164 protein-coding genes, 4 pseudogenes and 1 riboswitch (1 of these 169 cut by a window edge) are annotated in these 230,686 nt (G+C 72.1%); of the genes and pseudogenes, 93 read left to right on the top strand and 75 right to left on the bottom strand.

Annotated elements, in window-relative coordinates; translation table 11 throughout:
* Together ACIQNG_RS11295 and ACIQNG_RS11290 are read left to right on the top strand one after the other, a co-directional pair.
* On the top strand, positions 1-173 hold the 3' portion of the coding sequence (locus ACIQNG_RS11295; protein ID WP_401484117.1) for a thiolase family protein. It extends 1,045 nt beyond the left edge of the window; 173 of the gene's 1,218 nt are visible here — the last part of the coding sequence; the start codon falls outside the window, past its left edge; the stop codon is at positions 171-173.
* Positions 170-2,299: a 3-hydroxyacyl-CoA dehydrogenase NAD-binding domain-containing protein gene (locus ACIQNG_RS11290; protein ID WP_401484115.1), complete on the top strand. Its 2,130-nt coding sequence runs from the start codon at positions 170-172 to the stop codon at positions 2,297-2,299. Before ACIQNG_RS11295 ends, ACIQNG_RS11290 begins: the two co-directional genes overlap by 4 nt.
* A 73-nt stretch (positions 2,300-2,372) precedes the next feature.
* On the opposite strand, the gene ACIQNG_RS11285 is transcribed toward ACIQNG_RS11290, so the two are convergent.
* The gene (locus tag ACIQNG_RS11285) at positions 2,373-3,401 is read right to left on the bottom strand and encodes a hypothetical protein (RefSeq protein ID WP_401425867.1); all 1,029 of its coding nucleotides are present in this window, start codon (positions 3,399-3,401) and stop codon (positions 2,373-2,375) included.
* A 66-nt stretch (positions 3,402-3,467) separates the two neighbouring features.
* Here ACIQNG_RS11285 and ACIQNG_RS11280 point away from each other — a divergent pair, with 66 nt between their 5' ends.
* Entirely contained in the window at positions 3,468-3,836 is a 369-nt protein-coding gene (locus tag ACIQNG_RS11280; RefSeq protein ID WP_401425865.1) for an NTP pyrophosphohydrolase, read from the top strand.
* 25 nt (positions 3,837-3,861) lie between these two features.
* Here the strand turns inward: ACIQNG_RS11280 and ACIQNG_RS11275 are convergent, their stop codons facing one another.
* The 12 genes from ACIQNG_RS11275 to ACIQNG_RS11220 all read right to left on the bottom strand — a co-directional run bounded on the left by ACIQNG_RS11275 (position 3,862) and on the right by ACIQNG_RS11220 (position 19,587).
* Entirely contained in the window at positions 3,862-5,337 is a 1,476-nt protein-coding gene (locus tag ACIQNG_RS11275; RefSeq protein ID WP_401425862.1) for an ArnT family glycosyltransferase, read from the bottom strand.
* A 94-nt stretch (positions 5,338-5,431) separates the two neighbouring features.
* On the bottom strand, positions 5,432-6,949 hold the full coding sequence (locus tag ACIQNG_RS11270; RefSeq protein WP_401484112.1) for an amino acid permease: 1,518 nt from the start codon (positions 6,947-6,949) through the stop codon (positions 5,432-5,434).
* A 137-nt stretch (positions 6,950-7,086) separates the two neighbouring features.
* Complete coding sequence (dxs, locus tag ACIQNG_RS11265; protein WP_401425857.1) at positions 7,087-9,006, bottom strand: 1-deoxy-D-xylulose-5-phosphate synthase; 1,920 nt, start codon at positions 9,004-9,006, stop codon at positions 7,087-7,089.
* 286 nt (positions 9,007-9,292) lie between these two features.
* Complete coding sequence (locus ACIQNG_RS11260) at positions 9,293-10,591, bottom strand: sugar ABC transporter permease (protein WP_401425855.1); 1,299 nt, start codon at positions 10,589-10,591, stop codon at positions 9,293-9,295.
* The gene (locus ACIQNG_RS11255) at positions 10,588-11,379 is read right to left on the bottom strand and encodes an ATP-binding cassette domain-containing protein (RefSeq protein WP_401484110.1); all 792 of its coding nucleotides are present in this window, start codon (positions 11,377-11,379) and stop codon (positions 10,588-10,590) included. Before ACIQNG_RS11255 ends, ACIQNG_RS11260 begins: the two co-directional genes overlap by 4 nt.
* Positions 11,380-11,608: 229 nt before the next feature.
* Positions 11,609-12,715 carry a substrate-binding domain-containing protein gene (locus ACIQNG_RS11250; RefSeq protein WP_401484454.1) on the bottom strand — a complete coding sequence of 369 codons (1,107 nt, stop codon included), beginning with the start codon at positions 12,713-12,715 and terminating at the stop codon, positions 11,609-11,611.
* Positions 12,716-12,848: 133 nt separating this feature from the next.
* On the bottom strand, positions 12,849-14,048 hold the full coding sequence (locus ACIQNG_RS11245; protein WP_401425850.1) for an ROK family protein: 1,200 nt from the start codon (positions 14,046-14,048) through the stop codon (positions 12,849-12,851).
* 727 nt (positions 14,049-14,775) lie between these two features.
* Positions 14,776-15,117, bottom strand: a complete 342-nt coding sequence (locus tag ACIQNG_RS11240) for a hypothetical protein (protein ID WP_401484107.1) — start codon at positions 15,115-15,117, stop codon at positions 14,776-14,778.
* A 614-nt stretch (positions 15,118-15,731) separates the two neighbouring features.
* The gene (locus ACIQNG_RS11235; protein WP_401426409.1) at positions 15,732-16,685 is read right to left on the bottom strand and encodes a carbohydrate ABC transporter permease; all 954 of its coding nucleotides are present in this window, start codon (positions 16,683-16,685) and stop codon (positions 15,732-15,734) included.
* 8 nt (positions 16,686-16,693) lie between these two features.
* Complete coding sequence (locus ACIQNG_RS11230) at positions 16,694-17,617, bottom strand: carbohydrate ABC transporter permease (RefSeq protein ID WP_401425847.1); 924 nt, start codon at positions 17,615-17,617, stop codon at positions 16,694-16,696.
* Between the two features lie 111 nt (positions 17,618-17,728).
* Complete coding sequence (gene ngcE / locus ACIQNG_RS11225; protein WP_401484105.1) at positions 17,729-19,183, bottom strand: N-acetylglucosamine/diacetylchitobiose ABC transporter substrate-binding protein; 1,455 nt, start codon at positions 19,181-19,183, stop codon at positions 17,729-17,731.
* A 26-nt stretch (positions 19,184-19,209) separates the two neighbouring features.
* Positions 19,210-19,587 carry a hypothetical protein gene (locus ACIQNG_RS11220; protein ID WP_401484103.1) on the bottom strand — a complete coding sequence of 126 codons (378 nt, stop codon included), beginning with the start codon at positions 19,585-19,587 and terminating at the stop codon, positions 19,210-19,212.
* A 323-nt stretch (positions 19,588-19,910) separates the two neighbouring features.
* Here ACIQNG_RS11220 and ACIQNG_RS11215 point away from each other — a divergent pair, with 323 nt between their 5' ends.
* On the top strand, positions 19,911-23,756 hold the full coding sequence (locus ACIQNG_RS11215; protein ID WP_401484102.1) for a GH92 family glycosyl hydrolase: 3,846 nt from the start codon (positions 19,911-19,913) through the stop codon (positions 23,754-23,756).
* A 477-nt stretch (positions 23,757-24,233) separates the two neighbouring features.
* On the opposite strand, the gene ACIQNG_RS11210 is transcribed toward ACIQNG_RS11215, so the two are convergent.
* Both ACIQNG_RS11210 and ACIQNG_RS11205 read right to left on the bottom strand, forming a co-directional pair.
* On the bottom strand, positions 24,234-25,382 hold the full coding sequence (locus tag ACIQNG_RS11210) for a helix-turn-helix transcriptional regulator (RefSeq protein ID WP_401484100.1): 1,149 nt from the start codon (positions 25,380-25,382) through the stop codon (positions 24,234-24,236).
* Positions 25,383-26,626: 1,244 nt separating this feature from the next.
* Positions 26,627-27,109, bottom strand: a complete 483-nt coding sequence (locus ACIQNG_RS11205; RefSeq protein ID WP_401484098.1) for an ATP-binding protein — start codon at positions 27,107-27,109, stop codon at positions 26,627-26,629.
* 85 nt (positions 27,110-27,194) lie between these two features.
* Between ACIQNG_RS11205 and ACIQNG_RS11200 the strand changes: the two genes are divergently transcribed.
* Together ACIQNG_RS11200 and ACIQNG_RS11195 are read left to right on the top strand one after the other, a co-directional pair.
* The gene (locus ACIQNG_RS11200) at positions 27,195-28,019 is read left to right on the top strand and encodes a Scr1 family TA system antitoxin-like transcriptional regulator (protein ID WP_401425831.1); all 825 of its coding nucleotides are present in this window, start codon (positions 27,195-27,197) and stop codon (positions 28,017-28,019) included.
* Positions 28,019-28,315, top strand: coding sequence for a DUF397 domain-containing protein (locus ACIQNG_RS11195; RefSeq protein ID WP_401484096.1), 297 nt, complete (start codon positions 28,019-28,021; stop codon positions 28,313-28,315). Before ACIQNG_RS11200 ends, ACIQNG_RS11195 begins: the two co-directional genes overlap by 1 nt.
* Here the strand turns inward: ACIQNG_RS11195 and ACIQNG_RS11190 are convergent.
* Together ACIQNG_RS11190 and ACIQNG_RS11185 are read right to left on the bottom strand one after the other, a co-directional pair.
* Positions 28,304-31,252, bottom strand: coding sequence for an FAD-binding and (Fe-S)-binding domain-containing protein (locus ACIQNG_RS11190; protein ID WP_401484095.1), 2,949 nt, complete (start codon positions 31,250-31,252; stop codon positions 28,304-28,306). The two genes, ACIQNG_RS11195 and ACIQNG_RS11190, sit on opposite strands and share 12 nt — an antisense overlap.
* 294 nt (positions 31,253-31,546) lie before the next feature.
* Positions 31,547-32,713, bottom strand: a complete 1,167-nt coding sequence (locus ACIQNG_RS11185; RefSeq protein ID WP_401484093.1) for a pyridoxal-phosphate-dependent aminotransferase family protein — start codon at positions 32,711-32,713, stop codon at positions 31,547-31,549.
* Between the two features lie 99 nt (positions 32,714-32,812).
* Here ACIQNG_RS11185 and ACIQNG_RS11180 point away from each other — a divergent pair, with 99 nt between their 5' ends.
* The 7 genes from ACIQNG_RS11180 to ACIQNG_RS11150 all read left to right on the top strand — a co-directional run bounded on the left by ACIQNG_RS11180 (position 32,813) and on the right by ACIQNG_RS11150 (position 48,085).
* The gene (locus ACIQNG_RS11180) at positions 32,813-33,568 is read left to right on the top strand and encodes an IclR family transcriptional regulator (RefSeq protein ID WP_401484091.1); all 756 of its coding nucleotides are present in this window, start codon (positions 32,813-32,815) and stop codon (positions 33,566-33,568) included.
* 274 nt (positions 33,569-33,842) lie between these two features.
* Complete coding sequence (locus tag ACIQNG_RS11175) at positions 33,843-35,345, top strand: SLC13 family permease (protein ID WP_401484090.1); 1,503 nt, start codon at positions 33,843-33,845, stop codon at positions 35,343-35,345.
* Positions 35,346-35,520: 175 nt separating this feature from the next.
* The gene (locus ACIQNG_RS11170) at positions 35,521-36,255 is read left to right on the top strand and encodes a ribosome-inactivating family protein (protein ID WP_401484088.1); all 735 of its coding nucleotides are present in this window, start codon (positions 35,521-35,523) and stop codon (positions 36,253-36,255) included.
* Positions 36,256-36,272: 17 nt separating this feature from the next.
* Positions 36,273-40,331 (top strand): DUF6603 domain-containing protein, encoded by a 4,059-nt coding sequence (locus ACIQNG_RS11165; protein ID WP_401484087.1) that lies wholly within the window; start codon positions 36,273-36,275, stop codon positions 40,329-40,331.
* On the top strand, positions 40,328-42,778 hold the full coding sequence (locus ACIQNG_RS11160) for a hypothetical protein (protein ID WP_401484085.1): 2,451 nt from the start codon (positions 40,328-40,330) through the stop codon (positions 42,776-42,778). Before ACIQNG_RS11165 ends, ACIQNG_RS11160 begins: the two co-directional genes overlap by 4 nt.
* Entirely contained in the window at positions 42,775-46,641 is a 3,867-nt protein-coding gene (locus ACIQNG_RS11155) for a hypothetical protein (protein WP_401484083.1), read from the top strand. The genes ACIQNG_RS11160 and ACIQNG_RS11155 overlap by 4 nt, the downstream gene beginning before the upstream one ends.
* Before the next feature lie 46 nt (positions 46,642-46,687).
* The gene (locus ACIQNG_RS11150) at positions 46,688-48,085 is read left to right on the top strand and encodes a hypothetical protein (RefSeq protein WP_401484081.1); all 1,398 of its coding nucleotides are present in this window, start codon (positions 46,688-46,690) and stop codon (positions 48,083-48,085) included.
* Between the two features lie 68 nt (positions 48,086-48,153).
* On the opposite strand, the gene acnA is transcribed toward ACIQNG_RS11150, so the two are convergent.
* A complete protein-coding gene (gene acnA, locus ACIQNG_RS11145; protein ID WP_401425804.1) occupies positions 48,154-50,868 on the bottom strand; it encodes an aconitate hydratase AcnA in 2,715 nt (904 codons plus the stop codon).
* Positions 50,869-51,344: 476 nt separating this feature from the next.
* Between acnA and ACIQNG_RS11140 the strand changes: the two genes are divergently transcribed.
* Both ACIQNG_RS11140 and ACIQNG_RS11135 read left to right on the top strand, forming a co-directional pair.
* Positions 51,345-51,809: a hotdog domain-containing protein gene (locus ACIQNG_RS11140; protein ID WP_401484079.1), complete on the top strand. Its 465-nt coding sequence runs from the start codon at positions 51,345-51,347 to the stop codon at positions 51,807-51,809.
* A 57-nt stretch (positions 51,810-51,866) separates the two neighbouring features.
* Positions 51,867-52,331 (top strand): hypothetical protein, encoded by a 465-nt coding sequence (locus ACIQNG_RS11135; RefSeq protein WP_401484077.1) that lies wholly within the window; start codon positions 51,867-51,869, stop codon positions 52,329-52,331.
* A 294-nt stretch (positions 52,332-52,625) separates the two neighbouring features.
* Here ACIQNG_RS11135 and ACIQNG_RS11130 read toward each other — a convergent pair.
* The 4 genes and pseudogenes from ACIQNG_RS11130 to ACIQNG_RS11115 form a co-directional block, all read right to left on the bottom strand.
* Positions 52,626-53,762: pseudogene (locus tag ACIQNG_RS11130) on the bottom strand (XdhC family protein); the annotation flags it as partial.
* Positions 53,763-53,825: 63 nt separating this feature from the next.
* Positions 53,826-55,979, bottom strand: a complete 2,154-nt coding sequence (locus tag ACIQNG_RS11125) for a xanthine dehydrogenase family protein molybdopterin-binding subunit (protein ID WP_401484075.1) — start codon at positions 55,977-55,979, stop codon at positions 53,826-53,828.
* Positions 55,976-56,971 carry an FAD binding domain-containing protein gene (locus ACIQNG_RS11120; protein ID WP_401484074.1) on the bottom strand — a complete coding sequence of 332 codons (996 nt, stop codon included), beginning with the start codon at positions 56,969-56,971 and terminating at the stop codon, positions 55,976-55,978. The genes ACIQNG_RS11125 and ACIQNG_RS11120 overlap by 4 nt, the downstream gene beginning before the upstream one ends.
* Positions 56,968-57,594: a 2Fe-2S iron-sulfur cluster-binding protein gene (locus ACIQNG_RS11115; protein WP_401484072.1), complete on the bottom strand. Its 627-nt coding sequence runs from the start codon at positions 57,592-57,594 to the stop codon at positions 56,968-56,970. Before ACIQNG_RS11115 ends, ACIQNG_RS11120 begins: the two co-directional genes overlap by 4 nt.
* A gap of 125 nt (positions 57,595-57,719) precedes the next feature.
* Between ACIQNG_RS11115 and ACIQNG_RS11110 the strand changes: the two genes are divergently transcribed.
* Both ACIQNG_RS11110 and ACIQNG_RS11105 read left to right on the top strand, forming a co-directional pair.
* Positions 57,720-58,403, top strand: a complete 684-nt coding sequence (locus tag ACIQNG_RS11110; RefSeq protein WP_401484070.1) for a TetR/AcrR family transcriptional regulator — start codon at positions 57,720-57,722, stop codon at positions 58,401-58,403.
* A gap of 146 nt (positions 58,404-58,549) precedes the next feature.
* The gene (locus ACIQNG_RS11105) at positions 58,550-60,079 is read left to right on the top strand and encodes a helix-turn-helix domain-containing protein (protein WP_401425785.1); all 1,530 of its coding nucleotides are present in this window, start codon (positions 58,550-58,552) and stop codon (positions 60,077-60,079) included.
* 121 nt (positions 60,080-60,200) lie between these two features.
* Here ACIQNG_RS11105 and ACIQNG_RS11100 read toward each other — a convergent pair whose 3' ends face one another.
* Positions 60,201-61,343, bottom strand: coding sequence for a tyrosine-type recombinase/integrase (locus ACIQNG_RS11100; protein ID WP_401484068.1), 1,143 nt, complete (start codon positions 61,341-61,343; stop codon positions 60,201-60,203).
* 551 nt (positions 61,344-61,894) lie between these two features.
* Here ACIQNG_RS11100 and ACIQNG_RS11095 point away from each other — a divergent pair.
* Together ACIQNG_RS11095 and ACIQNG_RS11090 are read left to right on the top strand one after the other, a co-directional pair.
* On the top strand, positions 61,895-68,041 hold the full coding sequence (locus ACIQNG_RS11095; RefSeq protein WP_401484066.1) for a DNRLRE domain-containing protein: 6,147 nt from the start codon (positions 61,895-61,897) through the stop codon (positions 68,039-68,041).
* A 98-nt stretch (positions 68,042-68,139) separates the two neighbouring features.
* On the top strand, positions 68,140-68,364 hold the full coding sequence (locus ACIQNG_RS11090; protein ID WP_401484065.1) for a hypothetical protein: 225 nt from the start codon (positions 68,140-68,142) through the stop codon (positions 68,362-68,364).
* A 739-nt stretch (positions 68,365-69,103) separates the two neighbouring features.
* Here the strand turns inward: ACIQNG_RS11090 and ACIQNG_RS11085 are convergent.
* Complete coding sequence (locus ACIQNG_RS11085; RefSeq protein ID WP_401484063.1) at positions 69,104-69,460, bottom strand: hypothetical protein; 357 nt, start codon at positions 69,458-69,460, stop codon at positions 69,104-69,106.
* Between the two features lie 354 nt (positions 69,461-69,814).
* A complete protein-coding gene (gene cdgB / locus ACIQNG_RS11080) occupies positions 69,815-71,329 on the bottom strand; it encodes a diguanylate cyclase CdgB (RefSeq protein ID WP_401484452.1) in 1,515 nt (504 codons plus the stop codon).
* Between the two features lie 1,851 nt (positions 71,330-73,180).
* On the opposite strand from cdgB, the gene ACIQNG_RS11075 reads away from it, so the two are divergent.
* From ACIQNG_RS11075 to ACIQNG_RS11065, 3 genes are all read left to right on the top strand, one after another.
* Positions 73,181-73,381, top strand: coding sequence for a hypothetical protein (locus ACIQNG_RS11075; protein WP_401484061.1), 201 nt, complete (start codon positions 73,181-73,183; stop codon positions 73,379-73,381).
* 133 nt (positions 73,382-73,514) lie between these two features.
* Positions 73,515-74,465 (top strand): MBL fold metallo-hydrolase, encoded by a 951-nt coding sequence (locus ACIQNG_RS11070; protein WP_401484059.1) that lies wholly within the window; start codon positions 73,515-73,517, stop codon positions 74,463-74,465.
* A 383-nt stretch (positions 74,466-74,848) separates the two neighbouring features.
* Positions 74,849-75,595: an aspartyl/asparaginyl beta-hydroxylase domain-containing protein gene (locus ACIQNG_RS11065; RefSeq protein WP_401425689.1), complete on the top strand. Its 747-nt coding sequence runs from the start codon at positions 74,849-74,851 to the stop codon at positions 75,593-75,595.
* Positions 75,596-75,694: 99 nt separating this feature from the next.
* Here ACIQNG_RS11065 and ACIQNG_RS11060 read toward each other — a convergent pair whose 3' ends face one another.
* Positions 75,695-76,222 (bottom strand): copper chaperone PCu(A)C, encoded by a 528-nt coding sequence (locus ACIQNG_RS11060; RefSeq protein WP_401484058.1) that lies wholly within the window; start codon positions 76,220-76,222, stop codon positions 75,695-75,697.
* Positions 76,219-78,591: a heavy metal translocating P-type ATPase gene (locus ACIQNG_RS11055; RefSeq protein WP_401484056.1), complete on the bottom strand. Its 2,373-nt coding sequence runs from the start codon at positions 78,589-78,591 to the stop codon at positions 76,219-76,221. Before ACIQNG_RS11055 ends, ACIQNG_RS11060 begins: the two co-directional genes overlap by 4 nt.
* Positions 78,592-79,370: 779 nt before the next feature.
* Here ACIQNG_RS11055 and ACIQNG_RS11050 point away from each other — a divergent pair.
* The 11 genes from ACIQNG_RS11050 (at position 79,371) to ACIQNG_RS11000 (ending at position 93,020) form a co-directional block, all read left to right on the top strand.
* Complete coding sequence (locus ACIQNG_RS11050; protein WP_401425683.1) at positions 79,371-80,774, top strand: MFS transporter; 1,404 nt, start codon at positions 79,371-79,373, stop codon at positions 80,772-80,774.
* Between the two features lie 104 nt (positions 80,775-80,878).
* Positions 80,879-81,940 carry a beta-ketoacyl-ACP synthase III gene (locus tag ACIQNG_RS11045; RefSeq protein WP_401426396.1) on the top strand — a complete coding sequence of 354 codons (1,062 nt, stop codon included), beginning with the start codon at positions 80,879-80,881 and terminating at the stop codon, positions 81,938-81,940.
* Positions 81,937-82,170 (top strand): acyl carrier protein, encoded by a 234-nt coding sequence (locus tag ACIQNG_RS11040; protein WP_401425681.1) that lies wholly within the window; start codon positions 81,937-81,939, stop codon positions 82,168-82,170. Before ACIQNG_RS11045 ends, ACIQNG_RS11040 begins: the two co-directional genes overlap by 4 nt.
* A 47-nt stretch (positions 82,171-82,217) precedes the next feature.
* The gene (locus tag ACIQNG_RS11035; protein ID WP_401484054.1) at positions 82,218-83,102 is read left to right on the top strand and encodes a TauD/TfdA dioxygenase family protein; all 885 of its coding nucleotides are present in this window, start codon (positions 82,218-82,220) and stop codon (positions 83,100-83,102) included.
* 1 nt (position 83,103) lies between these two features.
* A complete protein-coding gene (locus tag ACIQNG_RS11030) occupies positions 83,104-83,640 on the top strand; it encodes an FcoT family thioesterase (protein ID WP_401425676.1) in 537 nt (178 codons plus the stop codon).
* A 92-nt stretch (positions 83,641-83,732) separates the two neighbouring features.
* Positions 83,733-85,328 (top strand): long-chain-fatty-acid--CoA ligase, encoded by a 1,596-nt coding sequence (locus ACIQNG_RS11025; RefSeq protein WP_401484052.1) that lies wholly within the window; start codon positions 83,733-83,735, stop codon positions 85,326-85,328.
* Positions 85,329-85,370: 42 nt separating this feature from the next.
* Positions 85,371-85,628 (top strand): phosphopantetheine-binding protein, encoded by a 258-nt coding sequence (locus ACIQNG_RS11020; RefSeq protein ID WP_401484050.1) that lies wholly within the window; start codon positions 85,371-85,373, stop codon positions 85,626-85,628.
* The gene (locus ACIQNG_RS11015; protein WP_401484048.1) at positions 85,615-90,000 is read left to right on the top strand and encodes an amino acid adenylation domain-containing protein; all 4,386 of its coding nucleotides are present in this window, start codon (positions 85,615-85,617) and stop codon (positions 89,998-90,000) included. Before ACIQNG_RS11020 ends, ACIQNG_RS11015 begins: the two co-directional genes overlap by 14 nt.
* 70 nt (positions 90,001-90,070) lie before the next feature.
* Positions 90,071-91,132, top strand: coding sequence for an ABC transporter substrate-binding protein (locus ACIQNG_RS11010; protein ID WP_401484047.1), 1,062 nt, complete (start codon positions 90,071-90,073; stop codon positions 91,130-91,132).
* Positions 91,133-91,179: 47 nt separating this feature from the next.
* Positions 91,180-92,145 carry a FecCD family ABC transporter permease gene (locus ACIQNG_RS11005; RefSeq protein ID WP_401425665.1) on the top strand — a complete coding sequence of 322 codons (966 nt, stop codon included), beginning with the start codon at positions 91,180-91,182 and terminating at the stop codon, positions 92,143-92,145.
* Positions 92,142-93,020: an ABC transporter ATP-binding protein gene (locus ACIQNG_RS11000; RefSeq protein WP_401484044.1), complete on the top strand. Its 879-nt coding sequence runs from the start codon at positions 92,142-92,144 to the stop codon at positions 93,018-93,020. The genes ACIQNG_RS11005 and ACIQNG_RS11000 overlap by 4 nt, the downstream gene beginning before the upstream one ends.
* Here the strand turns inward: ACIQNG_RS11000 and ACIQNG_RS10995 are convergent.
* The 5 genes from ACIQNG_RS10995 to ACIQNG_RS10975 all read right to left on the bottom strand — a co-directional run bounded on the left by ACIQNG_RS10995 (position 93,013) and on the right by ACIQNG_RS10975 (position 97,492).
* Positions 93,013-93,606, bottom strand: coding sequence for a DJ-1/PfpI family protein (locus ACIQNG_RS10995; protein ID WP_401425659.1), 594 nt, complete (start codon positions 93,604-93,606; stop codon positions 93,013-93,015). The genes ACIQNG_RS11000 and ACIQNG_RS10995 overlap by 8 nt on opposite strands.
* A 238-nt stretch (positions 93,607-93,844) precedes the next feature.
* Positions 93,845-94,540 (bottom strand): sigma-70 family RNA polymerase sigma factor, encoded by a 696-nt coding sequence (locus ACIQNG_RS10990; RefSeq protein ID WP_401484042.1) that lies wholly within the window; start codon positions 94,538-94,540, stop codon positions 93,845-93,847.
* 156 nt (positions 94,541-94,696) lie between these two features.
* A complete protein-coding gene (locus ACIQNG_RS10985; RefSeq protein WP_401484040.1) occupies positions 94,697-95,452 on the bottom strand; it encodes a hypothetical protein in 756 nt (251 codons plus the stop codon).
* Positions 95,453-95,904: 452 nt separating this feature from the next.
* Positions 95,905-96,795 carry a lytic polysaccharide monooxygenase gene (locus ACIQNG_RS10980; RefSeq protein WP_401484039.1) on the bottom strand — a complete coding sequence of 297 codons (891 nt, stop codon included), beginning with the start codon at positions 96,793-96,795 and terminating at the stop codon, positions 95,905-95,907.
* A 178-nt stretch (positions 96,796-96,973) separates the two neighbouring features.
* Positions 96,974-97,492: an SRPBCC family protein gene (locus ACIQNG_RS10975; protein WP_401484037.1), complete on the bottom strand. Its 519-nt coding sequence runs from the start codon at positions 97,490-97,492 to the stop codon at positions 96,974-96,976.
* A gap of 64 nt (positions 97,493-97,556) precedes the next feature.
* On the opposite strand from ACIQNG_RS10975, the gene ACIQNG_RS10970 reads away from it, so the two are divergent.
* Both ACIQNG_RS10970 and ACIQNG_RS10965 read left to right on the top strand, forming a co-directional pair.
* On the top strand, positions 97,557-98,198 hold the full coding sequence (locus tag ACIQNG_RS10970) for a TetR family transcriptional regulator (protein WP_401484035.1): 642 nt from the start codon (positions 97,557-97,559) through the stop codon (positions 98,196-98,198).
* Positions 98,199-98,475: 277 nt separating this feature from the next.
* Positions 98,476-99,720 carry an N-acetylmuramoyl-L-alanine amidase gene (locus ACIQNG_RS10965; protein WP_401484033.1) on the top strand — a complete coding sequence of 415 codons (1,245 nt, stop codon included), beginning with the start codon at positions 98,476-98,478 and terminating at the stop codon, positions 99,718-99,720.
* An 87-nt stretch (positions 99,721-99,807) separates the two neighbouring features.
* Here ACIQNG_RS10965 and ACIQNG_RS10960 read toward each other — a convergent pair whose 3' ends face one another.
* A complete protein-coding gene (locus ACIQNG_RS10960) occupies positions 99,808-100,695 on the bottom strand; it encodes an alpha/beta fold hydrolase (protein ID WP_401484032.1) in 888 nt (295 codons plus the stop codon).
* Positions 100,696-100,787: 92 nt separating this feature from the next.
* On the opposite strand from ACIQNG_RS10960, the gene ACIQNG_RS10955 reads away from it, so the two are divergent.
* The 3 genes and pseudogenes from ACIQNG_RS10955 (at position 100,788) to ACIQNG_RS10945 (ending at position 101,969) form a co-directional block, all read left to right on the top strand.
* Positions 100,788-101,357, top strand: a complete 570-nt coding sequence (locus ACIQNG_RS10955) for a TetR/AcrR family transcriptional regulator (RefSeq protein WP_401484030.1) — start codon at positions 100,788-100,790, stop codon at positions 101,355-101,357.
* A pseudogene (locus ACIQNG_RS10950) lies at positions 101,353-101,454 on the top strand (GNAT family N-acetyltransferase); the annotation flags it as partial. The gene ACIQNG_RS10955 and the pseudogene ACIQNG_RS10950, both read left to right, overlap by 5 nt.
* 17 nt (positions 101,455-101,471) lie before the next feature.
* Positions 101,472-101,969 carry a hypothetical protein gene (locus ACIQNG_RS10945; RefSeq protein ID WP_401484028.1) on the top strand — a complete coding sequence of 166 codons (498 nt, stop codon included), beginning with the start codon at positions 101,472-101,474 and terminating at the stop codon, positions 101,967-101,969.
* Here the strand turns inward: ACIQNG_RS10945 and ACIQNG_RS10940 are convergent.
* From ACIQNG_RS10940 to ACIQNG_RS10930, 3 genes and pseudogenes are all read right to left on the bottom strand, one after another.
* On the bottom strand, positions 101,905-102,564 hold the full coding sequence (locus ACIQNG_RS10940; RefSeq protein ID WP_401484449.1) for a DsbA family oxidoreductase: 660 nt from the start codon (positions 102,562-102,564) through the stop codon (positions 101,905-101,907). The two genes, ACIQNG_RS10945 and ACIQNG_RS10940, sit on opposite strands and share 65 nt — an antisense overlap.
* A complete protein-coding gene (locus ACIQNG_RS10935; RefSeq protein WP_401484470.1) occupies positions 102,477-103,007 on the bottom strand; it encodes a hypothetical protein in 531 nt (176 codons plus the stop codon). The genes ACIQNG_RS10940 and ACIQNG_RS10935 overlap by 88 nt, the downstream gene beginning before the upstream one ends.
* A 457-nt stretch (positions 103,008-103,464) precedes the next feature.
* Positions 103,465-103,650: pseudogene (locus tag ACIQNG_RS10930) on the bottom strand (NADPH:quinone reductase); the annotation flags it as partial.
* A gap of 28 nt (positions 103,651-103,678) precedes the next feature.
* Here ACIQNG_RS10930 and ACIQNG_RS10925 point away from each other — a divergent pair.
* From ACIQNG_RS10925 to ACIQNG_RS10915, 3 genes are all read left to right on the top strand, one after another.
* The gene (locus tag ACIQNG_RS10925; protein ID WP_401484026.1) at positions 103,679-103,819 is read left to right on the top strand and encodes a hypothetical protein; all 141 of its coding nucleotides are present in this window, start codon (positions 103,679-103,681) and stop codon (positions 103,817-103,819) included.
* A 368-nt stretch (positions 103,820-104,187) separates the two neighbouring features.
* Complete coding sequence (locus ACIQNG_RS10920) at positions 104,188-105,462, top strand: nitrous oxide reductase family maturation protein NosD (RefSeq protein ID WP_401484025.1); 1,275 nt, start codon at positions 104,188-104,190, stop codon at positions 105,460-105,462.
* A 244-nt stretch (positions 105,463-105,706) separates the two neighbouring features.
* Positions 105,707-110,047 (top strand): discoidin domain-containing protein, encoded by a 4,341-nt coding sequence (locus ACIQNG_RS10915; RefSeq protein ID WP_401484447.1) that lies wholly within the window; start codon positions 105,707-105,709, stop codon positions 110,045-110,047.
* Between the two features lie 179 nt (positions 110,048-110,226).
* On the opposite strand, the gene ACIQNG_RS10910 is transcribed toward ACIQNG_RS10915, so the two are convergent.
* A complete protein-coding gene (locus ACIQNG_RS10910) occupies positions 110,227-110,649 on the bottom strand; it encodes a DUF6299 family protein (RefSeq protein ID WP_401425624.1) in 423 nt (140 codons plus the stop codon).
* 291 nt (positions 110,650-110,940) lie between these two features.
* Between ACIQNG_RS10910 and ACIQNG_RS10905 the strand changes: the two genes are divergently transcribed.
* Entirely contained in the window at positions 110,941-111,153 is a 213-nt protein-coding gene (locus ACIQNG_RS10905; protein ID WP_401484023.1) for a DUF5999 family protein, read from the top strand.
* A gap of 1 nt (position 111,154) precedes the next feature.
* Here the strand turns inward: ACIQNG_RS10905 and ACIQNG_RS10900 are convergent, their stop codons facing one another.
* Positions 111,155-111,553 carry a RidA family protein gene (locus ACIQNG_RS10900; RefSeq protein ID WP_401425619.1) on the bottom strand — a complete coding sequence of 133 codons (399 nt, stop codon included), beginning with the start codon at positions 111,551-111,553 and terminating at the stop codon, positions 111,155-111,157.
* Positions 111,550-112,818 carry an acyl-CoA dehydrogenase family protein gene (locus ACIQNG_RS10895; RefSeq protein ID WP_401484021.1) on the bottom strand — a complete coding sequence of 423 codons (1,269 nt, stop codon included), beginning with the start codon at positions 112,816-112,818 and terminating at the stop codon, positions 111,550-111,552. Before ACIQNG_RS10895 ends, ACIQNG_RS10900 begins: the two co-directional genes overlap by 4 nt.
* 244 nt (positions 112,819-113,062) lie before the next feature.
* Here ACIQNG_RS10895 and ACIQNG_RS10890 point away from each other — a divergent pair, with 244 nt between their 5' ends.
* Positions 113,063-114,685: an AMP-binding protein gene (locus tag ACIQNG_RS10890; protein WP_401484019.1), complete on the top strand. Its 1,623-nt coding sequence runs from the start codon at positions 113,063-113,065 to the stop codon at positions 114,683-114,685.
* A 61-nt stretch (positions 114,686-114,746) separates the two neighbouring features.
* Positions 114,747-115,559 (top strand): PaaX family transcriptional regulator C-terminal domain-containing protein, encoded by an 813-nt coding sequence (locus tag ACIQNG_RS10885; protein ID WP_401425612.1) that lies wholly within the window; start codon positions 114,747-114,749, stop codon positions 115,557-115,559.
* Between the two features lie 27 nt (positions 115,560-115,586).
* On the opposite strand, the gene ACIQNG_RS10880 is transcribed toward ACIQNG_RS10885, so the two are convergent.
* Both ACIQNG_RS10880 and ACIQNG_RS10875 read right to left on the bottom strand, forming a co-directional pair.
* Entirely contained in the window at positions 115,587-117,920 is a 2,334-nt protein-coding gene (locus ACIQNG_RS10880; protein WP_401484016.1) for a bifunctional salicylyl-CoA 5-hydroxylase/oxidoreductase, read from the bottom strand.
* Entirely contained in the window at positions 117,917-118,744 is an 828-nt protein-coding gene (locus ACIQNG_RS10875; protein ID WP_401425608.1) for an enoyl-CoA hydratase family protein, read from the bottom strand. The genes ACIQNG_RS10880 and ACIQNG_RS10875 overlap by 4 nt, the downstream gene beginning before the upstream one ends.
* Before the next feature lie 353 nt (positions 118,745-119,097).
* Between ACIQNG_RS10875 and ACIQNG_RS10870 the strand changes: the two genes are divergently transcribed.
* A complete protein-coding gene (locus ACIQNG_RS10870; RefSeq protein WP_401484014.1) occupies positions 119,098-119,577 on the top strand; it encodes an ATP-binding protein in 480 nt (159 codons plus the stop codon).
* 15 nt (positions 119,578-119,592) lie between these two features.
* Here the strand turns inward: ACIQNG_RS10870 and argF are convergent, their stop codons facing one another.
* From argF to ACIQNG_RS10840, 6 genes are all read right to left on the bottom strand, one after another.
* Positions 119,593-120,600, bottom strand: a complete 1,008-nt coding sequence (gene argF, locus ACIQNG_RS10865; RefSeq protein WP_401484012.1) for an ornithine carbamoyltransferase — start codon at positions 120,598-120,600, stop codon at positions 119,593-119,595.
* 106 nt (positions 120,601-120,706) lie between these two features.
* Positions 120,707-121,933 carry an arginine deiminase gene (locus tag ACIQNG_RS10860; protein WP_401425602.1) on the bottom strand — a complete coding sequence of 409 codons (1,227 nt, stop codon included), beginning with the start codon at positions 121,931-121,933 and terminating at the stop codon, positions 120,707-120,709.
* 70 nt (positions 121,934-122,003) lie between these two features.
* Positions 122,004-123,713, bottom strand: coding sequence for an HEXXH motif domain-containing protein (locus ACIQNG_RS10855; RefSeq protein WP_401484010.1), 1,710 nt, complete (start codon positions 123,711-123,713; stop codon positions 122,004-122,006).
* A 200-nt stretch (positions 123,714-123,913) separates the two neighbouring features.
* Positions 123,914-124,159 carry a hypothetical protein gene (locus ACIQNG_RS10850; protein ID WP_401425598.1) on the bottom strand — a complete coding sequence of 82 codons (246 nt, stop codon included), beginning with the start codon at positions 124,157-124,159 and terminating at the stop codon, positions 123,914-123,916.
* 100 nt (positions 124,160-124,259) lie between these two features.
* On the bottom strand, positions 124,260-125,366 hold the full coding sequence (locus tag ACIQNG_RS10845) for a caspase family protein (RefSeq protein WP_401484445.1): 1,107 nt from the start codon (positions 125,364-125,366) through the stop codon (positions 124,260-124,262).
* 5 nt (positions 125,367-125,371) lie between these two features.
* The gene (locus tag ACIQNG_RS10840) at positions 125,372-126,547 is read right to left on the bottom strand and encodes an alpha/beta fold hydrolase (RefSeq protein WP_401484008.1); all 1,176 of its coding nucleotides are present in this window, start codon (positions 126,545-126,547) and stop codon (positions 125,372-125,374) included.
* 203 nt (positions 126,548-126,750) lie between these two features.
* On the opposite strand from ACIQNG_RS10840, the gene ACIQNG_RS10835 reads away from it, so the two are divergent.
* Positions 126,751-128,100 carry a cation:proton antiporter gene (locus ACIQNG_RS10835; RefSeq protein WP_401484006.1) on the top strand — a complete coding sequence of 450 codons (1,350 nt, stop codon included), beginning with the start codon at positions 126,751-126,753 and terminating at the stop codon, positions 128,098-128,100.
* Positions 128,101-128,129: 29 nt separating this feature from the next.
* Here the strand turns inward: ACIQNG_RS10835 and fxsT are convergent, their stop codons facing one another.
* The 10 genes from fxsT to ACIQNG_RS10785 form a co-directional block, all read right to left on the bottom strand.
* Complete coding sequence (fxsT, locus tag ACIQNG_RS10830) at positions 128,130-132,812, bottom strand: FxSxx-COOH system tetratricopeptide repeat protein (protein ID WP_401484005.1); 4,683 nt, start codon at positions 132,810-132,812, stop codon at positions 128,130-128,132.
* 1 nt (position 132,813) lies between these two features.
* Positions 132,814-133,923 carry an AAA family ATPase gene (locus ACIQNG_RS10825; RefSeq protein WP_401484004.1) on the bottom strand — a complete coding sequence of 370 codons (1,110 nt, stop codon included), beginning with the start codon at positions 133,921-133,923 and terminating at the stop codon, positions 132,814-132,816.
* A 12-nt stretch (positions 133,924-133,935) separates the two neighbouring features.
* Entirely contained in the window at positions 133,936-135,507 is a 1,572-nt protein-coding gene (locus ACIQNG_RS10820) for a hypothetical protein (RefSeq protein WP_401425587.1), read from the bottom strand.
* A gap of 262 nt (positions 135,508-135,769) precedes the next feature.
* On the bottom strand, positions 135,770-138,331 hold the full coding sequence (locus ACIQNG_RS10815; RefSeq protein ID WP_401484002.1) for a polynucleotide kinase-phosphatase: 2,562 nt from the start codon (positions 138,329-138,331) through the stop codon (positions 135,770-135,772).
* On the bottom strand, positions 138,328-139,794 hold the full coding sequence (locus ACIQNG_RS10810; RefSeq protein ID WP_401483999.1) for a 3' terminal RNA ribose 2'-O-methyltransferase Hen1: 1,467 nt from the start codon (positions 139,792-139,794) through the stop codon (positions 138,328-138,330). Before ACIQNG_RS10810 ends, ACIQNG_RS10815 begins: the two co-directional genes overlap by 4 nt.
* Before the next feature lie 216 nt (positions 139,795-140,010).
* Positions 140,011-140,934 carry an LLM class F420-dependent oxidoreductase gene (locus tag ACIQNG_RS10805; protein WP_401484443.1) on the bottom strand — a complete coding sequence of 308 codons (924 nt, stop codon included), beginning with the start codon at positions 140,932-140,934 and terminating at the stop codon, positions 140,011-140,013.
* A gap of 266 nt (positions 140,935-141,200) precedes the next feature.
* The gene (locus ACIQNG_RS10800; protein ID WP_401425579.1) at positions 141,201-141,674 is read right to left on the bottom strand and encodes a DUF6099 family protein; all 474 of its coding nucleotides are present in this window, start codon (positions 141,672-141,674) and stop codon (positions 141,201-141,203) included.
* A 220-nt stretch (positions 141,675-141,894) separates the two neighbouring features.
* Complete coding sequence (locus tag ACIQNG_RS10795) at positions 141,895-142,239, bottom strand: nucleotide pyrophosphohydrolase (RefSeq protein ID WP_401425577.1); 345 nt, start codon at positions 142,237-142,239, stop codon at positions 141,895-141,897.
* Positions 142,236-143,372, bottom strand: a complete 1,137-nt coding sequence (locus tag ACIQNG_RS10790) for an ATP-binding protein (RefSeq protein ID WP_401483997.1) — start codon at positions 143,370-143,372, stop codon at positions 142,236-142,238. Before ACIQNG_RS10790 ends, ACIQNG_RS10795 begins: the two co-directional genes overlap by 4 nt.
* A 277-nt stretch (positions 143,373-143,649) precedes the next feature.
* Entirely contained in the window at positions 143,650-144,039 is a 390-nt protein-coding gene (locus ACIQNG_RS10785) for a cell division protein SepF (protein ID WP_401425572.1), read from the bottom strand.
* Positions 144,040-144,301: 262 nt separating this feature from the next.
* Here ACIQNG_RS10785 and ACIQNG_RS10780 point away from each other — a divergent pair, with 262 nt between their 5' ends.
* From ACIQNG_RS10780 to ACIQNG_RS10705, 16 genes are all read left to right on the top strand, one after another.
* The gene (locus ACIQNG_RS10780; RefSeq protein WP_401483995.1) at positions 144,302-145,060 is read left to right on the top strand and encodes a DUF4142 domain-containing protein; all 759 of its coding nucleotides are present in this window, start codon (positions 144,302-144,304) and stop codon (positions 145,058-145,060) included.
* Positions 145,061-145,127: 67 nt separating this feature from the next.
* Positions 145,128-145,310, top strand: a riboswitch (cobalamin riboswitch).
* A gap of 29 nt (positions 145,311-145,339) precedes the next feature.
* On the top strand, positions 145,340-146,083 hold the full coding sequence (locus ACIQNG_RS10775; RefSeq protein WP_401483993.1) for an energy-coupling factor ABC transporter permease: 744 nt from the start codon (positions 145,340-145,342) through the stop codon (positions 146,081-146,083).
* Entirely contained in the window at positions 146,080-146,544 is a 465-nt protein-coding gene (locus tag ACIQNG_RS10770) for an energy-coupling factor ABC transporter substrate-binding protein (RefSeq protein WP_401483991.1), read from the top strand. The genes ACIQNG_RS10775 and ACIQNG_RS10770 overlap by 4 nt, the downstream gene beginning before the upstream one ends.
* 6 nt (positions 146,545-146,550) lie before the next feature.
* A complete protein-coding gene (gene cbiQ, locus ACIQNG_RS10765; protein WP_401483989.1) occupies positions 146,551-147,300 on the top strand; it encodes a cobalt ECF transporter T component CbiQ in 750 nt (249 codons plus the stop codon).
* Complete coding sequence (locus ACIQNG_RS10760) at positions 147,297-148,151, top strand: energy-coupling factor ABC transporter ATP-binding protein (protein ID WP_401483987.1); 855 nt, start codon at positions 147,297-147,299, stop codon at positions 148,149-148,151. The genes cbiQ and ACIQNG_RS10760 overlap by 4 nt, the downstream gene beginning before the upstream one ends.
* A gap of 274 nt (positions 148,152-148,425) precedes the next feature.
* A complete protein-coding gene (locus ACIQNG_RS10755) occupies positions 148,426-150,228 on the top strand; it encodes a methylmalonyl-CoA mutase family protein (RefSeq protein ID WP_401483985.1) in 1,803 nt (600 codons plus the stop codon).
* Positions 150,228-152,405, top strand: coding sequence for a methylmalonyl-CoA mutase (scpA, locus tag ACIQNG_RS10750; protein ID WP_401425562.1), 2,178 nt, complete (start codon positions 150,228-150,230; stop codon positions 152,403-152,405). Before ACIQNG_RS10755 ends, scpA begins: the two co-directional genes overlap by 1 nt.
* Positions 152,406-152,420: 15 nt before the next feature.
* The gene (gene meaB / locus ACIQNG_RS10745; protein WP_401425559.1) at positions 152,421-153,404 is read left to right on the top strand and encodes a methylmalonyl Co-A mutase-associated GTPase MeaB; all 984 of its coding nucleotides are present in this window, start codon (positions 152,421-152,423) and stop codon (positions 153,402-153,404) included.
* Between the two features lie 175 nt (positions 153,405-153,579).
* On the top strand, positions 153,580-155,187 hold the full coding sequence (locus ACIQNG_RS10740; protein ID WP_401483983.1) for an ABC transporter substrate-binding protein: 1,608 nt from the start codon (positions 153,580-153,582) through the stop codon (positions 155,185-155,187).
* Positions 155,188-155,207: 20 nt separating this feature from the next.
* Complete coding sequence (locus ACIQNG_RS10735; protein WP_401425554.1) at positions 155,208-156,176, top strand: ABC transporter permease; 969 nt, start codon at positions 155,208-155,210, stop codon at positions 156,174-156,176.
* 19 nt (positions 156,177-156,195) lie between these two features.
* Positions 156,196-157,107 carry an ABC transporter permease gene (locus ACIQNG_RS10730; protein WP_401484441.1) on the top strand — a complete coding sequence of 304 codons (912 nt, stop codon included), beginning with the start codon at positions 156,196-156,198 and terminating at the stop codon, positions 157,105-157,107.
* A gap of 74 nt (positions 157,108-157,181) precedes the next feature.
* A complete protein-coding gene (locus ACIQNG_RS10725) occupies positions 157,182-158,249 on the top strand; it encodes an ABC transporter ATP-binding protein (protein WP_401484439.1) in 1,068 nt (355 codons plus the stop codon).
* The gene (locus ACIQNG_RS10720) at positions 158,242-158,898 is read left to right on the top strand and encodes an ABC transporter ATP-binding protein (RefSeq protein WP_401425552.1); all 657 of its coding nucleotides are present in this window, start codon (positions 158,242-158,244) and stop codon (positions 158,896-158,898) included. The genes ACIQNG_RS10725 and ACIQNG_RS10720 overlap by 8 nt, the downstream gene beginning before the upstream one ends.
* 186 nt (positions 158,899-159,084) lie before the next feature.
* Positions 159,085-160,359 (top strand): Clp protease N-terminal domain-containing protein, encoded by a 1,275-nt coding sequence (locus ACIQNG_RS10715; RefSeq protein WP_401483981.1) that lies wholly within the window; start codon positions 159,085-159,087, stop codon positions 160,357-160,359.
* 43 nt (positions 160,360-160,402) lie between these two features.
* Positions 160,403-161,827: a sensor histidine kinase gene (locus ACIQNG_RS10710; protein ID WP_401483980.1), complete on the top strand. Its 1,425-nt coding sequence runs from the start codon at positions 160,403-160,405 to the stop codon at positions 161,825-161,827.
* A 55-nt stretch (positions 161,828-161,882) separates the two neighbouring features.
* Positions 161,883-162,536, top strand: a complete 654-nt coding sequence (locus tag ACIQNG_RS10705) for a response regulator (RefSeq protein ID WP_401483978.1) — start codon at positions 161,883-161,885, stop codon at positions 162,534-162,536.
* A gap of 20 nt (positions 162,537-162,556) precedes the next feature.
* Here ACIQNG_RS10705 and ACIQNG_RS10700 read toward each other — a convergent pair whose 3' ends face one another.
* A complete protein-coding gene (locus tag ACIQNG_RS10700; protein ID WP_401483977.1) occupies positions 162,557-166,624 on the bottom strand; it encodes a CHAT domain-containing protein in 4,068 nt (1,355 codons plus the stop codon).
* Positions 166,625-166,763: 139 nt separating this feature from the next.
* Between ACIQNG_RS10700 and ACIQNG_RS10695 the strand changes: the two genes are divergently transcribed.
* Together ACIQNG_RS10695 and ACIQNG_RS10690 are read left to right on the top strand one after the other, a co-directional pair.
* Positions 166,764-167,159 (top strand): hypothetical protein, encoded by a 396-nt coding sequence (locus tag ACIQNG_RS10695; RefSeq protein ID WP_401483975.1) that lies wholly within the window; start codon positions 166,764-166,766, stop codon positions 167,157-167,159.
* Between the two features lie 10 nt (positions 167,160-167,169).
* Complete coding sequence (locus ACIQNG_RS10690; RefSeq protein WP_401483973.1) at positions 167,170-168,096, top strand: hypothetical protein; 927 nt, start codon at positions 167,170-167,172, stop codon at positions 168,094-168,096.
* Positions 168,097-168,325: 229 nt separating this feature from the next.
* Here ACIQNG_RS10690 and ACIQNG_RS10685 read toward each other — a convergent pair whose 3' ends face one another.
* Positions 168,326-169,093 carry a helix-turn-helix domain-containing protein gene (locus ACIQNG_RS10685; RefSeq protein WP_401425535.1) on the bottom strand — a complete coding sequence of 256 codons (768 nt, stop codon included), beginning with the start codon at positions 169,091-169,093 and terminating at the stop codon, positions 168,326-168,328.
* Positions 169,094-169,432: 339 nt separating this feature from the next.
* Here ACIQNG_RS10685 and ACIQNG_RS10680 point away from each other — a divergent pair, with 339 nt between their 5' ends.
* From ACIQNG_RS10680 to ACIQNG_RS10640, 9 genes are all read left to right on the top strand, one after another.
* Complete coding sequence (locus tag ACIQNG_RS10680; RefSeq protein WP_401425533.1) at positions 169,433-170,932, top strand: ABC transporter substrate-binding protein; 1,500 nt, start codon at positions 169,433-169,435, stop codon at positions 170,930-170,932.
* Positions 170,933-171,128: 196 nt separating this feature from the next.
* Positions 171,129-172,823 carry an amidohydrolase gene (locus ACIQNG_RS10675; RefSeq protein ID WP_401483971.1) on the top strand — a complete coding sequence of 565 codons (1,695 nt, stop codon included), beginning with the start codon at positions 171,129-171,131 and terminating at the stop codon, positions 172,821-172,823.
* The gene (locus ACIQNG_RS10670; protein ID WP_401483969.1) at positions 172,816-174,201 is read left to right on the top strand and encodes an amidohydrolase family protein; all 1,386 of its coding nucleotides are present in this window, start codon (positions 172,816-172,818) and stop codon (positions 174,199-174,201) included. The genes ACIQNG_RS10675 and ACIQNG_RS10670 overlap by 8 nt, the downstream gene beginning before the upstream one ends.
* Positions 174,198-175,142, top strand: a complete 945-nt coding sequence (locus ACIQNG_RS10665; RefSeq protein WP_401425526.1) for an ABC transporter permease — start codon at positions 174,198-174,200, stop codon at positions 175,140-175,142. Before ACIQNG_RS10670 ends, ACIQNG_RS10665 begins: the two co-directional genes overlap by 4 nt.
* Positions 175,139-177,160: a dipeptide/oligopeptide/nickel ABC transporter permease/ATP-binding protein gene (locus tag ACIQNG_RS10660; protein ID WP_401483967.1), complete on the top strand. Its 2,022-nt coding sequence runs from the start codon at positions 175,139-175,141 to the stop codon at positions 177,158-177,160. Before ACIQNG_RS10665 ends, ACIQNG_RS10660 begins: the two co-directional genes overlap by 4 nt.
* Complete coding sequence (locus ACIQNG_RS10655; protein ID WP_401425522.1) at positions 177,157-178,050, top strand: ATP-binding cassette domain-containing protein; 894 nt, start codon at positions 177,157-177,159, stop codon at positions 178,048-178,050. The genes ACIQNG_RS10660 and ACIQNG_RS10655 overlap by 4 nt, the downstream gene beginning before the upstream one ends.
* Before the next feature lie 102 nt (positions 178,051-178,152).
* On the top strand, positions 178,153-179,061 hold the full coding sequence (locus ACIQNG_RS10650) for an NAD(P)-dependent oxidoreductase (RefSeq protein ID WP_401483965.1): 909 nt from the start codon (positions 178,153-178,155) through the stop codon (positions 179,059-179,061).
* A gap of 395 nt (positions 179,062-179,456) precedes the next feature.
* Complete coding sequence (locus ACIQNG_RS10645; RefSeq protein WP_401425517.1) at positions 179,457-180,911, top strand: NAD-dependent succinate-semialdehyde dehydrogenase; 1,455 nt, start codon at positions 179,457-179,459, stop codon at positions 180,909-180,911.
* A 114-nt stretch (positions 180,912-181,025) separates the two neighbouring features.
* On the top strand, positions 181,026-181,796 hold the full coding sequence (locus tag ACIQNG_RS10640) for a FadR/GntR family transcriptional regulator (RefSeq protein ID WP_401483963.1): 771 nt from the start codon (positions 181,026-181,028) through the stop codon (positions 181,794-181,796).
* Between the two features lie 74 nt (positions 181,797-181,870).
* Here ACIQNG_RS10640 and ACIQNG_RS10635 read toward each other — a convergent pair whose 3' ends face one another.
* The gene (locus ACIQNG_RS10635) at positions 181,871-182,734 is read right to left on the bottom strand and encodes an enoyl-CoA hydratase/isomerase family protein (protein WP_401483962.1); all 864 of its coding nucleotides are present in this window, start codon (positions 182,732-182,734) and stop codon (positions 181,871-181,873) included.
* A gap of 188 nt (positions 182,735-182,922) precedes the next feature.
* Here ACIQNG_RS10635 and ACIQNG_RS10630 point away from each other — a divergent pair, with 188 nt between their 5' ends.
* Together ACIQNG_RS10630 and ACIQNG_RS10625 are read left to right on the top strand one after the other, a co-directional pair.
* On the top strand, positions 182,923-183,768 hold the full coding sequence (locus ACIQNG_RS10630; RefSeq protein WP_401483960.1) for a thiamine pyrophosphate-dependent enzyme: 846 nt from the start codon (positions 182,923-182,925) through the stop codon (positions 183,766-183,768).
* Complete coding sequence (locus ACIQNG_RS10625) at positions 183,761-184,720, top strand: transketolase family protein (protein ID WP_401483958.1); 960 nt, start codon at positions 183,761-183,763, stop codon at positions 184,718-184,720. The genes ACIQNG_RS10630 and ACIQNG_RS10625 overlap by 8 nt, the downstream gene beginning before the upstream one ends.
* Positions 184,721-184,767: 47 nt before the next feature.
* Here the strand turns inward: ACIQNG_RS10625 and ACIQNG_RS10620 are convergent, their stop codons facing one another.
* The 6 genes from ACIQNG_RS10620 to ACIQNG_RS10595 form a co-directional block, all read right to left on the bottom strand.
* Positions 184,768-185,118: a hypothetical protein gene (locus ACIQNG_RS10620; protein ID WP_401483956.1), complete on the bottom strand. Its 351-nt coding sequence runs from the start codon at positions 185,116-185,118 to the stop codon at positions 184,768-184,770.
* A gap of 14 nt (positions 185,119-185,132) precedes the next feature.
* The gene (locus ACIQNG_RS10615; RefSeq protein ID WP_401483954.1) at positions 185,133-186,323 is read right to left on the bottom strand and encodes an alpha/beta hydrolase family protein; all 1,191 of its coding nucleotides are present in this window, start codon (positions 186,321-186,323) and stop codon (positions 185,133-185,135) included.
* Between the two features lie 170 nt (positions 186,324-186,493).
* Positions 186,494-189,016: an FtsX-like permease family protein gene (locus ACIQNG_RS10610; RefSeq protein ID WP_401483952.1), complete on the bottom strand. Its 2,523-nt coding sequence runs from the start codon at positions 189,014-189,016 to the stop codon at positions 186,494-186,496.
* On the bottom strand, positions 189,013-189,831 hold the full coding sequence (locus ACIQNG_RS10605; RefSeq protein ID WP_401483950.1) for an ABC transporter ATP-binding protein: 819 nt from the start codon (positions 189,829-189,831) through the stop codon (positions 189,013-189,015). The genes ACIQNG_RS10610 and ACIQNG_RS10605 overlap by 4 nt, the downstream gene beginning before the upstream one ends.
* A 206-nt stretch (positions 189,832-190,037) precedes the next feature.
* Complete coding sequence (locus ACIQNG_RS10600; RefSeq protein ID WP_401483948.1) at positions 190,038-191,909, bottom strand: serine/threonine-protein kinase; 1,872 nt, start codon at positions 191,907-191,909, stop codon at positions 190,038-190,040.
* Between the two features lie 108 nt (positions 191,910-192,017).
* Positions 192,018-192,497: a hypothetical protein gene (locus ACIQNG_RS10595; RefSeq protein ID WP_401483945.1), complete on the bottom strand. Its 480-nt coding sequence runs from the start codon at positions 192,495-192,497 to the stop codon at positions 192,018-192,020.
* A 282-nt stretch (positions 192,498-192,779) separates the two neighbouring features.
* Here ACIQNG_RS10595 and ACIQNG_RS10590 point away from each other — a divergent pair, with 282 nt between their 5' ends.
* The gene (locus ACIQNG_RS10590; RefSeq protein WP_401483943.1) at positions 192,780-195,464 is read left to right on the top strand and encodes an AAA family ATPase; all 2,685 of its coding nucleotides are present in this window, start codon (positions 192,780-192,782) and stop codon (positions 195,462-195,464) included.
* On the opposite strand, the gene ACIQNG_RS10585 is transcribed toward ACIQNG_RS10590, so the two are convergent.
* Genes ACIQNG_RS10585 through ACIQNG_RS10570 form a run of 4 tightly spaced genes read right to left on the bottom strand, consistent with a single transcriptional unit; the run spans position 195,435 to position 197,070 of the window.
* Complete coding sequence (locus ACIQNG_RS10585) at positions 195,435-195,785, bottom strand: DUF397 domain-containing protein (protein WP_401483941.1); 351 nt, start codon at positions 195,783-195,785, stop codon at positions 195,435-195,437. The genes ACIQNG_RS10590 and ACIQNG_RS10585 overlap by 30 nt on opposite strands.
* Positions 195,786-195,804: 19 nt before the next feature.
* Positions 195,805-195,990, bottom strand: a complete 186-nt coding sequence (locus ACIQNG_RS10580; RefSeq protein WP_401483939.1) for a DUF397 domain-containing protein — start codon at positions 195,988-195,990, stop codon at positions 195,805-195,807.
* Positions 195,980-196,213, bottom strand: coding sequence for a DUF397 domain-containing protein (locus ACIQNG_RS10575; protein WP_401483937.1), 234 nt, complete (start codon positions 196,211-196,213; stop codon positions 195,980-195,982). The genes ACIQNG_RS10580 and ACIQNG_RS10575 overlap by 11 nt, the downstream gene beginning before the upstream one ends.
* Positions 196,210-197,070, bottom strand: a complete 861-nt coding sequence (locus ACIQNG_RS10570; RefSeq protein ID WP_401483936.1) for a helix-turn-helix domain-containing protein — start codon at positions 197,068-197,070, stop codon at positions 196,210-196,212. The genes ACIQNG_RS10575 and ACIQNG_RS10570 overlap by 4 nt, the downstream gene beginning before the upstream one ends.
* A 150-nt stretch (positions 197,071-197,220) precedes the next feature.
* Between ACIQNG_RS10570 and ACIQNG_RS10565 the strand changes: the two genes are divergently transcribed.
* Complete coding sequence (locus ACIQNG_RS10565; RefSeq protein ID WP_401483934.1) at positions 197,221-197,724, top strand: ATP-binding protein; 504 nt, start codon at positions 197,221-197,223, stop codon at positions 197,722-197,724.
* 39 nt (positions 197,725-197,763) lie between these two features.
* On the opposite strand, the gene ACIQNG_RS10560 is transcribed toward ACIQNG_RS10565, so the two are convergent.
* Positions 197,764-198,345 carry a TetR/AcrR family transcriptional regulator gene (locus ACIQNG_RS10560; RefSeq protein WP_401483933.1) on the bottom strand — a complete coding sequence of 194 codons (582 nt, stop codon included), beginning with the start codon at positions 198,343-198,345 and terminating at the stop codon, positions 197,764-197,766.
* Positions 198,346-198,553: 208 nt separating this feature from the next.
* Here ACIQNG_RS10560 and ACIQNG_RS10555 point away from each other — a divergent pair, with 208 nt between their 5' ends.
* From ACIQNG_RS10555 to ACIQNG_RS10500, 12 genes are all read left to right on the top strand, one after another.
* Complete coding sequence (locus ACIQNG_RS10555) at positions 198,554-199,738, top strand: agmatine/peptidylarginine deiminase (RefSeq protein ID WP_401483931.1); 1,185 nt, start codon at positions 198,554-198,556, stop codon at positions 199,736-199,738.
* 77 nt (positions 199,739-199,815) lie between these two features.
* Positions 199,816-200,649, top strand: a complete 834-nt coding sequence (locus tag ACIQNG_RS10550; protein ID WP_401484437.1) for a DMT family transporter — start codon at positions 199,816-199,818, stop codon at positions 200,647-200,649.
* A gap of 202 nt (positions 200,650-200,851) precedes the next feature.
* Positions 200,852-201,673 carry a two-component system response regulator CseB gene (gene cseB, locus ACIQNG_RS10545; protein ID WP_401483929.1) on the top strand — a complete coding sequence of 274 codons (822 nt, stop codon included), beginning with the start codon at positions 200,852-200,854 and terminating at the stop codon, positions 201,671-201,673.
* 56 nt (positions 201,674-201,729) lie between these two features.
* Positions 201,730-203,073 (top strand): ATP-binding protein, encoded by a 1,344-nt coding sequence (locus tag ACIQNG_RS10540; protein WP_401483927.1) that lies wholly within the window; start codon positions 201,730-201,732, stop codon positions 203,071-203,073.
* 493 nt (positions 203,074-203,566) lie between these two features.
* Positions 203,567-204,334, top strand: a complete 768-nt coding sequence (locus ACIQNG_RS10535; RefSeq protein WP_401483925.1) for a D-alanyl-D-alanine carboxypeptidase family protein — start codon at positions 203,567-203,569, stop codon at positions 204,332-204,334.
* Complete coding sequence (locus tag ACIQNG_RS10530) at positions 204,331-205,257, top strand: endonuclease/exonuclease/phosphatase family protein (RefSeq protein ID WP_401483923.1); 927 nt, start codon at positions 204,331-204,333, stop codon at positions 205,255-205,257. The genes ACIQNG_RS10535 and ACIQNG_RS10530 overlap by 4 nt, the downstream gene beginning before the upstream one ends.
* Positions 205,258-206,248: 991 nt before the next feature.
* Positions 206,249-207,115 (top strand): DUF4132 domain-containing protein, encoded by an 867-nt coding sequence (locus ACIQNG_RS10525; RefSeq protein WP_401483921.1) that lies wholly within the window; start codon positions 206,249-206,251, stop codon positions 207,113-207,115.
* Complete coding sequence (locus ACIQNG_RS10520; RefSeq protein ID WP_401483919.1) at positions 207,112-212,010, top strand: DNA-binding protein; 4,899 nt, start codon at positions 207,112-207,114, stop codon at positions 212,008-212,010. Before ACIQNG_RS10525 ends, ACIQNG_RS10520 begins: the two co-directional genes overlap by 4 nt.
* A gap of 176 nt (positions 212,011-212,186) precedes the next feature.
* Positions 212,187-213,347 carry an AAA family ATPase gene (locus ACIQNG_RS10515; RefSeq protein WP_401483917.1) on the top strand — a complete coding sequence of 387 codons (1,161 nt, stop codon included), beginning with the start codon at positions 212,187-212,189 and terminating at the stop codon, positions 213,345-213,347.
* A 140-nt stretch (positions 213,348-213,487) separates the two neighbouring features.
* Positions 213,488-217,222 (top strand): DUF5682 family protein, encoded by a 3,735-nt coding sequence (locus ACIQNG_RS10510; protein ID WP_401483915.1) that lies wholly within the window; start codon positions 213,488-213,490, stop codon positions 217,220-217,222.
* Positions 217,219-219,171, top strand: a complete 1,953-nt coding sequence (locus ACIQNG_RS10505) for a hypothetical protein (protein ID WP_401483914.1) — start codon at positions 217,219-217,221, stop codon at positions 219,169-219,171. Before ACIQNG_RS10510 ends, ACIQNG_RS10505 begins: the two co-directional genes overlap by 4 nt.
* A 325-nt stretch (positions 219,172-219,496) precedes the next feature.
* Complete coding sequence (locus tag ACIQNG_RS10500) at positions 219,497-221,110, top strand: trypsin-like serine protease (protein WP_401483912.1); 1,614 nt, start codon at positions 219,497-219,499, stop codon at positions 221,108-221,110.
* An 18-nt stretch (positions 221,111-221,128) separates the two neighbouring features.
* On the opposite strand, the gene ACIQNG_RS10495 is transcribed toward ACIQNG_RS10500, so the two are convergent.
* On the bottom strand, positions 221,129-222,370 hold the full coding sequence (locus tag ACIQNG_RS10495; protein ID WP_401483910.1) for a glycoside hydrolase family 27 protein: 1,242 nt from the start codon (positions 222,368-222,370) through the stop codon (positions 221,129-221,131).
* A 938-nt stretch (positions 222,371-223,308) separates the two neighbouring features.
* Between ACIQNG_RS10495 and ACIQNG_RS10490 the strand changes: the two genes are divergently transcribed.
* Together ACIQNG_RS10490 and ACIQNG_RS10485 are read left to right on the top strand one after the other, a co-directional pair.
* The gene (locus tag ACIQNG_RS10490; protein ID WP_401483908.1) at positions 223,309-224,736 is read left to right on the top strand and encodes a hypothetical protein; all 1,428 of its coding nucleotides are present in this window, start codon (positions 223,309-223,311) and stop codon (positions 224,734-224,736) included.
* A 171-nt stretch (positions 224,737-224,907) separates the two neighbouring features.
* Entirely contained in the window at positions 224,908-226,350 is a 1,443-nt protein-coding gene (locus tag ACIQNG_RS10485; RefSeq protein WP_401483906.1) for a hypothetical protein, read from the top strand.
* Positions 226,351-226,413: 63 nt separating this feature from the next.
* Here the strand turns inward: ACIQNG_RS10485 and ACIQNG_RS10480 are convergent, their stop codons facing one another.
* From ACIQNG_RS10480 to ACIQNG_RS10470, 3 genes are all read right to left on the bottom strand, one after another.
* On the bottom strand, positions 226,414-227,502 hold the full coding sequence (locus ACIQNG_RS10480) for a tyrosine-type recombinase/integrase (RefSeq protein WP_401483904.1): 1,089 nt from the start codon (positions 227,500-227,502) through the stop codon (positions 226,414-226,416).
* A gap of 60 nt (positions 227,503-227,562) precedes the next feature.
* Positions 227,563-227,769: a helix-turn-helix domain-containing protein gene (locus ACIQNG_RS10475; RefSeq protein WP_361731763.1), complete on the bottom strand. Its 207-nt coding sequence runs from the start codon at positions 227,767-227,769 to the stop codon at positions 227,563-227,565.
* A 239-nt stretch (positions 227,770-228,008) separates the two neighbouring features.
* Entirely contained in the window at positions 228,009-228,677 is a 669-nt protein-coding gene (locus tag ACIQNG_RS10470; protein ID WP_401483901.1) for a tyrosine-type recombinase/integrase, read from the bottom strand.
* A 454-nt stretch (positions 228,678-229,131) separates the two neighbouring features.
* Between ACIQNG_RS10470 and ACIQNG_RS10465 the strand changes: the two are divergent.
* Together ACIQNG_RS10465 and ACIQNG_RS10460 are read left to right on the top strand one after the other, a co-directional pair.
* Positions 229,132-230,153, top strand: a pseudogene (locus tag ACIQNG_RS10465) (IS3 family transposase).
* 301 nt (positions 230,154-230,454) lie between these two features.
* On the top strand, positions 230,455-230,686 hold a 232-nt coding region (locus ACIQNG_RS10460), incomplete at its 3' end, for a transposase (protein ID WP_401483898.1).

The following is a 230,686-nucleotide window of genomic DNA, read 5'->3' as shown; positions in this document are numbered from 1 at the left end:
CCATCGCCTACGGCCACCCGCTGGCCTCCTCCGGGGTACGGCTGATGACCCAGCTGGCCCGGCAGTTCGAGGACCGGCCCGAGGTCCGCTACGGCGTGACCACCATGTGCGTCGGCTTCGGCATGGGCGCCACCGTCGTCTGGGAGAACCCGCACTTCGAGGGGGACAAGTGAGCACCACCGCTGAGCTGTTGAAGGGCGCGGCCGAGCTGTTCCCGGACGAGGTCGTCACCCAGGCGCACGTACGCCATCTGGACCTGCCGTTCGGCGCCGGGCGGTTCGCCCTGATCACGCTGGACAACGGCTTCGACCACACCAAGCCGACCACCTTCGGCCCGGCCTCCCTGGCCCACCTGAACACGGCACTCGATCAGGTCGAGAAGGAGGCCGCCGCCGGGGAGATCGTCGGCGCGGGCGTCACGGGCAAGCCGTTCATCTTCGCGGTCGGCGCCGACCTCAAGGGCGTCGAACTGCTCAAGGAGCACGACCACGCGCTCGCCATCGGCAAGGGCGGGCACGAGGTCTTCAAGCGGCTCGCGAAGCTGGGCGTGCCGACCTTCGCGTACTACAACGGCGCCGCGATGGGCGGCGGTGTCGAGGTCGGGCTGCACTGCACCTACCGGACGGTCTCCGCGGCCGTGCCCGCCTTCTCGCTGCCCGAGGTCTTCCTCGGTCTGGTGCCCGGCTGGGGCGGCTGCACGCTGCTGCCGAACCTGATCGGCCCGGAGAAGGCCATCTCGGTGATCATCGAGAACAGCCTCAACCAGAACCGCCAGCTCAAGGGCGCCCAGGTCTACGAACTGGGCATCGCCGACGCGCTGTTCGAGGGCGCGGACTTCCTGGAGCAGTCGCTGATCTGGACGGCCCAGATCCTCCAGGGCGTCATCAAGGTCGAGCGTCCCGCCCCGGACCGCGGTGAGGCGTGGGACCAGGCCGTCGCCCAGGGCCGCTTCCTCGCGGACAGCAAGGTGCACGGCGCCGCCCCGGCCGCCTACCGCGCCCTGGACATCGTCGCCGCCGCCAAGAACGGCGACCTCCAGCAGGGCTTCGACGCCGAGGACGAGGCCCTCGCCGACCTCATCATGGGCGGTGAACTGCGCGCCGGGATCTACGCGTTCAACCTGGTGCAGAAGCGTGCCAAGCGGCCCGCGGGCGCCCCGGACAAGAACCTGGCCCGTCCGGTCACCAAGGTCGGTGTCGTCGGCGCCGGTCTGATGGCCTCCCAGCTCGCGCTGCTGTTCCTGCGCCGTCTGGAGGTGCCGGTCGTGCTGACCGACATCGACCAGGAGCGGGTGGACAAGGGCGTCGGCTACGTCCACGCCGAGATCGACAAGCTGCTCGGCAAGGGCCGGATCAACCAGGACAAGGCCAACCGTTTCAAGGCCCTGGTCACCGGTGTGCTGGACAAGGCGGAGGGCTTCTCCGACGCGGACTTCGTCATCGAGGCCGTGTTCGAGGAGATCGGCGTCAAGCAGCAGGTGTTCGCGGAGGTCGAGGCGGTCGCCCCGGCGCACGCGATCCTCGCCACCAACACCTCGTCCCTGTCGGTCTCCGAGATGGCGTCGAAGCTCAAGCACCCCGAGCGGGTCGTCGGCTTCCACTTCTTCAACCCGGTCGCCGTGCTGCCGCTGCTGGAGATCGTGCGCGGCGAGCGGACCGACGACCCGTCCCTGGCGACCGCGTTCGCCGTGGCCAGGAAGCTGAAGAAGACGGCCGTCCTGGTCAAGGACGCCCCGGCGTTCGTGGTGAACCGGATCCTGACCCGCTTCATGGGCGAGATCCAGAACGTCATCGACGAGGGCACGCCGGTCGGGACCGCGGAGAAGGCGGTCGAGCCGCTGGGGCTGCCGATGTCCCCGCTGGTGCTGCTCGAACTGGTCGGCCCGGCGATCGGCCTGCATGTCTCCGAGACCCTCCACCGGGCCTTCCCGGAGCGGTTCACGGTCTCCCCCAACCTCACGGCGGTCGTCGCGGCGGGCAAGCGCGGCTTCTACGTCTACGACAGCGGGAAGCCCGAGCTGGACCCCGAGGTCGCCGCGCTGCTGCGGCAGGGCGAGGTGTCGCTGACCGAGGAGCAGGTGCGGGCGCGGGTCCTCGACGCCGTCGCCGAGGAGATCGGGCTGATGCTCCGGGAAGGTGTCGTCGCCGAGGCGCAGGACATCGACCTCTGTCTGATCACCGGGGCCGGATGGCCGTTCCACCTGGGCGGGATCACCCCGTACCTGGACCGTGAGGGGGTCTCCGAGCGGGTGAACGGCAAGCGGTTCCTGGAGCCCGGGGTGGCGTCCGTACCCGTCTAGTTCCGACGGTCCGACACGGTCGGACCAGAGCGGTCGAACGCCGGCCCCCTGTCAGGGGGCCGGCGTTCCGTCGTCAGGGGATCTCCCGCCAGGCCGCCAGCGCGAGGCCCGGTTCGTCCTTCTGACGGGCCATCCGCAGGACCCCGTCGGGGGTCACCGTGGCGGCCACCACGCGGCCCTCCCCGTCCTCGGTGAGGGCGACCCGGCTGCCCTCCGGCAGGGCGGGGCCGGACTCGGTCCACCACAGGCCCGCGGACTCCTGTTCGGTGGGGTACGCGGCGAACGCGATCCGGCCGGAGGCCGAGCGCTGGGCGAGGACGGTGCAGTCGTGGCCCTGGAGTGCGCAGCGCAGGGTGGCGACCGGGCCGGGGCCGGCCGCGTCGAGCAGCGGGACCGGGTCGGTGCCGGGGCGCCAGGCGTGCAGGGTGCCGGTGGGGTCGGCGTAGTAGAGGGTCGTGCTCTCCTTGGAGGTGGGCAGGGCGCTCAGCGAGCCCGGTGCGACGGCCGTCCTCAGCGGCTCCGCGGCCACCGGACGGCCCCCGGACTTCTCCTGCTGCCAGTGGAGCAGTCCGTCGGCGTCGGTGGCGTACAGGTCCACGAAGCCGGACTCGCCCGCGACGGCGGCGAGTTGTTCGTGCACCCCGCTGCCGCCGAGGTCGTGCCAGGCGTTCCAGCCGCCCCGGTACTTCTGGTTGACGGTGTGCACCCCGCCGCCCCGGTTGCGGACGAAGACGTAGCCGCGGCCCGCCCCGTCCACGGCGAGGGCGGGGTGGCCGGTGCGGGCGCCGCGCCGGTCGGGGTGGCCGACGGGATGCCAGTCCAGGGGGGCGAGCAGGGGGCGGAAGTGGGTGGAGTGGACCAGGCCGGACTCGTCGCCCCGGGTGGGCCGCCAGGCCGCCAGATGGGAGTAGCCGTCGGCGCCGCGGGCGACCGCGAAGCCGCCGTGCAGCCGCTGTCCGCCACCCGCCGTGCGGGGTTCGCCCCAGGGGCCGCCCGGGACGCGTTCGGCGCGGCACAAGACGTGGTCGTCCGTCGCGAGATAGACACCTAGGCGGCCGTCGCGGCCCCGTATGAGCCAGTCGCCGTTCACTGTGCGGGCCATTGACACGGGTCCACTCTAATCGGGTGGCGGAGCTTCTCCCGCCGGGGCCCGTGCGACCCTGGCCCCATGAGTGAGGCCCTGCTGGTGATCGTGGACGCGGCGAACGTGGTCGGGTCGGTGCCCGACGGATGGTGGCGGGACCGGCGCGGGGCGGCGGAGCGGCTGCGGGACCTGCTGGCGGCCGAGGGGCTGCCGGGGCGTCCGGGGCCGGTGGAGATCGTGCTGGTGGTGGAGGGCGCGGCCCGAGGGGTGGCGTCGGTGGAGGGGGTTGACGTGGTCGACGCGCCGGGCAGCGGTGACGACCACATGGTGGCGCTGGTGGCCGCGGCGGCGGGCCGGGCGGTGCTGGTGGTGACGGCCGACCGGGAGCTGCGGCGGCGGGTGGGCGCGTTGGGCGCCGAGGTGACGGGGCCGCGGTCGGTGCGGCGGCGGTGAGCGCCCCGGGTCCGGGGCACCGGCGTCACGGGGTGCGGGAGGTGCGGGCGTACAGCACGGCCCCGTCGATCCGTCCGACCTCCCGGTAGTGGGCGGCGAGCAGCCGGCGCAGGGTGGGGACGCGGTGCGGGGCGTAGGGCTTGCCGCGGGAGTCGTCGACGATCAGGGCGGGGGCGCGGGCGGCCATCTCGGCGCGGAAGACGGCCGGGGTGCCCGGTACCGCGTACTTCTCGCCGACCTGGGGTCCGTCGCGGCCCCCGCTGTAGTTGGTGAGCAGTCCGGCGGTGAGGTATCTGCTGGCGGGCGCGCGGTCGGCCAGCCAGTACGTCTCCGGGTGCATGCCCCAGATCAGTACGGGTTCGCCGGGGCGGCTGTGCCGGGCGGTGGCGTCGGCGAGCCGCTGGGCGTGCGCCAGTTCCGGGCGCGGGGCGAGCAGGCCCCAGGTGAGGAAGAGGGCGCAGCAGCAGGCGGAGGTGAGGAGGGCGAGTTCGCGGGGGCGGGCGGGGGCGCGGGCGTGCAGGGCGGCTGTGGCGAGGAGGGCCAGTGGGGGCAGGAGTTGCAGGTAGTAGTGGCCGAAGAAGTGGAAGCCGGTGCAGACGGCGGCGGCGGAGGCGGCGAGCCACAGCCACAGGTCCGTGCCGATCCGGGTGGAGCGGGCGGCCCGCAGGAGCGGGGGGAGCAGGCCCGCGCAGGCCGCCGCGAGGATCAGCGCGTTGCCCAGTGCGCGGGCGAGCACATGGAGTTCGGAGCCGGTGAAGGAGGCGTAGGCCCCTGACCCGGTGACGGTCCAGAAGAGGAAGCCGCGCGGGTCGGTGGCCAGGGCGACGCCCAGCACGGGCAGGACGGCCCCGGCCCCGAGGGCGAGCAGTCCGCGGCGGTCGGCCGGCCGGGAGGACCGGTGCCACAGCCACAGCACCGGCAGGAGGACCGCTCCCCCGGTCTGCTTGGTGAGGAAGGCCGCCGCCACGGCGAGGCCCGCGGTGGTCCACTGGCGGCGGTCGGCGCACCGGAGGGCGGCGGCCGTGCAGGGCAGTATGAACACCTCGAACCCGGCGGCCTGGGCGTCCTCGGGGTTCACCCCGACCGACACCAGCAGATACAGCACCCCGGCGGTGGCCCCGGCCCGGTCGCCCCAGCGGCGGCGGGCGAGGGAGGCGAGCAGGACGGCGGTGAGGAGGTGGGCGAGGACCGCGAGGATCCGTACGCAGGTGAGGGAGTCGGAGCCGGTCAGGGCGAAGGCGCCTTGGTAGAGCCAGGGCACGAGCGGCGGTTTGCGGTCCACGACGGTCTCGTAGAGCGCGCCGCCGTGGGCCAGTATCCGGGCCTGTACGGCGAGATAGCCCTCGTCGGGGCTCCACAGCGGATGAAGGAAGGACGGGACGCGGGTGACGCAGGCGAGGGCGGCGAGCGGGGGCAGCAGCCGGGTCCAGTAGCCCAGCCGCCGCCGCGCGGTGGGCACGGAGGGTGACGGGGCCGGGGACGTGACGGGGACGGCACACACGCCCCGTACGCTATCCGGCCCCGCACCTCCCACCGGAGCAGGACATACGGGGCCGGGTCACCTCACCGGCCGGACGGGCGGGGGTGACGGTGCGTCACACGGCCGGGGGGCGCGGGGAGCTGTCGGCCCCGGCCTCGCTCTCGCCCCGGGCGAGCCGGCTGTGGGTGCGGCTGTACAGGAAGTAGACGACGACACCGAGGAGCATCCAGCCGCCGAACCGGATCCAGGTCTCGGCGGGCAGGTTCAGCATCAGCCACAGCGAGGCGCACACCGACACGATCGGCAGCACCGGCACCCACGGGGTGTGGAAGGCGCGCGGCAGGTCGGGGCGGGTGCGGCGCAGGATGACGACCCCGATGGCGACGACGATGAACGCGAACAGGGTGCCGATGTTGACCAGTTCGGCCAGTTCGCTGAGCGGGGTGAACCCGGCGACGATCGCGATGATCACACCGAGCAGGATGGTCGGCCGGTGCGGGGTCTTGAACCGCGGGTGGACGTGCGAGAAGAACCGGGGCAGCAGTCCGTCCCGGCTCATCGCGAAGAAGACCCGGGTCTGGCCGAGCAGCAGGATCATGCAGACGGTGGTGAGGCCGACGGCCGCGCCGAAGCTGATCAGCCCCGCGTACCAGGGGTGTCCGACGGCTTTGAAGGCTTCGGCGAGGGGGGCGGTGACGGACAGGTCCTTGTAGTTCTGCATCCCGGTGACCACGATCGACACGGCCACGTACAGGACGGTGCAGACCACCAGCGAGCCGAGGATGCCGCGCGGCATGTCGCGCTGCGGGTTGCGGGTCTCCTCGGCGGCGGTGGCGACGACGTCGAAGCCGATGAAGGCGAAGAAGACGACGGACGCGGCGGTGAAGATGCCCATCACCCCGAAGTTGGAGGGCGCCCAGCCGACCATGAGCTGGATCAGCGGGGCCCGCAGGTCGCCGCCCGCCGGCACGGGCTGGGACTCGGGGATGAACGGGTCGTAGTTGCTGCCCGTGATGAAGAAGGCGCCCGCGATGATCACGATGAGGACGACGGCCACCTTGATGGCGACGACGATCGAGGTGATGCGCGCGGAGAGCTTCATGCCGAGGACGAGGATCCCGGTGAGGACGAGGACCAGTCCGGCGGCGAGGATGTCGAAGCCGAAGCCCTGCGCCCCGTCCCGGCCGCCCAGTTCCGCGGGCAGGTGCCAGCCCGCGTCGGCCAGCAGCGAGGCGACGTACCCCGACCAGCCGACCGCCACCACCGCCGTGCCCAGCGCGAACTCCAGCACCAGGTCCCAGCCGATGATCCAGGCGGGCAGTTCCCCGAGCGAGGCGTAGGAGAAGGTGTAGGCGGACCCGGCCACCGGGACGGTGGAGGCGAACTCGGCGTAGCAGAGCGCGGCCAGCGCGCAGACCACACCAGCCACGACGAAGGCGAGGGCCACGGCGGGGCCCGCGTTGTTCTTGGCCACGGTGCCGGTGAGGACGAAGATGCCGGTGCCGATGATGACACCGACGCCGAAGACCGTCAGATCGAGCGCGGACAGGGATTTCTTGAGCGCGTGCTCGGGCTCCTCGGTGTCACGGATGGACTGCTCGACCTTCTTGGTCCTGAAGAGAGTGCTGCTCACGGGCGTACCTCCCACGCTTGTCGTCCCCGACATGATCGAGAGGGGGTGCACCTGGTGTGCCCCGGCACGAGCGGTGTCACGCGAATGGGCCGGTTCCACCACCCGTGGCGGGGGTGAAACCGGCCCATTCGGGGGGTTCAGTCGCGCGCCGCCTCGACCTCGCTCGCGGCGGCCTGTCCGTACTTGCCGTCGAGCTTGGCGACCAGCCCGGTGACCTGCCGCGCGATGTCCGGCGCGGTCAGCCCGATCTCGGCCATGACCTGGGCGCGCGAGGCGTGGTCCAGGAAGCGCGGCGGGATGCCGAAGTCCCGCAGCGGTACGTCCACCCCCGCGTCGCGCAGCGCCTGGGCGACGGCGGAGCCGACGCCGCCGACCCGGGAGTTGTCCTCGACGGTGACGACGACCCGGTGCCGCTCGGCGAGCGGGGCGAGGGCCTCGTCCACCGGCTTGACCCAGCGCGGGTCCACGACGGTGGTGGTGATGCCCTGCCGGTCGAGGAGTGTCGCGATGTCCAGGCACATGGGGGCGAGGGCGCCGACGGAGACCAGCAGCACGTCCGGGGTGTCGGTGCCGGGCTCCCGCAGGACGTCCATGCCGCCGACGCGGCCGACGGCGGGGACGGCGGGGCCGACGACGCCCTTGGAGTAGCGCAGCACGGTCGGCGCGTCCTCGACGGTCACGGCCTCCCGGAGCTGGGCGCGCAGCTGCTCGGCGTCGCGCGGGGCGGCGATCCGCAGCCCCGGCACCACCTGGAGCATGGACATGTCCCACATGCCGTTGTGCGAGGCGCCGTCGTCGCCGGTGACCCCGGCCCGGTCGAGCACGAACGTCACTCCGCACTTGTGCAGGGCGACATCCATGAGGACCTGGTCGAAGGCGCGGTTGAGGAAGGTGGCGTACACCGCGAAGACCGGGTGCACCCCGCCGGTGGCGAGGCCGGCCGCGGAGACGGCGGCGTGCTGCTCGGCGATGCCGACGTCGTAGATCCGGTCGGGGAAGGCGTCGGCGAACTTCTTCAGGCCGACCGGCTGGAGCATGGCCGCGGTGATGGCGACCAGGTCCTCGCGCTCGTGCCCGAGCTTGACCATCTCGTCGCCGAACACGGAGGTCCAGCTCGCGGCGGACGCCTTGACGGGCAGCCCGGTGTCGGGGTGGATGGGGCCGATGCCGTGGAAGCGGTCGGCCTCGTCCTGCTCGGCGGGCTCGTAGCCACGGCCCTTCTCGGTGAGGCAGTGCACGATGACGGGGCCGCCGAACCGCTTGGCGCGGGTCAGCGCGGACTCCAGCGCCTCGATGTCGTGCCCGTCGATGGGGCCGACGTACTTCAGTCCGAGGTCCTCGAACATGCCCTGCGGCGCGATGAAGTCCTTGAGGCCCTTCTTGGCGCCGTGGAGGGTGCCGTAGAGCGGGCGTCCGACGACGGGGGTGCGCTCCAGCAGGTCCTTGCCGCGGGCCAGGAAGCGTTCGTAGCCGTCGGTGGTGCGCAGGGTGGCGAGGTGGTTGGCGAGTCCGCCGATGGTGGGCGCGTAGGAGCGCTCGTTGTCGTTGACGACGATGACCAGCGGCCGGTCGCCGTCGGCGATGTTGTTGAGCGCCTCCCAGGCCATGCCGCCGGTGAGGGCGCCGTCGCCGATGACCGCGACCACCCGGTCGTCGCGCCCCCGGACCTGGTTGGCCTTGGCGAGGCCGTCGGCCCAGCCCAGCACGGTGGAGGCGTGGCTGTTCTCGATGACGTCGTGGTCGGACTCGGCGCGCGAGGGGTAGCCGGACAGGCCGCCCTTGCTGCGCAGCTTGGCGAAGTCCTGGCGCCCGGTGAGCAGCTTGTGCACGTACGCCTGGTGTCCCGTGTCCCACAGCACCCGGTCCTTGGGCGACTCGAACACCCGGTGCAGCGCGATGGTCAGTTCGACCACGCCGAGGTTGGGACCGAGGTGGCCGCCGGTCTTGGCGACGGCGTCGACCAGGAAGCTCCGGATCTCCTCGGCCAGCCGGCCCAGCTCCTCCGGGTTGAGCCGGTCCAGATCGCGCGGTCCCCTGATGCGGGTCAGCAACGGCACCCGTGCCTCCTTGCAGTAGAGCTGTTCGAGCTGTTACCGGGCGGGTCGAGTCTAATCTTCCGCCCCGGGCCCCGGCGCGCGGACAGTGCGTCGTACATCACGCGATCGGCTCTACCCATGAGCGGCCTTACGTATGACATGACAGCACCCCGACACCATGTTCGATGCCGGGGCACTGTGGACAGACCTCAAGATCAGCGCCGCCAAGGGGCGCGGGGAACTGCGCGACCAGCCACGACGGCGGGAGAGTCGGCAGAACCCCCGCACCCGCTAGGCGGCCCCCCGATCAGGCCCGACCCGCGGTCTTCTGCGTACGGCGCGTGACAGAGTCGATCACCACGGTGGTGAGCAGCACACCCGCCGTGATCATGTACTTGACAGGCTCCGCGATCGACTCCAGCTGCAACCCGTACTGGATGGAGACGATCACCAGCACACCGAGCAGCGCGTTCCACGTCCGCCCCCGCCCGCCGAACAGCGACGTCCCGCCGATCACCGCGGCGGCGATCGCGTTCATCAGCAGGTCACCGGTGCCCGCGCTCTGGTTGGCCGAGGCGATCTTCGACGCCAGGAAGAGACCGCCGATCGCCGCGAACCCACCGGAGATCGCGAAGACCGAGATCCGTACGGCGGTGACGTTGATGCCCGCGCGCCGGGACGCCTCCACGCTGCCGCCGAGCGCGAAGACCTTGCGCCCGTACGAGGTGCGCCGCAGCACGAAGTCCGTCGCGACCAGGAACACCAGGAAGACCACGGTGGCCAGCGGCAGCCCCTTGTACTGGTTGTACATGAAGGCCGCGGCGAACGAGACGACCCCCAGCGCGGCCGTCCGCAGCAGGGTGTCGCTCATCGGCCGCGAGGGCACGCCCGCCTGCTCGCGGCGCCGGTTCCCGAGGAACGATGTGACGAAGAAGACGCCGGTCACCACGGCCGCCAGGCCGTACGCGGCGGCGACGTCCGTGAAGAAGTACGTGGTGAGCTTGCCGATGAGGCCGTCGCCGTCGAGGTTGATCGTGCCGTTCTCGCCCAGTGTCTGGAGCATGAAGCCGAGCCAGAACAGCAGTCCGGCGAGGGTGACGGCGAAGGCGGGCGCGCCGAGCACCGCGAAGAAGAAGCCGTGCGCGGCGCCGATCGCGGCGCCCGCGAGGACGGCGAGGACGACGGCCGCCCACTCGGGCCAGCCCTGGTTGACGGCGAGCACGGCCGCGATGGCGCTGGAGGCGCCGCTGACCGAGCCCACGGACAGGTCGATCTCGCCGAGCAGCAGCACGAAGACGATGCCGACGGAGATCATGCCCGTGCCGACCATGGTGACGGTGATGTCACTGATGTTCTGCGCGGACAGGAACGCGGAGTTCAGGCTCTGGAAGACGACGCAGATCACGACGAGGCCGATGATCACCGGGAGGGAGCCCAGTTCACCGGCGCGCATCTTGCGCTTGAACTCGCCCAGATAGCCGGCCAGGCCCTGCTCGCGGACGAGGAGCCGGGGGTCGACGGCGGTGACCGCGGCGGCGGCGGCCTCGGGGTTCTCGACGGCGGTGGCCGTCGACGCGGCCGGGGCGGGGTTCTTGTCGAGGTTCACTGGGCGGCCTCCCCGTTCGTGCGCGCCGCACGGCGGGTCACGGCGTTCTCGGTGGCGCCGGTGATGGCGGAGATGATCTCCTCCTGCGAGGTCGTCCGGACCTCGAAGACGCCGTTGTTGCGGCCCAGACGCAGGACCGCCACCTGGTCGGCGACGGCCTTGACGTCGGCCATGTTGTGGCTGATCAGGATCACGGCGTGGCCGCGCTCCCGCAGCCGCTCCACCAGGTCGAGCACCTGTGCGGTCTGCTCGACGCCGAGGGCGGCGGTGGGCTCGTCCAGGATGACGAGCTTGGGGGCGCCGAGCATGGACCGGGCGATGGCCACGGTCTGGCGCTGGCCGCCGGAGAGCGAGGCGATCGGTATGCGGACGCTCGGGATACGGATCGACAGCGTCTGGAGCAGTTCGCGGGCGCGGCGCTCCATCTCGACCTCGTCCAGCACGCCGAAGCGTTTCAGCTCACGGCCGAGGAAGAGGTTGCCGACGACGTCGATGTTGTCGCAGAGGGCGAGGTCCTGGTAGACGGTCGCGATGCCCAGGGACTGGGCGTCGTGCGGCCGGTTGATGGAGACGGCCCGGCCGTCCCACTCGATGACGCCCTCGTCGATGGGGTGCACGCCGGCGATCGTCTTGACCAGCGTGGATTTTCCGGCGCCGTTGTCGCCGACCAGGGCGACCACTTCACCGGCATGGACCTCAAGCTCTACGTCGGTGAGCGCCTGGACGGCACCGAACCGCTTGGAGACCCCGCGCAACGCCAGCACGGGCGTAGCGGACACGTGAACCATCTCCTTCGCCGCCTGACCCGGCGGAAGGGTTGTGCGAAGAATGGGGGAAAGGATCCGTCCGGCGCCCCGCACTGGCTTTGCGGGGCTGGACACGGGGCGCCGGAGGAGCGGAGGTCACGGCGGTCCCCCTTCGGTGGCCGACCGGAATTCGGGAGTGTTCGGGGGGTGAATTCCGGGGCCACGGAAAGAAGGGGGACGCGGTGCCGTGAAGCGCGCTGTCGCCTACCGCTTACTTGATACCGATTTCGTCGCAGGCGGCCTTGTAGTTGCCGGTGCAGATCTCGGCGGCGGTGTAGATGCCGTCCTTGATGACGGTGTCGTTGATGTTCTCCTTGGTCAGGGAGACGACCGGGACCAGCACCGACGGGACGTCCTGGGCGCTGCCGCTGGAGACCTTGTCCTTGGCGATCGAGCCCAGGTCCTCGCCCTTGGCCAGGGCGACCGCCATCTCGGCGGCGACCTCGGCCTCCTGCGGGTAGGACTTGTAGACGCTCATGAACTGCTCGTCGGTGATGATCCGCTGCACGGCGGCGAGTTCGGCGTCCTGGCCGGTGACCGGGATGTCGTCGATGCCGGCGGCCTTCAGGGCGGTGATGATGCCGCCCGCCATGCCGTCGTTCGCGGAGTAGACCCCGGCGATCTTGCCCTTGCCGAGCGCCGAGATCGCCGCCTCCATGTTGGAGTTGGCGTTGTCCGGCGACCACTCCTTGGTGTCGAACTCGCGGCCGATCTTGACCTTGCCGTCCAGGACGGAGTGCGCGCCGCTCTTGAACTGGGCGGCGTTGGGGTCGGTGACCGAGCCGTTCATCATGACGATCTGGGCGTCGGCGGCCTTGTCGCCCAGCGCCTGGAGCAGGGCCTCGCCCTGGGTGCGGCCGACCTCCTCGTTGTCGAACGAGGTGTACGCGCTGATCGGGCCCTCGGCGAGACGGTCGTAGGCGACGACCTTGATGCCCTGGTCCACGGCCTTCTGGACCGAGTTCTTGATCGCCTTGGCGTCCACGGCGTCCAGGATCAGCACGTCCACCTTGTTGGTGATCATCGTGTCGACCTGCTGGGCCTGGAGGTTGGCGTCCTGGCGGGCGTTGTTGTACTGGATCTCCGCCTTGTTGTTCGTCAGCTCCTTGATCTTCTTCTCGATCAGGGGCCGGTCGAACTTCTCGTAGCGCGCGGTCTTGTTCTCCGGGAGCAGGAGACCGACCTTGATGTCATCGCCCTTGGCGGCGGCCGAGCTGTCGGAGTCGTTGGTGTCGCCGCCGGCTTCCTCGGCGCTGCCACAGGCGGCGAGCGAGACGGCCATCGCACCTGCTGCGAGGGCTACGGCGGCACGACGCATACGCGTGTTCACTTCAGAAACCTCCCTGACGAGGCCGCGTCGTTGCGGCCGAGGTGGCTGGAAGTCAACTCGGCCGCACGTACGGCGTCAAGAAGTAAATCCTTAACGAGATGGCAACGGTGCCATACGTTCTCTAAGTGAAGGCAGGTGCCGCCGTAGCCATGCTGCCGTCCAAAAGTGTCGAATCCCCCATCTCTCCGAGAGCGAGGGCGAGAGCGCCGAGAACTTCCGCGCGTCCGCCGAGCGCGCCGGGAAGAAGAGTGAGTTGGCGGGCGGCACTGGGTATGGCATATCGGCCCACGGATTCCCTGATCGGGCCGAGCACCAGTTCCCCGGCCTCGGCGAGATCGCCGCCGAGGACGACCCGGCTGGGGTTCAGCAGATTGCACAGGCTGGCGACGCCGCTGCCGATGTGCCGCCCTACGTCGGCGATCACCCGGCGGCAGCCGGGATCCCCGTCCCGGGCCATGCGGACCACGCGCTCCATGGTGAGGTCGCCGCCGTGGCTGGGCCGGAGCAGCGGGAGGACATATCGGGCGGCGGTGAAGGTCTCCAGGCAGCCCCGGTTGCCGCAGCGGCAGACGGGGCCGGACTCGTCGAGGGTGATGTGCCCTATCTCGCCGGCGGTCCCGCCGGGCCCCCGGTAGATCGTCCCGTCGATGACGAGCCCGGCCCCGACCCCGCTGCTGACCTTGATGTACGCGAGGTCCCTGACCCCCTTGCCGCTCCCCCAGACCAGCTCGCCGAGGGCGCCCAGGTTGGCGTCGTTGTCGACGTGCACGGGGACCCCGAGCCGTCCGCGCAGCTCCTCGGCCGGCTTGGTGCCGGTCCAGCCCGGCAGTATGGCGGTGGAGCCCAGCGTGCCGGACTCCACGTCGATGGGCCCGGGGACCCCGAGCCCGATGCCCGCGATCTTCGTACGGTCCACGCCGGTGGCCAGGATCAGCCGGTTCACCAGTTCCTCGGCCGCGTCGAAGCCCTGGGCGGCGGAGGCGTCCACGTCCAGCGGCTCGGCCTCCTCGGCGAGCACCTGGTGGGCGAGGTTGCCGACGGCGACCCGCAGATGGGTGTGGCCGAAGTCGACGCCGATCACGATGCCGGCGTCCCCGCTGAGCGAGACACTGCGGGCGCGGCGCCCGCCGGCGGAGGTGGGGGTGACCTCGACGGTGCCGCCGTCCTTCAGCTCCCGCACGATGTTGGAGACGGTCGCGGCCGACAGTCCGGTGCTCCGGGCGATCTCCGCCTGTGTGAGCGACCCCGCGAGCCGGACGGCCCGCACCACTCGTTCCAGGTTGGCTCGGTGCAGCGACGACTGCGACCCCGGAGTCTCCACGACGACCTCCTGCGCGCGGGACCGCGTCGACGGGCCCCTGTATGTCCAACTAGTGAACTCTAAGCTCAGCCGTTCGGGTCCCCTCCCGTCAAGAGGTTGAACAGGGGGCCGCTCATGAGAGCGCTCCGAAGTCGCCCGAGAGGCCATGGGCACCGCCACAGACACCGATCCACCACCCCGGCCCTCAGCCACCGTTGCCAGGAAACCCGTTCGAACCCCGAAGCAACCAACGCGAGGACACGAGGAACGCCACCCCTCAAGTCCCCTCCGGCCCCGAACAGTTCCCGGGACTGCGCGTGCCGTCCGGCGGGGGGCGTCCGGCGGGGGGGCTTCTGGCGGAGGGGGCCGTCTGGCAGAGGGGGCCGTCTGGCGGAGGAGGGCCGTCCGGCGGAGGGGGGCGTCTTGCAGAGGGGCAGTCCGGCGGAGGGGCAGTCTGCCGGAGGGCGATTTTCGGCCAGATGCCGTCTCCGTCGGGCCTGTCACCGGCCGGGGGTGCGGCCGGGAACCGGCACGGGCCGGGGGCGCCACCGGGGGGACCGGCCGGGGGATGCCACGGGCGGGGGGACCGGCCGGGGGCGCCGTCGGCGGGGGCCGTCGGCGGGGGCCTCCACCGGTCGGTGGCCGCCACCGACCGGAGGTTGCCACCGACCGGGGGTTGCCACCGGCCGGGGGGGTGCCACCGACCGGGGGGGTGCCACCGCCGGGGGTTGCCACCGACCGGGACCCGTCATCCGCCGAGGCTCGCCGCCGGCCAAGGGCTGGACCGACCGGCGCGCGCCACCGGCGGGGGCCACCGGCCCGTGGTCACCACCACCCGGCCCGCCACCGGCCTGTGGCCGCCAAGACCGGGGGTCGCCAGCAGCCAGGAGCTGTACCCGTCGGGGTCGCCACGGCCGGGAGTTGCCACCGACCGGGAACCTCCCCGCCCGAGGCTCGCCACCGGCCAGGAGCTGTACCGGCCGGGGTGCGCCACCGGCGGGGGCCACCAGCCGGAGGTCGCCACGGCCAGGAGTTGCCACCGGCCGAGGGTCGCCACCGGCCAGGGGTTGATCCGGCCAGTGTGCGTCATCGACAGCCGGGGGTTGCCACCGACCGGGGATTGCCACCGACCGGGACCCGTCATCCGCCCAGGCTCGCCCACCGGCCAAGGGCTGGACCGACCGGCGTGCGCCACCGGCGGAGCCATCGGCCGGAGGGCACCACCGGCCGATGGCCGCCAAGACCGGGGGTCGCCAGCAGCCAGGAGCTGTACCCGTCGGGGTCGCCGCGGCCGGGAGTTGCCACCGGCAGGGAACCTCCCCGACCGAGGCTCGTCACCAGCCAGGAGCCTGTACTGGCCAGGGTGCGCCACCGGCGAGGGGCACCAGCCGAGGCCGCCACCGCTCGGCCCGCCACCGCCCGGCCCGCCACCGGCCAAGGGTTGCCGTGGACGGCCGCCCCCGGCTGCCGAGGGTCGCCCCGGCCGGGGACCGTCACCGACCATGGGGCGCCACCCGCCCAGGGCGACACCACTCACGGGTTCCACCGGCCGGGAGGCCACCGGGCCCCAGGGAGGGCGCCACCGGCCGAAGGCCCTCACGGGCCGAGGGAGCCCTCACGGAGCACGGACGCCCTCCCGGGCCAGGGACTCCCTCCCGGAGCACGGACGCCCTCACCGGTCCGGGTCGGTCCCAGCGCGCCGGGCTACTTGATCGCGCCTGCCGTCAGGCCCGCCTGTACCTGGCGCTGGAACAGGAAGTACACGATCAGCACCGGCAGCATGGCGATCATCATGCCCGCCATGAGCGCGCCCCAGTCGTTCTCGTAGCCCTGTTGCAGCGCGATCATCGCGAGGCCCTGGGTGAGGACGTACTTCTGTTCCTCCTGGTTCAGCACCATCGGCAGCAGGTACTGGTTCCACTGGCCCAGGAAGTTGAAGATCCCGACGCTGATCAACCCCGGCTTGGCCATCGGCAGCATGACCTGGAAGAACGTCCGGGTGTGCGAGGCGCCGTCGATCATCGCGGCCTCGGCCACCGCCGACGGCAGGGTGCGGAAGAACGCGGTGAGGAAGAAGACCGTGAAGGGCAGGGAGTAGGCGATGTAGACCAGGATCAGTCCGTGGTACGTCGCCAGCAGCGAGGTCCCCGGGAAGTCCCGCAGCACGAAGAAGAGCGGGATCACCAGCATGAACACCGGGAAGGACATGCCCGCCACGAACAGGTAGTAGATGAAGCGGTTGCCCGGGAAGGTGAACCGGGCCAGGACGTACGCCGCCATCGCGCCCAGCACCATCGTGCCGACCAGTGAACCGCCCACCACGATGACGGTGTTGACGAAGTACTGGCCCATGTTGGCCTGGTTCCAGGCGTTGGCCCAGTTCTCGAAGTGCAGGGACGTCGGCAGCCCCCACGGGTTGGTGAGGATCGCGTTGGACGTCTTGAACGAACTCCACAGCACCCACACCAGCGGCACGCCCACCATCAGGCTCCACACCACCAGCATGCCGTGCGAGAAGACGTTGAGGACCCCGCCCTCCGAACTGCGCCCGTCGGTCGGGCCGATCTTCTTGGTGAGGGAGACCCGGCCGGCCCCGTCACCGCGCTCCGGGCCGTCGCCGTCTTCCTTGCGTACCGCGTCGATCTCGGTGGTCATCAGCCGGCCCCTCAGAACTCGATCCGCTCACGCCGCGCGAAGCGCAGGGTGAGGATGGCGAAGGTCATGGTCACGATGAGCATCGCGATGCCCATCGCCGCCGCGTATCCGAACTGGCTGTCGCGGAACGCCGTGAGGTAGAGCCTCAGCGGCATCACGTCCGTGGCACCGTCCGGGCCGCCCATGTTGACCGACATGATCTGAACGAGGGCGAATCCGTCGAGGGCGATGATGCCCATGTACACCCAGCCCGTCTGCACGGTGTCCCACAGCAGCGGCAGGGTGATCCGGAAGAAGGTGTGGAACCGGTTGGCCCCGTCCAGCAGCGCCGCCTCGTAGATCTCCCGGGGGATCGAGGCCATCGCGGCGGAGAAGAGCACGACGTAGAAGCCGACGTGCGACCAGATCATCACCGCCATGATGCACCACAGGGCGATGCTCTTCTCGCCCAGCCAGGCGTTCTGGAGCCCGTCCAGACCGAAGGTGCCCAGCAGGGAGTTGAGCATGCCGTCGCTGGGGTCGGGGTTGTAGATGTTCCACCAGATCACCGCGATGATCGTGATGGAGATGACCTGCGGGAAGAAGAACACGAACCGGTAGAACCCGCTGCCGGCGACCCCGGTGACCACCTCGTTGGGCCGCCGCTTGCCGCCGATGTTCAGCATGAACGCGAAGAACAGGCCGAGCGCGAGCGTCACGATCGGGACCGCGATCAGCATGTAGACGTTGTGGCGCAGCGCGTTCCAGAAGTCGTCGCTGTTCCACAGCCGCTCGAAGTTGTCGAGGCCGACGAACTCCGACGTCCCCACCAGACCCGACCAGTCGGTCAGTGAGATCTGGAACGCCTGGACGAACGGGGAGATGACGAAGATCGCGTAGACCGCGACGGGCAGGGCCAGGAACCCCACGATGAATCGGTACTTGCCGTGTTGCATGGTGCGTCCCGGCCCTTCCCCTTTTTCGAGTCACACGTGGCGGGTGGATCGCTGTGCGGACGGGAGGGCGGCGCGCGACCGGAGGTCGTGCCGGTCGCGCGCCGCGGTGTCCTACTTGTCCCGGGTGAACTTCTGCACGGTGTCGTCCTTCTTGACCTCGTCGGCGTACTGCTGGGTCTTCTTGATCCAGTCTGCGGCCTTGAGGTCGCCGGTGAGCAGCTGGCCGGTCAGGCCGCCGATCTTCTCGTCCGTCAGTGCGGGGTACCACTCCTGGAGCTGGAGGCTGATGATGTTGTCACCGGCCGCCCCGAAGACGCTGCTGGCGGAGGCCAGACCCGGCGAGAGAGTCATGCCCTCGGTGGCGTCGACCACACAGGTCAGCGACTTCACCTTGGTGGCGAAGTTCTGCGCGTGCTTCTTCGAGAGCATGATCCGCAGCAGCTCCATGCCGCCGACCGGGTTCTTGCCCTTGCTCGCCACGATGTACGGCTCGCTGGGCTCGGCCCGCAGGGTGCCCTGCGGCAGCTTGTCGCCGCTGCCGTCGAAGAGGGCGCCCACCGACATCTGGAAGTCGTCCGGCGTGGTCGGCGCGGCCTCGTTCTCCACCCAGGAGCCGTTCGGGATGAAAACGGCCTTGTTCTTGGTCCAGGCGGTCTGCGACTGGATGTGGGTCATGCCCTGGCTGCCTTCGAGGAAGTAGCCCTTGGCGGCCAGTTCCTCATAGTGCTCGATGACCTGCTTGACGGCGTCGTTGCCGGTCCAGGCGTTGGGCTCCAGGTTGTCGATCGCGATCCAGCCCTCCATGCCGCCGATCTTGGCGATCTGGGCGAAGAGGTTGAAGTGGACGTAGTACGGATACTTGCCCGGGTACGTCCAGGGCGCGATCTTCTCCTTCTTGATCTCCCCGCAGAGCGTGACCATCTCGTCCAGGGTCTTGGGGTAGGTCCAGCCCTTGTCGTCCATGAGCTTCTTGGAGTACCAGGAGCCGTAGATCGTGAAGGCGTAGTACAGGACGTCGAAGACGTCGCCGTGCAGGCCCTTCTCCAGGGTGCTCGGGTGGATGGTCTCCGAGACCTTCTTGGCCGGGTCGTCCAGGGAGGCCGCGTCCAGCAGCGCCTGGAGGTCCTGGAGCTGGCCCTGGCTGGAGAGCCGGTTCATGTCGAGGTGGTCGGCGCCGGAGTTGTCGATGACGTCCGGCGGGTTGCCGCCCGAGAAGCGCGGGGTGAGCTTCGGGCCGACCTGCTGGGTGCCGGTGTGCTTGACGTCGGCGCCGTAGGTCTTCTTGTAGTCGGCCTCCGCGTCCTTGGCGTACTGGTCGCCGAGGCCGCCCTTGAAGATGAACGCCTCCAGGGCGAGGCCCTGCTTCACCCCGAGCGGGTTCTTCTCGGACTTCTCGCCCTCGGGGGCCTTGGACTCCTTCTCGTCGCCGCCGCCGCTGCCGGTGGCACAGGCGGAGAGGAAGCTCATGGTGGGTACGGAGATCAGGCCGAGCGCCGCGGAGCGCTTGATCAGATCGCGGCGGCCGACGCCGTTGGCACTGCTGTTCTCGGCGGACGTGGATCCCATGCTCAAGTCCTCGCTTTCTCCAGGACTCAGGCGGTGAACCGGATCCTGACCGGCACCGCGATCGGTCGAGCTGAGTCGTGCGGGTCTTGCAGGTCGTACAGGTCGTGCAGGTCGTCGTGCAGGTCATGCAGGTCGTACAGGTCGTCGTGCAGGTCATGCAGGTCGTACAGGTCGGTACAGGTCGGTACAGGTCCTCGTGCAGGTCGTGCAGGTCGTACAGGTCGATACAGGTCATGCAGGTCGTACGGGACACACAGGTGGTGCGGGGTCGTTCGGAGTCGCTCGGGGAGGAGCGAAGTCGTACGAAGCGGTGCGTGAGGTGCGGAACAGACCTGGTCGTTCTGGCGGTGGTACAGAAGCCGTTCAGGGTGGTGCAGGACGCGTCGGCCCTGCGTGACGATCACACGCACAGCGCGTGACAGACCACACGGACCGCGCGTGACGTGCCGCATTCCCCTTGGGGAAACGTCCCGGGGATTAGCCGACAGGTATAGTCCACTCCCCTTCGGGGGAGCAAGATCGAACGCAAGGTTCCACGGTGGTCTTTTCCGAGTTGAGACCTCCCCGACACCCGCGTCCGGCGTGTGCACGCTGAGCGACATTCTCGCGGCAATGCGCCCCGATGCCGCGCCCAACACCCTTGACATCGCTGTCCACTTGGACCCCTACTGGTCCTTGCGCACAGAAGCTGACAACGTTGTCCAGCACGGGAGGGTGGTGCTCGCGCATGCGGCACAGAACTCGGCACAAGGCCCGGCACAGATGGGGTCCGGCGGCCGTTCTGACGGCGGCCTTCGTCCTGGCCGTCACCTCGCAGGGCGCGGCGGTCGCGCTGCCCGCCGCCCCGTCCCCCGGCGACCGGGAGTTCGCGTCCTCGTTCGAGACGGACGAGCCGGCCCCGGACTGGCGGAACACCGTCGACACCGGACCGGACGGCGCGAAGCGCGCCTCGGGGGTCGACGGCGGCTACAGCACCGGTATCCCCGGCAACATCACCGACCGTGTCACCGAGGTCCGGGCGAGCGGCGAGAACACGGGCGGCGGTGAGGTCAAGGAGAACCTCATCGACGGCGAACCGGTCACCAAATGGCTGGTGTTCGAGCGGAAAGCTTGGCTCGAATTCGACCTCGCCGAGCCCGCGAAGATCGTCACGTACGCGCTGACGTCCGCCAACGACTACGCCGAGCGCGACCCGAGGGACTGGACCCTGAAGGGCTCCGCCGACGGCAGCGACTGGAAGACCCTCGACACCCGCGAGGGCGAGACCTTCGGGGAGCGCTTCCAGACCCGGTCCTACGCTCTCGCCGAGGCGGCGGAGTTCCGGCACGTCCGTCTGGAGATCACCGGCAACAACGGCGGCCCGATCACCCAGCTCTCCGACGTCCAGCTCTCCACCGGCGGTGGCGGCACCCCGGTGCCGCAGGACATGCTGTCGCTGGTCGACACCGGCCCGGTCGGCTCGGCCACCGCGAAGGCCCGTGCCGGGTTCACCGGCAAGCGCGCCCTGCGCTACGCCGGGCGCCACACCGCCGACGGCCGGGCGTACTCGTACAACAAGGTCTTCGACGTGGACGTGGCGGTCGGCCGGGACACCGAGCTGTCCTACCGTCTCTTCCCGTCGATGGCCGACGGTGATCTCGACTACGACGCGACCCATGTGTCCGTGGACCTGGTCTTCACGGACGGGACGTCCCTGAGTGAGCTGCGCGCCACCGACCAGCACGGGTTCCCGCTGACCCCGCGCGGTCAGGGCGACGCCAAGGTGCTCTACGTCAACCAGTGGAACCACGTGGAGTCGCGGATCGGGTCGGTCGCGGCGGGCAAGCGGGTCGACCGGGTGGTGATCGCGTACGACTCCCCGAAGGGTCCGGCGAAGTTCCGGGGCTGGCTGGACGACGTGTCGATCAAGCAGGTGAAGCCGGAGAGGCCGAAGGCCCACCTGTCGGACTACGCGCTCACCACGCGCGGCACCCACTCCTCCGGCGGTTTCTCGCGCGGCAACAACTTCCCGGCGACCGCCGTCCCGCACGGCTTCAACTTCTGGACGCCGGTCACCAACGCGGGCTCGCTGAGCTGGCTGTACGACTACGCTCGGGCGAACAACGCGGACAACCTGCCGACGGTCCAGGCGTTCAGCGCCAGCCATGAGCCGAGCCCCTGGATGGGCGACCGCCAGACCTTCCAGCTGATGCCGTCGGCCGCGCCCGGCATCCCGGACACCGGCCGCACGGCCCGCGCGCTGCCCTTCAGGCACGAGAACGAGACCGCCCGCCCCCACTACTACGGCGTCACGTTCGAGAACGGCCTCAAGGCGGAGATGACGCCGACGGACCACGCCGCCGTGCTGCGCTTCAGCTACCCGGACGACAACGCGAGCGTGCTGTTCGACAACGTCACCGACCAGGCCGGGCTCACCCTGGACCAGGAGAACGGGATCGTCACGGGCTACTCGGACGTGAAGTCGGGGCTGTCGACGGGCGCGACCCGCCTGTTCGTGTACGGCGAGTTCGACAAGCCGGTCACCGAGGGCTCGTCCAGCGGCGTCAAGGGCTACCTCCGCTTCGACGCGGGCGAGGACCGGCAGGTCACCCTGCGTCTGGCGACCTCGCTCATCAGCGTCGACCAGGCGAAGGACAATCTGCGCCAGGAGGTCCCGGAGGGCACGTCCTTCGAGGCGGTCGAGAAGAAGGCCCAGAGCCAGTGGGACGAGTTGCTCGGCAAGGTCGAGGTGGAGGGCGCGACCCCGGACCAGCTCACCACCCTCTACTCCAGCCTGTACCGGCTGTATCTGTACCCCAACTCCGGTTTCGAGAAGGTCGGTTCCACCTACAAGTACGCTTCCCCGTTCTCCCCGATGACGGGCCCGGACACCCCCACCCACACCGGCGCGAAGATCGTCGAGGGCAAGGTGTACGTGAACAACGGCTTCTGGGACACGTACCGTACGACCTGGCCGGCGTACTCGTTCCTCTCGCCGCGGCAGGCGGGCGACATGGTCGACGGCTTCGTGCAGCAGTACAAGGACGGCGGCTGGACCTCGCGCTGGTCGTCCCCGGGGTACGCGGACCTGATGACCGGCACCTCCTCGGACGTGGCGTTCGCGGACGCGTACGTCAAGGGTGTCGACTTCGACGCGGAGGCGGCGTACGACGCGGCGGTGAAGAACGCGACGGTGGTCCCCCCGACGTCGGGCGTGGGCCGCAAGGGCATGCAGACCTCCCCCTTCCTCGGCTACACCAGCACCGCCACCCACGAGGGCCTGTCGTGGGCGCTGGAGGGCTATCTCAACGACTTCGGCATCGCGAAGATGGGCGAGAGGCTGTACGAGGAGACGGGCAGGAAGCGCTACAAGGAGGAGTCGGAGTACTTCCTGGACCGGGCCCAGGACTATGTGAACCTGTTCGACCGGAAGGCGGGCTTCTTCCAGGGCCGTGACCCGGCGGGCGACTGGCGGGTGGAGTCGGAGAAGTACGACCCGAGGGTGTGGGGCTACGACTACACCGAGACGAACGGCTGGGGGTACGCGTTCACGGCCCCCCAGGACAGCCGGGGCCTGGCCAACCTCTACGGCGGCCGTTCGGGCCTGGCCGACAAGCTGGACGAGTACCTGGCGACCCCGGAGACCGCCTCCCCCGACTTCGTGGGTTCCTACGGCGGTGTCATCCACGAGATGACCGAGGCGCGGGACGTGCGGATGGGCATGTACGGCCACTCCAACCAGGTCGCCCATCACGCCCTGTACATGTACGACGCGGCGGGGCAGCCCTGGAAGACGCAGAAGAACGTGCGCGAGGTGCTGTCCCGCCTCTACACCGGCAGCGAGATCGGGCAGGGCTACCACGGCGACGAGGACAACGGCGAGCAGTCGGCGTGGTTCCTCTTCTCGGCGCTCGGCTTCTACCCGCTGGTGATGGGCAGCGGCGAGTACGCGATCGGCTCGCCCCTGTTCACCAAGGCGACGGTCCACCTGGAGAACGGCCGCGAGCTGGTGGTGAAGGCGCCGAGGAACAGCGCGAGGAATGTGTATGTGCAGGGCTTGAAGGTGAACGGCCGCTCGTGGGACTCGACGTCCCTCCCCCATGACCTGATCGCCAAGGGCGGGGTGCTGGAGTTCGACATGGGCTCCCGCCCGTCGAAGTGGGGCACGGGCAAGCACGCGGCGCCGGTGTCGATCACGCGGGACGACGAGGTACCGACGCCGCGTTCGGACGTGTCGCGGGGCGAGGGCCCGCTGTTCGACAACACGTCGGCGACCGAGTCCGCCGTCTCGACGGTCGACCTCCCGGTCGGGGAGCGGACGAAGGCGGTCCAGTACACCCTGACCTCACCGGCGGACCGGACGAAGGCGCCGGCCGGGTGGGTACTCCAGGGTTCCCGGGACGGCGAGAAGTGGCGCACGCTGGACGAGCGCGAGGAGCCCTTCGCCTGGGACCGCCAGGTGAGGGCGTTCTCGATCGACCGACCGGGGGCGTACGAGCGATACCGGCTGGTGTTCGAGGGCGCCCCCGGGACGCTGGCGGAGGTGGAGCTACTGAGCACCCCCGGCGAACGCGCCCCGCGCGATCTTCCCTGACCCACGCCCGTCCCCCGCCCCGGCACCGGCCAACACCGCCACCGGGGGCCCTGTCCCCGACTCGCCCGTCCTGGGCGGGGTCGGAGTTTCGGGGAGGCTGAGCTTCCCCGCGTGCGGGGGGGACCAGTCTTCGATCGGATCGAGGCCGAGGCGCTGCTCGGGACCACCCCCGCGTGCGCGGGGACCAGTGCCCTCTCGACCTCGGCGAGGTGCTCGTCAAGGGGGGCCACCCCCGCGTGCGCGGGGACCAGGGCTGCCGTCCAGGTGGTGTGGTGTTGGACCCGGGACCACCCCCGCGTGCGCGGGGACCAGAGGAGTTGACCTGGGGGTTTGTTAGCGGGGAGGTTGGATTTTACCCACTTTACCGAACTCCGACCTAACGGGTTCTTCGGACGTATCACTTCCGCTCGCCCTCGCGCTCAACGGCCGTTGGGGAACGGGATCCTAGCCTCTTCTCTCCGCCCAGAGGTGGTCCGTTCACATCTCGTACGCGTCCTCGTGTATCGCCGTCTGAATGTGATTCAGAGCTTCACGTAGGCCCGTCGGGGCCCCGGCGGTGCATCTGCCCCGGCCAGCCACGCGCTCCAGAATCCTCAGCGTCACGACGGATGACATCTCAGGAACGGCCGGAATCAACTTCTCCGCTTCGCTCTCCGCCGCCTCCCAGGCTTCCACGCGCAACAGACTGTCGAGCAGACGAACGGCGGCCACGTTCTGATAGCCGACGCGAGAATCTTCCTGGTGCTGCATGGCTCGCTCAAGAACCGGGATCGCGGAACGCCAATCACCGCTCTCGTGGAGAACTCGCCCCTGTTGTCTGTCCATCTCCTGATCCGACACCCACCACGCCCAGTACGGCTCGTCACAGGGCGCGCTGTCCTGCAACAGCGAGCGAGCACGTTCAAATGAACGAGTGGATTCCGAACCCCGCCCCACCCCCGCGAGCCCCTGTGCCTGCCGTGCCAGGAACATCGCTTGGACCCGTGGACTCAGGTTGCCCTGGTCAATGACGGACTCAGCGATAGCCAGTTCCTCACGTGGCCGTCCCGCCCATCCGGCAAGCATGCCCATGTTCTGGAGCGTGATCAGTTCGGCTGAACGATCCCCCGCCAACCTCGCGAGAAACAGGGCTTCCTGATTGAACCGGCGTGACGCGCTGAATCGGCCCTCGTTGAAGAGCGCCCACCCGGCGACCTCGGCCAACTCCGCCGCTGCCGCCTGGATGTCCCGCTCCCGCTTGCGTTCGTAGTCGCTCTCCCCCAAGCGACGGTGAACCTTCTTGAATGAACGGGCCGCGACGTCCGCAATGGGTAAGCCGTTCAACTCGTTGTCGAGCATGACCAGGCGTCGTGACGTCTCCCGGATCGTCAGTGCGAGACCTTCACCTCTGTGTCCATGGAGAACGGGCAGCGCCGGAGCGTCGGGCAACAGGAGTTCTGCCACCTCATCGAGAGAGACTTGCAGCGTCTTGGCGATTCGCAGCCGCTGATGCGGATGGGGTTCGGCTTCCCCCCGTTCCCACCGCTGCACCGTGGTGCGATCGACTCTCAGCGCTTCAGCGAAGGTCTCCTGTGTGAAGCCGCATGCTTTCCGGCGTCGCGCCAGACGCTGCCGCTTGCCAGCCATACCCGTGACTCCGTCCAGCTGTCGTCTCCCTCAGTTTCACGCTATCGCGCGCGACCAGAACGGCAGCTCGGCACGGCAGTTACGCCGTGGCATTGATGCCGTCCCCCGACAGAGTGGTCGTACGAGGGCACCCCGCGACGCGTAAACGTCCGGGGCATGGCCACCAGCCACCAAGATTGGCGGCCGGAAACTACAACCACGCATCCGGCGAAGCCCGATCTCAACAGGGCTGCCGACGGCGTACCTGTCCGACCCCGCACGGCGGCACGCCCCGCCCTGGTTGTCCTTCTTCTCCGTCCCGGAGGGCAGAGCGGGAAGCCACTGGTACGCAACCTCCCCATATCCCTTGAATGCCAACGACACCCAACAAGGTGTTTTCGCAAACGAGTTGTGTCCTGTCGTCGTCTCCGACACCTGGGAGCAAGCGCGAGGCGCCGCCCGCGTCCAGGCGGACCTATGCAAGGCGCTGACCGGGCAGGTGTCATGACGGCCTCCAGCACACGCTCGGACGTCCTTGCGAAGCCGAAGCAAACCGCACACCGTCCCTGGCGGGCCCACCAACCGAACTGACCGACCAACCCCAGGGCTACCGAAGGCAGGCCCTCCCCATAGCGCTCCCTTTCTCTTGATCTCGGACTACCCCCGCGTGCGCGGGGACCAGGAGAAGGATCTCGGCCGCTACCTCGGGTCCCCGGGACCACCCCCGCGTGCGCGGGGACCAGATCCGACCTCCATGTGTTGTTCCTACACATGGGGGACCACCCCCCGCGTGCGCGGGGACCAGAGTAGTTGAACTGGGGGTTTGTCGGTGGGAAGGCTCGATTTTACCCACTTTACCGAACTCCGACCTAACGGACTCCTGGGGCGTTTCACGCCATTCGCCCTCACGCTCAACGGGCGCCTGCGAACGGGGCCCTGAACTCTCCCCTCTGACCTCCGATGTTGGTCGGCTCCGCGCGGGGGTTGTTCTGACCGAGGATGTTACGGCGTGGTCGACGCGGCCGTGACGGCTTGCTGAACAAGGGCCGCGTCTCGCTCCAAGTTCGCACTTCCCTCAACCTAGTTACCCAACAGCACTCGCCTCAGATGCCGTCGGGATCTCCCTCCATCCCCAACTCGACGTGGTTCGGGGCCATAGCCGACCAGCAGCCGGGCCGGCCGTGACCATACGGCGACTTCCGCCAGACTGGGCCGCCGCCACGCCTGCAATCGGTAGGCCCAGTGTCCCGCTGAGGTTCCGCGCCTCACGCTGTCGTCTGCCAGGCATGGCCGTGACTCCGCCCGGCCGCCGACCGCCCTGCCTCACGGTCCACCGCGAACGCGCACCAGACGATCTTCCCCGGCACTCGCTCCGCCACTCCCCAGGCATCCGCCAACGCCGCGACCAGCAAGAGACCCCGACCCGACTCGTCCTTGCCCTCGCCCAGTCGGGGTTCTCCGCCTCCACTGTCGTGGACCTCCACCCGGAGGTGGTCGCCCTTGTGAAGCAGGCGGAGTCTGAAGCATCGGCCCGGTGGGACGCCGTGCACTAGGGCGTTGGTCGTCAGCTCACTGACACAGAGGGTGATGTCATCCACACGGTCCTTGATGGACCAGGAGTCCAGCACGGTACGGGTGAACGCCCGCGCCGCCGGGATCGACTGACGCTCCCGTCGGTAGAGGTGTTCCTGAAGGGGCTCGGGGGAAGATTCTTCATTCACAGGACGACAGTCACACTGCGTGGCCATCATGAGACAGTCAGCGAGGTCGTACAGTTGAGTTGTACGACCTCATACCGGTATCGGACTTGCGCAGTGTGGGAGTTGTACCGGCATGAACGGTTCGCGGCGGCGGTCACGCAAAAACGCGTCGGCGATGAAGATGGTGGGTGCGCTGCTGGCCCTCCACCGGGAGAAGGCCGGTTACACACAGAGAACCCTGGCCGAGCAGTTCTGCGTCAGTGAAGGACTCATCGCCTCCATCGAGCAAGGTCGACGGCCTCTGAAGCTGGATCTGGCCTGTCAGGTCGATCAACTGCTGCGCACGAATGGCACGTTGGAGACTGCCGTATGCAACATGCCGGAAGTGGATCTGGTCCCCAGGTGGGCCGAAGAGTACCTGGACCGGGAGCGTGAGGCGATCGTCATCTCCTCGTACGAGAATCAGGTGGTGCCGGGACTGCTCCAGACGGAGTCGTACGCACACGCGGTCTTCCGAAGTCGCGTCCCGGTGCTGGAGGAGGACGAGATCGCGCAGTTCGTGGCAAAACGAATCGAGCGTCAGGACCTTCTGCACCGAAAGGCACCCCCGGCCTCCAGCTTCGTGATCTGGGAGGCGGTGCTGCGTGACCAATTGGGCGGGCAAGAGGTGTACACGGAGCAGCTTCGGCATCTGCGCGAGCACAGCGAGCTGCCCGGTCTTACCCTCCAGATCCTGCCTCTAGGCCGCAGCACGCATCCCGCGCTCGACGGGCCCTTCGTCCTGCTGGAGACACCGGACTACCAGCGTCTCGCTTACACAGAGACGCAACGTGGCAGTCTGCTCATCTCCAACCCCGATGAGGTGACGATTCTGACCCAGCGGTGTGCAATGCTGCGGACGCAGGCTCTCAACCCCGAAGAGACCCGGGCCCTGTTGGACCGTTTGCTAGGAGATTGATGAGCACCGCAATGCAGTGGTTCAAGTCGAGCTACAGCGGCAGTGACGGCGGCAACTGCCTAGAAGCCGCCTACACCTGGCGCAAGTCCAGCTACAGCAATGATGAAGGCGGCGCCTGCCTCGAAGTCGCTGGCGCTTGGCACAAGTCCAGCTACAGCACGGAGCAGGGCGGCGCCTGCCTCGAAGTCGCCCCTCTGGCCGCAGCCATTCATATCCGCGACTCCAAGACTCCCGACGCGCCCCACCTCACCGTCTCCCCCCACACCTGGACGGCGTTTCTCCCCCTAGTCCAGTAGCGCCTCCCGAATCAACTGCACCGGGTGCCACGCATCCCGTTGCGTCCCGTGGAAGATCTGCTGTCGGCACGACACACCCGTGGCGACGATCACCGTGTCCTCCGGCTCCGCCTTCACCGCGGGGAACAGGCGGTCGTCGCCCACGGTCATGGAGACGTCGTAGTGCTCGGCCTCGAAGCCGAACGAGCCCGCCATTCCGCAGCAACCGGCGTCCAGCTCCTCCACCTCCACCCCCGGGATCCGCTTGAGCAGTTCCATCGTGGCCGCGGTGCCGACCTCGGCCTTCTGGTGGCAGTGGCCGTGGTAGAGCAGGCGGCGGCCGGCCAGCCACGAGGTCGGGTCCAGCCGGATACGGCCCGCGTCGATGGCCTCGACCAGGAGTTCCTCCACCTGGCGGACCCGGCCCGAGATGTCCTCCACGGCCTTGTCGCCGGGAAGCATGGCGCGGTGTTCGTCCCGCAGGGTCATCAGGCAGGACGGCTCACAGCCCACGATCGGGGAATCCGCGGGCGTCGTCTCCGAGAGGAGGTGGGCCAGCTTGAACGCCTTCTCGTTCGCGTCGTCCACCAAGCCCTTGGACAGGCTGGAGCGTCCGCAGCAACCGCGGCTCTCCAGACGGACCTCCCAGCCCGCCTGCTCCAGCATCTCCACCGCCGCCCGGCCGATCGTCGGCTCGGTGTACGTGGTGAAGGAGTCGGCCAGATAGGTGACCGTTCCCTGGGGTGCCGCACCGGGGCGGGACTTCCCGCCTCTGCGGCCGAACCAGCGCACCAGGTTGAGGCGCTCGAACCGGGGCAGCGGTCGCGCCGCCGTGATACCCAGGAAGCGTTCCATCAGGCGGCGCAGGAAGCCGATGCGGCTGGGCAGGTTGGACAGGGGGGCCGTGGCCGAGCCCAGGCGGTTCAGGAAGCGGATCGAGCCGAAGATCCTCGACCGCAACGGGACGCCGTGCTCGTCGTGGTGGTGGGAGAGCGCCTCCGCCTTCAGGGTGGCCATGTCGACACCCAGCGGGCACTCGCTTTTGCACGCCTTGCACATCAGGCACAGGTCGAGAACCTCATGGAGGCGTTCGTCTCCCAGCGCCTTGCGCGGGTCCGGCTCCGACAGGGCCTTCACCAGGGCGTTCGCCCGACCCCGGGTCGAGTCCTGTTCGTTGCGGGTCGCCATGTAGGACGGGCACATCGCGCCCGTGTCGGCCTTGCGGCACAGGCCGATGTTCATGCAGCGGTCCGCGGCGCCGCGCATACCGCCCACCACGTCGAAGGTGAGGCGGGTACGGAGTTCGGCCGCCGGGGGGAGCGCCGGATCACGGAGGTTCTCCGTCATCGCGGGGGCGTCCACGATCTTGCCGGGGTTCAGGCGGTCGTGGGGGTCGAAGAGGCCCTTGACGGCGCGCATCGCCTCGTAGAGGTCGTCGCCGAAGATCTCCCGGTTGAACTCGCTGCGGGCCAGCCCGTCGCCGTGCTCGCTGGAGTTGACGCCGCCGTACTCGGTGACGAGATCCTTGATGCGTTCGGCGACCACCCTCATGACGGTGATCTGGTTCGGGTCGGCGAGGTCCACGAAGGGGCGGATGTGCAGACAGCCCACGGAGCAGTGGCCGTAGAAGCCGGCGCTCAGTCCGTGCTCGTCGAGAATGCCCTTGAAGCGGCGGGTGTACTCGGCCAGGTGCAGCGGGTCGACGGCCGTGTCCTCCACGAAGGCCAGCGGGCGCCGCGTACCCTCGCCCGCGGCCATCAGCAGGCCGAGGCTGGACTTGCGGACCTTCATCAGCGCCGACTGCTGCTGCGGGGTGACGGCCTGAAGGGTGTGGTAGCCATGCCCCTGGTGCTTCCAGGCCGTAGTGAGCTGGCGTAGCTGGTCGATGAGTTCCGTCTCGTCGTCGCCGGTGAAGCTGACGAAGAGCAGGGCCTCCGGGTCGCCCTGGAGGATGGCGCCGAGGGAGGCGTACTCGATCTTCTGGCGGGAGAGATCGAGGATGGTCTTGTCCATCAGCTCCACGGCCGACGGGTGGCAGACCAGGGCGGACTCGGTGGCCTCGATCGCGGAGACCACCGAGGTGAAGTGGCCCACGGCGATGACCGTCCGGCGCGGCTTGGGCACCAGGTCGACCAGGCACTGGGTGGCGATGGCCAGCGTGCCCTCGGAGCCGACGACGAACTTCGCCAGGTCGAAGGGGACGTCCTCGCGGGCCAGCCGGTCCAGCCGGTAGCCGCAGGCGCGGCGCCAGAAGTCCGGGAACCCCTCGTTGATGGCGTCGGCGTTGGCCCGGATCAGCGGCGGGAGTTCGCGGTAGAGGCGGCCCTCCAGGGTGGGGAGGTCCGCGCGGCGCTTGCGCTCGGTCTCGTCCACCGGCTCCAGCCGGGCCGTGGTGCCGTCGGAGAGGACGACGTCCAGGGCGCGGACATGGTCGATGGTCATGCCGTAGCGCAGCGAGCCGCTACCGGCGGAGTTGTTGCCGATCATCCCGCCGATGGTGGCGCGGTTGCTGGTGGAGGTGTCGGGGCCGAACATCAGCCCGTGCTCCGCCGCGGCCCGGTTGAGCTGGTCCTGGACGACTCCGGGCTCCACCAGTGCCGTGCCCGCCTCGGGATCGAGGTCGAGGATGCGGTTCATGTGGCGGGAGAAGTCGAGGACCAGGCCGGGGCCGACGGTCTGCCCGGCGAGGCTGGTGCCGGCGCCGCGGGCCAGCACCGGGATGCCGTACTCGCCGGCCGCCACCACGGTGGCCTGCACATCGGCGGTGTGCCGGGGGAAGACGACACCGCGCGGCATGATCGAGTACATGCTCGCGTCGCGGGAGAAGAGGTGGCGGGTGTAGTCGTCGAAGGCGACCTCGCCGTCGAGATCACGGATCAGCCGCTGCTGGAGGTCTCGGTCTTCGGAAGACGCGGGGGCCGGTGGGGCGGTTCGGGTCTCTCCGTGGGGCGGTGTCATGGATGCGGCTCCAGGGGTGCCAGGTGGGTCTTACGGGGCTTGCGGGGCTTGCGGGGCTTGCGGGGCTTGCGGGGCTACAGGTCGTACCGGGCTTGCAGGTCGTACTGGGCTACCGGTCGTACGGGGCTACCGGTCGTACGGGGGCTCTCAGGTCGTACGGGGCTACCGGTCGTACGGGGGCTCTCAGGTCGTACGGGGCTACCGGTCGTACGGGGGCTCTCAGGTCGTACGGGGCTACAGGTCGTACGGGGCTCGCAGGTCCTTGCGTCGCCCCGGACGGGCGGAGTGGGCCGGTCAGGGCATGCGCAGGACGTCCAGGGCCGCGCCCAGTCCCGACGGGTCGGTCGGCACTCCGGACAGCTCCAGGCCCATCTGCACGCCCGCCAGGGTTCCGGCGAGGGTCAGGTCGTTGAAGTGGCCGAGGTGGCCGATGCGGAAGATCCGTCCGGCGAGCTTGCCGAGGCCCGCGCCGAGCGACATGTCGAACCGCTCCAGGATGATCCTGCGGACCTGGTCGGCGTCGTGGCCGTCGGGCATCAGGACGGCGGTGAGGGAGCCGGAGTGCTCGCGCTCGTCGGCGCACAGCACCTCCAGGCCCCAGCCCCGGACGGCGGCCCGGGTCGCGGCGGCGTGCCGGGCGTGGCGGGCGTAGACCTCGGGCAGGCCCTCGGCGTCCAGCATGTCCAGGGCCTCGGACAGCCCGTAGAGGAGGTTGGTGGCGGGGGTGTACGGGAAGTAGCCGCGCCGGTTGGCCTCGATGATCGGCGCCCAGTCCCAGAACGACTTGGGCAGCCCCGCGGACTTGGCGGCGGCGAGGGCCTTGTCGCTGACGGCGTTGAAGCTGAGGCCCGGCGGGAGCATGAGCCCCTTCTGGGATCCGGCGACGGTGACGTCGACGCCCCACTCGTCGTGCCGGTAGTCGATGGAGCCGAGCGAGGAGATGGTGTCGACCAGCAGCAGGGCCGGGTGGTCGGCGGCGTCGAGGGCCTCGCGGATCTCGGCGATGCGGCTGGTGACGCCGGTCGAGGTCTCGTTGTGGACGACACAGACGGCCTTGATGGACCGGGTGAGGTCGGCCTCCAGGCGGCGGGTGAGTTCGGCGGGGTCGGCGCCGTGGCGCCAGTCGCCCGGCACGAAGTCGACCTCCAGGCCGAGGGCGCGGGCCATGTCCTGCCAGAGCGTCGCGAAGTGCCCGGTCTCGAAACACAGCACGCGGTCACCGGGGCTCAGCGTGTTGACGAGGGCCGCCTCCCAGGCCCCGGTGCCGGAGGCGGGATAGATCACGACGGGGTTCTCGGTGCCGAACACCGGCTTGATCTGCTGGAGCACCCGCAGGCCGAGTTCCGCGAACTCGGGGCCGCGGTGGTCGATGGTCGGGGCCGACATGGCGCGCAGCACTTGGTCGGGGACGTTGGTGGGTCCGGGGATCTGGAGGAAGTGGCGGCCGGTGCGAAGCGTCATGGGAAAAGCTCCTCCGAAGTACTTGTGCCGTGAGATGGCACGCTATACCTTGATGTGGCATGGCGGAGCATAGGTTTCTCCGAGCGAGGGAGTCAATGGATGCAGAACGTTCTCAATGCGCTGCGCACGCTGGAGGAGGTCGCGGCCCGGCAGCCGATCGGTGTCGCGGACCTGGCGCGGGCCATGGATCTGCCGAAGAGTTCGGTGCAGCGCGCCCTGGTCACCCTGCACACGGCGGGCTGGATCCGGCAGGCCGCCGGGACGCCCACCCGCTGGACGGTGACGACGAAGGCGCTGTACGTCGGCCGGAGCGCCACCGGTGAGCTGGGCCTGCGGGACATCGCGGTGCCGGTGATGGAGGAACTGCGCCGGCAGACCGACGAAACGGTGCACCTGGCGGTGCCGGAGGGCGGTCGTATCGTGCTGATCGAGCGCCTGGAGACCAGTCAGCCGGTACGGATCATCCTGCCGCTGGGGCAGAATCTGCCCGCCCACGCCTCGGCCAACGGCAAGGCGGTCCTCGCGGCGAGTTCCGAGGACACCGTGGAGCGGTACATCGCCGCCGGGCTCGCCCGGTTCACCGACGCCTCGATCACCGACCCCGACCGGCTCCGCGCCGAACTGGCGGCGATCCGGGCCCGGGGATACGCGACCAACTCCGGCGAGTGGCGGGACGACGTGTCGGCGGTGGCCGCGGCGGTGGTCGCCGAGGCGGGGGCCGATCCGGTGGCCAGCATCAGCGTCAACGTACCGACCAGCCGGATGACGGACACCTCCCGTGAGACCCTCGGAGCAGCCGTACGGGAGGCCGCGGACCAGGTCGGGAAGCTGCTGGGGAGGTCGACCGGAGGCTGACGCTCCGCCGCCCCGGCGGGCCCGCACCATCGTCCGGCGTTCAAGGACCCCCGGGAGAAACTTCTGGCGCACCCCCTTGACGCACCCAGTTTTACGAGGTTTCCATACTCCCCATCGCGGAACACCCATTCCGCATAACGGAATTCGATGCGCCGGGACGGGACACCCCGGCACCATGCCGGGCCACGGCACACCACTCGACCCGACCGCACTCCGGGAAAGGCCGTGCCTGCACGCCCGCACCATGACCATCGACCGAAGGCGAGGAAGCCTCGTGTCAGATCATGTCATTTCCATCATCGCATTGGCGTTGGTATTCACCATCGCCACTTTCACCTCGGTACATATGGGAGCGCTGGCCATCGTGGCCACGTTCATCGTGGGCACACTCTTCGTCCATGAGACCACGGACGAAATTTTCGCAGGCTTTCCCGGAGATCTGTTCGTCGTACTCGTCGGCGTCACTTTCCTTTTCGCCATCGCCAAGAACAACGGCACAGTTGACTGGTTGGTCCATGCATCGACTCGGGCGGTACGCGGTCGTATCGCACTGATCCCCTGGGTGATGTTCCTGGTCACGGCGATCCTCACCGCCGTGGGCGCGGTCGTGCCCGCCGCCGTGGCGATCATCGCCCCGATCGGTATGGGATTCGCCGTCCGCTACCGGATCAACCCGGTGCTCCTCGGCCTCTTCATCATCAACGGGGCGAGCGCCGGCGGATTCTCACCGATCAGTATCTTCGGCAGCATCACCAATGGAGTCGTGGACCGGAACGACCTACCGGGCAATCCGACGCTGCTGTTCGCCAGTTCGTTCATCTTCAACGTACTGCTCTGTGTCGTGGTGTTCCTGCTCTTCGGCGGCCGGAAACTCCTCGGGCGGCGGGCCGAGGACCTCGACACCACCGGCACCACCGGCACCCCGGGCACCGCCGCGGCCGGATCGGGCGGCGGGAGCGCGGGCGGCGGCGGAGGCGGCCTTCCGCAGCCCCGGCCCCAGGGCGGCGGCAGCGGCGCGGGCGGCACCGGCGGCACCGGAGGCGGGGTGGCCCTCCAGAGCGCGGCCCCGGCGACCGCCACCACCACGGTCACCGTGTCCGACACCTCGGCCCCCGAGGCCCCCGAGGCCCCCGAGGCCCCCGAGGCCCCCGAGAGCCCTGAGGACCCCTCCGCGCTACGGCTGAACCGGGTCCGTGCCCTCACCCTCGTCGGGCTGCTCAGCCTGGTCGTCGGCGCCCTGTTCTTCGACCTGAACGTCGGTCTCCTCGCGCTGACCGTGACGGTCGTCCTGTCGCTGCTGTCCCCCGAGTCCGCCAAGGGAGCGGTGGACCGCTGCGCCTGGTCGACCGTCCTGCTCGTCTGCGGAATCGTCACCTTCGTCAGCATGATGGAGCGCATCGGCACCATCGACTGGCTCGGCACCAGCGTCGCCGACATCGGCTCCCCGCTGCTGGGGGCGCTGCTGATCTGCGCCATCGGCGCGATCGTCTCCGCCTTCGCCTCGACCACCGGCATCCTCGGCGCGCTCATCCCGCTGGCGGTGCCGTTCCTGCTGGCCGGTGAGGTCGGCGCGGTCGGCATGGTGATCGCCCTGGCCATCTCCTCGTCCGTGGTCGACTCCTCGCCCATCTCCACCAGCGGCGCCCTGGTCACCGCCAATGCCCCGGAGGACCAACGCGACACGGTCTTCAAGCGGTTGATGACCTGGGGGATGACCATGGCGGTGATCGCCCCGCTGCTCACCTGGACGATCTTCGTGGTCCCCGGCTGGCTCTGAGCCGTCCCCGCACATCACGTCCCACACGACGCCTTCGGCACACACCTCACCTTCCGGCACATGTCCGAAAACTTCCGCCGTGGCCCGCCACAGGCTTGCGCTCCCCTCAGGGCAGCAGCGAGCCTGTGGCGGGCCACGGCGCTGGGTACGGGAATCCGGGTGGGGGGAACGCGGAATGGTCGTACAGAACGGGGACACCCATGCGTACGCGGCGGGTTATGAATCGGACGCGGACTCGTTCCGCGCGATGATTCAGTTTCTGCGCCTGCGGTTCGACCCGACCATCGGAACACCCCAGGACCCCGACGCCCGGTTCGTCCGGGTGGATTTCGCCCTGGACTACGGGGCGAAGGCGGTCCGGGTCTACATCCTGAAACAGAACCTGTATGTCCAGGGCTGGTCGATCGGCCATGTCGGCGCCACGGAGCGATATCTCGCCGCCGTCCCGAGCCAGGCCGCGCCCCAGCAACCCACCCCCGTCCGCACGGACCGGGCCATCTCCTCGAATTACTCCGAAGCCGCCCCGGACTTCGAGCTGGGAGGGTTCCAGCTGATCACCGACCTGGACCTCCTCTACAACCATGTGGACAAGCTGGTGAAGACCGGGAAAGGCACACCCGCAAAAGCCGAAGAAGCCTTCCACAGGCTCATCATCATGACCGCGGAGATGGCCAGGTTCGGCGGATTCTGCGAGGAATTCCTGAAGGATTGGCCGGAGTCCTGGAGCCAGTACACCCGGCTGACGACCCCGGCCGGCGCGAAGACGATGTATTTCAACGAGGCGGTCAAGAAGTGGGACGACCTGTCGGCGGTGGTCCGGGGGACCAAGCCCGGCCTTCGCTATGCCGGACGTGATGTGGGACGGGCGGAAGCCACCCAGATCATGGGGGCCGGTGCCCTGCACCAGTAGCCGACCTAGGGGGTTCGGTGGATCTCGATGCCCTGGAAGCGCACCTCACGAGGCTGGGGGAGCCTCCGGTCCTGCGCGCCACGGACACCGCGCTGCCGCCGCGGCTGACCGACCTGCTGGCCACGTTCCCGAACGGCACCTGCCAGGGCACGGCCGGTTCGCAGGCGCCCCGCGTCGACGGCGGGAAGACCGCGCTGACGCTCGTCCTCACCTGCGCGTCCACCGCTTGGCCCGTCGGCGGGCGGGTCACGCTCGCGGTGACCGGTGTGACGGTGACGGTGTCGGCGGACGGCTCCGTCACCTCGGTGCTCAGCGGGACGTACGACTCCGTCGACGTGGTGTCCACGGTGACCGAGGGCGAGGACGGAGCACTGACCGCCGCCGTACGGCCACGGCAGCGGGGGGCGTTCGCCGACGCGCTGGACGACCTGGGCGGACGCCTCAGCGACAGCTCCGTGTGGCAGAGCGCCCGGGAGGGGCTGCGCGCCCTGGACCTCGCCGCCCGCGACGTCGCCGGGTTCGACTACCGGCTGACCCCGAAGGACGGCACCGTACCGGCCGTGTACGACGTGACCTCCATGGCCGTCGTCGCCGCCCTCGACATCAAGGTGCTCGCCCTGGAGATCGCGGTGTGGCTGCCCGACCTACGGGTCACCGGCCGGTTGCGCGACGGCGGGCCGCTCGACGTCCGCGCCCTGCTGGAGTCGTTCGGGCTGCCGGTGAGCGAGGTGCCCGCGTCGCTGGCCGTCAGCGAACTGTCGTTCACCGCGAGCCTCGGCAAGGCGTTCCTCGTCCGGATGACCGCCACCGGTGACTGGGGCATCGGCCCCTTCGCCCTCACGTCCCTCTCCCTCGCCCTCCACTACGCCCCGGTCCGCGGGTTCGTGGCCCAGATCACCGGCACGGTCTCGATCGGTCATTCCCTCGACATCGACGTGTCCGCCTCGCAGGTCGGCGGCGCGAAGGGCGGCTGGACCTTCAGCGGCGGTCTCGCGGCCGGGGAGATCGGGGTCGGCGAGGTGATCGACGCCCTGCGGCTGCCCGACGTCCCCCAGCCCCTGCGCTCCCTGGAACTCACCGGACTGCGGCTCTCCCACACCACCGGCACCAAGCTCTTCGACTTCCTCTGCCGGGGACAACTCACGATCGCCGACGGCGTCACGGCCTCCCTCGCGCTGACCGTCGCACGGGACGACACCGCGACCCGCTACGGCGGTCGGCTGACCGTCGACGGCCTCTCCTTCGACGTCTCCCTCGACGCGGAGCGCACCGGCACCGACCTCCTCGTCGCCGACCACCACGCCGACGACGACAGCGCCCAGGTCGCCTTGCGGGACCTGGTCGCCCACTTCTCCGCCGACCTGGCCGCCGGGATCCCCGACAGCCTGCGGATCGGGCTCAAGGACGCCAAGTTCGTACGGGTCAAGCCGCCCAACGGCCCCGCGGTGTTCTGCGTCGGGGTCGACCTGTCGGCCTCCATCGACCTGGCCGGGCTCCCCCTCGTCGGGGGGTTCCTCTCCGAGGCGGGCGGCGAACTCGCCGTCGACAACCTCCAGATCCTCTACTCCTCGGGGGTGTTCGACACCACCGCCGTCGGCGCCGCCAACGCGCTGCTCGCGCGGGCCCAGGTGGTGGAGTTGCCCACGGGCGGGCTGAAGGCCGGGCCGGCCGTCCTCGCCGACCTGCGCATCGGCCAGGAGCGGACCCCGGTCGCCCTCGGGCTGCCCGCGGGCAACTCCACCAACCCCACCGACCCCACCACCGACCCCACCGACTCCACCCCCTCCTCGCCTTCCTCCGCCCCCGTCGCGCCCAGCGCACCCTCCACCCCTGGTCCCGCCCCGGCCTCCAGCGGCGTCTGGTTCAGCGTCCAGAAACAGCTCGGGGTCCTCCAGATCAACCGCATAGGGGTGATGTACCAGCACAACGCGCTGCTGTTCGGTCTCGATGCCGGGGTGCGGCTCGGGCCGCTGACCCTGTCGCTGGACGGGCTGGCCGTCGGCTCCTCGCTGGAGCGGTTCGCCCCCGTCTTCCACCTCGACGGCCTCGGTATCGGCTACATCGCTCCCCCGGTCGAGATCGCGGGCGCGCTGCTCCATCTCCCCGCCGACCGGCTGGACCGGGGCGTGGCCTTCCAGTTCGACGGCACCGCGACCGTCGCCGTACCGGACTTCTCCCTCGCCGCCGTCGGCTCGTACGCCCAACTGACGGACGGACAGCCGTCGTTGTTCGTCTTCGCCCAGGTCGAGGCGCCCCTCGTGGCGGCGCCGCCGATCCTGGTCACCGGGCTGATGGCCGGGTTCGGCTTCCACCGGGAACTGGCCCTGCCCACCGCCCGGGAGGTGTCCGGGTTCCCGCTGCTGGCGCTGAACAAGCAGGGGCCGGACGCCGACCTGAAGCCCTCCGGCGTCCTCGATGTGCTGGAGGGACGGGTCCCCGCCGTGCCGGGCGGCCCGCTGCGGGAGTGGATCGCCCCGCGGCAGGGCTCGTACTGGCTGGCCCTCGGCATCGAGTTCACCGTCGCCGAGGTGGTCAACTCCAAGGTGCTGCTGGCCGCCGAGTTCGGCCAGGAACTCGCGCTCGCCGTGCTGGGGACCGCCACCCTCCAGCTGCCGATGCCCGCCGAGTCCGCCACCCGTACCTACGTCTACGCCGAACTGGGCCTCGAAGCGGTGGTCCGGCCCCTCGCCGGGAGCTTCGAGCTGGCGGCGCAGTTGGCCCCGGTGTCGTACGTCCTCACCCCCGCCTGTCATCTCACCGGCGGGTTCGCCGCGTCGGTGTGGTTCGGCGACCATCCGAACGCCGGGCAGTTCGTGGTCACCCTCGGCGGCTACCACCCGTCGTTCCGGCGCCCCGCCGGCTATCCCGACGTACCCCGGCTCGGTATCGACTGGGCGGTCAGCGACAAGCTGACGATCACCGCACAGGCGTATCTCGCGGTGACCTCGTCCTGCGCGATGGCCGGGGGCCGGCTGAGCATCGTCTTCCACGCGGGGGACTTCCGGGCCTGGTTCACCGCCCAGGCCGACGTCCTGCTGTCCTGGCGGCCCTTCTTCTTCACCGCCCGCCTCTCGGTGAGCATCGGCGCCTCCTACCAGCTCGACCTCGGGATCCTCCACAAGACGATCAGCCTGACCGTCGGCGCCGACCTGGAGCTGTGGGGACCACCGACCGGCGGCTCGGTCACCGCGCACTTCATCGGCATCTCCAAGACCATCAGCTTCGGCCCCGGCCGCTCCGACACGGACGCCACGGCGCTGGAGTGGGACGCGTTCGCGGACCTGCTGCCGAAACCGGCGGACGTCATCACGATCGCCCCCGTCAACGGCGTGGACAAGACCGCCGAGGACACCGCCCAGGACCGCGGCAACAGCGGCAAGGTGTGGTTCGTCCGCGCCCGCGACCTGCGGTTCTTCACCCAGTCCGCGCTGCCCGCCAGCCATCTGCGCCTCGGTGACACCCCGCTGTCCTCCCCCGGCCCCGGGGACGGGTCCGAGGACGGGCCCGCCGTCGACATCCGGCCCATGGACCACACCGGCCTGGTCGGCGAACACCGCCTGGAGCTGTACCACGAGGGCACGCGCGCCGCGCTGGACGGCTGGACGGCCACCGCCCGCACCCACACCCTCCCCGCCTCCCTGTGGGGCGCCCCGCCCCGCCCCTTCAGCCACACCCCGGACGCGCCCGGCGCCGAGGTGCTCCCCGACCGGCCCGTCGGCTACGACGTCCAGGCGCCCCGGCCCGAACTGGCCGCCTCGCGCGGGGTGTTCCCGCTCAGCGAGTACATGGCCGACGAGATCCCGCCCGGCCTGGCCCCGCTGCCCTCGGCCCCCGTTCCCGACCGTGACTACGTCTGCGTACCCGACGACTCCTGTGTGGAACGGATCGGGGCGACCGACCGGGGCCCGGCCCGCGCCGGGCGCGACCAGGTGTGCGCGGCACTGGCCGACGCCGGCTTGTTCAGCGGCCCCGCGGACACCCTGGCCGCGCTGGCGGCGGGGGCCGCCCACCTCTACAGCCGGGCTCCGCTTTCCCAGAACCCGGGCGCAGGAACAGGACCGAGGAGCCGGACGTGAGCCCGAGCCCGCAGCACCATCCCGCCCGCGACACCCTCCCCGTCGGGGACATCGAACTGCACGACCACTATCTGCCCGCCCTGCCCGCGGGTGACTACCGGATCGAGGCCACCCACACCCTGCGCACCGGCCAGGACGAGGGCGCGGGCATCGTCGGCGGGCCGTTCCGCGCCGTCCAGCGGTTCACCGTACGCGCCCCCCAAGTGGCCGTCGACAGCGCGGCGGTGCTCGCCCGGCAGCCACCGGACTCCGCCGAAGGACGGTTCGCCGAGGTGCTGCCCCATGTGGTGCTCGGCGACCCGCTGCTGCCGTGGGAGCGCCCGCTGCACGGCACGGACCGCACCACGCCCTGGCTGGCGCTGCTGGTCCTCACCGACGACCAGCTCAGCGGGGGGACGACCGCCCCGACCCGCACCGAGTCGACCACGGTGGACGGGCTCCTCGCCGCCGACCCGGCCGTGCTCAAGCCCGCACTGTCCCCGGAGGCGGACCTCGGGCGGGACGACCCGTGCGAGGTCATCCGCGTCCCCGCCGCCGTGTTCCCCCATGTGGTGCCCCGCCTGGACGAGTTGCGGTATCTGGCGCACTGCCGGGGCGCCAACACCGGGGACCGGCCCGTCCTCGGCATCGAGGAGGACGGGCTGTTCTCCGTCGTCGTCGCGCACCGCTTCCCGGCCGCGGGCCCGCCCGGATCGCCGCCGGAGGCCCGCACCAAGAACATCGTCCACCTGGTCTCCCTGGAGGGCCACGAACCGCTCCTGCGCGCCGACCCCGACTTCCAGGGCCGTACGTCGGTCGCGCTGCTGTCCCTGTGCAGTTGGACGTTCTGGGCCCACCCGGATGCGGGCGGGCACTTCCGCGTCCTCGCCGAAGGACTCACCCGGACCCCCGACCGCTCCCGCGCCGCGGACCGCGAGGAGATGTGGCTGCGGCTGCCCTCCCCCTACCAGGACACCGACGGCACCCCGGACGCCCGGCGGCAGGTGGCCCGGCGGATCGGTGACGGCTATGTGCCGCTGCCGTACCGGATCCGGTCGGGCGAGCGCACCTTCGGCTGGTACCGGGGACCGCTGACCCCCGTACCGCCCGTCACGGTCGACCGGGTGCGGACGGCCACCGCCGCCGACGCCCTGCTCGGCTACGACCCCGCCTGGGGCAGCTTCGACGTGTCGCTCGCGACCGCGTTCGAGACGGGCCGGGCGCTCGCGCTCGCCGACTCCGCCTACGTCCAGCAGCTCATCGCGTTCAAGCGCGCCGCCCACGACCTCGCCGACACCCTCTACCACCGGGCCACCAGCAGCCATCTGCCGCCGCGGGACGGCGACGAGGACCAGCCGCGCACCGCCCGCGGCGCCTTCTCGGCGCTGCTCGACGGGCCGTTGCTCACCACGCTCGGCGCGACCCCGTCCCGCCCCGTCGGCGCCTGGTCGCCGCCCGCACCCGCGCCCGCGCCCAGCGACCCCAGCCAGGACCTGGACACCTTCCTGCGGTCCGACGCCGCCCGCACCGCCGTCACCCGGGCCCTGGACGAGGACGACGGCCTGAAGGGGCAACTGGCCCCGGTGGTGGACTGGCTGGCGCGGCTGCTGCTGCTCCAGCCGGTGCCGTTCACCCAGCTCGTGCCCGACGCGCGGATGCTGCCGCCGGAGTCGCTGCGCTTCTTCCACACCGACCCGAACTGGCTGGACGCGCTGGTCGGCGGGGCGCTGGGGATCGGCGCGCAGTCGAGCCGGGACACGCTCCAGGACGCGGTGGTGGCCGACGTCGTACGGACGAAGGCGGCGGGCGCGGCGGCCCGGCACCGCGACGAACAGCGCGACGCCCCGCCCGGTGACCCCGACGGCACCCTCGGCGCGGTCTCCGGACTGCTGCTGCGCTCCGCGCTGGTCTCCGGCTGGCCCCACCTCGCCGTCCGCGCCGTGGACCCGGCGGGCCGGCCGCTGCCGGTGCTGCGGATGGAGCACCTGTCCCCCACCGTGCTGCTGTGCCTGTTCAACGGGGTGCCCGCCACCCTCGAACTCGCCGAACCGCAGGACGGCTTCTGCTTCGGCGTGGAGGACGACGGACTGGTCCCGCTGCGCAGCCTGCTGCCGGACACCGGCCCCCGGCTGCCGCTCGGCGAGCAACTCGGCGCCGACGTCACCTTCCCCGTCCTGGACCATCTGCGCCCGACCGGCGACCCGGCCGTCCGGGTCCTGGACCTCGGCTCGCTCGTGCCCGCGCTGTCCGCCGCGCTGGACGCCGCGCACGGCACCCCCGTCGGACCGCTCGGCCCCGCCGACCTCGCCCTCCAACTGGTCAAGGTCCCCGAGGCGATCCGCTTCGACGGCCCCGACGGCGACCGCTTCCCCGCACCGGAAGGGGACGGTTTCCCCGCACCGGAAGGGGACGGTTTCGCTGCCCCGGACGGAGACCGCTTCCCCGCCCCGGAAGGAGGCCGGGGATGAGCCCGCGCCCCGCCCTCGTCGTGCCGGTCGCCCTCGACGCCCTCGTGGTGTCCCCGGCCCTGCTGCGCCGGGACGGCTTCCGCACCTGGCGCCAGAACTACCTTGCCCTCAACGACTACATGAGCCCCGAACCCGACGAGGGCGACCGCCAGAGCGACGACCCCCTCTTCAGCCACACCGGGGTGCATCTGCACTGGACGCTCCCCCGGGGACTGCGCCACGGCGTGGAGGATCCCGCCACCGGTGCGGTCGCCTACCCGCTGGTGCCCAACCGCTGGCTCGTCACCCGCTTCAGCGGCACCACCACCCGGCACGTCCGGGCCTGGGTGATCGAGAGCGACTGCCCGCACACCCCGTACGCCCGCCAGCAGGGCCACGCCCTGGAACACTCCAGCCCCTACCTGGTCACCTCCGACACCCTGAGCGCCTGGTCGGCCAGCCCCGACCCCTACCGCAGCGGCAGGACCTCCAAGGCGCACCAGGCGGCGATCGGCCTCGCCTTCCCGCACACCGACGCCACCCCGTGGACGGAACGGGCCCCTCGGGACCCGCTGTTCCTCACCGCCATGGACACGGGCGACCCGCACTTCACCACCTACGTCCCGCACCACACCAACGTGTTCTCGTTCCTGGACGACCTCGCCGACCTGCCGGTCGGGGACACCCTCGGGTACCAGGTCGTGGGCTGGTACTCCGACCCGGCCGCCGACGTCCTCGCCACCCTCCCGCCCGGCACCTCCTACGCCGACCGGCTCACCCGGCTCGGCTGGCAGGACCCGCGTCTCACCGGCAACCCCATCCTCGACGCCGACGCCACCCCCGCCGTCCGCAGCCTCTACCAAGGTCTCGCCCTGACCGTCCCCTGGGACCCGGCGGCCACCGCCGCCCCCTCCCCCGACCCCCTCCACACCGTCAAGGACAGCGCCGCCCTCAATGTCGCGATCGGCACCACCACCGAGGACGCCTTCACCGCCCTCGCCGGACACGCCCTCCAGGCCACCGGCGCCCGGCCCACCGCCGACGACCTGCAACTCCTGCGCGCCTTCCTGCACGACCTGCTCCCCGTCGCGGACGAGAAGGGCGGCGACGAACGGGTGCGCCGGGCCGTCCACGCGGCCTCGTTCGGCGCCGGGCCGGGCGGATACCGCTGGACGGTGACCCCACCGCCCGTAGACCCGGCGGCCACCGACCCAGCCTCCACCGGCCCGGCACCCACCGACCCGGCGGCCACCGACCCGGCGGCGACCGACCCGGCGGCGACCGACCCGGCGGCTCCGTTCGCCCCACCCGCCTGGCTCGCCACCCTCAACGACGACCAGCACCGACTGGACAGCCTCCTCGGCGAGGTGCACGCCCACCAGTGGCGGCTCAACTCCCTGTGGCTGAAGAACGGCCTCCTCGGCATCCTGGACCCGCCCCCCGCCCACGCCCCCGACCAGGACGCCCTCCAGGCGGAACTCGACCCCACCCGCGAAGGCTCCCTCGCGCACACCGTGCGGGCGAAGGCGGCCGAGGCACGTGCCCTGGCGGAGCGGGTGCCCCAGCCGGACCGGTCCGTGCCGCACACCGACGCCCATGCCGCGCTCCTCGCCGGGATCGACGCCTTCGCCCGGGCCAAGGGACTCACGGACGGCGCCACGCTCAAGGCCGTGCCCCGGCCCCCGTACCGGCACAGCGTCAACCCCGTGGTCAGCCTCTCCGGGATCCTGCCCCCGGCCGACGCCACCGTCACCGACACGCCCGTACCCGTCCGGCCGCTCACCGACGGCACCCCCACCCCGCTGGTCAGCGCCGTCACCGTCCGGGGCAGGGCCGTCACCGCGACACCGGGCCAAGGGCCGATGCCCGCCCTCCCGGGCCCCGGCGGGCTGCCGGACGAGATCGCCGGGCTGCTCACGGAGTACTTCCTGCTGGACCCGGGCAACGCCCCCGCCCTCGCCGCCGCCACCGGACTGACGGCGGCGGACCTCGCCGCCACCCTCGCCGCACACCGGCCCGGCGACTGGGCCGGCACCCTGCCCGCGCTGGGCCTGGACCCCTGGGGCCAGCCCTGGGAACCCCTGTTCATGGAGTGGAAGACCGCCTACCACCACATCCCGCACACCGCCGCCGACGGACAGCGCTGCTGGGCCTTCGACGGCACCGACTACCAGTACGTCCCCGGCACGGCGACCACCCCGAAGCCGGTCGTCGTCAAGGGTGTCTCCGCCCTCGGCCCGCACCCCCGCGCCCTGTTCGCCGCCCGGCTGAAGGAGTTCGTCTCCCGGCACGGCTCCGCCGACCAGCGCGAACAGCTGCCCGGCTGGCTCTCGGCCATCGGCGACTGGGGTTTCCTCGCCCAGGAACTCACCGGGTTCAACGACCGCCTGGCGGCCCGTGACACCCGCGCCTTCCGCCGCCCCACCCCCCAGGACCGGCACTTCCCGGAGGTCGCGGGCCTCGTCGGCTACCCGGACGCCGCCACCGAGGACGCCCTGCCCGACCGCTACCGGGGCCGCGTCACCAGCGTCCCGTACCTCCCCGGCGGCGAGAGCGGACCGTTCCACGAGACCCGCCAGGGCCAGATCCACCTCGAAGAACTCTTCCTCTACGACAAGTTCGGCCGCGTCCTCGATGTCGTCAGCCCCGACCTCCAGAGCGGCGGCCTGCACGACTACCGCAGCTTCCCGCTGGTCATCGACACCGCCCTCACCACCGGGTCCTCGCTCACCCCCACCGTCGCCGCCGTCGCCCAACTGCCCCCGCGCCCGCTCCAGCCCGCCCGGCTCGACTTCGACCTCCTCGACGCCGCCACCGGCACCCGTGTCGTGGAGACGGCCGCCGACCCCAGCCCCGTCACCGGCTGGCTGCTCCCCGACCACCTCGACCGCAGTCTGCTGCTGTACGACCCGGCGGGCCGGTTCCTCGGCACCTACCGCTCGCTCACCGACGGCACCGGCACCCGCACCGGCCAGTGGGAGCCGCCGCCCGACGGCACGGTCGGCACCCTCGCCCAGGTCGAGGCGCTCGCCCCGACCGTCGCCGGTCTGCTGCGCTCCCGCGCGCTCGCCACCGACGCCAACCTCAGCGCGTTCCTGGACGTCATCGACTCGACGCTGTGGACCACCGACCCACTGGGCCGCCGTACCGACCAGACCCTGTCCGCCCTCGTCGGACGGCCGCTGGCCCTGGTCCAGGCCCGGCTGCGGCTGAGCCTCGACGGCCCGCCCCGGTCCGACACCGGCTGGGCGGCCAGCCTCCGTCCGCCGCCCGCCGCGTTCACCGCCGACCCGTTCGCCGTCCGGCTCGGCGACCAGCCCGCCCGCGACGACGGGCTGATCGGCTTCTACCGCGCCGCTCCCGGCGGGGGCTACGACTACGAGCGGTTCGACAGCGTCACGGCTCCCGACGACGGCCAGGACCTCGTCGTCCGCATCGGCCCGCCCGGCGCCCCCGACCCGTCACGGCCCCCCAACTACCCGACGCTGACCTTCGGTGACACCGAGCCGACCCGGCTGCTCCTGCTCGTCGACCCGCGCGCCGACATACACGCCGTCAGCGGCATCGCCCCCACGGTCTCCGTCACCGTCCCCCAGCAGCACGTCGACGGCGCGCTCCGCCGGCTCCAGGCCCTCTTCCGCTTCGGCCCCGTCATCGGGGACGGCGGCGAGGACGGCGCCCTCGCCTTCCCGAGGCCCAGCACCCGGCACGGCACCTGGTCATGGCTGCGCCCGGCCCCGCCGACGGGCGGCTCCTGGACGCCGTACGACCTGGTGCCCGCACTGCCGGACGCACGGTTCCCGGACCGTCCCCCCACGCTCGAAGACGGCCTGCTCCGTCTCCTCACCGAGCCCGAGGACGAGGACGAGCCCGACCAGCAGTAGCAGTAGCAACAGCAGCAGCGACAGCAGACCGATCAGGAGGCCCGCCATGTCCGATCAGCTCCCCCTGCTCACCTACCGTCTCTCCACCCGTCCGACCCCGCTCCAGGCGAGCACCCCGGAGACGGCGACCCAGGGCCGTGTCAACCTCACCGTGACGGCCGACCGGAACGACGTGTACTGCGACTGGATCCAGATAGCCGTGCCGGGCGACGGGCAGAGCGGGGGCGCGTACTTCACCGAGGGGCCCACGTTCTCCACGGACAGCGACCAGTGGGCGCTGGGCTCCATGGTCCAGGTGTCCGGGAAGCACATCGGCCTCGCCAGCGACGCCCTGTTCTACCGCGCCATCTTCCGCTACGCGGGCGACGACAGCCTTCCCATCGACGGCACCGTGCACTTCGGCCTCAGCGGGCCCCTCAGCGCCACCACCGGCACGCTCGACTACCACCTCACCGAGCACTCCGACACCTCGTCCGACCCCGAGGACTACACGGCGAGGCGGCAGGTCCTCCCGCTGCCCGTCACCCCGCCGGTGTTCTATCTGCACACCTTCCTGGCCCGCGACGGCGCGAGCGCCGACGCCCCGAAGACGAGGTTCGCCGCCGGCAGCGGCGTCTACCTCTCCTGGGAGAGCAACGGCTCGGACTTCCGGCTCTACGACGGCGACGGCCGGATCGTCTACAACGGGCCCGACACCTACTACTCCCTCGCCCCGGGTTCGCTCACCATGGACACCACGTTCACGCTGGAGGGGTCCATGGCCTCGGGCGGCGGAGGGGGCGGGGACGACTTCGAGCCGGTCTACCAGTACGCCGCCCTCACCCTCACCGTGCCGGACCCGACCCTGGGCGCGCTGACCGTCCGGGGGAACGTCGACGCCCAGTCCGCGCTGGAGGTGCACGGGGACACCTCGCTGAAGTCCTCCCTCTCCGTGCAGGGCTCGGCCGAGGTCGGGAACGCCCTGACGGTCAGCGGCACCGCCCAGGCGAGGAGCAGCCTCACGGTGAACGGCAACCTGTCGGCCCGCAGCAATGTGGACGTGGGGGCGGGCCTGGATGTCGCCGGCACCCTGAACGCCAACGGGACCCTCAACGCCAACGACACCCTGCGCGCCTACGGCCCGGTGGAGGCGGTGAGCAGCGACCACTACGTCCGGATCCGCGAACTGCGGGGCCCCTACGGCGAGAAGCTCTCCATCAACAGCAATGTCGACGTGCTCCCGGAGTGCGATGTCACCATCCAGGAGCATCTGTACGTGACGAAGGACATCAAGATCAACAACTATGGGGTGCTCTCCGACCGGGACCAGATCGGGCTGTACAACAACCACTACGGCGGCTACCTCTACGCCAGCATGTTCGTCACCGACAACCGCCGCACCCCGGCGGTGTGGGTCCCCGGCGACCGGGTGACGGAGTCGTACTGGCGGATCTCGCGCGACTGACGACGGACGAGGGGCCGCACCCCGGTGCGGGATGCGGCCCTGTCGCTGTCGTGCGGGGCGGGGATCCGTCAGTTGCGGATCAGGTTCCGCAGGACGTACTGCATGATGCCGCCGTTACGGTAGTAGTCGGCCTCACCGGGGGTGTCGATGCGGACGACCGCGTCGAACTCGACGCCCGTGTCGGTGGTGACCTTGACCGTGGCCGGGGTGGTGCCGTTGTTCAGCTCGGTGACACCCGCGAAGGAGAAGGTCTCCTCGCCGGTCAGGCCGAGCGTCGCGGCGGACTGGCCCTCGGGGAACTGCAGCGGCAGCACGCCCATGCCGATCAGGTTGGAGCGGTGGATGCGCTCGTAGGACTCGGCGATGACGGCCTTGACGCCGAGCAGCGCGGTGCCCTTGGCCGCCCAGTCGCGGGACGAGCCGGAGCCGTACTCCTTGCCCGCGAGGACGACCAGCGGGATGCCCTGGTCGATGTAGTTGCGGGAGGCGTCGTAGATGAAGGCGACCGGCGCGTCGGCCTGGGTGAAGTCGCGGGTGAAGCCGCCCTCGGTGCCCGGCGCGATCTGGTTGCGCAGCCGGATGTTGGCGAACGTGCCCCGGATCATGACCTCGTGGTTGCCCCGGCGCGAGCCGTAGGAGTTGAAATCGCGGCGCTCGACGCCGTGCTCCGTGAGGTACTTGCCGGCCGGGGTGTCGGCCTTGATGGCACCGGCGGGCGAGATGTGGTCGGTGGTGACCGAGTCGCCGAGCTTGGCGAGGACGCGGGCGCCGGAGATGTCCTGGACCGGGGCCGGGTCCATCTGCATGCCCTCGAAGTACGGGGGCTTGCGGACGTAGGTCGACTCGGTGTCCCACTCGAAGGTGTTGCCGGTCGGGATGGGCAGCGCCTGCCACTGGGCGTCACCGGCGAAGACATCGGCGTAGGACTTGTTGAACATGTCCTCGCCGATCGCGTTGGCGACGACGTCGTTGACCTCGGCCTCGGTCGGCCAGATGTCGCTCAGGTGGACCGGCTTGCCGTCCTGGTCGGTGCCGAGGGCGTCCCTGGTGATGTCCACCTTCATGGAGCCCGCGAGGGCGTACGCGACGACCAGCGGCGGGGACGCCAGGTAGTTCATCTTGACGTCGGGGTTGATCCGGCCCTCGAAGTTGCGGTTGCCGGAGAGCACCGAGGTGACGGCGAGGTCGTGGTCGTTGACGGCCTTGGAGACCTCCTCCGGCAGCGGGCCGGAGTTGCCGATGCAGGTCGTGCAGCCGTAGCCGACGAGGTTGAAGCCGACCTTGTCGAGGTAGGGGGTCAGGCCCGCCTTGTCGAAGTAGTCGGTGACGACCTTGGAGCCCGGGGCGAGGGTGGTCTTGACCCACGGCTTGCGGGTCAGGCCCTTCTCCACCGCCTTCTTGGCCACCAGCGCGGCGGCGACCATGACGTACGGGTTGGAGGTGTTGGTGCACGAGGTGATGGCGGCGACGGTGACCGCGCCGTGGTCGATCTCGTACGAGGTGCCGTCGGGGGCGGTGACCGTGACCGGGTTGCGCGGGGTGCCGTTGGAGTGCGCCGGGGCGTCGGAGGCCGGGAAGGACTCCTCGCCCGCCTCGTCGGCGGTGGAGACGTAGTTGAGGACGTCGGTCTTGAACTGCTCGGCGGCGTTCGCGAGGACGATCCGGTCCTGCGGGCGCTTCGGGCCGGCGATCGACGGGACGACCGTGGAGAGGTCCAGCTCCAGCTTCTCGGAGAAGTCCGGCTCGGCGGCCGGGTCCAGCCAGATGCCCTGGGTCTTGGCGTACGCCTCGACCAGCGCCACCTGCTGCTCGCTGCGGCCGGTCAGCCGCAGGTACTTCAGGGTCTCGTCGTCCACCGGGAAGATGGCGGCGGTGGAGCCGAACTCCGGGGACATGTTGCCGATGGTGGCGCGGTTGGCGAGGCTGGTGGCCGCCACGCCCTCGCCGTAGAACTCCACGAACTTGCCGACCACACCGTGCTTGCGGAGCATCTCGGTGATGGTCAGCACCAGGTCGGTGGCGGTGGTGCCGGGCTTCAGCTCGCCGGTCAGCTTGAAGCCGACGACGCGCGGGATGAGCATGGAGACCGGCTGGCCGAGCATCGCGGCCTCGGCCTCGATGCCGCCGACGCCCCAGCCGAGGACGCCGAGGCCGTTGACCATGGTGGTGTGCGAGTCGGTGCCGACCAGGGTGTCGGGGTACGCCTTGCCGTCGCGGACCATGACGACGCGGGCCAGGTGCTCGATGTTGACCTGGTGGACGATGCCGGTGCCGGGCGGGACGACCTTGAACTCGTCGAACGCGGTCTGGCCCCAGCGCAGGAACTGGTAGCGCTCCTTGTTGCGGCCGTACTCCAGATCGACGTTGACCTTGAAGGCGTCGTCGGTGCCGAACTTGTCGGCGATCACGGAGTGGTCGATGACCAGCTCGGCCGGGGCGAGGGGGTTGATCCTGGCCGGGTCGCCGCCCAGCTCCTTGACGGCCTCACGCATGGTGGCGAGGTCCACGACACAGGGCACACCGGTGAAGTCCTGCATGATCACGCGGGCCGGCGTGAACTGGATCTCCTCCGACGGCTGGGCCTGGGAGTCCCAGCCGCCGAGGGCGCGGATGTGGTCGGCGGTGATGTTGGCGCCGTCCTCGGTGCGGAGCAGGTTCTCCAGCAGCACCTTCAGGCTGTAGGGAAGGCGCGCGGAGCCCTCGACCTTGTCCAGCCGGAAGATCTCGTACGACTCGTCGCCCACCTGCAGCGTGCTGCGGGCGTCGAAGCTGTTCGCCGACACGACAGTCTCCTTCATTCATGTGCGCGTTCCACCGCATCCTGCCGCCACGCCGGTCTGGCCGATCCGCTAAGGTAAGGCTAAGTTAGGTAGCCCTTACCGAGGTGGGCGACTTGCGGTGCGCCTCGGGCAGATATCTCGATGTCGAGATAACTCTAGTACATGGCCGCGCGATGGTCATGCGCAGGGCACGGTGCGCGCTTTTCGGCGTTCCGGTGGGGGGCCTTTTCGGCGTTCCGGTGGGGGGCCTTTGCGGCGTTCCGGTGGGGGGGCTTTGCGGCATTCCGGTGGGGGGGCTTCTGCGGCGTTCCGGTGGGGGCCTTTACGGCGTTCCGGTGGGGGGCTTCTGCGGCGGCTGGCGGCCGGCGGCTGCGGGTGACCGCCGGCTGCGGGTGACCACCTGTCGGGGTCGGGCTCCGCTGCGGGGTGAACGCCTTTAGGGTCGTGTCTCGTACGGATATCCGGACGAGGGGATGACTGTGACGCGGGAGGATGCCGGGCGGGAGGGCGCTGCCCAGAGGGCTGCGGGCGGGACCGTCAACAAGGCGGCCGGTCTGGAGGTCGGCCAGGTGCTCAGCGCGCGGCGGACCATCGTCGCCGAGGACATCGCGGCGTTCGCGGCCCTCGTGGGGGACGAGGGGCGGCACCACGTCGCCGCCGACGGGCCCGTCATGGCGCACGGGCTGCTGACCGCGTCGCTGGCGACCGAGATCGGCGGACGGCTGGACTTCCTGGCCCGGCGCATGAACTGGGAGTTCGTCCGGCCCGTCTGGGAGGGCGACACCCTCACCTGCCGCGCGAGGCTGCGGCACGTGGAGCGCAAGCGGTCCGGAGTGGCGCTGGAGTTCGACATCGTGATCGTCAACCAGGAGGGCGACGAGGTGCTGCGCGGGGACAGCACGGGGCTGGTCCGGGACCTTCCGGTGACGGACGCCCAGGGCTGAGGACGGCTCGCGGACGGTCGCGAGGCCGTTGTCAGACCCTGACTCTAGGGTCCTTCCATGACTGTTCCCGAGATCGTCCCCATCGCCCATGAGCCGGAGTACCGCACCGGGACCATCGGGCGGTACGCCGGGGGCCAGTTCTTCGCGTCGGTCACCTACGCGGAGGGCCCGCTGCGGCGGCTGTACGTCGTGCTGCATCGTTTCGACGCCGACGGGCGGCACATCGACTCGGACATCTCCCGGGCGGACCGGCCGCCGACCCCGTCGCCCGGCGCCGAGGAGACACCCGGCGCCGCGCCGGCCCGGGCCGAGGCACGGCTGGCGGGGCTGCTGGACGGGCTGGACGGGCGGGAGTTCGGGGACATCGCGATCCGGCCGTTCCGGGTGGTCTTCGACGGGGTGGTGTTCGGGCTGGTCACCGAGCGGCACGCGCCGACGCCGGGCGAGGAGCACGACTGGGCCGAGCTGTACCCCGACCGGCTGGGATTCTCCGCGCCGTGGAACGGGTTGTACGACACCTGACGGGGCGGGGGGCTGGCGGGGCCCGGCGGCCGGAGGCGGGCCGGCTGGGCTGACGGGGCCGGGCGGCGGGCGGCGGCCGGGCGGCGGGTCGGCTGAGCTTTACGGGGCTTGACGGGTCCGGGCGGCGGCCGGGGGCGGGCGGCTCGGGCGGGTGGTGAGCCGGGCGGGGGCGGTGGGTCACGCCGCTGTGGCCCGCTCCCCCGGGCGCTCCGGGCTCGCCGCCCGGTGACCCGTCTCCTCCGCCCCTACCGTCACCGTCCCTTCTTCCCCTTCCCTCCCTTCTTCCCCTTCTTCCCCGTCTCTCCCGTCTCTCCTCTCCACGTCCCGGTGGATCGGGGTCCGGGTGTCGGTCAGGGGGATGCCCGTACCGCCCCGGCGGGTGGCGACGATCTCCGCCGCGATGGACAGCGCCGTCTCCTCGGGGGTACGGGCGCCCAGATCGAGGCCGATCGGGGAGCGCAGCCGGGTCAGCTCCCGGTCGGTGAGACCGGCCTCGCGCAGCCGGGCGTCCCGGTCGTCGTGGGTCCGGCGGGAGCCCATCGCCCCGATGTACGCCACCGGCAGCCGCAGCGCCTCCACCAGCAGCGGTACGTCGAACTTGGCGTCGTGGGTGAGGACGCACAACACCGTGCGGGGGTCGGTCCGGGTGCCCCGCAGATAGCGGTCCGGCCAGTCGACCACAACCTCGTCGGCCTCCGGGAACCGCGCCCGCGTGGCGAAGACGGGCCGGGCGTCGCAGACCGTGACGTGATAGCCGAGGAACGTGCCCGCCCGGACCAGCGCGGCAGCGAAGTCGATCGCCCCGAACACGATCATCCGGGGCGGCGGCACGCTGGACTCCACGAACAGGGTCAGCCCGCCGGGGCAGTGCGCGCCCTGCTCCGAGATCTCCACGCTGCCGGTGCGGCCCACCTCCAGCAGGGCGCGGGCCTCGGCGACGGCGACCCGGTCCAGTCGGCGGCCGAGGCCGAGGCTGCCGTCGTAGGCGCCGTCGGGGCCCGTCGTCAGCGCCCTGCCCAGCAGGTCGGCGGGGCCGCGCACGATCCGGGCGACCGCCGCCGCCTCGCCGTGCGCCGCGGCGGAGAGGGCGGCGGCGAACACCGGCCGGGCGGGAGAAACCGTACGGACCGGGGTGACCAGGACCTCGACCGTGCCGCCGCAGGTGAGGCCGACCGCGAAGGCGTCCTCGTCGCTGTAGCCGAAGCGCTCGCGCAGGGTCTCGCCCTCGCGCAGCGCCCGTTCGCACAGTTCGTAGACGGCGCCCTCCACACAGCCGCCGGAGACGGAGCCGATCGCCGTGCCCTAGCTGTCGACGGCGAGGGCGGCGCCGGGGTCGCGCGGCGCGCTGCCGCCGACGGCCACGACGGTGGCGACGGCGAAGTCACGCCCCTCGGCGATCCAGCGGTCGAGTTCCCTGGCGATGTCCAGCATGCGGTGCCGTTCCTTTCCGTTCCCGATCCCTTCCGTACGGATCCGCGCGGTGCCGGCCGCGCTCTAGCCGGGGCCGGCGTCGTCGCGGCGGGTCGCGGCGGTCAGTACGCGGTCCGGGCGGATCGGCAGGGCGCGGTGGCGGACGCCCGTCGCGTGCCAGACCGCGTTGGCGACGGCGGCGGCCGTGCCGACGATGCCGATCTCGCCGATGCCCTTGATGCCGATCGGGTCGGCCGGGTCGGCCCGCTCGATCCAGTGCGTCTCGACGGGCGGTACGTCGGCGTGCGCGGCGAAGTGATAGCCCGCGAGGTCGGCGCCGACCGTGCCCCCGGTGTGCGGGTCGCGGGCGGCCTCCTCGTGCAGCGCCATGGACAGGCCCCAGGTCATGCCGCCGACGAACTGGGCGCGGGCGGTGAGCGGGTTGACGATCCGCCCGGCGGCGAAGACGCCCAGCAGCCGCCGCACCCGGATCTCCCCGGTGCCGGGGTCGACGGCGACCTCGGCGAACTGGGCGCCGTACGAGTACCGCTCCTTGGGCGGCAGCGCCTTGACTGCCTCGGTGGTGTCCACCCGGACCGTGCTGCCCTCGGGGGGCGGGACGGTGCCGGGGACCAGGTGTTCGCGCAGTTCACGGGCGGCGGCCGTGACCGCCCAGGCCCAGGAGCGGGTGCCCGCGGAGCCGCCCGCGATCATCGCGGGGCCGAAGTCGCTGTCGCCGATACGGACCCGGACCCGGTCGGTCGGCACCTCCAGCGCGTCGGCCGCGACCAGGGTGAGCGCCGTACGGCCGCCGGTGCCGATGTCGGCCGCGGCGATCCGCACGGTGAAGGTGCCGTCCGCCTCGGCGGTGATCGCCGCCGTGGAGGGGGCGGAACCGGCCGGGAAGCTGGAGGCGGCGGTGCCGGTACCGAGCAGCCAGCGGCCCTCGCGGCGCGTCCCGGGGCGCGGGTCGCGGCGGTCCCAGCCGAAGCGGGCGGCGCCCTCGCGGAAGCAGTCGAGCAGGTGGCGGTCGGCGAAGGGCAGCCCGGAGAGCGGGCCGACGGCCGGTTCGTTGCGGGCGCGCAGTTCGATCGGGTCCAGGCCGGTGCGCTCGGCGAGTTCGTCCATGGCGCACTCCAGGGCGAAGGAGCCAGGGGCCTCGCCGGGCGCGCGCATCCAGGTCGGGGACGGCACGTCCAGCCGTACCACCCGGTTGTCGGTGTGGTGGGCGTCGGCGTCGTAGAGGATCCGGGCGACGGAGGCGGACGGTTCCACGAACTCGTAGACGTGGGAGGTGTGGTTGAGCCCGCGGTGTTCGAGGGCGCGGAGCCGGCCGTCGGGGTCCGCGCCGAGCCGGATCCGCTGGACGGTGGGGCTGCGGTGGCCGGCCAGGGTGAACATCTGGCGCCGGGTCAGCACCACCCGCACCGGGCGGCCGAGCCGGGTCGCGGCCATCACGGCGGCGACCTGGTGGGCGCGCAGCCCCTTGGAGCCGAAGCCGCCGCCGACGTGTTCGGAGCGGACCCGGACGGCGGACGGGTCGAGGGAGAACATCGTGGCGAGGTCGCCCGCGACCCAGGTGGCGCCCTGGTTGGAGTCGGTCAGTTCGAGCCGGCCGTCCTCCCAGCGGGCGGTGGCCGCGTGCGGCTCCATGGGGTGATGGTGCTGTTCCGGGGTGCTGTACAGCTCGTCCACGACGACCTCGGAGCCCGCGAGCGCGGCGGCGAGATCGCCCTTGCGGGCCACGGGGTCGCCCTGCTCGGGGACGTAGGCGCCGGGGTGTTCCTCGTGGAGCGCGGTGTCGTGCGGCTCCTCCTCGTAGCGCACGACGAGGGTCTCGGCGGCCTCGCGGGCCTGCTCGGAGGTCTCGGCGACGACCAGCGCGACGGGCCAGCCGCGGGAGGGCACCCGGTCGTGCTGGAAGAGGGCGACGGTGAGGTCCGGGGGGCCGAGCATGCCGGGCCGGGGCTCGACGCGGGGCGCGTTGCCGTGGTGCAGCACGGTGAGCACACCCGGCATGGCCAGGGTCGGCCCGTCCTCCACGCCCGTGACGCGTCCCCGGGTGACGGAGGACAGCACCAGCCAGCCGTGGGCGAGTTCGGGGAACGGGATCTCGGCGGAGAAGCGGGCCTGGCCGGTGACCTTCTGGGGGCCTTCGACCCGGGTGTGGGGCACCCCGACGGCGGGGCGGGGCCGGGTGGCGGTGGCGGTGCCCGTCCCGGGGGGCGTGCTGCTCATCGGTCGGCCTCCTGGGCGAGTTCCGTGAGGACGGCGACGACGAGGTTGCGGACGAGAGGCACCTTGTACGCGTTGCCGGGCAGCGGCGCGGCGGCGGCGAGTTCGGCGTCGGCGGCGTCGGTGAAGGCCGTCGCGGTCGCCGGGCGGCCGGTCAGCGCCCGCTCGGCGGCGTACGCCCGCCAGGGCCGGGAGGCGACCGCGCCGAGGGCGAGGCGGACCTCCCGTACGATCCCGTCCTCGATGTCCAGCCCGGCCGCGACCGACCCGATCGCGAAGGCGTACGAGGCGCGTTCGCGGACCTTGCGGTAGGTGGAACGGACGGTGACCGGGGCGGGCGGCGGCAGGGTGACGCCGGTGATCAGGGCGCCGGACGGGAGCGCGGTCTCGCGGTGCGGGGTGTCGCCGACGGGGAGGTAGAAGTCGGTGAACGGCAGGGTGCCGGTGCCGTCGGTGGTCTCGTACGTCACCCGCGCGTCGAAGGCGGTGAGGGCGACGGCGAGGTCCGAGGGGTGCACGGCGACGCAGTGCCCGGACGCGCCGAGGACGGCGTGATGCCGGTGCTCACCGGCGACGGCGGGGCAGCCGCTGCCCGGCTCGCGCTTGTTGCAGGGGCCGGTGAGGTCGGTGAAGTAGGGGCAGCGGGTGCGCTGGAGGAGGTTGCCGCCGACGGTGGCCATGTTGCGCAGCTGACCGGAGGCACCGGCCAGGACGGCGCGGGTGAGCGCGGGGTGGCCGCGCCGGATGTCGGGGTGGACGGCGAGGTCGCTGTTGGTGACGGTCGCGCCGATGTGCACGGAGCCGTCGGCGGCGCGGTCGATCCGGTCGAGGGGCAGGGCGGCGAGGTCCACGAGCCGGGCGGGCCGCTCGACGCCGGTCTTCATCAGGTCGACCAGGTTGGTGCCGCCGCCGAGGTAGCGGGCGTCGGGGTCGTCGCCGAGGAGGGCGAGGGCGGTGGGGATGTCGGGGGCGCGGTCGTAGGCGAACTCCTTCACAGCGCGGCTCCCTCGGCGGCCTCGGCGTGCGCTTGTGCCACGGAGGCGTCGGCGTGTGGCGGCGGCTGCGCGGCGTGGGCGTCGGACTGCGGCTGCGCCGCGTGGGCGACGGCTTCGACGATGGCGACGTACGCCCCGCAGCGGCACAGGTTGCCGCTCATCCGCTCGCGTATCTCCTCGGGGGTGAGGGCCGTGGTCCGCGCCTCGGGGCGGATGTCCTCGGTGGCGGCGCTGGGCCAGCCGGCCGCGTGCTCCTCGATGACGGCGAGGGCGGAGCAGATCTGGCCGGGGGTGCAGTAGCCGCACTGATAGCCGTCGAGGTCCAGGAACGCCTGCTGCACCGGATGCAGTCGGTCGCCCTCGGCCAGTCCTTCGACGGTGGTGATCTCGCTGCCCTCGGCGGTGACCGCGAGCCGTAGACAGGACAGGGCGCGACGCCCGTCGATCAGTACCGTGCAGGCGCCGCACTGACCGTGGTCGCAGCCCTTCTTGGTGCCGTTGAGGTCGAGCCGTTCGCGTAACGCGTCGAGCAGGGTGGTGCGGTGGTCGAGGTGCAGGGGATGCTTCTCCCCGTTGACCTGGAGGGTGACGGCGCTGGACGTCGACGCCGGGGCCGGAGCCATGGTGAGCCTTCTTTCCCCCGGGGCTGAGTAAACGGACAGTTGTCCGCCCGCTAGGCTACGAAACGTAGCGGACAGCTGTCCGGTTCGCAAGATCGGATTCGGCCGCGGCCCGCCGGGAGGACCACATGAAGCAGACGGACGACGCGTCGCGCGGCACGGACGCGCCCGACCGCGCAGAGACGTCACAGCACCAGGAGACGTCACGGCGTCAGGAGACGTCGCAGCGCGCGGAGACGTCACAACGCCAGGAGACGTCGCAGCGCACGGACGCGCAGCGCAACCGCGAGCGCATCCTGGCCGTGGCCCTGACCGAGCTGGCGCGCGACGCCGGTACACCGCTGAGCACGATCGCGAAGAAGGCGTGCGTGGGACAGGGCACCCTGTACCGCCACTTCCCGAACCGCGAGGCGCTGGTCGTGGAGCTGTACCGGCAGGAGATGCGGCAGGTGGCCGACGCCGCGCGGGAGTTGCTGGAGACCCTGCCGCCACGGCGGGCGCTGCGGGAGTGGATGGACCGGCTGGCCGGATACTGCATGACGAAGGCCAGCCTCGCGGAGGCCATCCGCCAGGTCACCAGCCGGCCGGGCGGAACCCTGCCGGGGCACTCGTCGATCACGGAGGCGATCGAACTGCTCCTGCGCGCCAACGAGGAGGCCGGAACCATCCGCCCCGGCACCACCCCGGACGACTTCGCGCTCGCCATCTCCGGTCTGTGGCAGATCGCCCCGGACAAGGAGTGGGAGCAGCGGGCGGGGCGGTTGCTGGACCTGGTGATGAGGGGCCTGAGCGCGGACGGACGGCAGGACTGAGCCCACGCTCACAGGCGGGACATGGCCTGTTTTGTCATCATGCACCCGTTGTCGCACCACCAGCCCCACCAGGCATGATTGACGGCACTTCACCCGAATGGACCCCCCGGGAGGCGCCATCTCATATCTGAGATAGCCTCAACCTCATGGCAGACGACTACCTCGTACGCATCGGCAAGCTCATCCGTGACGCCCGGCAGCACCGGGGCTGGACGCAGTCGCAGCTCGCCGAGGCGCTCGGAACCAGCCAGAGCGCCGTCAACCGCATCGAGCGCGGCAACCAGAACATCAGCCTTGAGATGATCGCCCGAATCGGTGAAGCGCTGGACAGCGAGATCGTGTCCCTGGGCTACGCGGGCCCGATGCATCTGCGGGTGGTCGGCGGTCGCCGGCTGTCCGGGGCGATCGACGTCAAGACGAGCAAGAACGCGTGCGTGGCCCTGCTGTGCGCGACGCTGCTCAACAAGGGCCGTACGGTGCTGCGCCGGGTGGCGCGGATCGAGGAGGTCTACCGGCTGCTGGAGGTGCTCAACTCCATCGGAGTGCGCAGCCGCTGGATCAACGGCGGGGTGGACCTGGAGATCGTGCCGCCGGCCGACCTGGACATGGCGGCGATCGACGCGGACGCCGCCGTACGCACCCGTTCGATCATCATGTTCTTCGGTCCGCTGCTGCACCGGATGGACCGCTTCAAGCTGCCGTACGCCGGCGGCTGCGACCTGGGCACCCGGACCATCGAGCCGCACATGATCGCGCTGCGCCGGTTCGGTCTCGACATCGCGGCGACGGAGGGCCAGTACCACGCGGTCGTGGACCGCAAGGTGAGCCCGGACCGCCCGATCGTGCTGACCGAGCGGGGCGACACGGTGACGGAGAACGCGCTGCTGGCGGCGGCGCGGCACGACGGCGTGTCGACCATCCGCAACGCGTCGTCCAACTACATGGTCCAGGACCTGTGCTTCTTCCTGGAGGCGCTCGGGGTGAAGGTCGAGGGCATCGGCACGACCACCCTGACCGTCCACGGGGTCCCGACCATCGACGTGGATGTGGACTACTCCCCGTCCGAGGACCCGGTGGAGGCGATGAGCCTGCTGGCCGCGGCGGTGGTGACGGAGTCCGAACTGACCGTGCGCCGGGTCCCCATCGAGTTCCTGGAGATCGAACTGGCGGTCCTGGAGGAGATGGGCCTGGACCACGACCGCAGCCCGGAGTACGTCGCCGACAACGGCCGGACCCGCCTGGTGGACCTGACGGTCCGGCCCTCCAAACTGGAGGCGCCGATCGACAAGATCCACCCGATGCCGTTCCCGGGCCTGAACATCGACAACGTCCCGTTCTTCGCGGCGATCGCGGCGGTGGCGCAGGGCAAGACCCTCATCCACGACTGGGTCTACGACAACCGCGCGATCTACCTCACCGACCTCAACCGCCTCGGCGGCCGACTCCAACTCCTCGACCCCCACCGCGTCCTGGTGGAGGGCCCCACCCGCTGGCGCGCCGCCGAGATGATGTGCCCCCCGGCCCTGCGCCCCGCGGTCGTCGTCCTCCTGGCGATGATGGCGGCGGAGGGCACGTCGGTCCTGCGCAACGTCTATGTCATCAACCGGGGTTACGAGGACCTGGCGGAGCGCCTGAACTCGATCGGCGCGCAGATCGAGATCTTCCGGGACATTTGACATATAGATGCCGCCGCACCCCGTCTGACCTGCCAAAACATGGGTCAGGTGGGGGTGCGGCGGCGGCTGTGGGACTTCTCTGGGACTTTGAGCCCGGGAGCGTTCCCGGCCCCACTTCCTGCTAGCCGAACAGGGCGTCGATGGCGGCGGTGCCGCGGGCGCCCGCGCGGGGCAGGAAGTGCGCGTACTTCCGCAGGGTGAACCCGGGGTCGGAGTGCCCCAGCCACTGGGCGAGTGAGACGACCGACTCGCCGGCTTCCAGCTGCTCCGAGGCGTAGAAGTGGCGCAGCGCGTGGAAGCCGTGTTCGCGGGAGGGTTCCCAGACGCGCTGTCCGTCGGCGCGCTGCTCCAGGCCGCCGATCACGCCGGCTTTGGTCAGCGCGGGTTTCCAGATGTAGGAGTTGAAGTAGTTCCGGTTGATCGCTTTGCGCTCGCGGCCGGTCACGAGCAGGTTGTACGTCCTGGGTCGGCGGTGCTTGGCCTCCACCGGTGTCTTTGGTGGGCGGGGGTCGTCCCAGGCCATGGTGACCGGCACGGTCGGGAACGCGGCAGCGTACCGTCGTGCCGCTTCCGCCACGCTGGAGGGCAGTGCCACGTCGCGGACCTTGCGGCCTTTGGGGAGCGCGAAGCAGAGGCTCGCCCGCACCATCTTGACCTGACGCCGGATGTGGACGACGCCCTCGTCGAAGTCGAAGTCATCGAGGCTGAGCCCGAACGCCTCGCCCTGGCGCAGGCCGAGACCCGCGCCTATCTCCACGAGGATCCGGTAGCGGTCCGGCAGGGCGGCGCGGACCGCCAGCATGCGTTCCTGCGGCCATGCCTCCAGCCTGCCCGGAGCAGCGGCCGGCGGCCGGACGGTTTTCGCGCGGCACGGGTTGCGTGCGAGCCGGCGGTCCTCGACGGCGGCCTGGAGAACGCTGGACAGCGTGGCCCAGACGAGGCGGATGGAGGTGGGCCCAAGGTCCTGCTCCAGCCGCTTCTTCCAGTTCCGCAGGACGTCGGTCCCCACCGTGTTCAGGGGGAGCGCCCCGAGGTGCGGAAGGATATGGCGGCGGACCCGCTGCTCGATGCGCTCGATCGTGGACGGGTCTCCGCTCTGGGAGGGCCACCAGTGCACGCTGATGTAGTCCTTGAGTGGTAGGTCGCCGTCTCGCGGGTCGACGAACTCCTGGCGCCGCACATCGGTCTGGGCTGTCGCGAGCCAGGTCTTGGCGTCGTTCAGGACGTCGAACGAACAGTCCCTGACGCCCGGTATCCCCTTCACCCGGTAGCGGGTGGTATGGAGAGGTCCCTGTAGGCCGCTTTCAGAGGGGTGGGCGGTCTGCCGATGGAGCGGCCGGCTCGTACCAGGGGCTCGCACGTGTTGGTTCAGGGAGCCCGGGTCCGGGCACCGTGCAAGCACACCCAGGTCCGGCGGGTCGGCGCCGACGGCATCCCCTAGAACCGCGTGGACACCACCTCAAGCGCCCTCTCAGACCCAATTCGGAAGCGCGCTCTATCTGAACTTTCCAGCCATCAGTGGCCGAATTTCCTGCACCACCTAGGTGAACGCCCAGTCCTGTCACGCCAGTTGACCGCCAGAGTGACACAGATCACCAATGCATCAAGGCGTCCCCCTGCCCACCTTCTGCGATCTTGTCACCATTTCCGATCTTCACCTGACGCATACCTTCACATTGTCATCACGTGGGTGATGCCAATGAAAATGCGAGAGGTCGAAGAATCATGACGGTTGACAGATCCGCGCCCCGACGGCGCGGGCGGCCTTGGCTCGGGGGGAACGTTCGCTGGACAGCGGGCGGTGTCGCCTTGGCCATGGCCATCACCCTGCTCGACGCCACAAGTTCCGTTGCAACAGCACCGCCTGAAGCCGCGGACTCGCCGAAGAAAGTGACAGCAACCCAGGCAGCTGACATTCCTTCCGCCCGTGTGGCGGCAAGGCTGTCCGGCAAGCGGGTTGAAGCGCTCTCGGAGCGCACCGAGACATCGACGACGTGGGTGAACAAGGACGGCAGCCTCACCACCGAGTTCGCGGCCGGGCCGGTCCGTTTCAAGCAGGACGGCAAGTGGGTCGACGTCGATGTGGAACTGCGTGAATCTGGCTCAGGTGTGGAGCCGGTCGCGCACCCGGAGGGGCTGCGACTCGCGGGCAAGGCAGGTACGCCAGCAAAATCATTGACGGCCGCGCGCGAGGCCAAGGCCACCGACCTGGTGACGCTAGGCGAGGGCGACCAGCAGATCACCCTGCAGTGGAAGGGCGGGCTGCCGAAGCCGAAGCTCGACGGGACGCGCGCGGAGTACGTCAACGCCGTGCCTGGTGCGGACGTGGTCGTCGAGGCCACACGCACAGGCTTCGAGCAGTACGTCGAGATCAAGGAACGCCCCGACTCGGGCGGCTACTCCTACATCCTGCCGCTGAAGGCCAAGGGCCTGAAGGCGAAGCAACTGGCCGACGAGAGTGTGCTGTTCACCGACAAGAAGAACAACAAGCGGGCCGTCATGCCTGCCCCGGTGATGTGGGACGCCACCGTCGACAAGCGGTCCGGCGAGCACACCCACAAGGCCAAGGTCGGCCTGAAGGTCGTGCAGAAGGGCTCCTCCGTCGACTTGGTAGTCACGCCGGACGCGAAGTTCCTCGCCGACCCGGAGACCAAGTACCCCGTGACGGTGGATCCGTCCGCCTCCTCGCTGAGCAACGTCTTCGACACCTACGTGCAGCAGGGCGAGACGGTCGACTGGTCGACGGACACCGAGTTGGACCTGGGTAACCCCGGCACGACCAACTCGAATGGCACCCCGCGGACGGCGCGTTCCTTCATCTCCTGGAACACCACGCCGATCCAGGACGCCATGATCCTCGACGCCAAGCTGAGCTTGTGGAACTTCCACTCGGCCAACACCGACTGCAAGCTGTATCCGTGGGAGGTGTGGTCCACCGGGGCGGCCTCGACCTCCTCTCGCTGGACCTCGCAGCCGACATGGACGGCGAAGAAGGCCACATCCACCGAGACTACCGGCAACCCTGGCTGCTCCACCCAGCCGGACGGCTGGATCAACGCCGACGTGACCACGCTCGTGCAGGAGTGGGCGTCCGCCAAGGCCACCCGCGGCCACATGGGCCTGCGCGCCTCCAGCGAGACCGTGGTGGCCCAGTGGAAGCGGGTCAACTCCGCCAACGCCGCCTCCAACCCGCCCAAGCTGGTCGTCAACTACAACTACCGGCCGCGCACCGGCGCCAAGCAGGAGGCCGGCCCGCCGTACTTCTCCTACAGCGGCGCCTACACGGTGAACACCACCACGCCCACGCTGCGGGACACCTTCGTCGACGCCGATGGTGACAAGGTCAACGGCACTTTCCAGATCTACGACAACGCTGCCAACAGCCAGGTCGGGAACGTTATCGTCTCCAAGTACGTGCCCTCTGGGCAGGTCGCCTCAGTGACCGTCCCCGCCGGGGTGCTGGCCAACGGCAAGACGTACAAGTTCCGTACCAGCCCGTACGACGGCACGCACTACAACACCGGCTGGTCAGCTTGGAAGACCTTCACGGTCGACACCAGTGCCCCCTCCGCCCCATCGAAGATCGTCTCCACTGACTACCCGTCGGGCGAGTGGGTCAAGGGCGCTGGGCAGGCCGGCACCTTCACCGTCACCCCGCCCGCGTCCGACCACAACTGGCTGGAGTGGTCCATGGACGGCGTCACCTGGACCAAGGTCGCCACCGGCGGATCCGCCGCCGACAAGGCCATCCCCATCACCCCACCGCAGGACGGCACCCACACCCTGCAGGTGCGCGCGGTCGACAAGGCGGACAACAAGTCCGAGGCGATCGAGTACACCTTCCACGCCGGACAGGGCGGCTTCGTCCAGCCCTCCGACGGCGAGCGCACCGCACGCCGCCTGTCCCTGGTCGCCGAGGCCGACGCGACCAAGTACGACAGCGTCTCGTTCTCCTGGCGCCGCTCCGAGGCCGACTCCTGGGTCAAGATCCCAGTCGGAGACGTCACTTCGGGTGGCAACGCGCTCACCGCATGGCCGGTCGCCCTCACCAGCGGCAAGAACTCGGGTCTGGTGTGGAACACCACCGACACCGTCGATCCCGATGGCACTGTGCAGCTCAAGGCCGACTTCACTGGCCCGAACAGCACGTCCGGCGCCACCGAGCCGCTGACCGTGGTTGTCGACCGCAACGCCGAGGGTGCCGCGACAGAGCGGCTTGGCCCAGGTTTGGTCAACCTGCTCACCGGTGACTACACCATTTCGGAGACGGACGTTTCCGCGTTCGCGCTCTCCGTTTCGCGCACTGCGTCATCCCGTACCCCCAACAAGGGGGCCCAGGAAGAGGGCCAGGCTGCCATCTTCGGCAAGGAATGGGTGTCTGGCACGGTCGCGCAGCTCACGGAGTCGAACTCCACCTACCTGCGCAAGGTGTCCGACACGGCCGTAGACGTGGTCTCGGCAGACGGTGACAGCATCCACTTCACGGCCAACGCCGCGAAGGACGGCTGGTTCCCCGAGCCAGGCTCGGAGTCCCTCACACTGACGGGCAGTGTGAGCGGCAGCTTCACGTTGACCGACACTGAGGGGATCGAAACCACCTTCACCAAGCCCGAGGCGAGCGCCACGACGTGGCAGGTGTCGAAGACAGAGCCCGTCGGGCTCACCGGCACCAGCACAACCGTCGTGTCCGAGACCATCACCTCAGGCGGCAAGACGCTCGCCCGTCCCAAGCGGATCATCGCTCCGAACTCCGGCGTCACCTCGACCTCCTGTTCTTCGGATCCGGCCACGAAGGGCTGCCGTGTCCTTGAGTTCGTCTACGCGACAACCACCACCGCCACAAGCAGCGCATTCGGCGACTACAGCGGGCAGGTAAAGGAGATTCGGCTCTGGGCAACGGAACCTGGCGCGGCGAACGCCACCTCTAGGGTCACCCAGACCTACGCCTACGACGACCTCGGCAGGCTGCGCGAGGCTTGGAACCCACAGATCAGTCCCGCTCTGAAGACGACCTACACCTACGACAGCTCTGGTCGGGTCACCCAGCTCACGCAGCCGGGCGATCTGCCGTGGAACTTCACCTACGGCAAGGCGGGAGCCAGCTCAGCGGCGGCTGACGGAATGCTCCTCACTGTCTCCCGGCCGGCCCTGCAGCAAGGCGCCCTCGACGTGGTGGACGGCGAGGCCGTCACCAACCTCGTGTACGCCGTGCCGCTGACCGGCACGGCGGCCCCCTACGCGATGGGCTCCTCCGATGTCAGGGCATGGGGACAGACCGATACACCGACCGATGCAACCGCGATCTTCCTCACCGATGTGAAGCCTGCCTCCCATGCCGGTGGCGGACTTACGGCCACTGGCTATCAGCGCGCTAGCATCCACTATCTGGGCGCCTCCGGGCGCGAGGTCAACTTTGTCGTGCCGGGCGGGCACACCACGACCACCGAGCACGACCAGCACGGCAACGCCGTCCGCCAGCTCTCTGCCGCCAACCGGGCGATCGCGCTCGGACTGACTGCGGCCGACCGGGAGCAACAGGCCGAGTTGGGCATCGCTCAGCTGACCAGTGCCGAGCGCGCCGAATTGCTCTCCGACCGGTGGGTGTACAACAGCACCGGGACCCGCGAACTGGAAGAGTTCGGTCCCCTGCACAGGGTGGATCTCACTTCCGACCTCAAGTCCGGCACGACCACTCTTGTTCCCTCCGGGACATCGGTGACCGGACGCTCCTGGACGCTGACCACGTACGACGAGGGTCGCCCCACGGACGGCACAGCCAAGGTCAAAGACCAGGTCACCAAGGTCTCCACGGGTCTGGAGGTACGCGAGCATCCCGGCGTCCAAGGGGAGACACGGATCAAGGAGACCACGTACGACTGGGCCAAGGGTCTTCCCATGAAGTCCGTCCAGGACCCAGCCGGACTGGCCCTGACCACCACGACGGAATACGACGCACAAGGTCGCGTCACCAAGAAGATTCAGCCCGGCGCCGACGGGACCGACGTCACGACCCAGGTGATCACCTACTGGGCGGCAACCGGAACCGGAACGTGCCAGGGACGCCCCGAATGGGCCGACCAAGTGTGCACCACCAGCCCAGGGGGTGCGATCATCGGCGGCGGATCCAACCCCACCCAACTGCCGAGCAGCACGACAGAATACGACTGGTGGGGAAACCCGGCCAAGGTCACTGACACCGCGAACGGCGTGACCCGGACCACCACCACGTCCTACGACGGGGCTGGCCGTGTCACCACGGTGAAGACGAGCGGCGGCACAGGACAAGCTCTGCCGGAGAGCACCACCAAGTACGACACCACCACCGGCCGCGCGGTCAAGACCGTGTCGCCCACTGCCGGAACCATCACCAAGCAGTACGACAAACTCGGCCGTCTGGTCTCCTACACGGATGCCGACAACGGCAAGACCACGACCGAGTACGACATCCTCAACCGCCCGGTCAAGGTAAGTGACTCTGTCCCGTCAACCGTGACCTACACGTACGATCACTCCGCTGAACCGCGGGGCCTGGCCACGACCACGACAGACTCGGTCGCCGGTGCCTTCCAGGCAATGTACGACGCGGACGGCTCGGTCAGCAGCGAAAAGATGCCCGGCGGCTACACCCTCAAGGTGACCGACGGCACGACGGGTGCGACTGTCAAACGCACCTACACCCGGGACAGCGACGGCACCATCGTCTACTCGGACACGGTGGCCACGACGGCTCACGACCAGGTGTCCCGGCACGCGGGCTGGTCCGACCAGACCTATCAATACGATGCAGCGGGACGTCTCACCACTGTCGAGGACACCTCCGAGACGATCTGCACCCGTCGCTCGTACACCTTCGACGCCCGCACCAACCGCAAGTCCCTGACCACCGCGACCGGCTCGCCGGGCGCCGACTGCCCCACCAGCGGAGGCACCACCACCAATTACACGTACGACAGCGCGGACAGGCTCGTCGACACCGGCTACACGTACGACGCGTTCGGGCGATCCACTGCGGTGCCCGGTGACGGCACGTTCAGCTTCTACGTCAACGACCTCGTCTACCGGCAGACTGCGAACGGCGAGCGTCAGACCTGGGCCCTGGATGCGGCACAGCGCTTCCGGTCCTGGACGGTGGAGACCGGCAGCGGCAGCTCGTGGACCACGGTGCAGACCAAGCTGAACCACTACTGCAGTGAGTCCGACAGCCCTCGCTGGATCATCGAGGACACCTCCACCGGAGCAGTGACTCGTAACGTCTCCACGGCGAGCGGCGAACTGACCGCAACAACGAGCAAGACCGGAGACCGCGTCCTCCAGCTCACGAACATCCATGGGGACGTTGCCCTCCTGCTCCCACTGGACAGCAGCGCGGCTCCGCTCGCGCTCGACAGTGATGAGAACGGCAACCCGAGGGCCGGACAGCAGGACGTCCGCTACGGCTGGCTGGGCGGAAAGCAGCGCTCGGGTGAGACCCTCACCGGTCTCACCCTGATGGGGGTTCGGGTCTACAACCCGGACACCGGACGCTTCCTTTCGGTCGACCCGATCGTCGGGGGTGGCGCGAACCTCTACGGCTATCCTGGTGACCCAATCAGCCAGTTCGACCTCGACGGCCAGGCATGGAAGTGCAAGGCCAAGTGCGCCCTGGTCGGCAGTGACCCCAAATGTACCGGATACGTCTGGGGCGCAGGTTCGGGCAAGACCCAGGACGCGGCGAGCAGAGCGGCGAAGAAGGACGCTTCCAGCCAGGCACCCCGAGGCTGCCGCACGAAGCACTGCCGGACTTTCGACTGCACCAAGAACCGTCTGAGGCAGTGGTGGGACGGCAACTACAACCCAAGGGTGATCCACATGCGTAACCCTCCTGACTGGATGCGCCGACAGAACCGCTCGACCTGGGGCATCGCGTGGCGCAGTTACGTCTGGGGCGGCACGTACGGCAGCTGGTGCGGATGCGGTCCATGACCGATCTGACAGCTGACGCCCGATAGACGAGGGGATCGGCCGCCACTCTGTACGGTGGCCGATCCCTTTCGCCATCCCTCAATGGAAGGACACAGAAAATGAGTGACGCGCCTGAGCTCTGGAAAGTGGTCATCGCTCTGGAAGCCACAGCAGAGCAGAAGGACGCTCTGGTTGACCGCTTCGTCGACGCCATCTGCCCAGATCCGAGTCATGAGGGTTGGTGCGATACACCCTGGGCCCTCCATGTAGTCGAGGGTGACTCGCTCAGCACAGATGAGCAGAAGCGGCTCCAGGACGAAATCAAGGACACCATGGAAAGCTGACCCACAGCGGCACCAACTGCCTGAGCCAGGTCAGCGCCCCGCAGGAAAGATCCCCGCAGGTCACCGACCCAGCCCATGACAAAGAGACGGAGAAACTCGGCGGCACCTGCCTCAACTGCGGCTGCATCCCCACCAAGACGGTGATCGCCTCCGCGCGGTGACCCACCAGGTACACCGTGCCGCCGAGTTCGGCGTGACCACCAGCGCCCCCACCACGGACCTGGCCGCCGCCGTCGCCCGTAGAACGCCATCGTCGAGGGCATCCGCTCCGGCTCGGACAAGGCAGTCGACCGGGCCCAGGATTTGGACCTCTTCCATGCCGAGGGCCGCTCCACCACGCCGCGGGCGGCCCACCGTGGACGGCACCGCACTGGAGACCGACAAGATTTTCCTGTTGCCGGGATGCGCACCGCCCGCCCGGCCATCGACGGCCTGGACACCACCCCGTACACGCCTCGCGCACCCTGCTGGACCTCACCGAGCGGCCCGGACACCCCATCCTGGTGGGCGGCAGACCTCACCCTCGCCCGCGGCGGCCACCGCACACCCATCCGCGTCCGGGACGACACCGGGCAGCTGATCCAGATCGAAGCAGAGGAAGAGACAGCCTTCTGGGACTGGGCCGCGGTCGAAACCCTGCGTCGCTCAGGTGCCCGCATCGAGGAGACGTGCGAGGTCAGCCACCTCAGCACCCGCCACTACCAGCGCAACAACGGCGAGATGGTGGCCCTCTTGGTCATCAGCCCGGAACCGGATCCCCGCCCGCCTTCGCCCGTTGACTCCGCGCATTGGGATGCGGGCCATCCGCAAGGAACAGCTCCAGCCCCGGCCCACCGTACGGAACCTTCTCAATGCGCTTGCCCGCTGGTTCCAGGCCGTGCCGTTTCGCATAGTTGACGACGCGCCCCCACTCCGCGACCTCGTCGTCATCAGGGTCGGTGATCCGAAAGCGGCCCTCGGCGACGAGCCGCTCGATCAGCTCTTGAGCCTTCGCCCCCCGGGCCCGCGCGACGGGCCTCTCGCTGTAGGGCGTCCGAGGGCTGGCGGGCACTGCCGGCTCACTGTCACCAGCGACCTCGGAGTCGTCGTCGATCATCAGGACCCCACCATCCCGCAAGTCATCGGCCGAGCGCCAGTTACTCGACATCCGGGCTCCACCACCCTGGCTGGAAACTAGGCAGTTCGACGAACCCGGCCTGCCGTACAGAGCCGAAAGACACCCGTCAGCTGTGGGAGTCCCCTGGGACTTTTCTGGGACTTCCGGCCCCATCAAGCGGCACGAACGTGAAATAGCCGAAAGGTCATTCGCGCAGGTCAGCGGCCGCCAACCGCTCATCGCGGCAGGTCACCGCACTCGCTGGTCTCTTCCGGGACATCTGAGATACGGACGCCGCCGCGTCCCGCCTGACCTGCGTGGGCGTGGGTCGGGAGAGCTGCGGCGGCGGGCCCCTCAGGACGCGGATCTGCGGGCCGCCCGCAGGATGTCGCCGGGGTCTGTCCCGCACTGGGCCCAGGTGATGCCGATGCTCGCGCGGGTGCGCGTGGCCTGTTCGCCCAGGCGGATCGGCAGGTGGATCTGGTTCTGCAACCGCACCGCCGTGGTCTGCGCGTCGGCGGGGCTGAGGTCGGCGGCGAGGACGACGAACTCGTCACCGCCGTATCGGGCGACCGTGTCGCCGTCGCGTACGGTCCGGCCGAGCCGCCGGGCGACCTCGACGAGGACGCCGTCTCCCCCGTCGTGCCCGAAACGGGTGTTGACCGCCTTGAAGTCGCGGAGGGCGCAGAAGATCACGGCCAGGCCACGGGGGTTGGCACCCACGGGCGCCGCCACGTGGGAAGGGTGGGTTCCGGCCGGGTCGGCGTGGTCGAGGTGGGGGCCGTCGGCTCCCTCCGGTGCCTCCGTGACGACGTCCGACTCCGGGAGGGCGCAGATCCGGGCGGCGATACGGGCGTGCAACTCGGCGGAGTTCGGCAGGCCGGTGAGGGCGTCGTGGGAGGCGCGGTGGGCGAGTGCCAGCTCGCGGCGCTTGCGCTCCTCGATGTCCTCGATGTGACTGAGCAGGAAGCGGGGACCGTCGGCGGCATCCGCGACCACGCTGTTGCGCAGCGAGACCCACACGAAGGTGCCGTCGCGGCGCCCCAGGCGCACTTCCGCGTGCCCGCCCTCGGCGCTGGTGCGGAGCAGGACGCCTATGTCCTCGGGGTGGACGAGGTCGGTGAGCGTGGAGCGGCGCAGGGTGGAGGCCGGGCGGCCCAGCATGCGGCACAGCGCGTCGTTCGTCCGGAGGAGGCGGCCGTGGTCGTCGCCGCCCATCTCGGCGATGGCCATGCCGGAGGGGGCGTACTCGAATGCCTGCCGGAAGCTCTCCTCGCTGGCGCGCAGGGACTGTTGCTCCCGGTCCAGCCGGACCAGTGCGCGCTGCATGTTCGCGCGTAACCGCGCGTTGCTGATCGCGGTGGCGGCCTGGAAGGCGTACTCCTCCAGGTCCCGGCGCTCGTCCGGCCGGGGGCGGCGACGGGTGAGGGGCCAGTCCACGGAGATCACTCCGATCAGCTCACCCTGGGGGGCGCCGGAAGCAGTCCGGTTGTACAGGGGTGCGAAGAGCCGGTCGGAGGGGTGCCACTCGTCCTCGAAGCGGGGGGCCGGGCCGTCGGTGTGCCACTGCGGTACGTCGTCGTCATCGAGCACCCTGCCCTCGGTGTGGGGGATGAAGACCAGCTCGCCCCATGCCTCACCCATGTGCAAGCGGCGCTCCCAGGAGGCGCGGGAGCCGACGCGGCCGGTGATGAGCGCCTCGTCGTCGGCGTCGCCCGCGAAGGCGGCCACGACGAGATCGCCGTCCGGCCGGACGAGGTTGACACACGCCAGTTCGTAGCCGAGTCCCGTCACGACGCCGTCGGCGACGGTCTGCAGGGTGTCCGCGAGACTGCGGGCGAGATGGAGGTTCTGGACCGCGGCCCGCAGATTGTGACTCTTGTCGACGGCGAGCGCGCTGCGGACGGCGAACTCGTCGGCGACCGACAGATCGGCCTCCTGGAAGGGCCGCCCCGAGGGCTGGCGCAGGAGGACCGCCATGCCGATGACCCGCCGGCGACCGTGCAGGGGCACGAGGACGGTGTGCCCGCCGTCGCGTCCGTGTCCCTCACCGAGCAGTTCCGGCAGCGCGGCGCAGCCGACCGGCGAGTCGGTGGCGACCGGCAGTGCCCCGTTCAGCACCTCGGAGAGCGCGCTGCCGGGGCGTACGTGGCACGACTCGGCGCCCTCCGCGGCGTGCGGCGGGTGGACCTGTTGCAGCCGCAGCACCAGCGGGCCCGTGTGCTCCTCGTCGCCCACCGGGAGGGGGTCCCGCAGATGGACCATGACCGCGTCGGCGATGGTGGGGACGAGGGCCTGGCACAGCCGCCTCACGATGTCCTCCGGGTCCCGTCCCGCGGTGATCCGGCGGATCGACTCGGAGACATCGCCCTGGGGGTCGGCGCCCGGAGGCGGTGGGGATCCGAGCGCGGGGACCGATGTCCCGGGGCTGGTCGGCGGGCTGGACAGTGGGATGGTGGGCGGGATGGTCGACGGGCTGGTGGGCGGGATGGCGGGTGGGCTGGTCGGCGGGCTGGTGGGCGGGCTGGTCGGCGGGTTGTCCGGGGTTGTTCCGGACAACCCTGCGGCTGGCCTTCCCTGGTCCTGCCGCAGTTGCCCGGGCACGTACATCCCGGTTCCCGCCGCGGAACCCGGGGGGTTCGAGGACGTCCAGTAACCCACCTCGTCGGCGGCCTGCTGGACCGCCTCGTGCCCCTCGTCCAGAACGGCGCGCGCCTTCTCCAGCGCACGGTCCACGTCGTTGAGCGCGGCGTCGTCGGTGCCGAGCGCGTGCAGATCGGGCCCGGACAGCGGGGGGGCCGGCTCCCGCGTCCGGGAGGGTTCGTCCTCCCCCATACGGAGCCGCAGCTCGGCCAGCTCGGCCTCCAGTTCTTGGATACGCCGCGCCGCGTGGTCGGCGACCTGCTGGGCGATGCCCCGCTCCCGCTCGGCGCGCACCAGCTGTTCGCGGAGTTCCGTCTCCTGCCGCTGCGCACGGGACAGCAGTTCGACCACCCCCTCGCCGCCCGGGACGTCGACCGCCACCCACTCCATCGCGTCGAGCCGGCGTTTCAGTTCCACGACCTTCGCCTGGGCCTGACCGAGCATGACGAACAGCAGCGTGGCGATCGACAGGGCCTGTTGCCGTCCGTGCTCACCGGCCTCGTACGCCTCCCGGGCCCGCTGCATCTCCTGGAGGACCTCGATGGTGCGGTCCTTGGCCTCCAGCAGTTCCCGTGCGGGCACCAGTTCCTGCGACGGCGTGATCGTCGTGGGGTTGGTGCCCGCCCGGTCCCACAGCGCCCTCGCCTCCCCGAGGCGGCGGCGGGAGAGGTCGGCCTGTTCGTGGGGAAAGCACACGTCGGCGACGGCCTCGACGAGATCCCACTCCAGTGACTCGCCGGACAACCGGTCACGCAACCGGCGTACCTCGGGCACGGTTCCGGCGACGAAGTGCTCGGGAGTGAGCCGTGCGTGCAACTCCCGTACGGACACCCCCGACGCGTCGAGCCAGGACCGCACCACCGCGACCAGCTGGTTGATCTCGACGCAGGTGCCCCGGGCCGCTCCCCACGGCCGCCCCGCCCGCTTCCTCTCCCCGCCCACTCGCTCTCCCCCATGGTTTGTCCGCCGGACAACCCCCTGTTGTCACCGGAGAAACATCCAACCGCCCCACCTGCGATTCCGCCCGGGGATCGTCGTATTTCGTCATCGACTCCACACGACCCAGGCGGTGCCCTCATGAAACACACCTTCCCGGCGTTCCTGCTCCTCGCGCTGGCGGTGGCCGTCCTCTTCTCCCTCGTCGTCGCAGCGATCGCCTTCGCCCTCGCCCGCTGGGAGGGGGCCGCCGTACCGACGGCCCTGCGGCGCTGCGGCATCACGTTCGCCACGGGCCTCACCCTGTGCCTGGCCGTCCTCGCGGCGCTGGACCGGCCGTAGCGGGGGCGGGGACGCCTCTCGACCGGGAAGCGCAAGCGCCGGTCCTCTTCCTCTTTCCCCTCGGCGCGGGATACCCCTGGGGAGACGTGCGGTCCGCACCGGCGCGGGCCGACAAAGCCGGGACGGAGTCACCATGAACGACGATCCGTCAGCCGTATCGACCGTGCCGACGGGAGACCGGGGCGCGGTCACCGCCGCGGAAGCGCCGAGCGAGGGGGACGGCGGCTGGTACGTCGACGCCCGCTGTACGAACTGCGACGTCGCGCGCCAGCTCGCCCCCGAACTGATACGCGAGGCCGCGGGCCGCTCCGAGATGATCCGGCAGCCGCGGAACGAGGCGGAGGCCCGGCGACTGCACGCCGCCGCGTTCGCCTGTCATGTCCGGTCGATCCGCCAGGTCGACGGGCGGCTCGACAGTGCCCTGGATCCCTTCCCCTTGGCCCTGGACGAGGAGGTCCTCCTGTGCGGGCACAACTCGATCCGCACAGCGGGAGCCAACTCCTACCTGCTGCGGCGGCCGGCCGGCACCATGATGATCGACACGCCACGCTGGAGCAGCGGACTGGCCGCACGGTACGAGGAACGGGGGCCCGTCACCGACGTCCTGCTCACGCATCGGGACCATGCCGCGCACGGCCGCCGCTACGCCGATCGCTTCGGTGCCCGGCTGTGGATCCACGAGGGTGATCTCGACGCCGCGCCGGACGCCGACCACGTCCTGCGCGGCACGGACCCGGTCGAGATCGGCGAGGGGGTGATGGCGCACCCGCTCCCCGGTCACACCCGGGGCAGCGTCCTCTACCTCGCCGACGAGCGGTACTGCTTCAGCGGCGACAGCCTGTACTGGTCGCGCACCACGGTCGATCTGGAGGTCGCCGAGAGTGTCACCTGGTACTCCATCGAGGAGTTGGGCGCGTCCTTGGCGCGCACCGCCGACCGGCTGCGTTTCGAGTGGCTGCTGCCGGGACACGGCGACCGCAAGCGGCTCCCCGCCCGGGAGATGGCCGGGCGGCTGGAACAGCTGACGGCCCGCGTTCGCACGCTTCAGCCCCGCCCCATCGATTTCACCGCCGTGCGCTACTGACACCTGCCCGCGAGGGCCGGGGCGACACGGCTGGGAGGACGGTGACGCCTGGACCCCGCTGCGCCGCGACCTCGGGGAGCCCGTACCGGATCCCGGTGTGCACATCGACAGGCCCTGGCGCCTTTCCCGGTCGGCCGGACAAACATCGGTCCCTTCATCGCAGCTCCGCTTGAAGGAAGTCGGCTGAAACCGCCCCCTGGTTCCCGGCCGCACCCGATATTCCGATGCGGTGGAAGCACTACCGGCGCATTGCGCCATACGTGCCGTCCACTGCGCCCCCGCACCGGCCCGACCGGGTCTTTTTCCCCAGGACGGGAGGGGTATGTCCTGGGTAGCCTCCCCACGGTATGCACGCACCGTGAGGCTCGGACCCTGGAGATTTCATGACCCCGGAGATAGACAACGCCTTCGACGCGATCAGGAGTGAGCACGGATCGGATTCGATCACCCGGGTCGAGCAGATGCTGGCGGCGGGAAAGGGGGACCGGCACCCGCTGCAGAAAGGCGCGAAGTGGATTCTGCCCGGGATCTCCCAGCAGCCCTGGCACGATCCGTACGGCCATCCGGAACTGGCGCCCGTGGTGCATGCCTTCGAGGCGAACCATGCCACCATCAAGAAGGAGTTGGAGACCGCCTGGGCCGCCCGGCGCGGCGCCTTCTCCGATTACGAGCACTACCTCACGCGTCAGTCGGACTGGCAGGCCCTCTATCTCTTCCGCGAGGGCGGCCTGGTGAGCGAGTCGGCCGACACGGTGCCGACCGCCTTCCAGGTCCTGAAGGAGGAGGCGGTCGACACCGGGAAGCTCTGCCCGCTGCTGGAGTCCCACTTCTCGACCCTGCTCCCCGGCGCGGCGATCGCCCCCCACTGCGACCTGTGGAACTTCAGCATCAACCTGCATCTGGCGGTCGACATCCCCGAGGACTGCGGGATCGCGGTCGCGGGCGAGCGGCGGTCGTGGGAGGAAGGCACCTGCCTCCTCTTCGACTACTCCTTCGAGCACGAGGCGTGGAACCACGGGACGCGCCCGCGCACCTGCCTGCTCGTGGACCTGTGGCACCCGGAGACCACCGTCCCCGAGCGCAAGGCCCTCGTCGCGGCCGTCACCGAGATCCGCAAGCTGATGGGCTGACGCGCCGCAAGCTGATGGGCCGGCGCGCCCCGGGCCGAGGCGCCGAGGCGGCCGGGGCGGCCGGGGCGGCCGGGGCGGCGGTCTCGTCACCCGGGCCCGTCACATCTGCGGGGGCACCACCACCGCGTCGACGCTCACCCGGCCGGAGCCGAGGAACCACAGGTCGAAGCGGACGACGTCCCCGACCTTCAGCTTCGGCGGGTCCAGGACCATCACGTCGACGCCGTAGGGCGACATGGTCACCCGGCTCCGGGCCGGGATCGTGAGGCTGGGGAGCGCCTCCATGCGTCCCGCTCCGTCCTCGGTGACCCGCCGGCCCAGCATGGTGGACCCGAGTTCCGCCGAGGAGACGGACTTCAGTACGTCGCCGGTGGGCCCGGTGTTGGTGATGTCGAAGAAGGCCGCCGTGTTGACGGAGTTGGAAGAGACGAAGATGCGGGCGTTGCTGACGCTGATCCGGGCCGGCGGTTCACCGGCCGCGCCCGTCGCGGTGTAGGCCATGAGGAGCATCAGGGCCGTCACGCAGGTGACCACCGGGACGTAAGCGGCGCTCAGGGCGCCGGAGATCTTCCGGCGCCGGGGCGGTGACGGGCGTTCGGCCGGGTCGGTGGACGGTGCGGAACTCATCGGATCTCCTCCAGGTGCGAGGCGGGCGCGCCGCCCGCGGCGGACCGCGGGGCCGGACCGTCCTGGCCGGCGGCGGATCGGTGGCCGCCCCTCGGGGGCGCGTAGGCCCTCAGCCGGAGGCTGTTGGCGACCACGAGGACCGAACTGGCGGACATCGCGACGGCGGCGAACATCGGGTTGAGCCAGCCGGTGGCCGCCAGGGGGACGGTGACGACGTTGTAGCCGAAGGCCCAGACGAGGTTGGCGCGGATGGTGCGCAGGGTGCGGCGGGTGAGCTGTACGGCCGCCACCACCGCCTGCATGTCCTCGCGTACGAGGGTGATGTCGGCGGCGCCGATCGCCGCGTCGGTGCCGCCGCCCATGGCGATGCCCAGGTCGGCGGAGGCGAGGGCGGCGGCGTCGTTGACCCCGTCGCCGATGACGGCCACCCGGCGCCCCTCGTCCCGCAGCTTCGCGACGATGGCGCTCTTCCCCTCCGGGGTGATCTCGGCGTGCACCTCGGCGATGCCGACCTGCTCGGCCACCGCGCGCGCGGCGGCCGGACCGTCGCCGGTCACCAGGATGGGCTCGATGCCCAGCTTGCGCAGGTGCCGTACGGCGGAGTAGCTGGAGGGCCGCAGGGTGTCGCCGACCGCGAGGACGCCGACCGGGCGGCCGTCCTTCTCCACGACCACGGCGGTGCGGGCGCGGGCGTGGGCGTCGTCCAGGGCCTGCTGGAGCGGGTCCGGGAGCAGGGTGTCGGGGCGCGGGCGGCCCACGGCGACCTCGATGCCGTCGACCCGGCCCCGGACGCCGACACCGGCGACGGCCCGGAAGTCGGCCACCGACGGCAGCCGGCCCCCGTCCGCCGCCTGGCGGGCCGCGGCGGCGACGGCCCGGCCGATGGGGTGCTCGGAGCCGTACTCGACCGCCCCGGCCAGCCGGAGGACCGCGTCCGTGTCCTCCCCGGCGACGACCGTCGTCGCGGCGAGGGTCATCCGGCCGGTGGTGAGGGTGCCGGTCTTGTCGAAGACGACGGTGTCGATGTGCCGCAGCCGTTCCAGCGCCTCCGGTCCCCGGAGCAGGACGCCGAGTTGGGCGCCCCGGCCGGTGGCGGCCATGAAGGCGGTGGGGGTGGCCAGGCCGAGCGCGCAGGGGCAGGCGACGACGAGGACGGCGACCGCCGCGGTCACGGCCGCCGCGGGCTCCACCCCGGCGCCGAGCCAGAACCCCAGGACCGTACCGGCCACGGTCACGATCGCGGGGACGAAGACCCCGGCGACGGCGTCGGCCAGCCGCTGGATACGGGCCTTGCCCGCCTGCGCGTCGCTCACCAGCTGGGTGATCCGGGCGAGCTGGGTGTCGGCACCGACCGCCGTGGCCCGGACCACCAGCAGTCCGCCCGCGTTGACGGCTCCGCCCACCACGGCCGATTCCGGCCCGACCTCCACCGGCACGCTCTCGCCGGTCACCAGGGACAGATCCAGGGCGGAGCTGCCGTCGGTGACCACCCCGTCGGTGGCGACCTTCTCCCCCGGTCGTACGAGGAACTCCTGGCCGACCCGGAGCGCGGAGACCGGGACCCGTTCGCCCTGTCCGCCGTCGCGCAACTCGACGTCCTTGGCGCCGAGTTCGGCGAGTGAGCGCAGCGCGGTTCCGGTGCCGCGCTTGGCGCGTTCCTCCAGGTAGCGGCCGGCCAGCACGAACAGCGGCACACTCACGGCCGCTTCCAGGTAGAGGTGCCCGCCCGCGTCGCCGGCCTCGGGGACCAGGCTGAACGGCATCCGCATGCCCACTTCGCCCGCGCCGCCGAAGTACAGGGCGTAGGTGGACCAGGCGAAGGAGGCGAGCACGCCGAGGGAGACCAGGGTGTCCATGGTGGCGGTGGCGTGCCGTAGCCCCTTCAGGGCCCGGGCGTGGAACGGCCACGCGCTCCATCCCACCACCGGGACGGCCAGGTTGAAGCAGACCCACTGCCAGTAGTCGAACTGGAGGGAGGGGACCATGGAGAGCAGGAGGACGGGCAGCGACAGCATCGCCGTGATCAGCAGTCGGCCCCGTTCGCCGACGCCCGCGCCCTTCGCCCGCCGCTCGGGGTCGGTGCCGGGGTCCGTGCCGGTGCCGGTGCCGTGTTCGTCGGCCGGTGGCGGGAGTTCGGCGGTGTAGCCGGCGCTCTCCACGACGGTGACCAACTGCTGGGGGGTCACCGACGCGGGGTGGGCGACGCGGGCCCGCCCGGTGGCCAGGTTGACCGTCGCGGTCACCCCCTCCAGGCGGCCCAGCTTCTTCTCGACCCGGGCCACGCACGCGGCGCAGGTCATCCCGCCGACCAGCAGATCGGTGGTCGTGTCGGCCCCGTCGGCGGTCTCACGGTGATCGGCGGTGGTCATCGCGTCACCCGTACCTCACGGTCGGCCGGGCCGAGACCGTGCATCCCCGGCATGCCCGGCTCCCGCGGTTCCTCGGACGCCGGCACGACGCGGTGCATGCCGGGGGCCACCGGACCCGCCATGCGTCCCACGACATACGACAACGCCGTCAACGAGACAAGCAGGACGACGAATCCCAGTAAGGCCGGCGGGACGAAAGGGGCACGCTTCGACTTCTCCATGCGTACATACGGTAGGGGGGTACATGGTGAATAGCCGAACCCGGGCGTGTGACAAAAAACCGCCCTGTCGCCGGGAACCAGACGCCTCCACCATCCGACTCCCTATAAATAAGACTTCATCCGCCCTTTCGAAATATCACACCCCGGATCGTCCCGAACGATACCGAAGGCAGATTCAACGGGATTATGAGGGTACTGGAACCAGCCATCCATGACGTGTTGAGAATCGTCCGAGAAGGCTGGAACTAGCAGACCCCCCAGCCCGACTTGTTGACCGGGGAAACCATAGCCCCAGCGTCAGCATATGCGTCCGGCACGCCCTCCGGTCACAAGAAACCCCTGCTCATCCGGCATGTTCCCGGAACGTCCACACGACCGCCCCGGGTTCGACGCGCCGACTGTGAAAAAGGAGTGAAGGATTCCCGCAACCAACTCGCAAGCCAGTCCGAAAACGAGGGGAGAGTGCTTGTGGCGGGCGCCGGACGTGAACCAAGATCCGGAGGGTGAGCCGCCGCCCTGCACTTCCAGGGGACGGATTCTTAGGGGGAACGTTCCGTAATGTCCGCAGTGAATTCGCCATCCGCTCCTTCCCGTCAGCGCCTCGGGTTGCCGCTGCTGGTCCTGGCCGCCGCACAACTCGTCATCTCGCTCGACTACAACATCGTGTACGTCGCCCTTCCCAGCATCGGCAGCGCGCTCGGCTTCTCGGGGCAGGATCTGCAGTGGGTGGTCAGCGCCTACGTCGTGGCGACCGGCGGGTTCCTGCTCCTCGGCGGGCGGGCCACCGATCTGCTGGGCCGGCGCCGGATCTTCGTCGTCGCCGCGCTGCTGTACGCGATCTCCTCACTGGTGGGCGGGCTGTCGGAGTCGGCGGGTGTGCTGGTCGCGGTGCGCGCGGTGCAGGGCATCGGCGGCGCGCTGCTGTTCCCCGCCGCACTCTCCCTCATCAACACCCTGTACGAGGAGGGCCCCAGCCGTAACCGGGCGCTGGCCGCGTGGGGCGCCGCCGGCGCCGGCGGACTGTGCTTCGGCTCGCTGCTGGGCGGGGTGCTCGTCGGCGCCTTCGGCTGGCCCGCGGTGTTCCTCGTCAACGTCCCGCTGGGCGCCGCCGTCGCCCTGGCCGGCGCGTTCCTCTTCCCGCCGGACGGACCCCTGCCCCGGCAGCGGGACTTCGACCTCCCGGGCGCCCTGACCGCCACCGTCGGCATCACGCTGCTCGTGTTCGTCCTCATCCACGCGCCGGAGGCCGGCTGGAGCAGCCGCGGTGTCCTGGTGTGCGCGGCCCTCTCGGTGCTCTCGCTGTCCCTGTTCGTCCTGGTCGAGGCGAGGACCCGGGCACCGCTGACGCCGGGGCGCCTGTTCCGGCACCGCGGGCTGCGCGCCGCCATGGTGCTGACCGCGCTGTTCAGCGCCACGTTCAGCTCACTGCCGTACTTCCTGACCCTCTACTTCCAGACCGTGCACGGCTACAGCGCCATGGTCACAGGTGCCGCCTTCCTCGTGCCGGCCGTCGTCGTGGCCGCCGGGACGAAGGTCGGCGAGCTGGCCGTGGCCAGGCTGGGCGTACGGAACACCCTGCTGGGCGGACTGGTGAGCGGCGCGGCCGGCGCCCTCCTCCTCGCCCTCTCGTTCAGTGCCGACGGCTCCTACGTCCGGCTGCTGCCGGGGATCGTGCTGATCAGCCTCGGGCAGGGCGCCACCTGGACGGGTATGTGGATCGCCGCCTCGACCGGTGTCCCCGCCCAGGACCAGGGCATCGCGTCGGGCCTCGCCTCGACGACGCTTCAGGTGGGCAGTGCCGTGGGCCTGGCCGTCCTGGTGGCCGTCGCCGGCACCGCCGGGCACGGCCAGGCGTCCGCCGATCTGCTGGCCGGCATCCGGGCCGCCGTCCTCGTCATCGCCGCCGGTGTCTGTCTCGGCGCCGTGGCCCTGCTGCTCCTCCGCAGGCGCGCGGACATCTGAGCAGGTCCGTCCTCCCCTCTCCTCCGAACGTTCCGGACCTTCCTCCAGCGTGCCTGGAGACCTAGGAGCCCCCTGTGTACAGCACCTTCGACCGCCCGGTCGGCATGCCCGCTCCTCCTGCCCCGCCCCGCCCTCGCGCCGCCGTCCTGTGCGGGCTCGCCGGCTGGCTCCCGCCGCGGGTGGTCACCAACGAGGAGTTGTCCCGACGGCTCGACACCAGCGACAGCTGGATCAGGTCCCGTACCGGTATCGGTCAGCGTCACGTCGCCGCGCCCGGCCAGGCCACCTCCGATCTCGCGGTGGAGGCCGGGCGGCGGGCACTGCGCTCCGCGGGCCTGGCCGACGTGGACGCGGTCGTCGTCGCCACGACCACCCCGGACCGGCTGTGCCCGGCCACCGCCCCTCTGGTGGCCGACCGTCTCGGTCTGACGGGAGCGGCGGCCTTCGACATCAGCGCCGTCTGCACCGGGTTCGTCTACGGACTGGCCTCCGCCGCGGGGCTGGTCGCGGCCGGTGTGGCCGACCGCGTCCTGCTGATCGGCGCGGACACCTACTCCACGATCGTCGACCCGGACGACCGGACCAACGCCGTCATCTTCGGAGACGGGGCCGGAGCCGTCGTCCTGCGCGCCGGCCACGCCGACGAACCCGGCGCCGTAGGCCACTTCGACCTCGGCAGCGACGGCGCCGGCGAGGAACTGATCATGGTGGCCGCCGGTGGTTCGCGGCAGCGCTCGACGTCCCGTCCGGTCGACGCGCGGGACCACTGGTTCACCATGAGCGGCAAGGAGGTCTTCCGGCACGCGGTCACCCGGATGACGGCCTCCGCCCGCGCCACCCTGACGCTGAGCGACCACAAGGTCGACGACGTCGACCGCATCGTCCCCCACCAGGCCAACCTGCGCATCCTGCGCTCGGTGGCGGAGGACCTCGGACTGCCCCCGGAACGACTGGTGACCAACGTCGGGTCCGTGGGCAACACCGGCGCCGCATCCATCCCGCTCGCCCTGGCCGATGCGGCGGCCCGCAACACCATCCATGAGGGCGAACGCGTACTGCTCACCGCGTTCGGCGGCGGGTTCACCTGGGGGTCCTGCCTCCTGACGTGGCCCGCGCTCGCCCGACCCCGGCAGCCGCACGACACAGGAGGAACGCAGGAGCCATGACCACCACTTACCACCAGCTGGTCGAGATCGTCACGAAACTGCACGACGCCCCGCGCGACCGGATCAGCCCGGACGTGACCTTCGCCCAACTGGACGTCGACTCGCTGACGATGGTCGAGATCAGCATGCGCATCGAGCGCGACCTCGGCGTCCACATCGCCGACAACGAGCTTGAGGAAGACCTCACCCTCGCGGCGACCACCAGGCTCATCGACGCGAAGCTCGCCTAGCAGCCGGTCCCACCGGCGCCCCACCACCCCCATTGAGAGCAGGGACCATGCAGATCAAGGAAGTCACGCACACCGAGATCGGCGCCGCGGTCGAAGGGTTCGACCACGCCACCGCCTCCGCGCAGGACGTCGACGCCATCAAGGAGGCCGTCTACACCAAGAAGATCGTCGTCCTGAAGGACCAGCACCTGGAGCCCCGTCAGCTCCTGAAGCTCGGTCAGCTCTTCGGCCGCCCCGAGACGTACTACGAACCGATGTACCAGCACCCCGAGGTCGAGGAGATATTCGTCTCCTCCAACGTGCCCAAGGACGGCAAGCAGATCGGTGTGCCGAAGACCGGGAAGTTCTGGCACGCCGACTACCAGTTCATGCCGGACCCCTTCGGCCTCACCTTCATCTACCCGCAGGTCGTCCCCGAGAAGAACCGCGGGACCTACTTCATCGACATGGGCAAGGCGTACGAGCAGCTTCCCGAGGACCTCAAGAAGGAGGTGTCGGGCACCTTCTCCCAGCACTCGGTGCGCAAGTACTTCAAGATCCGGCCCTCGGACGTCTACCGGCCGATCTCGGAGGTCATCGAGGAGGTCGACACCAAGACCCCGCCGGTGGTGAAGCCCAGCACCTTCCTCCACCCCATGACCGGCGAAACGATCCTCTACATCAGTGAGGGCTTCACCCTCGGCCTGGAGGACGCGGACGGCAAGCCGCTGGAGACCGACCTCCTCCAGCGGCTCTTCGAGGCCACCGGCCAGCTCGACGACACCTTCGACCACCCCAACATCCATCTCCAGACCTTCGAGAAGGGCGACCTCCTGGTCTGGGACAACCGCAGCCTGATCCACCGCGCCCGGCACACCACCACCCCCGAGCCCACCGTCTCCTTCCGGGTGACCGTGCACGACGCGCGCAAGCTCTACGACGAGGCCGCCTGAGATGGGCACGACCCTCCAGCACAAGCCGCCGGCGCAGGACCACGAGAACGACGACGAACTGCTGCCCCTGGTGCTGCGGCCGTACAAGCCGCACTGCAAGTACCTGCTGTCCGCGGCGGTGAGCACCCGCACCAGCCTCGTGTCCGCGCGCTGTGAACTGGCCATCCCGGAGTCCTGCTACATCGACGACACCGGCCACCTCAACGCCGTCGAAGTCAACATCAGCTACAACCAGATGATGTATTACACCGTCGCCAAGGCGGTGAAAGAGGGGCTGCTGGAGGAGTTCGCCGGCTGGTCGATGGACGACTACTGGCGCCATCAGCTGCCGGACATCCTCATCGCCCGCTTCAGCGGCAGCTTCCGGCGCCCCATCAACGCCCGCTCCTTCTCGGGCGAGATCGAGTTCCTGTCCGTGGAGCGGCGGACGCCGGGCGGCGAACCGCTGCTCGTCGCCGAGACCGCGTACCGGTACTGGGACGACGCCGGCGGACGGTGCGACGGCACCGTGAAACTCGCCTTCGTCAACGCCCCGTAGCCGCCCGACCGCACCGCGGCGTGCCGCCACCCCGTCCGGTGGCGGCACGCCCTCCCGGCAGACCGAGAGCACATCGAGAGGCAGGCCCGCCCATGGGCGAACCGTCCGCGCCCGGGACACCCCGCGGCGACAGGCTGCACCACCCCCAGCTCACGACCCTCGTGGACACCGCGCGCTTCCACGCCGCACACAGCCCGCAGGTCACCGCCGTCGTCTGCGAGGACCGCGCCCTCACCTACGCCCGGCTGCACCGCGAGAGCAACCGTGTCGCCCACGCCATCCGGGCGACGGGGGCGGCTCCCGGCGCCCGGGTCGCCTACCTGGGCAAAGAGTCCGAGCACTACTACGAGATCCTCTTCGGCTGCGCCAAGAGCGAGACCGTGCTGGTGCCCATCAACTGGCGGCTGACCGCCCCCGAGGTCAGCCACATCCTCCAGGACTCCGGCAGCGATCTCCTCTTCCTGGAGGACGAGTTCGGCCCCGTCCTGGACCGGCTGCCGACCGCCCCGCCGAAGACGGTCGTCCGGCTGGCCGAGGGGACCGGCCCGGCCGCCTGGACGGCGGGGCACCCGGACACCGACCCCGCCCTCTCCCCCACCCCCGACACCCCGGTCGCCCAGCTCTACACCAGCGGGACCACCGGACTGCCCAAGGGCGTCGTCCTCGCCCACCGGAGCTTCTTCGCCGTCCGCGACGCGCTGGCGGGCGCGGGACTGGACTGGATCGACTGGCGCGCCGGCGACATCGCCCTGGTCGGTATCCCCGGATTCCACGTCGGCGGCCTGTGGTGGGCCACCCAGAACTTCAACGCGGGCGTGACCGTGGCGTCGATGCGGGCCTTCGCGCCCCGGGAGGCGATCGACCTCATCCGCGACAAGGGCGTCACCACCGCGTGCGTGGTCCCCGCCATGCTGCGCATGATGCTGGGCGAACCCGGTGTGGAGCCGGACGACTTCACCACGCTCCGCAAGATCGTCTACGGTGGGTCGCCGATCTCCGAGGCCCTCCTCGAAGAGAGCCTGGCCCTGTTCGGCAGCGAGTTCGCCCAGATCTACGGGCTGACCGAGACCGGCAACACCGCCGTCTGCCTGCCGCCCGCCGACCACATCCCCGGCCACCCCCGGATGAAGGCCGCGGGACACCCGTACCCCGGGATCGGCAGCAAGGTCATCGACGGGGAGGGCAAGGAGCTGCCGACGGGCGCCGTCGGGGAGATCTGCCTGGCCACCCCGGCCCACATGGTCGAGTACTGGGCGCTGCCCGGCAAGACCGCCGAGACCCTGGTCGACGGCTGGATCCACACCGGCGACGCCGGGTACGTGGACGACGACGGCTATGTCTTCATCCAGGACCGCATCAAGGACGCGATCCTCGTCGCGGGCGAGAACGTCTACCCCGCCGAGATCGAGAACGCCCTGGAGCGCCACCCCGGGGTGGCCGAGGCGGTGATCGTGGGCGCGCCCGACGAGCGGTGGGGCGAGAAGGTCCACGCCTTCGTCGTACCCGTGGCCGGGCGGGAGCCCTCCCCGCGGGACCTGCACCGGTTCCTCGTCGACCGGCTGGCCGCCTTCAAGCTGCCCGCGGCCTACGAGTTCATCGCCCACGTCCCGCGCAATCCCAGCGGCAAGATCCTCCGCCGCGCCCTGCGCGACCGCTTCTGGAACGACGCCGACCGCAAGGTCAACTGAGCGGCACTCGCCCTCCCCGTGCAGCTACCGAGAGAGAACCCCATGCCTGAGCCCCTGACGCCGGCCGCCTTCCGCGCGGATCTGGCGGAGTTCCTGCACCAGCACCCCGACGACGTCGACCTCACCGAGAACCCCCTGGACGCGGGCCTGGACTCGCTGCGCATCACCACCCTCGCCGAGCGCTGGCGCGGTGCCGGCGCAGAGGTGAGCTTCATCGAACTGGCGGAGCGCACCTCCTTCGGTGCCTGGTGGCAGCTGCTGTCCGAACGTCAGGCGGGAGCGACCCGTGCCGACGTCTGATCCGCGCGCCGAGCGCCATCCCCTGCTCGCGGCCCAGGAGGGCATCTGGAGCGGGCACCATCTCGATCCGGACAGCCCCGCCTACAACACCGCCGAGTACGTACGCATCCACGGCGAGGTGGACGCGACGGCCTTCGAGAAGGCCCTGCGCCACACGGTGACGGAGGTCGAGGCGCTGAACGTCCGCTTCGTCACCGACGAGTCGGGCCGGCCCTGGCAGGTGAGCGTGCCCGACATCGCGTGGGAACCGCACCTCCTCGACCTGACCACCGCCGACGACCCGCACCGGGCCGCCCTCGACTGGATGGCCCGGGACCTCGCCCGCCCCCTCGACCTGGAACGCGACCCGGTCTTCGGCCACGCCCTGCTGCGGACGGCCCCCGACGTGTTCCTCTGGTACCACCGCGTCCACCACATCGCACTGGACGGCTTCGGTCTGTCCCTGGTCGCGCAGCGCGTGGCCCAGGTGTACACGGCCCTGGTGGCGGACGCCCCGCTGGGCGAGAGCGGCTTCGGCACCCTGGAGTCGGTCCGGGAGGAAGAGGACGCCTACCGGGCCTCGGAGCGTTTCGCCAAGAACCGCGCCTACTGGAACCAGCGTTTCGCGGACCGACCGGCGGTCCCCCGTCTCGCCGCCGAACAGGCGCTTCCCGCCCGCACCTTCCTGCGCCGGGTCGTGGACCTGGACCCGGGCGAGACCGAGCGGCTGCGGGCCGTGGCCGACGAGCTGTCGGTGACATGGTCCGATCCCCTGCTCGCCGTCACCGCCGCCTACCTGCACCGGGTCAGCGGCGCCCCCGAGGTCGTGCTGAGCCTGCCGGCCATGGGCCGCCTCGGGTCGGTGTCGCTGCGGGTGCCGTGCATGGTGCGCAACATCCTGCCGCTGCGGGTCGCGGTGGGTGAGCGGGACAGCCTGCGGGACCTGTCGCTCCGGGTGGCCGCGGAACTGCGGGCCGGCCGGCCGCACCAGCGGTACCGCTACGAGCAACTGCGGCGGGACCTGAAACTGGTCGGCGGCAAACGGCAGTTGTCGGGGCCGGGCGTGAACATCATGCCGTTCGAGTACGACCTCCGCTTCGCGGGCCTTCGCAGCACCGTCCACAACGTCTCTGCGGGACCCGTCGACGACCTCGCGGTCAATGTGTACGACCGGGCCGAGGGCGCGGGCCTGCGCCTCGCCGTCGACGCCAACCCCGACCTCTACGACGAGGCGGACCTCGCCGCCCACCAGCAGGGGCTGCTGACGCTGCTGCGCGAGGCGCTGGCCGCGCCGGACCGCGCGATCGGGCGGCGCCCGTACACCGTCCTGGACGGGGGCCCGCTGCCCGGTCCCGCGCGGCCGGTGCTGGGCCTCATCGCCGACCACGCCGCCCGGCGCGGTGGCGCCACCGCCGTCGAGCACGCCGGACAGAGCATCACCTACGCGGAGTTGTTCGGCTCCGCGCGGCGGCTCGCGCGACGGCTCGCCGCCCGCGGAGTGGGCCCCGGCGCGGTCGTGGCCGTCGCCCTGCCGCGCGGTGTCGACGCCGTCACCGCCATCCTGGCCGTCCTGCTGTCGGGCGCCGCGTACTGCCCGCTCGACCCCGACGCCCCGGAGCCACGGACGCGGGCGCTCCTGGACAACGCCGCGCCCTCCGTCGTCCTCACCCGCGCCGCGGACGCCGCACGTCACGCGCCCCACCCCACCCTCCTGCTGGACGTCCCCGGCGACGACACCGAGGCCCCGCTCGCCCCGCCCGCGCAGGCGGACGCCCTGGCCTACCTCATCCACACCTCCGGCTCCACCGGCCGGCCCAAGGGCGTGGAGATCAGCCACGGCGCGCTGGCGACCTTCGTCGCGGGTGCCGCACACCGCTACGGGCTGCGCCGCGAGGACCGCGTCCTGCAGTTCGCGCCCCTGCACTTCGACGCCAGTGTCGAGGAGGTCTTCCTCACCCTGTGCACCGGCGCCACCCTCGTCGTACGCGACGCCGCGATGACCGAGTCGGTGCCCCGTTTCCTGCGTGCGGCCGACGCGCTGCGGATCAGCGTCCTGGACCTGCCCACGGCCTACTGGCACGAACTGGCCTACGCGGTCTCCACCGGGAGCGCCGCGCTGCCCGACGGGGTGCGGACCGTCATCATCGGCGGAGAGGCCGCCCTGCCCGAACGCGTCGACCGCTGGCGGAAGACGGTCGGAACCTCGGTACGGCTCTTCAACACCTACGGTCCGACCGAGGCGACGGTGGTGGCCACGGTCGCCGCCCTCCACGAACCGCCCGCGGACGCCGGTGACGTACCGATCGGGGTGCCGCTGCCCGGCATGCGCACCGCCGTCGTCGGCGGTGAACTCCATCTCCTCGGCGACGCGCTGGCCCTGGGCTACCGCGGCGCGGACGCCGCGGACGACGCCCGGTTCGCCCCGCTTCCCCAACTGCCGGGCAGCCCACGGGCCTTCCGTACCGGGGATCTGGTGCGGGTCGGGGAGGACGGACAGCTCCGCTTCCTCGGGCGGGCGGACGACGAGTTCAAGATCAGTGGGCATCGTGTCCATCCCTCCGAGGTGGAGGCCGCCCTCCTCGTCCGGCCGGGCGTCCGCGAAGCCGCCGTCGTCGGGCAGGTGCTGCCGGACGGGACCCGCCGGCTCGCCGCCCATCTCGTCGTGGAGGGTCCCCGGCCCACCGCCGCCGAGGTGCGGAAGGGGCTGCGGGCGGTCCTGCCGGCGGCGATGGTGCCGTCGGCCGTGGAATTCACCGACCGGCTGCCCCGCACCAGCACCGGGAAGATCGACCGGAACGCCCTGAGCGCGGCCGGGGGGCAGCGGACTGCCGGTCCGGCGCCGGATGGCGGGAGCCTGGAAGCGGACGGCGGCGGCCGGAAGAGGGAGGGGGGCGGCTCGGAGAGGGAGGGTGGCGGCTCGGAGAGGGACGGGGGCGGCTCGGAGAGGGAGGGCGGCGGCCAGGAGAGGGAGGGCGGCGGCCTGGAGGCGGCCATCATCCGTCTGTGGGCCCGGACCCTGGGTCTGGAGGACATGACTCCCGAGGACGACTTCTTCGACCTCGGCGCCCAGTCGCTCCAGGCGATCCAGGTCGCCAACCGGCTCGGCGTGGAGTTGCGGCGGGAGGTCCGCGTGGCCTGGCTGTTCGAGCATCCGACCGCCACCGACCTCGCACGGCGCCTGGAGCGGAGCGAGGACCCACCGGTGGCCACGGCCGCGCTGGCCGACGCCGTCCTGGCCGACGCCGTCCTGGAGGACGACATCCGGCCCGGCACCGGCCGCCGCCCGACCGGAGCGCCCCGCACCGTGCTGCTCACCGGCGCCACCGGGTTCGTGGGCCCCCATCTGCTGTCCGAACTGCTCGCCACCACCGACGCCGAGATCGTCTGCCCGGTCCGGGCCGCGACCCCCGGCGAGGCCGCGGAGCGCATCCGGCAGGCCCTGGCGGCGCAGGACATCGCGCTCCCGGCGGGCGCCGGACGGATCACCGCCGTCCCCGCCGACCTCTCCCGCCCGGACCTCGGGCTGGGGGCCGCCCGCCTCGCGGAACTGGCCGAGACGTGCGACGCCGTCATCCACAACGCGGCGACGGTCAGCATCATGCGCGACTACGGCAGTCTGCGCGCCGCCAACACCGACTCCACCCGTCAGCTGCTGCGGATGGCGTCCGCCCGTTCGATCCCGGTGCATTTGGTGTCGACCCTGTCCGTGGCCCCGCCGCGCAGCCGCAGCAAGGAGGTGTCCGAGACGTTCTTCCCGCCGCATCCGGGGCTGATCAGCGGCTACCAGCAGTCCAAGTGGGCGTCCGAACGCCTCCTGGAACAGGCCGCCGAACGCGGTCTGCCCGTCACCCTGCACCGGCTGGGCCGGGTCACCGGGGCGACGGACACCGGGCAGGTGAACCGGCGGGACTTCCTGTGGAGCGTCCTGGCCTCCGGTGTCCCCGCCGGCATCGTGCCCGACCTGTTCGACGCCGAGGTGTGGACCCCGGCCGACTACGTCGCCCGCGCCGTCGTACGGCTCTCCCTGACCGCCGCGCCCGGGACCGTCTTCAACCACGCCCCCGTCGCGCCCGTCCGGCTGACCGACGTGTACGACTGGGTGCGGGAGTACGGGTACGCCGTCCGGCAGCTCCCCCTGGCGCGGTGGCGCAGCGAACTGCCCCGCTCGGCCGATGTGGCGGCGACGACCGGAGCGTTCTTCGATTCCCTCACCGCCCAGGAGGACACGGAGGCGGAGCTGGCGCTGGGCCGCGTCCGGGCCGACAACGTGCTGCGCGGACTCGAAGGCACCGGCATCACCTGCCGGCCCGCCGACCGCGCGCTGATGTTCCGCTATCTCGACCACGGGGTGAGAAGCGGAATCCTGCCACCCCCCGAAGGGCGGAACGCCTGACCTTCCGGGAACTGACACCCGCCCCGCACCGACTACTTGAGCGGAGTCCTTCCCGTCCCAAGGAGATCGTGTGCAGACCAAACGGCCCGCTGCCGTGGCCCTGGCCCTGGCCGGCGCCCTGTGCCTGACCGCCACGGCATGCGGGACCTCGTCGCCCCCGGCGGTCGACACCGCCGGGGGGACGAGCGCCCCCGGGTATCCGGTCACCCTCAAGAACTGCGGGGAGACCACCACCTACACCGAGGCGCCCCGCCGGGTGGTCGTGATGAACGGAGCCTCCGTCGCCGAGGTCTCCGCGCTGCTGGCGCTGGGGCTCGGTGACCGCATCGTCGCCAACGGGCAGTCCTACGGACGCTCCGAGGTCCCGGGCCGGGCCTCGGCCATCGAGAAGCTGCCCACCGGCGACATCACGGTCAACGACGCCTACGACGTCCCCCGGGAGGCGATGCTGGGCCTGGGCCCGGACCTGGTGCTGTCCACCACGTCGTACGGCTTCGACGCCAAGAACGGCTTCGCGACCCGCGACGACCTGAAGACCGTCGGCGCCCGTACCTATGTGTCCCCGCAGGGGTGCGACCAGGACACCTCGCGGATGACGGTCGAGGACAGCTATCGACTGCTGCGGGACCTCGGGAAGATCTTCAACGTCGGCGACCGCGCCGAGAAGCTCATCACCGCGTCGCGCGAGCGGATCGGCGAGGTGTCGGCCAAGGTGAAGGATGAGAAGAAGCCCCAGGTCATGGTGGTCTTCTCCAATATGAGCATGGGCGGCAACGACTTCAGCTCCATCGCGGCCCACGGCATCTGGAACGACATCCTCGCCAAGGCGGGAGGCGCCAACGCCTTCTCCTCCGCGTCCACGACCGCCTTCGCCGACCTGAGCAAGGAGAAGGTCGCCGCCGCGCGGGTGGATGCCCTCGTGGTGATCAGCTACAACGACCCGGACCCCGAGGCTTACGCCCGCGATCTGCTCAAGGAGTTCCCCCAGTGGCCGGCCGCGAAGAACAAACGCTCCCTGGTGCTGTCCGACTCGATCTACCTCGGGCCCAGCAACGACCTGGCCGTGTCGAGGATCGCCGAGATGCTGCACCCGCGGTCGGTGCGAGCGGACCGGGCCGACGCGAACGGCTGAACCCCGCACTCGTCCTGGCCGCACTGCTGGTCGTACTCCTGGGCGCCATGATCGTCGCGATCAGCATCGGCACCGTGACCGTCCCGGTGGGTGAGGTGTGGCGGATCATCTGGACCCATGTGACCGGCGGCGGGGCGGTCGCCGACCCCGCCACGGACCAGATCGTCTGGAACTTCCGCACCCCGCGCGTCGTACTGGCGGCACTGGTCGGTGCGGGGCTGGCCATCGCCGGTGTGGTCCTCCAGGCCGTCGTCGCCAACCCGCTCGCCGACCCCTACGTGCTGGGTGTCTCGTCCGGCGCGTCGCTCGGTGCCGTGCTCGTCATCATCCTCACCAGCGGCGCGCTCGGCGGCCTCGGGGTGTCCTCGGCGGCCTTCCTCGGTGCCGCCGCGGCGGCCGGCCTGGTCTTCCTCCTCGGCCAGAAGCAGGGACGCCTCGCACCGACCCGGCTGGTCCTGTCCGGGGTGGCCGTGGGCTATCTGTTCCTGGCCGCCACCAGCTATCTGCAACTGCAGGCCACCCCGACCGAACTGCGCACCGTCATGTTCTGGATGCTGGGCAGTGTCGCGGGCGCGCAATGGGGACAGCTTCCCGTCGTCACCACCGTCGTCCTCGTCACCACCGTGGTCCTGACCCTCTTCGGCCGGCGCCTCAACGCCCTGCTCGTCGGCGACGAGTCCGCCACCGCCCTCGGCGTCGACGTCCACCGGCTGCGCGCCGTACTGCTGCTGCTGTCCTCCCTGGTGACGGGTACGGTCATCGCCGTCGCCGGCGGAATCGGCTTCGTCGGCCTGATGATCCCCCACCTGGTACGCCTCACGACCGGCGCCGACCACCGCAGACTGCTCCCCCAGGCCGCCCTGGTCGGCGCCATCTACCTGGTCGTGGTCGACCTGCTCGCCCGCACCGTCAACCGCCCCAACGAACTGCCCCTCGGTATCCTCACCGCCCTGTTCGGGGCCCCCTTCTTCCTGTGGCTGCTGCGCCGCAACAAGAGCCTGGACACCGCATGAAGCTGACCGTCGAACAGATCCATGTCGAACTCGGCCACCGTCCGATCCTGAGCGATGTGACCCTGGAGGCCCAGCCGGGCCACATCGTCGGCCTCATCGGCCCCAACGGCAGCGGCAAGTCCACCCTGCTGCGCACGGTCTACCGCTCGCTGCGCCCGCACCGCGGCGTGGTGCGGGTGGACGGCGACGACGTATGGGGACTGACCGCACGCACCGCCGCCCGCCGTACCGCCGCCGTGCTCCAGGACACCGGCGGCAGCCCGGCCGGCATGTGCGTCACCGAGATCGTGGCCCTCGGCCGCACCCCGCACCACGGACTCATCGGCCGGGACGGCGCGGAGGACCACCGGGCCGTGGACGAGGCCCTCGACCTGTGCGGGATCCGGCACATGGCCGAGCGGGACGTCACCTGTCTGTCCGGAGGCGAACGCCAGCGCGTGCTGCTGGCGCGCGCCCTCGCCCAACGCCCCCGGCTCCTCGTCCTGGACGAACTCACCAACCATCTCGACGTCCGCGCCCGCTTCGAACTCCTCGACCTCATCCGGGCGACCGGCATCACCACCCTCGCCGTCCTGCACGACCTGGACCTGGCCGCCCGCCTGTGCGACCAGTTGGTGGCACTCGACGCGGGCCAGGTGGTGGCGGCGGGCCCGGTCCTGGACGTGCTGACCCCCGGTCTGCTGCGCGAGGTGTTCGGCGTGGCCGCCACCGCCGACCGCCACGCCGACGGCGTCGTACGCGTCACCTACGCGGCGCAGCCCCTCGCCGCCGAGGCGGCGGCCGAGGAACGGAGCGGACGGTCGGCGGCCGAGGAACGGAGCGGACAGTCAGCGGCCGAGGAGCGGGGCCGACGGTCGGCGGCCGAGGTCAGATGACGGGGCGGTCGTACTGAGTGCCCTGGCGGACCTCGGCCGCCGCCCGCGCGCTGTCGAGCCGCTCCACCAGGTGGAAGGCCATGTCGATACCGGCGGAGACCCCGGCGCTGGTGACGACGGAGCCGTCGTCCACATACCGTTCTGCGGCACGGACGTCGATGGTGGCGTCGAAGGCCGCCAGTTCCCCGACGTACTCGCGGTGGGTGGTCGCGGGGCGGCGCTCCAGCAGTCCGGCCGCCGCCAGCACGAGCGAACCGGTGCACACGCTCGCCAGCAGCACCCCTCGGCCGTGCAGTTCCCTGAGCCAGTCGAGATGCGCGTCGTCGCCGGTCAGCGCGCGCGTGCCGTCGCCGCCCGGGTGGATCAGCACATCGAGCGCGGGAGCCGCGGCGGGGGTGTGGTCCACGCCCAGGCGCAGCCCTTTGGCGCAGCGCACCCACCCCTCCTCCCGGCCGACCGTGACCAGCCGGACAGGGGTCGTGGCGATGTGCGCGGCCCAGAAACCGAGCACCTCCCAGGGGCCGACGACATCGAGTTCCTCGGCGTCCTCGAACACGAAAACACCCAGGGTCAGCGAGGATCCCATCGCGACGGTGTCACCAACTCTCCCTGAACCACGACCAGTTGACGCTCCATCGTGTCACGAGGAGAGGCCGCAGCCCGAGTGGTGCGACGTGAAGAACCCGAAGGAATGACGTGCGCGTCACGGGTCCCGGTACCGCCCCAGGTCGCCCGCGCCATCCGTTCGCCGCCCCGCGAGGCCGCGAAAGAGCCCAGGTGAGGCTCGGTGTCCACCCCTGCGGGGCGCGCACCGAGCCTCCTGGTCATGCCGCCGCGGCAGCCGGGACCACCACCGCCGGGTGGGGCGGCTGGATGGCCGGAAGCGGCTCATCGCTGTCCCCGGGTGACCGGTCCGGGTCGGCGAGCAGCGCCAGCAGGGTCGCGCGGGCCCGCGCCACCCGCGAACGGATGGTCCCGACGGGGCAGCCGGTGACCTCGGCGGCTTCCGCGTACGACAGGCCCAGCAACTGGGTGAGGAGGAACGCCTCGCGACGCTCGTCCGGCAGCGTGGCCAGCAGGTCGAGCAGTGCGATGCCCTCTTCGAACCCGGGCACGTCGACCGGCTGGTTCTGTTCGGCGGCCCGGCGCCAGTCCTGTCGGTCGGACAGCCGGGGGCGGGCGGCGGCCCGCCGGAAGTCGTCGATCACGGCCCGGCGCGCGATCGACAGCAGCCAGGTACGGGCCGAGGAACGTCCCTCGAACCGGTGCAGGCTGCCCAGGGCCCGTATGAACGTCTCCTGGGCCAGGTCGTCCGCCGACTGCGGGTCGGCGCATCTGCGGGCGACGTAGCGCAGGACGTCGTGGTGCAGGGCGCGGACGAACCGCTCGACGGCGTCCGCGTCACCGCCCCGGGCGGCCAGTGCCCAACCGGTGATCAGTTGATCGACCTCTTCGGTCCTGTCGTGCTTCTTGCGCGTCGTGCGGAGCCCGCGTAATGCGGGCAGGGCAGGAGTGAGCACCTGATGTCCTTCATGGATCACGCGGGGAACGCAGGCGTGCGGGCCTGCCGTTCCTGCATCAAGGGGAGAGCGGCCGTGCGGGGCACGACCGCGGACCGAGGCCGGGAGCCGACGAACCGACGACCCCCGGGAGCGACCTCGGGAGAACCTGCTGTTCTAGAGGACAGCGGCCCTCGAAGGGGGCCCTCTGGTGGTGATCGCGTGCACGAGGCGGAGCCGGTACGGCGCCGGGCGCGGATGCGTCCGCCGCACCAGGCGGCGCGGGCGGCGTGCGAGCGCGGGCAGGACGAGCACCAGTCGCAGCGGCGCGGCCAGCCATCCGGCCACGGCGCGCAGCAGCCGGTAGGCGACATGCTCGCCGTAGCCGAGCCACAGGCCGCACAGCACGGCGGCGGCCAGATGGGCCGCGGCCATGCCGAGCGACGGCATACCGGCCATCAGCCAACGCCCGGGTCCGTCCTCGGCCTTGGTGCCCAGGTGCGCCGAGTGGCCCATGGCCAGGTGCATCTGCGTGAACATGGAGTGCGCGGGCAGGCCGCTCATGTCCATGCCGCTCACGTCCAGGGGGGCGTTCATGGAGCCCATGTCCATCGAGGACATGTCGTGCCCCATGGAATCCGCCGGCGCCGCGCCCGGGTCACCGGCGGGGGGCGCCACGGCCGCCTGCGCGAGCGAGAAGCCCCAGTGGAGCATCGTCTGGGCCCCGACCACGAGGGTCACGATCACCGGCAGCCCGCGTTCACGGCCGGCCACCGCCCAACTGGCGGCGCCCGTCGCGAGGCCCCCCGCGAGCAGGGCCCACCAGGGCACGGCACAGCCCGACATCACGATGTGCCCGACGGCGACGAGCAGCACACACACAGCCGCGAACAGTGCGGCCCGTACCGTACGCGCGTACCACCTGGCATCCATGACGGGCTTCATCTTCGCACCCGAAGTCCCGTTGCTAAGGGATCAGTGGGTGAATTCACCGGATGTCCCACCCAATGAGACCGATGGGATTCAGTACTCACCAAGGGGAACTTTTCGCGCTCCTCAGCCGACTTCTCAGGGGGCGGTGTGTCTCCCGGTCAATACGCCCCATGGCCTCTCACAGGCGGGGCGTCGGAAGGAATGCGGCGCGCCGCCGCGCAGGCCGGAACTGGCGAAGAGTGCCTCCTCAGTTCAGCCAGGATTCCCGCTCTCGGTCGGGCCTTTCTCATGCCCGACCCTCATTGTTCTCGCCCACGCGGAAGGGCGGCGGCGCGGACGTTGCCGTCCACGCCGCCGCCCTCCCTCACGATCCTTGCCGGGGCAGAATTCCCGCCCCGTGTCCTTCAGAAGCGGGCCTCGCTCAGAAAGCGGGCCTCAGTCAGATGCGGGCCTCAGCCGGTCTTGCGGCGGTTGCGGCCGAAGAGGAGGGCGCCCGCGGCGAACATGGCGGCGCCCGCGGACCAGGCCACGGCGCCCGTCAGCGGGGAGTCGGCGGTCTGCGACTCGGCGGAGACCAGTGCGGGGGCCTGCTCGTCGCCGCCGTGGCCCGAGTGGCTGACGGTCGAACGGGAGGCGCCCGCGTCGATCTTCGCCTCGGTCGGAGCCTTCGCCGGCGCCTTGGCCGCCGCGTTCGCCGCGTTCGCCGCCGTGCCGAAGACCACGTCCGAGCAGCCGTAGAACGCCTCGGGGCTGTCGTGGCGCTGCCAGACCTTGTAGATGATGTGGCGGCCGGTGCGCTCGGGCAGGGCGCCGGTGAAGCGGTAGTAGCCGTTGTCACTGGCGCGCGGTGTGGCGTAGGTGCCCACCGGGGTCTGGTCCAGGTCCGACCACTTCAGGGGCTTGGTGGGGTCGAAGCCGGGCTTGGTGATGTACATGGTCATGGTGCCCAGGTGGGCCGCGGTGATCCGCACGTTGAAGTTGTAGGAGCCGGCGGCCACGGTGGTGGCGGGCCAGTCGGTGCGGGCCCAGTCCAGGGCGCGGTACTTGGTGCGGTTGGCGGAGCAGAGTTTGCCGTCGGGGATGATCTGCTGGTGCTTGCCGTTGGCGTTGGCGATGTTCACCTCGTTCCAGTCGTACAGCGGCTGGGTGCCCGAATCGGCGACGAGATCCTTGCAGACCTTGGACTTCGGCGTCTCCGGGCCTTCGGCGAAACAGGCGCTCACCCGGCTGACCGGACCGAACACGGAGCCGTGCGCGCTCGCGGGCGTGGGGGCCAGGGACGCGAACGTCGCGGCGGACACGACCACGGAAGCTGCGGCGATGCGGCGGCGTGCGGAAGACATAGGGGCTCACTCTCGTACGTGTAGGGCCGTCGGGAGGATCTGGACGACAACACCCGCCCCACCATGGGGTGTTGGGCGCTGGTCTGTACCAGAGGATTCCATTGGTACACACCAATCACAAGAGGCGCGGTCGAACTGTCCCGAAAGAGAATGCTTTTTCGGCCGACGCACGATTCCGCTATCCGCGGCGCCGGATCGCCGTGACGTTCCCCGCGACCCGGAGGGCGCCGCGCAGGAGTCTGACGTAGCGACTCCACCGCGCCGGACGGGCCGGTGCCGTCCGGGCGGCCCTCTCGGCGCGGTCGAGGCTGTCCTCCAGGAGCGCGTCGTGCAGGTGCCGCCACAGCAGGGGCCAGGTGAGACGGGCCGGGCCGCGGGTGCGCATGGCCAGGGTGTGGCGCAGCAGGGTGTGGTGCTCGTCGACGGCGGTGACGGTGTACTCGTGGAAGCCCTCGAAGCCGCGCGGCGCGTCGAAGGTGAAGCGCACCCAGGTGGCGGGGACGTAGGACGTCACGGTGTAGCGGACCGGGCCGTGCCCGCCGGGCGCGCCGACGGACAGGGGGCGGTCGAAGCGCATCGCGGGCCACGCGTGGTGCGGCCACAGCGCGTCGCCGGCCCCGGCGAGGCCGTCGATCAGCGCCCCCACCTCGTCCGACTCCGCGGCCAGCAGACGTTCGTGCACGTTGTACACACCCATCGCGTCCCCTTCCCCACCTTTTCAGAGACCAGCCTCTAATATTCTGGAGACTACTCTCTACGACATGGCCAGGCCAGCGCGGTTCACCACCGACCAGTTCCTCGACGCCGCCGTGCGCAGGGCCGCGGCGGCCGGTCCGGCGGCGGTGACCATGTCCGCGGTCGCCGCGGAGGTGGGTGCCCCGAGCGGCTCGGCCTACCACCGGTTCGCCGGCCGCGCCGATCTGCTCGCCCAGACCTGGCTGCGCGGTGTGGAGGGCTTCCAGGAGAGCTACCTCGCCGCTCTCGGCACGGCTGGGCGTGACCCCGCGCGGGCCGCCCGGGACGCGGCCCGTCAGGTGGTCGCCTGGAGCCGCGCCCACCCCGAGCGGGCCGCCGTCCTGCTGCACGGCGCGGACGCCTTCGACCGCGCCCACTGGCCCGCACCGCAGCGCCGTCGCGCGGACACCGGCAACCAGCGCGTCCACGCGGCGCTCACCGCCCTCGCCGCCGCCTTGGACCTCCGCGGCCCCGAAGCCGCCGACCGGATCACCCTCGCCCTGGTCGACCTCCCCCTGGCGCTGGTCCGCCGCCATCTACGCGCGGGGACGCCGCTGCCCGCCCACGCGGAATCCCTCGCCGAGGAGAGCGCGGACGCCCTTTTGTCCCGGGCGTCGGGCCCGCCCCGCGCGGAGCGGAGAAAACCCCCTGGGTCAATGCCCGGCTAAACCTCGGTCAATCCGGGGCCATCCGGGGCCAATCCGGAGCCAATCCGGGGCCCATCGCCGGGCCTTCCCCGGGCGTTCCCCGAGCCGTCCCCCGGCCATCCCCCGGCGATCCTCAATCCAGCGGCCCAGGGCGATTTCTGACGGTCGGACAGAATCGCCGATCGTAGGATGAACCGAGGTTCTCAAGGCGTAGGAGTCCGGCGTGGTACCGACCTGTTTTCCCCACCGCGCCTCCTCGTGACGCGACTTGAGACATGGTGACGACCTAGGGAAATCCATGCATTTTCGTAAGACGGTCCCCGCGATCACTCTCGGCGTGGTGTCACTGACGGCGCCCCTCCTCGCCACGGGTACCAGCACCGCGGCGACGGAGACAACCAGGGCGACGGCGATCGGGGCGACGGGAGCGGATTCCTCCCGGGTCGAAGAGGCCAGGCTCACCGACCACGCCGGCAGGCCCTCCGGCACCCTGTCGGCGAAGGCCGCGTCGCGGTCCGGGAAGGTGTTCTCCACCGGTGAGATCACCGGGGAGCGCTTCTCGTCGCTCGGCCTCAGCTGGAAGAAGGAGTCCGCCGTCGACAGCGGGCTGACCGCCGAGGCGCGGATCCACCGCGACGGCGCCTGGGAGTCCTGGCGGGAGGTCCCCCTGGAGCTTGAGGAAGGTGTGGCCGAGGAGGCGAAGCGGGCCGGCGCGCCCGCCTTCTACACCGACGACGCGGACGGGGTGGAGGTCCGCTTCACGGCTCCGAAGGGCAGCCTGCCGCAGGATCTGCGGCTGTCGTTCATCGACCCGGCGAAGAGCCCGGCCTCCGCCGCCCCGGACCGTCAGCGGCGCTCCGCGCAGCCCGCCGTCCAGCCCGTGCAGCCGGTCGTGAAGCTGCGGCAGGACTGGGGCGCGGACGAGTCGCTGGCCGACCCCGGGTACAAGACCCAGCCCTCCCTCAAGGCGGCGCTCGTCCATCACACCGTGACGGGGAACAACTCGTACAGCCAGCAGCAGGTGCCGCAGATCATCAACGGCATCTACGTCCACCACATCACGGTCCTCGGCTACGGCGACTTCCCCTACCACTTCGTCGTCGACCGCTTCGGGGGCATCTGGGAGGGCCGCAAGGGCTCGATCCAGATGCGGCCCAGCACCTCCATCCCCGGCATCCTCGGCGGCCACGCGACCGGCTTCAACACCAACACCTTCGGCGTCGCGGCGCTCGGCAACTTCGAGCCCAACAACAGCGACGGCGGCGAGAACACCGGCCCCGACCCGAAGCCGAGCCAGGCCATGAACAAGAGCCTGGCCGATCTGCTCGCCTGGAAGGTGGGCCAGTACCAGCTGAACCCGCAAGGCTCCACCCAGCTCGTCTCGGCCGGCGGGGGCGGCACCAACCCGCACCCGGCGGGCAAGGCGCTCACCGTGCCGGTCATCTCCAGCCACCGGGACGTGAACGTGACGGCCTGCCCGGGCGGCAAGCTCTACGAGACCCTCCCCGCCCTGCGCCAGCAGGTGGCCGACCGGCTCGGCTGACCGGCGTCCGGGGCACCCGTGCTCCACCGGAGACGGGTGCCCCGGCCCGACGGCCGATACGGCGTCCGACACAGCGGCCGGTGCGGCTCACCCGGCCACGTTCCGCCGCAGGAAGTCCCTGACGAGAGCGGCGATCTCGGTCCCGTGCGTCTCCAGCGCGAAGTGTCCCGCGTCCAGCAGGTGGATCTCCGCGTCCGGCAGGTCCCGGGCGAACGCCTCGGCGCCCGCGGGCCCGAAGATCTCGTCGTTCGCGCCCCACGCCACCAGGGTCGGCGGGCGGTGGGTGCGGAAGTACTCCTGGAAGCGCGGGTACTGCTCAAGGTTGAACTGGTAGTCCCAGAAGAGCTGGAGCTGGATCTCCTGGTTGCCGGGCCGGTCGAGTCCCGCCTGGTCGAGCAGCCACGCCTCGGGGGCGATCCGGTCCAGCCGGTCCGCCGGGACGCCGTGCTCGTACTGCCAGCGGGTCGACGCGAGGGTCAGCAGTTCCCGCACGGCGCTCTCGTGGGGGGCACGGTCCGCCGCGTGCCGGAAGAGCAGGTCCCAGAACGGGGTGAAACCCTCCTGGTACGCGTTCCCGCTCTGCGTCACCAGCGCGGTGACCCGCTCCGGGTGCGCGGCGGCGATGCGCAGCCCGATCGGCGCGCCGTAGTCCTGCACGTACAGCGCGAACCGCGGCACCCCGATCCGGTCCAGCAGCCCGAGCGTCACCTGGGTCAGCTTCTCGAAGCTGTACGTGAACCCGTCGACCGGCGGGGTGGCCGACCGGCCGAACCCCACGTAGTCGGGGGCGATCAGCCAGAACTCGTCGGAGAGTTCGGCGAGCAGCCTGCGGTACATGTGCGAGCTGGACGGGAACCCGTGCAGCAGCACCAGCGCGGGACGGGAGGGGTCGCCCGCCTCGCGGTAGAACACCTCGACACCGTCGACGTCCACCGTCCGGTACCGCACGTCGAGCGCCTTGGTCGAAACAGCCATGACTACCCCCTGGAATGAGCCGAGAACGGTCGTTCTCTCGCTATCCGCTAAGGTAGAGAACGATGGTTCTCAATGCAAGGGGAGATCGCGGAATGGACAAGGAGAGCGCCGGGATCCGCGTCCTGGACGCCGCCGAGGCCCTGTTCAACGAGCGTGGTGTGCAGGCCGTCGGCATGGACGCCATCCGCACCGCGTCCGGGGTCCCGCTCAAGCGCCTCTACCAGGCGTACCCGTCGAAGGCGGACCTCCTCGAAGCGGTACTGCGCCGCCGCGACCACGCGGTGACCGCGGCCATCGAGCGGGCCGTCGCCGCCCGCACCGACCCGCGCGCCCGGGTCCTCGCGGTGTTCGACTTCCTGGCCGACTGGTTCGCCGACCCCGCCTTCCGCGGCTGCCTCTTCATCAACACCTACGGGGAGATGGGCGGGGTCTCGGCGAACGTGGCGGCGGTGGCCCGCGAGAACAAACTCGGCCTGCGCTCCCGGCTGGCCGAACTCCTGGCGGAGACCGACGTCCCGCCGGCCGCCACGGAAGCGCTCGCCGCCCAGTTGGCCCTGCTCGCCAACGGCGCGATGGCCACCGCCGCCCTCACGGGCACCGAGGACACGGCACAACAGGCGAGGGCCGCCGCCGAAGCCCTCCTGGACGCCGCCACCAGGTGAGCGGAGGGCCGAACTGGCGGTGGAGGAGAGCAATCCACGGGCCCGGGCCCTGTACCAGCGACTGGGCTACCTGGCCCACGGCCGCCGACCGGACGCCGCCGTAGGGGGCGCCGCGTGGCGATGGACGTGTGGGCACCGATCCTCTCACTGGTGGGCGTCGCCCTCGGCAGCGGACTGACAGCGCTCTCCCAGCACACCACTCAGCGCTCCGCCGAACGCCTGGAGGAATGGCGCCGGGCCTCGGCCACCAGCGAGGCGCGCAGGGCGGAGCAGACAGAGGTGATCAAGGACTTCATCGCCTGCGCCCAGGACGCGGAACGGGCGGCCTACAGCCGTCCCGACGCCTGGGGCGACGACGCGGACTGGCGCAGTGCCGCTTCGGATGCCATGACCAGGCTCTGGATCGCTGAACGTCACCTCGTGCTGCTCAGCCACGCGGACCTGCACGCCCCTGTGCGTGCCTACGGTCGTGCACTCAATCAGGCGGTGTGGCGGGAGATCGGCGACGTCGAGGTCAACGAGCATGTCGAGGAGCACAAGCTCGCCTTCATGACCGCGGCACCCGCGAGTCTCGCCTCCCCTTCTGCACCCGTCCCGCCCCTGCTGCCTTGACCGCTCGCGGTCCTCCGGTGTCTCTTCTTCCGCCTCGACCGAGGACCTCTCGATCCGGAGGGGACGGGCTCCCCAGCAGACGAGCGAGAGTGACCGGGTCCTGCACGGCGGAGGCCGGGGGACCTCCGTCGATGACGAGGGTGGGAACGCCCTGGATCCCGCGCCGGACGGCCTCGCGTTCGTCGGCGCGTACGTCGTCGCCGAACAGGTCGCCGTCCAGCACCCGGCGCACCTCGGCGGGGTCGAGGCCCGCTTCGATGCCGAGCGCTTCGAGGACCGCGGGGGCGGCGATGTCGAGGCCGCCGGTGTGGTACCCGTGCAGCAGCGCTTCGAGGACCCGGTCGGCCGTACCGTGCGAGGCCGCCAGATGGACCAGGCGGTGGGCGTCGTAGGAGTCGACCGGCCGGGCCCGGTGCAGATCCAGGTCCAAACCCTCCGCCGCGCCGACCGCCTGGATATGGCGTACCCGGGCAGCCGCCTGTTCCGGGCCGCTCTGGTACCGGGCGATCACCTCCGCGGCGGTGGGACCGGCCACCCTGCTGCCGTCGGGGGCGAGTTCCAGGCTGCGCGGGGAGTCCTTCCTTTCCGTGAGCACGGTCGGCGATCGACGGTGGCGACACTGCCCAGGACGGCGATGCCCAGAGCGCCGCCGAGTTCGGCGCCCGTCTCGGAGAGGGCCGAGGCGGACCCCGCGCGCTCCGGTGGCGCCGCGCCCCCGATCAGTCCGGTGCCCAAGGGGCTGAAGTCCAGGACCAGTTGGAGGTACTGCGAGGCGAGCCGTAGCTGGCGCCGCACGAACACCGTGCCGATCGCCAGTCCGGCGACGACGAAGCCGACGGAGGAGGGCCCGGAGCCGCCGACGGCCAGGTCCAGCCGCCCGGAGCCGCCGGTGCGGAACTCGGGCACCAGGAACAGGCCGGTCAGCAGCAACAGGACCATCGTCGGTACGGAGACCAGGAACACCGCGCCCCACCAGAAGAACGGGAGCAGTACCCCGCCGACGAGCGGGCCGAGTGCCCCGCCCGCCATGAAGCTCATCATCCAGAGCGTAATGGCGAGGGTGCGCTGGCCCGGAACCCGGAACAGCTTCCGGATGACCGAGAGCCAGTCGGGCTCGGAGTAGTCGACGTGGGCCGCGCCCCAGGGCGTTGATCAGCTCGGCCTTGCGCGCGCCTCGGGCGGCGCCGATCACCTGCGCCCCCGCGCCCAGCGCCAGTTGGACGAGGAGACTGCCGACGCCCCCGGCCGCCGCCTCGACCAGGACGAACTCCCCCGGCTTGATCTCCGCCTGCCGGTGCAGCAGCAGCGCGGTGCGCCCGTCGGCGAGCAGCGCGACCGCGTCCTTGAGGTCGAGGCCCGGGGGGGGACGGGGACCAGGTCGTCGGCGCGCGCCGGTGCCCCGTTCGGCGTACCCGCCCTCCCCGCCCGTGGTCGCGACCAGCGTCGTACCCCTCCAGGCCGGGTCCGTACCGGGACCGACGGCCAGGACCCGGCCGCCGACACCGTTGCCCGGCACCCGGGGCAACGCGGGCCTGCCGAAAGGACCGTTGCCGGACCTGACCTGTGTCTCGACGAACGTGACACTCGCGTACGCCACCTCGATCAGCACCTGACCAGGGCCGGGAACGGGATCCTCGACCTGCCGGGCTCGCAGGACGTCGGGTCCTCCGAACTCCTCCATCACCACGGACAGCACACGTGCCGGGGCCATGGCCCGCAAAGCACCCCGGCACGCAGAAGCCGAACGCAATGACCGAGCCCTGCTGGAAGCAGCGAAGAAGGTGCTGGCCAAGGACGCAGCAGCCGCCGATCTCCTCGCGGAGCGCTGGGAGTACGAGCCCGAGCGGTGAGCCGCGCGGCCCCCCGGGGGGCATGCGGCGCCGGTTCGGAAACCCAGGCGCGGAAGTGGCGATCGGAAGCCGTGACCGCGGGCCCCGAACCACGAACCACCGTGGCGGGCTGCACGGTCGGGCTGAATTCCGTCTCCGGGCCGGTAATTCGCCGGGAAAACGCGGGTGCGGGATCATGCAGTTGAAGCCTCGGACAATTGCGTCATCCTTCACCCGTCTTAAGTCAATCTTTGCCTTTCCATAGCCTTCGGCATACTTTCGTTTGACGCTGTGCGGGAGGCGGGACGTCCGCCTTGTCGCGTGCCTCAAGAGGCCGGGTCCGGCCCGTGAGGCCGGTTCGCGACGCCATGTCAGAAGGAGTCTTCGGCATGATCCGCCTTTCCGGAAAACTGTCTTCAGGGCTGTCCGCAGCGGTGGGGGCCACCGCACTGATCGGTGCGCTGACGCCCGCGACGACGGCGCACGCCGTGCAACTCTCCTGCGGCCAGACCGTCACGACCAGCGTCGTCCTCACCGCCGACCTGCTCAACTGCCCCGGTGACGGCCTGGTCGTCGGTGGCAACGGCATCACCATCGACCTCGGCGGACACACCGTGGACGGGGTCGGGCTCGGCACCGGGATCCGCAACGACGGGTTCGACCAGGTCACCGTCACGAACAGCGCCGGCGCTCCCGCGAGCGTGCAGGAGTTCGACCAAGGGGTGCGGCTCAACCCCGGAACGTCGGGCAATGTCGTGGAAGAACTCACCATCCGGAACAACGAGTTCTCCGGTGTGGAACTCAACAACGCGGACACCGACAACCGCGTCCGTCACAATGTCATCGACCGTCAGGCCCAGAGAGGCATCACATTGATCGGCGGTTCCAGTGACAATGTGATCGCCGATAATACGATCACCGAGAATCAGGGTGAAGGGGTCTTCGTCCAGGACTCGACCGGCAACCGTTTCGAGAACAACACGATCGCCGGGAGCGGGGACACCGGCTTGATACTGGAAGGCTCGGGCGGCAACACCCTGCTGTCCAACAGCGTCGACGGCAGCAGTGACGGCGCCATCGTCCTTCGGCTCGGTTCGCACGACAACCTGGTCCAGAGCAATACGGCGGCGCTCAACTCGGACGCGGCGCTGAGCGTCTCCGACTCCACCGGCAACCGCCTCCTCTCCAACACCCTCCGGGGCGGCGGGGACAGCGGGATCGTCCTCCAGTGGTCCCACGGCTCCACGATCACCGGCAACGACGTCAGCGAGAACACCGGCGGCATCGAACTGAGCTACTCGGACCGCAACCTGATCCGTTCCAACACCGCGAACGACACCACCGGGGACGGCATCAGCCTGGGCCACTCGCGCGGCAACACCGTGGAACACAACCAGGCCAACCGCAACGGCTCCCGCGGCATCTACCTCGACGGCGAGGCGCCGTCCGGCCTGGGCAACCTCCTGGCCGACAACACCACCAACGCCAACCAGGGCGACGGCATCGCGGTGTCCAAGGCCGTCCATACCATCCGGAACAACATCTCCCGCGACAACGGCGGCTGGGGCGTCCTCGCCGACCAGGGCACCATCGACGGCGGCGGCAACCGCGCCACCGGCAACGGCCAGGCCGGCCAGTGCTCGGGAGTCACCTGCACCCCCTGACCTGCGCCCTCTGACCGACCTGAGCGCCGGGGAAGCCACCAGAGCTTCCCCGGCGCCGTCATGTCGGGACCCGCCCCCACCCGATCTCTGTCATGAGCATGGACGCGGCGGCCCGCTTCTGCAACTCTTCAACAAGCTCACGCAAATTACTTGCATGACAACGCTTCTCACGATCAACCTCTCGCAACTTACTGATAGCAGCGAGGCCCCCTCCCTCACCCCCACCCTGCGGACGAGGAGCACGATGAGCGGCAGAAGCAGCAAGAACGGCAAGAGCGGCAGAAGCGACAGCAGCAGTCGGCGGCTGAGATGGCGCGTCCTCGCGCCGGCGCTGGCGGGCAGCCTGGTGGCGGTCGGCGGGCCCACGCTGCCCGCGGTGGCGGCCGACGGCGGTGGTCCGGCGCTCACGAGTGCCACGGCGAAGGCGGCGAGCAGTGCCGCCGGGCACTCGGCCGCCGCGCTCGACGACGGCGACCGGGACACCTACTGGCAGAGCGACCGGGGCGCGTTCCCCGCCTGGGCGCAGATCGACCTGGGCGCCAGGACCAAGATCGACCGGGCGGTGCTGAAGCTGCCCGAGGGCTTCGGATCACGGAAGCAGACGCTCGCGGTCCAGGGCAGTGCCGACGGTACGGCCTTCCGGGTGCTCGTCCCGTCGGCGACGTACGCCTTCACCGAGGGCGACGGCAACACCGTGACGATCCGCTTCCCGGCGCTCGACACCCGCTATCTGCGGGTGGAGATCACCGGCAACAGTGTCGCGGGCGCCGGTCAGCTCGCCGAGTTGGAGGCGCACCGGGCGGACGGCGGCAGCGGTGACCTGGCGCGGGGCAAGCGGCTGCGGGCCAGCAGTTCCGCCGCCGGGCACACCGCCCCGGGCGCCGCCGACGCCGACCGGGACACCTACTGGCAGAGCGGGAGGACGGACTCCGCGCCCTGGATCGAGACCGACCTCGGCGCGGCCGTGGCCGTCAACCGGGTGGTGATGCGGCTGCCCGGTGGATTCGACGCGCGGACGCAGTCCCTGAAGGTGCAGGGCAGCACCGACGGCAAGCACCGCACCGACCTGGTCGCCGCAACGACGTACGAGTTCAGCCCGGAGACCGGCAACCGGGCGACCATCAGCTTCGACACCACGACCACCCGCCATCTGCGGCTCGCCCTGACCGGGGCGTCGAAGCAGAGCGGCGGGCGCCTCGGGGAACTGGAGGTGTACGGGCCCGCCACCGGCGACTCCGCGCCGCCCTCCGCACCCAGTGCGCTCAAGCTGAGCCGGCCGGAGTCCGGAAAGGTCGCGCTGGACTGGCGGGCCGCGCGGGACGACACGAAGGTCACCGGCTACGACGTCTACCTCGGCGGCGTGCTGCGCACCACGGTCGCCGGGAACGTGACGTCGTACACCGACCACCAGCCCGCCGACCGCACCCTGTCCTACCGGGTCACCGCCCGGGACGCGGCCGGGAACCAGTCCGCCGCGAGCAACACCGTGACCCGCGAGGCGGCCGAGGGCGACACCCAGGCGCCGACGCCGCCGACCGGGCTGACCGTGCAGGCGGCCACGTCGGGCGAGGTGAAGGTCAGTTGGCAGAAGTCGAGTGACGACAAGAAGGTCACGGGCTACGACATCCACGCCGACAACCGGCGGATCGCGAGCGTGGCCGGGAACGTCACCTCCTTCACCGACGAGCGGCCGGCCGGGGCGACGGTGACGTACCGGGTGCGCGCGAAGGACGCGGCGGGCAACACCTCGCCGCCGAGCACCGAGGCGGCCACCACCGGTGACGCGGGGATCCTCGCCACCAACCTCGCCGTCGGCAAGCCGGTCGTGGAGTCCGGGCATGTGCACACCTTCGTGGGCACCAACGCCGTCGACAACAACGTGGACACCTACTGGGAGGGCGCGAGCGGCGTCTGGCCCAGCACACTCACCGTGCGGCTCGGCGCCAACGCCGACATCTCCCAGGTCGTCATCAAACTCAACCCCGACCCGGTCTGGGGCGCCCGTACCCAGAACATCCAGATCCTGGGCAGGGAGCAGAACGCGACCGGGTACACCACCCTGGTCCAGGCGGCCGACCGCGGCTTCAGCCCGAGCACCGGCAACACCGTCACCATCCCGGTGACCGCGCGCACCGCCGACGTACAGGTGCGGATCAACAGCAACACCGGTGCCCCGGGCGGGCAGATCGGTGAGCTTCAGGTCATCGGGGACCCGGCGCCCAACCCGGATCTGACGGTGACCGGGCTGACCGCCTCCCCCGCCTCCCCGGTGGAGACCGACCCGGTGAGCCTGACCGCGCGGGTCGCCAACACCGGTTCGGCCGCCTCCCCGGCCAGCGAGGTCGCCTTCTACCTGGGCACCACCCGGGTCGCCACCGCGAACGTCGGCGCCCTCGCCGCCGGCGCGGCCACCGACGTCACCACCTCCATCGGCACCCGGGACGCGGGGTCGTACCAGCTCACCGCGCGGGTGGACGAGGCGAACACGGTGGTCGAGCAGAACGACACCAACAACTCCTTCACCGCGGCCGGCGCGCTGGTGGTGCGGCCGGTCGACAGCGCGGACCTGGTGGCGGCGCCGGTCGGCTGGTCACCGGACAACCCGGCGGCGGGCAGCACGGTGAACTTCAGCATCACCCTGAAGAACCAGGGCACCGTGGCCTCCGCGGGCGGCGCCCACCCCGTCACGCTCACCGTGCTCAACGAGTCCGGCGGCACGGTCCGCACCCTGACCGGCACCTACACCGGCTCCCTCGCCGCCGGCGCCACCAGCGGTCCGATCGCGCTGGGCTCCTGGACCGCCGTGAACGGCAAGTACACAGTGCGTACGGTGATCGCCGACGACGCCAACGAACTGCCCGTCAAACGGGCCAACAACACCAGCACCACACCGCTGTTCGTGGGCCGCGGCGCCAATCTGCCGTACACCGCCTACGAGGCGGAGGACGGGGTGCTCGGCGGCGGAGCCCAGACGGTCGGGCCCAACCGCACCGTCGGCGATCTCGCGGGCGAGGCGTCCGGGCGCAGGGCGGTCACCCTCAACAACACCGGCAACTACGTCGAGTGGACCACCAAGGAGCCCACCAACACCCTGGTCACCCGGTTCTCCCTCCCGGACTCGGCGGGCGGCGGCGGTATTGATTCCACGCTCAATGTGTACGTCAACGGCACCTTCCACAAGGCGATCAACCTGACCTCGAAGTACTCATGGCTGTACGGCGCCGAGGCGAGCCCGAGCAACTCGCCGGGTGCGGGCCCGCCGCGACACATCTACGACGAGGCCAACGTCATGCTCGACTCGACCGTCCCGGCGGGCGCGCGGATCCGGCTCCAGAAGGACGCGGCGAACACCTCGCGCTACGCGATCGACTTCATCAACACCGAGCGCGTCGCGCAGATCGCCAACCCCGACCCGGCCCGCTACACCACCCCGTCCGGGTTCACCCAGCAGGACGTGCAGAACGCCCTGGACCGGGTGCGGATGGACACCACCGGCACCCTGATCGGGGTCTACCTGCCCGCCGGGACCTATCAGACGTCCAGCAAGTTCCATGTGTACGGCAAGGCGGTACGGGTCGTCGGTGCCGGGCCCTGGTACAGCCGGTTCGCCGCGCCCGCCGCCCAGTCCAACACGGACGTCGGCTTCCGGATCGAGAGCTCCGCCAACGGTTCGACGTTCGCGAACTTCTCCTACTTCGGCAACTACGACTCCCGCAACGACGGCCCCGGCAAGGTCTTCGGCGATCTGTCCAATGTCAGCAACCTGACCCTGGACAACCTGTGGGTCGAGCACCAGATGTGTCTGTACTGGGCGGCCAACAGCGACAACGTCACCATCAAGAACAGCCGGATCCGTGACACGTTCGCAGACGCGATCAACATGACGAACGGGTCGCAGAACAACCTCGTCCAGAACAACGAGGCCCGCTCCACCGGCGACGACAGCTTCGCCCTGTTCGCCGCCACCGACAACGGCGGCGGCAACAACACCGGCAACGTCTACGAGAACCTGACGTCGACGCTGACCTGGCGCGCGGCCGGAATCGCCGTCTACGGCGGTGAGAACAACGTGTTCCGCAACCTGTACATCGCGGACACCCTGGTCTACTCCGGGATCACCATCAGCTCCCTGGACTTCGGCTACCCGATGAACGGCTTCGGACCGGGCCGCACCACCGTGGAGAACGCCTCGCTGGTCCGGGCGGGCGGCCACTTCTGGGGCAGCCAGACCTTCGGCGCCATCTGGATGTTCTCGGCGTCGAGGACGTTCACCGCGATCCGGGTGACGGACGTCGACATCGTCGATCCCACCTACAGCGGGATCATGTTCCAGACGAACTACGTCGGCGGGCAGCCGCAGAACCGGGTCCAGGACACCGTCCTGACCGATGTGTCCATCACCGGGGCACGGAAGAGCGGGGACGCCTACGACGCCAAGTCCGGCTTCGGCATCTGGGCCAACGAACTGCCCGAACCGGGGCAGGGGCCTGCGGTGGGCTCGGCGACGTTCATCGGGCTGCGCCTGGAGAACAACGCGGTGGACATCAGAAACACGACGTCCACGTTCACGGTCAATGTGCAGTAGACCGGGTCAAGCACGTCACACAAGTCAAGCAACGCGATCAGGTCAATCAACGTGATCGGGTCAATCAACGTGATCGGGTTGACCGGGTTGATCAAGTCGCGGGTGAGCGCACGGCCGGTGGGAGCGACTCCGTTCCCGCCGGCCGTGCACCCGCGCGGGGGCGCCTGCCGGACACCCCCTCACCCCTCGACCAGCGTCACCTCGCTCTCGGACACCGCGTGGAAGCGGGGCAGGGGCAGCCCGCCCTGGAAGCTCAGCTCGGTGAGGTTCGCCTCGACGGCCACCGCGCCCTCCTTCAGCGCGCCCGGTGACGCCTTGCCGGTGTTCGTCCAGCGGTGCTCGGCGCCGTCGCACACCGCGTGGGTGCCGCCGATGCCGTACCGGACACCGCCGGTGCCCTGGGAGAGGGAGGAGCTGATGAAGACTGGGCCGGTGCCGGGGTGGCAGCGGTAGGTGCCGGAGACGCTGACCGTGCCGTCGGCGGCGATCCGGCCGACGGGGTCGACGGTCACCGACTCCAGGGCGGAGGCGACGGCGGGCGCGGCGGCCAGGGCGAGCGCTACGGCGGCGACGGCGGCGCCGAGCGCGGGGCGGCGGAACATGAGTCCTCCTGTGGGGTCCCGAGGAACACCTGACAGGGCGTCAGGGGTACCTCGTGGGGCTTCCACCCGGAGCGCCCCGGTGCGCGCACCCGCGTGAACATCACCCCAACGGGGGTGAGTCCCCCGCGGGACGGAGCCGACCTTCATGGAAACGTCCGTCGTGGAAACGTCCGCGAAGTGTCCGCGTGCTGTCACGCTTGGTTCCGGCGCCTTCCGATGAGTTCCGGGCGGGTGCAGGGTCTGACCGTACGAACAGTGCCGCGACGAAGGACTTCGACCTGGAGGTACGTCATGTGTTCCCGCCGATCCACCTGCCCCGCCGCCGCCTCCTCCGCCCCGCACCTGGTCCGTGCCCATCCCGAGCAGGGCTGGAGCCTGCTGTGCGACGGCACGATCGTCTTCGACGACACGGGTGAGCTGCTGCCGGACGGCCGCGTGGTCACCCCGCACCGCCCGGCCGCCGTCGCCGCCGCAGCCGCCGCCGCCGTCGCCGTCGCCGCCTGAGCTACGGCAGCACCGCGAACCCGTCCAGTTCCACCAGCGCCGCCTCGTCCCACAGCCGTACGACCTCCACCACCGCCATCGCCGGGTAGTCCCGGCCCGCCAGCCGCCGCCAGATCCGGCCCAGTTCGCCCACGTGCTCGCGGTACCCGGCGACGTCCGTGGCGTAGACGGTGACCCGCGCGAGGTCGGCCGGAGTGCCGCCCGCCGCCCGCAGCGCGGCGAGCAGGTTCGTCAGCGCCCGCTCGAACTGCTCGGGCAGCGCGGCGCCGACCACCTCGCCGTCCGCGTCCAGCGCGGTCTGGCCCGCCAGGAACACCACCCGTGACCCCGTCGCGACGACGGCGTGCGAGAAGCCGGCCGGCGGCGACAGCTCCCCCGGGTTCACCCGTTCGACACTCACCGCGCCCCCTCCTCCGACTCCCGCGGCTCCCGACCGGTCGGCCCCTGCGGCTCCCGGGCGGCCGACTCCCGCGCCCGGCGCAGTTCCTTGTACAGCTCCTTCGCGATGATGCCCCGCTGCACCTCGCTCGCCCCCTCGTAGATCCGCGGCGCCCGCACCTCCCGGTACAGATGCTCCAGCGGATGCCCGCGCCGCAGCGCGCGTGCGCCGTGCAGTTGGACCGCCCGGTCCACCACGTACTGCGCGGTCTCGGTGGCGAGGAGCTTGGCCATCGCGGCGCGCCGGGGCACGTCCGGGGCGCCGGCGTCGTACGCGCTCGCCGCCGCGTGGACCATCAGCCGGGCCGCCTCCGTGCGCAGAGCCATCTCGGCGACCTGGTGGGCGACGGTCTGGAGGTCGCCGAGCTTGCCGCCGAAGGCGTCACGGGCCGCGGTGTGGGCGAGGGTCGCGTCCAGCGCGGCCTGGGCCATGCCGACCGCGAACGCACCGACGCTGGGCCGGAAGAGGTTCAGGGTGCCCATCGCGACCCGGAACCCGCCGTCGACCTCCCCGAGGACATCGTCCGGGGTGACGGGTACGGCGTCGAAGCGCAGGGCGCCGATGGGGTGCGGGGAGAGCATCTCCAGGGGGCTGCCGGTCAGGCCGGGCCGGTCGGCGGGGACGAGGAAGGCGGTGACGCCGCGTGAGCCGGCGCCGGGGGTGGTGCGGGCGAAGACGGTGTAGAAGTCGGCCTCGGGGGCGTTGGAGATCCAGCACTTCTCCCCGCTGAGCCGCCAGCCCCCACCCCCGCCGCCGCCCCTCTCGACGCCTCCCCCGCCTCCCCCGGCTCCCCCGGCTCCCCCGCCCCCTTCGACGCCGTCCGGTTCCGCCGTCAGCCCCAGCGCCGCCGCGTCCGACCCCGCCCCCGGCTCGCTCAGCGCGAACGCGGCGACCGTGCGCCCCTGCCCCACCCCCGGCAGCCAGCGGGCGCGCTGCTCGGGGGTCCCGTGGGCGTGGACCGGGTGGGCGCCGAGGCCCTGGAGGGCGAGGGCGGTCTCGGCCTCGGTGCACTCCTGGGCGAGGGACTCGCGCATCAGGCAGAGGTCGAGGGCGCCGGAGGTGAACAGCCGGGCGGTGAGCCCGAGGCGGCCGAGTTCGGCGAGCAGCGGACGGTTGACATGGCCCGGTTCGCCGCGGTCGGCGAGCGGTCGCAGACGGGCGGCGGCCAGGGCGCGCAGTTCGGCGCACCAGGCGGTCTGTTCCGGTTCGAGCGAGAATGCGGGCACTGCCGGACCTCTCTCCCCATCGCCGGGTCGCGTTCTTCCCCGCGGCCGGACCGTCCCCGGTCCCCCGCGTTCTGCCTCGCGGCCGGACCGTCCCGCCGCGTTCTTCCTCACGGCCGGACCGTCCCCGGTCCCACCACCCTCCGACGTTATCGCGTCCCATTGACTGTCGTCACCAACACGTTACGCTCCCTGTGGGGGTCCGCCACAGGACCCCGCAAGGCCGTGACAAGGGGGCGATCCACCCATGGACGGTCCGACCCGCTCCGCCCACGTCGACACCTTCGCGCGGGATCACCTCCCGCCGCCCGGGCAGTGGCCGGTGCTCCGCTTCGACCTGCCGGAGCTGCGCTACCCCGAACGGCTGAACTGCGCCGCGGAACTGCTGGCCGGCGGCGCGGCCGACCACCCCGTCTTCCGGACGCCGGACGCGCCGCCCTGGACGTACGGCGTGCTGCGCGCCCGCGTGGACCGGCTCGCGCATGTGCTCACCGGTGAGCTGGGCGTGGTCCCCGGTGACCGGGTGCTGCTGCGCGGCCCCACCACCCCGTGGCTGGCCGCCTGCTGGCTGGCGGTGCTCAAGGCGGGCGCGGTCGCGGTGACCGTGCTGGCCCAGCAGCGCCCGCACGAGCTGTCCACCCTCTGCGACATCGCCCGCGTCCGGCACGCCCTGTGCGACATCCGCTCGTACGACGATCTGGCGCGGGCCGCGATACCCGGTCTGCGGATCACCACCTACGGGGGCGCGGCCGACGGTGATCTGCTGCGGCGCCCGGCGCCGGGGTCGCCGTACCCGGCCGTGGACACCGCGGCGGACGACGTGGCGCTGATCGCGTTCACCTCGGGCACCACCGGGCGGCCCAAGGGGTGCATGCACTTCCACCGGGACGTGCTGGCGATCGCCGACACCTTCTCCCGGCAGGTGCTCCGGCCGCGCGCGGACGATGTGTTCGCCGGCTCTCCCCCGCTCGGCTTCACCTTCGGGCTCGGCGGTCTGGTGGTCTTCCCGATGCGGGCGGGCGCGAGCGCGCTGCTCCTCGAACAGGCCGGGCCCCGCCAGTTGCTGCCCGCGATCGCCGAGCACCGGGTGTCGGTGCTGTTCACGGCGCCGACGGCGTACCGCGCGATGCTCGGTGAACTGGGCCGCGCGGGCGAGTGGGGCGGCCACGACGTGAGTTCGCTGCGCCGCTGTGTGTCCGCCGGGGAAAATCTGCCCGCCGCCACCTGGCACGCCTGGCACGACCGGACCGGGCTGCGGATCATCAACGGCATCGGCGCCACCGAACTGCTGCACATCTTCATCTCCGCGGCGGACGACGCGATCCGGCCGGGCACCACCGGCGTCCCGGTCCCGGGCTGGCAGGCACGGGTCCAGGACGCGGACGGCAGACCGGTGGCCGACGGCACCCCGGGGCTGCTCGCCGTGCGCGGCCCGGTCGGCTGCCGCTATCTCGCCGACCCCCGCCAGCGCGCGTACGTCCGCGACGGCTGGAACATCACCGGCGACACCTATGTCCGCGACCCCGACGGCTACTTCCGCTATGTCGCCCGCGCCGACGACATGATCATCTCGGCCGGGTACAACATCGCAGGGCCGGAGGTGGAGGACGCCCTGCTGCGCCACCCCGAGGTGGTGGAGGCGGCGGTGGTCGGCCGGCCGGACGAGGAGCGCGGGCAGGTGGTGGTGGCGTACGTGGTGCCGCGGGAGGGGGCGGTACGGGACCCCGACGCGCTGCGGGCGTTCATGAAGTCCGAGCTGGCCCCGTACAAGTGTCCGCGTGAGATCGTGTTCCTGGACGCGCTGCCGCGCACGGCGACCGGCAAGCTCCAGCGGTTCCGGCTGCGCGAACGGAGCCGGGCACAGCCCTGAACCGGCCCGCGCGCGGGGTGGGGACACCTGAGGTGACCAGCAGCGATACCGGGTGCCTAAAATGATCAACGTGTCCGACCAGCATGCTCCGCGGTCCCTGATCGTCACGCTCTACGGCGCGTACGGGCGGGACTTCCCCGGCCCCGTGCCCGTCGCCGAACTGATCCGGCTGCTGGCCGCGGTCGGCGTCGACGCGCCCTCCGTACGGTCCTCGGTCTCCCGGCTCAAACGGCGCGGGCTGCTGCTGCCCGCCCGGACCGCCGAGGGCGCCGCCGGATACGAACTCTCGCCGGACGCCCGGCAGTTGCTCCAGGACGGCGACCGCCGGGTGTACGCGGCGGCGCCGGACGCCGACGCGGGCTGGGTGCTCGCGGTGTTCTCGGTGCCGGAGTCGGAGCGGCAGAAGCGGCATGTGCTGCGCTCCCGGCTGTCCGGCCTCGGGTTCGGCACGGCCGCGCCCGGGGTGTGGATCGCCCCGGCCCGGCTGTACGAGGAGACCCGGCACACCCTGCACCGGCTGCGCCTGGACACCTATGTCGACCTCTTCCGCGGGGAGCACCTCGGCTTCGCCCCGACGGCCGAGGCGGTCGCCCGCTGGTGGGACCTGACCGCGATCGCCGAGCAGCACGAGGCGTTCCTCGCCGGCCACGGGCCGGTGCTGGACGCCTGGCGCGCGCGGGCGGACACCCCGCCGGAGGAGGCGTACCACGACTACCTCCTCGCCCTGGACTCGTGGCGCCATCTGCCGTACACCGACCCCGGGCTGCCGGCCCGGCTGCTGCCCGCGGACTGGCCGGGGGCCCGCTCGGCGGCCGTGTTCCGGGCGCTGCACGAGCGGCTGCGGGACGCGGGGGCGCGGTTCACGGGGGTGTGAGAGGCCGCCCCGTGCGGTCGGCGGGCGTCAGCCGCCCAGGGTGAGGCGGGGTTTGGGGGCGTCGGTGCGGCCGGTCTGCGGGCGGCGGCTGCCCGCGCGGTAGGGGGCGGGCCAGACGGCGCCCGGGCCGTCGTAGCCCTGTTCGGCGGCGGCGTGCAGGGTCCAGTGCGGGTCGTAGAGGTGCGGGCGGGCCAGCGCGCACAGGTCGGCGCGGCCGGCCAGGATCAGGGAGTTGACGTCGTCCCAGGAGGAGATGGCGCCGACCGCGATCACCGGTACGCCCGCCTCGTGGCGGATCCGGTCGGCGTACGGCGTCTGGTACGACCGTCCGAACGCGGGGTGTTCGTCGGCCACGACCTGACCGGTGGAGACGTCGACGGCGGCGGCGCCGTGCGCGGCGAAGGCCCGGGCGAGGGTCACCGCGTCCTCGGCGGTGGTGCCGCCCTCGGCCCAGTCGGTGGCGGAGATCCGCACGGTCAGGGGCCGCTCCTCGGGCCACACCGCGCGGACGGCGTCGAACACCTCCAGCGGATAGCGGAGCCGGTGGGCGAGCGGGCCGCCGTAGGCGTCGGTGCGGAGGTTGGTGAGCGGGGAGAGGAAGCCGGAGAGCAGATAGCCGTGCGCGCAGTGCAGTTCGAGCAGGTCGAACCCGGCGCGGGCGGCCCGCCGGGCGGCGTCGGTGAACTGTGCCTTGATCTCGGCGAGCCCTTCGTGGCTCAGCTCCCCGGGGGTCTGGCCGGCGGGCTTGTACGGCAGTGGGGAGGCGGCCACGAGGGGCCAGTTGCCGGTGTCCAGGGGTTCGTCCAGGCCCTCCCACATCAGCTTGGTCGAGCCCTTGCGCCCGCTGTGCCCGAGTTGCACGCCGAGGGCGGTGCCGGGGGCCCGGGTGTGGACGAAGTCGGTGATCCGCCGCCATGCCTCGGCCTGTGCGTCGGTGTAGAGGCCGGCGCAGCCGGGGGTGATCCGCCCCTCGGGGCTGACGCACACCATCTCCGTCATGACGAGTCCCGGTCCGCCGAGGGCGCGGGCGCCGAGGTGGACGAGATGGAAGTCGCCGGGGACGCCGTCGGTGGCGGAGTACATGTCCATCGGTGAGACGACGACCCGGTTGCGCAGGGTGAGTCCGCCGAGCCGGAACGGGGTGAACATCGGGGGGGTGCCGGTCGGGCAGCCGAACTCCCGCTCCACGGACCGGGTGAAGCGGGCGTCGCGCAGTGCGAGGTTGTCGTGGGTGACGCGGCGGCTGCGGGTGAGCAGGTTGAACGCGAACTGGCGGGGCGGCTGGTCGAGGTAGAGCGCGAGGTTCTCGAACCACTCCAGGCTGGCCCGGGCCGCGCGCTGGGTGGAGGCGACGACGGGTTTGCGTTCGGCCTCGTAGGCGGCGAGGGCGTCGGGGAGGGCGGGATGCTCCTCCAGGCAGGCCGCGAGGGCGAGGGCATCCTCCACGGCGAGTTTGGTGCCGGAGCCGATGGAGAAGTGGGCGGTGTGGGCGGCGTCGCCGAGGAGGACGACCGTGCCGTGCGACCAGTGGGCGTTGACGACGGTGCGGAAGGTCGACCAGGCGGAGTGGTTCGAGCGCAGGGGGCGGTCGCCGAGGGCTGCGGCGAAGATCTTGGCGCAGCGGTCGGCGGAGGCGGCCTCGTCCAGGTCGGCGAAGCCGGCCGCGCGCCAGACCTCCTCGCGCGTCTCCACGATGACGGTGGAGGCGCCGGGGTGCTCCGCCGTCCCGTGGGGGCCCGGGGCGGGGCGGGCGTAGGGGTAGGCGTGGAGTTGCATCACGCCGTGTTCGGTCTCGGCGATCTCGAAGCGGAAGGCGTCGAGGGCGAAGTCGGCGGCGAGCCAGATGTAGCGGCAGCGGTGGCTGGTGATCCGAGGGCGGAAGGCGTCGGCGAAGGCGGCGCGGGTGGTGCTGTGGACTCCGTCGGCGGCCACGACGAGGTCGTACGTCCCGGCCAGCCGGGCGGGGTCGGGGGCGGGGGTGCGGAAGCGGAGTTCCACGCCGAGGGCGCGGCAGCGGGTGTGGAGGAGTTCCAGGAGGCGGCGGCGGCCGAGGGCGGCGAAGCCGTGGCCGCCGGAGGTGTGGCGGGTGCCGCGGTGGACTATGTCGATGTCGTCCCAGCGGACGAAGTCCCGCTGGAGGGCCGTGTAGACCTCGGGGTCGGCGTGTTCGATGCCGCCGAGGGTCTCGTCGGAGAGGACGACGCCGAAGCCGAAGGTGTCGTCGGGGGCGTTGCGTTCCCAGACGGTGACGGAGCGGCGGGGGTCGAGGCGTTTGAGGAGGGCGGCGGTGTAGAGGCCGCCGGGGCCGCCGCCGACGACCGCGACGCGCAGGGGGGCGCGCCGGTCCGCCGCGGTGGTCACCGTCCGCTCCACTTCGGGGGGCGCTTCGCGGTGAACGCCGCGTGGAACTCGCGGTAGTCCTCGCCGGTCATGAGGAGGGCCTGGGTGGCGGCGTCGAGTTCCACGGCGGCGGCCAGGGGCATGTCCAGTTCGGCGGTGAGGAGGGCCTTGGTCTGGGCGTGGGCCAGGGCGGGGCCGGTGGCGAGGCGGTGGGCGAGGGCCTGTGCGGCTTCGTCGACGCCGCCCTCGTCGGTGAGGTGGCTGATCAGGCCGATGCGTTCGGCCTCGGGGGCGCGGACGGGCTCGCCGAGCATCAGCAGCCGGGTGGCGTGGCCGAGGCCGACGACCCGGGGCAGCAGGTAGGCGGCGCCCATGTCGCCGCCGGAGAGTCCGACGCGGGTGAAGAGGAAGGCGAAGCGGGCGGTGGGGTCGGCGACCCGGAAGTCCGCGGCGAGTGCCAGGACGGCGCCCGCGCCCGCCGCCACCCCGTGCACGGCGGCGATCACCGGGAAGGGGCATTCCCTGATCGCCCGCACCACCTGCCCGGTCATCCGGTTGAAGTCCAGCAGCGCGGCGGTGTCCAGGGCGAGGGTGGCGCCGATGATCTCGTCCACGTCGCCGCCCGAGCAGAAGCCGCGTCCCTCGCCGGCCAGTACCAGGGCCCGTACGGACCGCTCCCGGGAGAGTTCGGCGAGCAGGTCGCGCAGATCGGCGTAGGCGCCGAAGGTGAGGGCGTTGAGCTTCTCGGGGCGGGCGAGGGTGACGGTGGCGACGCCGTCGGTCTCCTCGACGCGCAGATGCCGCCAGCGGGGGGTGCGGGCGGCGGAGCCGGTGAACGGACTCATGACGTGCGGCCTCCTCGGACGGGCGCTGCCTCACGAAGCTCTACCCCCCGAAGTTATCACTCATTCGTGACTGTCGTCAGATGGGCGCTATATGCTCGGGGGGGCCGCGGTGGTCACCGTGTGCGATCCCCCGCTCACCGTGCGCCTCGCGCGTCACCGCTTCCCCATAGGTCGTCAATAACGCGGTAACAGGGGGATCAGCGGGGGGAGGGCGGGCGTTCCTCCGGGTACGTCGCCCGATATCGGGTCCGAAGTCCCGGCGACGCCCGACGACAGACCCTGCCGGAGGGCGCCGCACCACCCTTAACGTCGAGAGCGGGACGACCTGACACCCCAGTCAGGGATCCCGCGCCATGAACGGACCTGCCGTGCACGATCGCCCTTCCGCCTCAGCCTCCTGGCGCATCGCGCTGCCGCACTCGGCCGCGGCCGTGCCCGTCGCACGGGCGCTGGTCCGTACGGCGCTGGCCGAGCTGGAGCACCGGGCGGATCTGGACACGGCCGAGCTGCTGACGGCGGAGCTGGTCGCCAACGCCGTCGAGCACACCTCCGGCGACGGCCCCATAGAGCTGGTCCTGGTGCTGCTGCCCACCGGTTGCCAGGTCGAGGTCCACGATCCGGACCCGGCGCCGCCGGGCGATCTGACCCGGCCCCCGGACCTGCCGCCGGACCCGTGGCAGGAGCACGGCCGCGGGCTGCTGCTGATCCGCTCGCTCAGTTCGGCCTGCGGGCACCGCCCGGCCGGGTCCGGCAAGGCGGTGTGGTTCACGCTGCCCGCGGTGCCGCCGCAGTGGCGGCCGGGCGGGGAACTCCCGCCCGATGGGCCGCGGTGACCGGCGGCCGGTGGGTCACGCGAGGGTGGCGACCAGGACCGCCTTGATGGTGTGCAGCCGGTTCTCCGCCTCGTCGAAGACCACGGAGTGCGCGGACTCGAAGACCTCGTCGGTCACTTCGAGGGAGTCGAGCCCGTGCTGCTCGTATACCTCGCGGCCGACCTTGGTGCCGAGGTCGTGGAAGGCGGGCAGGCAGTGCAGGAACTTCACGTCCGGGTTGCCGGTGGCCCGCAGCACGTCCATGGTCACGGCGTACGGCGCGAGCGCGGTGATCCGCTCGGCCCAGACCTCCTTGGGCTCGCCCATGGAGACCCAGACGTCGGTGGCGACGAAGTCGGCGCCCCGCACGCCCTCCGCGACGGACTCGGTGAGGGTGATCCGGGCGCCGCTCTCCTCGGCGAGCGCCCGCGCGCCGGCCACGACCTCGTCGATGGGCCAGTAGGCCCGGGGGGCGACGATCCGGACGTCCATGCCGAGCAGGGCGCCGGTGACCAGGTAGGAGTTGCCCATGTTGAAGCGGGCGTCGCCGAGGTAGGCGAAGGCGGTCCCGGTCAGGGGCTTGGGGCAGTGTTCGGTCATCGTGAGGATGTCGGCGAGCATCTGGGTGGGGTGCCAGTCGTCGGTGAGTCCGTTGTAGACCGGCACCCCGGCGTACGCGGCCAGTTCCTCGACCGCGCTCTGGCTGTCCCCCCGGTACTCGATCGCGTCGTACATCCGGCCGAGGACCCGGGCGGTGTCCTTCACCGACTCCTTGTGGCCGAGCTGTGAGCCGGCGGGGTCCAGATAGGTGGTGTAGGCGCCCTGGTCGGCCGCCGCGACCTCGAAGGCGCACCGGGTGCGGGTGGAGGTCTTCTCGAAGATCAGCGCGATGTTCCGGCCGGTGAGATGACGCGGCTCGCGCCCGGCCCGCTTGGCCGCCTTCAGTTCGGCGGCCAGCTCGATCAGACCGAGGAACTCGGCCTGTGTGAAGTCCAGCTCCTTGAGGAAGCCACGGCCGGCGAGGGGGGTCGGGACGGTCGCCATGAGCGCTCCAGGGTCGGGACGGCGGGGGTGCGGGGCAGCGGACGGATCGATGGATCGGCGGATCAGCCGGTGAATGAAATGGAAGTCTATACGACCTCCAACATTCTTATACGACGGGTTCTCGCTCCACCGGACAGCTCATACAGCGGGGCCCGCCCCTCCCCCGCCCCAGCTCGCTGCCCGGGATCTCGATCACCTCGATGCCCTGCTTGCGCAGATGGGTGTTGGTGGTGGCGTTGCGCTCGTAGGCGACGACCACCCCGGGCTCCACGGCGAGGACGTTGCAGCCGTCGTCCCACTGCTCGCGTTCGGCGGCGTGCACGTCCTGGACGGCGGTCAGCACCCGGATCTCGCTGAGCCCGAGCGCGGCGGCGATCGCCCGGTGCATGTGCTCGGGCGGATGGTCGGTGACCTTCAGCTCCCGCTCCCCGACGCCCGGTTCGATGGTGTAGGAGCGGAGCATGCCGAGTCCGGCGTACTGGGTGAAGGTGTCGCCGTCGACCATCGTCATCACGGTGTCCAGATGCATGAAGGCCCGTCTCTTGGGCATGTCGAGGGCCACGATGGTGGTCGCCGAGCCCGCCGCGAACAGCTTGTGCGCGAGCATCTCCACGGCCTGCGGGGTGGTCCGCTCGCTCATCCCGATCAGTACGGCGCCGTTGCCGATGACCAGCACGTCCCCGCCCTCGATGGTGGACGGGTAGTCGGCCTGGCCCTCGGACCAGAGCTGGAACGTCTGGTCGCGGAAGAGCGGATGGTGCCGGTAGATCGCCTCGAAGTGCACGGTCTCGCGCTGCCGGGCCGGCCAGCGCATCGCGTTGATGGAGACGCCGTCGTAGATCCAGGCGGAGGTGTCCCGGGTGAACAGATGGTTCGGCAGCGGTCCGAGCAGGAAGTCGTCCAGCTCCATGGCGTGGAAGCGCACCGAGGTCGGCTCCGGGTGGGCCTGGAGGTACTCGCGTTTGGTCATCCCGCCGACCAGCGCCTCTGCCAGCTCCGGGGCGGGCAGCGCCGCGAAGGCGGCCCGCAGCGGGTCGGTGGCCAGCGGACCGTACTCCTTCTCGTCGAAGACCCGGTCGAGGACGAGGGTGCGGGCCGCCGGGATCGCCAGGGCCTCGGTGAGCAGGTCGCCGAAGAGGTGGACCTCGACGCCCCGGTCGCGCAGCACATCGGCGAACCCGTCGTGCTCGGCGCGCGCCCGGCGCACCCACAGCACGTCGTCGAAGAGCAGCGCGTCCTTGTTGCTGGGGGTGAGCCTTTTGAGCTCCAGATCGGGCCGGTGCAGGATGACGCGGCGCAGGCGTCCGGCCTCGGAGTCGACGTGGTATGCCATGCCTTCATCCTGACCATTCGGGCACGCGTTCACCCGTGTTTCGCCGACGCCCGGCACGACCGCGTCGCTCTCAGCCGCTCGGCTGCGGCTGGAGCAGTTCGGGGCGGGCCAGCATCCGCCGCGCGGCCGGCCCCGGTTCCCGGGCGGCGCGGGCCACGATCCAGCCCGCGAGGGTGTGCGGGTCGTCCGGATCCCGCTCCAGTTCGGCGCCGTAGAGCACGAGCGCGGCGCCCGGGTCGGCGGCGGCGAGATGGTCGTCGGCGGTCCGCGGCGGCGCCGGGGCGGTGGCGAAGGCGTGTGTACGCCGGTCGGTCCACGGCGGCGGGTCGGGACGGAGCCGGGGGCCTCGGGCGGGCCGGGGGATGGGGGGCGTCCCCGGCTCGTCCGGCAGGACGTTGCGCAGCCGCCACTCGGTGCGGTGCAGGGACGCGGCCGTGCGGGCGCGGGCCAGGGCGGCGGGCGGGACCGGTTCGCGCAGCCAGGCGTCCAGGGTGCCGGCGAGGCCGGAGACCAGGCGGTGGCCCGCGGGGGTCAGCCGGCCGCTGGTGAGCAGGGTGCGGACGGCCAGCCGGCACTGGAGGCGGCGCAGCGCGAAGTGGTAGGCGCCGCGGTCCGCGTGGACGGGGTCGGTCATCCGGTCGCGCCAGAAACCGGCGACGGCGGTGAAGGCGTAGGCGCCGTGCAGCAGTCCGGTCAGCGGGCGGGGATCGCCGCGCCAGGGGGCGTAGTAGCGCGCGGCGCGGTCGTCGTCCAGGAGCGGGAAGAGATGGAGGAGGGCGCCGAGCTTGCTGTGCTGGAACTCGTGGACCAGGGTCTCGGCCAGCGGCAGGGCGGTGGCGGGCCGGGAGATCACCATCGCCCCGAAGGCGTCCGCGCTGGAGCCGGAGAGCAGCACGGTCGGCGGCGCGGGCGGGGTGGCGGCCGTACGGCCCCAGGGGACGACGGAGCGGATCCAGGCGGGGTCCATCCGGCCCGGTCCGCTGCCGCCGGGCTCGGCGAGCAGGGCGGCGGCCTCGGTGAAGAGGCTCTGCCAGGCCCGGGCCTCCCCCGGGTCGAGCCGGGCGGGGGGCATGGGGTCGTCCAGGTCGCGGTAGGGGTCGAGGTCGTCCAGCGGGACAGCGAGCGGGCCGTGCGGGGCGGGGTGGGTGAGGGTGAGGGTGCGCAGCGGGAGCCAGTGCGGGTCGTGGTCGTCGGCCGTGACGGGGGCGGTGGCCGGGTGGCAGCGCACGGTGCGGGGGCGGCCGTCGCGGCCGGTGCCCTCCAGGGTCAGCCGGCCGTCGTCGGTGCGGGCCAGGCCGACGGCGAGGCCCGGTGCGGGGTCGGGGAGGCGGGCCGTGCCGAGTCCGGGCAGGTGGAGGGTGCCGTCGGTGAGGGCGACCCGGGTCCGGGTGCGGGTTCCGGCGCGCAGGGCGGCGGCGACGGCGAGGGCGCCGAGCTGTCCGGCCTCGGCCCACAGCGGCGGGCCGGTCGCGGGGCCGTGCACCCGGCGCAGGAGATGGGCGATCCAGCCGCCGGTGGCGGGGGCGAGGAGCAGCGCCTCCACCGCCTCGGGAGCCCGCCCGGCCGCCTCCTTGACGGTGCGCCAGGCTTCGGCGGGCGGGGTGAGGGGGGTGGGCAGCGGCCCGAGGCGGTCGAGCAGGGTCCGCAGGAGCAGCAGTCTGCGGGCCCGCTCGCCCCGGACCAGGAAGTCCACCGCCTCGGCCGAACCGCCCCCGCCGGCCACCTCCGCGAACAGCCGGTCGGGCATACGGAACGGGACGCCGTGCGACGCGCGGGACATGCCGGGACCTCCGGACGTGGGCGGGCAGGACGGGGTCGACCACCCACGGCGGGGCACCTGCCGCACACCCGCGCGACCGGTACGGAGCCGCGGGCCGGCCGGGACCAGCGCCTGTCGTTCGGATCGTCCCGGCGGGGCGGGGTCTTCGCCCGGCCGAGCAGCACCGCTTCTCATCGCCAGGCTGATCCGAACGACAGGCCCTACGCGGCGTGCCCCGGCCGTCCGTTGCGGGGTGGGCGGGGTTCACCGCCTCTGATGCCGCCGTGGGCGCACAGCACCTCGGCGAGCAGCCGGGCCCGGGGGTCCAGCGGGGTGAGTCCGTCCACGGCGGTCAAGGGCAGGGCGGCGAGATCCGCCAGATCCGACTCCCAGACCTCGGCCCCCGCCACGGGGACGGGCACACGGCCGACGGCCTCGGCGTCGTGCGGTGCGGGTGGCTCGTGCAAGGTGCGTCCCCCTTCTCGACGGTGGCACGCGATGCCCCGTGTCCTGTTCCATCATGGCCATTCATGCCCACATCTGAAACCGTACGATCACGCCACCCGATCATTCGTGATCGCGAATGCCCTTCTTCGGTACCTCCAACTCCTTGAACACGGCAGCCAGTTCCCGTCCGCGCTCCGGGTCGTCGTCCAGGGCGGTGATCGCGTCGTACAGCTCCCACAGCGCTTCCGGGTGGCGCCGGGACAGCTCGCGGAGGATCCCGACGGCGTCCGTGCGGGCCTTGGTGTGACGCGGGAGGGTGGCGGTGACACGCGGGTTCAACTGGGCGATCACCGTCTGCCGTTCGGTGGGGTCGGCCATGAGCGGGTAGCCGAGCAGCACCTCGACGGCACGGTTCAGCGGGGAGGCCGCGCGCGGGGTCGGGGCCGCCTCCGCGGGCGGCAGGATCTCGGTGCGTTCGGGGCTGCGGAGCCGGATCTCGGGATGCTGCAGAGTACGGCCCTCTTCTCTGAGGGCCGCGAGGCGTGCGCGGACGGCGGGAAACAGTTCCTCCGGATCCGGGAACGCGGGCAGCACGGGGCCGCGTTCGGCCAGCAGGCCCAGCAGCACGTCCGAGAACAGCCCGGTCGCGCGCACCGGGTCGTTGGCGGCGGCCCGGCCCCGTCCGGCGGCCCGCAGCACCGTCTGGCGGTGCAGGAGACCGCGCCGCCCGACGGGCAGTTCGGCGGGCGGCAGCGGGTCGCGGAAGGCGAGCGCCTCCTCGAAGGTCTCGCAGGCGTCCACCACCCACAACTGCCCGGCCAGCCCGGGCACGGCGTCGCTGGAGTAGCGGGCGAGCGCCGAGTCGAGATCGATCCCGACCTTGTCGGAGGTGGTGGCGTCCGCACAGAACAGCCGTACGTGCTCGGCCCGGTCGAGCACCCCGTGCCCGCCCCACCACACCCACAGCACGTCACCCTGTGCCACCGCCAGTTCCCGCACCAGGACCCGGCGGAGCGTGGCGTGGTCGGCGGGCTCGTGGGCGACCTCGGGCCGGTACGGCGGCAACGGGGCGAGATGCAGCCGCAGCTGGGACTCGGGCACCCCGGCGGCCCGCAGCAGCGCGTGGAAGCGCACGGCGTCCCGGGCCGGACCGGGCAGATCCCAGCCGCCCCCGGCGTCGTAGCGCTCGATGCCGACGATCAGCGCGTGCACCCGCGCCGGGTCCACCCCGGTCACGGGAGACGGTCCACGATGTGCCGGTACACCTCTGGGTTGGTCCAGTAGGCGCTGTGCGCGGCGGGGAAGGGCTGGCCGCTGTCGACGGCGAGGTCGGTGGCACGGCCCGGGAAGAGGGCCGCGGCCCGGTAGCCGAGCAGGTCGCGCGGATCGTAGAGGTTCAGCCAGTCCGGCAGGTACGGGGGCAGCGGCTCGGGGTGCTCCAGCGAGGGCAGCGAGCCCGACTCGTACAGGAACGGCCCCTGGGAGCCCGCCGTGACCAGCAGGCGTACGGCGGGCAGCGGGGCTCCGATCAGGGTGTCCAGGGCGATGATGCCGCCGAGGCTGTGGCCGACCAGGACGACGGGGGCCTCCAGGCCCGCCACCAGGTCCCGCAGGGCGGCCCGGACCGGCGCCCCCCGGCTGAGATAGCGCAGGACGTCACCGGCGGCCGGGTGGGCGGCCTCGGTCAGGGCGCGGCGGCGGCGCAGCACGGCACGGGAGGCCGCGTGGCCGGCCGTGCGCAGCAGCAGGGAGCGCACACCGCGTTCGGTGCCCCGGGGCGGTGCGCCGAGCGACTCGGCGAGCCGGGCGGTGACCGTGTCGCGGTCGGCGCCGACCGGGACGAGCGGGCTGTCCGCGTCCAGGGCGTCCGCGACGATCCGCGCGGCCAGCGACCGGGCCGCCAGTTCGGCCAGTTCGTCCGGGGGCAGCGCCGCGGCGGCCGGGCCGAGCGCGGGGTGGGCGGCCAGGTCACCGGCGGCCCGCGCGAGCCCGGGGCCCAGGACGGCGGCCGGCGCGTCGCCGCGCGCGGCCAGTGCCGCGAGCCGGGCCCGGAACCGCTCCTCCGGCGGCACCGACCCCGGCGGACGCTCCACGGCGGGCCCGGCCGCCGCGGCGGCGAGATCCAGTTCGGCGTACGGATCGGCGTAGAGCACGCCCCACAGGGCCAGGTCGTCCCCCGGGCCGGGGAACCCCGGCTCGCCGCCCGGACCTCGGGAAGTACCGCTTTCGGGTGGCAGGCTCGCGCCGCCCGCCGCCAGCGTCGCGCCGAACGTGCCGCCCCAGTAGAACGGCACCACACGCAGCCCGTCCCGCAGCCCGGTCAGGCCCGCGGCCATGCGCCCGGCCAGCGCGGAGAAGGCGGGTTCCCGTACACCTGTGCCATGGATGAGGACGACCGCTGTCATCATGCCCCCGTGCTCCTGCCGGAGCCGCTTGTACGACCGTCTGTGCGACGCCAATTCCGCCCTAGTCTAAGGGGGTTGACGGCAGCCGGCCGAGGGGGCGGGCGATCCGCGCGCGGCGCCGCGCCGCGTGGCCGGATCACATCGCCGTCCACCGTCGCACGACACCGGTCCGCACCGCTGGACCACGGGACAGCAGGGAGACGGATGTGAGCCCGGACGCGTTGATCGCGCACTTCGTGGGTGCGTCTGCTCTGATCCTCGTCGCCGCCCACGCGGGCGGCTGGCTGGCCCGCCGGGTGCGGCAGCCCTACATCGTCGGCCAGTTGACGGCCGGGATCGCCCTCGGACCGTCCCTGCTGGGCGCCCTCGCCCCGGCGGCGTACGACGCCCTGTTCCCGGCGGAGATCGGGCCCGCGCTGACCGGGTTCGCGCAGTTCGCGCTGGTGGTGTTCCTGTTCGCCGTCGGCTACGAACTGGACCTCAAGCTGCTCGGCGACCGGGCGCGTACCGCCGTGACCGTGGCACTGGCGTCGTTCGCGGTGCCGATGGCGGTGGGCACCGGCTGCGCCCTGCTGTTCCAGGACTGGCTGCACGGGGTGGGGATGCCGCGCGACCTGTCCCCGGCCATGGTGGTGTTCCTCGGGGTGGCGCTGTCGATAACGGCGGTTCCGGTACTCACCGCGATCGTGCGGGAGAACGGGCTCGCGCCGACCGTCCCCGGGGTCGTCGCCGTCTCCGCCGCCGGGCTGCTGGATGTGATCGGCTGGACCGTGCTGGCCGGGGCGCTGATGGACTCCGGCGCCCACGAGGGACCGGCCTGGCCGTGGCGGGCCGCGATCGCCGTCGGCTTCGTCCTGCTGATGCTGCTGTGCGCCCGGCCGCTGCTGCGCCGGCTGCTGTGGAACGCGCGCGTGGAGCCTTCGCTGCGGCTGGCGCTGCTGATCGGCTTCGCCCTGGGCTCGGCGTGGGTGACGCACACGCTGGGGCTGCATGTCATCTTCGGGGCGCTGCTCGCGGGCATCGTCGTGCCCCGCGAGAAGGACGGCACCCTCGACCCGGAACTCGTCCGTCCGCTGCATGACGTGGGCTCGCTGCTGCTGCCGTTCTTCTTCGTGGTCTCCGGTCGGTCCGTCGTACTGGACGGCATCGACGGCACCGGGTGGATCACCCTGGTGGTGGTGACCGTGCTGGCCGTGGTCACCAAGGTGGGCAGCGGCACCGTCGCCGCCCGGCTCGGCGGGCTCGACCGCGACGACGCCCGGACCGTCGGGGTGCTGCTCAGCGCCCGGGGGCTGACCGAGCTGATCGCCCTGAACGCGGGGCTCCAGGCGGGCCTGCTGAGCACCCCCCTGTACACGGTGCTGGTCTTCATGGCCCTGGCGACGACCCTGTTCACCCAGCCGCTGCTGTACCTGGTGGCCCGGCTGGCCGAGCGGGACGCCCGCCGGGCCGGGCACCGGGCGGCGCCCGGGCCCCGGGACGCGCCCCCGCCGGCCCCGCGCCCCGGCCCGCAGGACGAACCCCGCCCGGACGACCGGGTGAGCGAGCCGGGCTGAGGACACCGCCCGGCCCCGCCGCCTCCGCCCTACAGCGGCATCGGCGCGATGTCGCACTCGATGCGCCGTCCCTGCCGGGCCGACTGGAGCCACGGGTGGTCGGGGCGCACCGTGCGGGTGAAGCCCTCGGTGGCCCGGCGCTGCACCTCGTCCGCCTCCGCGCCGAGGGCCAGCCCGCGCAGGTCCAGGGCGAGGTTCGCCATGCAGGACAGGGTGAGCGGGTGGTCCTCGCCCGCGGCCTCGGCGAGCAGCGGCACATTGGCCTCGTCCAGGAGCCGCGCCCGCTCGAAGTCCAGCCGGGCGTAGACGGTGTTGGCCTGGCCGACGGCCACGCTCAGGACCCACACATGCCGGTCGCCGACGGTCTCCTTGAGCCGCCGGGCCGCGTCGTCCTCCAGTTCCTGCGCGGCGTCGAGTTCACCGAGCGCCCGCAGGGTCGCCGCGAGGTTCGCCTTGGCCATCTGGGTGTACGGGTGGTTCTCCCCGAGCCGGGCCCCGTAGCGCTCCACGGCGTCCTGGCCGAGGACGAGGGAGCGGTCGAGGTCGCCGGAGAGCCGCTGGTCGACACAGAAGTTGATCTCGGTGGCGAGGGAGTCGGAGTGGTCGATGCCGTAGCGGGCGGTGAATCCGCGCAGGGTCTCGTCGGTCAGCTTGGCGGCCTCGGCGAGCGCCCCGTCCCGGCGGCGGCAGACGGCGAGGTTGCGGGCCAGCCGCAGGGTGAGCGGGTGCTCCTCGCCGAGCGACCCGGAGGCCCGCCGGTACACGTCCTCCTGGAACTCGCGGGCGCCGGGGTAGTCGCCCGCCTCCCGCATGTCGACGGCGAGGCCGTTGAGGGTGTTGAGGGTGAAGTAGCTGGTCGCGCCGTACATGATCTCGCGCAGCCGGGCCGTCTCCCGGTCCAGCGGCAGCGCCTCGCGGAACCGGCCGCACAGCTTCAGGTCGACGCCCCAGCTGTGCGCGGCGCGCAGGGTGGTGGGGTCGTCGGCGCCGAACAGCGAGCGGGACAGCTCGGTGGCCTCCCGGCCCAGCTCCTGCGCCTCCTGGAAGAGGCCCTGGTAGCGGCGGGCGTCGGCCATCTCGACCAGTCCGTCGATCAGTTCCTCCGGCTCCACCTCGATCCGCCGGGAGACCGTGAGCGCCTGCTCGGTGATCGGGATGGACTCGCCGATCTGGCCGACCTGGCGCAGCAGGAACGCGAAGGACTTCGCCATCCGGATGACGAAGATGTCCTCCTCGCCCGAGGTCGCCAGCCAGCTGTTCCAGACCTGCCGCCCGTAGGAGGCGGCGCCCTCGTGGTCGCCCCACATGTACAGGAACAGCACGGTGGACGAGACCAGTTCGCGGACGAAGCGGTCGGTGCTGGTCAGGGCCTGCGAGGCGAGCACATGCGGCAGCAGCGCCTGGTAGGCGCGCCATTCCGTGGCGGAGCCGTAGTCGCCCGGTTTGGCCGCCGACAGCAGTTGGTGGGCGGCGCTGCGCATCGCCTCGCGTTCGTCGGTGGCCAGCTTGCCGAGCAGCACGGTCTGGAGCAGCCGGTGCATCTGGAGGGTGTTGGCCCTCGGGTCCACCCGGATCAGGGAGAACTGGCTGAGGTCCCGGATGGCGCGGTTCAGCTTGATCGGCTCGCGCAGCAGCGGGTCGACCTCGGGGGTGATGCTGATGCCGCGGCTGGCGCGGAGCATGGAGCGCGGCAGCGGCTCGGGGGCCATGCTGGCGATGATGTCGAGGAGTTGCCGGGCGCCCGGGTTGTTCTCGCGGATCCGCTCCAGGGAGATGTCCCAGGCGGCGGCGACGGAGACCGGGTAGTCGGGGGCGGGTTCGAGTTCGAGGATCTCCGGGCTGCGCCGGCTGAGCAGGTCGAGGTACTCCTCCACGAGCATGCCGGTGACGGCGAGCCAGGCGCTGGCCTGCTCGACGGCGAGCGGCAGATCGCCGAGGGCGTCGGCGAGCCGGGCCGCGGCGGCGGTGCTCAGCTCGGGCGAGCGCTTCTGGAGCAGCTCGACCGACTCCTCCCGCTCGAAGACGTTCACCGACAGCGGGGAGGCGACCCGCTCCCAGCCCCGGTTCCGTGAGGTGACGATGACCTTGCCGGGCCCGTTGGCCGGGAAATAGCTGCGGACCTTCTCGATGTCCTCGGCGTTGTCGAAGACGAGCAGCCAGTTGTCGTACGGGGCTCCCGTGCGCAGCGCCTCCAGCACGGCGGGCACGGCCGTGTTGGCGGACGGGACGCTGTCGCCGGCCAGCGGGGCCACGCCCATCTGGGCGGCGAGGGTGGCGAGGGTGGCGAGGATCAGCGACTCGCGTTCGGCCGGGATCCAGCAGATCACGTTGTACTCGTGCTGGTGGGTGTAGATGTACTCCAGCGCGAGCTGTGACTTGCCCACGCCGCCGAGCCCGTGCAGCGCGTGCGGCAGCACGGCCGCGGTGTCCTGAGCCCCGAGCTGCTCCTTCACGGTCCGCAGCAACGCCTGACGGCCGACGAACGAGGTGTTCCGCAGGGGAACGTTGACCATCAGGGCCGGCGTCGCGGTCGTCGTGCTTGGCATCGGGGGCTCAGCCTCCAGGGGTTCGGGGTCGGAAACGGCGGTAACCGGGCTCACCACGGGCTCTCCAAAAGGTGGTTCTGGGACGACGCTCGACGCTGGATGCCTGCCAATGGCGGTGTCGGAACATCCCGGCTCGCCGGTGGGGTTCACCTCAGCGGGTGTACCGGCGGGCAAACCGGCGTCCACCCGTTCGGCGGAGCCGGCCGGGTCCGGCCCATGCGGCGAGAAGATCGGTTCGATACGGCGGGCGCGCTCCGAGTACGGCCCGGACAGCGCCCGCATCACGGCCAGTTCGCTGCGGGCCCAGGCGGGTTCGTCCGCGTCGGGCAGGCTGGCGCGGCCGGGGTCGCGCAGGGCGGCGCGCAGCGCCATGCCGCGGTCGCCGGCGGCCGGGAGTTCGCCGACCAGGGAGACGGTGCGGGCGAGTTGGGTGCGGGTGGTGGTGGCGAGCAGCGCCTCGCGCACCCCTTCGGCGAACTCGGGGCGTCCGTCGCCGCGGCTGTCCCAGTCGATGAGGCCGCCCATGAGGATCTCGGCGAGATGGTCGGGGCCGGTCTCGGGCATGGTGCGCCGCCGGTACTGCTCGACCAGGTCGAAGTCGAAGGGGATGGCGGCGAGTTGGGTGGCCAGGCGGCGGGCGGGGGGTGTGGCGAGCTGGAAGAAGCGGCGGACGGCGGCAGCGGCGGCGCGGGGCAGCCGCGGGGCGCGCAGTCCGGGCGCGGGGGCGCCCTTGGTGAGGGTGCCGGCCAGCACGACGGGCAGGGTGCGGCGCACTCCGCGGGTGCCGGTGACCAGGTCGGCCCAGGCGGCGAGGGAGCCGGGCTTCAGGGAGAGCGCGGGGACCAGGACGGAGCCGTCGTCGGCGTCGGGCAGCGGGCGCATGGGGTCGGGTCCGGCGGGCGGCGCGAGGAGTTCGAGGCGGTGGTTGGGGGCGCCGAAGCCACCGGCCTCCAGGACGGCGGGGTGCGGGTAGAGCGAGGTGCGGTGGCGCAGATGGGGCGGGAGGAGATGGATCAGGGCGGTGGGTCCGCCGCGGGCGAGCCGGCCCAGCAGGGCGTCGGCGGCGGGGGCGGCCCAGCCGTGGGAGAGGCCGTCGGTGACGGCGAGGAAGACCCGTCCGCCACGGCCGTCGAGGAGTTCGCCGACATCGCCGACGGTGCGGCCGGGGCGGCCCGCGCGGCCGGTGTCCCAGCGCAGGATGGCGGCGCCGGTGCGGGGCAGGGTCACCCGGACGGTGCGCACGCTGCGGAAGGCGCCGCTGTGTTCGGCGGCCTCGGCGAGCCGGGCGGTGGTGTCCTCCCAGATCCGCATGGTGGGCGCCTCGTCCACGAGCAGCACGAGATCGAACGCGGCGGTGCGGGCGGGGCGCAGGAACGGCATCCACATCCCGTCGGCGACCCCCTGCTCGGCGGTGGTCTCCTCGTCCAGCTCCAGGGCGTCACCGGCGGGCACCCGGCGGGCGAGGCGGTGCAGGGCGCGGGCGAGCCGGGCGGTGGCCCGTCCGGGGCCGGGGCGCGCGGGTCCGTCGGGGGGCAGCAGGGCGGGCCCGAGCCGCAGGGTGAGGGAGCCCTCGGGATCGGGTAACAGCCGTCCGCCGGACGCGGGTTCGGACCCGAGGGGGCGCGGCACCGACGGCTCCCCGAGCCCGCGCGGGTCCCCCGGGGCGGCGTCCGGGCCGTCCGGGTCGCCGGGCGGGGCGGGGTGGGGTACGGCGTCGGCGGCGGGGTCGGGTGCGGGGGGCGGGGCGCTGTCGGGGCCGGGCCGGGGCGTGGGTCCGTCCGGAGCGGCGGCACCGTCCCCGGGGGCGGAGCCGTCTGCGGCGGTGGGCTCGTCCTCGGCGGTGGCGGGCGTTTCCGCCGCGGCCGGGGGCGTCGGTGCGTCACCGGGCCGTCCGCGCCCGGCCCCGGCGTCGGGGGTGGCGGGGGCGGGGCCCGCGGGTCTGCCGTGGCGGGCCCAGTGGGCGGCGAGCCACACCGCGTCGCCGACGTCCTGCCAGTGCGCCAGCGACGACGGCACGGCGCCGTCGGTCTCCTCGCGGGCGGGCTCGTCGGCGGCGTATCCGGACTGCGGACGTCCGGATTCCGGGTACTCCGAAGGAGGCGACGAGCCCGAGGCCGGGCCACCGCCGCCTAGTCCGGATGCGCGCTCCCTGGGAAAGCCGTTCACTTCAGCGGCCCTTCGCGAGGTCGCGGAGGAGCATTTCCACGAGCGTACGCCCGGGACCGTCACTCTGGAAACCACCCGCGGTGGTCAACTGGACAGCGTTCAGCAACTGGTCCAGGGAGTGGGTGCCACCGGCCTGGACCCGCTGGGTGAACAGGTCGACCAGCTCTTCCGCGCCTTCGGGACGCTCGCCCAGGTGCCCTTTGAGCATGGCCAGAAGTTGCTCCCGGCCGGGCACCCGCATCTCCAGGGGCAGACAGCGCCTGCGGAACGCCGCCGGGAACTCGCGCTCCCCGTTGCTGGTGATCAGCACCACCGGGAACTCCCGGCACTCGATCCGGCCGCCGCGCACCACGGCCCGGACCGAGGGGTCGCTGGTGTGTACGCGCGCCGAGTCGGCGGCGTCACGCACCAGTTCCGGCACCTCATAGCTTCCGTTCTCCAGGACGTGCAAGAGATCGTTCGGCAGGTCGATGTCGCTCTTGTCCAGCTCGTCGACGAGCAGGACCCTGGGACGATCGTAGGGCAGCAGCGCGGTGCCGAGCGGTCCGAGGGTAATGAAGTCGCCGAGCGCAGGCGGGACTTGACCAGACTTTGAGAAGTCCGAGGCCCCGAGGGGGTCGGCGGCGGGTTCCGGGGCGGATCCGGGGTCGGGTGCCGGGGCGGCGGGCGGGGCCTCGCGCAGTCCCGCCTGCCAGGCGGCGATGGCCTGGGCGCGGCCCATGGCGTCATGGACGTAGAGCCCGTCCTTGAGGGTGGTGCGGCTGACCACGTTCCACTCCAGGACCCGGCCGAGGCCCAGTTCGCGGGCGACCAGGTAGGCGAGGGTGGACTTGCCGACGCCGGGCGGGCCGGTGATCAGCAGGGGCCGGCGCAGCAGCAGGGCGGCGTTGACGACGTCGATCTCCCCGGCGCCGAGCTGCGGGGTGATCTCGCCGGGGCCGAGGCGGCGCTGGGCGGCCTCGGGGTCGTCGGGCGGGGCGGCCTCGGCGGGTCCGCCGCGGAAGCGGCGCCAGGGCGGGGGCGCGGGCAGGGACGGCGGCACCTCGGGGACATGGCCGGTGGCATGGAAGACCCGCCAGCCGTTCGGGTCCGAGTGCTCCTGCACGCTCATGCCGGGTGCCTCCTAGCTGGCGAGGTCGTCGTGGTCGACCGGGTCGAAGGTGCCGAGGGGGTCGAGCGGGTCGGGAAGGTCGGGGTCGCGCGGGTGGATGTCGACCTGTCGGGTGGGATCGTCCCAGAAGAATCCGATGTGGCGGCCGACATCGTGGGATTCGCGCTGTTCGGCCTCGTAACGCCAGCGGCGGATGGCGCGTGGGAGGTGTCCGGGCATGACGACGGACGCGAAGACGGCCGTGACCGTTTCGCGCCGTGCCGCCTCGAAGACACCCCTGCGGTCCCAGATGGCGAGCCCGATCCCTTCCGCTATGGCCGTCTTCAGCGCCTCCCGCGCGGAGCCGCCGGCCGGCGAGTCCAACACCACCGCTGTATGTCTGGTTTCCCCGGCGAGGGCCATCTGCCACGCGTCGGGGCGGTCCGCGTCCGGTTCGCTCCACCCGTGGACCACGATCCCGCGCTCCCTGAGCATCTGCCAGCGCTCCCGCCACTGGGCGCGCACCAGCCGGTCGTCGGTGCGCATCCGTTCCAGACTGCGCAGGTGGACGCCGAAGCGGGGACCGATCGGCAGCGGGCGCCCGTCGCCCGGGGCGAGCCGGATCCGCGCCACGTCGTGGTTGAGGAGGTCGTACGGAAGTACGAATTCGATGTAGAGCGGCGGCACCCGGCCGGCGGACTGTGTCTCGCGGCGGTCCGCCCAGAGCGGGCCGCTCGCCCGGAACGCCTCCTGCACGGCCTCGCCGAGGGCGTCGAGGGTGGTGACGACGGGGTCGGCGGGGCGCGGGTCCCAGTGGCCCGGTACGGCGTTGAGCCAGGTGCGGACGGCGATCTCGTCGGTGCCGTCGCGGGCGGGCTCGACGGCGATGACCAGGCACTGCGGGATGTCGGGGTCGAAGACGGCGGCGGCGCGCCGGTCGCGGCGGGCGGCCACCGCCTCGGTGAGGCCGGGGCGTTCCCGGGCCCAGCCGTCCACCCAGCGGGTCAGGTCGGCGCGGTGGCGGGAGGCCGGGGACTGGCGGGCGGCGAGGTCCACCAGGACGACGGCGGGTGGCACCCCGTCGACCTGGACGTTCCACTGGAGGACATGCTCGAAGAGCTGTTCGGGGGTGAGGCCGGGGGGCAGGTAGAGGCCGTTCAGCTCGCGGGCCAGTTCGTCGCGGAGACCGCCGGCGGACAGGGCCGCGCCGGGGTCGGCGAGCAGGGCGCGGGCGGTGCTCTCGTCGCGGCCGGTGAGCGGTCCTGGCGGGACCACGGAGACGGGCTGCTCGGGCTGGGGCAGCAGCCGTTCGAGTTTGTCGGCGGCGGCGGCGCCTTCGAAGAGTTCGACCACACCGATCAGTACGTGTTCCCCGCCGCCCACGCTCAGCGCCGCCCGGACCAGGTCGATGACGTCCGCGCGCTGCCGGACGCCCCGGACGTCGACCGGCTGGGCGAGTTGCTCCCCGAGCACCAGGGCGAACTGGGCGCGACCGGGCGCGTCGTCCATGCAGCTCAACTCGCACAGTGCTTCGGTGAGTCGTAATGACAATCTGAGGGCGCCACCGGATGCGTCCGGTGCGCCGTGCTCCGCGCCTGTCCCCACCGACTGTCCCCCTGGAGTCGGTATTCCCTGCCTGACCGGCCAGCGAAGTTAGCACGGCGACCAGCGGTTAACCAGGGGCCGCTGGGAGCGCGACCCAGGGCTCCCGCCAAGTTCGCCCGATCGTGCGGCGACTTGGCCGGAACCCGTCGGTCAGACATACGGAGGTCCGCAGGCACATTCCCCTGGCATCGGCCCGGCATGGGCCCCGCCCCAGGAGGCGGTCCCCCCGGTCGTCACCACCGGAGGGACCGCGGCCGGGGTGTCACAGCCGGGGGTCGACCGGCTCCGACTCCAGCGCCAGCACCCCGAACACCGGTTCGTGCACCCGCCACAGCGGCTCGCCCTCGGCCAGCCGGTCCAGGGCCTCCAGACCGAGCGCGTACTCGCGCAGGGCGAGGGAGCGCTTGTGGTTGAGGGAGCGGTGGCGCAGCCGGGCCAGGGTGGCCGGGCGGGTGTAGTCCGGGCCGTAGATCAGCCGCAGGTACTCCACGCCCCGGACCTTCACGCCGGGCTGGGCCGGCCGGCCCTCGGGGGTCCGCACCAGGGCGCCGAGCGGCTTGACGACCATGCCCTCGCCGCCCCGGCCGGTGATCTCCGTCCACCAGTCGACGCCGGCCGCGACCGACTCGGGGTCGGCGGTGTCGACGTAGAGCCGGCGGGTGGTCCGCAGCAGCCCGCTGCCGTCGTGCTCCACGAGCCGGTCGATCAGGGCGAGCTGCTCGTCGTGCGGCAGGGTGGCGAGGCTGCGGCCCTGGACCGCGAGGAGCTGGAACGGTGCCATGCGGACGCCGTCCATGCCGTCGGGGCCGCCGGTGCTCCAGCAGTAGCGCCGGTAGACCTCCGTGAACGCGGCGGCGTTCCCGGCCCGTTCCCGCTGGCGCGCGAGCAGGTCGGTGACCTCCACACCGCGCTCGGCCGTGCGCTCCAGCGCCGTGAGGACGTCGGGGAGGACGGCCCCGGAGGCGGCGCCGACGGCCGCGTACTGGGTGCGCAGCAGCCCGGACGCCTTCAGCGACCAGGGCATCAGCTCGGCGTCGAGGAGCAGCCAGTCGGTGTCCAGTTCGGCCCACAGGCCCGCCGCGTCGACCGCGGCGCGCAGCCGGGCCAGGACCTCCTCCGTCATCGCCGCGTCGGAGAAGAAGGGGCGGCCGGTGCGGGTGTAGAGGGAGCCGGTGGGGCCGTCGACGCCGAAGCGGCGCGCGGCCGTCCTCGCGTCCCGGCACACCAGGGCCACCGCGCGCGAGCCCATGTGCTTCTCCTCGCACACCACCCGGGCGACCCCGTCGGCGCGGTACTGCGCGAACGCCTCCACCGGGTGCTCCAGGAAGCCCTCGGCGGCGCTGGTCGCGGTCGGGGCCATGGTGGGCGGCAGATACGGCAGCAGCCTCGGGTCGACGGCGAAGCGGCTCATGACCTCCAGGGCCGCCGCCGCGTTGTCCTCGCGGACGGTGACGCGTCCGGCGTGCCGGGTCTCCACGGTCCGGCGGCCGTGGACGTCGGCCAGGTCGAGCGGCCGGCCGTCCTGCCCGCCGGGTGCCTCCGCCCGCATCGGCCGGGCCGGCTCGTACCAGACCCGTTCGGCCGGTACGTCGACCAGTTCCCGCTCCGGCCAGCGCAGGGCGGTGAGCCTGCCGCCGAAGACGGCGCCGGTGTCCAGGCAGATGGTGTTGTTGAGCCAGGTCGCCTCGGGGACGGGGGTGTGGCCGTAGACCACGGCGGCGCGGCCCCGGTAGTCCTCGGCCCACGGGTAGCGCACGGGCAGCCCGAACTCGTCGGTCTCGCCGGTGGTGTCGCCGTACAGGGCGTGCGAGCGGACCCGGCCCGAGGTACGGCCGTGGTACTTCTCCGGCAGCCCGGCGTGGCTGACCACCAGTCGGCCGCCGTCGAGGACGTAGTGGCTGACCAGTCCGTCGATGAACTCCCTTACCTCCTCGCGGAACTCCTCGCTCTCGCCCTCCATCTGCGCGATCGTCTCGGCGAGGCCGTGGGTGGGCTGGACCCTGCGGCCCCTCAGGTGGCGGCCGAACTTGTTCTCGTGGTTGCCCGGCACGCACAGCGCGTGGCCGGACCTGACCATCGCCATCACCCGGCGCAGCACCCCTGGGCTGTCCGGGCCGCGGTCCACGAGGTCGCCGACGAAGACCGCGGTACGGCCGTCGGGGTGCGCCCCGTCGGCGTAGCCCAGCTTGCCGAGCAGGGACTCCAGTTCGGCGGAGCAGCCGTGGATGTCGCCGATGATGTCGAAGGGGCCGGTCAGGTGGGTAAGGTCGTTGAAGCGCTTCTCGGTGACGACGGTGGCGGACTCGGCCTCCTCGACGCCGCGCAGGACGTGCACCTTGCGGAAGCCCTCGCGCTCCAGGTGGCGCAGTGAGCGGCGCAGTTCGCGCACATGCCGCTGGATCACCCGGCGCGGCATACCGGCCCGGTCGGCGCGGCCCGCGTTGCGTTCGGCGCACACCGGCTCCGGCACGTCCAGGACGATCGCGATGGGCAGGACGTCGTACTCCCGGGCCAGGTCGATCAGCTGGCGCCGGGCCTCCGGCTGCACGCTGGTCGCGTCCACGACCGTACGGCGGCCGGCCGCCAGGCGCTTGCCCGCGATGTACTGGAGCACGTCGAAGGCGTCGCGGGTGGCGCTCTGGTCGTTCTCGTCGTCGGAGACCAGCCCGCGGCAGAAGTCCGAGGAGATCACCTCGGTGGGCTTGAAGTGGCGGCGGGCGAAGGTCGACTTGCCCGAGCCGGAGGCGCCGATCAGCACGATGAGGGAGAGGTCGGTGACGGGCAGGCGCCGGCCCTCGGGGGTGCGGTTCTCGTTCCCGGTCATGCGGCCTTCGCCTCCTCGGTCACGGTGGTCAGGGTGAACACGGCCAGCTGGGTGGGCGGTCCGACCTCGGGGTCGTCGGGCCCGACGGGCCGCAGGTCCACGGTGTATCCATGGCGGGCGGCGACCGTCTCGGCCCAGGAGCGGAACTCGGCCCGGGTCCACTCGAAGCGGTGGTCGCCGTGCCGGACGTGTCCGGCCGGGAGGGACTCCCAGCGGACGTTGTACTCGACGTTCGGGGTGGTCACGAGGACCGTGCCCGGGCGGGCGGCGCCGAACACCGCGTACTCCAGGGCGGGCAGCCGGGGCAGGTCGAGGTGCTCGATCACCTCGCTGAGCACGGCGGCGTCGTAGCCCCGCAGCCGCTTGTCGGTGTAGGCGAGCGAGCCCTGGACGAGCCGGACCCGGGACGCCTGGCGCTCGCCCATGCGGTCCAGCTTCAGCCGGCGCGCGGCGATGGTGAGGGCCCGTACGGACACGTCCAGGCCGACGATCTCGGTGTAGCGGGGGTCCTTGAGCAGCGCCTGGACGAGTTGGCCCTGGCCGCAGCCGAGGTCGAGGACGCGGGTGGCGCCCGACGCGGTGAGCGCGGCGAGGATCGTGTCGCGCCGCTGCACGGCGAGCGGGGTCGGCTTCTCGGCCTCCTCGGTCTCGGCCGCGACCGCGTTGTCGATCTCCTCGACCTCGCTGTCGTCGGTCTCGGCCAGCCGGACCAGTTCCAGCCGTTCCCTGGCCTGCCGGGTCAGCGACCAGCGGCGGGCGAGATAGCGGCTGGTGATCAGCGCCTGCTCCGGGTGCCCGGGCAGCCAGCCCTCGCCGGCCCGCAGCAGTTTGTCGACCTCGTCGGCGGAGACCCAGTAGTGCTTGGCGTCGTCCAGCACCGGCAGCAGCACGTACAGGTGCCGCAGCGCGGCGGCCAGGGTGAGGGTGTCGGACTCCAGGACGAGGCGGACGTAGCGCGAGTCACCCCAGTCGGGGAACGCGCTGTCCAGCGCCAGCGGATCGGCGGTCACGGTCCAGCCCAGCGGCTCGAAGAGCCCCCGGACGAGGTCGGGTCCGCCGCGGGCGGGCAGCGCGGGCACCTCGATGCGCAGCGGCAGCGGTTCGGCGGCCCGCCGCGGGCGGGCGGCGCACACACCGCGCATCGCGCTGGAGAAGACCGCGCTCAGCGCCACGGCGAGCAGTGAGGAGGCCGCGTAGGGGCGGTCGTTGACGTACTGGGCGAGGGCCGCGTCGGGGGCGCCGCCGCGGCCCTTGCCCTTGCCGCGCCGGACCATCGCCACCGCGTCCACCTCCAGCAGCAGCGCCGCCGTGCAGCGCTGGTCGTCGGCCTCGGGGTAGAGGACGTACGCCGTGCCGTGCGAGGTGGAGAACGTCTGCGCCTTCTCGGGATGCTTGTGCAGCAGGAAGCCGAGGTCGGTGGCGGGGCGTTCGGGTACGCCGGTGGTGGTGATGGTCAGGAACATGCGGAGGGCCTCTCCGGCTGGGTGGTCGGGCAGGGAGCCGTACGCGCGAAAGCCCCCAGGAAGGTGATCCTGGGGGCTCGGCAGGACGACGGTCCTACTGTCGCACGGGGGATGCGGCGGACGCTTTCGGATATCGGGGCCCGGCCGGGGTGTTCGGGCGGGCTTCGGTGGGCTTCGGTCGGGTTTCGGGTGGGCCTCGGTCGGGCCTCGGTCGGGCTAGGAGAGCTGGGACTGGACCTGGGAGGAGATCAGTTCCAGGTGGTCCAGGTCGTGGAGGTCGAGGATCTGGAGGTAGATGCGGCGCGCGCCGATCCCGGCGTAGCGGCCGATCTTGTCGACCACCTCGGCCGGGGAGCCGGCCAGCCCGTTGGCCTTCAGTTCTTCGGCGTCGCGGCCGATCGCGGCGGCGCGGCGGGCCACCTCCTGGTCGTCCTTGCCGACGCAGACGATGAGGGCGTTGGAGTAGACGAGGTCGTCGGCCCCCCGGCCGGCCTCCTCGGCCGCGGCGCGCACCCGGCCGAACTGGGCCTCGCTGTCCTCGACGGAGGCGAAGGGGATGTTGAACTCGTCGGCGTACTGCGCGGCCAGGCGCGGGGTGCGGGTCTTGCCGTGCCCGCCGATCAGCACCGGGATCCGGGGCTGGGCGGGCTTGGGCAGCGCCGGGGAGTCGGCGAGCTGGTAGTGGGTGCCCCGGAAGTCGAAGGTGCGGCCGGGTTCGGTGGCCCACAGGCCGGTGACGATCGCGAGCTGCTCCTCCAGGCGGCCGAACTTCTCCTTCGGGAAGGGGATGCCGTACGCCGTGTGCTCCTGCTCGAACCAGCCCGCGCCCAGACCCAGCTCGACGCGTCCGCCGGACATCTGGTCCACCTGGGCGACCTGGATGGCGAGGACGCCGGGGAGCCGGAACGTACCGGCGGTCATCAGGGTGCCGAGCCGGATCCGCCGGGTCTCCCGGGCGAGCCCGGCCAGGGTGATCCAGGCGTCGGTGGGGCCGGGCAGCCCGTCGACGTCACCCATCTTGAGATAGTGGTCGGAGCGGAAGAAGGCGTCGAACCCGAGGTCCTCGGTGGCCTTCGCGACGGTGAGCAGAGTGTCGTAGGTGGCCCCCTGCTGGGGCTCGGTGAAGATGCGCAGATCCATGGCCTCCATCCTGCCTCCCCCGCTCCCGCCCACCCCCATCGGGCCGCGCCACGCGCCGGGCACGGCCGGGTGAATTCCGTCGGCCCCCGGGAGGAGCCGGGGGGTGGAGTAGGCGCCGGGTCCGCCGTGCCGGGGGACGTGCCGGGTGCGGAGCATCAGCCCGCCTTCCGCAGGGCATCAACCCGCCTTGCGCAGGGCGTCAGCCCACCTACCGCAGAGGGTCAGCCCGCCTACCGCAGGGCGTCAGCCCGCCTCCCGTGGGGGAGTCAGCCCGCCTCCCGTTCGGCCAGTTCCGCCGCCTCGCGGTCGGCGAGTCTGCGGAGCATCTCGCGGACCCGGTCGCGGGACTCGTCCGCCGCGTCGATGGCCTCCATGCACTGCCAGTACGTGCCCTCGTCGACGGCGGCGCTGGCCACGCCGACCAGGGCGATACCGACCTCGCCCAGCAGACCGCTCAGGTAGTTCAGCGCCTGCCGGGCGTCGCCCAGCTCACCGAGCTGGGCCGCGCGTAACTCGTCCGTCTTCAGTCTGGGTTCCTCCAGCACACCGCAGCCCCGGCCCGCCAGCTCGGTGAGGCCGAGTGCCTCGCCGCGCAGCTCCGGCGGGCCGAAGACCGCCAGCCTGCTGCCGATCGCCTGGGCCAAGGACTGCGCCTGCCACACCTCCGTCAGGATCTCGGATACCTCGCCGCTCGCCGCCAGGGCACGCCTGCTCGTCACGATGAGCCGCACCGCGTCCATGGGCCGCCCCTCGGTCTGTTCCGACGCGCACGGTCCGCGCGTCCGCCCGAACTCTGTTGTCCACTACCCAGAGTGAGGGTCCGCGCGACGAAAAGCTAGAGGAAGACGGAAAATTAGGGACAACAATTCGGAGTCAAGCCGAATTTCAACTACGCAGCGTGATAACGGACTGATCCACTCCCCGAGTTGTCCCGACTCGTCCGGATGTCCGCCGTGTCACTCAAGGCGCCGGAAACCTCAGCTCGTTGCGGTCGATCTTCGCCGCCAGCGCGGCGAGCGGATCGATGTCCAGCACCTCGCACAGCTGAAGCAGATACGCCAGCACATCGGCGACCTCGTCCCGCACCCGGTGCGCGGTGTCGGGGTCGTCCATCACCCGCGCCGACTCCTCCGGGGTCGACCACTGGAAGATCTCGACCAGTTCGGACGCCTCCACGCTCAGCGCGGAGACCAGGTTCTTCGGGGTGTGGTACCGCTGCCAGTCGCGCGCCGCCGCGAACGCGGCGAGCCGGCGCTGGAGCGCGGCCACATCGGGGTGCGGTCGCCCGCTCTCGGATCCACTCACGGATCAAGGTGTACCACCGTCACCCCGTCCGCCCGGTCGGCCCACGACCCGTCACTCACCGCCGCGACACAGCGGGTCCGCCCGCCCAGCCCCGCCTTGGCGGCCAGCGCGAGCAGCCCGGCGCGCTGACCCGGGTCGAGACAGCGGTCGAAGCCGTCGGCCAGCACGGTCAGGGACCGCAGGGCGACGGGCCCCTCCCCCGGCGGGTCGGCCTCCAGCACCCCGGCCCCGGTGAGCAGCACCAGGGCGAGGGCGAGATAGCGCAGTTCACCGTCCCCGAGCCGGGCGAACTCCGTACCCGGGCCCTCCCCCCGGTCCAGCAGGGCCCGGATCATGCCGGGTCCGTACGGCTCGGCGAGCACGTCCTCGACGGGGCCCGCGCAGCCCGCGCGCGCCGCCGCGACGAAGCGTCCGTGCCGGCGCGGGCAGTCGCCCCGGGTGCGCCACAGCACCTCGGCCAGGTTGTCGCAGCCGGCCGCCAGCCGGCCGGAGCCGACCGGTACCGGCTCGCGCATCCGGCCCGGGAGCGGGTCGACCGGGACGACGGAGCGCAGGGCCAGCACCATCTGCTCGGCGGCGGCGAGCACCTGACGCTGTCCGTCGGTCTTGCCCGCCACGCGCAGCGGCAGCATCGGGGTGCCGAGCCGGTCGTCGGGGAGCGGGGCGCGGGTGACCGGCGCGGAGCCCGCCGTGTGCCACGCCGCCTGGACCGCGGGCCGCCCGGGGTCCCGCAACGCGGTCTCCAGCAGCACCAGTCCGGCGCCGGTCAGCCGCTCCCCCACGACCCGCAGTTCCGGCTCCGCCTGTACGGCCACGTCGAGCCGGACGGGGCCCTCGGGTCCGTCGGCGGTGCAGCCGATCCGGAACCCCCGGCGGTGCTGGGCGTCGGGCCGCGCCCGCTCGGGCACACACGCGACCGGGTCCGGGAACACATCGCCGAGTTCGGCGCCCCCGGCGAGCCGGGCCAGCGCCTCGTACGCCCGTAGCGCGGTGGTCTTGCCGCTGCCGCTGGGCCCGGCGAACAGCGTCACGGCCCCCAGCGGCAGCCCGGCCCCCCGGTGCCCGGCGAACGCGGACAGCCGTAGTTCGGTGAGACGGGGGCGCTGATCCGCGGGACGCTCTTCGGGGGCCATGCACATACGGGGAACGTAGGTCCCCGGCCGTCCGCCGAACCGTTCCGGCTGACCGCCCTTCCTACGATCGGGGGACGGGCCGACCCGCGCGGGCACCGCCCTCCTGGACCACCGGCCCGCACGGGCACCGCTCCCGGCCCGCAGAGGCCGGCCCCGTTCTTCCGGCTCGCAGAAGCCGCCCTCCTCCTCCCAGCCCGCAGAGGCCGCCCCCGGTCCCCCGGCCTGCGCGTGGCCGCCCCCGGCCCCCGGCCCGCAGAAACCGGCCCCGGTCCCCGGCTCAGGTGCCCGGTACGCCCACGCCCGCCATCAGCCCCTGCACCTCGGTCCCCGGCGGGGTCAGCAGGAAGACATTGCGGTCCACCCGGTGCATCCCGCTGCCCAGTCCGAAGACCACGCCGGTGCTGAAGTCCAGGACGCGCTTGGCGACATCGCCCTCCGCGCCGGTGAGATCGAGGAGGACCGGGATACCGCCCATCAGGGTCTCGGCGACCTCGCGGGCGTCGGCGAAGACATTGACCCGCAGGACCACGAAGCGGCGGCGGGCCTCGGTCTCCGCCTCCGGCAGGGCACGGTGGCCCACCGCCGAGGGCCAGGCGTCATGGCCGCGCAACGGCACGACCTGGGCGAGCCCCTCCCACTGTTCGTCGGTGACATCGCGACGGTTCACCGGCTCCCCCCGATCTGACTCGCACTCATCGCCTGCACCAGCCAATTCTTACGCGAAGTCACCCGTTCGGCCGAACTCCGACACGGCAGTGACACGGTGTGCGACCGACCTCATACCCAGAAGCGACGCTTCTGTGACGTACCGCACAGCATCTGTGCGGAAAATCGCGGTTTCCGGTGACGGTTCCGCGACCGTCGTCCGTATCCCCTGTCGTAATCCCCTGTCGTCACCGCTGTACCTGTTCTTCGTGCCAGGAGGCCGCATGCCCTTCTCCCGCGCCACCGTGGGAAGCGTCTTCGTCTTCGGTGCCATGGGGCTGACCCTCACCGCACTCGCCTACCCGGCCATGGTGGGCGTCGAGAAGACCGCGGGTGATCAGAGCCGGATCATCGCCAACACCCAGTGGGGGCCGCTCACCGAAGCGGACCGCGACTTCGTGGTGAAGGTACGGGCCGCCGGGCTCTGGGAGTACCCGCTGGGCCTGATGGCGATGGAGCGGGGCACGACCGAGGAGATGAAGGAGGCGGGCAAGCACCTCGTCGTCGGCCACGGCGGACTCGACGAGCTGTGCCGCAGGATCGCGCCGCAGCTGAACATCACCCTGCCCAACCAGGCCAGCCCCCAGCAGCAGCAGTTCGTGGCCACCGTCGACGCCGAGAACGGCAGGTCGTTCGACTCCACGGCCGTCCAGATCATGCGGGTGACCCACGGCCAGATCTTCCCGGTGGTCGCCAAGGTCCGCGCCAACACCCGCAACACCCTGGTCCGTCAGCTCGCCGACCTCGCCAACGACACCGTGCTCGACCACATCACCGTGCTGGAGAAGACCGGCCTGGTCAACCATGAACAGGTCAACTTCCAGCAGGCCACCTCGCCCAAACTCCCCAAGGCCCAGCTCACCCCGCCGCCCCCGCAGCCCGGCGCCCCCGTCCTCGCCCTCACCCCGCGCCCCGACCTCGGCATCGACACCGCCGGTCCCACGCCGAGCCCGTCGGCCACCTCCCGGGAACCGACGGACTGAGCCTCCCCTCCCCCGCCCCGACACCCCCCGGACACCAGTCCGTGCTTGTCATGGCCCCATCCCGGCATTACTGTCACCTCGCCTTGGTGAACGGGAAACCGGTGCGGAACCGGTGCGGCCCTCGCCACTGTGATCGGGAAGTCCTGCTCCGGCCCGCACGGGCAGCCACTGGGTCCTCGGACCCGGGAAGGCGGAGCACGGGCGGTGGTACCCGTCAGCCAGGAGACCGGCCAAGGCGCGTCGTCCATCCACGAGGTGCTGGAGAGGGTCTGCTGAGCCATGCACATAGCCGAGGGTTTCCTGCCCCCGGCGCACGCGATCGCCTGGGGTGTCGCGTCGGCGCCGTTCGTCGTCCACGGAGTACGGTCACTCACCCGTGAGGTCAGGGAGCATCCCGAGAGCACCCTGCTCCTCGGCGCGTCCGGGGCCTTCACCTTCGTCCTGTCCGCGCTGAAGCTGCCGTCGGTCACCGGGAGTTGCTCCCATCCGACCGGCACCGGCCTGGGCGCCATACTGTTCCGGCCGCCGGTCATGGCGGTGCTCGGCACCATCACCCTGCTCTTCCAGGCGCTGCTGCTCGCCCACGGCGGGCTGACCACGCTCGGCGCCAACGTCTTCTCCATGGCGATCGTCGGCCCCTGGGCCGGATACGCCGTCTACCGGCTGCTGCGCCGCTCCGGCGTCCCGCTGATGGGCGCCGTGTTCTGCGCCGCGTTCGTCGCCGACCTCTCCACGTACTGCGTCACCAGCGTCCAGCTCGCGCTCGCCTTCCCCGACCCGGGCAGCGGGTTCCTGGGCGCCCTCGGGAAGTTCGGCTCGATCTTCGCCGTCACCCAGATCCCGCTCGCGGTGAGCGAGGGGCTGCTGACCGTCCTGGTCATGCGGCTGCTGGTGCAGTCCAGCAGAGGTGAGCTGACCCGGCTCGGTGTGCTGGTCACGGGCGGCCGGTCCGGCAAGCGCGCGGACACCGAGCCGCAGGCCGGTACCGACGCGGGCACGGACGCCGGGGCGGTGACCCGATGAAGCGCGGCACCCGGATCAACCTTCTGCTGCTGCTCGCGGTGGCCGCCCTCGCCGTACTGCCGCTCGCGCTCGGTCTCGGCGACCACAAGGAGGAGCCGTTCGCGGGGGCCGACGCGGAGGCGGAGACCGCGATCACCGAGATCGAGCCGGACTACGAGCCCTGGTTCTCCCCGCTGTACGAGCCGCCGTCCGGTGAGATCGAGTCCGCCCTCTTCGCCCTCCAGGCGGCCCTCGGCGCGGGCGTCCTCGCGTACTACTTCGGTCTGCGGCGCGGTCGCCGTCAGGGGGAGGAACGGGCCCTGCGGCAGGACGGCACAGACAGCGCGGACGGCACGGACGGCACCGACGGCGCGGACGGCACCCCGGCCGCCTCCGCCTCCGCCCCCGTCAGTTCCGGCTCCGGCGCTGACGCTGGCGCGAGCGCCTCGGACGGTCCCGCCGCTCCCGTGCCCCCCGGCTGACGCCGCGTGTTGCCGATCGATGTGGCGGCGCACGGCAGTCGCTGGCGGCGGCGGCATCCCGTCGACAAGGCGGTGCTGGGGCTCGGGCTGACCGGGCTGGCGATCTCGTTGCCGCCGTGGCCGGGCGCGGCCCTGGTGCTGGTGACCGCGCTGGCGGTGCTGCTGGGGCCGGCCGGGGTGCCGGGACGCGCGCTGTGGCGGGCCTGGCGGGTGCCGCTGGGGTTCTGCGCGACCGGCGCGGTACCGCTGCTGGTGCGGGTCGGCGGCCCGGACGGGTTCGTCGGACTGGCCGAGGGCGGGGCGGTACGGGCCGGGGAACTGCTGCTGCGGACCTCGGCCGCCTCGCTGGGCGTGCTGCTCTTCGCCTTCACCACACCGATGTCCGACCTGCTGCCCCGGCTGGTCCGGGCGGGTGTGCCCGCGGCCGTCGTGGACGTGGCGCTGGTGACGTACCGGATGAGTTTTCTGCTGCTGGACTCCGTGCGGCGGATCCGGGACGCGCAGGGCGCGCGGCTCGGGCACACCGGGCGGGCGGCGCGCTGGCGGTCGCTGGGCGGGCTGGGTGCCACCGCGTTCGTCCGGGCCTTCGACCGGGCGGCCCGGCTCCAGGCCGGACTCGCCGGGCGCGGCTACGACGGCACGCTGCGGGTCCTGGTGCCCGAGGCCCGCGTCGGCGCCCGCTTCACGGCACTGAGCGTGGCCCTGCTGGTCGCGCTGGCCGCCCTGACGTTCGTACTGGAAGGACCCCTGTCGTGAGTGAGCCCGTTCTGGTCGCCCTGCGGGGTGTGTCGTTCGCCTACGAGGACGGGCCGGACGTCCTCACCGGGCTGGACTTCGCCGTGCGGGAGGGGCGCGCGCTGGCCCTGCTGGGCCGCAACGGCAGCGGCAAGACGACGCTGATGCGGCTGCTCAGCGGCGGGCTGCGGCCCGGCGCCGGTGAGGTGGTGGCCGACGGGCGGACGGTGTCGTACGACCGCAAGGGGCTGACCCGGCTGCGGACCACCGTCCAACTGGTGGTGCAGGACCCGGACGACCAGTTGTTCGCGGCGTCGGTCGGGCAGGACGTGTCGTTCGGGCCGCTGAACCTGGGGCTGCCGGACGACGAGGTGCGGGCGCGGGTCGCGCGGTCGCTGGCCGCGCTGGACATCACGGCACTCGCCGACCGGCCCACCCATCTGCTCTCCTACGGCCAGCGCAAGCGGACCGCGATCGCGGGGGCGGTCGCCATGCGGCCCCGGGTGCTGATCCTGGACGAGCCGACCGCCGGGCTCGACCCGGACGGGCAGGAGCGGCTGCTGGCCACGCTGGAGGGGCTGCGGGCGGGCGGGACGACGGTCGTGATGGCCACCCATGACGTCGACCTCGCCCTGCGCTGGGCGGACGACGCCGCGCTGCTCACCCCGGACGGGGTGCGGCTGGGCCCGGCGGACCGGATCCTCGCCCGCACCGATCTGCTGGCCGCGGCGGGGCTGCGGCTGCCGTGGGGCGTGGCGGCGGCCGGGCTGCTGCGGGCCCGGGGGCTGCTGGCGGACGGGGAGCGCGGCCCGCTCACCCCGGAGGAACTGGCGGAGCTGATGGCGGCGGAGGGTCCGGCGGGGAAGGGCTGAGCGACCCGGGACCGCGGGGCCGTCGGGTCGCACGCCGGTTCCGTGCGTCCCGCGTCTCTCCGCGCCCTCGCCCCCTGCCGCTCCCCCCGGCCTCCGGCCCGGATCCGCCGCCCGCTTCCCCTCTGATCCCCGCGCCCAAACCCCGCTACCACCCCTGCCGTACCGGCCCCTCCCCCTGAAAAACGGCGAGCGGCCCCGGTCACACCCCCAGAGAGAAGAACGTCACAGCCGCGCCCTCTGCTGAGCCTTGAGCGATCTGACCTAGCATCCGAGCATGACGGTCCTGCCTGACGACGGGCTCTCCCTGGCCGCCGAGTTCCCGGAAGCTACGCATGAGCAGTGGCAGCGCCTCGTCGAGGGTGTCCTGCGCAAGTCGGGCAAGGAAGTCTCGGGTGCCGGCGCGGAGGACGCTCTGTCCACACCGCTGGAGGACGGGCTCACCACCCGCCCCCTGTACACGTCGCGCGACACCGCACCCGACCCCGGTCTGCCCGGCTTCGCCCCGTTCGTCCGTGGCGGTAGGCCCGAGGGCGGCACCGTCGGCGGCTGGGACGTGCGGCAGCGGCACACGGCGGCCGACAACGGCGCGGTCCTCGCCGACCTGGAGAACGGGGTCACCTCCCTGTGGCTGACCGTCGGGAAGGGCGGCATCCCGGTCTCCTCGCTGGGCGATGTCCTCGGCGGTGTGTATCTCGACCTCGCGCCGGTGGCCCTGGAGGCCGGGGACGAAGTCGAGCCCGCCGCACGGGAGTTGCTGCGGCTGGCCGAGGCGCGGGGGGTGGCCCCTGAGGCGCTGCGCGGCACGCTGGGCGCCGACCCGCTGGGCCTTGAGGCCCGTACGGGGCGCTCGTCCGACCCGGCGGTGGCGGCCGGGCTGGCGCGGCGCTGCGCCGACGGCCACCCGGGGCTGCGCGCCCTCGTCGCGGACGCGCTGCCGTACCACGAGGCCGGCGGGTCCGCGGCGCAGGAGCTGGGCTGCTCGCTGGCGACCGGGGTGGCGTATCTGCGGGAGCTGACCGGGGCCGGGCTGGGGGTGGCGGAGGCCGCCGGCCAGATCGAGTTCCGGTACGGGGCGACCGCCGACCAGTTCCTGACCATCGCCAAGCTGCGCGCCGCGCGGCGGCTGTGGGCGCGGGTCACCGAGGTGTGCGGGGCGCCCGCCGCGCAGCGCCAGCACGCGGTGACGTCCCCGGTGATGCTGACGCCGCGCGACCCGTGGGTGAACATGCTCCGGGCGACGGTGGCGACCCTGGCCGCCGGGGTGGGCGGGGCCGACGCGGTGACCGTGCTGCCGTTCGACCACGCGCTCGGGCTGCCGGACGCGTTCGCGCGCCGGATCGCCCGCAACACCTCCACCATCCTCGTCGAGGAGTCCCATCTGTCCCGGGTGATCGACCCGGCGGGCGGCTCCTGGTACGTGGAGCGGCTGACCGACGAACTCGCCCACGCGGGCTGGGAGTTCTTCCAGGAGATCGAGCGGGCGGGCGGACAGGCCGCCGCGCTGCGCTCCGGGCTGGTCGGCGAGCGGCTCGCGGCGACCTGGGCGGTGCGCCGGACCCGGCTGGCCGAGCGCCGCGAACCCATCACGGGCGTCAGCGAGTTCCCGTATCTGGACGAGAAGCCGGTGGTGCGCGCACCCGCGCCCGAGCCGCCGTCCGGCGGGCTGCCGCGGGTGCGGCGCGACGAGGAGTTCGAGGCGCTGCGCGCCCGCTCCGACGCCCATCTCGCCGCGACCGGCGCCCGCCCCCGGGTGTATCTGGCCGCGCTGGGCCCGGCCGCCGCGCACACCGCGCGGCTCACCTTCGCCGCCAATCTGTTCCGGGCGGGCGGGGTCGAGCCGGTCACCGGGGGCTCCTTCGCGGACAGCGGGGCGCGGGAGGCGTGTCTGTGCTCCAGTGACGCGCTCTACGAGGAGCGGGCCGCGGACCGGGCCGGGGAGTTGCGGGCCGAGGGCGCCTCCCAGGTGTTCCTCGCGGGCCGTCCCGGGCAGTACCAGGGTGTGGACACCTATGTCTTCGCCGGCTGCGACGCCGTCGCGGTGCTCTCCGCCACCCTCGACCGCATGGGAGTTGCGTGATGTCGTCCGTCCCCGACTTCTCCGGGATCGACCTGGGGACGCCCACCGCCGAGGGCGGCCCCGACGAGTGGCGTACGGCGCTGAAGAAGGCCGCCGACGGCGGTGATCTGCTCTGGGAGACCCCGGAGGGCATCACCGTCGAGCCGCTCTACACCGGGCAGGACCTGGAGGGCCTGGACTTCCTGGGCACCTATCCGGGCATGGCGCCGTATCTGCGCGGCCCGTACCCGACGATGTACGTCAACCAGCCCTGGACGATCCGCCAGTACGCGGGGTTCTCCACCGCCGAGGAGTCCAACGCCTTCTACCGGCGCAATCTGGCGGCCGGTCAGAAGGGGCTGTCGGTCGCCTTCGACCTGCCGACCCACCGGGGCTACGACAGCGACCACCCGCGGGTGACCGGCGATGTCGGCATGGCGGGCGTGGCGATCGACTCGATCTACGACATGCGTCAGCTCTTCGACGGCATCCCGCTGGACCGGATGACCGTGTCGATGACGATGAACGGCGCGGTGCTGCCGGTGCTGGCGCTGTACATCGTGGCGGCGGAGGAGCAGGGGGTGCCGGCCGAGAAGCTGGCGGGGACCATCCAGAACGACATCCTCAAGGAGTTCATGGTCCGCAACACCTACATCTATCCGCCGAAGCCGTCGATGCGGATCATCTCCGACATCTTCGCCTTCACCTCGCAGCGGATGCCGCGCTACAACTCCATCTCCATCTCCGGCTACCACATCCAGGAGGCGGGTGCGACGGCCGATCTGGAGCTGGCGTACACCCTCGCGGACGGGGTGGAGTACATCCGGGCGGGGCGGGAGGCGGGGCTGGACGTGGACGCGTTCGCGCCCCGGCTGTCCTTCTTCTGGGCGATCGGCATGAACTTCTTCATGGAGGTCGCCAAGTTGCGGGCGGCCCGGCTGCTGTGGGCGAAGCTGGTGCGGCAGTTCGACCCGAAGAACGCCAAGTCGCTGTCGCTGCGCACCCATTCGCAGACCTCCGGCTGGTCGCTGACCGCGCAGGACGTGTTCAACAATGTGACGCGGACGTGTGTGGAGGCGATGGCGGCCACCCAGGGCCACACCCAGTCGCTGCACACCAACGCCCTGGACGAGGCGCTCGCGCTGCCCACCGACTTCTCCGCGCGCATCGCCCGCAACACCCAGCTCCTCATCCAGCAGGAGTCCGGCACCACCCGGGTCATCGACCCGTGGGGCGGCAGCGCCTACGTCGAGCGGCTGACGTACGACCTGGCGCGCCGGGCCTGGCAGCACATCCAGGAGGTGGAGCAGGCGGGCGGGATGGCGCAGGCCATCGACGCCGGTATCCCCAAGCTGCGGGTGGAGGAGGCGGCGGCGCGCACCCAGGCCCGCATCGACTCCGGCCGGCAGCCGGTGATCGGCGTCAACAAGTACCGGGTGGAGAGCGACGAGGCGATCGACGTCCTCAAGGTCGACAACTCCTCGGTACGCGCCCAGCAGGTCGAGAAGCTGCGGCGGCTGCGCGCGGAGCGGGACGAGACGGTCTGCCGGGACGCGCTGGACGCGCTGACCCGGGCGGCCGGCGGGGACGGCAATCTGCTGGAGCTGGCCGTGAGCGCGGCCCGCGCCAAGGCCACGGTGGGTGAGATCTCGGACGCCCTGGAGAAGGTGTACGGGCGGCACGCGAGCCAGATCCGTACGATCTCCGGTGTGTACCGCAACGAAGCCGGCGCGTCCCCGTCCGTCGACCGGACCCGTGCCCTGGTGGACTCCTTCGAGGAGGCCGAGGGGCGCCGGCCGCGCATCCTGGTCGCCAAGATGGGGCAGGACGGGCACGACCGGGGTCAGAAGGTGATCGCCACCGCCTTCGCCGACCTCGGTTTCGACGTCGACGTCGGCCCGCTGTTCCAGACGCCCGGCGAGGTGGCCCGGCAGGCGGTGGAGGCGGATGTGCACATCGTCGGCGTCTCCTCGCTGGCGGCCGGGCATCTCACCCTGGTGCCGGCGCTCCGGGAGGAACTGGCGGCGGAGGGACGTGCGGACATCATGATCGTGGTGGGCGGGGTGATCCCGCCGCAGGATGTGCCGACGCTGCTGGAGATGGGCGCGGCGGCGGTGTTCCCGCCGGGGACGGTGATCCCGGACGCCGCCCACGATCTGGTCGGGCGGCTGTCGGCCATCCTCGGCCATGAACGGTGAGCGCCTGTGGCCCCCATGATCGACCTTGACACGTATGTGAAGGGCGTGCTGGACGGGAAGCGGGCGCTGATCGCCCGGGCGATCACGCTGGTCGAGTCCACCCGGCCGCAGCACCGGGCGCGGGCGCAGGAGCTGCTGACCGAGCTGCTGCCGCACAGCGGGCGGGCCCGGCGCATCGGGATCAGCGGGGTGCCGGGGGTCGGCAAGTCGACGTTCATCGACGCGTTCGGGTCGATGCTGACCGGGCTGGGGCACCGGGTCGCGGTGCTGGCCGTGGACCCGTCCTCCAGCCGTACGGGCGGGTCGATCCTCGGCGACAAGACCCGGATGGAGCGGCTGGCGGTGGACCCGGCGGCGTTCGTGCGGCCCTCCCCCACCGCGGGGACGCTCGGCGGGGTCGCCAAGGCCACCCGGGAGTCGATCGTGGTGATGGAGGCGGCCGGGTACGACGTGGTCCTGGTCGAGACGGTCGGGGTCGGCCAGTCGGAGACCGCCGTGGCCGACATGGTCGACTCGTTCCTGCTGCTCACCCTGGCCCGCACCGGCGACCAGCTCCAGGGCATCAAGAAGGGCGTCCTGGAGCTGGCCGACGTCATCGCCGTGAACAAGGCGGACGGGCCGCACGAGCGGGACGCGAAGGCCGCCGCGCGGGAGCTGGCGGGCGCGCTGCGGCTGATGCACGGCAAGGACGCGTTCTGGACGCCGCCGGTGCTCAGTTGCAGCGCCCGGGAGTCGCTGGGCCTGGACGTGGTCTGGGAGCGGCTCGAACAGCACCGTACGCTCCTCGACTCCACCGGCCGCCTCGCCGCCAAGCGGCGGGACCAGCAGGTCGACTGGACCTGGAACATGGTCCGGGACGAACTGCTGGGCCGGCTGCACGCCGACCCGGCGGTCCGGGAACTCGCCCCCGAGCTGGAACGGCGGGTCAGGGAGGGCGAGTTGACGGCCACCCTGGCGGCCGAGCGCATCCTGCGGGCGTTCGGCGGGGTGCGCGGCTGACCGTCCCCGCCGCCTCGGGAGGCTCCCGGAGCCATCGGACGCCCCGCCTCCACCGCCCGCCACCTCGGGTTTCCGCTGATCTCATCCGTCGGCCGCGGACTTGATCCGTCCTTAACTGCAATTAATATGCAACAGCAATGCAGCAGCATATGTGACGCATCAGGGGCGGGAGACCATGGCGATCCGACGGATACCGGCAGTCGCGACGGCGGCGATACTCACCGGCGTGGCCGCGTGCTCGGCCCCCGGCGACGGCGGGACCGGGGGCGGTGACGGGGCCGCCGACTCCGTCGTGATCGGGGTGGCCTCGGAGCCGGACACCCTCAGTCCGCTGCTCGGCTACGGCAAGGACGGCAACTCGAAGATCTTCGACGGGCTCCTCGCCCGCGACGCCGACCTCGGTCTGCGCCCGGCGCTCGCGAAGGCGCTGCCCGAGGTCGCCGAGGACGGCCTCACCTACACGTACACCCTGCGCGAGGGCGTCGAGTTCAGCGACGGCGAGCCGCTGACCGCCGCCGACGTCGTCTTCACCTACGAGACGGTCCTCGACGCGAAGACGAACAACAGCGCCCGCAGCGAACTCGACGCCATCGAGAAGGTCCGGGCCGACGGCGACGACCAGGTGGTCTTCACCCTCAAGTACCCCTACTCGGCGTTCGCCGCGCGCACCGTGCTGCCGATCGTCCCCGAGCACCTCGCGGGCGGGCAGGACCCCAACACCGGCGACTTCAACACCGAGCCGGTCGGCAGCGGCCCCTACGTCCTGTCGTCCTGGAGCAAGGGCGAGAAGCTCACCTTCAAGGCCAACCCCCGCTACTGGGGCGGGGCGCCCGAGGTGAAGACGCTGACCATGGCGATCATCGAGGACGACGACGTACGCGCCACCCGGCTGCGCTCCGGCGACCTCGACGGGGCGGTCCTGCCGCCGAACCTCGCCGCCACCTTCAAGGACGACAAGGCGCGCAGGACGTACGAGGCGAAGACCTACGACTTCCGGGCGGTCACCCTGCCCACGGCCGGGAAGGTCACCGGCGACCGCGCCGTCCGGCGGGCGCTGGACCTGGCGGTGGACCGGGAGGCGATGGTCGCGAGCATCCTGGAGGGCGCCGGGCTCCCGGCGTACGGGCCGCTGCCCGCCAACGACTCCTGGTTCGCGCCGGACGTGGAGCGCGGGCAGGACCTGGCCGAGGCGGGACGGATCCTCGACGCGGCCGGCTGGAAGGCCGACGGCGGCGGCATCCGCGCCAAGGGCGGCCAGCGGGCCTCCTTCACCCTGCTCCACCCCTCCGGCGACAAGGTCCGCCAGGACCACGCCCTCGCCTACGCCTCCGACGCCAAGAAGGCCGGGATCGAGGTGAAGGTGGAGAGCGCCACCTGGGAGGTGATCGAGCCGCGGATGAAGAACACCGCGGTGCTGGCCGGCTTCGGCAGCGTCGGCGACCCCGACTTCGGCCTCTACACCCTGCTGCACTCCACCCTCGCGGGCGACGGCTTCAACAACATGGCCGGATACGACAACCCGGCCGTCGACAAGGCCCTGGACGACGCCCGCCGCAGCGCGGACGAGACCGAGCGCGGAGCGTCGTACGACACCCTCCAGCGCGCCCTGGTGAAGGACCCGGGGTACACCTTCCTCACCCACGTCAACCACATGTACGTCCTTGAGGACCGCTGGGCCGGTCTGACCACCCAGATCGAGCCGCACGAGCACGGCTTCGCCAGTGGCCCGTGGTGGAACCTGGAGTCCTGGAAGCCCGCGCCGTCCGGGCAGTCGGAGAAGTGAGACGGCTCCCCTGGCTGGCGATGGCCCGGCTGTCCGGGCGCCGGCTGCTGTTCGCGGCGCCCGTCCTGCTGGTCGTCACCTTCGGCGTCTTCGCCGTGGCCGCCGCCTCCCCCTTCGACCCGGTCAAGGCGTACGCCGGGACCGCCGCGCTCGGCGCCGACGCGGAGACCCTGGCGCGGCTGCGCGAGAACCTCGGCGTGGACCAGCCGTTCACCTCCCGCTGGTGGAACTGGCTGACCTCCGCGCTCGGCGGCGACCTCGGCTACTCCAGCGTGATGCGGCAGCCGGTCGCCGAGGTCATCGGGGAGCGCCTGGTCTGGTCGGCGCTGCTGTGCACGGTCGCGTTCGTGGCCGCCGTGCTGACCGGCACGCTGCTGGGCGTGCTGGCGGCCCGCCGCCCCGGCTCGTTCCTCGACCGGACCGTCACCTCGCTCGCCTACTCCCTGGAGGCCGCGCCCGTCTTCTGGGTCGCCCTGCTGGCGGTCTGGCTCTTCGCCCTCCGACTCGACGTCCTCCCGGCCGGCGGCCTGACCGACACGGCCAGCGAGGTCGTCACCCCGGGCCAGGTGGCGAGCCACCTCGTGCTGCCCGCCGGGGTCCTCGCCGTCTCCCAGCTCCCCTGGTTCACCCTGTACGTCCGTCAGGGCGTCGCCGACGCACTCGCCGAGGACCCCGTACGCGGCGCCCGCGCGCGCGGGCTGAGCGAGCGGACCGTGCTGCTGGGCCACGCCCTGCGCTCCGGTCTGCTGCCGGTGCTGACGCTGGTCGGCTCACGGGTGCCCGAACTCATCACCGGCGCGCTGCTGGTGGAGACCGTGTTCAGCTGGCCCGGGATCGCGGCGGCCACCGTCGAGGCGGCCACCTCCGTGGACTTCCCGCTGCTCGCCGCGCTGACCACGCTGGCCACCGCCGCCGTGCTGCTCGGCAACCTCCTCGCCGACCTGCTGTACGGACTCTTCGACCCGAGGGTGAGGTTCAGTGACATGTGAGACGCCCGCCGGGACACCGGTGGAGAAGGGCACAGGGCAAGGCACGGGGCAGGGCACGGGGCAGGGCACGGAGCCGGTCTGGCGGTCGTACGGCGGGAAGCGGCGCTCCACCCGGGCCGTGCGGATCCGGGTCTCCGCGACCGTGGTGACGGTGACCGTCCTCGCCGTGCTGCTGGTACCGCCGCTGGTCCAGCTCGACCAGCAGGCCGTGGACCTCGCCGCGAAGCTCGAACCGCCCAGCTGGGCGCACCCGTTCGGCACCGACGACGTCGGCCGGGACCTGCTGCTGCGCTGTGTGTACGGGCTGCGGGTCTCGCTGCTGGTGGGGCTGGCGGCGGCGCTCACGGCGACCGTGATCGGCACCGCCGTCGGGGCGGCGGCCGGGGCGCTGGGCGGCTGGTTCGACCGGGCGCTGATGCGGGTGGTCGACACCCTCGCGTCCGTGCCGCATCTGCTGCTCGGCATCTTCATCGTCGCCATGTTCCGGCCGGGGGTGTGGCCCGTGGTGATCTCGGTGGCGCTCACCCACTGGCTGTCCACCGCCCGTATCGTGCGCGCCGAGGTGCTCTCCCTGCGCTCCCGGCCCTACATCGACGCCGCCGTGTCCGGCGGGGCCTCACGCCTGCGGGTGACCGTACGGCATCTGCTGCCCGCCGTACTGCCGCAGGCGGGGCTCGCGGCCGTGCTGATGGTGCCGCACGCCATGTGGCACGAGTCGGCGCTGTCCTTCCTCGGCCTCGGTCTGCCCACCCACACGGCCAGTCTGGGCACCCTCGTCCAGGGCGCCCGCAGTTCGCTGCTGGCCGGGGACTGGTGGCCCACCCTCTTCCCCGGCCTGTTCATCATCGTCCCCACCCTCGCCATCGCGGGGCTCGCGGGGGCGTGGCGGGAGCGGATCAACCCCCGGCGGCGATCGGAGCTGATGCTGTGAGCGACGACCTCAGAGGCGCAACGGCCCCGGGGGCGCCGGTGCTGTCCGTGCGCGGGCTCTCGGTCCGGTTCCTGATGCCGGGCGGGGGGCGGGTCGCGGCGGTGTCCGACGCGCACTTCGACGTGGCGGCCGGGGAGTGTCTGGCGCTGGTCGGGGAGAGCGGCTGCGGCAAGTCCGTGCTGGCCTCCGCGCTGCTCGGGCTGCTCCCGGGCAACGCCGAGACGGCGGGCGAGGCCCGGCTCGGCGCGCTGGACCTGCTCACCGCCGACGAGCGCACCCTCGCCCGCGCGGTACGGGGCCGGATGGTCGGGCTGATCCCACAGAGCCCGGCGGCGCATCTGACGCCCGTGCGCCGGGTCCGCTCCCAGCTGGAGGAGACGGTCGCGGCGCTGAAGGGCGTCCGGGGCCGGGCCGCGGTGCGCGGGGCGGCGGAGAAGGCGGCCGGGCGGGCGGCGTTCCCCGCGGACCATCTCGACCGGCATCCGCACGAACTCTCCGGCGGCCTCGCCCAGCGCGCGGCCACCGCCCTCGCCCTGGTCGGCGAGGCCCCGCTGCTGCTCGCCGACGAGCCCACCACCGGCCTCGACCGCGACCTCGTCGACCACACGGTGGACGAACTGCGCCGCCATGTGGACGGCGGCGGCGGACGGGCGCTGCTGGTCATCACGCATGACCTGGCGGCGGCGGAACGGATCGCGGACCGGGTGGCGGTGATGTACGCGGGCCGGATCGTGGAACTCACCGAGGCCGCCACGTTCTTCGGCACCCCCGGCCCCCGCCACCCGTACAGCCGGGGGCTGCTCGACGCCCTCCCCGACCGCGCGTTCACGCCGATCCCGGGTCTGCCACCGGAACTGAGCGCACTGCCGGAGGGCTGCGCGTTCGCGCCACGGTGCGAGCGGGAGAGCGGGGCGTGCGGGGTGCTGCCGGCACTGCGGGGGCCGGCGGTTCCGGCGGTTCCGGCGGTTCCGGCGGTAGGCGCTCCGGGGGCCGAGGGGTCCGGGGCGGCCGGGACGGCCGTAGGAGCCACAGAGGCCACGGGAGCCACGGGGGCTACGGGAGCCACGGGGGCCATGGGGGCTACGGGAGCCATGGGGGCTGCCTGTCATCATCCGTACGTACCGGAGGATCTCCGTGCTTGAGCTGCGTGCCATCACCGCCGGATACGTCAAGCGGGCCCCGGTCGTGCGGAACGCCTCCCTGACCGTCGAACCGGGCCGGGCCGTCGGGCTGCTCGGCCCGAGCGGCTGCGGCAAGTCCACCCTGGCCCGGGTGGCGGCACTGCTGCACCGCCCCGACGCGGGCACGGTCGTCCTCGACGGCAGCCGGGTGCTGGGCTGGCGGCACTGGGCCCCGCGCGCCCAGCGCACCGCGATCGGCGTGGTGTTCCAGCAGCCCCGGCTCTCCGCCGACCCCCGGCTGCGCCTGACGGACCTGATCGCCGAGCCCCTGCGCGCCACGGGCCGCGCGGCGGACATCCCCGAGCGGATCGCCGCGCTCGTCCCGGCGGTCGGCCTCACCCCCGACCTCCTCGGCCGCCGCCCCCACGAGGTCAGCGACGGCCAGCTCCAACGCGCCTGCCTGGCCCGCGCCCTGGTGCTGCGCCCGCGCTGGCTGGTGTGCGACGAGATGACCGCCATGCTGGACGCGTCCACCACGGCGGCGCTGGTCAGAGCGGTGGAGGAGTACCGCTCCGAGACCGGCGCCGGACTGCTGGCCGTCGGCCACGACCAGGTCCTGCTGGACCGCTGGTGCGACCGGACGGTGCAGTGGGGCGAGGTGGCCGGATAACGCCGGACCCGATCCGTCCGCGGGCGGCCCGAGGAACCCCCGGGCTCGGGGCCCCGTCTTGCCGGGCGGCTCGGGAACCTGGCCGATCGGACCGCGGGTGTGGACGATCGGACGCCGTTCCCGGGCGCGGGGGCACCTAGCGTGAAACGGGACAGGGACCGTGCTTCTACCTCTTGGGGATGACTGATGGACCAGCGTGAGACGGGTGCGGGGGCGACCACGGAGTTCGAGCCGGACGTCGTGGAGTTGCTGGTGGCGACGGCGCGGCGGGCGGTGCGGAGCGAGTGGCCGGACGTCGGTACGGACACCCTGCTGGGGGAGCTGGTGTCCGGGGACTCCCCGGCCGGTGACGCGCTCGCGCCGGGCATGCGGACGGCCGGCTCGCTGGCCGGCCGGATCCTCGCGTACGCCGGGGTCGGGTGGGTGAGCGACGACCCGGCCCCCGAGGACGGGGAGCGGGAGGACGACGGGGCCGCCGCGTCGGAGGTCGACGCCGTGTGGCGCGAGGCGCTGTGGCGGTACGGGCTCGGCCTGCGCGGCGCGGCCAAGAAGGTCGACCGGGACGTACCCGCGATGACCGGGGCGCTGCGCGCCTGTCTGCTGGACGCGTTCGCGCTGGCCCGCGCCGAGGGCACGGTCTCCGTGCGCTGCCGGCAGGTGGCCCGCGCCCTGCTGGACCGGCCCGGGACCAGGGCGCGGGAGGCCATGACGCTGGAACGGCTGGACCTGGAGGCCGCCTCGGCGGCGCTCGACGCCGTGGACGCTGCCGCGCCCCGGGAGAGCGAGCGGCCGGAGTCGCAGGGCGTCACCCTGCTGCGCCGCTCGGGAACCGTGGGCAAGAGCGGCAACCGGCTGACCCGCGCGCTGACCTCCTGGGCCTTCGGCTCGGCCCTGAACGGCTCCCCGGTCGTCGCCGCGGTCTCCGCCGAGGCCGTACGGCAGGCGGTACGGCGGGGGCGGGACACGGCGGAACCGGCGGATCTGCTGCTCGGTGTCCTCGCCCTGGACCGGGGTCTGTCGGTCGCCGGGCACACCCTCTCCGGGAGCCTCGCGGACGTGAACCGGGCGGCGGCGCTGCTGCGGCGGCACGGCGTACGGCAGACGGCGCTGGTGCGGGCGGCGTCGGCCGTGACTCCGGCCGGACCGGTCGCCCCGGCGGTGTCCGGGGCGGGGACTGGTTCCGGGCAGGCCGGGGAGGCCGGGGAGGCCAGAGGGGCCGGGGAGGCAGGGGATGCCGGGGCGTCCGGTCATGAGGAGCCGTGGCTGTCCGGGGCCTCGGAGCGGGTCGTCGCGGTCGCGCGGCTGCGGGCGGCGGAGCACGGTTCGGAGACGGTCGGTACGGTCCATCTGCTCGTCGCGCTGCTCGAAGCGGCGGAGCCGGACGTGGAGCGGCTGTTGCGCGCCGGGGGCGCGGACCGGGACGCGCTGCGGGCGGAGTTGTGCGGCCGGTGGGCGGCGTGACCCCTGTGACACCGCCGTTCGGGCCGTGCGGCAGGGTGGGCGCGTGCGGGTGAGCTGGGCGCGGGTGCGCCGTGAGGTGACCGTGAGCCGGGCCGAGTGGCACGCGGCCGGCCCGCGCGCCGTCGCCCGCGACGCGACGACCGGTGCCCTGACGGCGGTCCTGTGCCTGGTGCCGCTGACGCTGGTCCCGGCGGAGCACCTGGTGTCGGCGGTGCTGGAGGCGGTGTGGGTGGGGCTCCTGGTCGCCGTCCGCCGGCTCCGGCCGCTGGTCGTGGTGCTGGGCGGGTCCCTGATGGTGATGGGGGACAACGTCTGGACCCTGCCGGTGGTGGCCTTCCTCGTGCTGTCCGCGACCCGTCGGCTGGCGCCGCCCGCGCGGGCCTGGCGGGCGGTCGGGGCGGGGTGCGCGCTCGTCATGGCGCTGTCCGTGGCGCGCGTGCTGCTGCTCTCCGCCGACCCGTCGACGGAGCCGGCAGGTCAGGCCCTCTCCGCGGTACTGCTGCTGGTGCTGCCCGCCGTGGCCGGAACCCTGCTGGGGCGACGGCGGCCCCTGGTCAGTCTGCTGCGGGAGCGCAACGCCTATCTGGAGCGGGCCCGGGCGCTGACCGCCACCGCGGCCCGGGCCGAGGAACGGAACCGGATCGCGGGCGAGATGCACGATCTGCTGGGCCACCGGCTCAGCCTGATCTCCGTGCACGCCGGGGCGCTCCAGCTCGCCACCGCCGAACAGGCCCCGGACCTCACCGGGCGGGCCGAGCTGCTCCGTACGACGACGCGTACGGCCCTGGACGAACTGCGGGAGATCCTCGACGTGCTGCGGCACGAGCATCTCGCCGACCCGGACGATCCGGCGGGCGCGGCGGCGGGCTCGGGGGCGGAGGAGCGGGGGACGCGGGAGGACATCGCGGCGCTGGTGGCGGAGGCCCGGCGGACGGGCAGCGCCGTGGAGCTGGACTGGTCCGTCCCGGACCCGGCCGAGGTGCCGGCCCGGACCCGGCAGGCGATCCACCGGGTCGTGCGCGAGGGGCTGACGAACGTACTGAAGCACGCGTCCGGGGCGCCGACCCGGGTGGAGGTCGGGGCGGCGGGCGAGGGGATCGCGGTGTCCGTCACCAACGCGGTGCCGTCCTTCAGCGGCCCGTCCCGCGGCGGCAATCGCAGTGGGCTGGCCGGCTGCCAGGAGCGGATCTCGCTGCTCGGCGGCACGTTCGCGGCGGGCCCGCTGCCGGGTGGCGGGTTCCGGCTGGCGGCGTGGCTGCCCCGGGCCGAGCACCGGACGCCTCCCGGCCCCGTGCCGATGGAGGCGGGCCGTGCGGGGGCCGTGGCGCTGGAGGAGGTCCACGCGCCGCTGTCGGCCGAGATCCTGACCTGGCCGCGGGTGCTGGGGGCGGGCTGCGCGGCCTTGGTCGTCGTCCTGCCCACGGCGGGCTTCCTGGTCGCGCTGCTCGTGGTGGCGGTGACGCGGTGATGCGGTGATGACCCTGTCACGGCAGGGGCGTCCGGAGCGGTCCTAGGATGACCTGATGATCCGAGTCCTGGTCGCCGACGACGAGGCGTTGATGCGCGCGGGCATCCGGCTGATCCTGGAGCACGCCGACGACATCGAGGTGGTGGCGGAGGCGGGGGACGGCCGGGAGGCGGTCGTGGCGTGCCGCACGCACGAGATCGACGTGGCCCTGCTCGACCTCCGGATGCCGACGGCGGACGGGGTCGCGGCGGCCGATTCCATCACCCGGCTCTCGCCGCGCACCCGGGTGGTGATGCTGACCGCGTTCGGCGAGGAGGCCGGCGTGACCCGGGCGCTGCGGGCCGGGGCGAGCGGGTTCCTCCTCAAGGACACGGGCCCCGAGGAACTGATCCGGGCCGTGCGGCTCGCCGCCGGGGGTGAGCCGGTGCTGGCGCCGAGGATCACCCGGCGACTCCTCGACCAGCACGTGCGGTCCGGGCGGGAGGCCGAGGCCGCCCGGCTCAGGATCGAGGAACTGACCCCGGTCGAGCGCGAGGTGCTGCGCCTGCTCGGCACGGGGCTGTCCAACGCCGAGATCGCGGGCCGGCTGTATCTGAGCGCCGGCACGGTCAAGGCGCACATCAGCCGGATCCTCACCCGCACCGGCTGCGCCAACCGCGTCCAGGCCGCCGTGCTCGCCCATGACGCCGGGCTGCTCGCGGAGCGCTGAACGCGGTTTCGGCGCCCGGTTCACGGGCCCGCGTGCACCTGGCAGGCCCACAGGCTGGGGGTGTGCGGGTAGGTGTCGCGCAGGGTGCGTACGGCGTGGTGGAGGGCCTCGGCGGTACGGGTCACGGCGAGGGTGCCGTCGCCCCGGTGCAGGGTCTCGTACACCTGGAGCGCCACCTGGGCGCCGATGACATCGTCCACGTGCCAGAGCGAGCCGATGACATGGGGGAATCCGGCCATCTGGAACGCGCTGACGATATGGACGGCCTCGTCGGCGAGTTCGGGGCTGGTGCGCAGGGTGTCGCAGGCGGAGAGGTAGGCGAGCCGTACCGACGGCAGCCGCAGCCGGGCCAGGTCGCGGACGGTCAGGGGGTGGTGGGTGTGGTCGTGCAGGACGAGCCTGCTGCCGGAGGGCCGGTCCAGATCGCCGAAGGCGTGGCAGGCGAAGTGCGCGTAGGCGTGCCGGTGCAGGGCCGCGACGACGGTGGTGTGGGTGGCGTCGGCGTCCTTCAGGAGGACGGCGCCGGGCAGCCGTTCGGCGAGCCGCGCGGCCTCGTGCCCGGCCCCGGGCAGCGGGGTCTGGCCGGCCGCGTCCGGGACGCTGACCACCAGGGTTCCGCCGGCGGTGTCGGCCGGGCGGGCGGCCCGGCGCCGGGCGTGGTGCAGGGTGCGCAGGGTGGGGGTGTACGACGACACCACCCGGTCGAGCGCGCCGGGACCCCCGTCGGCGGGGGCCGCCGCGTGCAGCGGGAGCGTGCCGAGGAGTCCGGCGGGCGACCACCAGACGCGGCCCGCCCCGGGGAGCCGGGCGAGGACCGGGCCGGTGACGGTCTCCCACAGCCAGCCGAGGGTGTCCCGTACCTCGCGTTGGGCGCGGTGGGCGGCCTTGCGGGTGGTGCGGGGGTCCTGGATCCGCAGGAGCGCGTCCTGGAAGGCCCGCCTGCGCCGGGCCGCCGTCGCCGGGTCCAGTCCGGGCAGGGGTACGGCGTCGACGGACCGGTCGGTGACGACCAGGGCGTCACTGCCGTACGGCGCCACGTTGACCAGGATCACCGGCCCCTCGGCGGCCGTGGCCCGCACCTCCCGCTCGTCCCACTCCCGTACCGGCCGCAGCAGGCCGAGGCCGGGGTGCTCGGCCCGGACACGGGCGATGAGTTCGCGCCACTCGGCGGCGAGGCGCTGCCTGCGGTCGGCGCCCTCGCCACCCTCGGTGAACTCCTGGCCGCTCGTGGCCGTGTCCAGGGCCTCGCGGAGTTCCTCGAAGCGGGCCGCGAGGGCGGGGGCCCGCTCGCGGAGGCGGGTGAGGTCGCTGTCGGCGTCGAAGGCGTGGGAGAGCAGGACGCCTCTGGCCTGTTCCAGGAGACCCACCGCGAGGCCGGGGCGCCCCTGTCGGACGGCGCAGGCCGCCGCCGCGGCGCCGAGGCCGACGGTGCGGCCGAGCAGGAACTCCTGGTCGTCGCGGACCAGATGGCGGGGCGCGACGGCGGGCAGCAGGTCGACGGCCGTGACATAGCCGTCCAACGCGCCTTCCCAGTCGCCGAGTCCGGCCCGTACGTCACCCCAGTCGCGGGCGGCGTCCAGACGGGCGAGCGGGGGGCAGCGCTCTTCCCCGGCGGCCTCGCGGTACAGGTCGGCGACCTCGGTGAGGGCGGTGCGGTCGCCGTGGCGGGCCGGGCCCCGGTGGCGGAGCATGGCGGCGAGGTTGCTCGTCCGCTGAGCGCGCAGGGGGTGGCCGGCGGGGGTGACGGTGACGGCCCGGCGCAGCAGGGCGACCGCCTCGTCGCGGGCGGTCCGGGAGGGCAGCATACGGGCGCCGTGGGTGCGGGCGTCCGCCGCCAGGGTGAGGGCGCGGGGGAGGTCCGGGGAGTGCGCGGGCAGCACGGCGACCACGGCGTCGGCCAGTTCCTGCGCCTCACGGACGGGGCCGACGTGCCGGGTGGTGTCGGCCTGGGTGAGCAGGGCGGCGGCGAGGTTGTGGCGGCGCTTGGGCAGCTGCGGGTCGCCGTCGGGGGTGAGGGCGAGGGCCTCCCTCAACAGCCGTACGCACTCCTCCAGTTGGGCGGCACGATCGGTGGCCCGGTCGATGCCGGTGAGCAGGCTCAGGCCGGCCGAGCCGACCACCGCCGCGTGGTGGGCGCGGCCCATCGCGGGCAGGGCGGCGGCCCGCTGACGGCACTCCCGGGCCTCCCTCAGGTCGGCGGCGTCCTCGGTGCGCTGGTAGCGCAGGCTGAGCGCGACGGAGAGGTTGAGCAGCCGTAACCCGAGCACCTCGTGCCCCTCGGGCGTGAGCGCCACCGCCTCGCGGAGCACTCGCACGGCCTCGTTCAGCACCTCCGCGTCCCCCGAGCGCTCGTGGCCGGCGGTGAGGACGACACCGAGATGATGCAGCACCGACGGCCGGTCCGGACTGCCGAGCGGCGTCACCGCCCCGACCTGCCGCAGCAACCGCGACGCCTCATCGAGATCCCCCGCATGAACGACGGGGTCCCGCTTGTAGCGGGCGTGGAGGATCAGAGCACGGCTGAGGAGGGCGCCTTCCGGGGGGTTCTGGGGGTTCTGGAGGTCGTGGGGGCTCTGGGGGTCGTGGGGGTTGGAGGGGTTCGAGGGGTTGGAGGGAGCAGAGGTGTTCGTGGGGCCTGGGTGGCCCGGGAGGCTTGGGTGGCCCTGGAGGCTTGGGTGGCCCGGGAGGCTTGGGGAACCCGGAGCGTCCGGGGCGAGTGCGATCGTGGCCGCCGCCGCGTCCAGGTCCTCCTTGGCGCCGGTCATGGCGGCGCGGGCCCGCAGGGCGTTGCCCAGCAGGTTGCGCAGGATCGTGGTCTCCGTCGGGGTGCGGGCCTCGGTGAGGGTCTCGGTGAGGACGGTGACCGCCTCGTCCAGGTCCGTCACCCGGCCGGTGTGCTGGGAGCGCAGCAGCAGGGCGAGGGCGAGCCGGTGCCCGGTCGGCGCGGGGCCCTCCGGATGGCCCGGCCTGGCCCGGCGGCAGATGTCCACCACCTCGTCGCACTGCTCCGGGGTGGCGCCGTCCCGGTGGCGCAGCAGGATCAGCGCACTGCCCAGGGCGCCGAGGCTCTCCGGCAACCGGGGGTCACCGGGCGGCAGTTGGGCCAGCACCTCCCGGGCGAGACCGGCCGCCTCGTCCAGGTCCTCCGGGTCGTAGGACCGCGCGTAGCGCTCTTCCAGCCGGGCGCCCAGGGCGGCGAGGGCCCGCAGCCGCTCCGGGGAGTCCGGCGGGAGGCTCTTGAGGGCCCGGTACGCGAGCCGGACGGGGTCCCCGTCGAGCAGTTCGCCGAACGGCCAGGGCCCTCCCTTGAGGGCCAGCGCACGGGCCAGGTCGTCGCGCCGGTCCGGGTACGCGGGGTGGTACTCCGGTGTCGCGAGGACGGCCAGGCTCCCGGCGCCGATCGCGGTCAGGAGCCGGTTCTCCCGCGGCAGCGGCAGGGCGTACGCCATCCAGGCGGCCATCTCGTGGAGCTTGCGGTCGTGCGCGGAGGCGTCCGACGGTGGCGTGTGCTGCCGCCCCTCCAGCACGAGCAGATGGGCCACGCACTGGGCGGCCCACTCGGCGGGGCCGTCCGCGTCCGCCGGGTCGGGACGCAGGGCGGCGTCCGTGGCGGCCCAGGCCGCCGCCAGCTCGGGCGGCACCAGCTCGGCATCCCCCGGGTCGGCCGCCCACACCGGGAAGAGCAGGATCCCGGCCATGGACCCGTGCAGGGCGGACCGCCCCGGGTCGGCCGCCGCCCGCGCGGCGCAGAGCCAGCCGGCCGTGTGCCGGGCCTCCGGATCCGTACGGGGGTCCACGGCCCGTAGCAGGCCCCGCAGTTCGGCGTCGGCCGCCCCGCCGAGGACCACGGCCGCGTCCACCCTTCCCCCGGGGGTCACGGCCCGGCGGAGCCGGGCGCGGATCGCCGCGAGGTACCGGTTCCGGTCATGGGCGTCCAGGTCGCCCGGTGCGTACGCGTACTCGATCCCGTGCCCCTGCTCACCCTCCTCCCCCTCCCCCTGCCCTCCACGTCCGCGCCCGCTCCCCCGGTCCCACCGGTCGTCCGCCCCCTGGCCACCCCATGCCTGACCTCGCACCGTCTCCCGCACCCCGCCGTTCCTGTCGTGCCGCTCTCCCCGTACCAGGGCCCGCCACACTCCATCGAACCACCGACCCAGCACGCCGACGTCGCACCGCCACGCCAGCGAGCCGCCCTCAACTCCGCCGTTTCTCCGGCACACTTGACCCATGACGGCATCACCCGAGATCCCCTGGCCGGACAAGCGTGCCGCGGCGGCGCTGTGTGTGCTGCTCGGTTCGCCGCGGGATCTGCGGCAGCCCGCGGTACGGGAGGCCGCGGAGGCGGTACGGGCGCTGCTGGCCTCGGACGCGTCCACGGCCGAACTCGCCGCCGCCTACCTCGCCCTGGACACCGCGCTGCGCCGCACCACCGACGCGCGCGGCCTCGTCAACGGGGCCCGCGGCGTCACCGCCCCCGGCGTCTCACCGCACCTCAAGGTGGCCGTCTGCCCGGGTCCGTCCGGCTGTACCCGGGTCGAACGCGCCCGCGATCTGCTGCCCGCCCCGCCCTGCGCCCTCCACGGCACCCGGATGCGCAAGGGCCGGCTGGGCTCGGCCGGGTGACCCCGGCGTCATGAACCCGCTCCTCGCCACCCTGGGCGGCAAACTCACCGAGCGCTGGCTCAATCTGCTCGTCCTGCCCGGCGCCCTCTTCCTCGCCGCCGCGGCCGTCGGCGGCACCCTCGGTCAACGCCACTGGGCCGACGTCGACCGGCTGCGCGGCACCCTGGACGACCTCGCGGGCCGGCCCGCCCTCGACCGCACCGGCACCGCCGCCCTGCTGGTCGCGCTGGTGCTGCTCACCGCGACCGCCGCGTCCCTGACCGCGCAGTGCGTCGGCGGGGCGGTCGAGCGGTACTGGCTGCGCCCCGGCCGGGACCCGCTGTCCCGGGCGCTGACCGGACGCCGGGCCCGCAGGTGGCGGGAGCGGGACACCGAGGTGACCGAGGCCGTCGGCCGGATCGCGTACACCGGCGACGGGCCGGACGGTGCCGTACTGGTCCCGGGCGGCGTGCTCGCCCGGATCCAGGACCTCACCGAGGCCCGGGACCGGATAGCGCTGCGCGAGCCGTCCCGGCCCACCTGGTACGGGGACCGGATGCAGGCGGCGGCCGACCGGGTGGAGGCCGCCTACGGGGTGGACCTCGCGGTGCTGTGGCCCCGGCTGTGGCTGGTGCTGCCCGAACCCGCCGTCCGCCAGATCCAGTCGGCCCATGACTCCTTCGGCGCCGCCGCCCGGCTCGCCGCCTGGGCCGTGGGCTACGCGCTGCTGGCCTGCTGGTGGTGGCCGGCCGCGCTGGCCGCCGTGGGCTGCGCGGCCGTGGCCCGCTCCCGCGGCCGGGGCGCGCTGGACGCGCTGGCGGGGCTGATCGAGGCCGCCGTGGATGTGCACGGCCGGGAGCTGGCCACCCGGATCGGGCTGCTCGCCCCGGAGACCCCGGGCCGGCTGGCCCCGGACACGGGCGACGGGATGTCGGCGGTGTTCCGCAAGGCGGAGTGACGGACGGCGGGGCGAGGGACGGCGGGGCGACGGACAGCGGGGCGAGAGACCACGGGGCGACGGACGGCGGGGCGACAGGCGGGGCGAGGGACGGCAGGGCGACAGGCGGCAGGGCGAGAGACCGCGGGACGGCAGACGGCGGGGCGACAGGCGGCGCGCGAAGGCCCCGTCACCTCACCGCCCCAGTCACCCCCACCACCCCCGACCCGCGCCCCCACCGCCGCCCCCCTCACGGAGTGAGGGCATGGACGACCACCGACACCACCCGCACCTCGCCGTCGGTCATGTTGCGGTACTGGTGCGGGGTGGCGGAGTCGAAGGCGAGGGAGTCGCCGGCCTCCAGGACGTAGGTCTCGAAGCCGATGTCGGCGTGGAGGGTGCCGGTGAGGACGAGCTGGTACTCGCGGCCCTCGTGGCGGATGGGCGCGCGGCTGTCGGTGGAGCGGCCGTAGGGGGCGTAGACGACCTCCAGGAAGTCCACCCGGGCGTCCTGCTGCGGGGTGAGCCGCTCCCAGCGGACCCCGCTGGCGAGGTCGATGGTGCGCCGGTCGGCGGCGCGCTGCACGACGGTGCCGGTCGCGGGGGCCAGCGCGGGGCCCGACGGTGCCCCGGGGACCTGGGGCCCGCCGCCCGACCGGCCCCCTCCGCCGTCCCGGGCCCCCGCGCCGTCCCAGGTCCCGGCGCCCGTGCCGTCGCGGCTGCCGTTCACCGTGCCGGACGCGGTCGCGAAGGGGGAGCGGGTGCGGGGGCCGCCGCCGGCCTCGGGCACCTCGTCGGCGCCGCCGGTGCCGAAGAGGTACTCCAGGGGGATGTCCAGCGCGTTGGCCAGACCGTAGATCACCCCGGCGGACGGGGCCGTCTGGCCGCGTTCGACCTGGGAGATGAGGCTGGCCGAGCATCCGGCGAGCTTGCCCAACTCCCGCAGGGACAGGCCGCGTTCGGCGCGGACCCTTCTGAGCCTCACACCGAGTTCGAGGCTGCCCCCCTCGGTCTTCATCGCGCCTCCTGGTCGGTGGATGGGCGTGCACGCACGGGACAACGGTAGCGGACTGCACAGGACTGTACAGCCGTGCACAGGATAGTGAACAGAGATCGAGGGCGATATTCCCTCTGGTTTCCCATTAGTGGCCCTGACTAGGGGATTTCCAAGACGGAGAAGTCCAACCCTTGACAACAATCCTGCACGATGCGTCCACTATGACGCACAGCGCGTCGCTTCCGACGCCCCCGCAGTCCTGTGGAGGTCCTCGCCGTGTCAGACAACGCCAGACCCGGGCCCGCGCCCCGGTCAGCAGCAGGATTCCCCCGACGCCGGCCCCGCGCGGTGGGCGGGACGGTGCTCGCCACCGCCCTCGCCGTCACCCTGGCCGCCTGCGGCGGCGGGGGCGGTGGTACCGGCGACGGCACCGGGTCCGCCGGCAAGGGCTCCGGCGGCACGCTCAGGTTCGGCACCAACCAGCAGTTCGACGACTGGGAGACGGTCACCAAGCAGAACGCGACGTACACCTCCCTGGTGTACGAGTCGCTGATCGGCCTCGCCGAGGACGGCTCCACCCTGCGGCCCCAGCTCGCCACCGCGTGGAAGCAGACCCCGCAGAGCATCGAACTGACGCTGCGGTCGGGCGTCCTCTTCCACGACGGCACCCCGTTCGACGCCGAGGCCGTGGTCACCAACCTCCAGCGGATCAGCACCACACCGAGCCAGTACCGCAGCCAGCTCTCCGCGATGAAGTCCGCCACCGCCGTCGACGCCACGCATGTCCGGATCGACCTCAAGCGGCCCGCGCCCGCGCTCCTCAACAACCTGGCCCGGCTCGGGATGTACATGGTCTCGCCCCAGGCGCTCGCCGACGGCGACTGGAAGACCAAGGGCGTCGGCACCGGCCCCTGGAAGTACGACGCCAAGGCGTCGGTGAAGGGACTGCGCACCGTCGTCACCGCCTTCGACCGGTACTACGACAAGAAGTCCGTCGGCCCCTCGCGTGTCGAGGTCACCCAGATCAACGACCCCGACAGCCTCTACAACGCGCTGCGCGCCGGACAGATCGACGTCGCCTGGACCACCCCGGCGCTGGCCGACCGGGCGGAGAAGGAGGGGCTCGCCTCCACCTGGTTCCCGTCGGTGCTCTGGCACCTCCAGATGTACGACATGAAGGGCGTCTTCAAGGACAAGAAGTTCCGCCAGGCCGTCTGCCACGCCATGAATCCGCAGGACTACGTGGACGCGGCGCTCGGCGGCAAGGGCGAGGTGCCCGCCCAGCGCTTCACCGAGGGCCAGTCCGGATTCGACCCCGCGCTCAAGGGCTATCCGTACGACGTCGACAAGGCCAAGCAGCTGATGGGCGAACTCGGCGGCGGCAAGCGCAAGTTCACCCTGATCAGCTACGACACCCAGCGCACCATCGCCGAGCTGTTCCGCAGCCAGATGTCGGCCATCGGCGTCGAGGTGGAGCTGGAGACACCCAACTTCCCGCAGTTCCTCAGCGTGTACCAGAGCGGCAAGTACCCCGCCGCCATCCTCTCCGACGGCGCCCGCTCCGGCCCCTACGACTACTACGTCCGCAAGTTCGCGCCGGACGCGTCGAGCAACCCGCAGCGCGTCGAGTACCCCCGGCTGGAGGCCGCCGTGCAGGACGGGCTGGACGCGAAGACGCCGGAGCAGCAGGAGGCCGCCTGGCGCGAGCTGTCCTCGGTCGTCGACGAAGAGGCCCTGGACTGCGGTTACTTCGACTACTCCGGCTTCTGGGCCTACAACCCCAAGAACGTCGACAACATCGTCTCGACCGAGCACGAGGTGGCGGTCTTCCGCTACAAGGAGGCCCGCGTCGGGGACTGACCCCGCCCGCGCCCACCCCACCCCTCGCCATCCCTCGCTACCCCTCGCTATCCCTCGCCACCCCTCGTTCCAGCGCCCCCCGCGCGGACGCCCTCACCCCTCGCCCCCGCCGATCCCGCGGGGCGGGCCGTGTCCCGCGCGCCGCCGTCCCACCCCCCGCGGCCCCCGTTCCCGTACCCCATGGAGACAGCCACCCATGAGCAGTTCGCCCTCCCCGCACGCCCACCCCGACCTGGTGCTGGTCAACGGCCGGATCACCACGATGTCCGACGCGCCCCTGGACGCCGAGGTGGCGGCCCTGGCCGTCACCGGGGACCGGATCTCCGCCACCGGCTCCAGCGAGGAGATCAGCCGCCTCGCCGGTCCCGGCACCACCGTGGTCGACCTGCGCGGGCGGCGGGTCGTCCCCGGCCTGATCGACTCCCACGTCCATGTCGTCCGGGCCGGCCGCACCTGGCGGGACGAGGTCCGCTGGGAGGACGAGCGCTCCCTCGCCAGCGGTCTCGCCGCCATCGGCGCCCGCGCCGCCGACCGCCCGAAGGGCAGCTGGATCCGCGTCATCGGCGGCTGGCACCCCGCGCAGTTCCCGGAGAACCGGGGCCCCAGCCGGGCCGAACTGGACGCCGCCGCGCCCGACCACCCCGTGTATGTGCAGTTCCTGTACGACTGGGCCGTCCTCAACACCGCCGCCATGCGCGAACTCGGTGTCGACCACGCCCTGGTGCGCGAGCTGACCGGACAGGGCTTCTCCGCCACGGCGTTCGAGACCGGCCCGGACGGCGAGCTGACCGGCAAGGTCAACGGCACCCCGCTCATGGAGTGGTTCTACCGGCGGATGCCCGCCCCCGGCTTCGAGGAGCAGGTCGCCTCCACCGCCGAGATGTCCCGCGCCCTGAACCGGCTCGGCATCACCGGCGCCATCGACGGCGGCGGCTTCAACAGCGGCCCCGCCGCCTACCCCGCGATCCGCGAGACCTGGCGGCGCGGCGAACTCACCCTACGCACCCGGCTCGCCGTGCACGCCGAACGCGCCGGGACCGAGACCGCCGACCTCGCCGGATACCAGCGCTTCACCCCGCTCGACGTCGGTGACGGACTGCTGCGGGTGATCGGCGTCGGCGAGGTGATCCTGTACGCCACCGTCGACAAGATCGCCCACCCGGTGGAGATCGACGACGACATCCGCGCCCGGTTCCGCGAGATCTTCGGCGAACTCGCCCGCAACCGCTGGACCGTGCACACCCACGCCCACCAGCACGCCACCATCGACGCGGTGCTCACCGCCTGGGAGGAGGCGCACGCCGAGCACGACATCGCCCCGCTGCGCTGGGCGCTCGTGCACGCCGAGCCGCTCACCGCGGCCGACGTCGAGCGGATCGCCGCGCTCGGCGCCGGGGTCCTCGCCCAGGGCCTGTACCGCTTCCAGGGCGAGGAGGCGCTGGCGATCTGGGGCGAGAAGACCGTCGCCGAGGCGCCGCCGCTACGGACCCTGCTGGAGCGCGGGGTGCCGACCGGTCTCGGCTCGGACGCGATGCGGGTGGCGTCGTACAACCCGTGGGCCACGATCGCCTGGTTCCTCGACGGACTCACCGTCCAGGGCACCCCGACCCTCGCCCCGCACCATCTGCTCAGCCGTGCGGAGGCGCTGCGCGGCTACACCGCCTCGGGCGCCTGGTTCAGCTTCGAGGAGGACGAGCGGGGCCGGCTGGAGCCGGGGCTCCTCGCCGACCTGGCCGTGCTCAGCGACGACTACCTGACGGTCGAGCAGGAGCTGATCCCGCGCATCGAGTCCGTCCTCACCGTCGTCGGCGGACGGGTCGTGCACACCGCCGCGCCCTTCGCCGAACTGCCCGTCACCTCCTTCGACCCCCAGGGAGTCAGCCGTGCCTGAGACCACCACCGCCCCGGGGCCGACCGCGCACGAGGCGGGGCCCACCCTGCTGATCCGCGACGCGACCGTGCTCACCATGGACCCGGCCCTCGGGGACTTCGAGCGGGCGGACGTCCTGGTCACCGGGGACCGGATCACCGCCGTCGGCCCGGACCTGTCCGCGCCCGGCGCCGAGACCGTCGACGCCCGCGGCATGATCGCCCTGCCCGGTCTCATCGACACCCACATGCACGCCTGGCAGACCCCGCTGAAGGGCAAGTACGCGGACGGCTGGACCTTCGACGACTACCAGAACCGGGTCTTCCGGCTGCGCGAGAACTTCACCCCCGACGACATCCACGACGCCACCTTCGCGGGCTCCGTGCAGATGCTCGACAGCGGGGTGACCGGCGTCCTCGACTTCTGCCACAACGTGATGTCCCCGCAGGCCGCCGAGGCCGGACTCCGGGCACACGCGGCCACCGGGCAGCGGGTGCTGTGGGCGTACGGCATGCTCGGCAGCTTCGACGCCCCGCCCGCGGACCACGCCTGGCGGCTGGAGCACGTACGGGAGCTGAGCGCGCACGTCGGCGACAGCGGGCTGCTGCGCCTCGGCCTCGCCCTGTCCTCCCTGGAGTACGGCGATCTGGAGCGCACCGCCACCGAGGTGGAGCTGGCCCGTGAACTGGGCCTGCGGATGACGGTCCACCAGAACCCGGCGGGCCAGATCCGCGCCCTGCACGAACGGGGGCTGCTGGACGAGGACATCCTGCCCGCGCACGCCAACGCGGCCGACGACGAGGAACTGGAGCTGCTGGCCGCCTGCGGCGGCGGGATCTCCTTCACCCCCGAGGGCGAGTTCGGCGGCGGCCGGTCCATGACCGTCCTCAACCGCGCCCACCGCGCCGGCGTCTGCTCCAGCCTCGGCATCGACACCCACGCCCGGGTCGCCATCGACCTGTTCGCGGCGATGCGCCTGACATATCTGCTGATGCGCAACGTCGACGCCGCCGAGGAGCGGGAGGCCGGCCGCTATCCGCTGGCCCGCCGCCCGGGTCTGCCGCTGATCGAGCCCCGCCACATGCTGGAGTACGCCACCGTCAACGCGGCCCGCTCGCTGGGACTCGGCGACGAACTGGGCCGGCTCGCGCCCGGCTGCTACGCCGATCTCATCCTGGTGGACACCGAGCCCTACGGCAGGGCCCTCGGCGACCCGGCCGCCCACGTGGTGCTCCAGACGCACCCCGGCGACGTCGACACCGTCGTCGTGGGCGGCAAGGTACGCAAGCGCGGCGGCCGTCTCACGGACCTGGACCCGGTGGCGGCGGGCCGGGCGACGCGCCGGGTGCGGTCCCGGGTCCTGGACGACGGCTCGGCCGAGACGAGCGCCAGGCCATGACCAAGTTCGTCGTCCAGCGGCTGCTCTCCGCGCTGCCCACCCTCTTCCTGGTCTCGGCGTTCGTGTTCACCCTCGTCCATCTGACGCCCACCGACCCGGTGGCGCAGATCCTGGGCGAGGGTGCCCCGGCCGCCGACAAGGCCGCCCTCAGCGCCCAGCTCGGTCTGGACCGGCCGGTCGCCGAGCAGTACGCGAGCTGGCTGGGCGGCGCCGTCACCGCCGATCTCGGCTCGTCCCTCTACACCGGGACCCCGGTCTCCGAGTCCCTGTCCACCGGGATCGGCATCACCCTGTCGCTGGCCGTGGCGGGCATGGCGCTGGCGCTGCTGGCGGGCGTGCCGCTGGGCATCCTGGGCGCGCTGCGCCCGGGTTCGGCGGCCGACCGGCTGCTGACCGTGCTGGTCGCGCTCGGCCTCGCGGTGCCCAGCTTCTGGCTGGCGCTGCTGCTGGTGCTGGTCTTCGCGGTGCAGCTCGGCTGGCTGCCGGTGGTCGGCTACACCCCGTTCCTGGAGGATCCGGGCGCCTGGTTCACCGGGATGATCCTGCCGGCCGTGGCGCTCGGCTCCCACACGGCCGCGGTCATCGCCCGGCAGACCCGCAGCGCGATGATCGACGCCCTGGACTCGCCGTTCGTGCAGACCCTGCTGGCCCGCGGCATCCGCAGACGGCGGATCGTGCTGCGGTACGCGGTCAAGAACGCGATGGTCCCGGTGCTCGCGGTCATCGCCATCCAGATGTCGGTGCTGGTGGCCGCCAGCTTCGTCATCGAACGCATCTTCGCGGTCCCGGGCCTCGGGACGCTCCTCATCGACAGCGTCGTACGCGCCGACTATCCGGTGCTCCAGGGCTCCATCGTCCTGGTGGCGGTCATCGTGCTGCTGGTCAATCTGGCGGCCGACCTGCTGTACGGCGTGATCAACCCGAAGGTGAGACCCCAGTGAGCGAGACCTCCCCGGGCGCGGTCACCGGCGCCCCCGCCCTCGCCGCCGACGCGCGGGCCGCACTTCCCGGCGGCCCCGGCGGCCCCGGCGCCCCTGGCGGCCCTGGTGGTCCCGGCGGTGCCGAGTCGGCGTCGCCCCGGCAGCGGGGCCGGGCCCTGCGCCGGGTGCTGGGCCGGCCCCTCACCCTGTTCTGCCTCACCCTGCTGGCCCTCCAGGCGCTGATCGCCCTGGCCGCGCCGCTGCTCGCGCCGTACGACCCACTGCACCCCGAGGTCCAGGACAAGCTCCAGGGCCCCAGCGGCGACCACTGGCTCGGCACCGACGACCTCGGCCGCGACACCCTCTCGCGACTGCTCTACGGCACCCGCACCGCGCTGCTCGCCAGCACCCAGAGCGTCGCCATCGGTCTGGTGCTCGGCGTCTGCGTCGGCCTCTTCGTGGGCTACCGGGGCGGCTGGTGGGACCGGATCGGCATGCGCGTCGCCGACGTCATGCAGTCCATCCCCGCACTGCTGCTGGCCCTCGCCCTGGTCGCCGTCCTCGGCAACGGCCTCGGCAACGCGATGCTCGCCGTCGGCCTGGTCTTCGCCGTCAGCTTCATGCGCATCACCCGCGCCGTCGTCCTCGCCGAGCGGGAGCGGCTCTACGTCGACGCCGCCCGGGTCCTGGGACTGCGCCGCTCGGCCATCATGTTCCGGCAGGTGCTGCCGAACGTGTCCGCGCCGCTCATCGTGCAGGCGTCCATCGCGGCGGGCACCGCCCTGCTCATCGAGGCGACCCTCAGCTTCCTCGGGGTCGGCGTCGACTCGTCCCAGGTGAGCTGGGGCGCCATGCTCGACGCCTCCCGCCAGCACGTGGTGGACCATCCGCTGCTGGCGATCCTGCCGGGCGCGGCGCTCACCCTGAGCGTGCTGGTGTTCAACCTGCTCGGCGACGGTCTGCGCGACGCGGCCTCGCCCCGCAGGGGCGGCCCGTCGGGTCCGCGCCCGAAGGGCGGCTCCGGGCGGAGCGGCCCGGCGGCGGCCCCGGCCGACCACATCCCCTCCCTCCCGGAGGATGTGCTGCTCAGCGTCGAGGGCCTGACGGTCGCCGACCCGCAGGGCTCCGAACTCGCCTCCGGGGTCACCTTCCACATCCGGCGCGGCGAGACCTTCGGCCTGGTGGGCGAGTCGGGCTGCGGCAAGTCCATCACCGCGTCCGCGATCCTCGGCCTGCTGCCCCGGGGCGTCACCGTCACCTCCGGCACGGTCCGGCTCGGGGACACCGAACTCACCGGGCTGCGCGGCGAGAACCTGCGCAAGGTGCGCGGGCTGCGGGTGGGCATGGTCTTCCAGGACCCGATCTCCGCCCTGTCGCCCGTCCACACGGTGGGCCGTCAGCTCACCGACGCCATCCGCGCCCACCGCGACGTCTCCCTCCAGGAGGCCACCGAGCGGGCGGCCGAACTCCTCGACCTGGTCGGCGTGGACCGGCCGCGCGAGCGGCTGAAGGACTATCCGCACCAGTTCTCCGGCGGCATGGCCCAGCGGGTCGTCATCGCGGGCGCCCTCGCCTGCGACCCGGAACTCCTCATCGCCGACGAGCCGACCACCGCCCTGGACGTCACCATCCAGGCCCAGGTGCTCGATCTGCTGGCCTCGCTGCGGGAACGGCTCTCCATGTCCCTGCTGATCATCACCCACGACCTGGGGGTGGTGGCCGACAGCTGCGACCGGATCGCCGTCATGTACGCCGGTCAGATCGTGGAACAGCGCACGGTCGAGGACGCGTTCGCCCGGCCCCGGCATCCGTACACCGAGGCCCTGCTGGCGGCCGTGCCGCACGCCGGGGCCGACGGCGAGCCGCTGCCGACCATCCCCGGCCGGGTGCCGCCCGCCTGGGACTGGCCGGCCGGCTGCCGCTTCCATCCCCGCTGCCGGTACGCCACCGACCTCTGCCGCACCGGCGCCGTCGCCCTCGACGAACGCGGCGCGCGCTGCGTCCGCGGCGGCGAACTCCAGCTGGTGGGTGCCCGATGAGCGCCGCCGAGCAGACCGCCGCGGCGTCGGCCGGGGCCCCGCTGCTCTCCGTGGAGCACCTGAGTGTCGCCTACCGGCTGGGCCGGAGCATGTCCGGCAAGGCCAAGACCTTCACCGCCGTACGGGACGTCAGTTTCACCATCGGCGCGGGCCGCACCCTCGGTCTGGTCGGTGAGTCCGGCTCCGGCAAGAGCAGCATCGGACGGGCCGTGCTGCGGCTCGCGCCCGTCTCCGCGGGCCGGATCGTCTTCGACGGCCAGGACATCAGCGGCTTCGGCAACCGTACGCCGCTCGCCTTCCACCGGGACGTGCAGGTCGTCTTCCAGGACCCGCTGTCCTCCCTCAACCCCCGGCAGTCCGTCGCCGACACCCTCGGCCAGGCGCTCACCCGGCACCGCCCCATGGGCCGGGCCGAACGGGAGCGGGAGACCGCGGCGGCGCTGGACCGCGTAGGACTCGCCCCGCACCAGGCCGACCGCTACCCGCACGAACTCTCCGGCGGCCAGCGCCAGCGCGTCGCCATCGCGCGGGCCCTGGCCCCGCGCCCCCGGCTGATCGTCTGCGACGAGCCGGTCTCCGCGCTGGACGTCTCCACCCAGAGCCAGGTCATCAACCTGCTCCAGGAACTCCAGCGCGACCTGGGCGTCAGCTATCTCTTCATCGCCCACGACCTGGAGGTCGTACGGCATGTGAGCGACGAGATCGGCGTACTGCGCCTCGGTGAACTCCTGGAGTACGGCCCCGCCACCGAGGTCTACGACTCCCCGACGCACCCCTACACCCGGACCCTGCTGGCCTCCACCCTCGTCGCCGACCCCGCCAAGCAGGCGGCGCGTACCGCCGAACGGCGGGCCCTGCGCGCCCGAACGGCGGCACCGACGCCTGGCTGACCCCCTCTTCCTGGCACATCTGCACCCTCGCCCCTCCCCTCCCTTCCCTCCTCTTCCCGTCTCTCCCCTCTCCTTCCCTTCCCTTCCATGAAAGGCAGAACGATGAACGACACCCCCGTGGAGCGCCTCGGCTGGCTCGGTACCGGCGCCATGGGCTCGGTGATGGCCGCGGCCCTGATCAAGGGCGGCGCCGATCTGACGGTGTGGAACCGTACGACCGCGAAGACCGCGCCGCTGGCCGACCAGGGCGCGGCCGTGGCCGGGTCGATCGCTGAGCTGACCAAGGCATCCGTCGTCTTCGTGATGGTCTCCACCAGCGCCGACCTGCTCTCCGTGGTCACCGGTGAGCAGGGGCTGCTCGGCGGTGAGCGCCGCCCCGAGGTCATCGTGGACTGCTCGACCGTCTCCGCGGAGGCGTCCGCCGAGGTGCGCGCGGCGTGCGCGGAGGCCGGGGTCGGCTTCCTCGCCGCCCCGATCAGCGGCAACCCGCACATGGTCGCCGACGGCCGGAGCGCGATCGTCGCCTCCGGTCCGGGTGAGACCTTCGACCGGGTCGCCCGCTGGCTGCGGGTCATCTCGCCGACCGTGGTGCACGCCGGGCCCGGTGAGCAGAGCCGGCTGGTGAAGATCTGTCACAACCTGTTCCTCGGCATGATCACCCAGGCCCTCGCCGAGGTGACCACGCTGGCCGAGAAGGGCGGGGTGACCCCGGCGGCGTTCATCGACTTCATCAACGGCTCCGTGCTCGGCTCCACCTTCATCCGCCACAAGGGCCGCGCGATGGTCGAGCGCGACTACACGCCCACCTTCAACAACAAGATGCTCCGCAAGGACTTCGACCTCGGCCTCGGCGCGGCCCGCTCGCTGGAGGTGCCGATGCCGGTGAGCGCGGCCGTGCACCAACTCATCCAGACCACCATCGGCCACGGCTTCGCCGAGCAGGACTACGCGGCGCTGTACGAGGTGGAAGCGAGGGCGGCGGGGCTGCGGGGCGCGGAGTCCGACGCGTGATCCGGGCGGGCGTCCTGGCGCGCGTCCGGCCCTGATCCGGTGCCGGTCCCGTACCGGTCCAGTGCCGGTCCGCCGTACCGGTCCGGGTGCGGCGGCCTCCCCTGATCGGCCGGGCGGCCACGTCCCACCACGTGCCGCCCGGCTCCTCTCCCCCGGCCGCGCCCCCCGGCCCCGTACCCACGCCCCGGCCCCGTCCCCGGGCCCCTGACCAGTACGCCGGCCCGCTCCTCCCGCACCGACACCGCCGTGCGTGTGCCCGTCGCCCTGTCCTGTCGCCCGGCACGCGTACGGCGGCTTTCGCGTGCCCGGCCCCGGCACCCGGCACCGGTCACCCGCCCCGCCCCACCCCACCGCGCTCCACTCACCTCACCTCACCTCGCAGAAGGCACGTACCCATGAACCTGACCGAAGCCCTGAAGCACTGCCCCACCGGCCTCCTGATCGACGGTGACTGGCGGGCCGCCGACGACGGCCGCACCCTCGTCGTCCACGATCCCGCCACCACCGAACCGCTGGCCGAGGTCGCCTCCGCCGGTGAGCCGGACGCGGTGGCGGCCGTGGCGGCTGCCGCCCGCGCCCAGCCCGGCTGGGCGGCGACCCCCGCACGCGAGCGCTCCGTCGTCCTGCGCCGCGCCTGGGAGCTGATGACCGAGCGGGCCGAGTACTTCGCCACCCTGATCAGCGCCGAGAACGGCAAGGCCCTGCCGGACGCGCGCGCCGAAGTGGCGTACGCGGCCGAGTTCCTGCGCTGGTACGCGGAGGAGGCCGTACGGCTGGAGGGAACGGTGAGCCGGGCCCCGGCGGGCGGCTACCGCATCCTGGTGGACCGGGTGCCGATCGGCGTGGCCGTCCTGGTCACCCCCTGGAACTACCCGGCGGCCATGGCCACCCGGAAGATCGGCCCGGCGCTCGCCGCGGGCTGCGCCGTGGTGCTCAAGCCCGCGAGCGACACCCCGCTGACCGCGCTGGCCATCGGCGCGCTGATGGCGGAGGCGGGTGTGCCCGACGGGGTGGTCAACGTCCTGCCCGCGGACCGTTCCGGAGCGGTCGTCTCCACGCTCCTCGCCCAGCAGGCCGTACGCAAACTGTCCTTCACGGGCTCCACCGAGGTGGGCCGGATCCTGCTGCGGACCGCCGCCGACCGGGTCCTGAACACCTCGATGGAGCTGGGCGGCAACGCGCCCTTCCTGGTGCTCGCGGACGCGGACCTGGACGCGGCGGTGGAGGGGGCGATGCTGGCCAAGATGCGCAACGGCGGCGAGGCGTGCACGGCCGCCAACCGCTTCTACGTGCACGAGTCCCTGGCCGACGCGTTCGGCGCCCGGCTCGCCGCCGCGATGGCCGCGCTGCGGATGGGCCCCGGGCTGGCCCCGGACACGGAGGTCGGGCCGCTGGTCAACGCGGAGGCGGTGGCCAAGGTGGACGAACTGGTGACGGACGCGGTGGAGCGCGGGGCGCGGGTGCTGACCGGCGGCTACGCCCCCGAGCGCCTCGGCCACTACTACACGCCGACCGTCCTGGACCGGGTCGCGCCGGGCTCGGCGCTGCTGGCGGAGGAGATCTTCGGTCCGGTGGCGCCGCTGGTCCGGTTCGACGACGAGGACGAGGCGGTCGCCCTCGCCAACGCCACCGAGTACGGCCTGGTGTCGTACCTCTACACCCGTGATCTGCGCCGGGGCCTGGCCCTCGCGGACCGGCTGGAGTCCGGCATGGTCGGCCTCAACCGCGGTCTGGTCTCCGATCCGGCGGCCCCCTTCGGCGGTGTGAAGGAGAGCGGCATCGGCCGCGAGGGCGGGCACGAGGGGGTGCTGGAGTACACGGAGGCGAAGTACATCGCGACGGGGTGGTAGGCCCCGTACGCCACGGGGGCGGGGCGGCCCGGCGGGTGTAGGTTCTCCAGGGGCGATCACCGGACGCCGGACGATCACCGCAGGTGGCACAGGCGTGGAGGCGGAGGAGGACCCGTGGCGGCACGCGCGAAGGAATTCCCGCCGGACAGCCCGTGGCAGCCGCTGCGGAACTTCGGGCTCACCCGGCAGGAGGGCGCCGCGGAGGCCATCGCGGACCGGGTGCAGGAGCTGATCCTCGCCCGTGACCTGCCGGACGGCGCCCGGCTGCCCTCCGAGCGCGATCTGGCGGCGCTGCTGTCCACCAGCCGTCCTACGGTCAGTCAGGCCGTCCGCATCCTGGTCATCAAGGGGCTGGTGGAGTCCCGGCGCGGCTCGGGGGTGTACGTACGGCTGCGTCCGGAGGCGACGCTCGCGGCCTCGATGGGGCTGATGCTGGAGATGGAGCCGGGCTCGGTGGGCCAACTCGCCGAGGTGCGGCTCACGTTGGAGACCTCGGCCGTGGTGCGGGCCGTCGAACGGGCCACGCCCGAGGAACTCGACCGCGCCGAGGAGGCGTTGCGGGCGTTCGCCGACAGCGGCGGCGACACGGCGAGTTGGATGAGCGCGGACACCCGCTTCCACGCGACGCTCGTCAGCGCCGCGCACAACACCTATCTGGCGTCGATGTTCGACAGTGTGCACACCACGCTGATCAACCACGAGTACCGCACCTGGATCGACAACGGCACGGTCCCCGACTGGCTGGCCTCCGAGCGGATCCCCGCCCTGACCGCGATCCACGCGCCGATCCTGGACGCCGTGCGCCGTCGGGACGTGGAGGCGGCCCTGTACGCGGTGCGTCACCACCATGAGGTGATGCGGGCCAACCTGGAGCGGGCCGGCTGAGGCCGAGGGCGTCTCGGGGGGGGGAGAAGCCCGCCGGTGCGGACCGGCGGGCTCAGGGGGCGTGGCTCTCGCGGTCAGTCGGCGTCGAAGTTGTTCTTCCGCCCCTTGCGCACATAGGCGACGGTGTCCGCGATGTGGTTGCGGCTGTGGATCGACCGCTGCTTGGCCACATGGCCGAACATCTGGATGCCGAAGCCGCCGTCGAGGTCGTCGGTGATCCGCTTGCGCCACGGTCTGCGGACGATCTGGGTGGTCAGCCGCCGGGTGACACGCGGCCGGCTCATGATGTGGGCGGCGATGGTGCGGGCGCGGTCCAGCAGGTCCTCGCGCGGCAGCACCTCGTTGACCATGCCCCACTCCAGCGCCTGCCGCGCGCTGATGGCCTCGCCGGTGAGCAGCGCGTACGCGGCCCGCTTGACGCCGAGCAGTTCCTGGAAGCAGCTGTGGATGCCGTCGCCGGGCACGGAGCTGATGTCGAAGTGCAGGTCGAAGAGGGTGGCGTCGTCCGCGCACAGGGTGATGTCGCACATCAGCACGATCTCGGAGTGGAACCCGGAGCCGTTCATGATGCCGATGGTCGGTATCTCCAGGTCGTTGACGAGGGAGCTGACGTTGATCCGCCCGTCCTTGTAGGCGTACTCGTACGCCCAGTGGGGCATGTCGGCGTCCTCCAGGGCGAAGCCCTCCGGGTCGGCGTCCATCATGAACTCGTCGCCGGTGCCGGTGAGGATGAGCACCTCGTTCTCGGGATCGGCCCCGATCACCTTGAGCATCTGGCCGAGGGCGCGGTGGTTCTCCACGCTGAGCTGGACGGGCCCGCCGAGGGTGTGCGCGCGGGCGACGATCACTCCGTCGGTGCGTTCGAGGACGAAGAAGTCCTTGAACCGCTCCCGGTACTCCTCGAACGACGGCGGGGCGATGAACTCCTGCAACGACACGGGTGCCTCCTGGGGTGCGGGTACGAGCAATTGGCATAGCCAATGATCGGAGTGTGCGAAGAGAGGGGACCGTAAGTCAACCCCTTACCCCCCTGTGAGCCCTCCGCAAGCGCACCCATTGACACCTTCGGTGGACCGGTTCTCTAATGTGGCTAGGCCACATCAAGGGGTCAAGGAGGATCCGCGCGATGCTGATGCCCACGGTCCGGCGGTTCTCGGACACGGGAAGCCGATGGACGGTAGAGGACCCCGACACACTGGCCGACCGGATCCGCGCCCACGCACGGCACATGACCTCGGCGGCCGGCCGAGCGGCCCGCGAGGCGGAGGGAGTCGGGGCCGGGGCCGAGGAGGACCGTCGCGCGAGCGCGTTCCTGGGGGCGGCGCTCTCGTCGGCGGAGCAGGTGGCGGCGATCTTCACGACCGCCCGCCCCGGCCGGGACCGCCTGGTCTGCTCCCCGGCCCACTACGTCATCGGCCCCTACGCCGCCGCCGTGGCGGTGGGCCTGCTGGACCGCTCGGCCCTCACGGAGTACGGCACCGACGGCTCACCGGTCGAGGCGATCGGCTCGGAGCGCTCCCCGGTCGTGGACTACACCTGCGGCTCCCCCGGCCAGGGCCTCTCGGCGGCGGCGGGCTACGCCCTCGCGGATCGCATCCACGGCCGTGACGCCCGCACCTTCACCCTGATGTGCGAGGAGGAGACGGCGGAGGGCCAGGTGTGGGAGGCGGCCCGCTTCACGGCCGACCACGGTCTGTGCAATGTGACCGTCGTCCTCGATGCCCCGTCGGCCCCGGCCGCCCCGACCGCCGGGACCACCCCGGATCCCCTGGCCGCCCCATGGCGCAGCTTCGGCTGGCGCACGGCGCAGGTGGACGGCCACGACCCCACGGCGGTGCGGGAGGCACTGGCGGCGGCACTGCGGGAGACCGACGGCCCCACGGCGGTCATCTGCCGCACCTCGCCCGGACGACGGCCGGAGGACGGACGACACGCAGGAGACGGGCGGCAGCCAGGGGACGGTCATGCTTGAGCCCCCCTTCGCGACCCGCCCCGACCCCTACCCGGAGGGCTTCCTCCAGGTGGCGCGGGAACGCCGCGAGATCCTCTGCCTGACCGCCCATCTCGACCTGCCCACCGTCCAGCGGGCGCTGCCCGGGCGCTACATCCGGACCGGCATGGCGGAGGCCCACATGATGGGCCTGGCCGGTGCCCTGGCCCGCGCGGGCCACCTCCCGTACGTCCACACGTACGGCACCTTCGCCACCCGCAGGCCGTACGACCAGATCGCCCACGCCATCGCGTACCCGGGGCTCCCGGTCCGTGTCATCGGCTTCATGCCGGGCCTCTCCACCCCCGAGGGCCCGGCCCGCCAGGCCACGGACGACCTCGCCCTGATGCGGGCGCTGCCGAACATGACGGTGATCGACGTGGGCGAGGCGACCGAGGCCGCCCAGGTGGCCCGCGCGATCGTCGACCTGCCGGGCCCGGTCTACGTCCGTCTCCCCCGGGCCGATCTCCCCGTCCTGTTCGGGGAGCCCCGCCCGCTCTCCCTGGCCACCGCCCGGATCCTCACGGAGGGCGAGGACGCCGCCGTCCTCGCCTGCGGCACGATGGTCAGGACGGCCCTGCTCACGGCGGCGGCCCTGCGGACGGCGGGCGTGCGCACCACGGTCGTGGAGGTGCTGACCCTCAAACCCCTGGACTCCGCGACCGTCCGCCGTGTCGCCGCCCGCTGCCGCACGGTCGTCACGGCCGAGAACCACTCGGTCATCGGCGGTCTGGGCTCGGCGACCGCGGAAGCGCTGGCGGAGGCGGGCTCCGGAACCCCTCTCCACCGCTTCGGCGTCCAGGACACCTTCGCGGAGTCGTCGCGGCACACCGGCCATCTCACCGCCAAGTACGGACTGTCCGCACGGCATCTGACGCACACCGTCTGGCGTGCCCTGGGCCGCCTCGACCCGCCGCCGACGGTGGAACCGTAGGGCCGGCGGGTCGGGGCGAGCCGGTCGGGGCGAGCGGGTCGGTCCGGTCAGTCCCCCTGGGCCCAGGCGGCGACCGGCAGGGACAGATAGACGCCGAAGTCCTCAAGGCCGGTGGCGGCGCGGACGGCCTCCCAGAGTCCGTCCACCCGTTCCTGCCGGTTGGCGGCCCGGCTCTCGAACCACTTGGACCGCACCTCGATCACGACGTCCAACCCGCTGCGGTCCAGCGGCCCCAGGGCGCGGAAGCGAAGCTCGACGTCGCCGGGCTGGAGGTCGCCGTCGTACGGCTCCTCCGGGCACTCCACCGCCTCGGACACGAGGTGCGGCAGCACCGCGCCCAGGTCACGGAGGACCGGTTCCGGGACAGCGGCTGCGTAGGTGACATCGACAAGCGGCATGGGATCACTCTGTCTCAGGGGTGGTGGAACTTCACCTCGGGGTGGGCGGCGGTGGGCCCCGACAGCACGGGCTGCGGCTTGCCCTTCAGGTGCTCGTCGAAGAAGGCGGCGACGTAGGTGCGGGTGAGGGCGACCGCCCGTTGCGCGGGCAGGGGCGGCTGCGGCAGCCCGAAGTGCTGGGTGATGAGCGGACCGTCGGAGAAGGTGAAGTGTTCCGCCCCGGCGACCGTGAGCCAGCGCTTCCAGCCGTCCAGGGTGGGCCACATCCGGTCCCAGGTGGTGTCGATACCGCCCGGCCGGTGCACCTCGTCGTCGGTGCCGAGCATCATGAACGGCCGTCCGCCGAGACCTTCGGCGGGCAGGTCCTCCCAGAAACTGCCGTCCATGTTGATGCCCGCGTCCACCCGCCGGTCGCCCGCCATCGCCGTGGCGGCGCTCGCCCCGCCGATGGAGTGGCCGGCCATGCCCACCCGCCTCCTGTCGATGATGCCCGCGTGCCGCCAGACGGGGTCGTCCCCGGTCAGCCGGTCCAGGACGTACGACACGTCGTCGGCGCGGGTCGCGGTCACGACGGCGCCCTTCGTCTCGTCCGCCTCCAACGCGGTGCAGGCGACACAGGTCAGGGTCCGCCCGCCGGGCACGGAGATGCCGTAGGACTCGTAGGCGTGGTCGAGCGAGGCGACGACGTACCCGCGGCTCGCGAGGTCCTCGGCGAGGTTGGTCAGGGTGTACCGGGACACGCTGAAGCCCGGGGAGAGCACGACCAGCGGGTACTTCCCCTTCGCGGGGCGGGCGCCGACCCGGCCGTGGGAGCGGGTGGCGCTCAGTTCCTCGGGGGGCACGTTCCCGTCGATGCCCTGTCCCTCCACCAGGAGCCTGGCCTCCTCGACCGTGGAGTACCGCGCCGTACGGCCGTCGCCGGCCCGGGCCGCCGGATAGTGGAGGGTGACCATCAGTTCGCGGCCGTCGGCGGTCGGCACCCAGGGGTCGGTGCGGGAACGGTCGGTGAGATGCATCGTCTTGCGGCCGACGGGGAGCGGGCCGGTGGGGCGTGGCAGGTGCAGGATGTCGGCCGGGACGGCCGTGGTCGCCGATGAGGTGGTGGCTGTCGTCCGCTCCGTGGTGGCCGTGGCCGTTCCGGCGAGCGGCAGCACGAGGGCGACACTGAGCGCGGCGGCCGTGGCCGCCCGGGTGATTTCTGCCATGGGGGAACGGTAGTTGAGCCCCCGCGCGGGGGCGTCAGACCTCAGAGGTATGTCGTGTACTCCGGTGGGCGTGGCCCCGGCGAAGGCCCTCTCCTCCGGTGGTCGCGACCCCGGCGAAGGCCCTCGCAAGGCACCCGCGAGGCACTTGCGAGGCACCCTCAAGGCATCCGTCAGCCGGTCCGTTCGCGGAGCGCCGCTCGGGCCGGGAGGGTGACGGAGAGCAGGGCGAGGCCCACCGCCGCCGCGACGAAGGACCCGTAGACGAGCGGGGGCACGTGCGGGGCCTCGCCGGTCAGGCCGCGCGTCATCGGGGTCAGGGTGGCCGCGGCGATGGCGGTACCGAGGGCGACACCGGCCACCGCCACCAGCAGCCCCTCCCAACGCAGCATCGCCCTCACCTGGCGCCTGGTGGCACCGACGAGGCGGAGCATGCCGAGTTCGCGGCGGCGGTCCAGGACGGTCATCACCAGGGTGTTGGCGGCGGCGACCGCGGCGAAGCCGCCGAGGACCCCGGCCATCGTGTAGTTGGCCCAGGCGTTGAGCGCGCCGTCGGTGGTCCGCTCGACCGCGTACCCGGACGCGTCGGTGACCTCGCCCAGCGGAGCGAGGGCCTCCGCGTCTCCACCGCGTACCAGCAGTGTGCTGACGAAACCGGAGGTGACGTGGGCGGTCAGGGACGCCCGGTCCATGGTCACGGCCGCGAGGCCGAGCCCGCGCGCGTACACGGCGACGACCTCGGGGCTGGTCCTGGTGCCGTCCGGGAGATACAGCGGCAGTCTGTCGCCGACCTCGACCCTCGCCGAGGCGGCGAGGGACTTGTCGATGGCGACACGGCCCTTGCCGATCCGGTCGAGGGCGCCACTGCGCACGTCGAGGTCCTGCACCCGCGCGAGCTGGGCGCCGGAGCCGGAGACGCCCTGGGTCGCGGCGCCCTGCAACCATCGGTCGCCGCCCGACCCGACGGGCACGAGCACCTGGGTGTCCAGCAGCCCCACGGCCGCGTCGACGCCGGGCGCGCGGGCGGCCCGGTCGACGGCCTCGCCGGGCAGCCCCGCGGCGTGGGTGACGACATGGTCCGCGGTGACGCCGGCCCGCAACTGCCGGGCGGCGACATGGCGTTCGCTGGTGTGCAGGAAGGTGAGCGTCGAGGCGAAGGCCATGGCCAGCACGATCGGGGTGATCGCCGAGGCCAGCCGGCGGGCGTTCGTGCGGGAGTTGGCGGCGGCGAGCGCGGCCGGGGCGCCGTGGCCGCGCAGGGCGAGTCCGAGCACCGCCGCGCACAGCCGTGCCACCAGCGGGCCGAGCAGCGCGACGGCGAGCATGAACAGCATCACGACGCCGAGGGCGGCGTTGGCCGCGTCGTCCCCGGCCGAACGGGCGGCGACGACGGTGAGGAACCCTCCGCCGACGAGGGCGCCCACGCCCAGCAGGGTGCGGACGACCGCCGGGCGCAGCCGCTGCGTCGACGCCTCGGTGAGGGCCTGTCCCGGCTTGATCCTCGCGGTGCGGCGGCCGGCCGCCCAGCCGGCGGTGAGCGCGGTCAGCAGGCCCGTGCCGACGGCGACGACGAGCGGGATCCAGGAGAGGTGCAGTTCCACCGGTTCGGGGATGGCCCCGCGGTCCTTCAACTGCCCGAACCACCAGTGCGCGAGCCCGATCCCGGGCAGACAGCCGACCGGCCCGGCGAGCGGTGCGACGAGCAGTGCCTCGGCGGCGACCGCGCGGCGGATCTGCCGCGGGGTGGCGCCGACGGCGCGCAGCAGCGCGAACTCCCGGGCGCGCTGGGCGACGGAGAGCGCGACCGTGCCGGACGCCGTGAAGACGGCGACCACGGCGGCGATCCCGCCGAAAGAGCCGCCCAGCCCGGTGAGCGTCTCCTTGGCGTACCCGAGCCCGCGGTCCTCCAGGGCGCCGCGGTCGTCGCCGGTGCGCACCTCGGCGCCGGAGCCGGTGAGCGCCTTCGCCACCTCGGCGGCGAGCGCGTCGGCGCTCACCCCGTCTCCCGGCAGTACGGCGATGGCGTCGGCCTTGCCCGGATGCCCGGCGAGCGCGGGGGACCGGGCGTCGGCGAACCAGCCGGTGGCGCCCTCGGCACCCTCGTCGCCCTCGGCACCCCCGGCGACCTCGCCGGCTCCGGGCTCCGCCAGTCCTGAGACGCGGAAGTCGGCCCGGCCCTCGGCGGTGTCGAGGGTGACGATGTCGCCGACGTCGGCGCGCGCGGCCCGTGCGGCGGCGGCGTCGAGCACGACCTCGCCGATTCGGGGCGCGGCCCCGGCGGTGAGCGCGGTGCCGGTGAAGACGTGCGAGCCCCAGCCGTGGCCGGTGAGCGCCCCGTCGCCCTGCCGCACGGGGAAGGTGACATCCGGTACGGCCGCCGCCACGCCGGGCGCGCGGGCCGCCCGGTCGGCCAGTGCGGCGTCCACGCGGGCGGTGTCCGGCACCGGGCCCACCGACTCGTAGCGGCTGTCGCCGCTGCCCACGACGAGGCGGGCGTGCTGGTCGGCCCCGACGACGACCGGCGCCTTCGCGTACCGCTGCGCCGGTACCGAGGCGCGGGCGCCGGTCTCCAGGAGGATCCCGCAGGCCGAGACGATCAGCGCCGACATCATCAGCGCGACGAACGTGCCCGCGAACGAGGCGGGTTTGAAGCGTACGGCCGCGCGCGCGAGGCCGTTGGGGGCGAGGCTCCTCATGCCGCGGCACCGGCCATCGCGCCCGCACGGGAGGTGAGGGCGGCCATGCGGGCCGTGATCTGCTCCGCCGAGCCGCGCTCCAGGCCGTCGGCGAAGGTGCCGTCGGCGAGGAACAGCACCCGGTCGGCCCAGACGGCGGCGGCCGGGTCGTGGGTGACCATGACGACGGTGGCGCCGAGGGTGTCCACCGCGTGCCGGAGCAGCCCGAGGATCTCGGCGGCGGTGACGGTGTCGAGGGCGCCGGTGGGCTCGTCGGCGAAGATCACGTCGGGGCGGGTGACCAGGGCGCGGGCGATGGCCACGCGCTGCTGCTGGCCGCCGGAGAGTTCACCGGGCCGACGCCCGGCCTTGCCGGCGAGTCCGACCCGGGCGAGCACGGTGGCCGCCCGGTGGCGGTCCTGGCGCTGCCCGGCGAGGCGCAGCGGCAGCAGCACGTTCTGCTCCACGGTCAGCGACGGCAGCAGGTTGAACGCCTGGAAGACGAAGCCGAGGCGGCTGCGGCGCAGTTCGGTGAGCTGGTTCTCGCGCATCCCGGTGATCTCCGTACCGCCGAGGCGAACGGAGCCGGCCGACGGCCGGTCGAGCCCGGCGGCGCACTGGAGGAAGGTGGACTTGCCCGAGCCGGAGGGGCCCATGACGGCGGTGAACGAGCCGCGCGGGAGGGCGAGGTCGACGCCCGCGAGCGCGTGCACGGCGCGGACGCCACGGCCGTACTGCCGTCGCACCCCGCGCAGTTCGACGGCGGGACCGGGTGTGCCGTCGGCGTCCGGCCGGTGGTCGTCCGTGTTCCGCCGTCTGCCGCCGCGCAGCCTCATGTCCGCCCTCTCGCGATCTCTTCGATCTCTTCGGTCTCTTCGGTCTCTTCGGTCTTCGATCACTGCGGATCGAACCGATGGCTCGAAGCTACGGATCACGGTCGCGGCTGACCATGGCGGCTGCCGGCGGATCAGGGGTGGGGATAACCCGAGGCCGGGACGGGTCGGCCCGTAACCTCCCTGCGGCCCTCTCGGAGGGGCGGCCCTCAGTCCTCCTTGTCGTTGGGCATCACCCGGGTCACCTTGCCCCGGTGGTCGGCCTCGATGTACCCGCTGAGCCGGTACTCGTTGGAGACATAGGCCGACATGCCCTTCGGGTCACCGAAGGTCGGATCGGCTCCCGACACGATGAGATACCGGGAGGTGATGTCCTTCACGTTCAGTTCCTTGTCCGCCCGCTCGAAGAGGGCGGGGACGGCGTCCCAGTCGAAGTCGTCGACGTCGAACGGGCTCTCCATGGACGTCACCGACCCGCTGATGATGCCCTTCTCGGCCCCTTCGCCGACCCGGTAACTCCAGGAGTCGTAGCGGACCTTGCTCCCGTCGACCATGACGTTGGCCGAGGCGTACTCCGGATAGATGACGAGGCTGCTCATCCGGTCCGTGCCGGTTTCCTTCTTCAGCGCGGCGACGGCGGTACGGATGCCCTCCGGGGTGAGCAGATCCGTCTCCCCCGAGTCACCGGAGTCACCGGAGTCACCCGAGTCCGCACCGGAGTCGCCGGAACCGGCGGGGGGCGGTTCGGCCGAGCCGGTCGGCTCCGCGTCGCGGGACCCGTCGCTCGCGGCCACCCCAGGTGACTCGGCACCGTCCTTCCCGGCGTTGTCGGCGCTCTCACCGCCATCGGGCAGCAGGGCCCACACCAGGACGCCGATGAGCACCGTGGTGACGAGCGACGACCCCACCGCGAGCAGGCGCGTCCGCTGCCGGATCCGCCGCTCGGGGTCGGCCCGGCCGTGGTCGAGGGATGTGGTGCCCGAAGCGGGCGGGGTCCCGGTACCAACGGTCGGGATCCCGGCACCACCGGTCGGGGTTCCGGCGCCACCGGTCGGGATCCCGGCACCGCTGGGCGGGACTCCGGCTCCACCGGTCGGGGTTCCGCCGCCACTGGGCGGGGCGAGATGGTAGGAGGTGGCTCCGCCCGCCCCGGGCTCTGGATACCCGGCGTGCCCGTCGTACCCGGCGTGCCCGTCGTATCCGGGGTATCCGGGGTATCCGGCCGTGGTCGCCGGGGGTGCCTCCGCCGCCGCCTCGGCGAGCATCGCGTCGAGGGCCGCGGCACCGGGCCGCCGCGCGGGATCCTTGACCAGCACGGCGACGAGCAGCGGACCGAGCACGCCCGCGCGCCGGGGCGGGGGCAACTCCTCCCGCAGCACGGCGGCGAGTGTGGCCAGCGTGGTGGCCCGGCGCAGCGGATGATGCCCTTCCACGGCGACGTACAGCATCATCGCGAGTGACCAGACGTCGGACTCGGGCCCGCCGTCACCCCCCGCGACCCGTTCCGGGGCCATGTAGTCGGGGGTGCCGATGACGGACCCGGTGGCGGTGAGCGCCGTGGACTCACGGATCGCGGCGATACCGAAGTCGGTGAGTACGGGGCGCCCGTCGGGCCGGAGCAGGACGTTGGCCGGCTTCACGTCCCGGTGCTGGATCCCCGCCGCGTGTGCGACGCGCAGCGCGCCGAGCACCTCGCGGCCGAGGCGGGCCGCCTCCCTCGGCTCCATCGGCCCCCGGGCGAGCCGGTCGGCGAGGGACCCGCCGGTGACGAGTTCCATCACCAGCCAGGGATAGGTGTGCTCGCCGCCGTCCACCACATGGTGGATGGTCACGACGTTGGGATGGTCGACGCGGGCCAGCGCCCGCGCCTCCCGCAGCACCCGGGCGCGCAGCAACTGCGCGGCGGCGGGGTCGTAGTCGGCGAGCCCCGGGTCCGGCGGGCGCACCTCCTTCAGCGCGACGGCCCGGTCGAGCACGAGATCCCGTGCCCGCCACACCGTGCCCATGCCACCGCCGCCGAGCCGCGCCTCAAGCTCGAACCGGCCATCGATCACCCGTCTGCCGGGCTCACCCTCGCTCATCGCCCGCAGCATACGAGACCCCACCGACAGCCCGGCCGGTCCCTCCCCTCCGGACCCGGACAACCGGCCCGAGGACAACCGGCCCGAGCGTGCCCAGCCCTACGGCGCTCAGTCCAGCGGCAGCACCCGGTAGGTGAGGGTGTAGCTGTAGTCGGTGCCCTTCTGTACCTTGGCCAGGTTGGTGGTGCCGACCCGGGTGTCGTTCAGCTCGAACGCGCCCAGCCGGTCGTCGGGGTCGATGTAGTCGGTGTCCTGCTCCCACAGTTCGACGGAGAGGACCGTGCCGCCCTCGAAGATGAACCGCTCGGGGTCGATGTGGTTGTAGTCGATGACACCGCGCTCCTTGCAGATGGACGTGGGCACCACGACCCCGCCGTCCAGCTTGAGGTACAGCTCGTCCTCGCCGCTCTCGGAGATGTTCACACAGCGCAGGGTCTGGAGCTGGATCTTGTACAGCTCGCCGGGGACCATCCGCGTGACGGAGTCGGCGGTCGGCTCGGCGGCCGACGCGACCGGCACGGTCAGCGCGAGCGCGGTGCCGAGGACGGCGCCGGCGGTGGCGATTCTGCGGAACGTGGTCGAAGACATGGGGTTCCCTCCCGTTGGACGATGGCCTGAGCGGTCCGGCGGGACCGTTCTCCCCGGGTCTCCCCGGGGGCGGCAACACCTTCGCCCGCCCGGCCGGGTGGGGAACAGAGCAGTCGACTGCTCCAACGCGCGCGGGGCACTACCCCACAGGAGGGCGGGGCCGGGCCGCGCGCCGCCGTGCCTTGGGCCCCGCCCGGCTGGCACGCTGCGCCCTGTGCGCGGGCGGCAGGGGAACGGCCGGGGGGCCGGGGGCCGGAGGCCGCCGCGTGGGGGGGTGGGGCGATGGCGGGGAACGGAAGCCTCGAAGGGAAGCGGACGGCGGGGGGTGGTGGTCCGGCGGCCGGCCGTATGCCGTTCACGGCACGCGGCGCGCTGCTCACCGAACTGGCGGAGGCATCGCGTCGGCCGAACTGCCGTGCCGCGCTGATCGTCGGTCCCCCTGGGGTGGGGAAGAGCCGTCTCGCCGAGGAGTTCCTGGCCCGCTCGGGCGGCCCTGACGGCCGTACGGCCCTGCGGGTGCAGGCGACGGAGGCCGCTCACGCGCTGCCCCTGTCCGCACTCGCCCCGCTCCTCCCGCACGGCACCGGCGCCGACGACCCGGCGGCGCTGCTCGCCGCCGCCCGGCGCCGCGCGGCGGAGCGGCGGGCCGCTTCGGGGCGGCCGACGCTGCTGGTGGTGGACGACATCCACCACCTCGACGACGCGTCGCTGGCGCTGCTCGCCCCGCTGCTCGCCGACGGCACGGTCTTCCTCACCGCGACCCTGCCCGACGGCGCCCCCTGGCCCGGTGTCCTGCGGGCGCTTTGGCGGGAGGACACCCTGTTCTGCCCGGCCCTGCCGCCGTTCACCGCCGACGAGACGGCCGACCTGCTCACGGCGACGCTGCGGGGTCCGGTCGCCTCGCCCGCCGCCCGGGCGCTGTGGGACGCGACGCGGGGCAACGCCCTGATGCTGCGGGAGTTGCTGCGGGCGGCGCTCGCCGACGGGTCCCTCCGGGAGGTGCGCGGGGTGTGGTGTCTGGGCCGTCCGCTGCCGTCCCGGCTGCCCGGCGGCTGGCCCGACTCCCGGCTCGACGCCCTGACCGAACCCCAGCGCGCGCTGCTGGAACTGCTCGCGGTGTGCGGCCCCGTGGGGCTGCGTGACGGTCTGGACCTGGTCGGCCCGGCGGTCCTGGCGGAACTGGAGGGGCGGGGGCTCGTGGTGTCCCGGGTCGAGGGGCGGCGGGAGCGGCTCGCGCTGGCCCACGCCTCGCACGCCGGGGCGGTACGGTCGAGGCTCCCCCGGCTTCGGGCGCGGGCGCTGCTGCTGGGCCAGGCCGCCCGGGTCCGCGCGTACGGGGCGCGGCGGTCGGAGGACACGGCGGCCCTGGCGCGCTGGGAGGTGGAGGCGACCGGTACGGCGGATCCGGAGCTGCTGGTGCGGGCGGCCGAACAGGCGCTGCACGCGGACGACGTGGACACCATGTGCGCGCTGGCGCGGGCCGCCCTCGTGCACGGCCCGCGCCCGCGTGCCGCGCTGATGCTGGGGGAGGCGCTGGGTCAGCGCGGTGCGTTCGCCGAGGGGATCGCCGTACTGGAGGACGGTTTCGCCGCGGCGGGCCCGGCCGAGGTGGCGTCGCTCGCCGTCACCCTGGCCGTCCACCACTTCTACGGCCCTGGCGACGCGGAGCGGGCGTTGGCCGTCCTCGCGGACGCGGCGCGGCGCGGGGGCCCGTCCGCGGTGGTGGCGGGCTGGGAGGCGACGCTCCTGACGGCGGCGGGCGCCCCCCGGCGGGCGGGCGAGGCACTGGCCCGCTGGCCGCACACGGCGGAAACCCCGTCGCCCGCCGGGGTCCTGCTGCTCCAGGCCCGCCTCAGGGTGCAGCTCGCGTCCGGGGCGGCGGAGGACGCGGTGGCATCGGGCCGTGCGGTGTGCGCGGCGCACCGGGCCGTGGCCGACCGTACGGAGGTGTTCTATCCGGGCCGCAGCGCCTACCTCCTGGCACAGGCGCTGCTGGAGGCGGGCCACCTGGAGGAGGCGGCGCGCTGTGCCCGGGAGGGTCTGGACGACTTGTTACGGGCCCCGGTACCGGCGTTGGTGACGTGGTTCGCGTGGGTCCGCGGCCGGATCGCGCTGGAGCGGGGGCACCCGGCCGAGGCGACCGGCCACTTCCGTGAGGCCCGCGCCCAGGCCCACCTGTACGGCCACCGGTACGCGGAGCAGCGCGCGCTGGCGGGGCTGGTGCTGGCCCAGGCGTACCGGGGCCGCACGGGTCCCGAGACCGGGGAACTGGCGCCCGGTGCGGCGGGCCCGCTACGGCAGTCGGACACCGTGCGCGCGTACGCCTGGTCGCTGCGCTGCACGGGCCGTCACCGCCAGGCGGCCGACCTGCTGCGTGAGGCCGCCGACCGGGCCCACGAACGGGGCGAGGTGGCGGCGGCCTTGACCCTCGCCCACGACCTGGTCCGCTGGGGCGACCTCCAGGCAGCCCAGGAACTCCCCCGGTGGACGGCGGACGCGCAGGGCCCCGCCGCGGCGGCCCGCCGGTCCCACGCGGAGGCACTCGCCCGCCACGACCCCGACGCGCTGACGGCCGCCGCGACCGCCTGGGAGAACCTCGGCGCACCGCTGTACGCGGCCGAGACCCTGGCCCAGGCGGCGCTCCTGTGGCGCCGCGCACCGGGCGCGCGGGCCGAGTCGGCGGGTCGCCGCGCCGCGACCCGCGCCCAACTCCTGGCGGCCCGCTGCGGCACAGCCACCACCCCGGCGCTCACCGCCCTGGCGGGCCCGCCCGCACTGACCGCGCGCGAACAGGAGATAGCCCACCTCGCCGCCCACGGCCGCACCAGCCGCCAGATCGCCACGGACTGCGGCCTGTCCGTCCGCACGGTCGACAACACCCTGGGCCGCGCCTACCGCAAACTGGGCGTCACCAACCGCACAGCCCTGGCAGCCGTACTAGCAACACCGCCCGGCATCCCGGCATGAGGACCCGACGAACACGCGCCAGGCCACGGTGCCGACCACGAGCCCGGGTCGGGCCACGTCTTTCGAATCACGCACCTGGACAACACGCCTGCGAAGGGCGACTTCGACGCACTCCCCGCCGTCACCTGTGCTGTAACTACTCTTGAACCAGGCCGGTTCGGACTCAACACTCACGTCTCTCCCCGCAGGACCGGGTCGGGCCACGTCCTTCGAAGCACGCACCTGGACGACATGCGGACGGACAGCGACCTCGACACACTCGCCACCAGAGCCTGTGCTGTAGCTGCTCTTGAACCAAGCCAGTTCGGGCTCAACACTCATGTCTCTCCCCACAGCATCTCTACCTCACGGCAAAGCCGACGAACACGGCCCAGGCCACACCCTCGACCACGAGAGCAGGTCCAGCCACGTCCTTCGAGTCACGCACGTGGACACCTTGAGCACGAATGGCCACCTCAACGCACTCGCCCCCGTCGCCCGCGCTGTAACTGCTCTTGAACCAGATCAGTTGGGACTCAAGACTCACATCTCTCCCCACAGCGCCTGTACCTCCCGGCAAAGCCGACGAAAGCGACCCAGGCCACACCCTCGACCGTCAGACCAGGGCGGGCTACGTCCTTCGAATCACGCACGTGGACGGCTTGCGGGCAGACAGCGACCTCGACACACTGCCCGCCATCTCCGGCGCTGTAACTGCTCTTGAACCAGGCAAGCTCATCACTCTCGTACCTGGCACGGTCCACGTTCATCCCTCTCCCAGCAGTTCCTCAACCAGGGCAAGGGACTCCTGTGGAGTGATCGCCTGTGCACGAAGCGTCCCGTAGGTTGCCTCCAGCGCCCTCACCCTTGGTCGGTCGGTGTGCAGCCGACTATCGCTCTGCACCTCTGTGTAGGCGATCCTCCGCCCATCCTTCGTTTCCATCAAGGTGAAGGGACCCGCCAGCCCCGCGTGTTCACCGCGACGCATAGGCATCACCTGGATGTCGACGTTGCGCGCCTGGCCAACAAGGAGGATCTGCTCCAGCTGCCCCCGCCAGACATGCTCATCACCGATACGCCTGTGAAGTACCGCTTCCTCGATCACAAAGCTCATGTGCACTAGCGGGGGCCGTGTCAGGATTGCCTGCCTCGCCATCCGCGCCGCGACCCGCTCCTCGATCAACTCCTCGTCAAGCGATGGCCGCCACATCCGAAACACGGCCCTGGCATACGCCTGTGTCTGCAACAGCCCATTGACCGTCAACGTGTCGTACACATGCAACCCCACCGCCTCCCCCTCCAACCGCGCCGCGTCTCGAAAGAACGGCGGAAACTGAGCCCTCGCCACCTCCTCCTTCATCTCCGTCAGCACCCCACCCGCGTCCAGCGCCTCATCCGCCTGGTCGATGAACCTCGGCGGCGGCACCCGGCGCCCCTGTTCGTACGCGGCGATCGTGGAGGCCGAGTAGCCCATCATCGAGGCGAACGCGGGCCGCTCCAGCCCCGCGCGTAACCGGAACCGCTTCAGCTGGCGTCCGAAGACGCGCAGGATCCCCGACCCCGCCCCCGCCTCGCGGTCCTCTTCCGTACCGGGCTCGTCCTCGGCCGGTTCCGCCAGCTCGCTCATGTCCCGCATCGCCTCCTCACCGGCCAACGTGTCCCCGCGTCGACCGTCACGCTCCGCCCCGCGTACAACGCCGCTCCCACCACGTACAGCGACGACCCGTGTGCGCGGCGTATCTCGTCACGGTAGAACCAGCACGTCAACGTGGACCACGTGAACCACGAAACTTCCCACGTACCGGCGGCAGCCCCCCGCGTCCAGCCGGAGCAACTGCACGAGTTCGCGATGCGCTTCACCTCGTCCGCACGGGGCGCGCGTCTCGCCCGTAGGCTCGTCGGCCATCGGCTGGACGCCTGGGGCCACCCGTACCTCGGTCACGTCAACGAGACACTGACGCTGATCACTTCGGAGCTGACCGGGAACGCCGTACGGCACGGGCATGTCCCCGGGCGGGACTTCCATCTGCGGCTCACCGAGCGCGGCGGCAGTACCCACGTCCTGCGGGTCGAGGTCACCGATACCCGCACCGAACGCCTACCGCGGCTCGCGCCGCAGGAGCCGGCGGTGGACAAGGAGTCGGGGTGGGGGCTGGTCCTCGTGGCGCGGCTGGCGTCCCGTTGGGCGGTCGAACCGCGCGCCGAGGGGCCGGGCAAGACGGTGTGGGCGGAGTTGCGCGTGCCGCAGGACATCCCCGTTCCGCCGGCCGCCGGCGCCTGACGGGACGCAGGAGACAAGGCAGGCAGGGGCGCCGATCCGCTACCCCCGGTCGAGCCCCGCCAGTTCGACCGCGATGGCCCCCTTCAGCAGCTCCCGGGCACGGTCGACAGGGAGTCCCCCGCTGAGCCAGCGCATACTCAGCCCCTCCAGCAGCGCCGTGAGCCGCTCGGCGGCGGAGGTCAGCGTCACGGCGGGCGCCCGGGGATGCACCCGGCCCAGCAGCGCGGCCACTTCCCGCACCCAGACCAGCGTGGCCCTGGCGAGATCCTCACGCAGCGCCGCGTCGAAAACGGCCGTCGACCGCAGCTCACCCCACGCCGCGCTGTTCTCCCGCACCTCTTCCTTCTCCTGGAGTTCCAGAAGAAGGGTGTGTTCCAGTTCCTCGCGCGGGCTCAGGGGAGGCGCGTCCGGGTCACGGGCGGTCGTGTAGCGCTCCGCCCGGTCGTTGATGAACTCCAGCGTGTGGCGCAGGATCCCGGTGCGGTCCTTGAAGTGGTAGTAGATCAGCCCGGTGGAGACACCCGCCTCGGCCGCGAGTTCCTCCACCCGCAGGCCGCGGACACCGCGCCGGGCGATCACCCGCGCTGCCGCTTCGAGAATCTGGGTGCTGCGGGACGCCATGCCGAGCAACCCTACCGGGCCGACGACACCCGCCCCCCTCCACGAACCTCCCCGGCCCTCCCCGGCCCTCCACGACCCTCCCCGACCTCCCCGGACACGGCTTGACTGAATTTTCAGTCAGTGCCAGAGTGCGGAGTCCGGCACCCCTCACGGGCACACCCAGGCACACCCCCGCCCACCCCCACCTCCCCACCTCCCGGAGCACCCCGTGTCCCCCTTCCTCCCCTCCCGCCGTAGCGCCCTCCAGGCCCTCACCGGTCTCGGCGCACTGGTCGTCGGCACGGCGGCCTGTGGTCCGAGCGGCTCACCGACCTCCGGGACGCCGGGAACCGCCGACGCAACCACCGAAGGAACCGGCCCGCACCCCCCGGCAGCCCAGCCGAAGCGCCGCTTCGGGGCGGAGTGGGACAGCCACGCGCGGACCTTCATGTCGTGGCCGGCCCTGGAGTCGGTGTGGGGCGAGGACCTGCCCTCCGTCCGTCAGGACATCGCCCGGGTCGCCCGTGCCGTCGCGGACTACGAGTACGTCGTCATGCTCGCCGGCCCCGGCCAGCGGAAGGCCGCCCAACGGGCCTGCGGCTCACAGGTGGAGGTCGCCCCCCTCGCCGTCGACGACCTGTGGGCCCGCGACACGGTCCCGGTGTTCGTCGAGGAGGACGGCGAGGTCGTAGGCGTCGACTTCCACTTCAACGGCTGGGGCCGCAAGCAGGAGCACACGCACGACGCCCGGGTCGCCCGGACCCTCCTGTCCGAGTACGGCATCCCGCGCCGGCAGGCCCCGCTGGTCTCCGAGGGCGGCTCCTTCGAGACCGACGGCGAAGGCACCCTGCTGATCACCGAGAGTTCGATCGTCAACCGGAACCGCAACCCCGGCAGGAGCAGGGACGCCATCGAGGCCGACCTCAAGCGAACCCTGGGAACGGACAAGGTCGTCTGGCTGAAGGGCGTACGCGGCCAGGACATCACGGACGCCCACGTGGACAGTCTCGTACGGTTCACCGCCCCGGGCGTGGTCCTGCTGGACCGGGCGTTCCCCGGTACGCCGCCGGACTCCTGGTCACGCGCCGCCGACCAGGCCAGGTCGGTACTGGACGAGGCGACCGACGCCCGTGGCCGACGCTTCGAGGTGATCGACCTGCCGCAGCCCGACGTCGACCGGATCACGGGTGAGGGCGACGAATTCGTCGGCACGTACGCCAACTTCTACGTCGCCAACGACTCCGTGTTCATGCCGCGCTTCGGCGACCGGAAGGCGGACGACCGGGCCCGGGGCATCCTCCAGGAGCACTTCCCGAGGCGCGACATCGTGCCGGTCGTGATCGACACCATCGCCTCCGGAGGCGGCGGCATCCACTGCGCCACCCATGACCAGCCCGGCGAGCCGATCGACTGACAGCGGCCGGCCGGATCGGCACCACCCCGGGATCCCGGCTCCCCGGAGGTGACTAGAGTCATTTCGTGGCCTTTGGAATGATCTGCGCCCTCGGTGCGGCGATCTGCTTCGGTACGGCGACCGTGTTGCAGGCGATGGGCGCCCGCCGGGCCGCGACCACCGGCGCGGGCGGGGACGCGGCCCTGCTCCTACGGGCGCTGCGGGACTGGCGGTACCTGGCGGGGCTGGCCCTGGACGGCCTCGGGTTCGTCCTCCAGATCGCGGCGCTGCGCTCCATCCCGATCTACGCGGTCGGCGCGGCGTTGGCGTCGAGTCTGGCGGTGACGGCGGTGGTCGCGGCGCGCCTGCTGAGGGTGCGGCTGAGCGGCGCGGAGTGGGCGGCGGTGGCCCTGCTCTGCGTCGGTCTGGCGCTGCTGGGCCTGGCGTCCGGCGCGCAGGGCGGCCGGCCGGGCTCGACGGCGCTGAAGTACGCGATGCTGGCGGCGGCCGTGGGAGTCCTGCTGCTGGGAACGGTCGGCGGACATCTCCGGGGCCGGAGCCGGGCGCTGCTGCTGGGCCTCGGCGCGGGCTTCGGCTTCGGCGTGGTGGAAGTGTCCGTACGGCTGATCGACGGCCTGACCCCGTCGGCCCTGTTCACCGACCCGGCCACCTACGCCCTGCTGCTCGGTGGCGGCGCCGCCTTCCTGCTGCTCACCTCGGCCCTGCAACGCGGCTCCGTCACCACGGCCACCGCCGGCATGGTGATCGGGGAGACGATCGGCCCCGGTCTGGTGGGCGTGGTGTGGCTGGGCGACCGCACCCGCGAGGGCCTGACCTGGCTGGCGGTACTGGGCTTCGCCCTGGCGCTGGCGGCGGCCCTGACCCTGACCCGCTTCGGCGAGCCCCCGCCCCCGGCTCCCACATCCCCCTGACATCCGCCGCACGGAACGGGCACCCCGCTCCGCCCCTCTTGTTGGGTGCGTGCTGTGACGCGGACGTGGACGGACACCCTGGACACCCTGGACGCCCTGGACGCCCTGGACGTCAAGGGCACCGAGGGTGACCATAGCGTGCGAAGGGCGTATGGCCGGATTCCGGCCGGATGGATTCCGGCCAGGCAGATGGGGAGCAGAGATGACGAGCGCGTATGCGGCCGAAGGGGCACGGGTGCCCCCGGCGGAGCCGGAGGACGCTGCCCGGCCGGTCGTCCCGCCCGGCGCCGAGCCCGCTCCGGTGATCCTCCTCGTGGAGGACGACGAGGTGATCCGTACGTCGGTCTCCTTGGCGCTGGGCCGCTACGGCTACGGCGTCCGGTCCGCCGCCGACGGCCTCACCGGCCTGGAACTGTTCCGCGAGCAGGCCCCCGACCTGCTGTTGCTGGATGTGATGCTGCCGGAGCTGGACGGTATCGGGCTGTGCCGGAAGGTACGCGAGACCAGTCAGGCCCCCATCCTGATGATGTCCGCCCGCGGCGACGCGCTGGACGTCGTGTCGGGCCTGGAGGCGGGCGCCGACGACTACGTGGTCAAACCCGTCGACACCCCCGTACTCGTGGCCCGTATCCGCGCCCTGCTGCGCCGCGCCACCTTCACCCCCGACCGGCCGGAGACCGACGGGCCGGAGACCGGCCGGCCGACCCCACCGCCGGCCGAGGGGGCGGCGGGCGGCCGGAACCAGCTGGTCTTCGGCGACCTGACGGTGGACACCAGCGGTCTGGAGGTCTTCCGGGCCGGCGAACGGATCGCCCTGGCCCCCACCGAACTGCGACTGCTGCTGGAGTTCGCGGCACACCCCGGCGTCGTCCTGGACCGGCAGAACCTCCTGCGCAACGTGTGGGACTACGGCTGGGACGGCGACAGCCGGGTCGTGGACCTCTGTGTGCAGCGACTCCGCAGGAAGATCGGCACGGACCGGATCGAGACCGTCCGGGGCTTCGGCTACAAGCTGCGGCGCTGACCACGATGGACGCACCCCGCATGAAAACGGACATGAGCGCACGGACGAAAACGGACATGAGCGCACGGAGCCGGGCGGCCACCTTCTGGCGCAGCCTGAGCAACTGGAGATCCCTGCGCTGGAAATTCGCCACGCTGGTGGTCGCGGCGTCCTGCGCCGGGGCGCTGGCCGTGGGCCTTCTCGTCCACAGCGCCACCGTCGAACGGCACCAGCGCGAGGGCACGGCCCGCGCCTTTGATGCACTGGTTGCCTTGGTGGACAAATACAAGCGCACCGGCATCCATCCGCTGGACGAGTACCAGAAAAACGGCGGCCCACCCCCGCCGGACGTCGTGACGATGGCCGGCGAGCTGCCGCCCGAACTGCTCCGCCGGATGGAAAGGGAAAGGGACGCACCGGTCGTCTGGTACGACACCCGGGACGAGGACGACCCGTGGATGTGGGCCGCCCACCGCGTGGACGGCGAACTGTTCGCCGTGAACATCCACATGGGCTCGGAGAAGATGAACCTGGCCGCCCTGGACCGCACGATGGTCAAGGTGTCGGCGGCGACCCTCGCCGTGATCGTCCCCCTCTGCCTCCTCGCCGCCGAGCTGCTCAATCGCCGTCTCCGCGGGGTGGCGCGCACCGCCCGGCGCATCGCGGACGGCGAGCTGGACGCCCGTACCGGCGTCGGCGGACGGCGCGGCGACGAGATCACCGAGATCGCGGGAGCGGTCGACACGATGGCGCACGCCCTCCAGGGGCGGCTCCTCGCCGAGCAGCGGTTCACCGCCGATGTGGCCCATGAGCTGCGCACCCCGGTGATGGGCCTGGTCACCTCCACCGAACTCCTCCCCGAGGGCCAGGCCACCGATCTCGTACGCGACCGGGTCCGCGTGCTGCGCGGACTGGTGGAGGATCTGCTGGAGATCTCCCGGCTGGACGCGGGCGCCGAGGCGGCCGACGCCCGTCCCGTGCCGGTCGGCAGCGTCGTGGAGGCGGCGGTGGCCCGCACCGGACAGCCCACCCGCACCGTCGTCGTCCACAACCAGCGGATCTCGACCGACCCGCGCCGCCTGGACCGCATCATCGCCAACCTGGTGCTCAACGCGCACCGCCACGGCCGTACGCCCGTCGAGGTCCGGGTGGACGGCACGACCGTCGTCGTACGCGACCACGGCCCCGGCTTCCCCGAACACCTCCTGGTGGACGGCCCCCAGCGGTTCCGCACCGGCGCCCCGGAGCGCGGGCACGGTCACGGACTGGGCCTGACCATCGCCCTGGGGCACGCCCAGGTCATCGGAGCCACGCTGCGCCTGACCAACGCGGACGAGGACGGCGGCGGCGCGATCGCCACCCTCCGCCTGCCCTCACCGCCCCCGTCCGGTCTGCCCTCACCCTCCCCGTCCGGCCCCTGATACACAACGGACACACCGGTGCCGCCCGACGGACGCCCGACCGAGCGGCACCCGACGAGCCGTCTCCGCCCTACGGAGATCCCCCCTCCGCAAGGTGAGTGACACGTGCATTCCCGCACGTCAGTCCTCGGAGGCAGCCATGCCCGTCCCCTCAACGACCACCACCCCTGCCCCGGCCCCGCCCGCCGGGTTCCGACCCCCGGCACGGCTGCTGGTGGTCTGGGGCGCGGTCACGGCCCTGCTCCTCACCGCCCTCGGCGGCTGGACGCTCACGACACCTACCGCGCGACCGGCAGGCGGCGGTACGGGCGGCCCGCCCGCCGAAGCCCCATCGGCCGAAGACCCATCGGCCGGAGACCGGTCCGCAAAGGACCCGTCCGCCGAAGACCCGCCCTCCGGAGACCCGTCCGCCGAAGACCCGCCCTCCGGAGACCCGCCCGCCGGAAGAACCGGTTCCCTGTCCCTGCCCTGGCCGAAGGAGGGCCAGGCGAGCGTGACGTTCACGAAGAGCGGCAGGTCCGGGACGAGCGGCGCGCAGCACCCCGTACCGATAGCCAGCGTCACCAAGGTGATGACCGCGCATGTGATCCTCAAGGGCCACCCCTTGAAGCAGGGGAGCCCCGGCCCCCTGATCACGGTCGACCAGCGGGCCGAGGACGAGTCGTTCTCGTCCGTGGAGTCGACGGTCCCCGTCGAGGAGGGCCGCGAGTACAGCCAGCGGCAGTTGCTGGAGATGCTCCTGCTGTCCAGCGGCAACAACATCGCCCGGCTGCTGGCCCGTTGGGACGCGGGCAGCGAGGACGCGTTCACCGGGAAGATGAACGCCGTCGCGGCGGATCTCGGGATGAAGCGCACCACCTACACCGGCGCGAGCGGCATCGAGCCCACGACCACCAGCACGTCCGGGGACCAGGTGCGGCTGGCCCGCGAGGTCATGCGCGACCCGGCGTTCCGGTCGATCGTGGCCACCGCCGAAGTCACCGTCGGAGGAGGCGTGGGCACTCTCACCCACACCAACAAGCTCCTGGGCACGTCCGGCATCATCGGCGTGAAGACCGGTTCGAGCACCCCGGCGGGCGGGGCCCTGATGTGGGCGGCGAGGACGACCCGGTCCGCGGCCACGGACACCGACGACGACCTGATCCTCGGCGTCGTCCTGCACCAGAACCCGGACACGCCCCCCGCCCAGGGCCTCCAGGCGGCCTACGACGCCACGGAACGCCTGGTCGGCGCGGCACAGCGGGTCGACCGCCACCGATGACACCGAAACGCCGCGTCCCCGTCCCCTGGCCGGCCGTGGCGAGCGCGCTGTACGCGGCAGCCCTGCTGGCCCACCCCCTGATCCCCAACACCCCCGGCAACCTGGGCAGCCTCGTGGAGACGTTCCTGCCCTGGTCGGCGGTGGCGATCCTCCCCCTGCTCGCACACGCCCTGCTCCGCCGCTCCGCGCCGGCCCTGTTCGCCGTGCTGCTCCCCACCCTGGCGTGGCTGACCCTGTTCGGAACCACGCTCACCGACAAGGCGGAGCCGGGCGGCGATCTGACGGTCGTCAGCCACAACGTGGGCGCGGACAACCCGGACCCCGCGGCCACCGCCCGCGCCCTCGCGGCGACGGGCGCCCAGATCATCGCGGTCCAGGAACTCTCCGACGCGACACGTGACGCGTTCCGGCGCGCACTCCCGGCCCGCTACCGCCACCACACCGTCCAGGGCGGAGTGGGGCTGTGGAGCACCTACCGGATGACGGCCGCGGAACCGGTGGACATCATGCCGTGGCCCCGCGCCCTGCGCGCCACCCTCACCACCCCGAAGGGCCCCGTCACCGTCTACGTCGCCCACCTCGCCTCGGTCCGCGTCACCCCGGGCTCCGGCTTCACCACGACCGCCCGCGACACCGCGGCCGACCTCCTGGCCGACGCGATCGACCAGGACCCCTCGGCCCGCACCCTCGTCCTCGGCGACTTCAACGGCACGACGACCGACCGCGGTCTGTCCCCCCTCTTCCACGACACGACCTCCGCCCACCGGGCGGCAGGCGCCGGCTTCGGCTTCACCTGGCCCGCCGCCTTCCCCCTGACCCGCATCGACCACATCCTGACCCGCGGCCTGCGCCCCACCTCCGCCACCACCCTCCCCACCACCGGCAGCGACCACCTCCCGGTGACAGCGTCCTTCACCTTCTGACCACCGGACACGATCCGGGAGGCCCACCGAGACGGACTTCGACGATCTGCCGCCTGGAGTTCTCCTACGACATCCGGTACGACCCGCTCGGCCGCCGCACCGAGAAGTACGGCCTCGACCAGGCCGGCCACGCCATCGACGCCGTCCGCTTCACCTGGGACGGCACCCGCCTCGCGGAGCAGACCACGAGCGCCACCGGCACCACGCTCACCTGGGAACACGACGGACACCGGCCCCTGATCCAGTACGAGCGCAAACCGCTCCCCGACGGCACCACGGCCGTCCACCCCGACGCCGACGCGCACACACCCTCGTCCCCGGGCTGCCGGACAGCGGGGAGGGGGACCTCCAGGTGTTCTGGTGTGGCTTCGAACGGCACGGTGAGAGCCGCCACGAACCCCATGGGGAACTGCGGTGGCGGCACGCGGACAGCACCGGCCCCTGGCTGACCGAGGAACCGGCCCCGGAGGTCGTCGGCCGGGAAGAACTCGTACCGACCCCCTGTGCGCTGTATCCGGAGGAACTGGTCGAGCGCCCCTACCTGATGACCCTCGGCCCGGCTCTCCAGCAGCGCATCGCGGCCGGGGAAGGCCCCGACTCCGAGGGCGACCGCTACATCTCCGAGCTGTCCACCGCTCCCGGCCGCATCCGCTCATGCTCTTCAGCCAGTGATCACCCGGCACCCACCAGGAGATCAGGACCCCTCCCCGGCCCCTGCTCAGCCGGTTCAAGGATGGCGACGCACACCGAAGAACGGCCGGAACCGACCCCACGGCCCAGCCGCCCGACGGCCCCGGTGACCAGGGGTGGTCGGGTGTGCCGGAGTGTTCCTGGCGTGCTCTCGTCGGCCGCTCGCCGCGGTCCGTCCACCGCTTCACCGGTCGATTGTCAGTGATCGCCGCTAACGTTCCGCTTGTTGTCGCACCGATGCCGGGAATTCCCGGCTGAACTGTGCATTCTTCTTGCTGTCCGGAAGCGTGAGGCGGGGATCGTGGGCTGGCTGTCGGCGGGTGACGGGTATGAAGTCACCCTGATAGAAGGACGGGTGGCAGCACGTGCCACCTCGGGAAGGGCGGCGGGACGGCAGTTGAAATCGCTGCCGCGCGCCCTCAAGGACCACCCGGAGGTGGACCGGCTGCGGCGGTTCGCGGAGTGGCTGGATCGGCACGCCGCGGCATGTGTCGCTCAGGTGGACTCCTGGATGGTGTCGTCCCTGCCCGTGCCCACCGCCCTGCTGGCCAAGGTGTGGCCGGACGAGGCATGGCAGTCCGCCCTGCGCGACCTGGCCGTGGTCGGCGACGACGCCGACGAGGTCGGGCTCCTGCGGGGCACCACCGAGGACGGCGAGCTGCGGTTGGTGAACCTCGACGGCGAGACCGTCCGCCTCTCCCCCCGCACGGTGACCCTGCCGCACCCGGTCCTGCTGCCCGACCTGGACGACATCCGGGAGTTCGCCGCTGAGCTGGGCGTCGTCCAGCGCGTCGAGCAGATCCACCGGGCGACCTGGCAGCGGCCCGGCGACCTCGCTCCCGAGGCCACCGAGATACGCGAGTTCGCCGGGGGCTCCTTCCGCTCCCGCTTCGCCCTAGCCGCCCGCGCCAGTTCCCTGGGTTACCGCGTCTCCGGCGGCTACGCCACGGCCCGGGTGCGCGACGGCGCACGCACCGTCGAGGCGTCCGTATGGATCGGGGAGCCGTACTGGGAGGACACGGTGGAGACCGGCGGCCTCACCTGGAACACCCAGGAAGGCCGTGCCCTGCCGCTGCGCGAGGTGGGCCCGGTGGCCTGGTCGGAAGGGATGCGGATGGCCGCGGCGCTGTACGCCGGGCGTGACATCGAGGAGGGCAAGAACGCATGAGCGGGGGGACACAGGTGTCGTACGAGGACATGCTGGCGGCGGGCGCGGTCCTGCCGCCGGACACACGGGACGCGGGCGAGCGGGCGGTACCGCTGACGGCGCGCGGCTACCGCCACCCGGGGCTCGACGGCCGTGTGGTGGTACGGCTGGTCGCCGACGAGCTGGGCGCGGCGGAGGACCTCGCCGCCGGGTTCCTCGGTCTGGAGCAGGACGGCGAACCGGCCGTGGTGGGGCTGGGGCTGCGCCAGTCGCTGGGCTTCCCGGAGTGGGTGCTGGTGCACCACCCGGCGGACGGGCACCACGCGCTCGGGGTCGTACCGGACCTGGAGCGGGCGGCCCGGCAGGTGAAGTCCCGGCCCAAGGCCGCCATGGACGCCTACGTGGAACTCGGCGCGCGGCTGGCGGCCTCCGTCCCGCACTTCCTGCCGACCTTCTACGAGCAGGCGGGCCGGGTCTTCCTCGCCGAGGAGAACGCCACGTACGCGGCCCAGTTGTTCAGCCGGGCCCGCAAGGCCGAGGCGGAGCACGGGCTGGTCATCGAGGAGGACCGCCTCGACGCGGTGTTCCTCGAATTCGCCCTCTCAGGCGCGCTGCCGGTGAAGGTGCTGTCCGCCTACGGCAGGGAACTGGCCGCCCGGGTACCGGCCGAGGAGGCGCTGCGGCGCTTCACCCGGCTGTGTCTGCGCCGCACCGCGGGCGGTCTGCCGCCGTCCGCGCAGATGGCGGGCGACCTGCGCAAGCTGGCCCGCGCCGCGGGGCAGGACGCCGAACTCGCCGAGCAGGAGTACCTCTCCGAGCTGCTCGGTCTGCCCGCCACCCTGCGTGCCGCGGCCGGCTGGTGGAAGGGCCACCGGGCCGCGCTGGTGGCGCTGGCCGCCCGGGACCGGCGGGTGCGCGGCACCCTGCTGGACATGGTCCCGGCGGGCTACGACGACGAGATGCCCGCGCTGTGGCTGAAGGTGCTGGAGGACTCCGGCGCCACCGCGGGCCTGTGGGACGCCTCGCTGCCCGAGGAGGAGCGGCCCCGGGACGGCACGGCGGGCTGGCTGGGACGCTTCCTGGTCTTCCGCGAGCGGGCACGCTCCTGGCGTGGCTCGACCCGGATGCCCGAGCTGTACCCGCTGGTGGAGCGGGCCGCGGACCCTCTGCGGGCCGAACTCCGCGCGTCCGGCGGCGCGTTGCGGGTCACGCACGACATCGACCTGATCGACCTGCTGCTGTCCCTGGACGTCCCGGTGGCCGCCCCGGAGCGCGACGAGGCCCTGCCGCTGACGCACTGGGCGCCGGGCGAGGGCCACCGTGACCTGCTGTCCCTGGGCGCCGACGCCCGCTTCCACCCCGCCTTCCTGAAGGGCGCCGACCGGCTCGGCCAGCACGACGACGCGCTGCTGGCCATCCGACTGCTGGCCGTGTCGCCCGGCTGCCGTCCGCTGCTGGCCCGCTGGGTCGCGGACGTCGTCAGGCGTTTCACCGTGGTCGGTCTGCCCCAGTTGCCCGACGCGCTGGGCCGGCTGAAGTGGCTGCCCCCCGAGGCGCTGGCGCTCGCCGAGGACCAGGTGCGCGAGGCCGTCTCCACCGACCTCGCCCCCGTGCTGGCACGCACCCTGCGAGCCGGTCTCTTCGACGAACTCGGCTGGCCCGCCTGGGAGGAGGCGGTGGCCGACCTCGTGCCGAAGACCCAGGTGGAGGATCTGATCGTCGCCGACGCCTGGCCCCACCTCGTGGTCGCCGGCACGGCCCAGGCACGGGTGATCGGCGCCGAGGGCACCCTCCTCACCCACGACCTGCGCATCCCGTCGGGCGACCGCCGCGGCGACCCGGGCTTCCACCACGTCGACGGCGAACTCCTCGTCTACTGGAACAGCAAGGACGGCCTGCGCGGCTACTGGCACAGCCGGGCCGACCGCGTCCAGACACTGGAGGGCCCGCACGCCACCCGCGGCACCGAGATGGACTGGTACAAGGGCGACTTCCCGATCACCCTGCCGCTGCCCGGCGGCGGCCGGGCCACCGGCGGGGGTGTGGTCCACGCGGGCGACACCACCGTGCCCGAGGAGCGCCCGCTGCTCTTCGACGGATCCTCCTACTGGGTGTGGGACACGGACCCCGGGAACCACACGGCACGCGGCTGGTACGAGTACGACCCGGTCACCGGCGCCCGTGGCCGTATGAGCCGGCCGGCCTTCCTCGCCGACGCGCTGCGGGACGCCCCCGACGGCAGCGTCATCGCGGGCGGCAGGCTGCGCCCCTCCCCCACGACCGGCCCCGCCCCCGCCTCCGCGCCGGTGCGCGGGCTCGTCGGCCTGTACCGGCTGACGCTCCCGGACGGTTCCACCCGGGTCCAGGATCTCGCCGGGCACAGCCTCACGCTCCCGGCCGAGGCCGGACTCCCGTACACGCTGGTGATGTTCCCCGGCGCCGAGCGGCCCACCGCGGTCGTGCGCAACAGCTGGCAGCTCGACCTCGTGGACGCGGACGGCGTCGTCACCGCCTGGGCGAAGACCGACCGCACGGCGGGCTCCTTCGGCGAGGGCACCCTGCTGCTGCCGCCGGTGCAGTACTGGGAGTGCCTGACCCCGCGCGACCCGGAGGGCTCGGCGGGGCTGCGGCGCATCGACCGCGACACCGCCGCCGCCCTGCTGGAGGCCGCGGCCGACCAGGACGCCGAGGCGCTGCCCCGCGCTGCCCGCACCCTGCTGTCCGTCACCCACCCCGCCCTGCTCAAGGGCATCGCCGGAGTCGTGCGCTACGCGGCGGCCCAGCAGGGCGTCCTGGACGCGGCGGCGACCCGGCTGACCCAGGCCCTGGAGGGCGGCGCGGCGGACGAGGGGCCGGCCGGTCCTGCGGACAGTCTGCTGGTCGACGCGATGAGCGGGCTGGGTGCGTCGAGCCGCTACTGGTGGGGCCACGACGACCGGGCCGACACCGTCTTCCGCGCCCTGCGCCTGCTGAACCGCGCCACCGAGGCCACCGACACCGAATCGGACCTGGCCGACGGCCGGCTTCATCTCGACGGACCGGAACTGCCCGCCGGGCAGCTGGAGTTGGGCACCCTGATCGCCCGGGTGTCGGCCGTCGCCTACCGGGCCGCCGCCGGCACGACCACCGACGAGCACCGCGAGGCGCTGCGGGCACTGCTGGCCGGCCTCGACCGGTTGGGGATGGGCGGGTCCGCGGAGTCCGGCCGCTGGCGCGCGGTGACCCTGCACCTGGACGCGCACCGGCTGCGCAACGCCTCGGGCGACCGGCGGGAGGGCTCCTGGAACGGCCTGCTGCCGCTGGCCGACGGTGCGTTCATCGCGGTAACCGGGCACGGGGCCCTGGACGACGAAGGCTGCGACTTCGCCGGCCTCTTCCACGACCCCGCGGGCCGGTTCGCCGTGCCGGCGCCCTACCAGATGCTGTCCTGCGACCCACTCGACCAGGGCGAACACCCGGTCCGGCTCGGGGAGTTCCTGGCCCGGCTCGCCGAGCACGGCCCCGCGCCGTGGTTCCCGGAGGCCGCCGAGGAGTTCGCCCGCCTGACCGGCATCACCGAGACGATGGCCCGGCTCGTCGTCGCCGGTCTGCCGGAGGTCGACGCCTACAAGCGGACCTTCCTGACCACCGCGGCCCGTCACGCCATCGGGGTGAAGGCCGCTCCGGCGGCGGTCGCCAAGGACGAACTGCGCGGCATCGACGCCACCGTGCGCGCCGCGGTCGTGGGCGCCCTGCTGCCCGCCGACCCGGTCCGGCTGTGGACCGAGGGCCCGGACGTGGCCGCGGGTGCCGCCGTCTGGAACGCCCGGCTCGGCCGACGTACCGCCCTGCCCGAGGAGTTGCTCGGCGACGCCGTCCGCGCCCTCAAGGATCGGGCGTGGCCGGTACAAGAAGCCCTGCCCGCGCTGCTGGACCCGGCCGGTGCCCCGCAGCTCAGCCGGGATCTGGAGTGGGAGGTCAACGGCGACCGGGTACGGCCCGTCGGCACCGACCCGGCCGGATTCACCGCGGAGACCCTGGTCGGCGCGGTGAGACTCACCGCCTGGCTCGCCCACCGGCTGCCCGCGGGCGACCCGGTCCGCGCCGCGCTGCCGCCCGCGTTCACCGCCGTGCGCGCCCGGCTGGCGGCCCCCGGCCTCATGCTGGACCTCGGCCGCTACATCAACCTCCCCGCGTTCCGGAAGGCGGCGGGTGCGCCCACCGAGACCGGCCCGGGATTCGAGCGCTACGGCGCCGTCGTCCTCGCCACCCAAGACAACCAGCCCGCCCCGGGCATCCGCGTCGACCTCCTCGACGAGGCCGGCCAGGATCCCCACCTGCCCGCCACCCGCGTCGACGATCGCCCCTACCCGGCCGAGATCGCCCTGCGGCTGATGCGCGACCCCCGTTTCGCGGCCCTTCTCGCCGACCCCGGGGAGCCGAGCGCGGGCGACCGCGACCCGGCCGGCACCTGGTGGCCGCAGGACCCGGGCCGCTCCGTGCCCGACCTGGTCACCGAGGCGGCCAAGGAGTACGGCCTCGGCGAGGACGCGGCGACGCTGTATCTGATGCTGCTCGCCATGCCCGACCCGACCGACCGGTCCACCGCCCGGTGGACGGGGTGGAAGCCGGCCCGGCTCAAGGCGGCCCGTGCCGAACTGGCCGCCACCGATCTCGTGGTCGGGGCCACCCGGACCCGGGCCGGCCGCTCCCTCTTCCTGCCCGGCGGCTGGGCCGAACAGCCGGCGCCCCGGGTCCCGCTGGAGCGCTGGAAGCTGCCGCTGTTCGACGTGGTCCACGACGAACACGCCTCGCTCGGCGTGATCGTGCCGACGGAACCGGCCGCCGACCTGTACCGCAGGGCCTGGCAGCGGGTCCTCGACGGTGACGCGCCCCGGTTCGAGGAACTGAAGGTACGACGGGGCCGCCGCCGCTGACCGACCGAGGCGCCCTGCGTGCCCAGCCGTACCTGCCCAGCCGTACCTGACCAGCCAGACCTGCACAGCCACACCGACACAGCCGTGCCTGCACAGCCAGATCTCCCCAGCCGTGCCTGCACAGCCAGACCGGCATAGCCAGATCTCCCCAGCCCAGATCTCCAGCAAGGACATCCATGCCCCCGATCGACACGGCGACGGCCCTTCCGCCCCGGCAGACGCTGCCCGCCGAAGAGCGTCATGCCACCGAACTCGCCTTCCTCGCCGCCCACGACGACGGCCCGCGTCCACCCGGCTGGCTGCTGACGCCCCGCTCCGTCATCGCCTTCGTCTGCGGCAGCGCCGGCGATCCCCTCAAGCTGTCCGAACCTCACGGGACGCTCCCCGGCGAGCTGGTCATATCCCAGAAGTTCGTCGGTGAACGCGCCCTGGTGGAACGGTGTGTGGTCACACTCGCCGGAGAACGCGGCCTGCTGCTGGTCGGTGAGCCGGGTACGGCCAAGTCGATGCTCTCGGAGTTGCTGTCGGCGGCCGTCTGCGGCACCAGCGCGCTGACCGTGCAGGGCACCGCGGGCACCACCGAGGACGCCCTGCGCTACGGCTGGAACTACGCCCTGCTCCTGGCCCAAGGCCCCACGCCCCAGGCCCTGGTGGACTCACCGGTTCTCAGCGCGATGCGCTCCGGACAGGTGGCCCGTGTCGAGGAGATCACCCGCTGCCTGCCCGAGGTGCAGGACGCGCTCGTGTCGATCCTCTCCGACCGCCGGATGAGCGTGCCCGAACTGTCCGGCACGGACGGGGCACAGGTGGCCGCCGCTCCCGGGTTCACGGTCATCGCCACCGCCAACCTGCGCGACCGCGGGGTGTCGGAGATGTCCGCCGCGCTGAAGCGCCGCTTCAACTTCGAGACGGTGCACCCGATCTCGGACGTCGAGGCCGAGACCGCGCTCGTCAAGCGGCAGGCCGTCGCGGCCGTCGAGCGGGCGGGCGCCGCCTTCGACGTGGACGACGCGGTGCTCGACGTCCTGGTGACCGTGTTCCGGGACCTGCGGGCGGGGCGCTCGGCCGAGGGCTGGGACGTGGAGCGCCCCGGCACGGTGATGTCCACCGCGGAGGCGGTGCAGGTCGCCGTCTCCCTCGGCGTGTCCGCCGCCTATCTGCCCGCCGGGGACTCCCTCGACCTGGTCCCCGGACATCTCCTGGGCGTGGTCCGCAAGGACGATCCCGGCGACCACGCGCGTCTGCTGGGCTACTGGGACGGCCCCGTGCGCCGCCGCGCGGAGGACGGTTCGCCGACCTGGCGCCGCCTGTGGGACCTGCGGGAGAACCTTCGGTGACGCTCGCTCAGGACCCGAAAGAGACCTCTGCCCAGGACCCGGGTGTGACTCCGGTCGAGAACCTGGGTGTGACTCCGGTCAAGGACCCGGCTGGGACTCCGGTCGAGAACCCGGCTGGGACTCCGGTCGAGAACCCGGACGTGACCCACGTCCAAGACCCGCGGGTCGCGCTCGACGCCCTCGCCGGCTCCACGGTGCCGTACCTGCTGGGCATACGGCACCACAGCCCCGCGCTCGCCGCGGCCGTGCCCGCGCTGCTGGACGCGGCCGGTGCCGACGTGGTGTGCGTGGAACTGCCGGTCGACTTCCAGCCCTGGCTGGCCCACCTCGGCGCCCCCGGCACAGTCGCGCCGGTCGCGCTCGCGGGCGCCGGGCAGGGCGGGCGGCTCGGCTTCTACCCGTTCGCCGACTTCTCCCCCGAACTCGCCGCGGTCCGCTGGGCGCGGGAGCGGGGTGTCGAGGTGGTCTGCTGCGACCTGCCGATGACCGACCCGCACTGGGGCGGCGAGGCTCCGGACGCGGCCGGGGAACCACGCGAGGCACACGCCGCCCGGCCCGCGCCCACGTCCTTCGCGCAGGCACTCACCGCCGCCGGGACCGGCCGTGACGGTGACGACCTGTGGGACCGCAGCGTGGAGGTGCGGGCCCCGGGCTGCGCTCCCGAGGCGCTGCGCCGGGCCGCGCTGGGTGTCGGCTGGGCCCTGCGTCAGGACGCCGAGTCGTCCGGCGGGGTGTCCGCCGCGGACCTGGCCCGCGAGGCCCACATGCGGGACACGATCGCCCTCGCGGCGACGGGTGGACGCCGGGTCGCGGCGGTGATCGGCGCCTTCCACGCCCCGGCGCTGGCCGACACGACGGCCGGGCGGGAGCGGCCCCCGGGCGACGGCGCGACCGTGCCGGGGCCGCCGACTGCCGACGGGCGGGCGGGACGAGGCGCGGTATCGGCAGGAGCGGTATCGACGGGCGCGGTATCGACAGGTGCGGTATCGACGGGAGGGGCGCTCCCTGGTGGCCCCTCGCCCGTCGTCACCTCCCTGGTCCCGTACGCGTTCGATCTGCTGGACTCCCGGTCCGGCTATCCCGCCGGGATCCGCGATCCGCGCTGGCAGCAGGCGGTGTTCGGCGCCGGGGGCGACCCCGGTCTGCTGCACGACGCCGCGGCCGGGGCGATCACGAGGGTGTGCCGGGAGCTACGGGCGGCCGGGCACACGGCGGGGACGGGCGAGGCGCGGGAGACGCTGCGCGTGGCCTGCGACCTGGCCCGGTTGCGCGGGCTCCCGGCGCCGGGCCGGAGCGAGGTCCTCGAAGCCCTCACGGTCGTACTGGGTCAGGGCGAGCCGCTCGGCCGGGGCCGGGCTCTGGCGCGGGCCCTGGAAGTGGTCCTGGTCGGCACCGAGCGCGGCCGGGTCGCGCCGGGCACACCGCGCTCCGGGCTCGGCCCGTCCGTCGAGGCCGAACTCGCCGCCCTGCGACTGCCGGGCCCGGACGATCCCGCGCCGCGCGAGCTACGTCTCGACCCGCTGCGTTCAGCCCTCGACAACCGCCGGGAGATCCTCCTGCGGCGGCTGGAGGTGTGCGGGGTGGGGTACGGCGCGCCGGTGGCGGTGGCCGGTACGGGCGACGCCGCCGCGCTCTCCTCACGGTGGCGACTGGCGTGGGTCCCCTCGGTGCCGGTCCGGCTCGACCTGGCCGGGGTGCGCGGTGTGACCGCCGCGCTGGCGGCGGAGGGCACACTGCGGGAGACCTTCCGCAGGGAGTCGGCCGACGGCGGCCCCACCTGCGCGCTCGTCCTGACGGGGCTACGGGACGCCGCGCGCTGCGATCTGCCCGCGCTGGTCGCGCAGCGGCTGGACCAGGCCGCCGAGGTGCTGCCCGCGTCCGCGACGATCCCCGAGATCCTCACCGGACTGGATCTGCTGGAGGCGCTGCGCCGGGGACATCTGCCCGGCACGACTCCCGAGGGCAGACGGACGGCGGGTGCGCTCGCCGCGGACCTTCTGGAGTCGGCGGTACGGTCCCTGCCGGGGCTGGCGGGCAGCGACGACCCGGAGGAGGCGGCGGCGCTGGTCGCCCTGGCGGCGCGCGCCGGTGAACTGCGTCTGGGGCTGCGGATGGACCAGGCCCTGGCCGGCCTCGCGGACTCCGCGTCCCCTCTCGTCCAGGGCGCCGCGCTCGCCTGCCGGGTCCTGTTCGACCTGGAGGACGCCGAGACGCTGGGTGCCAGGGCCGCCGGTTGGATCGACACGGCGAGCGGTCCCGACGCACGGCGTACCCTGTCCCGTCGGCTCGTCGGACTGCTGACCGGGGCCGCGCCGCTGCTCCATTCGGCGCCGACCGCCCTCGACCCGCTGCTCGACCGGATCGAGTCGCTGGACGACCGGGGTTTCCTGGACCGGCTGCCGGCGCTGCGCGGTGGCTTCGACACGCTCACCCCGGCGGGCCGCGACCGGCTGCTGCACACCGTGACGGAACGGCTGGGCGACCGTCTCGACCTCGCGCTGGGCGCCTCCCCGCGGTTGCTGGCCCTGTGGACGGCGGCGGACGAGGCAGGCCGTGCGGCGGCGGACTCCCTACGGCCAACACCACCACCACCGCCGCACCGGCTCACCGAGCCATCTGCCCCCGAGGCGACGGCCCCCGGCCCAGCTGCCCCCAAGGCGACGGCCCGCGAGGCGACTGCCCCCGAGGCTGCCGACGCCACCGCCGCGGCGCCGCCGCGCGGGTCCGTCGCGGACGGGCCGCCCGACGGCGTAGCGCGGCTGTCGGCGACGGACCGGTGGCGGCTGCTCCTCGGCAGGGAACACGACCGGCTCCCGGCGGACGCCCGTCGGTACGCGCACGCGCTGGACGAGCTGTACGGCGCGGGTCGCGGGGAGGGCTCCTCGGACCTCGGCCGCGAAGGCGGTCGCGGCGGCGGACAGGACGCCTCTTTCCCGACCGCGCGCGAGTGGGCCGAGGAACTCCAGGCGCTGTTCGGCGCGGAGGTGCGTGAGGAGGTCCTGGCGCGCGCCGCCGACGCGGGACGCAGCGACGTACTGGCCGAACTCGACCCCGGGGCGGTGCGTCCGTCCGTCGATCTGCTGACGTCCGTGCTGTCGCTGGCGGGCGGGATGCCGGAGCAGCAACTCGCTCGGCTGCGCCCGCTGGTGCGCCGACTGGTCGACGAACTGGCCAAGGAACTGGCCACCCGGATGCGTCCGGCGCTGACCGGTCTCGCCACCCCTCGCCCGACCCGCCGTCCGGGCGGCCGGATCGACCTGCCCCGCACCCTGCGGGCCAACCTCGTGCACGCCCGCAAGAGGGCCGACGGCAGCACCCTGGTGGTTCCGGAACGGCCGGTGTTCAGCACCCGTTCGCGCAAGGAGGCGGACTGGCGGCTGATCCTGGTGGTCGACGTGTCCGGGTCCATGGAGGCTTCCGTGATCTGGTCGGCGCTCACCGCGGCCGTGCTCGGCGGCGTGCCCACGCTCAGCACGCACTTCCTGGCGTTCTCGACGGATGTGATCGATCTGTCGGACCGGGTGGACGACCCGTTGTCCCTGCTGCTGGAGGTGCGCGTGGGCGGCGGCACGCACATCGCGGCGGGTCTGGCCCACGCCCGCTCCCTGGTGACGGTGCCGAGCCGGACCCTCGTGGTGGTGGTGAGCGACTTCGAGGAGGGCTACCCGCTCGGCGGGCTGCTCGGCGAGGTACGGGCTCTCGCGAGTTCGGGGGTGCACCTGATGGGCTGCGCCGCGCTGGACGACAGCGGCAGCCCGCGCTACTCCGTGCCCGTCGCCCAGCAGTTGGTCGCGGCCGGCATGCCCGTCGCCGCCCTCAGTCCCCTCGCCCTCGCCCGCTGGGTGGGCGATCGCCTCCGCGGAGAGTCCCGATGAGCCCCGAACTGCCCCCGGTCGCGCCCGAGGTGACCGCCGCCGCCGTGGCGGGTCTGACCTCCCGGCTGCGCAAGAAACTGGACGCCGCCATAGAGACCTACGCGGCCGTTCCCGTCGTCGTGACGGGCGCGGAGCGGCGGGTGCGGTGCGGTGCGGACGCGGAGGTCGTCCTCACCCCCGGTCCTTCCGGAGCGGTCACGGACGCCGAACAGGCGGTGTGCAGCTGCCTGCTGGCGCCGAGGTGCGTCCACCGCGCAGCCGTGCTGAGCGCCTGCCCGGTGGCCGACGCGGACACGATGGCCGATGCGGACGCCGCACCAGACCCGCAGGACAGGTCGGGCAGGTCGGACAGGTCGGACGCGCAGGCGGCAGGGCCCCGCCCACACCCGGCGACCGGGGGGACGCCGGCCACCTCCCTCGCTGCCGTACCGGAACCGGGCGTCGACACCTCGTCACGGACGGACCTCACGGCACCGCAGCGGGCCGCCGCACGCGCCCTGTGGGCCGCCGCGGTGGCGGCGCTGGCCGCCGGGGTGCCCGCGGCGGGCGCGGTCGCGCAGGCGGAGTTGCTGCGGGCCTCGCACTCGGCGCGCCTGGCCGGGCTGTACCGCGCGGAGGGTGCGGCGCTGCGCGTGGTGCGGGGACTGCGGGGCGCGCGCTCCCGCCATGACGGCCACCGGCTGGCCGACCTGGTCGACAACCTGCGTGAACTCCTGCTGACCACGGCCCTGTTGACCGCGAAGGAGCCGGACCCGGCCTGGATCGGGTCCGCCCGCCGTGCCTACCGCCCGGAGGGCGCGCTGCGGGTGCACGGGGTGTGCCGGGAGCCGGTGATCTCGGCGACCGGATACGGCGGGGTGGTCACACATGTCATCTCCGACGACGGACGCTGGTTCAGCGTCGCGGACGTCAAACCGGGCGGTCCCGCCCGAGCGCGCGGTGCCGCGACGGCCCCTGTCGCGCTGGGCTCGGGCAGTCTCGATCACGCCCGGCTCTCGCGCGGTGGGCTGCTGATCTCGGGGGCGACCCTGTCGTCGGACGGCCGGCTGGGAGCGGGCAAGGGCGTCCGGGCCACGCCGGTCGCGGGCCGGTCCTGGACCTCGGGACCGTTGGCCGCCCTGTTCGCACGCCCTCTCTCCGAGGCCGTGGGCGACGGGCTCGGGAACGCTCCGGTGAGCGACCCCGAGCAGGCGCGGCAGCCGGCCGGTGAACTGATCGGCTGCGATCTGGTCATCGTAGGAGCGCTCAACGACCAGGTCTTCGCGAGGGAGTTGCTGCCCGGCCGTGCGGACAGTGACGGCCTGCTGATCCGGTTGCTGCCGGCCCATGGCCATCCCGACCTGGCGCACACCACGAACCTTCGCCGGTTGGCGTCCCGTCCCGGGCTGCGGCTGCGGGTCGTCGGCCGTCCGGATCCCGACCGCGCCGCCACGCTCCGGCCCCTGGCCGTGGGGCCGCTGCCGGACGGCGGCCCGACGACCCTGCGCCTGCCGGAGGAGTGGCTGGGCCATGCCGACCTGGGCTACGACCGCCTGGAAGGCGTCCATCTGCCGCCCGCCGACGCGCTGTCGGAGACGGCCGGACTCCCTGGCGTCCCGCCGGACCCGGTGGCGGAGGCACCGTTGTGGCGGCTGCGGCGGCTGGTCGAGGTCGCCGTGTCGGGTGGCCGCCGAGCCGTCGCCCAACCCGCGCGCGACGGCGACCGCGCCGGGACCGCGGCGGCCCTGCGCCGGGTCGGATTCCGCACGGCGGCAGACCTGTTGACGGAGCTGACCACGGAGGCGGACCGACGCGGCCGTGACGTCTTCGGCCGCACCGAGGAGGCCGACCCGGACGCATACGCCCGCGCCTGGCTCGCCGCAGCCGTCTACCTCACCGGCACCGAACGAGCCCTGATCCAGGCGACATGGCAGCCACCGGACACCCCAGGAGACGCCCCGGCGGCATGAAGCAGGGCGTCGGAGCGAGCCCAGCCGACCACCGAAGCCCCCCGGCGCCCCACCGACGCCCCACCGAAGCCCGACCGGCGCCCCACCGAGGCCAACAGCCCCCACACCACGAAGACAGCGACCGACCAGCCCGGAGCCGGAAAAGCCGCCCTCCTCACACGCTGATACACAACGGAGAGGCCGACGAGCCACGTCCGATACGCGGGAGAGGCCCTCCGGAGGGCCGCTGGGTCCAGGATCGATGGCTGAGGGGACGGCCGACCGCTGTCCCCGGGCACCAGTCCGCCGGGGCGACGGACGGCGGCAGACGCAAGGGGCACCACTCATGCACACGTTGACAGCCGGAAGGGCGACCGCCGCCCTGACGACGGGAATCGCGCTGGCCGCGGCGCTTTTGACCCCCTTACCGGCGCAGGCCGTCGTGGGCGGCACCGAGTCCACCCGCGCGTACTCGTTCATGGGCTCCTTCCAGCCGTCCTATCCCGCCGCGCCGCGACCGGACAAGCACGGCTGCGGGGTGGAGGTCCTGGCGCCGCAATGGGTCCTGACCGCCAGCCACTGCGCCGGCCGGAACCCGACGAACGCGAAGACGGGGGTACCGCGTGGCTGGAAGGTCCGGGTCGGGTCACTGAACACCGCGTCCGGAGGCGAGGTCGCCGAGGTCGACCACTACTACCGGCTGGCGACCAGTCGCGACGAGGGGGGATTCTGGGGCCGCGACCTCGCGTTGATGCACCTGCGGACCCCGGTTCGGGCCAAGCCGGTGCGGATCGCCTCGACCACACCGCCGGACAACACACCCGTCCGCATCATGGGCTGGGGCATGACCTGCGACGACTCCGGCGACGCGGCGTGTTTCCCCACGCGGCTGCGGGAGGCCGACACCGTCGTGCAGCCGATCTCGACGTGTCCGTCGGGCGGGCCCGGAGAGTTGTGTGTCGGGAGCAGCGACGGCAGTGTCGCCGCGTCCAACATGGACTCCGGTGGGCCTGCGCTCGTCCGCGAGGGCGACCAGTGGGCGGTGGCCGGTGTGGTCAGCGGCCCCGACGAACGCGGCAAGACCCTGTACACCGATGTCACCGCACACGCCGACTGGATCAACGGCATCATCTCGGGCACCGACGTACCGCCCGATGATCCGATCCCGAACGTGGAAGGCTCGGTGGATCTCAGCGGCTGCGTCGGCTCGGTGGTCCGAACCCCCGCCTCCCGGCCGCAGGACCCGGCGCTGTTGCTGACCAACGGTCACTGCGTGCAAGGACAGTGGCCCGCGCCCGGAACCGCGCTGGTGGACCAGCCGGCCGACCGGGAGGTGCCTGTCGCCGACCGTCAGGGCTATCCCCGAACCACCGCCCGTACGCAACGGCTGGTGTACGCGACGATCACCGGCACCGACATCGCGCTCTACCGACTGGACAAGACATACGCGCAGTTGAGGGCGGAAGGCGCGAAGATCTTCCGACTCACCTCCACCCCCGTCCGCGCGGGGGACCCCTTGACCGTGGCGTCCAGCGGCATCCGCTACGACTGCGCCGCCGAGGCCGTGGTGCCCCACCTGCGCGAGGGCGGCTACCAACTGGACAACTCCATCCGCTACGCAACGAGCGAAGCCTGCACCCCCTGGCACGGCGACTCCGGTTCGGCGCTGCTGGGCCCGGACGGCTCCACGGTCGTGGGAATCCACAACACCCACAACGCCGACGGTCAGCAATGCACCGACAACAACCCCTGTGAGGTGGGTCCGAACGGGGAAGTGTCCTCCACGAAGGGCCGGACCTATGGCCAGCAGGTTCATATGATCACGGCCTGTCTGGTCAAGGGATCCACCCTGGATCTGGCCCGCAAGGGCTGCACCCTCACCGGTGCCACGACCGGTCCCGACCACCGCGGGTCCGCCCCGGTTCACGAGCAGCGGAACGGGGCTGGGGAGCGTGCCTGATGTGCCGCCCCTCATCCACTAGGTGGCGGGAGTGATCCTGTACATCACGGTGCCGTGTGAGGGGACCGAGGCGCTGATGGTCCCGGTCGACGTGCTGATGTTCTTGGTCCAGAGGTCCTTGACCGTGTAGGAGGCGGCTCCGGGGACACCGGCGGCGGTGGCCGTGGTGGTGAGGGTCTGGGTGGTGTCGGTCTCGTTGGTGAGGCTCACGGCCCGGCTGCCGTCGTGGAGCGGCTTGCTCATGACGACGAGGCCGCCGCTGTTGGAGATCACGGTGCCCTGCTTGCCGAGGGGGTCCTGGTCGACGGCGATGACGTCGGTGTTCCTGAGGGTCTCCAGGCTCGCTGCGCTGACCTTGCTCAGGTCGGTGCTCATGAGCAAGGGGGCGGCCATCATGGACCAGAGGCTGAACTGTGTGCGGTACTCGGTGTCCGTCATGCGCCCCCGGCCGACCATCAGCATGTCCGGGTCGTTCCAGGCGCCCGGGCCGGCGTACTGTGCGAGGCGTTGGTTGAGGTGGGCCCTGTTGATGACCTTCTGCCAGTTGTCACCGGTGTCCGTGGTGGTCCGCCACAAGTCGCCCACTCTCGGCGTCCACTTCCAGGGCTTGTTCTCGCCCCCGTCGCAGATGCTGTAGACGATCGGGCGCCCGGTGGCCTTGAGCGCCTCCCCCATGGCCTTGAAGCGCGGATAGACGTCGATGCCGTCGTTGCCGCAGTTGTCGTACTTGAGGTAGTCCACCCCCCAGGAGGCGAACTGATCGGCGTCCTGCTGCTCGTGGTTGAAGGAAGCGGGAAGGCCGCCGCACGTCTTGATTCCGGCACTGGAGTAGATGCCGAACTTCATGCCCTTGGAGTGGACGTAGTCGGCGAGCGCCTTCATCCCGTTGGGGAAGCGGACAGGGTCGGGGGCCAGGTTTCCGGAGCTGTCCCGTTCCTGCGCCTGCCAGCAGTCGTCCAGGTTGACGTACTGGTAGCCGGCAGCCGTGAGACCTTGGGACACCATCAGGTCGGCGGTCCGCTTGACGTCTGCCTCGGTCAGGGTGCCCTTGCACAAGGTGACGTAGTAGTTGTTGTAGCCCATCGGCGGTGTCAGGGCCGGGCTGCTCTCGGCGGCAGCGGCGGCGTCGGCCGGGGAGGCCGTGGCAACGTCCGCTGCCACGCCTGCGGTGGCGGCCAGGGCGGTGCCGTAGGCGAGGAGGGACAGCGAGGTGGCCAGCGCCGCCGTTCTCTTTCTCGCGGCGCGAAGTCTGCGGTTCATGAAGTGCCTCCTTGGGGGCGCGTGGGGCGGACCCGGGCGGGCGTGGGACACAGCGGGTGCCGTCGTGCGCGTGGCGCGACGGTCGGCCGGATGTGAACTCGGGAGTCGCCCCCGGGGAGACCGCATGTCAGGCCGCCTTGTTGCCCGTTGGTGAGGTGGACCATCCAGGTGGCGGCACGTCATTCGTAATGACATGGACGGTTCTACCAGTCTCAACATTTTCCAACAAGACCCACACCGGTAACGCCAGCTTCATTTATGCCCAGAACACGCCTCAGCGTGCGGTCAGGCGCCCCACTCCCCCAGCAACCGCGATGTATGAATCTGTTGATACGTGGGTCTTTTTGGTCATGCTGGACGTCCCACCGCGGTGGACACCATGAGCCTGGCCCGGCCGGGCGCCGGACGTTGTTGCGCTTGTTTCCCAACGTCCGCTCTTGGTAGCCCAGTTGGACGCCCGCGTCGCGCAGCATCCGTCGTCAGCCGGGACCTCTCGGACTCCTCACGCACAATTTCGCAGGTCAGGAGCGCTTGGCCGCAGGTTCAAGAATCGCCACGCACTCCACGTGATGCGTCGTCGGAAAGGTGTCGGGCCGAGCGATACTCGGAAAAGGCCAGGTCAGAGCCCACTTTTGGGCTCGCGATTCCGCGATCTGGCGCCCAGAGCGTCAAACAAGCGTCACGACCAGTCGTGACATGGTGTGCTCCCCGGGTTCCCTGCCCTGGCCGGCGCCCGGTTGACGGTGCGCTGGGGCCGGGTGAGTTGCGCGCCGAAGTGACCGTTGGTGTCCCGTCGGGCATCGGACGGCTCAATGTCCTTCAATCCCGTCGCCCAGCAACTCCTCGGCCAGGCATCGCCTAACAAACGTGACAACTCGACTTACAGGACCGGGCGTTCCGTACGCCTGTGGCGTCGACCGCATCGGTAAAGTCCGCTCGTGACCTACATAGTGACCCTCACCCCGGAACAGATGGCCGACAACGAAGACGACTGGCTCATCTCTGAACGCTTCACCAAAGGGCTGCCCACTGGGCTCGACACGTCGGACACCGGTACCAGGTTGGTGTTCTTGGTCCGCGACAACCTGGCGCGTTCCGCGAACTCCGGCAGCGACGGGCTCGCCGAACACGGCCGCTTCATCACCTGGATGGGGTCAGTCCAGCGCATCAACACCGTGGGTCCGGTCGACAGAAGCGTCACCATCGAGCCCATGCGTAGATGTCCGGAGCCGGTTCCTCTGGACGGTCCCGACGGAATCCTCGCATCCTTGCCTTCGACACACCGACGTCATGTGGAGCGTGCTCTCTCAGAAAGCGCAGGCCACTGTGGCATGGAAACCTGGCAGACTTTGCAGGAGGCACTCCTAAGACGCCACCCCGAGTTGTCCCGGTACATCGACTGGTTGCTCGCCCAGCTCAACCCGCTCGACTTCAACGTCGAGGACGCAGCGGACCGTGCGTGGCAGGAGCAAAGAGACGCGGCTCAGACCCTTACTCGCGTGACCAATTTCCCGCACTCCGCACTGTCGGTCTGGGGGCGCCCCGCGTCCCGGGAAGAGCCATACCTGGCGGGACTCATTCCGGACCCGGTGGAAAACAGCCTGATCGACCACGACGTACGGGTTGGCCTGGGCGATCAAGTGCCCCGCTTCGACGACTGGCGGCAACGCGGTGACGTTCGATGCGACATCCACGTGCTAGAAGACTCCACAGGACGCCGTCTTGAGGTCGTCAACGTCAATGCCACTCCGGTGGAGAGCCGACTGGGCACAGACATGATCTACTACCACCACCCCACACACAGCTTCGTCCTCGTCCAGTACAAACGCTTGGAACCCCGGCGTAAGGAATACCGGGTGAACAAGCAACTCCTGGACCAGATGGACCGCTTGGAACAGGTTTCACAGCTCAGTACAAAGCCCGCCCGCTCCCATGAGTGGCGCCTCTCCGTGGACGCATGCTTCCTGAAGTTCGCACACTGGCGAAACGGGGCGGCTTCCAGCACCGAGCTGGCCCACGGCATGTACATCCCCCTCTCCTATGCCCGCATCCTCCTGGAGGACGACTGCACGCTCGGCCCCAAGGGTGGACGCATCTTCAGCTACGAGAGGGCAGTCAACTACCTCGTCGGATCGGAGTTCGCAGAGCTGGTGAAGCTCGGCCGAGTCGGCACGGTGGGGACCAGCGTCGAGCAGTTGAGGGACTTCGGGCTGCAGCGCGCCCGAGAGGGGTACAACGTCATGCTCGGATTCGAAACAAGCAACGAGACGCCCCGTGATCGGGCCGTACGCACCCGCAGTCGCAGCGCAAAGAAGAGGCCGAAGATGAACTCCTACTCCCCGCCGACGTCGCAGCAGCCGCAGTGAACGTTCACTCACTCTGAACCGGAACTTTCGTGCTGTCCTACACCGGTTACCGTCGGTTGTGCGCAAGATCGCCCTCAAGCACTCCTCCGAGGGACCGCTAGCCTCCCAATCCCCGCCCACCCGCTCTACGTTGACCGTCCCGACCGCACGCTGTCGAGGGGAGCCGTTGAAGTGAAATACGCAGTGTCCGCACCGCAGGCCACCCTGCTCCGCGAGATCGCGGCGGCTTCCGATGCCGTGCAAATCGCACCTGGCCGCGTACATACAGCATGGGCGCTGGAACAGCGTGGGCTGATCCAGAGGACCTGGCGTGGCAACAACCACGTCGCCGTGGTGACTGCGGACGGTCGCTTCTACCTCAAGCACGGCAAGCACCCTCGCCAGGTGCAGGCGGAGAAGGAGCGGCTAAAGGGCGATGCAGCCCAAGCTGCGCGGGCCCCGGCGGACGGGGCCGAGCTGATCTCCCGGCTGCAATCGACCTCTGGGAAGATCACGGTCCCTGATCCCGCGCCCCAGACCCGTGGCCGGTGGCGAGCCGCCTACTACGACGCGCTTCACCACGGGCACGTGCCTGAAGGCCACAAGTTGCGGTGGAATGGCCGCCAGCGGGGCGACTGCGTCTTCACGCTGGTCGACGAGGAGGCAGAGAAGGCGGCCCAGCCTCCTCCAGTGCCGGCCATTGATGTCCCCGAAGTTCTGGATCGACCTCATCCGCTTGTCCGTGCGACGCGCAAGGTTCTGGGGCGTTCTCAGGGCATGGTCGATACCCGCGGCAGGGCGGAGGTCATCCCGCTGTACGTGTCGCGTCCGCTCGTCAACCGCGCCCTTCGGATCATGCACGCGTTCCTGACCGAGGCCGAGAGCCGCGGCTACACCGCCGAGACTCAGACGGACCTGGAACGCGGCGAGGCCGTGCACACTGTGGCGATCGTGATCCGAGGCCACGCCTATCCCCTCGCCCTCACCGAGCGGACAACCAGAGTCCCGCACCAGCCCACCGCACAAGAAATCCGCCAGCAGGAAGGCAATCCGTGGACCCGACCGCCCAAGTACGACGAAGAGTTCAACGGTCGCCTCGCCCTCGGCTCACTCGCCAACAGCTGGAACTCCTACTCGTACAGCGACGGAGCGCGATGGACCCTGGAGTCCCGACTGGGTCTCCTCCTGCAAGATCTCGAACATCGCGCTGCGGAAGGCGAACGCCGGGAGCGGGAGCAGGAGCTCCTCGAAGCCGAGCGGCGACGCCGGTGGTACGCAGCCATCGCGCAGGCCCGTGAACAGCAGGTCGAGCAGCACCGCGCCGAGTTCCTCACCGCTCAGGTCGGAGCTTGGCAATGGGCTGCCGAGATACACGCGTTCTGCCAGACCGCCCGCGCCCGAACCGACAGCACACCGGTTCTGGGCGGGGAGGCACAGTGGCTTGAGTGGGCTGAGGCGTACGCGGCACGTCTCGACCCCCTGCAGCACCCTCTGAGCGCTCCGCCTGACCCTCCGGCGACGCGGGAGGTACTTCGCGAGATCGCGAGGGTCGATGGCTACGCCTACCCGTGGCCGTTCGACTCCGATGACCGTTGGGCTCTGTCCCAGGCCCAGTCGGGCGGCACGGGTCTGTGATGTGCGTCCTCGCCCTCCGCAAACGGCTTCGCCCCGTCCACTGGGGACGGGGCGAAGGAACGTTTATGCAGCGATAGTGAGCGGGGCTTCCATGCGCTCCCAGGCTCCGACGACAGCCTTGTGTGCGTCCGGTTGGAGGTGGGCGTAGCGCTGAGTGGTCTGGAAACTCTCGTGGCCAAGAAGGTGCTGGACCTCGTACAGCGAGACTCCCTTCTGAACCAGCCATGAGGCGCAGGTGTGACGCATGGAATGTGGCGGATAGTGCGGGACGAGCTGCTGCTCGCCGTCATCGTCGAAGTAGTAGGCGCCGTCCACGGCTGGCCACCAGGTCTGCCGTCGCCAGTTGCCGTCGCTCAGGAGGCGGCCGGCCCGGCCCTTGGTGAGGGTGGTGAACACCACGGCGTCACGGGCGAGTCGGTGGATGTGACGTTCAAGGGCCTCCAGAGCGCGCGGCGGAAGGGGCACTTCGCGGCGGCTCTTGGAGCTCTTCGGGTACTCCTTGATGCCGCTCTTGGTGTTGACCTCGACGACGAACAGGCGGGAGCGGCGCTGGTCGATGCGGTGCCGATGAAGGCCGGAGAGCTCGCCCCAGCGCAGCCCGGTGTAAAAGCCGAGCAGGCACATCGTGCGCCACACGGTGGGGAGTTCGTCCAGGATGCTCTGCGCCTGGTCGAGCGTGAACCACTGCGGCGGTTTGACTGCGATCTGGGGCAGATCGATGCTGCGGCAGGGGCTCACCGCGATGACGTCGTCGTCGACGGCCGCCCGCATGATGGAGGACGTCAGGTTGTAGGCCCGCTTGATGGCCGCGGCCCCGGCGCCCTTGTCAATCAATGAGCGGATCCAACTCTGCACATCCATGCGGGTGATGGCCCGCATTTCCCAGTCGGCCCAGTGGGGCATGACGTGGTTCTTGATACTCGACCCGTCACCCTGCAGCGTGTGGGGCTCGACGACGCGGGCGTCCCACCACCGATCGTGCCAGTCACGGAAGGAGGTTGCGCCCACGCGTGGGTCACGCAGGCCCCCGCGGGCAAACTGGGTCTCCATCTCGAGTCCCCAGGCGCGCGCCTGCGCCTTGAGCGGAAACGATTCGCTGAACCGGTCACCGAGGCGGTTGCGTACCGTCGCCTGCCAGTTCCCGGTCTTCAACTTGCGTAGGTACAGCCCAACTCCTCATGTCGGCACGAAAGGCCCTTCGGCGGGCCGGGTTCAGCGACGCGGCCTCGGTGCGGCGACCGCGCGGCTGGAGATGAAGTCGTCGAGGCCGGCGGCGGGGACGCGGATCCGCGAACGGCTCGTGCCCGTGCGCAGATCGACGACTGGAAGGTCGCCTGCGGCGATGAAGCGGTAGACGGTGCGGCGGTCGACGTCCAAGGCGGCAGCGACGGCGGGGATGGACAACAGGCGTGCAGGCATGGGTCAGTCCTTGGCAGGAGGGTGAATGGGTGCGGCGACGAGGCGGCCGCGACGCCAGTCCAGCCCGTGCTGGTAGCCGTAAGCCCTGTCGGGGCGGGGCGGGGCGGGGCACGTCACGGGACGGCAGGGCTCCTACGCACGGGATCCCTGCAGGAACGCTCTCGACGGCGAACCGGAGAGCGTGGGGAATTGGGTCCCGGATGGCGGCGCTCCGCTGAGCTGCCGGAGCGCCGCCCGGTTCATCGGTCAGTCGGCTCCGGCAGGCGAGCCGTCTGGGCAAGGCGCTCCCAGTCGATCTCTGTTGCTTCAAGACGGAAGCAGTACGGGTAGCGAAGGGCCAGCCAGGCCGGGGCCACTCCAGCGAGCTCGGCCACCGTAGCGACATCGACGCCCAGCCTCAGCCATCGCACCAGGGAAGATTCCCGCAGGATGTCGACGGGCTCCCCCAACCGCCAGGCCAGCAGCTCATCGTGAGGCAGCACAGCCTCTTGCGCCTGCTCCCACAGCCCCATATATGCATCTACCGAAAGTCGCCCACCACGCGCGCCGGGGAACAACAGATCATCCTTCTGGAGACCGGCATCGTTGATCCAGCCGCGCAGGAACATGGCGAACCCCGGTCGCAGCGGAACCACTCGAGCCCGCCCCCGATAGCCAGCCGTCAGCTCACCAGAATCACCCGAACGAAGGACAACATCACGAACACGCAGGGATCGCACTTCACTCGGACGGAGTGCCCCCTCGGCCAGGGTGACCAGGAAGGGGTAAACCGAGCGACTGCCGCCAGCCTGCTGGCGTACCCAATCCAATAGCGAGAGAACTTGCCTCTCGGAGAGTATCCATTCCTCATCCAATGCATCAACCAGCACAGCAGTGAACTCCTTGCGGAAATAGGGGATCTGTCGCACGAGGATCGCTCGACAACAACAACAATCGTCCACACGATCCCCGGTTTCGGTAACCGGGGATCTCGTGCTACAAAGGCAGGGGCCCGCCCATAAACCCCTTCGGGATTTGCCGCGTCGCTCCATACCGACGACACACACCCGCGGCTAACTCGCCTACACCTAGGTTCACTTGAAGCAGCCGAACTAATCCAGTCCGTTGCCGACTCAATACGTCTGCCGTCGGCGAACTACCCCTGGAAGCAGCATTCGCTGCACAAAATTCACTAAACCGGGACATACTGGCACCCTGGATGAATGAACAGAGCAGGTGCCTTCTAAGCGCTTGGCCGCAAGTTCGAGTCCTGCCGGGGCCGCCGCACGATCAGGTGACATCTGAACTGGCGCGCCCTGTGGGGCGGGTGGGAAGGATGTTGCTGTACCCAAGCCTTATCCGGAGGAATTCCGCCAGGACGTCGTGCGGGTCGCGAGGATCCGCGGGCCGGGTGTGACGGTCGAGCAGGTAGCCACCGACTTCGGAGTCCATCCGATGACGTTGTGGAAGTGGATGCGTGGCGCGGACATCGAAGGCGGAACCGAGTCAGGGTCACCGGTCAGAATAGTGCCGAGCTTCGGGAAGCGCGTCGGCCGATCAAGCTGCTGGAGCAGGAGAACGAGGTTTTGCGGCGGGCCGCGGCCTATCTGTTGCAGGCGCATCTGCCGGGAAAAGGATCTACCCGCTCGTGAAGGAGCTGGCCGGGGACGGGGTGCCCGTCACGGTTGCGTGTCGTGTGCTGAAGCTCGCCAGACAGCCCTACTACCGCTGGCTGGACCAGCCGGTGAGCGATGCCGTGCTGGAGGAGGCGTATCGCGCGAGCTGCTGTTCGACGCGATGACGGACCGGACTGCCTGGCGGATCTGCCGGGACAACCGATGGTGGAGCGTGTTCGGCAAGAAGTGCGGCAAGGGAAAGAAGGCCAGCCCGCCCGTGCACGACGACCTGGTCCGCCGTGACTTCACCGCGGCCTGCGCGAACCGCCTTTGGCTCGCCGACATCACCGAGCAGGCCACCGGCGAAGGCAAGCTCTGCCTCTGCGCAATCAAGGACGTTTTCAGCAACAGGATCGTGGGTTACTCCATCGACGGGCGGGTGACGTCCCGCCTGGCGGTGACCGCTCTGGACAACGCCGTGGCCAGAGGTGGAAACGTCGACGGCTGAATTCTGCACAGCGATCGCGGATCTCAGTTGCTCGCGGAAGTTCGTCCGGGCCCTCGACCGCCACCGAATGGCCGGCTCGATAGGGAGGGTCCTTCTTCAGCCTGCTGCAGAAGAACGTCCTCGACCGCCGGACCTGGGCCACCCGCGAAGAACTGCGAATCGCGATCGTGACCTGGATCGAGCAGACCTACCACCGACGCCGCCGACAAGCCTCGCTCGGCCGGCTGACCCCCATCGAATTCGAGACCGTCATGACCACACCGGCCCTCCAGGCCGCGTGACCGAATCTGTCACCCGAACCTGTACCAGACCCATATACCTCATCGTCGGCCCCGGCTAGATCATCCTTAGAGTATGCCAACTGTGCGGGAACGTCGTGAATCTTCTCACTCAAATCAGCGACGGGCGACTGCGCGTCTCCTGCCGCAGTCGAGCCAGTTCCTCGCTTCCGGTGGCCGCCCCGGCAGTGCCGGCACGGCAGGCCCGTGCGACCCAGCCGCCCAGGGTGGTGGCCTTGATCCCCAGGTCCCTGGCGACCTAGGTCGTGTCCTCAAATGCTCTTGAGTGGTGGATCATGGTTGGGTGATACGTCGACATGAGCTGTCCGATGCCGAGTGGGAGTTCGTCCGGCCGCTTCTGCCCGTGTCGTCGCGGGGCAGGAAGCGGCTGGACGACCGGGTGGTGCTCAACGGGATCGTGTGGAAGTTCCGGACCGGTACGGCCTGGCGTGACGTGCCAGAGCGGTACGGTCCGTGGGCCACGCTGCACACCCGTTTCCGCCGGTGGGCCCTGGACGGCACGTTCGAGCGGATGC

The organism is Streptomyces sp. NPDC091377 (assembly GCF_044757045.1).
GTDB lineage: Bacteria > Actinomycetota > Actinomycetes > Streptomycetales > Streptomycetaceae > Streptomyces.
Note: the sequence above shows the minus strand (reverse complement) of the source record. Positions and strands in the feature narration are given on the sequence as shown.

Bases quoted from the DNA above. Each gene is read 5' to 3' on its own strand.
- ACIQNG_RS11050 (WP_401425683.1), top strand. From the start codon at position 79,371: ATGTCCGCAGTGAATTCGCCATCCGCTCCTTCCCGTCAGCGCCTCGGG.
- ACIQNG_RS10775 (WP_401483993.1), top strand. From the start codon at position 145,340: ATGCACATAGCCGAGGGTTTCCTGCCCCCGGCGCACGCGATCGCCTGG.
- ACIQNG_RS10815 (WP_401484002.1), bottom strand. From the start codon at position 138,331: ATGACCGGGAACGAGAACCGCACCCCCGAGGGCCGGCGCCTGCCCGTC.
- ACIQNG_RS11065 (WP_401425689.1), top strand. From the start codon at position 74,849: ATGACCCCGGAGATAGACAACGCCTTCGACGCGATCAGGAGTGAGCAC.
- ACIQNG_RS11040 (WP_401425681.1), top strand. From the start codon at position 81,937: ATGACCACCACTTACCACCAGCTGGTCGAGATCGTCACGAAACTGCAC.
- ACIQNG_RS11125 (WP_401484075.1), bottom strand. From the start codon at position 55,979: ATGAGCAGCACGCCCCCCGGGACGGGCACCGCCACCGCCACCCGGCCC.
- ACIQNG_RS10805 (WP_401484443.1), bottom strand. From the start codon at position 140,934: ATGGATCTGCGCATCTTCACCGAGCCCCAGCAGGGGGCCACCTACGAC.
- ACIQNG_RS10475 (WP_361731763.1), bottom strand. From the start codon at position 227,769: ATGCCTGCACGCCTGTTGTCCATCCCCGCCGTCGCTGCCGCCTTGGAC.
- ACIQNG_RS10610 (WP_401483952.1), bottom strand. From the start codon at position 189,016: ATGAGGAGCCTCGCCCCCAACGGCCTCGCGCGCGCGGCCGTACGCTTC.
- ACIQNG_RS10770 (WP_401483991.1), top strand. From the start codon at position 146,080: ATGAAGCGCGGCACCCGGATCAACCTTCTGCTGCTGCTCGCGGTGGCC.
- ACIQNG_RS11025 (WP_401484052.1), top strand. From the start codon at position 83,733: ATGGGCGAACCGTCCGCGCCCGGGACACCCCGCGGCGACAGGCTGCAC.
- ACIQNG_RS11135 (WP_401484077.1), top strand. From the start codon at position 51,867: ATGACTGTTCCCGAGATCGTCCCCATCGCCCATGAGCCGGAGTACCGC.
- ACIQNG_RS11075 (WP_401484061.1), top strand. From the start codon at position 73,181: ATGAAACACACCTTCCCGGCGTTCCTGCTCCTCGCGCTGGCGGTGGCC.
- ACIQNG_RS11030 (WP_401425676.1), top strand. From the start codon at position 83,104: ATGGGCACGACCCTCCAGCACAAGCCGCCGGCGCAGGACCACGAGAAC.
- ACIQNG_RS10495 (WP_401483910.1), bottom strand. From the start codon at position 222,370: ATGAACCGCAGACTTCGCGCCGCGAGAAAGAGAACGGCGGCGCTGGCC.
- ACIQNG_RS10650 (WP_401483965.1), top strand. From the start codon at position 178,153: ATGAACGACACCCCCGTGGAGCGCCTCGGCTGGCTCGGTACCGGCGCC.
- ACIQNG_RS11280 (WP_401425865.1), top strand. From the start codon at position 3,468: ATGAGTGAGGCCCTGCTGGTGATCGTGGACGCGGCGAACGTGGTCGGG.
- ACIQNG_RS11110 (WP_401484070.1), top strand. From the start codon at position 57,720: ATGAAGCAGACGGACGACGCGTCGCGCGGCACGGACGCGCCCGACCGC.
- ACIQNG_RS10520 (WP_401483919.1), top strand. From the start codon at position 207,112: ATGAGCGGGGGGACACAGGTGTCGTACGAGGACATGCTGGCGGCGGGC.
- ACIQNG_RS10995 (WP_401425659.1), bottom strand. From the start codon at position 93,606: ATGGGATCCTCGCTGACCCTGGGTGTTTTCGTGTTCGAGGACGCCGAG.
- ACIQNG_RS10570 (WP_401483936.1), bottom strand. From the start codon at position 197,070: ATGAGCGAGCTGGCGGAACCGGCCGAGGACGAGCCCGGTACGGAAGAG.
- ACIQNG_RS11195 (WP_401484096.1), top strand. From the start codon at position 28,019: ATGAGCACCGCAATGCAGTGGTTCAAGTCGAGCTACAGCGGCAGTGAC.
- ACIQNG_RS10515 (WP_401483917.1), top strand. From the start codon at position 212,187: ATGCCCCCGATCGACACGGCGACGGCCCTTCCGCCCCGGCAGACGCTG.
- ACIQNG_RS10920 (WP_401484025.1), top strand. From the start codon at position 104,188: ATGATCCGCCTTTCCGGAAAACTGTCTTCAGGGCTGTCCGCAGCGGTG.
- ACIQNG_RS10500 (WP_401483912.1), top strand. From the start codon at position 219,497: ATGCACACGTTGACAGCCGGAAGGGCGACCGCCGCCCTGACGACGGGA.
- ACIQNG_RS10695 (WP_401483975.1), top strand. From the start codon at position 166,764: ATGACGGCATCACCCGAGATCCCCTGGCCGGACAAGCGTGCCGCGGCG.
- ACIQNG_RS10630 (WP_401483960.1), top strand. From the start codon at position 182,923: ATGCTGATGCCCACGGTCCGGCGGTTCTCGGACACGGGAAGCCGATGG.
- ACIQNG_RS11180 (WP_401484091.1), top strand. From the start codon at position 32,813: ATGCAGAACGTTCTCAATGCGCTGCGCACGCTGGAGGAGGTCGCGGCC.
- ACIQNG_RS10860 (WP_401425602.1), bottom strand. From the start codon at position 121,933: ATGGCATACCACGTCGACTCCGAGGCCGGACGCCTGCGCCGCGTCATC.
- ACIQNG_RS11230 (WP_401425847.1), bottom strand. From the start codon at position 17,617: ATGCAACACGGCAAGTACCGATTCATCGTGGGGTTCCTGGCCCTGCCC.
- ACIQNG_RS10685 (WP_401425535.1), bottom strand. From the start codon at position 169,093: ATGAAGACCGAGGGGGGCAGCCTCGAACTCGGTGTGAGGCTCAGAAGG.
- ACIQNG_RS10530 (WP_401483923.1), top strand. From the start codon at position 204,331: ATGACACCGAAACGCCGCGTCCCCGTCCCCTGGCCGGCCGTGGCGAGC.
- ACIQNG_RS11200 (WP_401425831.1), top strand. From the start codon at position 27,195: ATGAACGGTTCGCGGCGGCGGTCACGCAAAAACGCGTCGGCGATGAAG.
- ACIQNG_RS10560 (WP_401483933.1), bottom strand. From the start codon at position 198,345: ATGGCGTCCCGCAGCACCCAGATTCTCGAAGCGGCAGCGCGGGTGATC.
- ACIQNG_RS10875 (WP_401425608.1), bottom strand. From the start codon at position 118,744: ATGAGTCCGTTCACCGGCTCCGCCGCCCGCACCCCCCGCTGGCGGCAT.
- ACIQNG_RS10890 (WP_401484019.1), top strand. From the start codon at position 113,063: ATGGACGGTCCGACCCGCTCCGCCCACGTCGACACCTTCGCGCGGGAT.
- ACIQNG_RS10755 (WP_401483985.1), top strand. From the start codon at position 148,426: ATGACGGTCCTGCCTGACGACGGGCTCTCCCTGGCCGCCGAGTTCCCG.
- scpA (WP_401425562.1), top strand. From the start codon at position 150,228: ATGTCGTCCGTCCCCGACTTCTCCGGGATCGACCTGGGGACGCCCACC.
- ACIQNG_RS10645 (WP_401425517.1), top strand. From the start codon at position 179,457: ATGAACCTGACCGAAGCCCTGAAGCACTGCCCCACCGGCCTCCTGATC.
- ACIQNG_RS11005 (WP_401425665.1), top strand. From the start codon at position 91,180: ATGATCGTCGCGATCAGCATCGGCACCGTGACCGTCCCGGTGGGTGAG.
- ACIQNG_RS10855 (WP_401484010.1), bottom strand. From the start codon at position 123,713: ATGTCCCGCGCGTCGCACGGCGTCCCGTTCCGTATGCCCGACCGGCTG.
- ACIQNG_RS10985 (WP_401484040.1), bottom strand. From the start codon at position 95,452: ATGGATGCCAGGTGGTACGCGCGTACGGTACGGGCCGCACTGTTCGCG.
- ACIQNG_RS10575 (WP_401483937.1), bottom strand. From the start codon at position 196,213: ATGAACGTGGACCGTGCCAGGTACGAGAGTGATGAGCTTGCCTGGTTC.
- ACIQNG_RS10735 (WP_401425554.1), top strand. From the start codon at position 155,208: ATGGCCCGGCTGTCCGGGCGCCGGCTGCTGTTCGCGGCGCCCGTCCTG.
- ACIQNG_RS10605 (WP_401483950.1), bottom strand. From the start codon at position 189,831: ATGAGGCTGCGCGGCGGCAGACGGCGGAACACGGACGACCACCGGCCG.
- ACIQNG_RS10505 (WP_401483914.1), top strand. From the start codon at position 217,219: ATGAGCCCCGAACTGCCCCCGGTCGCGCCCGAGGTGACCGCCGCCGCC.
- ACIQNG_RS10970 (WP_401484035.1), top strand. From the start codon at position 97,557: ATGGCCAGGCCAGCGCGGTTCACCACCGACCAGTTCCTCGACGCCGCC.
- ACIQNG_RS10595 (WP_401483945.1), bottom strand. From the start codon at position 192,497: ATGTCTTCGACCACGTTCCGCAGAATCGCCACCGCCGGCGCCGTCCTC.
- argF (WP_401484012.1), bottom strand. From the start codon at position 120,600: ATGGCGACCGTCCCGACCCCCCTCGCCGGCCGTGGCTTCCTCAAGGAG.
- ACIQNG_RS11155 (WP_401484083.1), top strand. From the start codon at position 42,775: ATGAGCCCGCGCCCCGCCCTCGTCGTGCCGGTCGCCCTCGACGCCCTC.
- ACIQNG_RS10870 (WP_401484014.1), top strand. From the start codon at position 119,098: ATGAACGGACCTGCCGTGCACGATCGCCCTTCCGCCTCAGCCTCCTGG.
- ACIQNG_RS10935 (WP_401484470.1), bottom strand. From the start codon at position 103,007: ATGAGCTTCATGGCGGGCGGGGCACTCGGCCCGCTCGTCGGCGGGGTA.
- ACIQNG_RS10810 (WP_401483999.1), bottom strand. From the start codon at position 139,794: ATGTTCCTGACCATCACCACCACCGGCGTACCCGAACGCCCCGCCACC.
- ACIQNG_RS11170 (WP_401484088.1), top strand. From the start codon at position 35,521: ATGGTCGTACAGAACGGGGACACCCATGCGTACGCGGCGGGTTATGAA.
- ACIQNG_RS10975 (WP_401484037.1), bottom strand. From the start codon at position 97,492: ATGGGTGTGTACAACGTGCACGAACGTCTGCTGGCCGCGGAGTCGGAC.
- ACIQNG_RS11215 (WP_401484102.1), top strand. From the start codon at position 19,911: ATGCGGCACAGAACTCGGCACAAGGCCCGGCACAGATGGGGTCCGGCG.
- ACIQNG_RS10675 (WP_401483971.1), top strand. From the start codon at position 171,129: ATGAGCAGTTCGCCCTCCCCGCACGCCCACCCCGACCTGGTGCTGGTC.
- ACIQNG_RS10825 (WP_401484004.1), bottom strand. From the start codon at position 133,923: ATGAGCGTGCAGGAGCACTCGGACCCGAACGGCTGGCGGGTCTTCCAT.
- ACIQNG_RS10690 (WP_401483973.1), top strand. From the start codon at position 167,170: ATGAACCCGCTCCTCGCCACCCTGGGCGGCAAACTCACCGAGCGCTGG.
- ACIQNG_RS11105 (WP_401425785.1), top strand. From the start codon at position 58,550: ATGGCAGACGACTACCTCGTACGCATCGGCAAGCTCATCCGTGACGCC.
- ACIQNG_RS10905 (WP_401484023.1), top strand. From the start codon at position 110,941: ATGTGTTCCCGCCGATCCACCTGCCCCGCCGCCGCCTCCTCCGCCCCG.
- ACIQNG_RS11035 (WP_401484054.1), top strand. From the start codon at position 82,218: ATGCAGATCAAGGAAGTCACGCACACCGAGATCGGCGCCGCGGTCGAA.
- ACIQNG_RS10740 (WP_401483983.1), top strand. From the start codon at position 153,580: ATGGCGATCCGACGGATACCGGCAGTCGCGACGGCGGCGATACTCACC.
- cseB (WP_401483929.1), top strand. From the start codon at position 200,852: ATGACGAGCGCGTATGCGGCCGAAGGGGCACGGGTGCCCCCGGCGGAG.
- ACIQNG_RS11070 (WP_401484059.1), top strand. From the start codon at position 73,515: ATGAACGACGATCCGTCAGCCGTATCGACCGTGCCGACGGGAGACCGG.
- ACIQNG_RS10980 (WP_401484039.1), bottom strand. From the start codon at position 96,795: ATGTCTTCCGCACGCCGCCGCATCGCCGCAGCTTCCGTGGTCGTGTCC.
- ACIQNG_RS11055 (WP_401484056.1), bottom strand. From the start codon at position 78,591: ATGACCACCGCCGATCACCGTGAGACCGCCGACGGGGCCGACACGACC.
- ACIQNG_RS11090 (WP_401484065.1), top strand. From the start codon at position 68,140: ATGAGTGACGCGCCTGAGCTCTGGAAAGTGGTCATCGCTCTGGAAGCC.
- ACIQNG_RS11285 (WP_401425867.1), bottom strand. From the start codon at position 3,401: ATGGCCCGCACAGTGAACGGCGACTGGCTCATACGGGGCCGCGACGGC.
- ACIQNG_RS11210 (WP_401484100.1), bottom strand. From the start codon at position 25,382: ATGGCTGGCAAGCGGCAGCGTCTGGCGCGACGCCGGAAAGCATGCGGC.
- ACIQNG_RS11240 (WP_401484107.1), bottom strand. From the start codon at position 15,117: ATGACGCACACTGGCCGGATCAACCCCTGGCCGGTGGCGACCCTCGGC.
- ACIQNG_RS10665 (WP_401425526.1), top strand. From the start codon at position 174,198: ATGACCAAGTTCGTCGTCCAGCGGCTGCTCTCCGCGCTGCCCACCCTC.
- ACIQNG_RS10790 (WP_401483997.1), bottom strand. From the start codon at position 143,372: ATGGCCCCCGAAGAGCGTCCCGCGGATCAGCGCCCCCGTCTCACCGAA.
- ACIQNG_RS11045 (WP_401426396.1), top strand. From the start codon at position 80,879: ATGCCCGCTCCTCCTGCCCCGCCCCGCCCTCGCGCCGCCGTCCTGTGC.
- ACIQNG_RS10705 (WP_401483978.1), top strand. From the start codon at position 161,883: ATGATCCGAGTCCTGGTCGCCGACGACGAGGCGTTGATGCGCGCGGGC.
- ACIQNG_RS11205 (WP_401484098.1), bottom strand. From the start codon at position 27,109: ATGGCCACGCAGTGTGACTGTCGTCCTGTGAATGAAGAATCTTCCCCC.
- ACIQNG_RS10600 (WP_401483948.1), bottom strand. From the start codon at position 191,909: ATGAGCGAGGGTGAGCCCGGCAGACGGGTGATCGATGGCCGGTTCGAG.
- ACIQNG_RS10540 (WP_401483927.1), top strand. From the start codon at position 201,730: ATGAGCGCACGGAGCCGGGCGGCCACCTTCTGGCGCAGCCTGAGCAAC.
- ACIQNG_RS10585 (WP_401483941.1), bottom strand. From the start codon at position 195,785: ATGAGTGTTGAGCCCGAACTGGCTTGGTTCAAGAGCAGCTACAGCACA.
- ACIQNG_RS11000 (WP_401484044.1), top strand. From the start codon at position 92,142: ATGAAGCTGACCGTCGAACAGATCCATGTCGAACTCGGCCACCGTCCG.
- ACIQNG_RS10615 (WP_401483954.1), bottom strand. From the start codon at position 186,323: ATGGCAGAAATCACCCGGGCGGCCACGGCCGCCGCGCTCAGTGTCGCC.
- ACIQNG_RS10910 (WP_401425624.1), bottom strand. From the start codon at position 110,649: ATGTTCCGCCGCCCCGCGCTCGGCGCCGCCGTCGCCGCCGTAGCGCTC.
- ACIQNG_RS10725 (WP_401484439.1), top strand. From the start codon at position 157,182: ATGCCGGGCGGGGGGCGGGTCGCGGCGGTGTCCGACGCGCACTTCGAC.
- ngcE (WP_401484105.1), bottom strand. From the start codon at position 19,183: ATGGGATCCACGTCCGCCGAGAACAGCAGTGCCAACGGCGTCGGCCGC.
- ACIQNG_RS11060 (WP_401484058.1), bottom strand. From the start codon at position 76,222: ATGAGTTCCGCACCGTCCACCGACCCGGCCGAACGCCCGTCACCGCCC.
- ACIQNG_RS10885 (WP_401425612.1), top strand. From the start codon at position 114,747: ATGATCAACGTGTCCGACCAGCATGCTCCGCGGTCCCTGATCGTCACG.
- meaB (WP_401425559.1), top strand. From the start codon at position 152,421: ATGATCGACCTTGACACGTATGTGAAGGGCGTGCTGGACGGGAAGCGG.
- ACIQNG_RS11020 (WP_401484050.1), top strand. From the start codon at position 85,371: ATGCCTGAGCCCCTGACGCCGGCCGCCTTCCGCGCGGATCTGGCGGAG.
- ACIQNG_RS10715 (WP_401483981.1), top strand. From the start codon at position 159,085: ATGGACCAGCGTGAGACGGGTGCGGGGGCGACCACGGAGTTCGAGCCG.
- ACIQNG_RS10915 (WP_401484447.1), top strand. From the start codon at position 105,707: ATGAGCGGCAGAAGCAGCAAGAACGGCAAGAGCGGCAGAAGCGACAGC.
- ACIQNG_RS10840 (WP_401484008.1), bottom strand. From the start codon at position 126,547: ATGATGACAGCGGTCGTCCTCATCCATGGCACAGGTGTACGGGAACCC.
- ACIQNG_RS11185 (WP_401484093.1), bottom strand. From the start codon at position 32,713: ATGACGCTTCGCACCGGCCGCCACTTCCTCCAGATCCCCGGACCCACC.
- ACIQNG_RS10925 (WP_401484026.1), top strand. From the start codon at position 103,679: ATGGCCCGCAAAGCACCCCGGCACGCAGAAGCCGAACGCAATGACCGA.
- ACIQNG_RS10550 (WP_401484437.1), top strand. From the start codon at position 199,816: ATGATCTGCGCCCTCGGTGCGGCGATCTGCTTCGGTACGGCGACCGTG.
- ACIQNG_RS11250 (WP_401484454.1), bottom strand. From the start codon at position 12,715: ATGCGTCGTGCCGCCGTAGCCCTCGCAGCAGGTGCGATGGCCGTCTCG.
- ACIQNG_RS10590 (WP_401483943.1), top strand. From the start codon at position 192,780: ATGGCGGGGAACGGAAGCCTCGAAGGGAAGCGGACGGCGGGGGGTGGT.
- ACIQNG_RS10780 (WP_401483995.1), top strand. From the start codon at position 144,302: ATGCCCTTCTCCCGCGCCACCGTGGGAAGCGTCTTCGTCTTCGGTGCC.
- ACIQNG_RS11150 (WP_401484081.1), top strand. From the start codon at position 46,688: ATGTCCGATCAGCTCCCCCTGCTCACCTACCGTCTCTCCACCCGTCCG.
- ACIQNG_RS10800 (WP_401425579.1), bottom strand. From the start codon at position 141,674: ATGGACGCGGTGCGGCTCATCGTGACGAGCAGGCGTGCCCTGGCGGCG.
- ACIQNG_RS11085 (WP_401484063.1), bottom strand. From the start codon at position 69,460: ATGATCGACGACGACTCCGAGGTCGCTGGTGACAGTGAGCCGGCAGTG.
- ACIQNG_RS10655 (WP_401425522.1), top strand. From the start codon at position 177,157: ATGAGCGCCGCCGAGCAGACCGCCGCGGCGTCGGCCGGGGCCCCGCTG.
- ACIQNG_RS10965 (WP_401484033.1), top strand. From the start codon at position 98,476: ATGCATTTTCGTAAGACGGTCCCCGCGATCACTCTCGGCGTGGTGTCA.
- ACIQNG_RS10955 (WP_401484030.1), top strand. From the start codon at position 100,788: ATGGACAAGGAGAGCGCCGGGATCCGCGTCCTGGACGCCGCCGAGGCC.
- ACIQNG_RS10960 (WP_401484032.1), bottom strand. From the start codon at position 100,695: ATGGCTGTTTCGACCAAGGCGCTCGACGTGCGGTACCGGACGGTGGAC.
- ACIQNG_RS11255 (WP_401484110.1), bottom strand. From the start codon at position 11,379: ATGGTTCACGTGTCCGCTACGCCCGTGCTGGCGTTGCGCGGGGTCTCC.
- ACIQNG_RS10625 (WP_401483958.1), top strand. From the start codon at position 183,761: ATGCTTGAGCCCCCCTTCGCGACCCGCCCCGACCCCTACCCGGAGGGC.
- ACIQNG_RS10620 (WP_401483956.1), bottom strand. From the start codon at position 185,118: ATGCCGCTTGTCGATGTCACCTACGCAGCCGCTGTCCCGGAACCGGTC.
- ACIQNG_RS11095 (WP_401484066.1), top strand. From the start codon at position 61,895: ATGGCCATCACCCTGCTCGACGCCACAAGTTCCGTTGCAACAGCACCG.
- ACIQNG_RS11190 (WP_401484095.1), bottom strand. From the start codon at position 31,252: ATGACACCGCCCCACGGAGAGACCCGAACCGCCCCACCGGCCCCCGCG.
- ACIQNG_RS11115 (WP_401484072.1), bottom strand. From the start codon at position 57,594: ATGGCTCCGGCCCCGGCGTCGACGTCCAGCGCCGTCACCCTCCAGGTC.